This is a genomic window from Acetobacter lovaniensis, from assembly GCF_014207635.1.
Lineage (GTDB): Bacteria > Pseudomonadota > Alphaproteobacteria > Acetobacterales > Acetobacteraceae > Acetobacter > Acetobacter lovaniensis.
In genome coordinates, this window is the sequence record NZ_JACHIE010000003.1 from 57672 (window position 1) to 235945 (window position 178274).

The following is a 178274-nucleotide window of genomic DNA, read 5'->3' on the forward strand; positions in this document are numbered from 1 at the left end:
TGTAAAGCCTTCGCGCAGGCTGGAATTTTCCGGATCGATTCGGTCCAGTTCCTGTGCTGCGGCACTCAGCACCTTGGTGGCAATCGAGCCCCCAATGGCCCAGCCCAGAATACGCCCCCCCTGCTCCCGCACGCGGTCCTCGATCATGTCGCGCAGAGCGCCTTCCTTGGCCTTCAGCCCATCCTTGAGCTGGCTGAGGAAGTAGGAGAGCACCTCCTGATGCCGGTCATCATCGACCAGACTGCGCAACGCCTTGGCAATAACAGGGGACAGGTCACTCCCACCCAGCAGGCCGGGCATAATCCGGCCTATGGCGTTGCTGGCCCTGCCATCTTCCAGCCGGTCCAGCAGTTGCGGCATGGAACGCGCCATGGCCCCCACTACCGCATCCTGCGTTGCGGGGTCTTCCAGCAGATTGGCAATAAAGCCCGGCACATCCACCCTGGCCAGCACACGCTCGACCTCCCTGGCGGTAAACACCTGACTGGCCACAAATCGCCCAAGGGCGCGGGCAAGGCGGTCTTTTTGCGCGGGCAGAATGGCCGTGTGCGGAATAGGCAGCCCCAGCGGGTGGCGGAACAGAGCCACGACCGCAAACCAGTCCGCCACCCCCCCGACCACACCGGCCCGCGCACCGGCGCGGAACATTTCCAGAAAAAAACCATCCTTTACCCAGCCCGCAGCCGGGGCGGCATAGCCCAGAGCAGTCATCCCCCCCATGGCAACCAGCAACCCTGTGGCTGCATTCTGGTATCGCCGGAGTGTCTGCCGGGCGGCAATGTCTGCTTCCGTGTCGGTATGCGCTGTCATGGAACCTTGAATAGCACTCCCCCTCCGTCACCCCAAGTATGCGTGAGGCAGTTGCGCACGGAAAGCAGACATGAAAAGCTAACATACAAACTGTTGCCCTAACGTTTTGTTTCTTTTCCGATTTAATCCGCAAGGATATAGAGCGCGCCATGACCACGGATTTTTCTGCCCTTCCTCCTCGCATCGGGAGCGTGCTCGCCTCCATTGCCAGCATGTCCTCCACCGGCACCCCGGCGGAAGGCACCAACCCCGTCATGGGCACGGCCCTGCGACTCAGTGACGCTCTGGAAAATGGGGCAATCACGTTTGAAGATGTCACCCAGATGGTGCGTACCCTGCGCGACCAGGCTTTTTTAAGCCGCTCACGCCGCCTGCACCGCTATGTGGGGGGGGCCACGCTCGATACCGCACAGGACAAGCTGCGCCATGTTGCCGAGCAGCTTTGCGCCAGCCTGCCCACGCTCTCCTTTGCGGCGTATAGCCAGCTTGTTTCCTCCACCCGTTTTGCCGCCGTGTTTACGGCCCACCCGACCTTTGCCCTGAGCAATCCGGTGTACGAAGCACTGGCCCAGAGTGCTTCGCTCGATATTCCGCCCGAAACCGCACCGTTTTTTGCAACCCACCGCCGCAGCGTACACCCGACGCTGGAGGAAGAGTTCACGCTGGCCGTGCAGGCCATTACCCGTGCGCGGGACGCCATAGACCAGCTTAACGCCGCCCTGCTCACCACTGCCAAAAATATCTGGCCGCAGGAGTGGACTACACTTTCCCCCCGCCCCGTCATTGCCACAAGCTGGGTGGGCTACGACACGGATGGCCGCACGGACATAGGCTGGTGGGATACCCTGCGCCTGCGCCTGCGCATGAAGCTGTTCCAGCTTATGCGGCTCGAACGCCAGATTGCCCACGAAGGCGTTCTGGCCCCCGAACTGACAGAGACACTCCAAAAGGCCATAGACTGCGTAAAAGCCCAGATTAGCGCAGTCCCTAACGGTGCAACGGATGGGCAGGCGGTAGCCCGTTTTGCCGAACTGCTGGTGAATGGCCGCACAACAGCGCTGACCTGCGCATCCGACCTGAGCGCGCTTTTACAGACCGCCATTGAGAGTGCCCCCCCTTCCGCCCAACTCCCCCTTGCGGTGGCGCGTGCCGGGTTTATGGCCCATGGCCTTGGGCTGGCGCATACCCATGTCCGGCTGAACGCCAGCCAGATCCATAACTTCGTCCGCCAGAAGCTGAACCTGCTGGACGACCCGACCAATCCGGCCCAGCGCCGCGCCCTGCTCAACCGTGTGAATGAGGCTCTGGAAAGCGTAACCCCCGTTCCGGTGGACTTTGGCGCCCTGCTCAGCGATCCCTCATCGGCCGGGCGGCTGATGATGACAATCGCCCAGATTGTCAAATACGTGGATTCCGATACTCCCGTCCGCTTCCTGATTGCCGAGACCGAAACCGGCTACACCCTGCTGACCGCATTGTGGATAGCCACCTATTTCGGGGTCGCCGACCGTATCGAAATTTCGCCGCTGTTTGAAACAGAAGACGCACTGGTCAAAGGCGAACATATTGTGGAGGAAGCCCTCCGCTCCCCCCTATGGCGCGATTATGTCCGCCGCGTCGGGCGGATATGCTTCCAGTTCGGGTACTCGGATTCCGGGCGTTATATTGGCCAGCTTGCGGCCTCCTACCAGATCGAGCGGCTGCGGCTACACATCCATGACCTGCTGGTACGCTGGGACCTGAGCGATGTTGAGGTCGTATTCTTTGACACGCACGGCGAAAGCATAGGCCGCGGCGCGCACCCCTTCCGCATGTCAGACCGGCTGGACTATCTCTCCCCCGCCCATGTGCGGAAGCGCTTTGAAAGCTCGAACATCCACTGCCGCGAGGAAACCGCTTTTCAGGGTGGGGATGGCTACCTGCTGTTTGGCAGCCCGGAACTGGCCACTGCCACCATAGCCACCATTGCGGAAAACCTGTTCCTCAGCGACCAGCAGAAAAGCGACCCCATTTACGACCATCCGGATTTTTCGGCAGATTTTTTCTCCAGCGTGATCGACAACATGAAAGGTCTGGTCGCCGACCCCGGCTACGCGGCCCTGCTGGGGGCTTTTGGCCCATCCCTGATTGACCGCACCGGCTCCCGCCCACCCGCACGGCAAAGTGCGGAGGCCGCAACCCGTAGCCGGATCACGCACCCCAGCCAGTTGCGGGCCATCCCCAACAACGCCATTCTCCAGCAACTTGGCTGGTGCGCCAATACCTTGCAGGGTTTGGGGGCTGCTGCCCAGCGTCACCCGGAAACGTTTGAAACACTCAACACCTCCAGCCCCCGCTTTCACCGCGCGCTGGACTTTGCCCGCCATGCCCTTGCCTGCTCGGATGACAAGGTGCTCAAGAGCGTTGTGTGCCTGCTGGACCCCGGCTTCTGGCTGGACCGCGCAACGGAGGAAACATCTCCCAAACGCCAGAAAGCTTTTCTGGCCCTTATGGGGGGGCTGGAAGGCCTGAACCTCTCCGCGGAACTGCATACCATGTTCCGCCGCATTCAGGCCGACCATCTGGCCCTGCGCGAAGCATGGCAGCATGCCCCGCGCACGGAGCCGCGTATTCGCCTGCTCCATGCCATACGGATCATGCTGATCGAGCGCATCTGGCTGCTGGCGTGCCGTATTCCCTTCTTCATGCCGCGTGGTGGCTTCAACCACGAGATGATGATGCAGCACATCCTGTGTCTGGATATCCCTACGGTTCTGAAGGAAATGAAGTTCATCTTCCCCACAGGCACCGGACCGTCCGATCTGGACTTCCACGAGCCACGCGGCCCGCGTGAAGAAGGGATTTACGTGCGCGAACACCGCGACATCTTTGCCCCCATGGGCCAGATGTTCGAACTCATGCGCGAGATCAGCGTAGCGCTCATGCATGATATTGGGGAATTTGGCTAACAACTCCCATCAGGGCGGCAAACGCGCCACCGTTTGCCGCCACAGCACCTGACCAACACACAGACTACCTCCTCCCCTCCGGGAGGGGCATACGGCGCTCAGATGCCGCCATAACGGGAGCCGGAGCCAGTGCTCCCGTTCCCCCTTTTCTTCTCCCAAAATCTGGAACCTCTATGGCCGCATAGCTTTGTGCTGCCCAAATGCGCGCGCAACAAAAAAGCCGCCTCCCCGAAGGGAGACGGCCTTGTTGTTTTTCCAACCCGAAGGATGAAAAACTTAGCGGGACTGCGCCATGATTTCGTCTGCCACGTTACGCGGCACCGGATCATAGTGATGGAACTGCATGGTAAAGGACGCACGGCCCTTGGTCATGGAGCGCAGGTGGGAAATGTAACCGAACATTTCCTTCAGCGGCACATGTGCACGAACCATAACCGTGGAACCCGAAGTTTCCTGGCTCTGGATCATCCCACGACGGCGGTTAAGATCGCCCACCACGTCACCAACGTGATCGTTCGGGGTGGTCACTTCCACGTCCATGATCGGTTCCAGAATAACCGGACCAGCACTCTTCATACCTTCACGGAAGCAGGCCTTCGCAGCGATTTCAAACGCCAGCGCGGACGAGTCAACGTCATGGTATTTGCCGTCAAGCAGGGTGAACTTGAAGTCAACCGTGGGGAAGCCAGCCAGAACACCTGTGGAAGACTGCATGCGGATCCCTTTTTCCACCGCAGGAATGTATTCCTTCGGCACGGTACCGCCAACAACCTTGTTCTCGAACGAAATGCCAGCGTTCCGATCAACCGGTTCAAAGGAAATCTTCACTTCAGCGAACTGGCCCGAACCACCAGACTGCTTCTTGTGGGTATAGGTTTCCGTGTGCGGCTTGGAAATGGTTTCGCGGTATGCAACCTGCGGCGCACCCACGTTTGCATCCACACCATATTCACGACGCAGACGGTCGATGATGATGTCCAGATGCAGCTCGCCCATGCCGGACAGAATGATCTGGCCCGTTTCCTGGTCGGTCTTGAGGTGCAGGGAGGGATCTTCACCAGCCAGCTTCTGCAGGGCCAGTGTCATCTTTTCCACTGCGTCCTTGGTTTTCGGTTCGACGGAAATGTCGATAACCGGAACCGGGAAGGACATACGTTCCAGCACAACCGGATCGGCAGCATCGGCCAGCGTGTCACCCGTCTGGGAGTCTTTCAGACCCACGAACGCAGCGATATCACCAGCGTGCACTTCGCTCAGTTCCACGCGCTTGTCAGCGTGCATCTGATAGATGCGACCAATACGTTCCTTGTGGCCCTTGGTGGTGTTCAGAACGGTGTCACCGGTCTTGAGAACGCCACGATAGACGCGCACAAAGGTCAGCGTGCCATACTTGTCGTTGATGATCTTGAAGGCCAGACCGGCAAACTTGCCATCGGGATCAACCGGCAGAATGGGCTGGGATGCTTCGTCTTCGTCCTCACCTTCGGGGGGGGCGCAGCGAATGCCTTCAACGTCGTTAGGAGCAGGCAGGTAGTCAACAATCCCGTCGAGCAGAGGCTGCACGCCCTTGTTCTTGAAGGCCGTACCGCACAGAACCGGACGGAACTCGCCCGAAATGGTGCCTTTTTTGATGCAGCGCTTCAGGGTTTCGACAGAAACGTCACCCTTTTCGAAGTATTCTTCCATGGCGGTTTCATCAACAGCCAGGGCCGTGTCCAGCAGGTTCTGGCGTGCTTCGGCAGCCTTTTCCTTCAGGTCGGCAGGAATTTCTTCGTCGTGGAACTTCGCACCCAGTTCACCACCTTCCCAGATGATGGCCTTCATTTCCACCAGATCGACAACGCCGAGGAACTGGTCTTCCACACCGATGGGCAGCTGAAGGGGGATAGCAACGATGTCCAGCTTTTCCTTCAGCGTGTCGAATGCACGGTAGAAGTCTGCGCCGGTACGGTCGAGCTTGTTGATGAAGATGATGCGCGGAACGTTGTAACGGTCAGCCAGACGCCAGTTGGTTTCAGACTGCGGCTGAACACCGGCAACACCTTCAATGATGAACACGGCACCATCGAGCACGCGCAGCGAGCGGTTCACTTCGATGTTGAAGTCGATGTGTCCGGGGGTGTCGATGATGTTGATCCGGTGCTCTTTCCAGTCACAGGTCACGGCGGCGGAGGTGATGGTAATACCACGCTCACGTTCCTGGGCCATGTAGTCTGTGGTGGTGTTACCTTCGTGCACTTCACCAATCTTGTGGGACACGCCGGTGTAGTACAGAATGCGTTCGGTCGTGGTTGTCTTACCCGCGTCAATGTGCGCGGTGATACCGATATTACGGATCTTGGACAGATCAGTTGTGGCGGACACGAAAACCTCCAGAAAACAGGTAAGGCGCGACAGGAACAAACCTTCGCGCCTGTGGCCGCCGAACGCCTTGAACGCCTTCTGAAAATTATTGCTTTCAGAAAGCTGGCTGCCGGACACCGGCCGATAGACAAAAGCGCCTGACAAGGAGTGGCAGGCGCCTGAACCGCAGAAACCGGGTTCTGTCACCTAACGTGGCAGACCCCGGTTCCTACGGAATAGACAAAGCCCTGAATCAGACGCCTGCGGCGGCCTGCTTCTTGGCCTGCACGCGCAGAACGCGACGCTTGATGACCTGTGCTTCCGTGGGGAGCTTGCGGTTAGGCGTGCTCAGCAGGAAGGAATCCAGACCACCATTGTGTTCAATGGTGCGCAGGCCACGTGCGCTAACGCGCATATGGACGGCGGAGCCCAGAATTTCGGACGTCAGAGACGCTTCCTGCAGGTTGGGCAGAAAGCGACGACGGGACTTGTTGTTGGCATGACTGACGTTATTTCCGGTCAGCACGCCTTTGCCGGTGATCTGGCAACGACGGGACATTGTCTCATCCTTGTCTTAAACAAAAAAGGAACTAGAGGGCCGAGACAAACGCCCGGCGACCACATTCAGGATTGGCGCGGCTTATGACATCAGCCATCGCCTTCAGTCAAGGGTTGAAGCTCAGGCTTTCTCGCTTTCCTCACCACCATCGGCCATGACGGAGGCGTGAACATCACCCAGACGCACGCTTTGCGCGGCAGAGTCGAGAATGCGCAGGATGGTTTCCTTGTCCATGCTGCGGGCCATCACACCCAGCGATCCGCCAAGCAATGCCGAGGCCACAGCCAGTGGCGGGAACTTCTCATTCCGCAAATGGTCAATGGCGTGTTCGATCACCATTGCGCAGCGGGCAAGGTCTTCGGGCACTTCGGGGCGCTGCCCGGCATGTGCTGCATTTTCCGCCCCTGTCGTGGCGTGTGCGTGGGTATCCGCCATGTTTTTACTCCTTAACGTTCTTTGCAGCATCTGCCGGATTCGGCGGGATGGCAACAATCGGCAGGTCAGCTCTCCCCCGTGGCCTGCGCGGCCCACATGGCTGCGTACTGGCCCTGTGCCGCCAGCAACTGCGCATGTGTGCCACGCTCCACAACCAGCCCCTGCCCCATGACCAGAATTTCGTCCGCATCCACAATCGTGGAGAGCCGGTGAGCGATCACAAGGGTTGTCCGGTGGGCGGAAACGGTTTTAAGCGCTGCCTGAATTTCTTTTTCCGTATGTGTGTCCAACGCGCTGGTGGCCTCGTCAAGCACAAGAACGCGTGGGTCTTTCAAAATCGTGCGGGCTATGGCCACGCGCTGTTTTTCCCCACCTGAGAGCTTGAGCCCACGCTCGCCCACCTGTGTTTCGTACCCTTCGGGCAGGGTCATGATAAAATCATGGATCTGGGCCAGCCGGGCAGCCTCCTCCACCTGTTCGGGAGTAGCCCCCAGACGCCCGTAGGCGATGTTGTAGCCTATGCTGTCATTGAACAGCACGGTATCCTGCGGGACAACGCCTATGGCCGCACGCAGGTCCGCCTGACGGTATGAGCGCACGTCATGCCCATCCACCATGACCGCCCCGGACCATGTATCGTAAAAACGGAACAGCAGGCGGCTTATGGTGGATTTACCCGCCCCCGTACTCCCCACAATAGCCACCTTGTGCCCCGGCTGCACATCAAAACTGACGCCGTGCAGGATCTCCCGCTCGGGGCGGTAGCCAAAATGCACATCACGGAACGCCACCTGTGCCGGAGCAGAGCCCGCCAGCCGCGTGGCAATGGGGAGCGGGCTGGCCGGGTCTGCCACCTCCACCACCTCTTCCGTCAGGCTGAGCATATGCTCCAGATCGACCAGAGCGGTGCGGATACCCGAATACACGGAACCCAGAAAATTGAGCGGGCCATAAAGCTGGAGCAGGTAGGTGTTGACCATGACAAACTCACCCACCGTAATGCGCCCCACCTCCACATCATGCCCGCCCAGCAGCATGATTGCGGCAAGAGATATGGCAATAATGGCCGCCTGACCAAAGTTGAGCACCCCTAGGGAGTACTGGGTTTTCATGGCCGCTTTTTCGTACCGGGCCTGCGCGTTGTCGTACCGCCGGGCCTCATGCTCCTCGTTGCCAAAATATTTTACGGTTTCGTAATTGAGCAGACTATCCAGCGCCCGGCCGGACGCCTCGGTGTTGGTGTCGTTCATACGGCGGCGAATACCCAGCCGCCACGAGGTAAACCGAACCGTAAACACAATATAGGCCGTGATCATGAGCGCGATCATGAGCACATAGGTCCAGTTGAACAGCCGCCAGATCACCCCCATCACCAGCAGGGCCTGCAAAATTGTCGGCGAGAGGGACATGAGCATGCGCAAAAGCGTTTCCACCGCTTCCGTGCCGCGCTCTATGGCGCGCGTAACACCCCCTGTGCGTCTGTCCAGATGGAAGCGCAGGGAAAGCTTATGCATATGCGCAAAACTGCGATAGGCCGCCTGCCGCGCCACACGGAAGCGCACGGGCGCGAACAGGGAATCCCGCAGGTTGGTCAACGCACCGGACACAAGGCGCACCAGACCGTAGCACAGGATAAGTAACGCCGGTGCCATGGCCAGACTGCCGGGGTGTACAAACCTGTCCACCACCTTGCTATACACAATGGGCACTGACAGCGTTGCCAGTTCCCCGGCCACAAGAACAACCAGCACCAGCGCCATACGCCAGCGCAGGGCCTTGTTCTCCTGCGGCCACAGATAGGGCAACAAACGGGCAAAAGTATAGGAAACCGGCCTATTGAGTGGGCCAGACACTGCTCTACGGGGGGACATGCCCCCGGATGTGGCACGTCAGGCAGTTTTTGCAACCCCCCCGCCACCTTGCCATGCCCCTTTTATGCCCCGATAACAGCATTCGTGTCTGGCACAGCAAGAACAGGACCTTTGCCCTTATGCCTTCCCATGCCAACCCGTTCCTCCGCCATCTGACGGACTGCAACACGGCTACTCTTCCGGGTGGGCGCGCCCCCCTTGCCCTTGATGGCACGCCCTCTGGCTGGCTGGCGCCAGAATTGTTCACCCGCATGGAGCAGGCTGGCTTTGGCACGCCAGACAAAGGCTTTAACGTTCCCCACCCCAAGGGGCTTGAAGCACTGGGGGAAGACCTTGCCAGAGAGGGATTTTACAAATCCCACCACGAACTGTTTGACGTTTACCCCGACATGGACCAGCCCGTTGTGGGCCGTATAGACCGCGGAGCGCTCCCCCTGTTCGGGTTTGTAGCAACGGGTGTGCACATGAACGGCCTTGTCCGCAAGGCGGACGGGTTGCACCTGTGGACCGGGCGGAGGGCAGCCAACAAACGGCTGGACCCTTCCAAACTGGACCATCTGGTGGCAGGCGGCATGCCCACAGGCCACACCCCGCGTGAGGCACTGATCAAGGAAGCGGCAGAAGAAGCCAGCATACCCGACTCACTGGCGGAGCAGGCCGTGCAGGTCGGGCGACTTGTCTACGCTCTGAACCGCCCCGAAGGGCTGCGGCGCGATATTTTATACTGCTACGACCTGTACCTGCCCGAAAGCTTTGAGCCGACCGCCGCCGATGGCGAGGTGGAAAGCTTTGCCCTGCTCCCGCTCAGCGAAGCTTACCGCATTGTGCGGGACACGGATGAGTTCAAGTTCAACGTCAATCTGGTACTGATCGACCTGTTCCTGCGCACCGGGCTGATTGACCCCACCAGCCCGCAGGGCATGGAACTGCGTACCGGGCTGGACAAAGGACTATCGCCCGCCAGCCCGGGCCGGAGCGTGACTTCAGGCTGAGTAACGGGCGTTAGCACAGGCGGATGCCTCGGCCTCCGCCTCCTTCAACCCGGCCAGCAGGCGTTCACGGATTTCCTCCAGTCGCTTCTTGTCCGTAATCTTCAGGCCGAACAGGTCCTTGACGTAGAACACGTCCACCGCCCGCACACCGTAGGTGGTAATATGGGCAGAAGCGATCTGGAGGTTCTCCCGGCTCATGGCCGCGGTAACGTCATGCAGCAGGCCGGGGCGGTCACGCCCATTGACCTCGATAACCGTGTAGGTGTTGGACACGCCATTATCCACCACCACCCGTGGGGGCACATGGATGGCCCGCATGCGCAGCGGCATATGGCCAAAGCCTGCCCGCGCAATTTCGGCCCCAATATCAAGCTGCCCGCTCAACCCCTGCTCGATCAGGGATGTCAGGCGTGCCAGACGATGTGTTTCCTCATACGCCTGACCCGATGTGTCCTGAATCCAGAACGTATCGAGCGCCATGCCGTGGGTCATGGTATGGATGCGTGCGTCCACAATGGAGGCCCCGGCCAGCGCCAGCGCCCCCGCGATTTTGGAAAACAGGCCCGGCACGTCCACCGTATAGACGGTAACCTCGGTCACGCCCCGCGCGGGCAGAGGCAGAACCTCCACCGTAAGGGGGGCCCCGCGCGCATCCGCCTCACGGATCAGGCGGGCATGGCGGCTGTGGGTCTCGTAATCGAACGACAGCCAGTACCCCGCGTAACCCAGCCCCAGAAAATGCTCGATGTCACGCTGGGGTACACCCTCTTCACCCAGAATTTCGGCGGTTACATTCTTGGCATGGCGCACGCGCACGTCGCGCTCGGTGGTGGACAGGCCACCGGCCAGAACTTCCGCCACACGCAGGTACAGCTCCCGCAGCAGGGTTGCCTTCCACGCGTTCCACACGCGCGAGCTTACCGCGCGCATGTCCACAATGGTCAGCAGCAGCAGCAGACGCAGACGCTCGGGGGACTGCACGATATCCGCAACGTCCAGAATGGTTTTGGGGTCGTCAATATCGCGCTGGAAGGCGGTATGGCTGAGCAGGAGGTGGTGCAGAACCAGCCATGAGACTGTTTCCGTCTCTTCCCCCGACATGCCTAGACGGGGGCAGAGTTCGGCGGCAATTTCGGCCCCGATTTCCGAATGGTCCCCGCCACGCCCCTTGGCCACATCATGCAGGAGCACGGCCATATACAGCGCGCGGCGCGAATGCAGGCCCTTGATCAGTTCATACGCAATGGGAATTTCGTCCGCCATGCGCCCGGCGGCCACTTCGTCCAGAATGCGAATGGCTTCTACCGTATGCTCATCCACCGTGAACACATGGTAGGTGTCAAACTGCATCTGCCCGACAATACGCGCCCAGTCGGGAATAAGGCGGCCAAAAATCCCTGTCTCGTTCAGGATATGGAGCCAGTAGGAATGGCCCGATGGCGGATGGCTGCCATACGCGGCGGAATAGACCGGCGAGGTCTCCTCCGTAGGAACTGGCGGCGGCAGGGCCACACCACGCCTGCGCGGGCGCTGTTCCTCCTCTGCCGTGTCTCCACATAGCAGATCGAGGAAGATGCGCGCGGCCTCGGGGTTGTCGCGCAGGGTAATGGCCCGGCGCTCCCACCGGATAAGCTGGTGCCGTGCCAGCGGGTGCAGTGGACGGCGGCGCAGGCGCGCCCAGTCCAGAATCTGCATCATTTTAATGGGGTCCTGATCAAAGGACACGCCCCGGTCGGGCAGGATCTGCCCATCAAGCAGGGTAAAGCCTGCCTCACGCATGGCTTCATCCGGCTTGGCGGCATTGGCCACCGGGCCCTGCGCCTGCCGCAGCACGGCGGGTTCAAGCACATGGGTCAGACGCATGACTTCCCGCGCGGTCAGGAAGTAATGGCGCATGAACCGCTCCACCCCGTTCTGGCGGCCGTGGCGGGTGTAGCCCATACGCGCGCCAATAACGGGCTGCATGTCAAAGGTCAGGCGTTCTTCTGCCCGCCCGGCCACGTAATGCAGATGCAGGCGCACGGTCCACAGGAAGTCCCACGACCGACGGGCGCGGGCGGCTTCCTGCTCGGTCAGCAGGCCCATCCATATAAACTCCGGGGCCAGCAGGTCCCGCACATGGCGCGTGCCAAAAGTGTTGCGACACATCCAGTACAGGGTTTGCAGGTCCCGCAGGCCGCCCCGGCCTTCCTTTATGTTGGGTTCGACCAGATAGGGGCTATCCCCGAACTTGCGGTGCCGTTCCAGCCGCTCACGCCGTTTGTCATGAATAAAGCCCGCAGCCCCCGCCTCCACGCAGGAGAGGATGTAGCGGGCCTCGAACATGGCGAACAGCGCCATGTCCCCTTCCAGCAGGCGCGCGTCCAGCAGGGCGGTACGGACTGTTGTATCCTTGGATGCCTCGGCAATACATTCATCTATCGTGCGCGTGGCGTGGCCGACCTTGACCCCCAGGTCCCACAGAAAATACAGCACATACTCAACTACGGGATGAGCACGCTCACCCGCGTCCTGCGCAATCAGGAACAGCAGATCAATATCACTGAACGGGGCCAGCAGCCCGCGCCCGTAGCCACCCGTTGCGGCAACGGCAAACCCCGAACGCCCCCCCACGGCGGATGGCGCATCCACCGTAGTCGCCCGCACGGCCAGGTCCACAATGGCGCGCAGCATGACATCGGCAAAAGTGGCGAGCGTTTTGGCCGCAGCCGCCCCCTTGAGTTCATACTGCTCAAAACGCTTGCGGACATCCGCCTGATAACGCCCCAGATGCCGCCGGAAAATGGCCACGGCCTCATCCCGCGGGGGGATGGCGGCATCATCTGGTGTGGCGTCCCGCAACTCCCGCGTCAGGCACGCGGCAAGGGCTTCTGGCGTCAGGGTCGCCAGAACGGACATGTCGGTCTGCTGCCGGGCGGCAGCCTGTGCGGAAGAGGTGGGCATAGGGTTACGGGTTCAGCTCCTGAGAACAGTCGGGGATTGGACGGGATCAGCCAGTAGCAGGTGTGTCTGTCTCCTGCCCGGCCTGCCTGCGCAGGTCGTACAGAATGTCCAGCGCAGCTCTGGGGGTCAGGCTATCCGGGTCAATCTCCATCAATCGTTTCTTTAGCGTATTTTCGCATGGTGGAGGTAATGTCTTCTGTGTGTCAAAAAGCGGTAAGGGTTCAGGTATGGTATTTTCAGCACGTTCAAGTTCACGCAGCAGCCGACCAGCCCGCTCCACCACGCCTGCGGGCACGCCAGCCAGCCGCGCCACATGTACACCCCAGCTTTTTTTTGCTGATCCTGCAAGCACTTCGTGCAAAAAAACGATCTGCCCACGCCACTCACGCACCGCCATTGTATGCAGGCACAAACGGGGCAGAGTATCGACCAGCCGCGAAAGTTCGTGGAAGTGGGTTGCAAAAATTGCACGACAGCGCACCGTTGAATGCAGGGCCTCCAGCACCGACCAGGCAATAGCCAGCCCGTCCAGCGTTGCGGTCCCCCGCCCGATTTCATCCACCACCACAAGCGAGCGCGGACCAGCCTGATTGAGAATGGCGGCTGTTTCGGTCATTTCCACCATAAAGGTGGAACGCCCGCGCGCCAGATCATCCGATGCGCCAACACGGGAGAACAACTGGTCCACCACCCCGATGCGCGCGGAATCCGCCGCTACGGGAAAGCCTCCCTGCGCCAGAATGACCGCCAGCGCCGTCTGCCGCAAAAAGGTGGACTTACCGGCCATGTTCGGCCCGGTCAGCAGCATGACACGCCGCTCTGGGGCCAGTACGCAGCCATTGGGGGTAAAACGCGCCCCCCGTGGCAGGGCCGCCTCCACCACAGGGTGGCGGCAGCCTTGCAGGTCAAACGCCGTATCCTCACGCACGTCGGGCCTGCACCATGTTCCACCCGTGGCCAGTGCCGCGCAGGACTGCAACACATCCAGCATCGCCAGTGCCTGTGCCAGTTCGGGCAGTTCCCGCTCGGCCAGGACTTTGGCCGTCAGTTCCGCGAACACCTGCTTTTCGCGCAGGGCGGCTTTTTCCGCCGCCTCGGTAATGCGCATGTTCAGGCTGGCCAGTTCCTCCGTTGCGAACCGCGCCATGCTGGCCGTACCCTGCCGCAGAATAAGGTCCGGATTGTCCTTGAGCCGCGCACTGGCCCCCACAGGCACTTCCATCACGTAACCAAGTTGGGCGTGGTGACGGATCTTAAGGTTGGAAACCTCAAACCGGGTTGCGTACTCCGTCTGCAAGGCGGCAATCAGGCGGCGCGAGTTATCACGCAGGACACGGTGTTCATCCAGTTCCCGGTCATAGCCCGCGGCAATCACGCCGCCATCATCCAGCCGGGCGGGCAGTTCTTCCGCCAGTGCCGTGTGCAACTCGGCCTCCAGCGCACGGGCCGCACCCAGCCAGCCCATGCCATGGGCCAGAACCGCAGGAAGCCGGGCAGCATCCCCTCCGTCTGGCCCTGCCAGAATACGGGCAGCCTCACGCGCGGCATGCAGCCCATCACGTATGCCTGCCATATCACGCGGAAGCCCCCGACCGAGCGAGAGCCTGCCCAGCGCACGGGCAATATCGGGCGCTTTTTTCAGCGCATCGCGCAGGGCTGCACAACGGGCCGCGTGGTCCTTGAGCCACCACCAGCCCTCCTGCCGGGCGGCAATAGCCGCTACCTCCGTGAGCGGAGAGGCCAGCCATTCCGCCAGCATGCGCGCCCCTGCAGCGCTGACCGTGCGGTTGATGGCTGTAAACAGGGTATGTTCCACCCCGCCATCACGCGCGCGCAGAATGTCCAGACTGGCGCGGGTAGCCGGGTCTATGCCCAGTACGCCATTCTGGCTTTGTGCAATGGGGTGGGCCAGCCGGGGCAGCTTGCCCGCCTGCGAGCGGCGCACATAGTCCACCGCCATGGCAGCCGCCACGCTCTCCTCGTCCGAAAACGTGCCAAAGGCTTCAATACTCGCCACATCAAAGGCTGCGGCCAGACGCTGGCGGGCACTGCCGGGAGCGGGCAATGTGGCCTCGGGCGCGCGGCGGGCTTCGTAATCGCCCAGTTCCACGGCGGCACCAGCCAGAATTTCCGCCGGGTCCAAACGCCCCAGCAGGGCGGGCAAGGCTGTGGCGGGCAGGCTTGCGGTTTCAAACAGGCCGGTGGACACATCAATCCACGCAGCGCCAAACAGGGCTGCACCCTCCGCTGGCGCATCCTTGCGGCGTTTGCCTTTATCTGCCCCAGCGGGGCAGACCAGTGCGAGTAGCAGGTTGGAGCGGCCGGGCTCCAGCAGTTCATCCTCCGTGAGCGTTCCGGGCGTTACCACCCGCACAATGCCACGCGCCAGCGGCCCCTTGCTGGCGGGGCGCCCCTTGCTCGGCACCTCGGTCTGCTCGGCCACCGCAACCCGGAACCCCCGACGGATCAGGCGCGACAGATAGGCCGGAGCCGCAGCCACGGGCACACCGCACATGGCTATGGGCTCGCCCCCATGGTTGCCACGGGCGGTCAGGGCAATATCCAGCGCGGCGGCGGCTGCCGTGGCGTCATCAAAAAACAGTTCGTAAAAATCGCCCATGCGGAAGAACAGAAGGGCTTCGGGATTTTCCGCCTTGAGCGTAAACCACTGCGCCATGGCTGGCGTAGCGCCATCGGGAGAGATACGTGTCATGCCTGCATCATAAAGCTACAATTCGTGGGAGCAACCGCCCTGCTCTTTGCATAGCACTGCCTGCTCCAGCCAGCGTGCGGCCGTTGCAAGCGGGTGGTGCCAACTGGGAACATCCCCCTCCGGGGCAGGCTGCCGGACAATCCGGACCGAAGGGTACCACACACTGCGCTCCAGCGCACAGGGGGAAGCCCCAGCCCCTGCGGGAAAGACAGAGGCCGCTGCCCAGCGCCAGTCCCCTGCATACCGGTTCAAGAGCAGGGTGGGTTTACCCAGTAAGCCCGCCAGATGAACAACCATGGTGTCCACACTCACCACCACATCCAGCCCGGCTATGATCCGGGCCGTGGCCAGCAGGTCCCCCGCTGGCAGGGGGCTAAGGGGTAGCGGCACATCCTCCAGCCGCGAACAGGGCTGCAAAGCCTGAAAACTCACGCCTTTTACAGCAGCCAGCCCACCCAGCAGGGCCGGAGCGAGCGAGCGCCTGCGGTCAAACTGGTAGCCAGAATTGCCCGACCAGCACAGCCCCACCCGTAACCCCTCCCCCACACATGGCGGAACTGGCCCTGCAAAACACGCAGGATCAGGCTGCCAGGCAAAAGGGCTTGCCACCCCAAGCCTTTGGGGCAGGCTTAACAGGCTGCAACATGCCTCCGCATGGCCTGCCTGTTCCGGCAGGTAAAGCTGCACACGCCCACCCCATTGGGGGAGCAGGCAGCGCACAAGCGCGTGCATACTCTGGGGCACCAGCAGGCTAACCCGTGCCCTTTGGGCCGCCAGCCCCACATAGCGCAGGAACTGCAAGGCATCGCCCAGCCCCTGCTCGGCATAGAGCAGCACGGCACCTGTTGTGGTGCGCCCATCCCACTGCGCCATGCTGGCTACACAATGTGGGGGTACCAGCAGGTCCCGGCGTGCTTCAAACAGCGCCCACCCCTGCGCAAACTCCCCGACAGACAAGCAAAGACCGGCAAGGTCCAGCGTTGCACGCGCCCGGTCCTGTAGCGTGGTGGCGTGCTGCATGGCCTGTGTAAACAGGTCCCGCGCGGTTTGTGTATGGCCAAGGTCCATCAGCACCGTGCCGTAATTAAGTGCTAGCCGGGCATCATCCGGTTGCTGCCTGTAGGCGGCTTCCAGCGCTTGCCCGGCACTGTGCAACCGGCCCTGCGCCATAAGCACAAGCCCCAGATTTGTCAGGGTTTCCGCCACATCCGGGGCCAGTGCGGCTGACAGGCGCAGGGCCTGCTCCGCTCCCTCATAATCCCGTATGGCAAACAGGGCTGCCCCGTGATTTGCCAGAGCCTGCGGGTTATCCGGCATGGCCTGCGCCACATACCGGAAATACGGTTCCGCCTCCCCCATACGCCCGGCACGCTCAAGCAGCATGGCATGCAGGTTATGGGCGGCAACATCCTCCCCCGCCAGCCTTAGTGCGCGGGCGGACAGGCTGATTGCCTCCTCCACCCGCCCATACCGGGCCAGAAAGGCCGCCAGCGCCATGTGCCGCTCCGGCTCCAGCGGGCGCAGGGAGAGTGCTTTTTTCAAGGCCTGTTCAGCCTCGGGCAGGCGGCCCGCTTTTTCCAGTATCTGGCCCATGGCGTCATGCGCGCGGGGGTCCGCGGGCGTTGCAAGCACGGCCACACTGGCCGCCGCACGCGCCTGCTCCACATGCCCCACTTCCAGCAGGGCCAACCCCAGCGTGATATAAAAAAACGGCTCCCCCGCCAGCTCCACTGCCTTGCCCGCAAGGGCTACCGCGGCCGCTGCATTCCCCCCGGCACGGGCAATGCAGGCCATGGCGTGCCAGCCCTGTGCATCCGCAGGGTTGAGCCGCAAATGCGCGCGCAAAAGGGATTCGGCCTGCTCGGCATCCCCCCGTGCCAGACAGGCCAGCGCCATATCCGCCGGAGCCAGCGGAGGATCCTGATCCGTTTTTTTCCCGTTCACGCGGTCTGCCCCTTTAATTTTGCAGCCAAACCCGGCCTGAAAGGTGGATATGCCCGATCAGACACATTTTGTTTGCGGACATGATGCTGTAGCATCCCCTGCATGAACAAAGCCTATCTTTCCCTCGAGCGCCACTTTGCGCGTCTTTCCTCCCTCAATGATGCCCTTGGTATTTTGGGGTGGGACAAGGAAGTTATGATGCCATCGGGCGCTGCCGAGCGCCGGGCCGACAATCTGGCCATGCTGGAAGGGCTGCGCCACGAAATCCTGACCGCTCCGGTTATGGCGGACCTGCTGGCCGAGGCCGAAGCAGGGGATGATCCGTGGCGTGCTGCCAATCTGGAGCAGATGCGCAGGCAGCACACTCAGGCCACCGCCCTGCCGGGTGAGCTGGTGGAAGCCAGCGCACAGGCCACGGCACGGTGCGAAATGGCATGGCGCACCGCCCGTGAGGAAAGTGACTTTAAAAGCCTTGAGCCGCATCTGGCAGAAGTGCTGCGCCTGACGCGTGAGACCGCCGTCGCCACGGGCGAGGCCATGGGGCTGACTGACTACGACGCCCTGCTCGACAGTTTTGACCCCGGCACACGGCAGGCGGACATTGACCCTGTTTTTACGTCTCTGGCCGCAGAACTGCCTGAACTGATTGGCTCCGTGCTGGAACAGCAGGCCAGCCTGCCAGCCCTTCAGCCCCCCGCAGGTCCATTCCCCATTGCACGGCAGGAAGCTCTGGGCCGCCGCCTGATGCACCATATGGGGTTTGACGTAACACGCGGCAGGCTGGACGTAAGCGCGCACCCGTTCTGCGGTGGTGCGACCCACGACGTACGCCTGACCACCCGCTACGTGGAGGCCGATTTTATTCCCGCCATGATGGGTGTGCTGCACGAAACAGGCCACGCCCTGTATGAAATGGGGCTCCCAGCCGAATGGGCCAGCCAGCCTGTTGGCCAGTCCGGCGGCATGACCCTGCATGAAAGCCAGTCCCTGCTGATGGAAATGCAGTTCTGCCGCTCCCTCACCTTTGCAAACTGGCTGGCTCCGCAGGTTCGCAACAGTTTTGGCGTGGCGGACAACACCCCCGGATGGGACGCAGCCAGCCTGCACCGGCACCTGACGCATGTTGAACCCGGCTTTATTCGTGTGGATGCGGATGAGGTCACATACCCCGCCCATATTCTGGTCCGCTACGAGCTGGAAAAAGCCCTGATTTCGGGCGATCTGGCACTGGCCGACCTGCCCGGAGCCTTCAATGACCGCCTGCACGCCCTGCTGGGCCTGCGCGTGCCAGATGACCGGCGCGGCTGTTTGCAGGATATCCACTGGCCTGCGGGGCTGTTCGGCTACTTCCCCTGCTATGCCCTTGGTGCCATGACCGCAGCGCAGTTGCGCAACGCCGCCTGCAAAGCCAATCCGGCCATCCTGCCCGCCATTGGTCAGGGGGATTTTGCTCCCCTGCTGGCATGGCTGCGCCAGAATGTTCATGGCCGCGCGCGCAGTGCCAGCATGCCCCGGATCATACAGGATGCCACCGGCAAACCGCTGGACGCCACGGCCTATCTGACCCATATCCGCCGCCGTTACCTTGAACGCGCGCCCGATGCGTAAAAGGCAGCGTACCACACCCACAACAAACCGGCCCTGCACACAAGGCGTTTGCAAGGCCCGCCTGTGGGGCGGAAACTCCTGCCTACGTTTTTATGCCTAAACCTCCACCAACCGGGTGCCCGCGCGCATGACTGTCCTTTTCCCCCGCTCCTACGCCCCCAGTCGCCGCGCGGCTTTTGGCCTGCTGGCAGCGTTGTTTGTTCTTCCGCTGGCCAGCGCCCCGGCATGGGCGCTGCACATGCCCAAGATTGCGGAACTGCCTGCCAGTGCGCTCCAGCCCTTCATGCAGTCCAGCAGCCAGATATGGGATGCAGTACTCCCCCTGCCTGACGGGCGCATGCTGCTGGAAGCCCCGGCATGGGTTGGCAACACCGGCCCGCAGCTTTTTGTGCGGGACACAAACGGGCAACTGGCCGCATGGCCCAATGCTGCATGGAACGCGCCCGAAGGGGAGGCACAAACCCGGTTTGTAGCCCTTGGCGGGCTGACCAGAACCGCGGACGGCCACATATGGGTGCTCGACAGCGGCGTGACAAACCGCAAGAACCCGCCCGTAGCCGCCCCCAAACTGGTGGAAATTGACCCTGGCACCAACACCGTACTCCGCACGGTACCCGTACAGGCCAGCGCCTTGCGGCCGGGGAGCATTCTGTCGGGCATTGCCGTGCATGGCACTACGGCTTACGTGCCCGATTCAGGCGTTGCGGGCCTGCTGGTGATTGACATTGCCACCGCCACAGCCCGGCGCTTTCTGGACCACCACCCCGACCTTATTGCCAGCCGCCCGATTGTAACGCCCACCGGCCCGGTGCGGGACAACACAGGCCGTTACGCAGCCGTGGATGCCAGCATGGTTGCGGTCAGCCCCGATGGCACGTGGATTGTGCTTCAGGCTCCGGGGCAATACCTCTCCCGCGTGTCCACCGCCATTTTTACCGACCCCGACATAACCCCCGCCGCGTTTGAGGAAAGCGTGACACAATGGTTCAAAACCCCATCGCTTGGCGGCATGACCATTGATAATGACGGCACGCTTTACTGGGCCGACATCACAACATCGAGCATTCTCAGCTACACCACCGGACGGGTGCCACGCAGGCTGATCACCGACCCGCGCCTGCAATGGCCCACCACACCGGGGCTGGACGGGCACGGGCACCTGTATGTTTCCGCCAGTCAGCTCAACCACAGCACGGCTTTTGGCGCGCCCTCGGCCACCATTACATGGCCGATCACCATTTACGAGCTGACCCTGCCCACAACACCCCCGCCGGGCTAGGCGCTGCCGAAATTATCGTACAAGCCACTTCGCGGCATCCGTCATTCAGGATATAAACGCCCTCATGCGCTACATTTCCACACGCGGGAATGCTCCCGTTCTTTCTTTTTCCGATGTTCTGCTGAGTGGTCTTGCCGAAGATGGCGGGCTGTATCTGCCACAGACATGGCCCGAATTCTCGCTAGCCGAGTGGCAGGCCATGCGTGCCCTGCCCTACCCGGAGCTGGCCGCCCATATTCTGGCCCGCTTTACCGGCTCCGACATTGACGAAGACACGCTCAAAACCCTGTGCGCCAAAGCCTATGCCGGTTTTGACCACCCCGCCATTGTGCCGCTGACACAGGTGGAGGACGGACTGTTCGTGCAGGAACTGTTCCACGGCCCGACCCTTGCCTTCAAGGACATGGCCATGCAGGTGCTTGGCCAGCTTTTTGAACATGTTCTGACCCAGCGTAACGAGCACGTCACCATTGTCGGCGCCACCTCGGGGGATACGGGCTCCGCTGCCATTGAAGCCTGCCGGGGTCGCAAACGCCTGTCCGTGATCATTCTGCACCCCAAGGGCCGCACATCGGAAGTCCAGCGCAGGCAGATGACCACCGTGCGCGAACCCAACGTGACCAACCTTGCGGTTGAAGGCACGTTTGATGATTGTCAGGATCTGGTAAAAAGCCTGTTTGCGGATCTTCCCTTCCGCCGGGAAATGCACCTTTCCGCCGTCAACTCCATCAACTGGGCACGTATTGCCGCGCAAATCCCGTACTATGTGCATGCCGCACTTGCTCTGGGCGCGCCGGAGCGTGAAGTCTCCTTTGCCGTGCCCACGGGCAACTTCGGCAATATTCTGGCGGCATGGGCTGCGCGCAAGATGGGCCTGCCCATCCGCCAGCTTTGCGTTGGCTCCAACCGGAACGACATTCTCACCCGCTTCCTCAACGCCAATGACATGACCATCAAAGGAGTGGTGCCCAGCCTCTCCCCCTCCATGGACATTCAGGTTTCTTCCAACTTCGAGCGCCTGCTGTTTGAACTGCTCGGGCGGGATGCCCCGGCCTGCGCCCGCATCATGACCGGCTTCCGCAGCACGGGGCATATGGACGTACCAGCCGAAGTCTGGGAGAACGCCCGCACCCTGTTCTCCGGTCTGGCGCTGGATGATGCCCAGACCGAGGCCGAAATCCGCACCCTGCACCAGCGGTCCAGCTATATGGCCGACCCGCATTCCGCCATTGGCATTGCCGCTGGCCGCCGCTTCCGCCAGCCGGGTATTCCCATGGTGGCCGAAGCCACGGCGCACCCGGCCAAGTTCCCCGACGCCATGGTAGCCGCTACGGGTATTCATCCCGCGCTCCCCGTGCATCTGGCGGACCTGTTCGAGCGGGAGGAGCGTTACCGCACGGTCCCCGCGACCGAAGGCGCGATCAAGGATGCAGTCCGCGCGGCGGTCCTTTCCAACGCAGGCTAAGTAAAACACCCTCCCCCATTGCAGGGCTGCCCACGCGGCAGCCCTGCTGTTTTTCAGGACAAGAATGACAGACCCCATCCAGCTCACCCGCCTGCCCTCCGGCCTGACCGTTGTGACCGAACGTATGGACCGTGTGGAAACCGTTTCCTTTGGAGCCTATATTTCCGCTGGCACCCGGAACGAAACCGCGGCGGAAAATGGCGTATCCCATTTTCTGGAACACATGGCCTTCAAAGGCACGACCAGCCGCTCTGCCCTGCGCATTGCAGAAGAGATTGAAAACGTGGGTGGGCATATCAACGCCTACACCGCCCGTGAGCAGACGGTTTTTTACGTCAAGCTTCTCAAGGAAAATCTTGGGCTGGGGATCGACATTATTGGCGATATTCTCACCCACTCCACGTTTGATGCCGCCGAGCTTGAACGCGAGCGGGGCGTGATCTTGCAAGAAATCGGTCAGGCAAACGACACGCCGGATGACGTTGTTTTTGACCATTTTCAGGAAACTGCTTTTCCCAACCAGCCCATGGGGCGCCCCATTCTGGGCACCGAGGCGCTGATCAAGGGCATGCAGCGCGATACGCTCACCTCATATATGCGCACGCACTACAACCCTGCGAACATGATTGTGGCTGCTGCTGGCAATCTGGAGCATCAGGCTGTTGTTACGCAGGTTGAGCAGCATTTTGCGCACCTGCCCACCACCAAAGCGCCAGCCATGGAGACCGCACACTACGCCGGGGGCGAGTTCCGCCAGATCAAGGAACTGGATCAGGCGCATATTGTGCTTGGCTTCCCTTCCACCGGGTACCATGACCCCGACTATTACGCTGCCCTGCTGCTTTCCACCCTGCTGGGTGGGGGCATGTCCTCACGTCTTTTTCAGGAAATCCGGGAAAAACGCGGGCTGGTGTACTCGGTCTATTCCTTTAACGCCCCGTTTGAAGGCGGCGGCGTGTTTGGCATTTACGCAGGTACGGGGGAAAAGGAATGCGCAGAGCTTATTCCCGTAACACTGGAAGAACTCCGCAAGGTCCAGCTGGAAGTGAGCATGGACGAACTGGTGCGGGCCCGCGCGCAGCTTAAATCCTCCCTGCTCATGTCGCTCGAAAGCACGGGCAGCCGCTGCGAGCAGATTGCACGGCAACTCCAGATTTTTGGCCGCGTCATCCCCACGCATGAAACGGTCGCCAAGATCGAGGCCGTCACGCGTGAGGATATCTGCCGTGCGGCAGCCCGCATTTTTGCTGGAACGCCAACGCTTGCGGCCCTTGGCCCCATCGGCCACATTCCTTCCCTGCAAAGCATCAAGGAGACACTGGCAGCATGACGCAACAGCCCCTCGACCTTATTGCCGATCTGGTTAAACTTGCCCGCACCAGTGGGGCGGATGCCGCCGATGCCGTTTTTGTCAGCAGTACCGCTGTAGGCGCTGGTGTGCGCAATGGCGTGACAGAAGAACTGGAACGCTCGGAAACAACCGATCTGGGGTTGAGGGTTTTTGTTGGCAACAAAAATGCCATTGTCTCCACCACAACTCCGGACCGGGCCAAGTTCGGCGCGCTGGTCGAGCAGGCTCTGGCCATGGCCCGCGTGCTCCCCGACGACCAGTATGCGGGCCTTGCGCCCAACGCCATGCAAGGCACATTCCAGACCAATGCTCTGGAACTGGCGGACCCGGCCGAGCCCGATACAGCCGCCCTGCTTGCACGCGCTCAGGCGGGGGAAGAAGCCGCACTGGCCATAACAGGCGTGACCAACAGCGCGGGGAGCAGTGCGTCATGGGGGCGCACCGACATTACTCTGGCAACCTCCGCCGGGTTTGCGGGCACTTACAGCCGCACCAGCCATTCCAACTCTGTCTGTGTTCTGGCAGGTACGGGGGATGGCATGCAGCGTGATTACGACTACCACGGCACAGTCTGGCTGCATGACCTGAAGGACCCGGCAGAACTGGGCCGCAATGCCGGGCAAAAAGCAGTTGCACGCCTGAACCCGAGCCGCCCTAAAACGGGGCGCTACCCTGTTGTGTTTGATCCGCGGGTTGCTGGCAGCTTTCTGGGGCATTTTGTGGGGGCCATTACGGGCACCGCCATTGCCCGTGGCACATCCTTCCTTAAAGACAAAATGGGGCAGGCCATTTTTGCCAGCTCGGTTGGCATTACCGATGACCCGACCCGCATAAAGGGCCTGCGCTCCCGCCCGTTTGACGGAGAGGGCATGGCCGTCGCCCCGCTTTCGCTCGTACAGGGTGGCGTTTTACAAACCTGGGTGCTGGACAGCCGGAGCGCGCGCCAGCTTGGCCTGCAAAGCAATGCCCGCGCAGCCCGCGGCACGGCCAGCCCGCCCGGTCCCTCGGCAAGCAACCTATTCTTTGAGCCCGGTCATCTTTCCCCCTCAGCCCTGATGGCCGACATTCGGGAAGGGCTGTACATTACGGAAATGATGGGCTCCTCCATTAACGGCCTGACCGGGGATTACAGCCGTGGTGCCTCGGGCTTCATGATCCGTGATGGTCAGATAGCCGAGCCTGTAGCGGGCTTTACGCTTGCGGGGAATCTGCTGGAAATTTTTGCTTCCATCACATTAGCGGATGATCTGGTATTCCGTTTTGGCACCGACGCCCCCACATTACGCACAGATGTCCTGAATACTGCCGGGGCATAACTGTTAGCCGGAGACCCAAAACCAGTGAAATCACGTCTGCTGCGATCAACCCTTCATGCCTTGCTGGCTGCCAGCCTGCTGGCCGGACCATTGGCCATACAGGCCGATGCACGGCCCGGTCAGGGTGGGTCCATGGGGAGCCGTGGTAGCCGCACATGGAGTGCCCCCCCTGTTACGCGCACAACGCCGTACAGTACCGCCCCCATGGACCGCTCCATTACGCCGCGCACTGCGCCCACCCCTGGCTATGGCGCACCACAGATGGCAGCTCCCTTTGCCCGCCCCATGGGCTCTCCCAACCGCCACCCATTCCTGACCGGTCTGGCCGGTGGTTTTCTGGGGGCCGGGCTGTTTGGTATGTTGAGCGGCCATGGCTTTATGGGCGGGATGCACGGCTTCTTCAGCTTTCTGGGGCTTCTGGTCCAGATCGGGCTGGTGGTCATGTTTGTCCTGTGGCTGATCCGCCGTTTCGGGCGTTCCAGTCAGGGCATTAACGGGTTTGGCATGTCCTCTCCGCGCGGTATGCCCGGCGCGGCTCCTGTCGCCCCTACCCCATCCGCAGGGGGAGCGCCCGTGCAGATTACCACGGCGGATTACCAGTCCTTCCAGCAAACGCTGATGGATATTCAGAGTGCGTGGAACCAGCAGAACATTCCGGCCATGCAGCAGATGGCCACGCCGGAAATGGTCTCCTACTTCAATGAGCAACTGGCAACTCTGGCCAGTCAGGGTGCGCGCAACGTTGTCTCGGATGTGCGTTTCCTTCAGGGGGATCTGGCCGAAGCATGGCGCGAGAACAACATGGATTACGCAAGTGTTGCCATGCGTTACAGCCTAATCGACCTGACAACCAATGCCACCGGTCAGGTGATTGATGGCAGTTCCACCACCCCCGTAACCATTACCGAAGTCTGGACATTCGTCCGTCCTTCCCGCGGGGGACGCTGGCTGCTTTCAGCCATTCAGCAGGCCCGCTAAACCTCGGGTCAACTGTAGTGTAATAGAAAACCCCGCCTTCCTTATGGAAGGCGGGGTTTTTGTATGCGTTCACTACAGGAAGCACCGCTAGTGGCCCATACCGGGCATGGCATTACGGGTGGAACACTGTCAGCCCGAACATAATACCAGCCAGAACAAGCATGAACACAAGCATGCTCCGTACCCGCTGGCTCTGCCGCTTCTGCCGTTCAAGCTGCTCTGGGGGCTGCTCCATTGGAAGAGTGGTCATGCTGAGTGCATCCATATCTGAAAGAAGTGGTCACCAAGAAGGCCACAGAACAGAAAGAACAGATAAGCCAGAGAAAACCGGAACGAGATCCGCGCAGCCTTATCGCCCTTCTGGCTGACGCCGTTTTCGTCCTGCGGTTCCAGAAGCACGCGCACAGCACAGGCAACAAAACCAAGCCCCAGCACCACGGCAGTCACCGTGTAGATCAGCCCGCTCTCCCCCACAAAAGACGGGATAAGCGAAACAGCGAGCAGAACCAGTGTGTAAGAGAATATCTGCCACCGCGTATGGCGCATGCCACGCACAACCGGCAACATGGGAATACCCGCGCGCCCGTAATCCTTGCAGGCGTACAACGCCAGAGACCAGAAATGCGGCGGTGTCCAGAAGAACACAATACCGAACATGACCACCGGCATAAGCGCCATATGGCCCGTAGCAGCCGCCCAGCCGATCATGGGGGGGAAGGCGCCCGCCGCCCCACCGATAACAATGTTCTGCGGCGTGGAGCGCTTGAGCCACATGGTGTAAATAACGGAATAGAAGAAAATGGAAAACGCCAGAATAGCGGCAGCCAGTGTATTGGTTGCAATCCACATAAGGCAGACGGACAGACAGGAAAGACCAACCCCGTAGGCCAGAGCCTCGTTCTGGGGAATACGCCCCGAGGGCACCGGCCGTGTAATGGTCCGCTGCATGACCGCGTCAATATCCCGGTCGTACCACATGTTAATGGCCCCGGCAGCGCCCGAGGCCAGACAGATGCAGAAGATGGTAACCAGCCCCACAAACGGGTCAAGGTGCCCGGGTGCCATGAACATGCCCGCAGCACCCGTAAACACGACCAGTGAAATAACCCGGGGCTTGAGCAAGGCCAGCCAGTCACGCGCCTGCGTACCAACCTGCTCCGTTTTAAAACGTGGCCGTCTGGCCTGCGGCTCGGAAAGACTGGCTTCGCTCATAGGGCAGCCCCTCCGGCCACACCCGCTGCCGCATTTGCATGACCAGCAACCATGGGAATATCACGCTGGAAGCTGATCACTGCTGCCAGCACAAATACCAGTGCGGCCATGCCAAACAGGGCACAACCCAGCACCTGCATGCCAGAAACAAACAGGCAGAGCGTTGCCGCCGCCGTTAATACAAAGTGCAGGCGGGCCAGCTTTTGTGGGTACCAGAACCCGCAGGCCTCACCCCGCCAGAGGTAAAAGCCACCGCAAACGGCATAAAGCGCGCCAAGCTGCAAAGCCGGGTGCAGACCTGTGCCCTGCACAAGCTGGACAACCCAGCCACCGGCCACAACGGCCAGAAAACCCATGCCCCACAGCAGCGGCGTACGCAACGAAACCCGGGCTTTCCATGTGCCCGCAAGCCACAGACCAGCAAGGCATACGGCGGAAAGGGAGCACAACGCCAGCAGGCTGTTGCCAACCATTTGCGCCGTCTGGCTATCGGCTCCATGCGCCAGACTGCTCTTGGCCCATGCCACAACGCCCGAAGCTGCGGTAGCCGCCATAATGTAGGCAACAGGGCGTGTTTTAACCTGCCCGATGCGGGCGGCCATTTCAAACACGATCCCGAACCCGGCCAGCAGGACAATCAACCCGATGGGGGCTGCAAAATACTCAGCGCCGATCACAGGGTTGGTCGCAGGCCACAGCCATGTCCGCAGCGTGGCAGCCGCAAAAACCGGAACACTCAGCAACAGCACGGCAGCAGACAGCATTTCCCCCCACACGAAGGGGGAGAAAGACGTCTGTTCCAGACTATCGGCACAACTGTCAAAAATAGTGCTCAACAGCACCATGGCGGACATAAGCGTACCCAGTGACCACAGAATATGGGCAATACGCACATCGGGCAGAGTGCAGGTCAGCACCGCAGCCAGAGCAAACACGCCAACGGCTGCCAGATTAAGCCGCCCCAGCAGCATGCTCCCCCGCCCAAGGGCGCGGGGCAGCCAGAGCGTGCCAAAACCACTAACCAGTGCGGGAACAACAACATACAGGAGCATCAGGGCCGGATGGGCCTGTGCAAGCCTGCCCCACAGCCCGGTTGCAGGCAGCATGCCCATGCCTGCCAGAACGGAAACACCCCCACCGACAAGAGCGGCAGAAGCAGCAAGCAGCAGATAGGCTGTTCCAGCAGCGGCATCCTGCCGTTGGCTGGCGGTTTTATCCACCGGAGCCGAATACTGGTGAGACAGGCTGTGAGCCGAGATCATGCTCCATGTTCCATATTCTGTGCAGGTCCGTAATGGAGAACAGTAAACCCGCTAGACAAAAAACGACCATATTCTAGTGTTTTATGGCACAAAAGCATTCTGCCAAGCCACGCATGTCTAGCGCCCCAGCCAACACTGGAGCGCACATGTTTATTAATCCGGCAGATTTTCCAGAGTAACCAGCGTGAAAAGGCCAAAAGGCCGCACTGGCTGAATAGTCGCCCGCGCGATGTCTGCCTGCGGGAGAAGCGATTCCATGGCAAAATCGGGGTGCCAGCCCAGCGAGTGGGAGGCGCGCGCCATGGCGTGTTCCACTGCACCGCGGATACCGCCGGGGGCCAGAAAATGGTTGATGAACAGGATATGCCCGCCCGGACGGACAACACGCTTAAGCTCACACAGCAGCTTGCGCGGGTGCGGCACAACGGATGCAACAAACATGGCAACGGCGGCATCAAACGAGTTGTCTTCGAACGTGGTGTCCTCTGCATCCATTTCCAGCAGGGCCGTCACATTGCTCAGGTTATCGCGTTTGACGCGTTCGCGCGCCTTGGCCAGCATGTCGGTTGACAGGTCGATACCGGTAATGGCCTTGCTGCGGTTGTAATGCGGGAGCGCAAGCCCGGTCCCCACACCCACTTCGAGCACATCCCTGCCGGGCAGGGCATTGATCGTGTTGACCGCCTTGAGGCGGCCGAAACGCGAAATACCACCGAATCCCAGATCATAGACATTGGCCCAACGCCGATAGGCCTGTTTGACGGCCTCCGCATCAAGCGCGGAACGCGAGGGAGGGGGTACGGGGCTTTCCCCTCCGCTGGAGGGGTATTCTTGGAGAACGTCACTCATGTTCTCTCTCTGCCCGCTGACGGACATTTCTTCAAGAGCCACTATACTCTCATCCTTCCTGCTTGCGGCATGCACCACAAAAGTGCCCTTGTGTGGCAGCCCGGCATGATACCGCCCAACAGGGTCTGACTGCTTTTATTGGACAGACAACTTACGTTCAATACAATCCCATATGCTGGCGGCACCATTTATGCCATCAAACCGTTCCAGCTCCTGCAAACCGGTGGGAGATGTCACATTGATTTCCGTCAGATACTGCCCAATAACATCAATCCCCACAAAAATCAGGCCATGTTCTTTAAGAAACGGCCCGATCGCCTCACAAATCTCGCGGTCACGGGCACTCAGCTCCACTTTGCAGGCCACGCCCCCCACATGCATGTTGGAGCGGTGGTCATCCCCCGATGGCACGCGGTTGATCGCACCAATCGGCTGACCATCCACCAGAATAATGCGCTTGTCCCCCGCAGTTACGGCGGGTTCGTACCGCTGGATCATGAGGGGTTCGCGCGAGCGGGCAAAGTGCATTTCCAGCAGGGCGTTCAGGTTCTGGTCATCCGCTTTAATCCGGAAAACGCCACTCCCGCCGTTACCAAACAGGGGTTTGACAATAATGTCTTTCCATTTGGCGCGAAATGCCCGAATCTGCTCGATATCCCATGTCACCAGTGTTGGCGGCATAAGCTGGGGAAAATGCGTGACCAGCAGTTTTTCCGGGCTGTCACGCACCCAGCGCGGGTCATTGACCACGAGCGCGCGGCCGGGACCAACGCCGTGGATATGGTCCAGCATATGCGTGGCGGTAATATAAGCCATGTCAAACGGTGGGTCCTGGCGCATGAGCACCACATCCATCGTACGCAGCGAGCGGCGCCCGGCATCGCCGAATGTGGCGTGTCGCCCTTTTTCCCGCCGCACGGTAACCGGGCGCATCAGGGCCGTCACATCGGTACGGGTTGCGCCACGCGCTTCGTGCACACCTTCATCCAGAGCCATGGACCCTACTTCGTACACAAACAGGCTATGCCCGCGGGCCTGTGCTTCGAGCATCAGGGCGAAGGTTGAATCCCCATCAATATTAACATGCTCAAGTGGGTCCATCTGGACCGCCACAAGCCGTGGAGAAGCCATAAACTCGGGTTCCTGTTTCTGCTGGCGAAGCGATTGCCTGCCATCCTGCCTTTTTTCACATCAACACGCAAACACCGCCCGCTAGCGCGCATTGCCAGAAAGCAAAGCGGCATCACGCATAAGACCCGGCGCCGGACAGCGCAGCCTTACATGGAAGAGCGAATACGTGTCCGCCACCACACCCCGCCGCGCGCGCACCTGCTCTGGCAATACGTCCAGCACTTCAAAAAAACGGGTATCTGGCGGCCCCTGCCGCCGGTGGCTGAGAACGAGGTAGGCCTGCGCACCACAGGCTGGCCGGGGCAACGCAAACAGCGCCCAGCGCGGCTCAACCCCGGCAACCACGCGCTCCGGCGCATAGAATGCCAGTTCGGACGCCAGACCATACTCATCCGCAACCAGCGGAAAACCCTGCGGCACCTGCGCTGAGACAGCGCGCGCAAAAGCGGGCCACCCCCCGACCTGCCGCAAGGTGACATCCAGATGAGGGGACAGGCGGAGCGGCATAAACGCAGCCTGCACACACACGATCCCCGTAAGCCCCAGCCCCAGAAAACCTGCGATCTTCCACCATGGCCAAAGCACCCAAGCCGCCGCAAGCGCCACGGCGGGGTACAGCACGACTGGCCAGTTAGCCTGCACCCGCGCCCCCAGAGCATGCTGCACAAACACGGCCACGGGCAGCACGATCATACACAGCAGCAATACGGAAAAACTATCCCGCCGCCGCCAGAGCAACCAGACACCACCAGCAAAAAACAGAAAAATCAGCGGGCTTGCCAGCCCGGCCTGTCCACCCAGCAACTCGCCCATAAAGCCAAGGGCGCGTGCGGAATTCCAGTCTCCCAGCCGCCCGCCCTGCTTGAAGAAACTGACCCATCCATGCTGGGCGTTCCACCAGATTACCGGAATAACGCAGACAACCGCAACACAGGCCGCCCCAAAAGGCCACGGCGTCCGCAGCCATACCCGCCCCGCTCTGGTCGCAAACAGCCACACGGCAAGCCCGCCCAGAGGAAGCAGCATGGTATATTTACTCTCAAACCCCAGCCCGGCTGCCAGCCCTACAACCAGCCACATCCAGCGCTGCCGCCCCACACAGGCATGCACCAAACCCCAGAGCATCAGGGCCACAAACAGAAGCAGAGGTGCATCCGGGGTCATGACCAGAGCGCCAAGCCCGATGCTCAGAGTGCCATTCAGCAAAACGCCTGCACGAATGGCCCCAATACGGGCCTGCTCCGGCGTAAGCTGCGTGCGCAACCAGCAGGACGCGGCCTGAACAACCAGCACAGTGCCCAGACAGGCGGAAAGCGGGCCCATAAGGCGCACACCCAAAGGGGTATCCCCTGCCAGGAACATCCCCATACGTGCCCAAACGGCCACCATGGGAGGATGGTCCAGATACCCGCCCGCCGGAGCCAGAGCCCATATACGATAATAAGCCTCATCCGGCGCAAGCGGGATAAACGCCGCCAGCACAAGGCGGAGAGCGGTCACAAGACCCAGCCCCCACACCCAGTATCCGTACTGTGCCAGACCGCTGCGCAAGATTACCGGGTTCTCCAGACAATTGTAGAAGACATGGCATAATTCCAGACCACGGCCAGCACGGCCCCGGCCAGACTGGCCTCGTTCACCCTGTAACTTTGCGCATACATCAGATGCGCCACACCCACATCGGCCAGAGCCCCAACGGAACAGACCAGCATAAACAGGACCAGCCCCCACACACAGCGCCGACCGTGCAGACGCCGGTCCCGATAGGTGAAGTTATTATCCAGCGAAAAATTCACAACCATGGCGGCAATGGTGCCTATGGCCTGCGCGGTAGAAAAATGCACCCCGCACAGCCAGACCAGATGCATGACCCCCAGATTGGCAACTATACCCGCAAGCCCCACGGCGCAGAAAGCCACAAAGCGCAAAGGCACCAACCCGCGTGACACTTTTTCTACCAGAAGTGCGGCAAACTGGAGCATGACCACAGCATCCAGCTTACTCTCCCCCGCCACACGGGGTTTGAAGCCGCAGTCTATCTCACGCACAGTGAGTGGCTTTCTGGATGAGAGCAGCAGATCAAGCAGGATTTTAAACCCGGCTCCCGACAGGTGCGGCGCAATGGCCACAAAAGTATCCCGGCGCAAGGCAAAAAAGCCGCTCATGGGGTCTGTCAGCCTGACCGGTAAAAACCGCTGCGCCAGCCATATTCCACTATCCGACAAGGCATGCCGCCACGCATTGGCAAGCCCCGCATTGCTACCGCCCTCAACATGGCGGCTGCCGACGGCAATATCGCACGTACCGGCAGCTACGGCGTCTATCAGGGCGATCAGGCGGCTTTCATCATGCTGGAGGTCACCATCCATGACGGCCACGACCTGCGCGGAGGAGGACAGAACCCCTTCTATCACCGCGGAGGAAAGGCCCCTGCGGCCAATACGGCAGATGCCGCGCACATAGCTTTTGCGCCTTGCCTGAGCACATATTGTTTCTGTTGTGCCATCGGGTGAATTGTCATCGACAAAAATCACTTCCCAGCGGCGGCCCGCCATAACGGATTCCAGCATGGCAACAAGGGGCGCCACGTTGGCCGCCTCATTATAACACGGTACAATAATGCTGATTAGGGGACCACCTGCCATACCGCCCTCGGGCGCATCCGTGGCTGGCATTACTCCGCGGTTCCTTCCCGGGCGCCGGGCAACGGCACACCCTTGCGCTCCAGACTGGTGCGGATGGTCTGCAATGTCTGCACCCGAATAACGTGTGCGGCTTCGGTCAACTGCCGGGTCAGTGCGTTTTCATGCGCTGCGTCACGCGCGATCAGGCGGACCAGAAAATCCCCACCGCCGCGAATCATGTGGCATTCGCGCACTTCAGGCCATTCGGCAAGCTGGCGTTCAAAAGCGGAGAGCACGGTTTCTTTCTGGCTATCCAGACCGATCAGCGCAAAAAAGATGATTGGCCACCCAAGGGCCGTTGCATCCGGCTGGGCGTGATAACCACGGATAACACCTTCCTCCTCCAGCCGCCGGACACGGCGAAGGCAGGGAGGAGCGGAAATACCCACACGCCGCGCCAGTTCGACATTGGTCATGCGACCGTCATCCTGCAATTCGGCTACGATACGAAGATCAACAGCGTCCAGATCCGTCACCTTATCCGACCTATCCTGTGCAAGATGCCACTCCCATGAAGAGTGGGGAGTATATGCCATGCTCCCCGCCATGCCGCAAACTGATCTCTCAACACTTGCTCAACGCCAAGTCACCCGTCATATCCTTTTATCCAACACATTCTGGACCATGCTTGCGCGGCACAACTGCACCCGCACTTCTTGCTTTGGGGAATTCTTCTGGCATGACTGAGACCATCACAACCGATCTGCTTGTTATTGGCGCAGGCCCCGCAGGCTATACGGCGGCTATTTACGCTGCACGCGCCAACCTCTCCCCCGTTCTGGTGGCAGGACTGCAACCCGGCGGGCAATTAACCATTACAACGGATGTGGAAAACTACCCCGGCTTTGCCAAGGCCGTGCAGGGTCCGTGGCTGATGGAGCAGATGGCCGAACAGGCCCTTAATGTTGGCACCCGCATTGAATACGACATTATTACCGAGGTGGACTTCACCACGGGCTCTCCCTTCCGGCTGGTCGGGGATTCCGGCAGCGTCTACATAGCAAAGGCCATTATTGTTGCGACAGGTGCCCAGGCACGCTGGCTTGGCCTGCCGAACGAAAAACGCCTGCAGGGTGCTGGTGTTTCCGCCTGCGCCACATGTGATGGGTTTTTCTACCGGGGCAAAAAGGTGGCTGTGGTTGGCGGTGGCAATACCGCAGTGGAAGAAGCCCTGTACCTGACCCACCACGCAGCCCACGTGACCCTGATCCACCGCCGCGACTCCCTGCGGGCTGAAAAAATTCTTCAGGACCGGCTGTTCAGCCACCCCAAGATTTCGGTCATCTGGGATAGCGAAGTGGAAGATATTCTCTCCACCGGAACGCCAGAGGTGGTCAGCGCCGTACGCCTGCGCAACCTCAAGGACCAGAGCACAACCACGCTCGAAACCGACGGACTGTTCATTGCCATTGGCCATGCCCCCACGACCGGGATTTTCAAGGGCCAGCTCGCACTCGATACCGACGGATATATTCAGACCGTACCCGGAACGACCCGGACATCTGTTCCCGGCGTGTTTGCCGCAGGAGATGTACAGGACAAGATATACCGGCAGGCTGTCACAGCCGCGGGCACAGGCTGCATGGCAGCACTGGATGCGGAACGATATTTGGCAGAACTGCCCAAACCGTAACGCTGCCCATACCTTGACCACGTGCGGTAATTACTGCACGTAGTAGCTTCGAAAGCATGGCATTGTGCTTTTATAATTTCAGTCAATTTAGCAGGAGGCGTGCGTGGACTGGGACAAACTCCGGGTTTTCCATGCCGTAGCGGAAGCCGGTTCCTTTACCCACGCGGGGGATGTGCTTAACCTAAGCCAGTCTGCCGTATCCAGACAGATTTCTGCTCTGGAAGATGTTCTTCAGGTCCCCCTATTCCATCGCCATGCGCGTGGGTTGATCCTGACTGAGCAGGGGGAAACCTTGCATAAAACAGTGCGGGAGGTGTTCTCCAAACTGGAGATGACACAGACCCTGCTGACAGAGAGCAAGGAAAAAGCCGCAGGCCGCCTACGGGTTACAACCACAACAGGCTTTGGCAACTGCTGGCTTATGCCACGACTCCATAAGTTTATGGAAGCCAACCCCGAAATTGATATCTGCCTTATTCTGGAAGATAACGATCTGGACCTTGGCATGCGCGAAGCGGATGTGGCCGTGCGGATGCATGCCCCGCGCCAGCCGGACCTGATCCAGCGGCATCTGGCGGACTTCAGCCTGCCCATTTTTGCCGCATCGCAGTATATTGAACGCCACGGTGCGCCTTCTTCTCTGGAAGACATCAAGAATCACCAACTGGTTCTGTTTGGTGAACACCACCCCCCTGTTGCCCACATTAACTGGCTGGCAGAAGCCGGACAGACCAACAGCCACGCACGCCCTGCACGGCTGGAGGTCAACAGCATGGCTGCCATGGCCTCAGCCATTGCCGCAGGACTGGGCCTTGGCTCCATTCCGTCTTATGCCGCAAGCAAGTTTCCCGATCTGATACAGATTTTGCCTGAAATCACGACCCCGACGGTTGACGCCTATTTTGTCTATCCTGAGGAATTGCGCAGCTCCAAACGTGTTGCCGTATTCCGTGACTTTCTCATGAGCGAACTCGGCATTCGTTAAAACTGAAGGCACGACTTTTAAAATCCCGGCTTTTCCTTAATACGGAAGGCCGGGATTTTTTATTTCAAAATCAATAATGCCAACCAAAGCACTTCAGATATTCCAAAAATGCAGTCCTTTTTTGTGCTTGGAAAATACTAAATAGCTGAATTGTCGTTTTTTATCGCCTCTTCATTCTGGAAATACATCCGTTATCAAAAATATTATAATATCCTCAAGCAAGTTTCATAAAATACCAAGATAATCGTCAGAACAAGGACATACGGCAGCGCCTCCCTGTCCGCCTGTATAATTATTGAGTATTATTAAACAAAATATTACGGATAATTTATGCAAATTCCCTCAAATACTAAAAAAATCAACCGACCGTTCCAACGTTATATACCAATGCAGCCTTATTTTTGCTTTTTTGTATATTTGGTAGTTCACAAAGATTAAATAATTGGGTATGGTTCTTATTATTCACACTGAATTTTTAATTAGGCCTGTCATGAGTGAGATCCAGAACTATTCGCCTCTCCTAGATCTTGTAGCCGAGATCGTGTCTGCGCACGTCTCCAACAACCAGACGGACCCTGCCGTCATTCCGGTTTTGATCAAGGACGTTTTTCAGGCTCTCAAAACGGCTGACCAGCCGCAGAGCGAACCGGAAAAACTGCAGCCAGCCGTCCCCGTCAAACGGTCAGTCTTCCCTGACTACATCGTTTGCCTTGAAGATGGTAAAAAGCTGAAAATGCTCAAGCGCCATCTTCAGAGCGCGTATGGCATGTCCCCCGAACAGTACCGTGAACGCTGGAACCTTCCTGCGGATTACCCCATGGTTGCCCCCAACTATGCGGAACGCCGTTCCACTCTGGCGCGGGAAATCGGTCTTGGCCGTAAAATCCATGCTGCCGGGGATGAAGACGATACGTCTGGCCGTGCAAAGCGCGGCAAAAAGGCAACGACCGCCTAAGATAGGCACATATGCTACGGCGGTCCGGGCCTAAGCGTCCGACCGTCATGCATTTTTTATCTTGACGCTTGCCCATAGAGAACGGAATGCTTGTATGTGTCTGGCACAGATCTGGTCAGACCTTACTTCTCTACCCTAATCGGGAGGGGGCTCAATGACGCGGTCTGAACTTATTGCCATTCTCATAGAAAAAAACCCGCACTTGCAGCTCAGAGAGGCAACGCTGCTGGTCAATACGGTTTTTGGCGGCATTACAAGCAGTCTGGCAGCAGGTAACCGCGTTGAGTTGCGCGGGTTCGGTGCTTTTTCCGTCAAGGAAAGAGAGCCACGTCTGGGCCGCAACCCCAAGACCGGGGAACAGGTCAAGGTCAGCAAAAAGCTGGTACCTTTTTTCAAAACAGGTAAAGAGCTTCACCAACGCCTTAATAAGGCGGATGCAGGCTAACTCCTCCCCTCCCTATTCCTGTTCTGCGTTTTGATGCTGTGCCACGTAGTGGGCCGCTAGCCGCAAATCTTCTACAAAATGGGCATACTCGCGCTGTTTGCTGTCCTCATCGCGCAATCGTAGCAGATAGGACGGATGAACCGTCACCAGTCCCTGTGTCTGCTCTTCCAGCGGGAACAGGCGTGAACGGGTGCGAGAGATTGTAACGGGTTGTTGCAGCACACTCTGCGCGGCCGTTGCCCCCAGCATCACCAGTAACGCGGGGCGGACTAGCCGACGTTCCGCATCCAGCCACACATGGCAGGCAGCGACGTGCTCGGCTTCGGGCTTATGGTGCAGGCGGCGCGTTCCGTTCCAGGTGAAATGGAAATGCTTGACGGCGTTGGTCACATAAATCTGATCACGACGTAACCCGGCATCCTGCAAGGCGCGGTCCAGAAGCTGGCCCGCTGGCCCCACAAAAGGGCGCCCCTGAAGGTCTTCCTGATCCCCCGGCTGTTCCCCCACAAGCATAATGCGGGCATACTCCGGCCCTTCGCCAAAAACGGTACGGGATGCGGGCTGCCACAACGCGCAGGCCCGGCAGTCCATCGCACGGGCTGCCAGCGCGGCAAGGGTGGGGGCGGTGTCCACATCCTTACGCTGCGGGGGAAAAACGCTCAGGCCGTACCCCTGCCAGATGCCGGTGCCATCAGCCTGCCAGTGCACGGATTCGTCCTCAGCCACCGTATCCGTTCCCGCCGCAAAGCGTATGCCACCGGCCCATTCCATCCGCCGGTAAGGGGCTACAACCCGCCACGGCCGCACATTCCGTTCCATGCAGTAATGGGAATTGGCTTCCAGAATATAATGCTCTGGTACGCAATGCAGCACGTCCCCATCTCCGTGCGCCGTAAACGTGGAAAAAGCGTCGCGAAAGCGCAGCGTATCTGCCCTGACAGCAGCCGAGGCCTGCCGGAGCCACAGCAGGTCGGGGTCAGTCGTATCTGTTAATACCAGTCCGGCATACGCCAGACGGTAAACAATGCGATAAAGTGTCGCAAACCGTTCGGGATCATGCGCCTGTAATGCCTGGGCCAGCACACCCACAAACCGGCGGGAAAGGTTGAGGCCAGACGGAGCATCTGGCGGATTCTGCGCAGGCTCGGCAGACCAGACTGCGTCCTGCCCGGCTCCTGCCACCCGCCAGACTACGGATTCCGGTAATGCACCGGCGCGCACAAAATGGCTACTCGCCTTACGCCACGTTGCAAAATCGACCTGATGCGCAAGAACAACCTCTGGCATGCACCGCTCCCCTGCTTATCCCGCCTTGCGCCGTAGCCGCCCCCGTATGCGCACAACCACATCAGGCAGATTGATGACTCCCACCCCATGCAGGAGTGCTGCATAAAACATGACTCCACCCATAACCATACCAACCAGCCAGAGCGCTCTGGTTACAAAAACCGCTGGCAGAGAGACAAAACTTTCAAGCCCCAGCAGGCCCAGCCCCATAATCAGCGCCGCAACACCTACCCGCCCCATATGAGATAAGGTTGAACCGTACACGAGCAACGCATTTTTACGCAGCAGCAGCAGCACCAGAAAAGCAACATTCACGCAGGCAGTCACACTACTGGCCAGCGGCGGCCCCATATGTGCCAGAGGCTTCATAAACAGCAGGTTGAGAATAAAATTGAGCACAAGCACCCCAATCCCAACGTAAACGGGGGTGCGTGTATCGCCCCGTGCAAAAAATGCGGGGGATAGCACTTTAACCAGAATAAAAGCGGGTAACCCCACAGCATAAGCCCGCAGGGATTGGGCGGATAACAGCGCATCATGCTCGGTAAAAGACCCATGCCCGAACAGCACAATCATGATCGGGCCAGCCAGAACCAGCAGTCCGGCAACGGCAGGCAGGGTCAGCAGCACCACGTATTCAATCGAACGATTCTGGGCTGCATGCGCGCCCTGTACATCCCCAGCACTCAGATGCCTTGTGAGCACAGGCAGCAGCGTTGTTCCGGCTGCTGCCCCCAGCACACCAAGCGGCAACTGGTTGATCCGGTCTGCAAAATACATGAGCGACACACTACCTGCGGGCAGCAGGGTAGCAATAATGGTATCCACCGTTAAATTGATCTGGCCAACACCGCTCCCGATCAGCCCCGGCAGCATGCGGCGCAGCAAAAGGCGGATACGCGGCGTTAACATGGGCCATAGCGGCATAAGACCGAACTCGGCTTTTTCACACGCCCATGCCAGCAGGCCCAGTTGCACCACGCCAGAGGCCGTAACCCCCCATGCCGCAGCATAGGCAACACTGGGGAAAAAGGGAGACGCCCCAACAATGGCCAGAATACCCACCACGTTGAACGCCAGATAGGCAGCAGACGCCACACCAAAGCGGTGCAGGCCATTCAGCACCCCAGCCAGCAATGCCGCAGCACAGATCATGACCAGATAGGGAAACGTAATGCGGCTCAGGCTGAGCGCCAGAGCGTAGCGGTCTCCATTTTGCAGGAAACCCGGCGCTATCACGCGCAGCACCTGCGGCATGAACACTTCGCCCAGCACGCACAAAAACACCAGCCACGCCAGCATGACCCCGAGCGCACGGCGGGCAAACAGGCGTGCCTCATCCCGCCCATCCTGCACCATAACTTTCGAGAACATGGGCACGAAGGCTGCATTAAACGCGCCCTCCCCAAACAGACGGCGAAACATGTTGGGAAGGCGAAACGCAACCTGATAAGCATCCTGCAACGGCCCGGCCCCCATAAAGGCCGCCAGAAGCTGGTCGCGTATCAATCCAAGAATGCGGCTGAGCATGGTCCAGCCACCAACCGTCAGAAAACTTCTGAGCATGGGGTATCCGCTTCAATGTGCAGGCAGGCAGCGGAACACTAGAGATAAATTCAGAAAAAGATACTGCCAATCCACCCCATTCCGGACTGTGTGCATACTCCGTACTCCCTCGTGCGCTGTATTATTCACCCACAACACAGTATGCTGTGCGCAGCACGGAAAGAGCGCTCTGTATTCAGCGGAATTTTTGGAAAGACATCTCGCGCATGCCCAATACGCCTCCATCTTCGTTAGTGCCCGCTCACCAGCGTTGCGGCCTTATCAAGGCCAGCCAGCGCTCCAAGCGGGGACAGGAAATGGCACGCAGTCTGCTTGCGCTCTTTATTGTAGCCGTAGCCCTTTACACCATACAGGGTTTTCTGCCCGCTCTGGCCTGGGGTGGCGTGTTTGCCATTGCCACATGGCCCCTTTACAGCCGCGCATGCCGGATGTGGCCCAATGCAGCCCGCGGCACACTGTTACCGCTACTGTTTACGGTTGTTATGGCGCTGCTTTTTGTCATCCCGCTGACACTGATAACGCTTGAAGCTATTGGAGAGGCCCAGAGTGCGCTGGAATGGCTGGTTCATGCCCGTAAATTTGGTGTTCCCGTGCCAGATGTTATCCAGCGATTACCTGTGGGAGCCACAAGTATTGCGCATCTGTGGGAAACGCATCTGTCCAACCCGCGCGATCTTTCCGGCCTGCTGGGCGCTCTGGACAGCAAGGGGGTCATGGTCACGCGCGCTCTTGGCAGCCAGATAGCACACCGGGGCACCCTGTTCTGCTTTTCCATTCTCACCCTGTTTTTTCTGTACAAGGACGGAATTTCCGTCATTCGTCAGTGCCGTGTTGCATCCTGCCGGGCCTTTGGCCGCAGGGGGGAAAGCATAGCGCGCCAGATTGTTGCCTCCATCCATGGTTCCGTGCAGGGGCTTGTTCTGGTCGGGATTGGTGAAGGCATGCTGATGGGGCTTGTCTATCTCTTTGCCCAGGCACCACACCCTGCCCTGTTTGGGGTTATTACTGCCGTAGCAGCCATGATCCCTTTTTGCGCCATGATCGCGATTGGGCTGGTCTCGCTCCTGATCCTGATTTCAGGCGCATCCGTGGCTGCCATTGTCACATTCTGCATTGGAGCCACCGTTATTTTTGTGGCGGACCATTTTGTGCGCCCAACCCTGATTGGCGGCACAACAAAGCTCCCCTTCCTGTGGGTGCTGCTTGGTATTCTGGGTGGAGCAGAAATGTGGGGGTTGATCGGCCTGTTTATCGGACCTGCCGCAATGGCCGCACTCAATCTGATCTGGCGGCGTTGGGCATACGGAAACAATGCAGAAGTCTGAAAAGACTTTTGCATTTCCCCCCGAGGGTGGGGTTAATTAGCAATTTCATTTGAAAAAATATCGGGCAGGCGGGATTCGAACCCACGACCCCCAGTCCCCCAGACTGATGCGCTACCAGACTGCGCTACTGCCCGTTAAGTGTGAGTGGTGTTTAGCAATACCTTGCGGGGAGCACAACCCACTCTACCCGTTATTTTTATCTTTTTTTCAATCAGACCAAAATCTTGCGTCGGATGGCTTCCAACTCAACCAGCACATCGGCCAGATCCGAGCGCAGACGCACATTTTGTCCCATAAGCTGCACCAGCGCCTGTTCCAGCCCGGCTTCTACCGCTGCGGGCAGTTCGGCCACAACAGCCTCTACCTGCTGGTAGTCCGCAATCAATGCCACATCCTGTGTCTGCATCTCTTCCACCAGTTCGGCGTCAGCCATGCTGTTTCCGTCTGATGTCACAATGTCTACAGACTGCGGAACTGCGGCCATCTGTAGCACGGCCTTTTCCTGCAACAGACGTTGCACACCTTTTACGGTATAGCCCTGATTATAAAGCAGGTCCGCAATCCGGGTGAGCAGGACCACATCCTCCGGCCTGTAATACCGACGCCCGCCCCCTCTTTTCAAGGGACGGACCTGATGGAACTGTGTCTCCCACAGCCGCAGGGTGTGCTGGGGCACATGCAACTCGTCCGCCACTTCACTAATCGTGCGGAAAGCGTGAGGGCCTTTTTCACAGGAACCCGACTCCGAAACATCCATCTCGGCATCAGGCACGTCATGCGCGGATTCCCTATGGGGGACTGTGCCATCAATCGTCATGATCGACTCCCGGCTCTGCCTCCTCATGGTTGACTTCCGCCCTCAGCAACTGGCTGGAGCGGAACACCAGAACGGAGCGGGGAAGAATAGGCACTTCCTCCCCGGTTTTAGGGTTACGCCCGCAGCGCTGCCCCTTTTTTCGGACTGAGAACGTGCCAAAACCGCTGATTTTGACACTTTCGCCGCGTTCGAGCGCCTGCATGACTGTCTCCAGAACATCTTCTAGGAGCACAGACGACTCTTTACGAGACAACCCTACCTGCTGATAGATCTGCTCTATCAAAGATGCACGTGTGACAGTTTCCATGTGCAGAAAGGTAACACGCCTGTGCGGCGCGTCAATTCATTCACAATGATGTCACTTGTCTGTTATCGCCAGATCACAGACGCGCCAGCACCGAACCCCATGTCAGCCCACCCCCCAGTGCTTCCATCAGCACCAGTTCACCTTTTTGAATACGGCCATCCCGCACGGCTTCGTCCAGTGCCAGAGGAATGGAGGCGGCTGAGGTATTGGCGTGCCGGTCAACGGTCACAACTACGCGATCAGCTGGAAGGGCCAGCTTTTTGGCCACGCCTTCAATAATCCGGATATTGGCCTGATGGGGCACAAGCCAGTCCACATCCGCGTAGGTCAGCCCTTCGGCTTCCAGAGCTTCGTCCACGGAGGATGACAGTTTGGCCACGGCATGGCGGAACACATCACGCCCGTTCATTTTCAGATGCCCGGTTTTATCGGGTTGCCCCACCGCGCCGTCCACGTACAGCAGGTCGCCTGTTGTGCCATCGGAATGCAGATGGGTGGACAGAATACCGCGCGCATCGGATTCGCTCTCTGATGCAGACAGCACAACAGCCCCTGCGCCATCCCCGAACAGGACGCATGTGCCGCGGTCTTCCCAGTCCACAATACGGGAGTAAACCTCACTCCCGATCACCAGAGCCTTGCGCACCTGCCCGGAACGGATGAAGGAATCCGCGGTAGCCAGCGCAAAAACAAAGCCGGAGCAGGCTGCTGCAATATCAAAGCCAAACCCGCGGGTCATGCCCAGAGCGGCCTGAATCCGAACCGCCGTTGCGGGAAAAGCCTGATCCGGAGTGGATGTCGCGACCAGCACAACATCAATATCATCAGCGCTCAGGCCCGCATAATCCAGCGCCCTGCGAGCGGCTTCCGCCCCCATGCTGGTTGCGCTGTCATCGGGGCCAGCAATGTGGCGGCGGGTAATGCCGGTGCGGGTTCTGATCCAGTCATCCGAAGTGGCAAGCCGGGTCGCCAGCTCTTCGTTCGTGACAACTCTTTCTGGCAGAAATCCACCAAAACCTACCAGAAGCGAACGTTTCGCCATGACCGTTCTTTCATTATCCGCCAGCGCAGGCAGCTCGAAGGCTTGCACGCGCAATACATTCGTCCCGTTTGCTCAGGTCACCGGGAGGGCTGGTTCACATGCCTCCTCCGTCTGCGGGCGCATTAACAGCGCCCCCATATGAGAAAGACGCTCACGAATGCTTTCGTTAAAACCATGCGTGACCATATCCATGGCCACATCGACTGCGGCGGCAAAGCCCTCGGCATCTGTGCCGCCATGGGATTTTACCACCACACCATTCAGGCCCACAAAAACAGCGCCATTGTAACGGCGGGGGTCCAGCCACTCCTTCATCCGCTCCAGACCGGGGCGAACAAGCAGATAGCCAAGGCGGGAGATGATCCCACGCTGGAAAACACGGCGCAAAAGGGTGGTGGCCATTTTAAGCACACCCTCGCCGGTCTTAAGCGCAACATTTCCGGTAAACCCGTCAGTTACAACCACATCCGTGGTGCCTGCGGTAATATCATGCCCTTCCACAAAACCGTGGAACTGGGCAGCCAGAGGACTCTCACGCAGGGTTTCAGCCGCCACGCGCAGTTTTTCGTCCCCTTTGAGTTCTTCCGCGCCAATATTGAGCAGGCCAATGGTCGGTGCGGGCAGACCCAGAACAGATTTGGCAAAGGCTTCGCCCATAACGGCGAACTCGACCAGATTACGCCAGTCGCACGCAACATTGGCGCCAAGGTCAAGCATGACCACGTCGCCCTTGATGGTGGGACTGATGGCCGCCATGGCCGGGCGGGAAATACCCGGCAGGGTTTTGACCACAATCTTGGCCAGAGCCAGCATGGCACCACTGTTACCGGCGGACACAACCCCCTGGGCGCGTCCACTGGCCACGGCGTCCATGGCAAGCCGCATGGAGGACTGACGCATCCGCAGAGCGGATGTTGGCTTCATGTCCATAGAAACAGACACATCCGTATGCCACACCGTGCATATGGACGCAGCCTTGGGATACTTCGCCAGCAAAGGCAGCAGGCGCGCCTCATCCCCGATCAGCAGCACCTTGATATTGCGGTGCCGTTCGGCAGCAATGGCAAGCCCGGCAACAACCACTTCTGGAGCCCCATCGCCCCCCATTCCGTCCACGGCGAGGTTGAACACCTCGTTAGGGTCGGAAGGAAAACTTTCTGGAATCTCGGTCTTGCTCATGCCTGCTTCTCTGCCATGCCGCAGATGCCTTACCCCCATTACCCCGCGTGCTACGGATGCAGCACGCGTTTCCACGCCTGAAAAATCAGGCGCGAACGGCGACCTTGAGTGCCTTGCCTGCGGCAATCACTTCACGGCCATCGTAATGACCGCAATGACTGCAGACATTGTGAGGACGCTTCAGTTCGCCACAGTTGGAGCATTCAGCATGAGCTTCTGCACGCAGAGCTTCATGGCTGCGACGCATGCCACGACGTGAAGGCGAGGTTTTCTTTTTGGGTACAGCCATAAGCCCAGCCCCTTCTCATAAATAACGGTTAGAACAACACGCCCGGTCACGCGCTAACGCAGCCAGACGCCATAACAGGTTTATCACCAGCACTGAGCCGCGGCCTCTAGCAGACAGCAAGCGTTTTCGCAAGCAATCCTACAAGAAAACCCCACACCCACACTTGGGCAATTACGCGTTTCCACCCCGCCAGCGGGCCAGACCAGCAAACGGGCTGGCCTTTTTTTCCGGCTCTTCCTCAAGACCGCGCTGTTCCACCTCTTCCTCATCCATGATCAGGCCGGGAGGGAGAGCAACATCCGGCGCATGCGGATAAGGCTCGAGATCGAGCGCAAACTGCTCAACAACAGCCTCGCCCAGATCAACGTCCTGCCCCTCATACGGAATTTCATCAATCGCGTCCATATCCGGCGCGTCGCCTTCCACAAACTGGCTGGCCGGAACAAAGCGGACAACGAACGATCCCGCCATCATATCCTCAAACGCCTCCATGCTCACAACACAGGTCTGCGTGTAACGGACAGCCAGAGCCCCTTCGGCCGTCACAACACCACGCCCGTCATCCCTGAGCCGGTAGCGGCAGCGCAGCATGCTCACATCCTGCAGACCCAGACGTCTGGCTATCCGCTTACACTCGTCCGGCGTGGCCTCCACCGTCATGTCCGTTCCCAGCATTCCGATTCGGCGCACGGCCAGAGGGCGAGAGAATTCTGGCTTTTCGGTCATGGAAGTCTCCTGAAGTAACGCTGAAACAAGCAGGCGGGATGCGCTCGGGACAAAGCTTTCTGACCACCGCCTGAACAATCTACCACACAAGCGGAATTTTATGGAGTAATGTCCGGGCACGAGCGGCATAAAGCGTGCTCTTTTTGCCATTCAGCGATTGACGCCCCGCACGCGTTGGGGCATCGGACAGACATGGCCGTTGCCAGTTGGATGACGATCATGGATCACAATCTTACGCTTGGGACACCCTGACCAGATGACGCCGCCACGCAAAAACAGGATATCGCGCCTTAAAAGTGCCTGCGGGGCGCTCGCCACGGTTCTTGTCCTGTCAGGCTGTCAGACTTTTGGTCCTACCCTCACCTCCAGAGGTTCCCTGCTTGAGCCGGAAGAATACAGCCAGCTTGTCCCCGGTACCAGCACCCGCGCAGACGCCATTGACCTGATGGGGTCCCCCACCACCAAGGGCGCGTTTGACGATAATACCTGGATCTATATTTCCATGACCACCCATCTGGTGCCCATGGACTTCCCCGGCGTGTCGAAACAGGATCTTGTTGTGCTCAGGTTCAACAATACTGGCACGCTGGAAAGCATGCGTACGCTCAACATCAAGGACGCCAGACACGTGGCCATGATCAATGAGATCACGCCAACGCCGGGCACCAAGATTAACGCCCTCCAGCAGATTCTGGGCAATGTCGGCCGGTATAACCCCATGCAGAACATGATGGGGTCAGGTGCTGCGGGCGGACAGGGCGGAATGTTCAACAACAGCTCCGGCCCCGGCCACTTCGGCTCGGGTAACTCGCTGTAAAATCCCTTCGCCTGCTCTCATGGCAGGGTATTGCTAGTTTGGCAGATACAGCCTTACGCGCAGCCCGCCCTCTGGCGCACGTTCCAGTGTCATGTCGCCTCCATGCGCACGAATAATATCGCGCGCAATGGTCAGCCCCAGCCCGGTGCCACCGTCCTGCCCGCTCTCGAACGCGCGCAGCACATGAGCCCGGCGATCAGGCGGAATACCCGGCCCGTCATCATCCACCAGAATGCTGACCCCACCCCCTACGCGGCGCGCACTCAGCGCAACGCTTGCATCGTGCCTACGGGCGTTATCAAACAGATTGCCTAAAACGCGACGCATGGCGTCGGGGCGCATATGTGCCCGCAGGTCCGGCTCCACCTCAAGCGCGCGAATATGCACACCCGCACGCCGGGCTGCTGCCACCACATCCTCCAGAAACGGCAGCACCTCAACCTGCTGGACACTCTCCGAACCTTCCCCCCGCGCGAAGGAAAGATAGCTGTCGATCATATGTTCCATTTCGGCAATGTCACCGACCATTTCATCTATGTCTTCGGTCATGACGCTGGCGCATATGCTGCCTTCACGCGGCATCATGGCCAGAGAAAGCCGCAGGCGGGTCAGGGGGGTGCGCAGATCGTGCGAAACACCGGCCAGAACGCCGGTACGCTGTGCTACAAAGCGGGTTATCCTGTCCTGCATGCGGTTGAAGGCGACAGCCGCCTTACGCACCTCCTGCGCGCCTACGGGGCGGATGGGGCCAATATCACGCCCCATGCCAAACTGCTCCGCAGCCTGAGCCAACTGGCGGATGGCCCGCACCTGATTGCGCATGAACAGGCTCGCAATAGTGAACAGCAGCAAAGTACTGCCCACGGTCCATGCAACAAACAGCCAGATCTGCCCCATATCCAGCCGCTTGCGAGGGGTGTCGATTTCCAGCACACCATCGGGAAGCTGGATGTAAATACGCACCACGTGATGAAAATGCCGCCATTTGACAAAAAACGGGTAGCTAATGGCTTCATGCAGGGCATGCACAAGGTCATCATCCATAGGCCCCAGCACATGGGTGGACCCTACGCGGGTCAGTTTTTCCCCCGGCCGCCAGATTTCTATGAGCTGGAGCTGTTCACGGGCCTGCGCAATAAACCATTCCTTGTCCGCCGGGTTTTTAAGACGCTCCAGCGCATTGAGGGACAGAACAATTTCCGCCGTAACAGACCCGGTCAGGCGCCGCGACACCACCTTGAGAAAATTACCGTAATAAAGCTCAAGTGCGATTCCCTGCGTGATCAGCAGCGGGAACAGGACAATCAGCAGGGAACGCCCCAGCAGGGAACGCGGCAGTACACGTCTGACCGATTTTTCCACCTTGAGCGCGGACCATCCCCCACGCGGAAAAAGACGGAAGCCCCTGCGGCCTGTCATGTGCTCTAAAGCCCCGGCTTGAGCACATATCCCCGCCCGCGCACCGTATGCAGAAAGCGCGGCTCACGCGGGTCCGGCTCTATGCAACGGCGCAGGCGCGTCACCTGCACATCAACTGCGCGCTCGCCAATTTCGGTCATGTCCATGGCTTTGGCAATATCCTCCCGCGTGAAGGTTTCATTCGGCCTGCGGGCCAGAACGCACAGCAGGGCAGCTTCCCCCCCGGTCAGGTGGATATTGCCGTCCGGCCCGCTGAGCAGAAGCCGGACCGGATCGAACTCCTTGTCTCCCAGCCGGACAATCCGCAGGTTATCTGTTGGCGGTGGGGGCTGATGCCGCCGGAGATGGGCCTTGAGCCGCAACAAAAGCTCGCGCGGCTCAAAGGGTTTGCCCAGATAGTCGTCCGCCCCGGCTTCCAGCCCGGTAATGCGGTCCTCCGGTGCGCCACGCGCGGTCAGGAGCAGAATGGGCAGGTCCTGCCCGGCATCCCGCAGGGAGCGGGTTAATTCCAGCCCGTTCTCCCCCGGCATGGTCACGTCCAGCACCAGAGCATCGGGCTGGATACCTTCCAGCGTGTGCCGGGCCTCGGTCGCATTGGCGGCAACACTCACACGGAACCCATGCTCAAACAGGTAACGCTGCAACAGGCGGCGCAGGCGCGGGTCGTCATCCACCACCATTACGTGGGCGGCCACGTCTCCTTCAGCGGTTGTTATCTGCTCAGACATGTTCACGCCCTTCCCTTCGCCCTGCGCTCTCTTCGCTCAGCAGGGCACGACTATGCTCGGACAGCATACCATTGATAACACGGCGGAAACCCTCCACCGCAGCCCCCCCGGCCTCGCGGTAGGCAGCGACCAGCCTTTGCCGGATGACAGCAAACAGACGGGCCTCCGCGGCTTTACCGGTCGGGCTTAAAAACAGCAGCTTCTGCCGCCTGTCCTGCCGCCCTGCCCGGCTTTGCAGGTATGCCCGCGCATCCAGCTCGTGCAGTGTGCGGCCAAGGCTTTGCTTGGTCACACCCAGAATGTCCTGCAACCGGCTAACAGGGATACCCGGACTAAACGCCAGCACCTGCAACACACGGTAATGCGCGCGGCCCAGCCCATCCTCCTCCAGCACGGGGGCCACAGCCTCGGCCATGTCCCGCGCGGCCAAAAACATAAGGGTCTGAGCCAGTCTTAAACTTTCTTCACGCAAAAAGAGCAGGTCTGAGCCTGCGCGCTCATGGGGAGTGGGCATGACCATGCGTGTATTTACCCTGCGGCTGGTGCCGGGGTGCCTGCCTGTACGCCAAAGCGGGCCTTAAGGCGGCCTATGCGCAGCACATCGGCCAGACGCCTGTCTACAAACGCTTCGAATGCTGCTTCATCCTGCCCACGGCTCAGCCAGAACAGAAAGACCGAGGCATACAGCCCGCCCAGAGTCAGCCGTTTGCTTACATAGGTCAGGCCTGTCGCATCGTCCTGCGCAGCCTGCCATATGGCATTAACCGTGCGCAGCCATGCGCGGCGGAAAGCCTTTTGTCCCCCGCAGGATAAAAAGACACGCATCCCCCGCAGGGCAGCCGTGCGGCGCTGCTCATCGGGCGGCAGACGTAGCAGAATAGCCTGACGCACCCGCTGGCTCAGCCGGGGTTCCTGCGTGTCCTGCATGGCGTCCACCATGGCGCGGTCACACAGGTCGGACCAAGCTTCCACCATTTCCACCACCCCTGCGGGAAAAAGCAGGTCTGCATCGGCCCCTGCCACGGATCTGAGTGTGGCCATGCTCCACCCGCGCTCCCCGGCAACAGATGCCAGCTTGCGCAATGCGGCATCCCGGTCCGCATCCCGCTCCATGGGGGCGGGCATAATACCCGCAGCCAGCCCTGCCACGGCCAAAGACAGGGCCTGTTCCATTTTTCCCGGCAGCATGCTCATGCCTGTACCCCATACCGTGTGATTTCCGCCTCAAAACCAAAGCGGGCCATATCCGTCATACGCATGGGATAGAGGATTCCGTCCAGATGATCCATTTCATGCTGCATGACATTGGCGCAAAATCCCGAGGCTATGCCTTCCACCCGCGCACCGTGCTCGTCCCAGCCACTATAGCGCACACGGCGGTAACGCGGCACTTCCCCCCTGAAGCCGGGAATGGACAGGCATCCTTCAAGTCGCGGCATCATATCCGCCCCATCAGGTTCGATGACCGGGTTAATCAGGGCCTGTACCGGGCGTGGTGGGTCGTCCTCCCCTTCGCTGCGCGTTGGGGGTACCGAATACAGGAACAGCCGGAGCGGCACATGCACCTGTGGTGCCGCCAGACCCACGCCCCCACTATCGGTCAGGGTTTCCCGCATGTTCTGCAGCAGTTCCCTGATCCGGGGAGCACTGATATCCTCCACCTCAACCGCGCGTTGCAGCAGAACCGGGTGGCCCATACGGGCAATAGCAAGAACCGACATGCTTTTTGTTGTCCTGTTTTTTTGCACATCCACAATAAAACACACGGAAGTGCGGGTCTGATACGCAAGAACGAATTGTATCTTGTCTTAAGGCCGTGTTATAGAGACCGCCAACAGTGGAATCGGCAGCCCGGAAGGGTAACGCGGATCTCCTTCCATAATGGCTTCCCAAAAACCGGTTTGCCGGATTTTTTTGAACAGGGGTTAGTGACCAAGTGCACGTTCTAGTCCGTGACAACAATGTCGATCAGGCTCTTAAAGCGCTCAAGAAAAAAATGCAGCGCGAAGGCATCTTCCGTGAAATGAAACTGCGTCGGCACTTTGAAAAGCCGTCCGAACGCAAAGCGCGTGAAGCGGCAGAAGCCGTACGTCGCGCACGCAAAATGGAACGGAAGCGTCTGGAACGCGAAGGCTTCTAAGCCAGCCTCCTCCTGTTTTGCAGGCATTAAAGGTCGGTTGCCCCTACGGGCTCCGGCCTTTTTGTTTGCCCGGATGCACGCCAGAACCCGCTTGAACCTGCCCACAAAAAAGCCGCCTCACAATGCTGTGGGCGGCTTTTTTGTGGGCGTATACTCCAGCTTTAGCTGTTCTGGAGCTTGTCCAGTTCGCGCACAATGGCTTCGCCCATAACGGACGTACCAACGCGGGCCATGCCTTCGGCCATAATGTCCGCCGTACGCAAGCCGCTGGCCAGAACGTTGGAAACTGCCTGTTCGATCATATCCGCTTCGGTCTGGAGGTTGAGCGAATACCGCAGCAGCATGGCAAACGAGAGAATCTGGGCAATCGGGTTGGCAATACCCTGCCCTGCAATGTCGGGCGCGCTGCCATGGATGGGCTCATACAGAGCCGGGCGGCGACCATCGGCCTGTTCTGCCCCCAGCGTGGCAGATGGCAGCATGCCAAGGCTACCTGTCAGCATGGAGGCAAGGTCGGACAGAATATCGCCAAACAGGTTGCCGGTTACCAGCACATCAAACTGGCGCGGGTTGCGCACAAGCTGCATGGCGCAGTTGTCGGCCAGCATGTGCGACAGCGTCACATCGGGGAACTCGCGGGCGTGCACATCGGTCACGACCTCTTTCCACAGCAGGCCGCTTTCCATCACGTTGCATTTTTCCACCGAGCATACGCGGTTATCGCGCTTGCGGGCCAGATCGAACGCAACGCGGGCCACGCGCTGGATTTCCGACGTGGTGTAAACCTCGGTGTTAATGCCGCGCTTGGACCCATCGGGCAGGGTTTCGATCCCGCGCGGATCACCAAAGTAAATGCCGCCCACGGTTTCACGCACGATCATGATATCCAGACCACGCACAACTTCGGGCTTGAGCGTGCTGCTCTCTACCAGCGCATCAAACACCTTGGCGGGGCGCAGGTTGGCAAACAGCCCCAGTTCCTGCCGCAGCTTGAGAATGGCGACTTCCGGCCGCTTGTCAAAGCTGACATGCCCCCATTTGGGGTCCCCCACCGAGCCGAACAGAACAGCATCGGCGGCCCAGGCCTTCTCGATCACCTCATCACGGATCGGTACGCCGTATTCCGCCAGAGAGGCACCACCCACAAGGTCTTCGGTCAGTTCAAATGTCAGGCCGCGCTTTTTTTCCAGCCATGCCATAATCCGGCCGACTTCGCGCATAACTTCGGGGCCGATCCCATCTCCGGGCAGGACAAGAAGTTTAACGGGCTGCTTGGGGTCTGTCATCGCGGTGCTCCGTAGGGATCTGTTCAGTCAAAATGAATGGTGGGCAGCCAGGATTTATCCCGGTCCTGCCGTTTTTCGTATGTGGTAATCGTTGCTTCGTGCTTGAGAGTCTGGCCGATGTCATCCAGCCCTTCGAGCAGGAGATGCTTGCGGAAGGCATCAATCTCGAACGGGACTTCTTCGCCATTGGGGCGAATAACAACCTGACGCGGCAGGTCCACCGTCAGGCGGGCATTGCTGCCCATCTGTGCGTCCCCCATCAGCTCATCACACACTTCACGCGGGAGGCGGATGGGCAGAATGCCGTTCTTGAAGCAGTTGTTGAAGAAAATATCGGCAAAGGACGGCGCAATAACGCAGCGGATACCAAAATCCAGCAGCGCCCACGGCGCATGCTCGCGCGAGGAACCGCACCCCAGATTGTCATACGTAATCAGGATTTCGGCTTTACGCCAGGGCTGCTGATTGAGCACAAAATCCGGGTTTTCAGCACCATCGGGCAGGTAGCGCATGGCATCAAACGCGTGCTTGCCAAGGCCGGTACGCTGGGTGGTTTTCAAAAACCGCGCCGGTATAATCTTGTCCGTGTCAATATTAGCCTGCGGCAGAGCCGCTGCAATGGCGGACAGCGTAACGAACTTTTCCATTATGCCAGTTCCCTCACATCGGTCAGGCAGCCAGTGACCGCAGCAGCCGCAGCCATGGCCGGAGAAAGCAGATGCGTGCGCCCACCCGGCCCCTGCCGCCCTTCAAAATTACGATTGGAGGTGGATGCGCAACGCTGGCCGGGGGTCAGACGGTCGGGGTTCATGCCAAGGCACATGGAGCACCCGGCCTCACGCCATTCAAAACCGGCATCCAGAAAAATACGGTCCAGACCTTCTTCCTCAGCCTGCCGTTTGACGTTGCCCGAACCGGGAACAATCATGGCGCGCACGCCCGGAGCAACCTTGCGCCCGGCGGCAACCTGAGCGGCCATACGCAGGTCCTCGATCCGGCTGTTGGTGCATGAGCCAATAAAGACCACATCCACCGGCGTTCCGGCAATTTTCTGCCCGGCTTCAAGGCCCATATAATCCAGCATGCGCTGCAACTGGGCTTTTACGGCCTCGTCCTTTTCCTGTGCCGGGTCGGGCACGGTATCGGTAATGGCCAGAACTGTTTCGGGGCTTGTGCCCCATGTCAGGGTCGGGCCAATGTCCTCAGCGCGCAGGGTGACTTCGCGGTCAAAATGCGCGCCTTCGTCCGATGCAAGGGTTTTCCAGTAGGCAACGGCCTGCTCAAACCCCTCACCCTTGGGGGCAAACGGGCGGTTGCGCACGTACTCGAACGTGGTCTCATCCGGGGCAACAAGCCCTGCGCGGGCACCCGCCTCGATCGCCATGTTGCAGATGGTCATGCGGCCTGCCATGTCCAGCCCACGAATGGCGGACCCGGCAAATTCGATCACATGCCCCGTGCCACCGGCCGTGCCGATATGCCCGATAATGGCCAGCATGATGTCCTTGGCGGAAACACCCGCTCCGGGGGTTCCTTCCACGTTGACACGCATGTTTTTGGCAGGGCGTTGCAGAATGGTCTGCGTGGCCATGACATGCTCAACTTCGGACGTACCAATACCAAACGCCAGCGAGCCAAGTGCTCCATGCGTGGAGGTGTGCGAATCACCGCACACAATGGTCATGCCCGGCAGGGAAATCCCCTGTTCCGGCCCAACCACATGCACAATTCCCTGATTGGCGGACAGAAGCGGAAAATAGGGAACGCCAAATTCCTTGACGTTGCGTTCGAGCGTTTCAATCTGGTTGCGGCTGTCCGCTTCCTCGATCGGCAGGCTCCGGTCGGATGTGGGCACGTTGTGGTCCACAACAGCCACGGTTCTTTCCGGGTGGCGGAGCTTGCGCCCGGCCAGACGCAGGCCTTCGAACGCCTGCGGACTGGTCACCTCATGGACGAGGTGGCGGTCGATATAAAGAATGGAGGTGCCGTCCGGAAGGGTTTCCACGACATGATCGTCCCAGATCTTGTCGAACAACGTACGCGCAGCCATGCGCATCCTCCTTACCTTTATATCCGTGTGAACAGCCTTGAATGAACGCTGCACACACCCTGTTTTATCACAAAGACCCGACTGGCCACAGACCAGTCGGGTTCACACAAGCCATGTCTGGCGTCGTGCCCAAAAGCCTTGTGGCTTTTAGCCTGCTGCTGCCGGGGCAACAACGTCACGCGGGCGTTCTGCAATACGTGCAGACTTGCCGCTACGGCCGCGCAGGTAATACAGCTTTGCGCGACGCACCTTACCACGACGCACGACCTTGATTTCGGCCACAGTCGGAGCATACAGCGGGAACACACGTTCCACGCCTTCACCGTTGGAGATCTTGCGCACGGTGAAGTTGCTGTTCAGGCCCTTGTTGGAGCGGGCGATCACAACGCCTTCAAACGCCTGAAGACGAACGCGCTCGCCTTCCTTGACCTGCACGGAAACACGCACGGTGTCACCGGCATCAAATACGGGCACTGCGCGTGCAGCGGTCAGACGTTCAATTTCGGCAGCTTCGTACTGCTGGATAATGTTCATGTCGGTATCCTTCTCAAACCCCTAAGGTCTGCCTGTGCGGCCCCGCCCACAGCTGCAGTCCTGTTTTCATTCTTGCGAGCCAGCCAGGCAGACCACAGATCCGGCCTTCTTTCCCGCGTTGTCTCTTCAGCCTTAGCCTGCCGCCACTGCGCTATGGCAGCATGGTTACCCGAAAGCAGAACCTCGGGTACCTCATGCCCATCCCATACAGCCGGGCGGGTGTAATGTGGGTATTCGAGCAGCCCGTCGGAAAAACTTTCCTCCACACCGCTCTGCTCACTCCCCATGACACCGGGGAGCAGACGAACACACGCATCCAGCAGAACCAGAGCCGCAGTTTCCCCACCCGAGAGAACATAATCCCCGATGGAAACCTGCTCGACACCCCTCGCCTGCAAAAAGCGCTCGTCCACCCCTTCAAACCGGCCACACAGCAGCATAACGCCTGGACCCGCCGCGTAACGCCGCACATCCGCCTGTGTAAGCGGACGCCCCCGTGGCGTAAGATACACACACGGGATTGTGGCGTCAGCCTGCGTTGCGGCAAGTGCCGCATCGGCCACGTCCGGGCGGATAACCATGCCTGCGCCACCACCAAACGGCGTATCATCAACAGCACGATGGCGACCAAGACCATGCTCGCGCAGGTCTTCGGTACGGCAGGACCACACCCCGTTCTCCAGCGCACGCCCCGCAAGGGACTGCCCCAAAGGCCCCGGAAACATCTCCGGGAAGAGTGTTACAACGGTGGCCTGCCAGCTCATGCTGGCGCCCCCGCCTGCCGCTTGCCAACGCCGCGCCCTTCTTCCCCCGAAACTTCATCGGGACGAACAATGGTTATGGTACGCTCATCCAGCCTGACCTCTGGCACACAGGCCTTGGTAAAGGGAACAAGCGAGCCATCACCCAGTTCAAGGCTGGCACCAGCACCGTAATCGTGAACCATGAGGACGCGCCCCAGAGAAAGACCTTTTTCAAACGCTTCCATGCCGATCAGATCAGCATGATAGAATTCTTCTTCCTCTGGCTCCGGCAGGCAGGAGCGCGGCACATACAGGCGGGTATTCACCAGCGCCTGTGCCGCAGTCCGATCCGCCAGTGGCTTGCCATCTGCGTCTTTAAGCTCGGCAACGCTATCCGCACCGCACCAGCGCAAGGACCATTGACGCCCCTGCGCATCCTGCAGAACCGCATAATCTTCCAGCGTTGCGGCATCCGCCGCATAGGAATGCACGCGCACAAGGCCGCGCACTCCATGCGGTTTACCCACAACACCCACGAGGATCAGGTCAGACTGCATGGCTGGCTTGGCTTAGCTCAGGCTGCGGCTTCTGCTGCTTTGGCGGCAGCGGCTGCACGTTCCTGTGCCTTCTTCTTCGGAGCAGACTGCTTGGGCTGCTCGTTAAAGTTCGGCTTGGCGATCAGGCCAGCATTGCCAAGGAAGCGGGCAACACGATCGGTCGGCTGCGCACCCTGGGAAAGCCAGTGCGTGATGCGTTCGTTTACCAGACGCACGCGTTCAGCGTGGTCGGAAGGCAGCATCGGGTTGTAGGCACCCACTTTTTCAATAAAGCGGCCATCACGCGGGCTGCGGCTGTCTGCCACAACGATGTGGTAGTAAGGACGCTTCTTGGCACCTGCGCGGGCAAGACGAATTTTAACACTCATTCGGAATACTCCAGACCGAAAAACAAAACCCGGAAAACTTAAGCAGAAACAGGCCGCATCAGCGGAAGGGAGAACCGCCAGGACCACCCGGCGGGCCTCCACCCATTCCCTTAGGCATGAGCGCAGACATTCCCTGGCGCATGAGACCTTTCACGCCCAGTTTGTTAAAACGCTTCATCATGGTGGACATCATGTCGAACTGCTTGAGCAGCTTGTTGACGTCCTGAACTGTTGTTCCAGACCCTGCGGCAATACGTTTCTTGCGCGAGGCCTTGATAATCCCCGGCGCACGACGTTCGCCCCGGGTCATGGAACCGATAATGGCAAGGTGCTTTTTAAGGACGGACGTATCAAGGTCCTTGTCCCCCAGCGCTTCCTTGACCTTACCCATACCCGGCAACATCCCCAGAATACCGGAAATGGAACCAAGCTTATTGATCTGGCGGATCTGGGATGCGTAGTCATCCAGATCAAACTTGCCAGCCATCATGCGCTGGGCCAGACGCTCACCTTCCTCGTGGTCCAGCGTATCCGCTGCTTTTTCCACAAGACCGGCAATATCACCCAGACCCAGAATACGGCCCGCCACACGCTCGGGATGGAACTCATCCAGCGCGTCCAGCTTTTCGCCCGAGCCTGTCAGCTTGATGGGCGCGCCGGTAATGGCCTTCATGGACAGGGCCGCACCACCGCGCGCATCACCATCCATACGGGTCATGACAACACCGGTCACACCCACGGCCTCGTTAAACGCCTTGGCGGTATTGACCGCGTCCTGCCCGGTCATGGCGTCCACAACCAGCAGCGTTTCCGCCGGGTGTGTTACGTCCCTGATCTGGCGGACTTCCTCCATCAGCGCTTCGTCAATGGACAGACGACCCGCCGTATCGAGGATAACGACGTCATACCCTTCCTTGCGCCCGACATCGAGTGCGCGCTGGGCAATCTCAACTGGCGTCTGCCCCGCAATAATGGGCAGGGAGGTTACACCCGCCTGCTGGGCAAGCTGAGCCAACTGCAACTGGGCGGCTGGGCGTTGCGTATCGAGCGAGGCCAGCAGCACTTTTTTACGCTCACGCGTAGCAAGGCGCAGGGCCAGCTTGCCCGATGTGGTGGTTTTACCCGAACCCTGAAGCCCGACCATAAGCACCGGCACGGGTGGGGTGGCATTCAGGTTAAGGGGAGCAACACCTGCACCGCCGAGCGCGTCGATCAGCGCATCGTTAACAATTTTTGCAACGGCCTGACCGGGAGAAATGCTTTCCAGCACCTCCTGCCCAACCGCGCGTTCCTTAACCCTGTTAACAAAGTCTTTAACAACGGGCAGCGCAACGTCCGCATCCAGCATGGCCAGACGGACTTCGCGCATGGCCTCCATCACATCGGCTTCAGATAGCGCGCCACGTTTGGCGAGACCATCAAAAACCCCGGAAAGCTTGCCTGAAAGAGCTTCGAACAAGTGCAACACACCCCATAACGAGACGCGCCACTGCGCGAACACTCGCGGAGTGGCGGTCCTGATTTGTTGCAGGGCTTACGGTACGACCGGGCCCTGAGTCAAGGAACTTCTGGTTTTTACTTCTTCTGGCTGTCGGAAGAAATCTGCTGGGTGGGATGCTGCAGGGCATTCAGCTGGTTCAGCAGATCATGGATCCTGTGCTGCCGCTCACGCATCTGGGTCAGTTGCTCTGGTGTCAGCACGTCATGAATCCGGCTGGCGGTCTGGAGGTGCCGCGCCTCGCGCTCTGCGCGCAGGGCAGCCATTTTCTGCTGCAACTGAGCGATCTGGTTCTGATCCAGCGGGCCGGGCACGCTTAGCAGGTCCTCTATCTGCTCATGCAGTTTTTCAAACTCTTCCTGCGTGTCCTGCGCCTGATCCTGATCATGCGCTTCCTTGAGGATGGCTGTGATCTGGTTGCGCTGCTTGTGGGTCAGGTCCAGCCCGTCCAGCAGATTACCGCCCGGACCGCCAAAGGTGGAGCCAACGCCCATGCCGCCACCCCAGCCACCCGGCCCCGCCGCATGCGCCGATAGACCGGAGAGAGAAAGCCCCGCGGCCATTGCCGCAGCCAAGACACCGTTGCTGATCTTCATGACCTGAAATACTCCCCTGCAAAAACGGGCGCCACTGTTTGACAGTAACCACAAAAACACCAAAACACCCTGCACGCAAACACACCACACCCTGCCTTTGCGGCAGCATGGGCGAGCAGTGCTCAGGTCTGGTGCATTAACGCTTCAAACCGGGCGGCTGTTTCCAGTTCCATCTGCATCCGGGCAATGCGGTCCGTCACCTCCGTATCCTGCCCCCAGACCGCCATCTGCTGGCGCTCATCCACCGTAGCGCAGGCAACCAGTTCCTCCACCGACGCGCCACCAAGCAAGGCCAGCCCCAGCACCAGACTCCCCAGTGCCGGAACAGCCACCCCCAGCACGGCAAGCTGCCCGTCTGTCATGCCTTCCATAACCGTGCCGAGAACCTGCAAGGCCTGATCGGACTGGCAGATAGGCATAACCCCGAGCGTGGTCCGGAAGGTTGCGCCGTAGGTTTTATCCAGCCATGTCAGCCACGGGTCCCACAGGGCTGCCTGCTGTTGCGCCAGCTTGCCGCCAGCGCCGTCGCGGTAACAGATCAGGTCGCTGTTGGCATAAGCCAGAAGGCTTTGCACCACTCCCTCCCGCGCCTGCGGAATGCGCTCGAGCATGGAGCCTGCAATGCCGGTTAATGGCAGGTCATCGGGGGTAAAATAGCCCTCTGCGGTTTGCCCGGCAGCCTGCCATTCGGCCACCAGTGCCTCGGCCAGCGCGCGGGATGGCACACACAGGACCGTTTTGCCCGGCAAACGTACGCTGCGCCCGTCCAGATTGACAGCAAACCCCCCATCATGTGGGACAAGCTGGACCTGCTTCCAGAACCGCTTGCGCCCCGCCGGGGTACGCCCGGGCATACCCGCTCCGGTCGCGCTCACCGGAACAGCCCCAGACCATGCAGCATGTTCATGATCTTTTCCTCCTTACTGGCTTTTTTTGTCACCACGGTCGGGCTTGGGCCATCGGCTCCCTCACGCGCAGTCGCCAGAAGGGGCGCGCAGGAGGTTGCCTCGCCCCCCTCCCCGCCAATGGTAATGCCAACGCGCCCATCCTGCGCGGCAGCCATGCTCACCTGCGGGTTATTCCACGGCCCCGTGACCCGCAGGGAGGACGAAGCCGAAGCCCCACCCAGCAGCACCTGCGGTGCCAGTTCCATGTTGAGCTCATGCGTATCCAGAGTAACCGTTCCCTGCCCGCGCAGGTGCAAAAAGGCGCTTTCCAGCCCGACCTGATCAATATGGGCCACGCCGTTGGCAAACTGTGTATGCACGCCAAAACAGCGCACAGGCATCTGCCCCTTGACCGGCACCTGCGGCCCCAGCAAACGGCGTATCAGCCCTCCGCCCACGCTCCCGTCCACCACGGATGCGCCCAGATGCCCCGCAAGAGAACTGCTCCGCGCTGCCGCCGTATCGCCCTGAGCAGAGAGCGCACCCACAAGCTGGACCGTGCCCTGCATATCCGGTGCAACCTGCATCCACGCCTGTACAACCGCCAGAGGCAGGAACACCGAGCGGGCAGACGCCTCCACCTGTGGCTGCGGGCCAGACAGGTCATACACAAACCGGGCAACCTGCTGCTGGCCATTCCCCACAGCATGGATGGGGTCCAGCACCAGACGGGCGTTGGCAAGTACTCCATGTGTCTGCACCTGCGACCAGGCAACACCCTGCCAGCTTACGGCCTGCACCTGCATGTCCCCCGCCAGCGCAAGGTTGTGCATGACATCCGCAACCGTATGGTTTTTATACAGAAATTCCGTTTTATCGGTTTCAACATGCCCGATAACCGTCAGCCCGGTGGCATCCGGCCATTGCCCGCCAAACGCCAGATGGTCCAGCGTGCCCTGCACATCCAGCGCGGAGTGGGCGGCACTGAGCGCGCCCTTGACCTGCACGGACGACTGCCCCTGCGTAAGCGCCAGATCCACGGATGCGGGGGTTTGCTCCTGCATCTGCACAAGTTGCGCCAGAGTGCCCGCGGACCCGTTAAGACCCACAGACTGGCTGCCCAGTTGCCCTTCCACATGCAGGCTGAGCGGGTCCGTTGGGGTGGGAGCATCCACCACAGCACGGACAAGTGCTGCCTGTGGCAGCCAGCGCCCCAGATCCACACGCCCCGTGCGGATATGCAGGCTCTGGATCTGCGGGGCATCACCACTCCCTGCCACGCTCAGATCCACCGAGAGGTTTTGCCCGTCAGGCAGATTGGCATGAGGGAAAAAGGTATTCAGGTCCTGTAACTGCCCGACCGAGCCGCCCATATGCAGGTTATACACACGCTCGGCCTGTGGTGCGTTGATCACGCCATCCACATGCGCAAGGCCTATGGAATGCCCGCCATTGTTCAAACTCAGGCGGAGTTGCAGGGGCAGTTGCGCACCAAGGGGCCAGAAGGGGCCAGTCTGCCCGGTCAGGCTGAAGCTGGCGAGGTCCTTCTGACCCTGTATGTCCAGATCGGGGGCTGTGCCATCCAACCCACGCAACGTGGCCTTGCGCAGGCCAAACGTGCCCGAATAATGGGTAAGCGCGTCATCCCACACCACATCCGCCTGCACGATGTTCAGGTCCGATGCGCTGACATTCCAGTGCATCCGCACGGCAGGTGCAGGGCTTGCCGCCTGCTCCGTGGCGGCCGGTGGGGTCAGCAGCCAGTCCGCCCGGCCATCGCTCAGGCGGCGCAGGGTGATTTTGGGGGCAATAACACTCACGTCCCGGAACGCAATGCGGTGGGAAAACAGCGGTATGATAGAGAGCCGCGCCCGCACCTGCCTGACGGCCAGCACGTCCGGGCCCCCCTCCTCCACGCCGGAAAGGCGCACATTCTGCGCCTCCACCCAAGGGAAAGGCAGCACCCACACATGCAGCGTGCCAATGCTCAGGTGTCGCCCCGTGCCCTGCTCCACCGCATCACTCAGCCGGGTTTTCAGCCACGTGGCATCCTGCGTTGCGGAAAAAATTGTCCCGCCACCCGCGACCACAGCCACAACACCCGCAAGCAGGCCAATTTTCCACTTAAACCGCATTGTCACGTTTTCTCCCGCGCGAGGTCGGTTGCCGCTCAGCCGCCCTTGCGCGCAGGGGGCGGCGTTGTTCCGGGTGTAAAGCCAAGAGCGCGGAAGGTCTCGCGCATATGCGCGGGGAGTTCAGCACTTACAACAAGGCGGCCACCTGCGGGGTGGGGCATGTCCAGCTCCCGCGCATGGAGGTGCAACTGGTCCGTAAAGCCGGAGGGATGCGCTGTGGCCCCACCATATTTGGGGTCACCCAGAATGGGGGTGCCAAGGGATTCGCAATGCACGCGCAACTGGTGCGTGCGCCCCGTAAGGGGGGAAAGCCCAAGCCATGAGAACTTGCGGGCTGCCGAATCCAGCACTTCGTACACAGTACGGGCGGACTGGGCATCCTCATCCTTGCGGTCGGCGGCAACGGTAATGGCACCCGGCCCGACACCCAGACGGGCAAGCGGCTGGTCGATCTCGCCCGAAAGCGGGTCTGGCCTGCCCACAACAACAGCCCAGTATGTCTTTTTAACGTCCCGCCCACGGAAGGAGGCCGCAAGTTTGGCGGCCACGCCGGGGGTTCTGGCCAGCAGCAGCAGGCCCGATGTATCGCGGTCAATCCGGTGGACCAGCCTTGGGCGCGGGTCATCGGGGTTTTCACGCAGGCCATCGAGCATCATGTCCACATGGCGGGTAATGCCCGGACCACCCTGCACGGCCAGGCCGGAGGGTTTGTTCAGCACGATCAGGTGCTTGTCCTGATAAACGACCATACGCTGGATTTCGCGCACCAGCTTGTCGTCCAGCGGGCGCGGCACATCACGCGCGGGCTTGGCAGCCATGGGAATGGGCGGCACGCGCACGCTCTGCCCCGGCTCGAGCCGGGTGGAGGCCTCCACCCTTTTGCCCTCAACGCGAATCTGGCCGGTGCGGCACAGTTTTTGCAGCGCGCCCTGGGTCAGATGCGGGTAATGGCGACGGAAATAACGGTCGAGGCGGATACCGGCCTCGTCCTCGCTCACGGTAAGATTGACAACACTCATGCGCTGATATTCACGACTGGCGCCGTTCCCGCAAGCGGGACCATGTTTCCAGCCTGTGTTTGACCTCCCGTTCGTAGCCTCTACCCGTTGGATTATAAAAGGTCTGGCGGCGCATACCATCGGGGAAATAATTCTGCCCCGAAAAACCTTCCTCCGCGTCGTGGTCGTATTCATACCCCTTGCCGTAGCCAATATCCTGCATCAGCCGCGTGGGCGCGTTCAGGATATGCGCGGGCGGGATAAGGCTGCCCGTGGCCTTGGCGGCGCGGCGTGCAGCCCCATACGCCTTGTAGGCCGCGTTGGATTTGGGGGCTGTCGCCAGATGCACCACAAGCTGGGCCAGAGCCAGCTCACCCTCGGGCGAGCCAAGCCGCTCATATGTCTCCCACGCAGCCACGGCCAGAGGCAGGGCATTGGGGTCGGCCATGCCTACATCCTCGGTGGCAAAGCGGGTCAGGCGGCGGGCCAGATAACGCGGGTCCTCGCCCCCTTCGAGCATACGCGCAAACCAGTACAGCGCGGCATCGGGGTCCGAGCCACGGAGCGATTTGTGCAGGGCGGAAATAAGGTTGTAATGCTCCTCCCGGTCCCGGTCATACAGAATGGCTCTTTTGGCCAGCAACCGGGCCAGACCCTGCGCATCCAGCGGTTTTGTATTTTTCAGGCTCAGAACCTGCTCAACCATGTTCAGCAGGTAGCGCCCATCCCCATCGGCCATGGCGCGCAGGGTGGCGCGCCCGTCCTCCGTAAGCGGCAGGGGGTGGCCTGTCTCCTCCTCCGCGCGGGCCAGCAGGGCTTCCAGTGCCGGGTCATCCAGCCGGTTAAGCACCATAACCTGACAGCGCGAGAGCAGGGCCGAGTTCAGGGCGAAGGAAGGGTTCTCGGTCGTGGCCCCTACCAGCACCACGGTTCCGTCCTCCACCACGGGCAGAAAGCCATCCTGCTGCGCGCGGTTGAAGCGGTGGATCTCGTCCACAAACAAAAGTGTGCCCACGCCCCCTGCCGCCAGCTTGCGCGCGGCGTCGAACGCTTTTTTCAGGTCCGCCACCCCGGAAAACACGGCCGAAATCTGCATGAACCGCAACCCCGCAGCCTGTGCCAGCAGGCGGGCTATGGTGGTTTTGCCCACCCCCGGCCCACCCCACAGGATCAGGCTGGGCAGGGTGCCACGTTCAAGCATGAGCGTAAGCGTACCCTCCGGCCCCAGCAGGTGCCCCTGCCCTACCACATCGGCCAGACAGGCCGGGCGCAGGCGGTCCGCCAGCGGTTGGGTTGGAGCGGGCCTGCCCCCCGTGCGCGCCGGAGCGGCATCGGCACCCGGCGCGGGGGAGGCCCCGCCAAACAGGTCTTCCCCCGTCATGGTGCTGCGTGCCGTGTGGTCATGGCGTTCATACCTTCAGTCTCAAAATCTGTCCTGTTCGCCGTATATATCGCCATGCGCGGCCTGTTTTTCCAGTAGCTGCGCAAACCGGGCCGTGCTGGGCCGACCCCGTCGGGGACGATGTTATTCTTCCGGCTGGGCGGGCAGGTCGAACGTGCTGGCCGGAATATCCGCCCCCGGATGCACGTCAAACAGGGTCACGCGGGTCTCATGCCCCTGTGCATCCAGCACACTCCATGAGCGCAGGGCCAGCGGGGTTTCGTAAAACACCAGTGTCAGGCTGCCATCTCCGGGCGATGCCGTGCGCACCAGCTTGACCGCAAGCAGCCCGGCCTCGTGGCGGAAGGCGGTCAATGTAACCCCGTCAGACAGGCTGACATGCTGGGCCAGCAGAAGCCCAAGCGGGGTCCGGTCCATGGGTATGACCGTTGTCTGGTCCAGCTGGCTGTCGCGGAACACGACCTTGCCCTGATTGGCAACCAGCAGCAAAGGAGATGGCGGGTCGTAGGCCAGACGCATCTGGCCGGGGCGCTTCATCCATACCGTGCCGGTTGTGCGTTTGCCCTCCGCATCTATCTGCTGGATGCGGGCCTTGAAGGTGAGAGCATGGTTAAGCTCCTGCTCAATCCGGGCAACCCATACCTTGTCCGCAGCACTCAGGCGTGCGGGCTGCACGGTGCTGGCAGCTGCGGTATCAGCACCACCTTCGGCATCCTGCGCATGAGCAGCCCCCGCCAGCAGGAGCAGACCGGCACATAATGGCGCAACAGCACGAAAAACTCTTATCATGAACAGGGCATCTCACTTTGACTGCCAGCTATTACAGCCAGCCATTAGCGCCAGCAAAAAACGCAGATACTCTCAGACCACCAGCAACCCGAGCGCCAGAGCCAGCGCAATGGTCAGTCCAATTTTGCGGTTGGCATAAAACTGCGCAAGGCACAAAGCCGGTCTGGCCGGGTTAACCGCCACAGCCTGCCGCCAGAACAGCACACCGGGCAGCAGCAGCGCGGGCCAGAACAGCCAGCCAGAACCGGCCAACAGGCCAGCCCCCGCCAGCAGCACAAGGGTCAGCCCATAGCACACACCAATAAACGCCCGTGCCCGCCCGGCCATAAGGCGCGAGGTGGATTTAACGCCAATCCGCGCATCATCCTCCATGTCCTGAAAGCCATAGATCGTATCAAACCCAAGCTGCCAGACAATCGTGGCAGCATAAAGGGCGGCCTGTGCCCATGTCAGCTGTCCCGCAGCCGCCGCATACCCCATGGGTGCGCCAAAGCCGAACGTAAACCCCATGACAAGCTGCGGCCACCACGTGAACCGCTTGGCCAGAGGGTAAAGCCCCACCAGCACAAGGGAGGATACCCCCAGTATCCATGACAGGGGGTTAAGCTGCACCAGCACCCCAAGCCCCATAACCAGCAACAGCGCCAGAAAGGCCGTGGCCTGCCGCATACCCAGCGCGCCGGACGCCAGTGGCCGACCTGCCGTGCGCGTAACCTGCCGGTCAATATCGCGGTCCCACATGTCGTTTACAACACAGCCCGCCGCCCGCATGACCAGACTGCCAATGCCAAACAGCACAATCAGCCTGACCCGCTCCATAGGAGCCACGCCCTGAGGGAGCAGAATGCCCCATACGCCGGGCAGCCACAAAAGCCATGTTCCCACCGGCCGGTCCAGCCGGGCCAGCAGAGCATAAGCCTGTAGGGAGGGAGGGAGGCGGGCAATCCATCCCGTAACCCGGATGTCGGTATGGCTGGTGGAAGCAGACACGATTCTGATAAGGCCTCTGGTCAGGAACAACGGGCACCGTTTTGCGCCCTTCCCTATGCCACAAACTGGTGCGGACCATAACCTCCCCCCGCCATCTCCTTTGCAAAACAGGGTATTTCGTGCGTAAACCGGGCCTGTTCCACCCTCACCCGAGCAGATGCAGGATAAATGACCGGCATGAATGGCCTCTCCCGCCTCCCCCGCCTGTATATGGACCCCGCCCTTGTGCCCATGCCGCAGGAGGGTGCCCCCTGCCCGATCGCCCCCGAGCAGGCGCGCTACCTTGGCACTGTCCTGCGCAAAGCGCCCGGGGAGCAGGTGCGTGTGTTCCATGCAGGCATGGGGGAATGGCTGGCCAGCATAGCCGAAATCCGCAAGGACCGGGGTGGGCTAACCCTTGAGCGCCAGCTACGCGCCCCGCAGCCCTGCCCGCCCCTGCGCCTGGCCTTTGCCCTACTCAAGCGTGACGCCACCGATCTGGTCCTGCGCATGGGCACCGAACTGGGCGTGACGGAATTTCTGCCACTTGTCACCGAACGCACCAACACCCACCGCATTAACCCCGAGCGCCTGCACGCCATAGCCGTGGAAGCTGCCGAACAATGCGAAAGGCTGGACATACCGGCCATAGCGCAGGTGCAGACCCTGCCCGCCTTGCTGGGGAACTGGCCGCAGCAGGCAAGCCTGTTTGCCGCGATAGAACGGCTGGACGCGCGCGAGAATTCACCCCACTCCACCACGCGACTGGTGCAGGAGGGAGATGGACTCCTGATCGGGCCGGAAGGCGGCTTGAGCGATAGTGAGTGCCAGACCCTGCTCAAGCGCCCTTTTGTTGCCCCAATTTCCCTTGGTTCACTGGTGCTGCGGGCCGATACTGCGGTGGTGGCGGGGCTTGCGCTACTGGGCAATGGCTTGCGCTCTGCCCCTGTTTCATCACAATAAGGCAATTGCTCCTGTCTTGCCGTGCGACCGCAAGGCTGTTTTTGGGATACAGAAAACCTCATGTCCAACCCCGGTGCTTCCGACACAACGCCCATCCATTCCATTACGCAGTTGGCCGAACTGCTTGCGCAGGGCTGCAAACCGCGTGATGCGTGGCGCATAGGTACCGAGCATGAAAAATTCGGCTTTGTGCGCCCCGAAGCTACCGTGGGCGCAGACGCACCTCAGGCAGGCAAAGCAGCCTACGCAACACCCCCCTATGCCCCACAGGGCATAGAAACCCTGCTGCGGAACCTCCACAAATCCGAACCCGATGACTGGACCTCCGTGCTGGATGATGGGCGCATTATCGGGCTCAAAGGTCAGGGAGAAGCTGCGGGGGCTGCCATATCGCTCGAACCGGCCGGGCAGTTCGAACTTTCCGGCGCGCCCTTGCGCACCCTGCATGACACGGCGGAAGAACTGAGCAACCATTTTGATGCCGTGCGCCCGCTGGCACGCAAGCTGGGGCTGGGCTTTGCGCCGCTGGGCTTCCACCCCACCGCAACCCGTGCTGACCAGCCATGGATGCCCAAAACACGCTACGGCATCATGCGCGACTACATGCCCAAGGTCGGCACCATGGGGCTGGACATGATGCAGCGCACCTGCACCGTGCAGGTTAATCTGGACTTCGGCTCCGAGCAGGACATGGTGCGCAAGATGCAGGTTTCCATGGCGCTGCAACCCGTGGCCACGGCCCTGTTCGCCAACTCTCCCTTTGTGGAGGGCAAGCCCAACAACTTCCTTTCCAACCGCGCACGGGTCTGGACCGATACGGACAATGCCCGCTCGGGCATGCCTGCCTGCGTGTTTGAAAAAGACTTTAGCTTTGAACGCTATGTGGACTGGGCGCTGGACGTGCCCATGTACTTCATCATGCGTGAGGGCCGGATGCACAACGTGGCTGGCCGCTCCTTCCGTGCATGGCTGAATGGGGAGCGGCAGGATGGGCTGGAAGGCTTTACCCCCACGCTGGGTGATTTTGAAGACCACCTGACAACCGCCTTCCCCGATGTGCGGCTCAAACAGTTTCTGGAAATGCGCGGGGCCGATGCGGGCTCGCCCGAAATGATGATGGCCCTGCCCGCCCTGTGGACCGGCCTGCTGTATGATGACTCCGCACTCGAAGCCGCATGGGAACTGGTGCGCGCCCGCCCGTGGGAAGACTACGTGAAACTGCGTGAACTGGTACCCATGATGGGACTGGACACCCCATGGGGTGAAGGCACAGTGCGTGACCTTGCCGCCCATATGCTCTCCATTTCCATGGATGGCCTGCAAAACCGGGATATGGTGGACGAACAGAGCCAAACGAGCGAATGGGTGTATCTGGCCCCGCTCACGGCCCTTGCCGCGGGTGCCCCCACACAGGCCGAACACTGGCTGGAACGCTATTACGGCCCGTGGATGGGTGATGCCTCGCGCATTTTCCTTGAAAGCGAAATCTGATTACAAAACAGACAAGAGGCGTTGTTCCAGCCGGGCCGACTGGACCGACGCCCTAAGCTGCTCCCGCGCCACCATACGCGCCGCCTGCCCCATGCCTGTGCGCACACCCGCCTGAAGAACATGGGCCAGTGCCTGCGCCAGTGCCTGCGCATCCCCCGCTGGCACCACCAGCCCCCCTCCATCAAGCAGGGTTGCCTCCAGCCCGGCCTCGCTGGAGGCCACAACCGGCACGCCATACATCATGGCTTCAGCCGCCACACTGGGCAGGCCCTCCCGGTCCCCCCCAGTGGCCCGCACACTGGGCACAACCAGTGCTACCGCGTGTTCAAGCTGCTGGCGGAGCTGCCCGGCACTTAACCAGCCAGCAAAACAGACATGCTCAAGCCCTGCGGCATACTGCTCCATGGCCGCGCGCATTGGCCCATCGCCCGCCAGCACCACAGGGGGTGTTAATCCCTGCCCGGCCAGAATACGCAGGGCATCAAGCAGAACAGGCAGTCCTTTTTTTTCCACAAACCGTCCGGCAAAGACCAAGCGGTCAAACGGCCCTCGGACTGGCGGCACATCCTCTGTACCAATATGCAGCACCTCAAGCTTGCGGGCGGGCACACCGCGCTCCAGCAGCCTGTCCCGCACCCCGTCGGACACGCACACGAACATGGCGCTGTAATCCAGCAGACTTTGCCACCGGCGCTGAAAAATAGGGGGCGGAAAGCGGCTTGCGTAATGCCTGTCCTTAAAGGCATCGCCTCCGTGGAATGTCACAACCAGTGGCAGGCCCAGTTGCCGGGCAATGGGCAGGGCCAACGCGCCCCCTCGTCCAAACTGGGCATGGACTACCACGGGGGCCAGATCAGCCACGGCACGGCCAGCCCCCCACCCCAGTTGCCTAAACGCCAGCCGCCGCAGCCCCCCTGACACATGGCCTTCGCCAATAATGCGTAGGGTCGTGGCCATATCCGCCGGAGGGTTATCCCGGTGGCAGCCGACCCAATAAGGCTGCAACTGGCTGAAGGCCATGTACTGCCTGCGCATGAAGGCATGCTCGGAAGCGGGCAGAAGCCGGTCCCTGTAGACAAGGCATGTTTTCATGCAGCCTCCCCCTTAGCTGTCGCCACGCAATGGGGCATTATGCAGAGCGCCCGCCCAGCAGGCGGCTGGCACTGAGAAGTGCCGCAAACAAAGCCACACACCCAGCGGCCAGCAGGCATTCACGGTTGGCGGCATCTGCCCAGAGGGTAAAAAAGGCAGCAACCCCCATGGCCCCAACCGTCTGCCCGGCCTGACGGGCCACCTGCACCATGCCGCTGGCACCCCCGGCCCTGTGCAGGGGGGCGGCAACCATCATCGCCCGGTTGTTGGGGGGCTGAAAACACCCAAACCCCCACCCGGCAAGGGCCGTGCGCCAGGCAATATCCCACAATGCAGGGTGGGCAGGCAGTTGCCAGAGCAGGAAAAACCCCGAAGCCGTAAGCCCCAGCCCTATTGAAGACAGAACCCCGGCCGAAATACGGTCCGCCACCCGGCGGATAACCGGGGCCGAGAGCATAATACCAATAGGCCACGGAGTTATGAGCAGCCCGGTCTGGGCGGAACTAAGGCCCAGCGAGTCATGCAGGGTAAAGGGCATGGAAACGATATAAAAATTGGACGCGATAAAACCGCAGAACCCGGTGGTAAACGCCACGGCAAAATCGGGACGACGCAAAAGGTCAACCGGCAGGATCGGCTGGGCCAGCCCGACCTCGCGCCGCACCAGCCATACACCTGCCATAAGCCCGCTTAACAGCAGCAGCAAAGAACCAACCCAGCCCTGCGCATGGGCCAGACCATCGCCCCCCATAATGCAGGCTCCAAAAGCCACAACGCACAGCAGGCTACCGGTCATATCGGGCATACGGGCTGCACGTGGCGTATTAGGCAGGGCGTAAAACGCCATACCAAGGGCCGCAGCGCCCAAAGGCAGGTTGATCCAGAACAGCCACGGCCACGATGCAAAGGTAAGGATACCCGCAGCAGCCGTAGGCCCCAGCGCCACCCCAAGAGCCACCACCAGCCCGTTAAGGGCCATGCCGCGCCCGATTTCCGCCGAAGGGTAAATAAAGCGCACCAGAGCGATGTTCACGCTCATGATGCAGGCCCCTCCTATGCCCTGCAACACCCGCGCACCCGCCAGTACCGGCAGGCTGGTTGCCATGGCGCACAGGAGAGAGGCCACCATAAAGAGCAGAATACCCGCCCGGCACAACCGCGCAAACCCCACCCGGCTGCCAAGGGCTGCCAGCGGTAGCAGGGAAACCAGACTGGCCATCTGGTAGGCATTGACGATCCAGATGGAGGAGGAAGAAGATGCCCTGAGGTCTCGCGCAATATCTGGCAGGGCCACATTGGCAATGGCGTAGTCGAGCAGCGCCAGAAAAACCGAAAGAGAAACCGCCAGCATGGCCCAGTTTCTGGCCGAGCCATGCAAACCATCGGAGGGAGGTGGCTGGCGGGGCGTGGTCTGCTGGGGGGGCGTCATGCTGGTTCTGGCTCCTTACTGGGGGCAGCACACTGCCTGTGGCAGAGCTGTCAGCCCATGACAAAGCCGCAGCGGATACCCTTTCTGCGCGTAACCTGACCCGTTGGGGTCAGGTATTCGCGTATGGGTTTTTGGTACCACGCGTTTGCAGCCGAATGGGTACACCCGGCAGATCAAACGCTTCACGCAGGCCATTGACCAGATACCGCTTGTAATCATCAGGCATCTGCTCGGCTCGGGTGCCAAAAATAACAAAGGTTGGCGGGCGGGATTTAACCTGCGTCATGTAACGCAGCTTAAGCCGCCTGCCATCCACCAGCGGGGGCTGGTGGCGTTCAAGCATTTCCTCAAACCAGCGGTTGAGCGCACCTGTGGGAACACGGGCGTTCCATACGGTCCAGGCTTCACGCACGGCGGGGAGCAGCTTGTGCACCGCCGAGCCGGTCAGGGCGGAAAAGGTTACAACCGGCACGCCACGCATCTGGGCCAGAGAAATGCTCAGCCGATCCAGAATGGCCTTACGCGTGGCCGTACGGTCTTCCACCGCATCCCACTTGTTCAGTGCGAGCACACAGGCCCGTCCTTCCCGTTCGATCAGGCGGGCAATCTGAAGGTCCTGCTCATGCACGCCAAGGGTGGCATCCAGAACCAGCACCGCCACTTCCGCCATTTTCAGGGCTTCAATGGAGGCCGAGACAGACATTTTTTCCAAGGCCTCATCAATACGGGCCTTTTTACGCAGGCCTGCCGTATCGACAATCTCGAACGTATCATCCCCATCACGCAGAGTTACGGCAATGGAATCGCGCGTAAGGCCCGGTTCGGGACCGGTAATCATCCGCTCTTCACCCAGCAGGGTGTTCAGCAGCGTGGACTTGCCCGCATTAGGCCGCCCGACAATGGCAACCTTAAGCGGACCCTTGGGGCGAATGTCCTCTTCATCCTCTTCCGACAGGTCGGGTTCGGGGGCCCATTCGTCCTCTTCATCCCCCACCTTGTCAGCGGGCAGGCGTTCGGCAATTTCCCACATCAGATCGGTTACGCCTTCGCCATGCTCGGCGGACAGACCCAGCGGGTCACCCAGACCCAGCGCATAGGCTTCCAGCGCGGCCGCCGTCCCCTGCCGCCCTTCCGCCTTGTTGGCGATCAGCAGCACGGGCCGGTTCTGGCGGCGTATCCACTGGGCAAAATGCTCGTCGGTGGGGGTAATACCCGCGCGTGCATCTATGCAGAACAGAATAAGGTCCGCTTCCTGCACCGCACTCTCGGACGAGGCGCGCATGCGGCCAAACAGTGTGTCTGGTGCGGCTTCTTCCAGCCCGGCGGTATCAATCAGGCGGATGTGGCGGCCACGGACAAGGGCAACCCCCTCCTTGCGGTCACGGGTTACACCGGGAGTATCGGCCACCAGTGCCTGCCTGCGCCCCACAAGGCGGTTGAACAGGGTGGATTTGCCCACATTGGGGCGTCCGGCAATAACAACAACCGGCAGGTCCCCCGTCGGTATCGGCGGGAGGGGGCGCATGGACTTGCGACGTTCAACCATAGGAGATCAGGTTTCCGTCATTAGTTACGACAAGCATTTGATTGTCCACAACAATAGGAGGCACGAAGGAGATGGCCTCCATGGCATCGATAGAGATAATTGCGCCGGTGACCGGGTTAATACGGATCATGCCGTTTTCTGGCAGGGTGCTCAGGCACACAAGCTGACCGCCCGCCATGATGGGGCCAAACCATGTGACAATGTCCTTGCTTTCCTTGATCTTGCGGAAGCGGCGGAGCTGGGTAATCCAGCGCACATGCCCCGAAAGCCGGTCAATACAGGCGATCTGCTGGTCGAGGGAGACAACATACAGCCATTCCCCCACACACAGAATGCTGTTCTGGCTGGCAACGGAACGCTCCCACACACGGCGGCCGGTGCGGATGTCCACCGCAGCCAGTACCTGCGCCATGCTGATCGCATACACAACGCTGCCCACAATAACCGGCAGGCCACGCACGCAGTTCAGGTTGAGTGTGCTGGCCTGCGAGCCAACATTGCCGAGCATTTCGCTCCACACGACCTCACCACTTTCGGCACGGAAGGCAATCAGGTCGCCCCCGCCAAAGCCTGCCACCACAACGCCGTTGGCGTAGGCGGGAGCGGCCTGGCCAAACACCGTGGTTTCGGCCGCCGTGGCAGCATATGTCCAGATCTGGTGGCCGGTTGCGGCATCGAGCGCAAAAAACCGCTCATCAATTGTACCAAAATAGACCCGACCTTCGGCAATGGTCGGAGCGGAACGACCGGGTGTTCCTACATCGGTCCGCCATTTGACCTTGCCTGTTGCGGCATAAATGGCAACAGCCTGCGAAATGCCATCCACAATATAGAGTACGTCCCCGGCAACGCCGATGCCACCACCGGTATTGCTGGAACGCGACTGCTTGGGCCGTGGGTTAAAGGTCCACACATGCCGCATGGCAGGCCATGTAAAGGCACGGATAACGCCCTGTGCATCCATAACGAACAGCCGACCGTCATGGACAACCGGCGGGCAGGACAGCATACCCCGCCCCAGCGAGCCAAGAGCGGCCCACGCCATAAAGTCCGGCTCGGAAATACCCGCCCCCACGCTATGCTTCCAGCGGCGTTTAAGCCCGCCCCACGCGTAGTTGCTGCCCGTATGCTCGGGCACGCGGCCACTGATCGGCCATTCGGAAACCGTAACAGGTGCGGGCAGCGTAATGGCGGTGCGATCTTCCTTATCCACCATCAGCCCAGCACCCGATGACAGGATATCCGTACGGTGTCCGGCCAGCAGGGGTTTGTTATCGTCGTCATCACCACAGGCGGCCAGTGTGGGGGCAAGGGCGGCTCCGGCCAGCAGGCTCCTGCGGGTCAGGCCGGAGCGGGCTGCGCCGCCCATATATGTTTTGCTGCTCATGGTTTTATCCTGCTGACGGATCAAGGGCCTGCATCATGTCCTGTGCGCGGTTACGTACACCTGCTGGTGTTTCGGCCGAGTCCATAAGGGCAGACAGTTTTTTACGGGCATCATCCTTATGCCCTTCGCGCACGTCCAGAACTGCCAGCGCCTCCACGGCAAGGCCGTTCCATGCCTTGCCCGGCCCGGTCAGCAGGGAAAGGCGCGAGCGCAGGGTTGGAATATCCCCCGTATCAAGCTGATGCTGGCACCATAACAGGGTTGCAATGCTGCGCAGGGCCGGGTCGGCTGCGGGGTTGTCCTGCACCGCGTCCCATGCGGCCAGTGCTGCGGGGGCATCACCCCGGGCAGCCTGCACAGCGGCTTCCTGCATCCGGGCCAGTGTCGCCACACCCTGATCACCCGATGTTGCCAGCTTCTGCAGGGCTTCCAGACCGCTCTGCGCCTTGCCGACAAGGGCTATGGGGCCGCTGCCTACCTGATCGGGCAGGTGATCGGTCTGGCGCAAGGCAGCCAGATACGTGCCTGTCGCCGCCTGATCCAGTGCCTTGTACTGTGCAAGCTTCCACGACCACAGACCCGCACCAGCCACAACAACCACCGCTGCGGCTACAGCCACACCGGCATAACGCCGGGCAACCGCACGCATGCGTTCTGCCTTCAGCTCTTCGTCAACTTCCCGGTAAATATCCTCTGCCACGATCCGGCCCGTTCCTGTTCCTGCCAATACATGCCTGTCCGTATTATGGCATATCTGCCCCAGCCGGACGCATCACACAAGGCCAGCGTGTCTGTTGTGCGCCTGTTATACTGCCTTACGGCCCAACAGGCAGCACGGCAAAAGCCCAAAAGCGCTTAGTGCGCCGCTTTCTGCAGCTTAGCACCCCCCGCCTTGAGCGCGGTTGTCAGCTGGGTAAAATTGGCCCCGATGCGCTGCTGCACGGCGGTACTGCCATCATGAATATAGGCAATTTTATCCCGTGCTTCGTTGCTGATGGCGGTTTCTTCCTTCACCGCAACCCTGGAGACACAGGCGTTATAGGCGCGGGCGGTTTTTTCGTAAGCGCTGACCTTGTCCACGCTGACATTATATTTTTCCACACTGGACACATCAACCACGGGCGCCTGCGGTTCCGCACCACAGGTGGAGGGCACCCATGCCCGCTCTGCCGCATGGGCTGGAACACATGCAACCATAGCCACCAGCCCCCCGATGGAAGCCAGCAAAAAACCTTTCTGCAACATTGCCAAAATACCCTTATTGCCCGGACAGTGGACCTACACTGGCGGCCTGCTCCAATGGAGCAGGCCAGCCTGCGCTGTAAAGCTCCATCTTCTGGCATATGCCGCGCAAATGTCCATATCTGCTCTGCTTGGAAAAGAGACAAAGAGACAGTATAGCCTGATTGCATGCGCATTCTTTTCATTACGGCCACACGTCTGGGGGATGCGGTGCTTTCCACCGGCATTCTCAACACACTTATACAGCAGTGGCCCGATGCGCGCATAACCGTTGCCTGCGGGCCTGTTGCCGCCGGGCTGTTCAGCCACATGCCCGGACTCGAGCGGGTTCTGGTCATGCACAAACGCCGCTACGACCTGCACTGGCTGGATTTGTGGAAAACCTGCGCCCCCACCCGCTGGGACATGACCGTGGACCTGCGCGGCTCAATCATCAGTTTTGCCCTGCGCTCGGGGCGACGGTTTGTCATGCGTGGGGGGCGCAGGCCCGGCAGGCGGGTGGGGCATCTGGGGGCCCTGCTCGGCCTTTCCCCCGCTCCGCACCCTACTGTGTGGCTCAACAATGCGGACCAGCAGGCTGCCGCACAGGTTATACCGCCACACACGCCTGATGCGCCGGTTATTGCCCTTGGCCCCACGGCCAACTGGCACGGCAAAATCTGGCCAACAGAGCACTACCTGCCCCTATGGCAGCAGCTTGCTGCCACTTACCCCCAAGCCCGCCCTGCCATTTTTTATGGCCCCGGCCCGCAGGAGGCGGAACTGGCCCGCCCCGTGCTGCACGCCCTGCCCCACGCCATAGATGCCGGAGGACGGTTTGCCCTGACCGAAACCGCCGCCATGCTGGCCCGTTGTGCTTTGTATATTGGTAACGATTCCGGGTTAATGCATCTGGCCGCTGCGGCAGGCACGCCCACACTGGGGCTGTTCGGCCCGTCCCGCGCATCGGAATATGCCCCCACCGGCGCCATGACGCACTGGGTAGAGGCACCGGGGCCGGAAGGGCTGGCTCCCATTGCCGGGTTAAGTGTGGAGCGCGTCGCCCATGCGGCTCTGGCACTTTTGCGGCAAAGCCGGACGTGAACAGCCTGCCTATGGCCCCATTGCCCCGCCCGGTCTAGAGTTTGCACCTACGGCCTGCATCCTTGCACAAAAGGACACCACACCATGCCATTACCCGCCCCATCCCACATCACCCGGCTTGAGGGCCGTACTGTTCTCAAGCTTTCCGGCGCGGACCGTGTGCGGTTTTTGCAAGGGCTGGTCACGGCAGATATTGAAGCCCTGCAACCGGCCCAGGCCGCATGGGCCGCATGCCTGACCCCACAGGGCCGCTGGCAGGCAGATTTTTTTGCCATACCCGACCCGGATGATACCTGCCTGCTGCTGGACTGCGCCACCGAGCAGGCCGAAGCCCTACGCGCGCAGCTCATGCGCTTCCGGCTTCGTTCGGATGTGCAGATGGAACTGACGGCCCTCCCCGTTTACGCCGCATGGGGCAACAGGCCCGAGGCCACCTTGCTGGAAAACGCAATAAGCGTTGCAGACCCCAGACTGCCCGCCGCAGGCTGGCGGCTGATAGACCCACCCGCCACTACGGAGCAGACCGCCACCCAACTGGACTATGACCTGCACCGCCTGGCCCTTGGCCTGCCGGATGGCGTACAGGACTGCGAGCCGGGCCGCACACTGGCGGCCGAGGCCAACATGGACCTGCTTGGCGGCATTGCCTGGAAAAAGGGGTGCTACATGGGGCAGGAGGTCACAGCCCGCATGCATTACCGCACGCTGCTCAAACGCCGCCTTGTCCCCATTGCCGCCACTGTTCCCCTGCCCGCGCCGGGCACCCCCATCCTGCATAACGGGCAGGAGGTTGGCACCCTGCGCTCCTCGCGCGATCATATCGGGCTGGCGCTACTCAAGGTGGACATGGCCGACAAACCCCTGACCTGCCTTGACCATAACGTGGTTGCCCGCCCCCCCGCGTGGCTGCTACCAGCCCTTGGCACACCACCAGAACCCTCCGCCACCACACCGGACAAACCATGACCTACACCGCACCCGATGCCGCAGTGCTTGATGCCATGCTGGGCACAGTCAAATACGATGCCTCCGGCCTGATTGCCGCCATTGCCCAGCAGCATGACACGGGCGAAGTGCTGATGATTGCCTGGATGAATGCCGAAGCCCTGCGTGAAACACTGCTGAGCGGGCGCGTCTGCTACTACTCGCGCAGCCGCAAAAAACTGTGGCGTAAAGGCGAAACATCCGGCCAGGTCCAACACCTGCACGAAGCACGGCTGGACTGTGATGCGGACGCCGTTCTGCTGCTAGTCAACCAGATTGGCGTTGCCTGCCACACCGGGCGCAGAAGCTGCTTTTACCGCGCGTTCTCCCCCACCGGGCTGCTTGAACTGACCAAGCCTGAAATTGACCCCGCCGAGCTTTATAAAGCCCACGGCCACACCCACGCCTGAAGGGTAGCCCCTTACGGCTGCCCCCGCGCGGCCAGCAGGTCCAGCACGGCAGATGCCGCCGCATCTGCTGGCAGGCTCCCCCCCGGCCCCTCCAGCCCGTGCAGGACCGAGGCAAAGGCTGCCTTCTGGGCCTGAGCCACGGGGGGGGTTTCAAACAGTGTCTGCACCTCGCGCGCCAGCACGTCTGGCGCGCAGTTTTCCTGCAACAGTTCGGGGACAACGGCCCGACCTGCAAGCAGGTTGACCATAGCCACATAGGGCACCCGGATAAGCCTGCGCGCCATAAACGCCGTAAGGGGGTTAACCCGGTACGTTACCGCCATGGGCACACCAGCCAGTGCCAGTTCCAGCGTGGAGGTGCCTGATTTGGTCAAAGCCGCCCCGGCTGCGGCAAATGCGTCATGCTTGTCGTCCACATCCGTCACCACAATCGGGCGAACGGGCCAGTTATGCACGGCCTGCTCAACAGTAGCCGCCACTACGGGGGAAACCGGCACAACCGGCACCACATCGGGCATGCTCGTGCGGAGTAGCGCCAGCATCTGCCCGAATACGGGCAGCAGCCTTGGCACTTCCGAGCGGCGGCTACCGGGCATAAGCACCAGCACCCGTGCGTTATCCGCCAGTCCGTGCCTTGCCCTGAACCGGGAGGCATCGCCCTCCTGCGCACCGGACTGCAGAACGGGGTGCCCTACAAAGCGGGTTTTCAGGCCGTGCCTGCCAAAAAATTCTTCCTCAAACGGGAGCAGGCATAGCAGTTCGTCCCAAAGACCGGGGAACTTGTGTACCCTTTTCTGCCGCCATGCCCATACCTGCGGGGCCACATAATGCACACGCAGCATACCCATGCCCGCAATCCTCCGGAGCAGGCGCAGGGCAAAGCCGGGGCTGTCTATGGTAATCACCAGATCAGGTTTTTGGGCCGCAATATCCGCCACAGCCTGATTAAGCCTGCGCGAAAGCTGGCGCACGCGGGGCAGGATTTCCACCAGCCCCATAACCGCCAGATCCCGCATGGGAAAAAGGCTGGCAAGCCCTTCCTGCGCCATGCGCGTACCCCCTACCCCGGCAAAGCGGATATGCGGGTTACGCGCACGGAGTGCGTGCATCAGCCGGGCACCCAGCACATCCCCGCTCGCCTCTCCGGCAAGGATCCATACAAGGGGGGATGGAGGGGGTAATTCGAGCATCTTCACGCACCAAAAACACAACGTAGGCACACCACCATTCCGGCCAAACAGGGAATGTGCAAGCCATGATCCGCAAAGAAAAACCTTTCCGCACATAAAAAGTCCGGTTTATGGCTGGGAGCACCAAACCACCCACCCTAGTTTACAGGATATTTTCTGCCTCGTGCGTGTTCAGCAGTATGTGCGTGAATGGACGGAACAACCCGTCCGTAACGTTCTGGCCGGTATGGTCGGCACCTTTGCCCTTATCCCCGAAGTCATTGCTTTTTCCTACGTGGCGGGGGTTGCGCCGGAAGTGGGGCTTTTTGCCTCGTTCGTTATCAGCATTGCCATTGCCATAACGGGCGGCAGGCCGGGCATGATCTCGGGGGCGGCGGGATCGGTCGCGCTGGTTGCGGCGGATCTGGTGCACGAGCATGGGTTGCAGTACCTGCTGCTGGCAACCCTGCTGGCCGGGGGTATGCAGGTGCTGTTCGGGCTGTTGCGGCTGCAAAGCATGATGCGCTTTGTCTCGCGCGAGGTGGCGACGGGTTTTGTCAACGCGCTGGCCATTCTTATTTTTTCTGCCCAGATCCCGCAGATGCTGCATGTGACGTGGCACACCTACGCCCTGATCGCCCTTGGGCTGGCCATTGTTTACCTGCTGCCACGGCTGAGCACGGCTGTTCCCTCCCCCCTTATCTGCATTCTGGTACTGACCGGGATCAGCCTTGCCGTTCCCATGCCCATTCATGTTGTGGCCGACCTTGGGGCGCTACCTACTGGGCTGCCGCACCTGACATGGCCGCAGGTACCCCTGAGCTGGGGCACATTCCAGATTGTGCTGCCCTATGCCTTTGCCATGGCCATGGTCGGGCTTTTGGAATCGCTCATGACCGCGACGGTGGTGGATGAGTTGACCGACACCCATTCCAGCAAGCGCATGGAGTGCACGGGGCTGGGTATTTCCAATATTTTTGTGGGCCTGTCTGGCGGCATGGCCGGTTGCGGCATGATCGGCCAGACCGTGGGCAACCTGCGCTACGGTGGCCGGAGCCGCCTGTCCACCTTTACGGCGGGGGCTTTTCTGCTGCTGTTGCTTGTGGCCATGCACCGCTTTGTTGCTCAGGTGCCAGTAGCAGCACTTGTGGCTATCATGATCATGGTCTCCATCAGCACATTTTCGTGGTCATCCCTGCGCGAGATGGTGGCCCACCCCAGGCTGTCCTCCACCGTTATGCTGGCAACCGTTGTGGTGGTTGTGCTGACACATGACCTGGCCGCTGGTGTTGGCTGCGGCGTGTTGCTGAACGGTCTGTTCTTCTCGTTTCAGGTCATGAAGCTGGTGCAGGTCAGAACGGAGGATACGCCCGATGGCACAACCCGCACCTACCATGTGCGCGGCCAGCTCTTTTTTGCCTCAACCAGTGTGCTGACCGATGCCGTGGATTTTCAGGGAACCGCAAAAAACGTGGTGATTGATCTGGCCGACGCCCAGCTATGGGACATCAGTGCGGCAGACACGCTGGAAAAAACCGCCACCCGGCTGGAAGGGTGCGGCAAAACCGTCACCATTCTCCATGCCGATGCACGCGCGGCAAAACTGCTGGCAACACTGGGCCACCCCAACCTGCTGGCCTGAGTACACAAAAGCCAGCGCCACACAGCCCGGCACGGCCCAGAGCCGCCCCGCCCCCTAAACCGGGGTCGGGCGGCTTTTTTGTGACTTGGGAAGCAGGCGCGTCGCCAGCACGGCTGCCGCTATGGCCGCGTAGATAAATGGCTCAACCTGCCAGACCTTAAAGGCAATGCTATAGTGTACGCAGGCCAGCACCATGGCCACGTAAACCGTTCTGTGCAGCGGAGCCCACCGCTTGCCCAGCCGCATAATCGACTTGCGCGTGGAAGTAGCCGCCAGCACGCACAGGATAACAAAAGCCAGCAGGCCAAAGCTCAGGAACGGGCGGGTGGTAAAATCCGTCCAGATCAGGGCCGGGTTCAGCCCGCGCGCCCATGTCAAGTAGAGTGTTACGTGCATGGCCGCATAGGTAAAGGCCAGCAACCCCAGCGGCCTGCGGTAGAGGATGAGGTTAATTCTGGTAAAGCGCCGCAAGGGTGTCACCATAAGCGAAACCAGCAGGAAGCGGAACGCATAACGCCCAAAGTCATGCAGGCATTCGCGGTAAGGCCTTGGCCCCAGCCAGCCCAGCCACCCTTCCACCAGATCAAACACGGCGGGGAGCAGGAACAGGCCGTAAAGCAGAACCTGCCGTGCCAGTGGCGACAGGTTTTTGCGCCGCGCGCGACCGGCAACAGGTGGAGCCATGATCAGCCTTTATTCTTCCGGGGTGCCTGACAGCGCATTCAGGCCATGCGCCTTAACCTTGAAAGGAGTTTGTGCGTTATGTCCATAATACGCAAGAACATGCAGGAGTCTCTGATACCATGAGCACAGCAAAGACAATCGGCTTTATCGGGTTTGGCGCAATGGCCAGCCGCATGGCCACAAACCTGAAAAAAGCAGGATTTGCAGCCGTGGCCTACACGCCCTCCGGCAAGGGAGGGGACGAAAACACCGCCTTCCTGCCCAGCCCGGCAGATGTTGCCAGAACGGCTGATATTGTTCTTGTGTGCGTCCCGGATGATGAGGCCCTGAGCGCCAGCATGTACGGCCCACAGGGCGCGCTGGCGGGCATGCCAGAAGGCGGACTGTTACTGAACACAAGCTCCGTCTCCCCCGAAGCCGCACAGGCCTTGCTGGATGCGGGCCAGAAGCTGAAAGTCAGCGTTGTGGACTGTCCGGTTTCTGGCAGCACGCCTGAGGCGGACAGCGCCAGTCTGGTGGTGCTGGCTGGTGGGAGTGAGGATGACATGGCCCGCGCCAAACCGGTGTTTGACGCCATTGGCCGCCTGACCATTCATGCAGGCCCGGCAGGCAGTGGCGCACGGCTCAAGCTGGTTATTAACGGAATTATGGGGGCCGGGCTGGCCGCCGTGGCCGAAGGCATTGCCTATGGTCTGGCCGCGGGCCTCGACCGCACCATGCTGTTTGATGCGCTGGATAACATGGCCGTGATCTCCCCCCACCACAAACGCAAGATCAAAATGGCCAAGGAAGGGGATTTTTCGCCCCAGTTCCCTACCCGGCTCATGCAAAAAGACATGCGCCTGCTGCTTGATGCCTGTGCCCGTCTGGCCGTGCCCGTGCCCACCATGGCCGCAGTCACGCAGGAATTCTCCCTGACCCGCCGCGCCGCAGCAGATGCGGACTATTCCGCCCTGATCGGGGTACTGGAAAACATTGTGGCCAACGACCCGTAAGGGTTTAGCCCCTCCAAGCCGTTCAGCCGCGCTCAAACGCACGCAGGGCCTTAACACCCTGCCACATGAGTGCGGCGCGATCCCCCAGCCCACGGGGCTGCCCGGCCTGCCGGGCAGCCCCTGCAAGGTCGCGCTCAGCCAGTACGGCAGGCAGAGCCGCAAGGCGCAAAGGCGCGGGCAGATGGGGCCAGTCCAGCGCCGCCAGCCATGCCTGCCCCTGTAGCCTGAGCGCCTCCTGCCGGGCAGGCCATATAAACCGCCCTGATTGCTGGAGTACCGGCCAGTGCCGCAGCATGGCCCCTGCCCCATAAGCCATGCCACAGGCCTCCAGCCTGAGCAGGATGGCGGGGTCTTCCACCCCCAGCAATTCGCCCATAGCGCGTTGCAGCGCGCCGGGGCCATCACGCATCATGCCCTCCCATGCCGGTTGATCGCGCGCGCCGGTCAGTTCCATCTCGCAAGAGTGAACAAGGCGGAGCAGTGTGGCCAGCCGGGCCTGCCCGCATGCCATCATCCCCAGCAGAAAGGGGGCCAGAATGTGCTCGGGAGGACGGGCCTTTTCCAGCACTTCGCGCCACCATTGCAGGCGGATCAGCCCGGCCATGGGCCCGGCCACCGCAGCCGAGCGGGCCGGGGCCAGCACGCGAATCAGCTCATTATGGAACGCCAGCAGCACAAGCCCGCCCGACTGTGCGGATGCGGGCAGAAAACGCACACAGAGCAGCCTGTCCGCATCCCCCGCCGCAAGCCCCGCCAATGCCTGCATATCAGTATGTGATGGAGGGGTGTTCATGGCTGCATCCTACTTCTCTTACCCGGTAGCATGTTGCAAATTCATGCTGTTTCATGCGTAATGCACATATAGCTTTCCTTACGGACTGCCGCGCCACCCCACCCCCACCAGCAGGGCAAGTTTCCGTGAGCAAGGGACAAAGAGACGTCGGACCTTCATCCGCTGACTCTGTGCCACATGGCGCACCCATAGCTCTGGACAGGCGCGTTTTGGATACGCCCTGCTTGATACGACGGAGTTATGTCATGGCTTTTGAACTGCCAACCCTCCCCTACGCCCCCAACGCCCTTGCCGCACGTGGCATGTGCCAGGAAACGCTTGAGTTCCACCACGGCAAGCACCATCTGGCCTACGTAACCACCCTGAACACGCTGCTCGAAGGCAAGCCCGACCTTGCTGGCAAGTCTTTGGAAGACATCATTCTGGCCGCACACGGCAAGGCTGACCTGACCGGCCTGTTCAACAATGCTGGCCAGCATTGGAACCACTCGTTCTTCTGGAACAGCCTGTCCACCTCCGGCGGTGCCATGCCCGAAAAGCTGGGGGCCAAAATTACCGCAGACTTTGGCAGCGTCGACACCTTCAAGGAAGAATTCCGCAAGGCCGCCATTTCCCAGTTCGGGTCTGGCTGGGCATGGCTGGTGCTGGGCAAGGATGGCAAGCTGGCCATTACAAAAACCCCCAATGGCACCAACCCGCTGGCCGAAGGTCAGGGCACGGCGCTGCTGACGGCGGATGTGTGGGAACACTCCTACTATCTGGACTTCCGCAACCGTCGCCCGGACTACATCACCAACTTCCTGGACAAGCTGGCAAACTATGAATTTGCCGAAGCCCAGCTGAACGCGGCCTGAGTGCAAAACCACCGGCCTCAAGCCGGTCTGGTGTAAAAAAGGCGGAGCTCCCACGGGGCTCCGCCTTTTTTCATATCGGCCATTCCATAGGGTGTGCGACATATGCACACATCCCCCTTGATTGTGCTGTTGGGCCTTCCAATCTTAAAGGTGTCAACACGACAGACCCTGCCTTCCATTGCCGCAAAGCGGGATGGGGCAAGGCCTTCAGTCGCCTACGATAAAGGGACAAGAGGGATATTATGGATATTGCAAAATTTACCGAACGCTCACGCGGTTTTCTGCAGGCAGCACAGACCATTGCCCTGCGCGATTTTAACCAGCAGCTTACGCCCGAGCACCTGCTCAAAGCCATGCTTGATGATGAGGAAGGCGCTGCGTCGGCCCTGATCCGTGCAGCCGGTGGCAACCCCGATGCGGTCCGTGCTGCCAACGAGCAGGCACTGGCCAAGCTGCCCAAGGTACAGGGTGGGGGCGCTGGCCAGCCAGCGGCTACCCCGGATCTGGTGCGCGCACTGGATTCCGCCGAACAGATCGCCCAGAAGGCAGGCGACAGCTTTGTAGCGCAGGACCGCCTGCTGGTAGCCCTTGCCGCAACCAGCAGCGCGGCGGGTGAGGCACTCAAAACCAACGGCGCCACCCCCGATGCGCTGGAAAAAGCCATAGCCACCATCCGCAAGGGACGCACAGTGACCAGCGAAAACGCTGAAGCCAATTTTGACGCGCTGAAGAAATATGCGCGGGACGTGACCGAAGTTGCCCAGCAGGGCAAGCTGGACCCGGTTATTGGCCGGGATGAGGAAATCCGCCGCGCCATTCAGGTTCTGGCCCGCCGCAGCAAGAACAACCCTGTGCTGATTGGCGAACCCGGCGTGGGTAAGACCGCCATTGTGGAAGGTCTGGCCCAACGCATTGTTAATGGCGATGTGCCCGAAGCGCTTAAAAACAAAAAACTCCTCTCGCTCGACATGGGCGCGCTGGTGGCCGGTGCCAAATATCGCGGTGAGTTTGAAGAACGCCTGAAAGCCGTGCTCAAGGAAATTGAGTCCGCTGAAGGGCAGGTCATCCTGTTCATTGATGAAATGCACACGCTGGTCGGCGCAGGCCGGACCGACGGCGCCATGGATGCGTCCAACCTGATCAAGCCTGAACTGGCACGTGGCACACTGCACTGCATTGGCGCCACCACGCTGGATGAATACCGTAAGTATATTGAAAAAGACGCAGCACTCGCCCGCCGCTTCCAGCCCGTTTACGTGGGCGAGCCTTCCGTGGCCGATACCATTTCCATCCTGCGCGGGATCAAGGAAAAATACGAGCTGCACCATGGTGTGCGCATTACCGATGGCGCACTGGTCGCCGCGGCAACCCTGTCCAACCGCTACATCACGGACCGCTTTCTGCCCGACAAGGCCATCGACCTGATAGACGAGGCCGCAAGCCGGTTGCGTATGCAGATCGACAGCAAACCCGAAGAACTGGATGAACTGGACCGCCGCATTATCCAGCTCAAGATCGAGCGGGAAGCGCTGCGCAAGGAAGACGACACCGCAAGCAAGGACCGTCTGGTATCCGTTGAGACCGAACTGGCTGATCTGGAAGAAAAATCCAACACGCTCAGCGCCACATGGCATGCGGAAAAAGACCGCGTGCATGCGGTGCAGAAATTGCAGGAACAGCTTGATCAGGCCCGCTCCGATGTGGAAGTGGCCCAGCGCAAGGGCGACCTGCAACGTGCTTCCGAACTGATGTATGGCGTTATTCCCAACCTGCAAAGCCAGATTGCCAGCGCCCAGCAGACGGAGGAACAGGAAGCAAAAAGTGCGAACCTTGTCTCCGAAGCGGTGACGGATCAGGGCATTGCCTCGGTTGTCTCGCGCTGGACGGGTGTGCCCGTGGACCGGATGCTGGAAGGCGAACGGGCCAAACTGCTGCGGATGGAAGACGAACTGCGCAAATCCGTTGTGGGGCAGGAACCCGCCCTGCGTGCGGTCGCCAACGCCGTGCGCCGTGCCCGCGCCGGTTTGCAGGACCCCAACCGCCCGATCGGTTCGTTCCTGTTCCTCGGCCCGACGGGTGTTGGCAAAACGGAGCTGACCAAGGCGCTCGCCCGCTTCCTGTTTGATGATGACAAGGCCCTGCTGCGGATTGACATGAGCGAGTTCATGGAAAAGCACGCCGTAGCCCGCCTGATTGGCGCCCCTCCGGGTTATGTGGGGTATGAGGAAGGTGGCGTACTGACCGAAGCCGTGCGCCGCCGCCCTTATCAGGTCATCCTGTTTGACGAGGTGGAAAAGGCGCATGAGGATGTGTTCAACATTCTGCTGCAAGTGCTCGATGATGGCCGCCTGACCGATGGTCAGGGCCGCACGGTGGACTTCCGCAATACGCTGATCATCCTGACCAGCAACCTCGGCTCCGAATATCTGGCCAACCAGCCGGATGGGGATACCCCAGCCATGGTGCAGGCGCAGGTCATGAAGGTGGTGCGTGAGCACTTCCGCCCCGAGTTCCTGAACCGTCTGGATGAGGTTATCCTCTTCTCGCGCCTCCAGCGGGTGGATATGACCAAGATTGTGGATATTCAGATCAGCCGCCTGCAAAAGCTGCTCGAAGACCGCAAGATCAGCCTGCATCTGGATAATCTGGCCGAAACCTGGCTGGCGAATGAAGGATACGACCCGGTTTATGGTGCGCGCCCCCTTAAAAGGGTTATCCAGCGCAGCCTGCAAAACCCGCTGGCCGGGCAACTGCTTGAAGGTGCGATCCATGATGGCGAGACCGTAAATATTTCTGCCAACGGGGATGGCCTGCTGATAAACGGTCAGGCCGCTACAGAGCCTGAACCTGCCTACTGACCCGGATACCCCGGCCTGTTAGCAGCACATAAAAAAACGGGAGGGCGCGTGCCTTCCCGTTTTTTGTTGAACAAGAGAGGAACATAACCATGTCCGAGCCTGAATGGCTCATCTGGGCCAGAGAGGTTCAGGCCATTGCCCAAACCGGACTGACCTTTGCCAAAGACCCGTTTGACCGCGAACGCTATGAAATGCTGCGTACGCTGGCCGCCAAGGTTATGGCCCGCGGCAGTGGTGCCCCCATCCGGCAGATAGAAAACCTGTTTACCCAGCAGACCGGCTACGCCACCCCCAAGCTGGAAGTACGCACCGGGGTATTTGACGCCCAGAACCGCCTGCTCATGGTGCGTGAAGTGCTGGACCAGAACCGCTGGACCGTGCCGGGCGGCTGGGCGGATGTAAACCTGAGTGCCTCGGAATCCGCCGCCAAGGAAGTGTGGGAAGAAACCGGATACACGGTGCGCATGACCCGCCTTGCCATGGTGCTGGACCGGGCAAAGCAGGGGCATGAACCACCTGAGGCTTTTTCCATCACCAAACTGTTTTTTCTGGGAGAACTCACCGGCGGGGCTCCCACCACCAGCATTGAAACCAGCGAGGTCCGGTTTTTTGCGCGCAACGAAATCCCGCACGACCTCTCAACCGGGCGTATCTCACGCCAGCAGATCGACCGGCTGTTTGCACACCACGCCGATCTGAGCCTGCCAACCGAATTTGACTGATTAGAGGTGCCTGCCCGGCCGCATCAGACTGACTGATCCACCGGGTAGGGCAATCCCCAGCGACACACTATGCAATCTGGGGCGTAATATGCTGGAACTGCCGCTCAAAACGCGCACGGTCTTCTGCCAGCAGGCGCACGGTAATATCCGCCTCTTCCTCCCGGTCGTCACGACCTATGACCTCGCCATGCTGGTACAGCCATGCCAGCGCAGCACCGTCGGCCAGTGGCAGGGCGTAGCGCACCATTTCCATCCCCGATGTAATGCGCTGGTCAATACGGGCCAGAAGCCGGTCCAGCCCATCACCCGTAATGGCGGAAATGGCAACGCTTTCATCCCCCTGCGGGGCTGCTGCGTGTTCGCCCAGCAGGTCTACCTTGTTCAGCACTTCAATCACACGGCTTGGCCAGTCCTGCTCAAGCATGTTGTCCTTGGCCATGCTTTGCAAAACACCCAGCACGTCTTTTTTCTGGGTCGCGCTATCGGGGTGCGCAATGTCACGCACATGCAGGATAATGTCGGCTTCGGCCACTTCTTCCAGCGTGGCGCGGAAGGCGGCAATCAGCTCCGTTGGCAGGTCGCTGATAAAACCGACCGTATCCGATAGAATAACCTGCCGCCCCGATGGCAGCTCTATGGCGCGCATGGTCGGATCCAGCGTTGCAAACAACTGGTCCTGCGCATAAACGGTGGCCCCGGTCAGGGCGTTGAACAGGGTGGATTTACCCGCATTGGTGTAGCCCACAAGAGCCACAACGGGGAACGGCACACGTTTGCGGGCCTGCCTGTGCAGCCCGCGTGTGCGGCGCACCTGCTCCAGATCCTTTTTAAGGCGCACAATGCGCTCGCCAATCATGCGGCGATCAGCTTCGATCTGGGTTTCACCCGGACCACCCAGAAAGCCAAAGCCACCGCGCTGGCGCTCAAGGTGGGTCCACAACCGCACAAGGCGGGAGCGCTGATATTCCAGATGCGCCAGTTCGACCTGTAATGTCCCTTCCCGCGTGGCGGCACGGGCACCAAAAATATCCAGAATAAGGCCGGTCCGGTCGATGACCTTGCAGCCGAACTCGGTTTCCAGATTACGCTGCTGAGCGGGGGTCAGTTTGGTATCCACCACCAGCACGTCAATATTGTCGGCCTTGACGGCTATTCTGAGGGAATCGATCTGCCCCTTGCCCAGCAATGTGGCCGAGCGGCGCATACGCAGCAGAAGAACAGCTTTACGGACAATAACCAGACCAATGGAGGCCGTCAGGCCAACGGCTTCTTCCAGCCGGGCCTCCGCGGCCCTGACGTCCTGCCCGTGGGCTGAGCGCTCCCACGGCAGAATAACGGCAGCACGCGTTGCAACCGTTTGTTTTTTCTCAGTAAAACTCGTCGCCAAGAGATGGTTCCTTGTCCGCCTTTGCGCCCGCTCCGGTGGAGTCTGCAATATCTACGGGAATGCTGGGCATAACAGTGCTGATGGCATGTTTGTAAATAAGCTGGGTTTGCTCATCCCGCCGGAGAAGCACCACCTGATCATCAAACCACGTAATAAAACCCTGAAGTTTGACACCATTGACCAGAAATACGGTCACAGCCGCCCGGGAACGGCGAATCTGGCCTAAAAATGCATCCTGCACATGATGTGCACTCTCTTTTTCCACTGTGTGCGACCCTATTCCATTTTCTTTTTCTTGGGAGCCAGATCCAACGCCTGCCCTGACTCGCAACAACTCACTGATCAGCCAGTGTTCCGTTCGTCCGATGTTACACCAAGCTGCTTGAGTTTACGATGCAAAGCGCTCCGCTCCATGCCCACAAACAGCGCTGTGCGGCTTATGTTCCCTCCAAATCGTAATAATTGTGCCTGAAGGTACTGGGTTTCAAACAGGTCCCGCGCCTCGCGCAGTGGCAGGCTCATGACATCGGTCGCGGCATCAAACTTTAACAGCCCCGGTGCGTTCTCCCCTATTGTGGAAGGCAGCATGTCCGCACGGATCAGGTCCTGGCTGCTGCCGGGCTGCATGATCAGTACCCGTTCCATCAGGTTGCGCAGTTCACGCACATTGCCCGGCCAGTCATACGCCTGCAGCACGGCCACCGCATCAGGCGACAGATCGCGCGAGGGCAGGCCCGCCATTTCCGCCGCACGGTGCAGGAACAGTGTTGCCAGACCGGGAATATCGTCCCGCCGCTCCTTGAGGGCTGGCATCCGCAAGGGCACAACCGCCAGACGGTAATACAGGTCCTCGCGGAAGCGCCCGCCTATGATTTCGGCCTGAAGGTCGCGGTTGGTGGTCGCCAATACACGCACATCCACCTTAACGCGGGAGCCCCCACCCAGCCGTTCAAAGGTCTGGTCCTGCAGGGCGCGGACAATCTTGCCCTGCGTTTCCAGCGGCATGTCCGCCACCTCATCCAGCAGCAGGGTGCCACCATGGGCGCGCTCAAGCACGCCTGTGCGGCGGCCAACACCATCCACCCCACCTTCCAGCCCGAACAGTTCCTCCTCAAACCGGCCCGGAGCCAGCGTGGCGCAGTTGAGTGCTACAAAAGGCCCATCCGTCCGACGGGAGCGGGCATGGATCATGCGGGCAGCCACCTCCTTGCCCGAGCCCGGGCCGCCGCTGATCAGCACGCGTGAGCCGGTGGGAGCCACCTTTTCTATCTGGTTGCGGATAGCCACAATCTGGGCACTATTACCGTACAGGTCTGCATCCTGCCCGGCGCGCAGGCGCAGTTCCTCATTCTCACGCGCAAGGCGCGATGCCTCAAGCGCGCGGCGGACAATGACCAGAAGCCGGTCGGCCTGAAACGGTTTTTCTATAAAATCGTAGGCACCGTGCTGCAAAGCCGCCACGGCGGTTTCGATCGTGCCATGGCCCGAAATCATGACCACGGGCACGGAGGCTTCCTCCGCCTTCATGGTTTGCAGGATTTCCAGCCCGTCCATATCCGAGCCCTGCAACCACACGTCCAGAATGACCAGAGACGGCCTGCGAACCCGAAAAGCCGCCAGCGCTGCCTCGGAACTGGAGGCAACGCGGGCCTCATACCCTTCATCACACAGAATGCCTTCAATCAGCATCCGGATGTCGGGTTCGTCATCAACGATCAGGATTTCATGCGCCATGGTCGTCTTTCACCGGCAAAACCAGAGTAGCCACAGTTCCCTTCTCTCCTGCCCTGTCTTCCAGACGGACCGTTCCACCATGATCTTCCATGATTTTTTTCACAATAGCCAATCCCAGCCCCGTTCCCTTGGCTTTGTGGGTGACGTAAGGCTCGGCCAGACGGTTCCTGTCATCCTCGGGAAGTCCCACCCCATTGTCGGCCACGACAATAGCAATGGTTTCCTCTTCCTGCGCAATACGCACCCATACCTCTCCCTTGGGAGCCACCTCCTGCCCGGATGCGTCAGCCTGCCGGGGAAGCATGGCAATGGCGTCCGCCGAATTTTGCAGCAGATTGATCAAAGCCTGACTGATAAGCCGCCGGTCACACCGAACCCATGGTCCGTGCTGTGGCAGATCAAGGTGGTACGAAATCTCATGGTGGGCGTTACGTTGCAGGATGAGCACCTCCTGCGCAATACGGGAAAGGTTCTCATCCTTCATAACGGGCTGCGGCATACGGGCAAAAGCCGAAAATTCGTCCACCATGCGTCCGATATCCCCCACCTGACGCACAATTGTATCCGCGCATTGGGCGAACGTATCGGGGTCGGAGGTGATTTCCTTCAAAAAACGGCGTTTGAGCCGTTCGGCCGCAAGCTGGATGGGGGTAAGCGGATTCTTGATCTCATGCGCGATGCGGCGGGCCACATCCGCCCAGGCCGCCTTGCGCTGGGCCTGTTGCAGGGCCGTAATGTCATCAAATGTCATGACATACCCTTCGGTAACAGTGCCGCGCAGTTCCGCCCCCACGCGCACAAGCAGGGTGCGCTGGCTGGTAGCGTGGCCAATCTGGATTTCACGCGTGAACACGGTCTCGGGCGAGAGGGTGATCTCCTCAAGCAATCCGGCAAATTCCGGCACACGGGTTGCCAGACGCTCGCCCGTGGCATCCGCCAGATTGGTCTGGAGCAGCACGCTGGCGGCACGGTTGGGCAGTTCGATCCGCTGTTCCACATCCAGCCCGATCACCCCTGCGGACACGCCCGACAGAACGGCCTCGGTAAAACGCCTGCGTTCATTGATCTGCCCATACGCCAGCATCAGCTCCGAACGCTGGCTGTCCAGTTCCTCCGTCATGCGGTTAAAGGCGCGGGACAGGCTTGCCACTTCATCATCCCGGTCGGTTTCGGGCACATGGACACGCAGGTCACCTTCACTCACCCTGCGGGCAGCCATGCTCAGCAGGCCAAGCGGACGGGCAATCTGGTTGGCCAGCGCAAAACCGATCAGGGCGGCAACAGCCAGCACCAGCAGCGCCACCAGAACAAAGATCATGACAAAGGTAAGCTGGATCTTGGCCTTGTTGCGGTTAAGGTGTTTGTAGTCCGCCACCACCTTTTCCGTCCGGTGCATATGATCCAGAATGGACGGGTCAACCAGCCGGGTAATCACCAGCATGAGTGTAGGTGTTTGTGACAGTTCCACAACCGCACGCACCGTGCGCTCATCCGGGGAATCCAGAATGGCCACATCGTTGGAACGCGCCATAAGCGTGGCCGCGGGCGGGGGCAGGTCCTGCAGGTAGCCTGTCCGGCTCATCAACCCGCCAGCCGCCACAACACGGTTGGTAATGGGGTCATACACCAGAGCTTCGGTCAGCCCGCGTATGGTCGCCTGACTGTCGAGCATCTGGGACAGGGCATCATGGTCCTGCAACAGTTCCATGCCGCTGGCGGCCAGTTCGTTCTGCGCGCTCATGATGTAATTGGACATCGAAAACGCATCTGTGCGGATATTGGCGTTATGCTCCTGCAAATATCCGCGCGATGCCTGCAAGGCTTCGTTCAGTGCCGTGTTGACCCTATCGGAAAACCAGATCTGTATGCCGTAATGGAAAAACAGGGTGGCAAACACACCCACCACCACCGTAGGGGCAACGGCCACAATGCCAAACAGGGTGACAAGGCGCACATGCAGGCGTGTGCCCGCCAGCCCCTTGCGATATTCCACCAGAATAGGCCAGCCACGCACGCCCATGGCCAGCAGCAGAAGCAGCAGTACCAGCCCGTTCACTACCAGCACCAGCGGCTCGACCACGGCGTAATGCCCAAAGGACATACCACCCGAAAGCACAACAAAGGTTGCAAACACAAGGCACAGCGCCAGAGCCACAAGTGTTACGGCAACGCTCCTGCGCTCAAGCGCACGCAGCAGCCATTGCAGGCCCGCGCGCGAAAACAGGTGGGAAAAGGAGAGGCGTGGTGTGTTTGTCATCCCTGTGGCTAGACTACGCCACGCACAACGGGAATCTCAAGGTCACGTATTTTCTTACGCAAGGTATTCCTGTTCAACCCCAACATGGCGGCGGCCTTGATCTGGTTGCCCCGTGTTTCCGTCAACGTCATCTGGATCAGTGGACGTTCCACCTCTGCAATAATACGGGCATGCAGATCATGCAACGGCATACCTTCCCGCCCCGCCTCCAGATAACGGGCGATATGGCGCGAGACTGAATCGACCAGAGGTTCAGCCACCTGCCGACAATCTGGCACAAAATCACTCCCCTGAGGATCGGCCAGTTCTGCATCCACCAGATCGGCTGTAATGGTCTCCTGCGAATACAGGGCCATAATGCGGCGGATCAGGTTTTCCAGTTCCCGCACATTGCCCGGCCAGCGCCATGCCTGCAGGCGGGTCATGGCTTCCTCATCCAGCGTCCGGTAGCCTCCTCCTGCTTCGCGGCACTGGGCCAGAAAATGGCGGGCAAGGAGGGGGATGTCCTCCCGTCGTTCCCGCAGGGGGGGCAGGCGCAGGGGCACCACGTTCAGGCGGTAGTACAGATCCTCACGGAAAGTGCCAGCCTGTATGGCCTGCCGTAAATCCCTGTGGGTTGCGGCCACAATCCGCACATCGGCATGCAGGGGAGTGGAGCCGCCTACGGTAGTAAACTCCCCTTCCTGTAACACGCGCAGAAGGCGGGTCTGGGCTTCCTGTGGCATATCCCCGATCTCATCAAGAAACAGCGTGCCACCCGATGCCTGCTCAAACCGGCCGGGCATGCGCCCCAGATTGCCGCCACGCTCGTAGCCGAACAGTTCGCTCTCGATCTGCTCACGCGGGATGGCGGCCATATTGACAGCAATAAACGGACCACTACGGCGGCGGCCATATTCATGCAGGGCACGGGCCACCAGTTCCTTGCCGGTGCCGCTCTCCCCCGAGATCATCACGGTCAGGTCCGAGGTCGTCAGTCTGGCAATGCTGCGGTAGATGCCCTGCATGACCACGGATTGCCCGATCAGTGGCAGCCGTTCCTCCGGTGTCTGGGGGGATGCGGGTTTTTCCGCCTCCTGTACCGGAGTGGTCAGCGCACGCGCCACAACCGCAAGCAGTTCCTTCAGGTCAAACGGCTTGGCCAGATATTCAAACGCGCCGCGCTGCGTGGCCTTTACGGCGGTTGTCAGCGTGGATTGGGCGCTCATGACAATAACCCGCAGGTCCGGCCGGATCTGGCGGATGCGCGTTACCAGTTCCAGCCCGTTGCCATCGGGCATGGCCACATCGGTAATGACCAGATCGCCCTCCCCTTCCTGCACCCACTGCCACAGGGTGGAGGCATAGGGCGTGACCTGAACCTGATAACCCGCGCGACCAAGTGCCTGCCCCAGCACGGTACGGATGGACCGATCATCATCAGCAACTAGAATGGTGGGCAGTGGCGTCATGCGTTTGGAACCAGAGGAATAACAACAGGGACAGGCTTATCAGGCGCAGGCAACCCCAAGGTCAAGACAGTCCGCCCCTTTCTTCCGCCAGCGGAAGGAAAAGACTGATTTCCGTTTTGCCCGGTCGGCTTTCAACTTCCATCACTCCACCGTGGTCATCCATCACCTTGCCCACCAGCGCCAGCCCCAGCCCGCTGCCGTTGACCTTGGTGGAAACAAAGGGTTCAAACAGATGCGGCCTGACTGTTTCCGAAATACCGGGCCCTGTGTCCCTTATGGTCACCACCAGCGGCAGGTGCCGCCATTGGGTGGTACCCGGAGCGGTCACGCGAATACCCGGTCGATAACTGGTCATCAGGGTAATATCCCCCTTTTTGCCGGTCTCATGCAGCGCTTCCGCCGCGTTCTTGACCAGATTGAGCAGCACCTGCACCAGCCTGTCCCTGTCCCCCCAGACATGGGGGAGCGAGGGGTCATACTGCTCTATAATCCGCAGGTCCTTGGCAAAACCGTTGCTGGCCAGCAGCTTTACGTGTTCGAGCAGGCGGTGGATGTTCAGGGCGCGGTAGTCCATCTGCGCCTCGCCAAACATGCCCATGCGCTCAACCAGTGCATCTATGCGGTCCACCTCATCACAGATCAGGGTAGCCAGATCACGGTCTGCATCTTCCACGGCCTGCTCCAGCAACTGGGCCGCCCCCTTGATGCCTGAAAGCGGGTTGCGCACCTCATGCGCCAGCATGGCCGCCATGCCCGACACACTCCGCGCCGCCGAACGATAGACCTGCTGCTGGTCCAGCACCCGTGCGGTGGATGGCAGGTGGAATGTGAGCAGCAGATGCCCCGGATGGTCCAGCACCTCGGCCCCCTGCACGCTCACCCCCTCGTGGTGAAACCGTGGAGAACTGAACAGGAGATCATGCTCGGTCACACTTCCCCCACGCTGGCGCAGATGGGCAAGCAGCAGATAAATCGGGTGGTCGGGTGGGGCAATTTCGGCCATGCCGCCAGCCCTGATCTGCTGGCGGGACATACCAAAAAACTCCTCTGCCGCCATATTGAGCGCCAGAACAGCATTCCCTGCCCCGACCTCAAGCAACGGAACAGGCAGGCTGTCCAGTAGAAGCGCCGCGTCAGGCTCTGCCCTGTCTGGCGCTTGTGTGCTCACGCCGCGTAAGCCTGTTCGTGCTGACGTGCGGCTTCCTGACGGGAGGCACGCGGCTCCCGCTGCGCACCGGCGGCAATCTGCTGGTCATAAAACTCGGCAATCCGGGCTATGGCCTCATCGGGCGTTTCCACCTTGTTGAAGACGGCACGGAATGCAGCCGAAGCAGGCAGCCCGGCAGAATACCAGGACACATGCTTGCGGGCCAGCCGCAGGCCGGGGCGTGGACCAAAATGCTCCAGCATCATGTTATAATGCTCCAGCACAATGGCTTTTTCCTGTTCCAGTGCGGGGTCTGGCATCTCCTCCCCCGTACGCAGGGCATGGGCAACCTGCGCCAGAAACCACGGCCGCCCATAGCAGCCGCGCCCGATCATCACCCCATCAGCGCCGGACTGGGCCAGTGCGTTGCGGGCATCGGCTGTGGTCAGGATGTCGCCGTTCACAATAACGGGCAGGTCCACCGCGTTTTTAACATTGCGCACAAACGCCCAGTCCGCCGTGCCGTTATAAAACTGCTGGCGGGTGCGCCCGTGCACCGTAATCATGCGAATACCCGCGTCCTGCGCAATACGGGCCAGCACGGGGGCGTTAAGATGCTCATGGTCCCAGCCCATGCGCATTTTGAGCGTGACAGGCACAGACACGGCCTTGACCACCGTTTGCAGCATGCGCTGTGCCGCGGCCTCGTCCCGCATCAGGGCGGAGCCTGCCATCTGCCCCACGGCGACCTTTTTAACCGGGCAGCCAAAATTAATGTCGATCAGGTCCGCCCCACGGTCCACGGCAATACGGGCCGCTTCGGCCATGGCCTGCGGGTCACACCCGGCCAGCTGCACGGCATTGGGGCCACCGGCATCGGCCACTTCGGCCATGCGCAGGGTGGTATCGTTCTCACGCACCATTGCCCATGAGGCAATCATTTCGGAAACAACAAGGCCAGCCCCAAGCCTGCGGACCAGCCGCCGGAATGGCAGGTCGGTCACGCCGGACATGGGCGCCAGAATTACCGGCGTATCAAGAACAACACCGCCCAGATCAATCGGACGCAGCAGAGGTTGCGTTTGCACAGTCATTTCCATTTGCCTACGAATTAGGCAGAAATACCGGTCCACGCGCCCCTGTGCAATGTTTTTTCGCCGTCAGCGACGCGGCGCGGTTTTACGGCACCAGAACGCTGACGGTAGCCGCACAGGCAATGCCTTCTTCCCGCCCGGTAAAGCCCAGCCGTTCAGACGTTGTGGCCTTGACCGAAATACGCTCCACATCCACTTCCAGCAGCGCGGCAAGGCGCTCCCGCATGGCCTGCGCATGGGGGCCAATTTTTGGGCGTTCGCAAATCAGGGTCAGGTCGGCATTGACCAGCATGCCCCCCCGCGCGCGAATACGCTGACCGGCATGGATAAGAAAGCGCGCGCTATCCGCATCCTTCCACTCGTTCTGGCTGGGGGGAAAATGCCTGCCGATGTCACCTTCGGCCAGTGCGCCATAAATGGCGTCACACAGCGCATGGATACCCACATCGGCATCGGAATGACCGGCCAGACCATGCGTGTGGGGAATGGTAATCCCGCACATGATCAGCGGACGCCCTTCCTCAAAGGCATGCACATCATACCCAAGGCCCACACGCGGCAGCAATGTGGGGCCAATCAGCCTTTCAAGACGCACCAGATCAGCCTCGTATGTCAGTTTGATATTATCTTCATCGCCCGGCACAAGCGCCACGCTAAAGCCGGACTCCTCAAGCAGCTTGGCATCATCCGTGGCATTGAGCGAGGCCGCTGCGCGGTGCAGGTCCAAAAACAGGCCAAAGCGGAAACCCTGAGGCGTTTGCGCACGGAACAGATGCTCGCGCGAGACGGTACCATCAATCACGCCGTCTTTTTCACGCTTGAGGGTATCGGCCACGGGCACAGCGGGAATAGCACCGGGATGCTCCGCCAGAGCCGCCACAACATTGGCCACCAGTTGCCCGGTAACATAAGGGCGGGCACCATCATGCACCAGAACCAGATCGGGCTTTTGCTCCGGTGGCAGGGCGTCCAGCGCCTCCAGCCCGGCGCGCACACTGGCCTGCCGGGTTTGACCACCCTGCACGGGCGGCAGAACAGCCAGCCCCTGCAATGCGTCATTCAGGGAGGAAGGGTCCCCCACTGGCTGAATAGAGGAGACATGCGGCAGAAGAGCCTCTGCGGCGTGTCGGATAACGGGCTGGCCAGCAAGCAGCACGTACTGCTTGGGCGTGGCGCACCCCGTGGTGGCGGCATAGCGGCTGCCTGTACCGGCAGCCAGTAGAATGGCAGCTACTCGCATGTCCGAAGCAATGAGGCCACACCCCTGCCCCGTCAAGCCTGAAAATGGGAAAGAGAGGCATCCCCCTCAACACGGTTCCTACCGTGCAGCGGGCAGCACTCTGCACACTGGCTCACACCGCCAGCGCCCCTGCATGAAGCGCAGGTTACGGCAGCCCCCCACACGCGGGGTTGCCGCCCTGATGGCCGCAAGGGCAGGCGCTCAGACCCGAGGCTGCGCAAACCCACCCTACCACCAGACCGGTCTACCCCTTAAAGGGCGGCATCCCCAGTCTCACGCGTGCGGATGCGGATGACACGGGTGAGATCGCTGACAAAAATCTTGCCATCCCCGATCTTGCCCGTATGCGCTGCATCCAGAATCGCTTCCAGAACCTGATCAAGCAGGGCATCGCTTACAGCGACTTCCACCTTGATCTTGGGCAGGAAGCTGATCCGGTATTCAGCTCCACGGTAAATTTCCGTCTGCCCTTTCTGGCGACCAAACCCCTTGACTTCCGAGACAGTAATCCCCTGAACACCCAGCGGCGCAAGCGCTTCGCGGACATCATCGAGTTTAAAGGGCTTTATAATGGCGGTAATCAGCTTCATACTGCCTGCAACTCCCTGCTGCAAAACATTTCCATGACGTTACGATGTTGGCACAGTTAAACACCAATTGCCAAGAGCTTTGATGCACCTCAAGGCAAGACGGCTGGTTTTGTCGCAAAGGAGGGCGCATAAAGAGGGCATGATCCGCAACAGCCTGCGCGGCTTTTGGGGCGTGCCGCCTGCCAGATGTGTGAATGTTAAGGAAAAAACCGCATGAGCCCAATCTCCCCCGACGCCACGGCAGAACACGCCAGCACCCACCACCCGCATGTGGCGGACGTGGATGTGTGCATTATCGGCGCGGGGCCAGTTGGTGCCGCTCTGGCGTGCCGTCTGGCGCGTGGCGGCATGCGGGTGGCTGTGGTGGACAAGGCGGCCCTGCCTCCCATGGAACACCCGGATCTGGACGGGCGCGCCTACGCCATTGCCGCAGGTCCCAAGGAGTTTCTGGAAAGTGCCGGGGTGTGGGACCTGCTCCCCGCCGCCTCCTGCCCGATTGAGGAAATTCTGGTCACAGATGGCAGGCCCGGTGAACCCGCGTCCTCCCTTTTTCTCGAATTCACGCGAGAAGATGCCTCCCAGCCCTTTGGCTGGATGGTGGAAGCCCGCGCCCTGCGCGTGGCACTGAACAAGTGCCTGAGCACCACACCGGGCGTGACCGTTCTGGCCCCCGCGGAAGCAAAAATTACCCGCACGGCACAAAATGCGCATGTGCAGCTTCACGATGGCCGCAGCTTTAACGCCCGCCTGATTGTGGCCGCCGATGGCCGCCGAAGCCGCCTGCGCTCAGAAGCCGGTATTCCCCTGACCCGCCTGCCCTATGGGCAGACCGCCATTGTGTGCGCCATTGCCCATGAGTTCCCGCACGACAACAGCGCGCTGGAACACTTCCTGCCCGCTGGCCCGTTTGCGCAACTCCCCATGACGGGCACGGACGAACACCCCTACATGTCCGCCATTGTGTGGAGCGACAAGGACGGCATAGCCGAACGCTTTGCCGCTCTGCCCGACGAGGCCTTTGCCCGGCAGGTGGAACGCCGCATGGGCAATACCCGCCTTGGCCGTGTAACACCCGTGGGCCGCCGCTGGACTTACCCGCTCTCCGCCCAGTATGCCGCACGTTATACAGATACACGGCTCATGCTGGTGGGGGATGCCGCACACGGGATTCACCCCATCGCAGGTCAGGGGCTTAACCTTGGTTACCGGGATGTCATTCACCTGAGCCCGCTGCTGCTGGACATCCATGCACAGGGCAAGGACCCCGGCGCCCCCGCGGTGCTTGCACGTTATCAGGCCTTGTGCCGCCCGGCCAATATGCTCATGCTGGCGGCAACAGATGCGCTGGACAGGCTGTTCAGTAACAACAACCCGGTCCTCCGTCTGGCGCGTGATCTGGGTATTGCGGGCGTGCATCGCTTTCCTGCCCTGCGGAAAGCTTTTGTAAAGCACGCCATGGGTTTGTAGTTACGGAGTAGCCGGGATGCAGGACGGTAGCGTTACCTCAGTCAGTTCCAGTCATTTTGAAGAAAGCAGCATGATGTGCGCGCCACAGCTGACCGTGCTGTGGCGGCAGATGACGCAGGAAGCATGCAGTTGCTATGACCCACTGGTACGCGGCCTGCTGGCAACCGGCGTACGGAGCCATTCCAGCTTTGCCTCGGCTCTGGCGGCCCTGATTGGCCGCAAACTGGGGGACCGGTCCGTTGCCGCCGATGCACTTTCCGAACTGGTGAAGGAAGGCTTTGACGAGGAGCCTGATCTTGTATGCGCGGCGGCCGCCGACCTGCTGGCCATTCGGGAGCGGGACCCGGCCTGCCCGGATTTTGTAACCCCGTTCCTGTTCTTCAAAGGCTATCACGCGGTGCAGACCTACCGGGTGGCGCGCTGGCTCTGGCTGTCGGAACGGCGGCATCTGGCCCTGCACCTGCAAAGCCGGGCATCGGAACTGTTCGGGGTGGACATTCACCCAGCCGCACAGCTTGGACGCCGCATTCTGTTTGACCACGGCACCGGCATTGTGGTGGGGGAGACATCCATTATTGAAGACGATGTTTCCATTCTGCAAAATGTGACCCTTGGTGGCACGGGCAAACATTGCGGAGACCGCCACCCCAAGGTGCGCCGGGGTGTGCTGATTGGCGCAGGCGCCAAAGTCCTTGGCAATATTGAAATTGGCGAAGGCGCCAAGATTGGGGCAGGCTCCATTGTGCTTGAGCCCGTACCCCCCTTTACCACCGTGGTAGGTAACCCCGCCCGCAAGGTGGGTGTGCGCCACAAGGGCATGCCTGCCCTGGACATGGACCAGACACTCCCCCCCATTGATTACATTATCTGACACCCAGAGCATGGGGGCACGTGCTGCGCGGCTCCTGCCCCCATATACCTTAACCAGCCTACTGCTGGCACGATGCTTTACCCAGCCCCGTGGCACAGTGCGACACCGGACAATTCGGCGCAGAGCGGGCACAAAAAAGGGCGGAGCCTGATCTCCCACCCTGACAGGATTTTACAGATAAAACTGGCGCGCCCTATTGGATTCGAACCAATGACCCACAGCTTAGAAGGCTGTTGCTCTATCCGACTGAGCTAAGGGCGCGAAAAGCCTCCCATCCCGCATACAGGGGATGGAGGCTGAAATTCAGTGCGTCCAGTTCTGTATCCGGTTATAGCCGAAATTATCGGCATAAACCTTGGGACGACGGTGCCGCTGCGCTGGCTGCTCAACCTCATAAGCAATCTGCTCATGCTGGGCGTATGCCTCGGCGGCCTCGCGGCTGTCAAACAGAAGACGGAGCTGGGACCGGGTATCCGCGCTGCCGGTCCACCCCATAAGGGCATCCTGCCTGCGTGGAGCGCTCTGACCGTATTCAAACACCCATTTGCGGGTGCCTGCCAGACCGGACTGACCTGCTGGCTTGGACTGCTGATAAATACGCGCTGGCATTACGTGCCTCCCGCTTTATTTATGGTCGGGGCGCCCGGACTCGAACCGGGGGCCTCGTGTACCCAAAACACGCGCGCTACCAGGCTGCGCCACGCCCCGAACAAGCGGGAAACTAGGCGTCTAATTATAAACTGGCAACCCTGTGGCGCTAAAAAAATTACTCCGCACACTCTTTTTTGTTACTGACCAGTGGCGGCACGAACAGCGGAGCCGTATCCCACGGAAAAAGAACCCACGTATCCTGCGGAACTTCCGTAATAAACAGATCGGTCAAGGGCTTACCGGCAGGTTTGGCATACAGGCAGGCAAAATAGGCTTTGGGCAGACATTCGCGCACAAAGCGTGCGGTCACGCCGGAATCGACCAGATCATCAATGATCAGGAACCCTTCCCCATCCCCCGCGGCCTCTGGTGCCTTGATAATCTGGGGCTGACCCATTTCTTCTTCGTCATAGGTCACGACGGAGATGGTCTCGATCAACCGGCACCCCAGTTCCCGGGCGGCAATGGCTGCGGGAATTAACCCGCCACGGGTAACCGCCACAATACCTTTAAAGGGCATTCTGGGCATAAGAGCCGCCGCCAGCGCCCGTGCATCCCTATGCAGTTGCTCCCATGTTACCGTGGCATATTGCACAGCCATAAACACCATCCTTTAACAATCACGCCGCAGGCCGGGTTACCCCCTGCCTTTATGCGCCCTCTTTAGCAGGAAGAAGCACCAGTTCCTACAGAGTGTTGCGCACCCGCAATCACCCCTTTGTCAGGCCCGGTCAAAACCAGATGAGGCATAGCGACAGGGCGCGGCTATAGACTGCAGGGCGGATCAGTCCTCATCCTCTCCACCGGGGGTATCACCGATCCGTTCCAGATATTCGGGCTCTCCGTAATCGCCTATGTCTTCATCCACATCCATGCGCACGACCACGGCCCCGGCAACATGCAGGATACCGGCCCGGATTTTGTCCACGCGCCTGCGTGCATCTTCCACGTTCGGGCACACAATGGGCACTCCCGCCCGCAATACCCCGCCCTGCCATACAAATGGCTGAAACACGATCCGCTCCGCTACCGCCATGTTAGCCTTCCACACGCAATATGTTCTTTGTTTGTTCTATCACATATGCAGCCGCTGGCAAAGGCGATAATACACACAGCCAATAAGCATACCGTTACCGTTGTACGGTGCCTCCTGCCGCCATATGGGGGAGCGGCATGCCATATTGCTCCCCATACCGTGCGGCAAACACATCGCGCTCCAGCCGTTCGCAATAATCCAGAGAGCGGATCAGTGCTTTCTCGGCCTGTGCCGTGCGGCCATAACTCCGTTTGTCATGCCGCCAGAGCATAAGCACATTCACGGATCATGCATCGTCACTATGCCAGGTTACGCGCTGGCGTATGCTGGGGGCAAGGCATCAAATGCCTGCCAGTCATTGCCGTCATACCTGCGCCAGACCTCGTGGCGCAGGGTGCGTTCGTACTGGGGGCTGGCGCGCAGGTCATGGCTCCACGGGCTCCGTCTGCCACGCGGGGAACGGGTCTGGCAGGTTTGCAAACATGCTTCCGTCAAAAAGAGTTTGCCCGGCATCTGGCACAAGGCAGGCGTTCAATGCGGCGCGAATGGCGGCCTCGTCCATATCGGCCGTGCCGATAAACACCATTTCCTGCCTGCGGTCGCCATAAACCCGGTCCCACCGGGAAACCAGCATATCCTGCCATTCCGTATCTTCCGGCCAATGTTCGGGAGGAATGGCAACCCACCAGTGCCCGGCGGCCTGTGTTTGCACCAGAGCACCAGCCAGCCCCAGTTCGCCCACCCACATGGGTCTGGTCGCCAGCCAGAAATACCCCTTGCCGCGCACAACACCCGGCCAGGCATGATCTATAAAAGCCTTGAACTTTTCGGGAATAAACGGGCGACGTGCCCTAAAAACAAAACTACGGATACCGTATTCATCCGTTTCGGGAACATGGTCTGTAAACCCGTAAAGCTCTTTATACCATAATGGGTTTTTGTGAGCCTTCTCGTAATCAAATCGGTACGTATTCAAAATCCTGTCCAACGGCACCACGGAATTGTCTGTCTCCACAATATCGGCATCCGGGTTCAGGCTCATAATAATCTGGCGGGCGGCTACGCGCTGTTCGGGCGTGGCGCTGGAAACCTTGTTGAGCACAACAACATCTGCAAATTCAATCTGCTCCACCAGCAGGGAAACCAGAGCGCGTTCATCATCCTCCCCCGCGATTTCTCCCCGATCCTTGAGAAAATCGGTTGAGCCGTAATCGTTCAGAAGGTTAACCGCATCCACAACGGTTACCATGGTATCCAGCCGGGCTATGTCCGCCAGACTGGCACCGGCTGCGTCGCGGAACTCAAACGTGGCGGCAATAGGCAGAGGTTCCGCAATTCCGGTTGATTCCACCAGAAGATAATCAAACCGCCCATCTTCGGCCAGCCTGCGTACTTCCTGCAACAGGTCATCACGCAAGGTGCAGCAGATGCAACCGTTACTCATTTCCACCAGTTTTTCATCCGTGCGGGAGAGGTTGCTCCCACCGCGCACCAGATCGGCGTCTATGTTCACATCGCTCATGTCATTCACAATGACCGCAACCTTGCGGCCTGTGCGGTTATTCAGAATGTAATTGAGCAAGGTTGTTTTTCCGGCACCAAGAAAACCGGACAAAACAGTAACGGGCAGTCTGGCGGGCATGGGAGAACCTTATTGTTGCGGCATACTCCCTCCGGTGTATACGTTATAATATAACATAACAATTACGACTTGAAATTAAAACGCCAGCCCGCAGGCAAAGCAGCCTCGGGGCAGGCCTGCACCCGCCCTGCCCCGCCCATACCCGTCTTATGGCGCGCTGAGATGCGTATAAAGAATGGAACAGCCTATGCCGATCAGCGCACACCCGCCCAGAATTTCTGCGTAACGACCAATCCACACGCTGGCATGTCGGCCAATAATCACCCCCATTGTGGCCACAACGGTTGTAATGCCGCCTATAATCAGGCAGGCGGACAGAATATTCACCTGCATGACACCAAGGCTAACCCCCACAGCCGTTGCATCGATGCTGGTAGCCAGTGCGGTTGTGACCAGACCAAGCACCCCACGCCGCGGCGATGCCTGATCCACAACCTGTTCTGACTGGGTCTGCTCTTCGCCCCGCACGGCAAGGCGGATCATGTTGCCACCAATGACCAGCAGCAGGCCAAAGGCAATCCAGTGGTCAACCGCTGCAATCCATGTGCTGAGTGCTAACCCCAGAACCCAGCCGATGACTGGTGTTATGGCTTCAAAAAAACCAAAGACCGCGCCTATGCGCACGGCGTCATTCAAACGGGCAGTCTGCTGGCTTGCCCCTTTGCCAACAGCCGCGGCAAAGGCATCCACCGACAGGCTGAGCCCCAGAACACCCAGCGTGAAAAAACCAGTCATGAGAAGTCCACGGGCCGCAGGAAACACAAACAGCAGACAGAAATCCCCCGGCCACAACTGGGACTTCCTCCGCCGTTGGTCTTGCCTGGCGTTTTTTGCAAAACGCTGCCTCCACCATGGCCCTAAAGCCAAGTATGTTGATGAAGGCCCCTCAAAACTGAGGGTAACTACTCCCCAAGGACTGCGCGATGCCTACCAAGTGCCGGGCAGGATTGCAACCCTGTGTTTATCCGCTTTTCATCCACAGGCTTACCCACGCAAGCATCCTCAGAATCTGTGGATAATATATTAAAGCCCGTGCCGGTCGAGGAGGAGGGACCGCGCCTCCGGATTGCCCCCCCCTTTACTCTGTAAACAGTCCGCCACTACGCCACACAACGCGACCAACAACCTGGACCGGAGAGCTGCCATCCCGGATTATTTGCTGTGCTTCCTGAGCGTTGATCTCATCGGTGGGATAACGCGGGTTATCACTCATGACCAACAGGTTGCCATTTGCACGCAAAGAAAGCCTTTTTACCAGAAGCTGGTCCCCAACTCTCAAGGCATAGACACCACCTGTAAAAATGTCTTTATCCATTAAATCAAACACAACGCTGTCACCAGAAAATATCACTGGCTCCATACTGTCACCACGCACGGTAAAACTTACCAGCCTGCGTGATCTGGTTTTAAGATGTTCTGGCAAAAGAGAGGTGCTTATCTGGAAGGATACGCTTTCTTCGGCATAGACTGACGAAATACCATGTCCGACTGATAACTCTATGTCATAACCGGGAATATGCATGAGTTCTGAGAGAGGTTTTTGCCTGCATGCCACTTCGTTACGGCATGCATTGGGCTGATCGCCGAACAGCAGCCATTGCAGGTCCACATCGCATGCCTGTGCGATCTGCTCTGCGATCCCGATTTTCCACTCTCTTCCGTTCATGTAACCGCTAAGAGTGGTCGTACCAACATTTGCCGCCACGGCGACATGCGCCAGCCCCCCGGCATTCTTTACAGCCTGCTTCAGGCGCAAAAAACGTGAAAGATCTTCCCGCTTATGCTCCGCCTCTGGAAAATAACCGATTTCGGTGTTTTTCATGCTCATTTTTGTGAGGTTTCTAACGCTTTCCAGCGTTTATCCACAAGATATCCACTGAAACTGCGTGGGCACAAACCGAAAACGATTGACGTAATTCGGTGTGTCGCTATCTTCACGTTAGTTCCTCCGTTCATAACAGGCGCGGTTGGACGAAAAAAAGAGGCCGGGGGGCAACCGGCCTCAAAACTCAGGGAGTCCACTTATGGCACAAAAGCCATCAGGGATGCACGTAGAGGAATTAACGCCAAACTTCGTAAGTGATTTAAATCTCTCGCTACACTCCCCCGTTACACAGGGAAGAAGCCCAGTTCCGTGAGCACCAGAATTCAGTCGCTCCGGGCATTCTGATCTCATAAAAAAGGAATTGCCTCCATTCAGGGTAAAGCCCTTTGCGAGGTTTGGAATCGGGACCAGTTCCATACGGACGGAGCATCTGCTGTGTCCGCGTGTTGATAGCCCGGATGCATAGCATGGCATGCAGTTGCCGCTCCCGTGGGCATAGCCCCTTACCCGGCGTTAGAGTATTTTCACCCCTTTTTCCCACACGCCTGAACATCTGCGCAGACTCCATCCATACGCATAATCTTTATCTGTTCTGCAATAATGAATGAAATTATGGTGTATAATCGCCCGACATCCCTACAGAGTTCTCAAACCGTAATTGAAAAACTCCAGCATCTTCTCTATTTTGCATAGAGTCTTAGAATAAAAGAGATTATTTTGCTCCATTCCCTTGCATCTCGGATCATCTTTGTCGGTTTCATCGTCAGCGTTAATCTGATCTGTCTTTCCGTGCTGCTGCTCTCCGCCTCCAACAGCATGATCTCAAGCTTCGAATGGAATGCCCACAGACAGAAAATTACCGAAGTTGTCACCGAAACCCTGTCTGATCTACGAGAGGCCCAGGCTGAAGAACGTGGCTACCTGCTCACCACGGACCCTTCCTTCGCCAAGGATTTTGACGACCGTGTGGCCTCCGCCCTCGCCAAGGTCAACACGCTTGAACAACTGGTGCAGGATAATCCCATCCAGCATGAACGGGCACAAAGCCTGCAAGTTGCCACCAATGAGCGGCTGGATACCCTGATCAAACAGATCGCTCTTGCCCGTCAGGGCCGGTTTGATGAAGCCCGGTCACGGGTTATCGTCGGGCAGGGGCGTGTCAACATGGCCATTATTGCTCAAAAAGCCGATGAAATCCGGCAGACAGAACAGGAACTGCTGATTGCGCGGGAAGCCACGGCAAGAGCGCACGCAACATGGAACAGAAATCTGGTCGTTGGTGGATGCCTGATTATTGTCCTGCTGGTAAACGGTCTTCTGTATTTTGTGCTCAATGGCATGCGCCGTTCCGTCAGCCAGATTACGCGCGCCATGTCCGACTTCGGGAATGGCAACCGCACCGTACGTGTGGACGCCCGGATGGGTTGCACGGAGTTTGATATTCTGGCCCATGGCTACAACACCATGGCCGAACGGCTGGATGCCGCCATGCAGGCGCAGGAAGCCAGCGACTATAAACTGCTTCAGGCCAATGCCGAACTCAAACGCAACAACGAAGCCATGGAACTGCTGGGGGAAATGGCCCATCGCCTTCAGGCCGCCCGCACCAGCAGCGAACTTTCTGCCATTATCTGCGCTTTTGTGCCCCGCGTACTGCCCGGCATCCCCGGCGCGCTCTACACATATAACCACACCACCAACCAGCTTGAACGCATTGCGCACTGGGGCAGCCATACGCCTGTGGGGCGTGATGGCCTGCACCCTTCGTCGTGCTGGGCGTTGCGACTGGGGCAGAGTCACTCCGTCAACTCTCCCGGTGGGGACGTAATCTGCCAGCATGTTGATAGCGATATCTGCATCTACCATTGCGAACCCCTGTTCGCGAGTGGTGAAGTTGTAGGGCTTTTGTATCTGCAAAGCCATGTGGCGGAAGAAAACCGCTTCCGCCTTGTTGCACTGGTGGAAAACATTGCCTCTGCTCTGGTTAACCAGAACCTGCAGAAAGACCTGCTTGAACAGACAATCCATGATCCGCTGACCGGGCTGTACAACCGCCGCTACATGGAAGAAGCCCTGAATGCAGAAATTGCCACAGCCAGCCGGAACAATACTGCGCTAAGCCTGATTATGGCCGATATTGATCATTTCAAACGTATCAACGATGAGTTCGGGCACGATGCGGGGGACATGGTCCTGCGCACCTTTGCTAATGAAATCCAGAACTCCTTCAGAAGCAACGACATTGTATGCCGGTTTGGTGGAGAGGAGTTCCTGATCATCACAACCTATCACCCGCTGAACTCGCTCATCCAGCGGGTGGAAGAGCTGCGGTTGAGCCTGTCGCGGCTGGAGTTGTATTATAATGGTCAGGCTCTGGGCAAAATCACCATGTCGTTCGGTGTGACCACGTGGGACAAATCCTTACCAACGGAAACGACCGCCATTATCCGCAAGGCTGACGCGGCTCTTTATCAGGCCAAAAAAGACGGGCGGGATCGTATTGTTGTCGGCTGACATCTGCCACATGCGCGACAATACCGGAGCGCAGACCCTGCCACCCTCTTGATCTCCCGCTCGATCCAACCCATTTCTAGGCCGGAGCAGAATACCGTCTGACACGTCCGGCTACCGCAATGGAGCATCGGCCACCATGTCAGGCGGCATACAATGCGCAGGACAATAACGGGCAACACAGGAAAAAGTTCATGGACCTTCTGCATATTCTCAAGCACCGTCATACAACCAAGGCATATGACAAAGACCGCAAAATACCCGCTCCCGTTGTAGCGCAACTGCTGGAAGCCCTGCGTTACAGCCCCTCCTCCGTCAACTCCCAGCCGTGGCACTTTTTTGTGGCCGACACGGACGAAGGCAAAGCCCGTATTGCCAAATCCACCAGCGGTACCTTTGCCTTTAACGCCTCTCGTGTCACGGATGCCTCACACGTCATTGTACTGAGCGCACGCAACACGCTACCGCCAGAGTACCTGCAAACCCTTGCGGATCAGGAGCAGGCCGATGGCCGCTATGTCGATGCGGATGCCCGTGCACTGACACATAAGGGCCGCTCAGGGTTTGTCGGGCTGCATGAACAGGCAGGAGACCTGCCCGCATGGACACAAAAACAGACCTATATTGCACAGGGTTTCCTGCTTTTGTCTGCCGCCCTCCTTGGCGTGGATGCCACTCCCATGGAAGGTTTTGATGCCGCTATTCTGAGCAAGGAACTGGAACTGGAAGAAAAAGGCCTGTCACCAGCCGTTCTTGTAGCCCTGGGCTACCATTCGGATGCTGACTTCAATGCCAAGCTCCCCAAATCCCGCCTGCCTGAAAAAACCATCTTCTCCCATATCTGACAGCACTCCCCTCCTGCGCCTGAACCATCTTGATCAGGAGGGGTATTTTCCTACAAATGAGGCAAATCATGACCCGCCGCTGGTGCTGATCGGGTCATCATTGATTTTCATTTTTCTAATGATCTGCGCCAGTTCATGCGCATAGGCTGCTTTGACATTGGTAACAGCCTTGCCCACCCGCTCCTTGGGGTGCTTCTGACATTCGTCCCTTATGGCTTTGGATAAGCCTTTTGTCACCTCATCTGGCGGACGGGACTCACTCATTTTATCGCCTGAATAGTCTTCATGCTCGGAATTGAGGTAATCGATACAAATCCCGTTGGCGTTATTGGTCGTCTTCTGCATCAACGCCCTATAGTCTCCGTCCTCCTCATTATCCTGCGCGATGGCAGGAACCGAGCACAGGGCGAACACACCGCCAAGAACAAGACTGATAAGCTGTTTACGCATGGTCCGTGCCTTCCATATTCCTGCCCCATAGGCGCATGGTCGCCAAGAATACCATACCCCACCGTGACCTGCCTAACCGGAGGGGCCTGCTGGGGCACAGAGCATGTATGCACCAGACAAAACCAGCGCAGGACCACACAATGCATACCATGAGAGCCCTCCCGCTCAGGCTGGCATAAGCATTCCCGTTTGTGGCAGCGCATCAAACATACGCGCAAGGATTACCGTGACGGGCATACCCTTCCCTCGCTGACACGTCGTACACAACATCCTGCCATGTCAGAAAACCCATGCACCCACACTGCTTCCATGTCATCACGGATGTGTCTGACCGGGTTTGTATCCATCAGCACTCTGGGCTGCCCGCGCATGCGCTTAAACTCCCCAGCCACCGCCACCCAGCACTTTTAACCTTTTAATAATCCCTTCCGGCCATCCTGTACGGTGTTGACGTATAGCAGGATCCTCCCATGACAACTCTCAACACGGCCCAAGCAGCCAATATGGGCTTCTCCCACACAACTGGGTCCTACAATGCGGCACTCAACACGCACACGACCGCCCCCTCACCTAGCGCAGACAGCACCAGTGCCACCACTGCGGATCAGTCGAGCATAGAAAAGTCTGTGCAAATCACACTATCTCAGGCCGGGATTGAGTTTTTAGCACATTCATCTTCTGCGACCAGCGCGTATCTGGCCTCTGCGCAGGAAGCGCTGAGCAGGCTGGATCAACTTGCCAAATCAAGCCATGCTTCCGCTAAAGAGCAGGCAGAAGAACAGGTCAATAGTCTCAAAGCGCAGATACACCTGCTTATGCAGTTCAAGGCATTCATGTCGCCCAGAGCACTGGCACAGGCTCTGGCACAGCTTGCGCGGCAACTGGCGGCTGCTGTTGCTCAATATACGCAAAATGGCGGCAGCAATGCCGCCATAGGCAACGCCTTGCTGGCAGCACCACAGGGCACAGCGCAAGAGCCGTCCAATACACAGGACACCTCCGAGCAAAATGACCCCACCACACAGACACAACAGAGCGATGCGGATGCGCCCCAGAGCAGCACCACACCGGACAGCACACAGGCTGCAACCTCATCTACTCACGTAACAGCCACAAGAAGCAGCGAAGATCAGGATTTTGCACAAACAGTACGAGGGGTGGCCGCAGAGATTAAAGCACTTCTTCCAGCCAGCAGACACCACCAGAAGAAAACGGATGCCCCAGCCGATACCGACCTTCAGGCCACACGGAATGCTCTTGAAGCTGTGGATCAGATGATCCCACTCCTGAGCGGGCAGTAACCACAGCACAGACTGACACACAAAACAGAGGGGGGGGGGGGAATGGAAAAACAGCCTCTCTGGACTTTTCCCGAAAAAAGCAGTTAAGAAAAACTCATGAGATGGTTTGCAACAAGCATGATCTGCCGCATCCTCGGGCATAAATGGGGAGCATGGCAGCGCCAGCGGTCATGGGACGGTAGCGGAGAGTTCCAGCACCGCAAATGCATGCGGCGCGGCTGTCTGGCTACAGAGCAACAGCGAACAGACTGAGCGCTCCTTTCGGGCGGTTAGTAACCTATCTTCCAGAACTTATCCGGTTTAGAGTAAATGCTGACGTCAAACACGCAGTAGAATTATGCATGATATACTTCCCGATCTTAAAAACCATTATATGCAAATATTGAATGGATTTATTTTCTCAGTATATAATTAAATTTATATCAATAAATAATTTTTATTACATGTTATCCATTATTTATTCAATGGAACTTTATGATTTTAACAATAAATGTCACATCTAAAAATTTCAGATTGTCGTAACAATACAGTCTGATCGTCCCATCAAACAACCAGACTGCATTATCAAAAATTTAAGCTATACCTAATGCCATTTTCGCAAATATTACTTTTTCGGGAGAATCTGCGAATACATATCCTTTTTCAAGGAGTTTTCTCGTGTAATATTTATTATAAATAAACGCCCAAACAAAAGATGCAATAAACACACCAAATCCTACTGTGCATGCACCTATAATACATTGAACAACAAAAAATCCAATAAATGTTATAAAATCCATCCTAAACAAACATGGAAATGCGCCAAAAAAGAAAGTCGTCCACGAGAATCCGTAAAACCCATCTTTCTCTATACCGGTATCTTTGTGCCGAAGTTTAATCCGTGTGGCCATTGCAAGTTCTCGAACTACATTAATGATATTTAATGCCATACATACAGGACGCAGGCAGGACAATCTCCAATCAAATTAATAATGCATCCGCAAAATAAAACAACTTGTGAAACCCAACCTGCGCAGACCCGCAAGATCATGGCTATTACGGATTTACGGTTTCAGTCTGCACTGGCCGGGCGAAGCGTCCGGCGTAACGCGCGGACGTGGTTAGAACATGCGCGACCGTTCCCGGACGGAGATCGAGCAGAAATTGCTGGCCATAAAAATTACCCCCTATCTGGCGGTCAGGACGGCGGCGGGTGCCAGTCTGCGTGGCGAAGCTGCTTGGAGGTTCGCCCGGGATAATCAAAATCTCATCAGTCTGACGGACGTTCAGCAGAGGCATCTTCTACAGCCCAATCTCCCGAGCTATGAGGCGATCGTTCGTTGAGACATCCATGCCTCCCTGACACAAACGAGTTCGACGCCCCCGTCGCGTTCGCCTACAATCCAGAAAGAGGTTGGCCGGGCGTCCGTGCTGCTATCAACAGCGGCGACAAACGCAAGGCCGTCGGGATCATTGAGGAGCCGGTGCGCTCGAAAGGAAAGGTCATGAACGGTCTGGTCAAGAGACGGCACGACGAGGCCATGCTTCTGCTGGAAGGACGATATTGATGATCCGCGCTATCCTGAGCCTGATTTGCGCCATCTGCATCGGCGGCACCGCACACGCGGATGCCAGGCCGGAGTCTTTGGAGGAACTGACCTACAATCTCAATACGAGGTTCAACGACGAGCTTGATGGAAAGGCGTTTCTCAATGGGCGGTTGATCGTGCGCGTCGAACGTGTTTCGACCTGTGTGTCGGCAGTCTGGACCCGAAGCGGCGACGTCGGATCGCCGCTGCGGCGTGACCTGCTGGAATGGGACAAAATGTTTAATGGCGACCCTCGGATTGAGGCTCAGTCTTACTATTTGACGTTCGTCTATACTGACCATCGGAGCGATGATGTTGTATCGATGCCTCTTACAGCACGTCCAGATCGTTTTGAAGATACGGCGGGTGTCTACCTCCCATCGTGCCAATCGAAACAGCACCATCGCAGGTGACGATCTTTGCGTCGGGCGATCCCGCCGACAACATCACGCTCGGCGGGTCTGCCAGAACACAACCCATTCAGTTGGGATCATCTGAATGGGTGGAGATGCTTGCAAAAAACAATGAAACAGAGCCTTTCTGCTGAACCAGAGTTCAGTGGAAATTCTCTAGACGTGACATCGCGACGCAGGATGCCCCGCTCCAGAAACAGATTCAGATTGCGCTGGATCGAACCCTGTGAGGGGACGTGCCCATGCTCCATGATCCTGCCCAGTGTTTTCCATATCTCCGCTACCGTCGCGCGTGGTCCGGCATTCCAGAATACCATGAAACAGGATGCGTCGCAGATCGGTCATCTTGATGCCGACCTCATCGCTCCGTTCCTCCAGGCTGCGCACCACGCTCCGGCTGGTACCCATGCCGCCGGGACGGATTGGACGGTCACGGTTTAGTTCTGGACCATGGGTTATCTATTAGGCGGCGTTGCGCTCATGATCCAGAGGGCTTTTCCATTGAAGTGCAGAATACATCCTCTGCGGATTATAGAAATCATTGATGTAGGATATGATAGCCTACTCGACGTCCTGACGCGTCATCCATGCCTGCCGCCACAGGTGTTCCGCTTTTAAGGTCTTGAAGAAACTCTCCGTCACCGCATTATCCGAGCAGTTTCCCTTTCTGCTCATGGATACGAGAAAGCCATGAGCAGAAAGGAGCTTAAGCGCTGGTGCTGAAAAATCCTGCCCAGAAGGTTGGGTTTAATACTGTGCTTGTGCGAACTGTTCGTGCTGTCTTCTGCGGGTAAAGACCGGGCGTCGTCGCCAAGCCCTGAAACCCCGGTCGCTGACGCCAAACAGGCGGCAGACCCGTTCGCCTGAGAGTGGCCCATGATACCGAGCGATAAAGGCAAACATCACGACCTTTGGCTAGCGAAGAACTGCGTCGCCTTTTTTAGGAGCTCCCTCTCCTCCCGCAGCAGAAGATTCTCACGGCGTAATCTCTCATTCTCACGCAATAGCGCCGTATGATCTGTTGTGTCAGCAACTACAGTATCAAGCTTCAACGCATCGCGGATCCATTTCTTCAATGTCGAAGACCCAATACCCAGACCTTGGGCAATACGCTCACGCGACAGACCGCTGCTCAGAGCCAGACGCACCGCCTCGCGTCGGAATTCTGTTTTGTAAACATGTCCCATTCCAATTCTCCTTCAGACCATCTTCGGTCTTAAAGGTCGGGAACTAAACCGTGACACGTTCAACCTGCGATTGTCGAGATAGCATGCCAGCAGGTCACTGTTGCCCGCCACAAAAATACCTTTCCCCATTTATGCGCCGACTCATCCTGACGCACACCTCTTAAAATAAGAATGATTCTTAATTATAGAAACCCGAAACCTTGGCAAAAGACCCTTGTGCATAGGCGCCAGAAGCCGCGTTGCTTTGGGTTTCCGCTTTGGATGTGCGGCATCATTTTTCGTTACGGCTTATAATTTTTCCTGAAAACGTAATATCCGATGAGGACTTACTCTTCATACGAACGCATGTGCGCACGGTGGCAGACAGACTCATCACGGTTTGCACAAAATCCGTGCCATTTAATCCTGAGCCTGAATATCACCAACTTATCGGTTATGCAGGTAAATATCGGCAACCGCCCCTGTATGTCATTGGCACTGGGCAGCAGCACTCCCGGTCCGAACATATGCGCATGAAATCATGAAACTTCCGCAGGCTCACGCTCCATCAGCGTCTGCGCAATCTCGCTAAGAGTTGCCCGCCTCGCTGCCTGCGAGAAGAGGGGCGCGCCAATCATGAGTTCGTCGGGACGATGCTGTTTTATGAAAGAGGAAATGCGTTCCGCCACGAGATCAGCCGTTCCCGTGAACGTATAGCGCAATGTGCGGTCAATGAGAGCTTGCTCCTGTTCGTTCCATGAAACGGATTGGGGTGCTGGAAATTGCGTTGGACGTCCTCGGCGCAATGCAACAAAATGTTGCTCCAGTGAGGTCCGGGCATGCTGCGCCTCATCGGGTGTTTCCCCGATAACCGCATTGACGGCCAGCATGGCGTAAGGCTTCTGAAGACGTTCTGAAGGTTCAAAACGCTGGCGGTAAAGTGCCAGAGCCTCTTCCATCAGGTCCGGTGCGAAGTGACTGGCGAAGGCAAATGGTAAGCCCATGATCGCAGCCAGATGGGCAGAAAACAGGGATGACCCCAGCAACCAGACAGGCACATCCAGCCCGGCTCCCGGCACTGCAAAGACCGCCTGCCCCGGTTGAGGCTTCTCGAAATAATGCAGAAGTTCGGCAACATCTTGCGGGAAGCGATCGGTGGAGCCGGGATCACGCCTCAACGCCCGCATGGTCGCCTGATCTGAGCCCGGTGCCCGCCCCAGTCCGAGGTCGATCCGTCCGGGGTAAAGAGACTCCAGTGTCCCGAACGCTTCGGCGACAGCGAGCGGTGCATGATTGGGCAACATGATCCCCCCCGCGCCGACCCGGATTGTTTTTGTCGCCCCGGCAACATAGCCAATAGCCACAGCAGTCGCGGCCGAAGCAATACCCGGCATCGCATGATGCTCAGCCAGCCAGAAACGACGAAACCCTAAACTTTCTGCATGCACAGCAAGGTCAGCGCTACGATGTAGCGCCTCTGCGGCCGAACTGCCTTCGTTGATGAACGCAAGATCGAGAATTGAAAGCGGAATCATGGGAACTACCCTATATATTACCTCTCCCTTCACATGGGACTGCGGACATCATATGCCAAGCCACTGGCCGAATGTCCTGTTCTTACAGGCCCCTTGAGGAAGAAGCTCTCTGAACGCCTCACCATCGCTGGTCTAGAGCGGACAGAGGTCCGCCAATAAGACAGGAAACGCCCTGCCCACACCCATGTAAATCCCGTAGAGCGGACAGTATTGGCACCGGTATTATCCAAAGCCAGAAAAAAGCCCTGAAGATCAAGGCTTTTGAGAACTTATGAGACTGTCTGAGAATGAGGGTTGGCGGAAGGGGTGGGATTCGAACCCACGGTACGCTCTCACGCACGCCGGTTTTCAAGACCGGTGCCTTAAACCGCTCGGCCACCCTTCCTTACCTGTTCAGGTGCAGCCTTATAAACAGGATGCAACGGTTCTGTCCAGCGGGACAAAGCGGGGGAGTTCTCTGCGCAGCGCTTGCCCTTCCTGCCCTGGAACTGTACAAGCCCCAAACAGAATAGCCATTCCTCTCAGGAACCAAGTATGAAACAGCAGGCAAACCTGATCCGCGCCGGTCAGGTGATTGAGCATGATGGCCGTCGCTGGACGGTCTTAAAACAGCAGATTATTACCCCGGGTAAGGGGGGGGCGTTCATTCAGGTTGAAATGCGCGACCTCAAGACCGGCAACAAAACCAACGAACGCTGGCGTACGGCTGATACGGTCGAACGGCTGATGACCGAAGACCGTGAATATCTGTATTCCTATACAGATGGCGAACTGCTGGTTCTGATGGACCCCGAAACCTTTGAACAGCTTTCTGTCCCCACCGATCTGCTGGGCGATCAGGCTCCCTTCATTCAGGACAACATGACCATCAACCTGCATCTGGTTGAAGGGGACCCGGTTGGCATTGACCTGCCCCCGCATGTTACGCTGGAAGTGGTTGAAGCTGATCCGGTTGTAAAAGGCCAGACCGCCAGTTCCTCCTACAAGCCCGCCATGCTGTCCAATGGTGTAAAAACCATGGTCCCGCCGTTTATCGAAGCAGGCGAACGCATTGTGGTCCGCACGGAAGACGGGTCTTACGTCGAACGCGCCAAGGACTGATTTTTTCAGCTTTTTTCTCTCCAGAGCAGGACTTAATTACAGTGGCCATGCGTCTCTCCCCCGTCATGATGGTGATGCAAACCGCAGCCCAGAAGGCGGCCAAGCGTCTCCTGCGCGATTTTAACGAAGTCGAGCAGCTTCAGGTAAGCATCAAGGGGCCGGGTGACTTTGTTTCCCAGGCGGACCTCCGTGCAGAACAGACCCTGCGCGAAGAACTGGAACGGGCCCGTCCGGGCTACGCCTTTCTTATGGAAGAATCCGGGGAATCGGGTAGCGATAACTGGACATGGCGCTGGATTGTTGACCCGCTCGACGGTACCTCCAACTTCCTGCACGGCATTCCGCACTGGGCCATTTCCATTGGTCTCCAGCGCCGCCTGCCCGATGGCAAGGTGGAACTGGCCGCGGCCCTGATCTACAACCCCGCAGCGGGTGAAATGTTCTGGGCCGAAAAGGGGAGTGGCGCATTCCTGAACGAGCGGCGCATTCGTGTGTCCGCCCGGCGGGAAATGCCCGAATCCCTGTTTGCCACAGGTATTCCCTTTGCCAAGGTACCTGCCCGCCAGCGCCTGCCTTTTGCGCGCGTACTGGGCAACCTTATGCCCCGCGTGGCTGGCGTGCGCCGCTTTGGCGCGGCTTCGCTGGACCTCGCATGGGTCGCGGCAGGCCGTTACGAAGGGTATTGGGAATTCGGCATCAAGCCATGGGATTGTGCCGCAGGTATTCTGATCGTACGTGAAGCGGGTGGTCAGGTTACAGCCCCCGATGGCACGGAACTCGATGACCTGCCCGATGATATCATGATTGTCGCAGGCAATGGCAACATGCACGGCAAACTGCTCGACATTGTTGCCGACAGCCTGAAAAACCCGGAATAACACTCCGCCGACCAGCCTCCGGACCACGCCTGAGCTGGGGAGAGTAGCACTGCATGACTACGCATTTACCTCCCCACACACCCTCGGCGGGTCCAGAGTCCGGTTTGGCATCCCCCCACACCCCAACAGAATGCCCACTCTGCCGCGCACAGGGAGCTGCTTTTGCATTCAGCAAGAATGGCTACGACCTGTTCCGCTGCCCCGACTGTGATTTTCTGTTCGTTCACCCCTATCCCGATGTCGCCACACTCCGTGCGTTTTACGAAACGACGTATCGCGGTGCATCGGCCGATTTTTACCCCAAAGCCTTCAGCCGCCGCTGGCGCGCAGGGTGGCGGAGCCTCCAGTTCCTGCCCTATGTCTGGCGCAAGGATGTTCTGGATTTTGGGTGTGGCGGCGGCTTTATGGCCGAAGCATTCAGCCGGCTGGGTGCGCGCGCTGCGGGGCTGGACATCAGCCAGAACAGCATTGCCTACGCCAAGCGCCACTTCCCTCAGACCTCATTCTACTGCGAAGAGTCAACCACCTTCCGCCAGCGTGGCCTGACGTTTGACTTTATATTCAGCTCCGAGGTGCTGGAACATGTGGCCGGGCCAAACGAGTTTATGCAGACACTGGCCGCAATTACCCGCCCCAATGGCTTTGTCTATATTTCGGCCCCAGATATAGGGCACCCTGCCGTGCCACAGGACCTTCCCTCCTGGACGGATATTTGCCCGCCCGAACATTTGCAGTTTTTCAACCACCGCAATCTCTGCCTGATTTTTGAACGCTATGGCTTTACCCTGCACAAAACCATGAAAAACCTCACGCCAGCCCACTCGGTCATTTTCCGGCGCAAGAGCGCCTGACCCACACCCTGACGGCTCGGCTCTGGCATTTGCCGCAAGAATACTCATGTAAAGTAAACCATGCAGCCATCCTTCCCCTCAGCCCACGAAGCCCCGGCCCTTGTTCCCCATCAGGGGCGGTTTTCGCTCCTGACAGAAGATGGCGAACTGCTCAGCCTGAGTGCCGCCGAGGTACGCGAGCGACTGCACGCCATGCCGTGCCCACTGGTGGTGCATGCCCCGGCACTGGCCCGCAAGCTGGACCTCCCGCCCACAGGCCAGCCCTCCCCCTGGCTGGACCTGCTGGAACTTTTTACATTCGTGTATCCCGCCCGCCCTGTGGCCCCCACTCCCCGTGGCCTTGCTCTGGCCCTTGGGCTGGACGAGCAGAATATTGACCGGGCAGAGGCAGACCTGCTGCCCAACCTTTTGTCCATCCTGCTGGGTGAGCTGGCACGGCAGGCCAGAAGCGGGCAGATTGAACTTCTGGCGGCCTTTACGGTCCGGCTGGGGCAGGCTGGCTGGATATGGACCGGCACTGTGGCGGAAACCATAGACCTGCACAGCCGGCTTACCAACAACGGCAGGCTGGCGGAAGAAGCCACCCAGCCCGCAGATGCCCTGCGCGTATGGCGGCACCTGCCAAAATGGGAGGAAAGCGCGCAACGCCCTCCCCCCGCCTCCCACCCCATCAGCCCGGCGGAAGCGCGGGAGCGGCTGGTCAACATTCTGGGGAGCGATGCTGAGGTCCGGTCCGGGCAGGCGGATTTTGCCAGTGTCTCAACCGAGGCATTTGCCCCACGCACCATGCGCGGCGACCCCGCCATTGTGCTGGCCGAAGCCGGAACAGGCACCGGCAAAACACTGGGCTACATAGCCCCGGCCAGCCTGTGGGCGGAGCGGAACGACGGTGCCGTGTGGCTCAGCACCTATACGCGCCACCTGCAACGCCAGATCGAGCAGGAAACAAAACGCCTCTACCCCGACCCCACAACACACCGCCAGAAGGTGGTGCTGCGCAAAGGGCGTGAAAACTACCTGTGCCTGCTGAACATGGAGGAAGCCGTCAACTCCGCTGCCTCCCGCCCCGCGGGCATTACCATTGCCCTGTGCATGCTCGCACGCTGGGCCCTGGCCACAGCAGACGGAGACCTGTTTGGCGGGGACCTGCCCGGCTGGTTTGGAGACCTGTTCGGCCACGGCAACCTTGCCGGTGTCGCCGACCGTAGGGGGGAATGCATCCACGGAGCCTGCGCGCATTATCAGCGCTGCTTTGTTGAACACTCCATACGCCGTGCGCACGATGCCGCACTGGTCATTGCCAACCATGCACTGGTCATGACACAGGCCGCCTACGCTCAGGCAGGCATGAGTGATGATGACGAGGCAGGCGAGCAGAGCAACATTCCCACACGCTATGTGTTTGATGAAGGCCACCATCTGGCCGATGCGGCAGACAGTGCTTTTTCCGCCGAGCTTTCGGGGCTGGAAACAGCCGAACTGCGGCGCTGGCTTCTGGGGGCGGAAGGCCGACGCTCACGCGCAAGGGGGCTCAAGCGCAGGCTGGATGATCTGGTTGTCGGCCACCCCAAGCTTGAAAACCCGCTGGATGCCGCCCTGCTGGCGGCCACGGCCCTGCCAGCACCGGGCTGGTCCACACGTCTGGCACCAGAGGTGGCAAACACGCCCCCGCCTCCGGAGCCCATGGAACTGAATACCCTGTTCCCGCCCGAACCTCCGGCAGACCAGCCGATTATGGAAAACCCGACAGAAGCTTTTTTACGCCTGTTGCGCCAGCAGGCCATGGCCCGTGCGGCCGAGGGGGGCAAACAGTCCATCCACACAGCCATGGAATGCGACCTGCACCCGCTTGTGCCCGACATGGCCGAGGCAGGCCAGCAACTGGCCCGCGCGCTCAGCCGGATTGTAGAGCCCCTGCGCACCCTGAGCGAACGCCTGCAAGCCCGGCTGGAAGAAGATGCAGACACGCTGGACACCACAACCCGTGGCCGCATAGAGGCCATGACCCGCGCCCTGCGCCGCCGCGCCATATCCCGGCTGGATGCATGGATTACCATGCTGACCGCACTGGACCAGCCACCAGAGCCGGGCAGCACGCCTGCGCATATCCACTTCATTCGCCTTGAACGGCGCGACAGGCAGCGCATGAACGAACAGGACGTGGGACTTTACCGCCACTGGCTGGACCCGACCATTCCCTTTGCGGGCATTATGGCCATGCCCGCGCAAGGCATGCTCATGACCTCCGCCACCCTACGTGACCAGCAAGGCGGTGGAACAGAGAGTGACGAGGCTGAAACCGCGTGGGAAGCTGCCGAAGCCCGCACCGGGGCCAATCATTTCCCCTCCCCTGCCCTGCGGGCCAGTCTGGCCAGTCCGTTTGATTATGCCCGCCAGACCCGTGCCTTTATTGTAACGGACGTGGACAATAGCAGCCTTGTGGACCTGTCTGCGGCGTTTCGTACCCTTTTCCAGTCCTCTGGCGGTGGCGGGCTTGGCCTGTTTACCGCTATCTCCCGCCTGCGCGGTGTGTATGACCGCATAGCCCCCACGCTGGAGGAAGAAGGCCTGCCCATTTACGCCCAGCATGTGGATGCCATGGACAACAACACGCTGGTTGATATTTTCCGGACCGAGGAACATGCCTGCCTGCTCGGCACGGATGCCATGCGGGATGGGGTGGACGTTCCGGGCAATGCCCTGCGTCTGGTTGTGTTTGAGCGCGTGCCTTGGCCCCGGCCAGATATTCTGCACCGTGAGCGGCGGATTCATCTGTCTGGTGGAGACCCAAAAGGGTTTGATGACCGCATAGCCCGGCTCAGGCTGCGGCAGGCCTTCGGGCGGCTGATTCGCCGACAGTCAGACCGCGGGGTGTTTGTCCTGCTGGACCGGCGCACACCCACAAGGCTTTTAAGCGCCTTCCCCAACGGGGTTGCCGTCGAGCGGTGTGGCCTTGCGCAGACGGCACGCCAGATCACCGCTTTTCTGGCGGAGCAGACCGGACAAAACTGACCAGCCCGCCCCAGACCGCCCTATTAGAGCGGTTTAAGGTTGGTGGCCGCCTGCTTGCCGCGTTCCTCCACCATGTCGTAGGACAGTTTCTGTCCATCATTCAACGCGCGCAGACCGGCTGCCTGTACAGCGGTAATATGCACAAACACGTCTTTTCCTCCATCATCGGGGGCAATAAAACCAAACCCTTTGGTGGCGTTGAACCATTTAACGGTACCTGTCGACATGAGCGAAGTCATCCTTATTTCGGCCAGTTACTCCTCCTGCACACGACGCGCCGCGAGGAGAGATGACATTCTCCCCCACGACCGGGGGCGCTTGTCAATCACAATTCAGTCCGCGCCCCAATTCCTTCCACCCGGACACCTTACGGATTGAGCGTACTTTTGAGGAAGGCAAGGCTACGTTCCTGTGCCTGTACAAAGGCCTGCGCATTGTAAGATGCGCGTTCCTCACAGCCAAAACCGTGTTCCGCATCGTCATAAACATAAAGTTCAACGTCGGGCTGAGCGGCCCGGATGGCGGCTATATCGGTATGAGGGATGCTCGTATCCCGCTCACCAAAATGTAATTGCACGGGGCAGCGTGGAGTCTCCACCCTGTGGGCGGCAATGCCCCCACCGTACCAGCTTACGGCTGCGGCAAAATCCTCCGTGCCTGTTGCGGCATCCCACGCCAGAGTACCACCCCAGCAATACCCGATCACCCCGACCTTGCGGGCCTTTAGCGCACGGGCTGCGGCCTGTACGTCCAGCAGGGTTTTGGCGGTGGGAATCCGCGCACGCAGGGCAAGGCCCTTCTGCACGCCATCTGTTGTGTATTCCAGCTCCACGCCACGTTCTGCGCGGTCAAACAAAGCGGGGGCAATCACGTGAAAACCCGCCTGGGCAAACCGCTCGCATACCGTGCGGATATGGTGGTTTACGCCAAAAATTTCCTGCAACACCACCAGAGCATAGGGGTGCGTGCCGCGTTCGGTCTCCCACGCGCTAAACTGGTGGCCATCGGCGGCTTCCAATGTGCGTATCTGTCCCATGTTCAATCTCCCTGTCTGGATTGACGTTAAAACAAAAAGAAACTTTCCCCCATTCCTTGACACCCCCATGAGGCGTACCTACTTTCTGCCTTGGCACTCCTGATAGGGGAGTGCTAACGCGACGCGGCGTTCTGTTACGCGCGGTTCAAACGGGTGGCGCTGCTTTCTGACAAAGGGCGTCATCACAGCAAATGAATGTGGAGTGATCCATAATGACGAAGTTTCGTCCCTTACACGACCGGGTAGTTGTACGGCGCCTTGAAGGCGAACAGAAGACCGCCGGTGGCATCATCATCCCCGACACGGCCAAAGAAAAGCCTATGGAAGGCGAAGTGGTTGCTGTTGGCGCGGGTGCGCGCAACGAGCAGGGTCAGATTGTGGCGCTTGATGTCAAGGCCGGTGACCGCGTTCTGTTCGGCAAGTGGTCCGGCACGGAAGTGAAGATCGACGGCGAAGAGCTGCTGATCATGAAGGAAAGCGACATTCTGGGCATTGTTGCAGCCTGATCCGCACTGATCCGACCGTAAACTTACAAAAGATCTTCACAGGAGAAATTCAATGGCTGCCAAAGACGTAAAGTTTGGTGCAGACGCACGCCAGCGCATGCTGCGCGGTGTGGACATTCTGGCTGATGCCGTAAAGGTAACGCTGGGCCCCAAAGGCCGTAACGTTGTTCTGGACAAGAGCTTCGGCGCACCCCGCATCACCAAGGACGGCGTTTCCGTCGCCAAGGAAATCGAACTGGCTGACAAGTTCGAAAACATGGGCGCACAGATGCTGCGCGAAGTGGCATCCAAGACCAACGACGTTGCGGGTGACGGCACGACCACTGCAACCGTTCTGGCTCAGGCCATTGTGCGCGAAGGCCTGAAGGCCGTTGCCGCTGGCATGAACCCGATGGACCTCAAGCGCGGTGTGGACAAAGCCGTTGCCGTGGTTGTTGAAGAGCTGAAGAAGAACGCCAAAAAGGTTACCACCCCGGCGGAAACTGCTCAGGTCGGCACCATCTCTGCCAACGGTGAATCCGAAATCGGCAAGATGATCTCCGAAGCCATGCAGAAAGTTGGCTCCGAAGGCGTTATCACCGTTGAAGAAGCCAAGCACTTCCAGACCGAACTGGACGTGGTTGAAGGCATGCAGTTCGACCGTGGCTACATCTCTCCGTACTTCGTGACGAACCCGGAAAAGATGACGGCCGATCTGGAAAACCCCTACATCCTGATCCATGAAAAGAAGCTCTCTTCTCTTCAGCCGATCCTGCCGCTGCTGGAATCCGTTGTTCAGTCCGGCCGTCCGCTGCTGATCATTGCGGAAGATGTTGATGGCGAAGCGCTGGCAACCCTGGTTGTCAACAAGCTGCGCGGTGGCCTCAAGATTGCTGCTGTCAAGGCTCCTGGCTTCGGTGACCGCCGCAAGGCTATGCTGGAAGACATCGCCATCCTGACCGGTGGTCAGGTTATCAGCGAAGACCTCGGCATCAAGCTCGAAACGGTTACGCTGAACATGCTTGGCACCGCCAAGAAGGTTCACATCGACAAAGAAAACACGACCATTGTTGACGGTGCTGGCAACGGCGACGACATCAAGGGCCGCGTCAAGCAGATCCGTGCGCAGATCGAGGAAACCTCCTCTGACTACGACCGTGAAAAGCTGCAGGAACGTCTGGCCAAACTGGCTGGCGGTGTTGCCGTGATCCGCGTTGGCGGCTCCACGGAAATCGAAGTGAAGGAACGCAAGGACCGCGTGGACGACGCCCTGCACGCAACCCGCGCAGCAGTTGAAGAAGGCATTGTTCCCGGTGGTGGTACGGCTCTGGCCCGTGCAACCAAGGCTCTGGCCCACCTGCACTACCACAATGACGACCAGCGCGTTGGTGGCAACATCATCCTCAGCGCCCTGCAGGCTCCCCTGCGCCAGATCGCCCTGAACGCGGGTGAAGACGGTGCCGTGGTTGCCAACAAGGTACTCGAAAGCGAAGACTACAACTTCGGGTTCGACGCACAGGCTGGCGAATACAAGAACCTGGTTGAAGCCGGTATTATTGACCCGGCCAAGGTTGTCCGTACCGCTCTGCAGGATGCAGCATCCGTTGCTGGCCTGCTGATCACCACGGAAGCCATGGTTGCAGAACGCCCCGAAAAGAAGGCAGCCCCTGCTGGCGGTCCTGACATGGGCGGCATGGGTGGCATGGACTTCTAAGTTACCCAAACCGGTTTTTAAGGGTTTTGGAGGTACTGGCCCGTCCAGTGCCTCCGTTATCCCCCGGAACAGGTATAAGGGCGTGCAGGCCATTATGGTTTGCACGCCCTTTTTTATTTGAGCTGGACACCGTAGCGGCCTCTTTTTTTGTGGCTTTTTCCAGCCATAAATCAGATTGTGAAACAATTCGGTATCAAACTGGATTGCCACCCCGGTCATTCCGGAATAGATACAATAAGATTAGGCCCATCGCTCCTTACACGAATCTGGCGAGCGTCAATGGCTGCGTATTTTAAGGAGAACGCATCATCATGTCAGCGCGACCCTTCCAAGCTGTCAATCCGGCGAGAGGTCCAGTTATTCGCAAGACCATGGCTGTTCTGTCGGCCTGTCTTGTAGCAGCCCTCGGCTGCTCCCAGGCTTATGCCGCAGATGCGGCCCCCCCCCCCATAGACACGGGGGATACGGCATGGATGCTCACCAGCACCGCACTGGTGCTTATGATGACCATCCCCGGTCTTGCCCTGTTTTATGCCGGCATGGTGCGTAAGAAAAACGTGCTGGCAACGCTCATGCAGTCCTTTGCCCTGTGTTGCATCATGTCCATCGTATGGATGGTCGCGGGGTATTCCCTCGCCTTTACAACCGGGTCGCCGTGGATTGGTGGCTTCTCCCGCGTGCTGCTCAACGGTATTGGCGCGCATATCCATAATGGTGCGGATGTTGGCTTTACACTGGGTGCGGATAGCCCCAACGCCACCACCATGACCATTCCTGAGAGCATCTTCATGATGTTCCAGATGACCTTTGCCATCATCACCCCCGCGCTGATCTGCGGCGCTTACGCGGAACGCATGAAGTTCAGCGCCATGTGCGTGTTCTCCATCCTGTGGTCTCTGGTCGTGTATGCCCCCATTGCACACTGGGTCTGGAGCCCGATCGGCTGGCTGGCTGGCCTTGGTACGGCTGACTTTGCAGGTGGTACGGTTGTCCATATCAACGCCGGTGTTGCCGGTCTGGTCTGCGCTCTGGTGCTCGGCCGCCGCAAAGGTTACGGGCAGGACGATCTTTCTCCCTTCAACCTGACCTATGCCGTCATTGGTGCTGCCCTGCTGTGGGTTGGCTGGTTCGGCTTTAACGCAGGCTCCGCTGTTGGTGCCAACGGCCGTGCAGGCATGGCCATGGCTGCAACGCAGATTGCCGCCGCTGGTGCTGGCGTATCGTGGATGCTGGCGGAATGGCTGCGTTCGGGCAAACCGACTGTTCTGGGCGTAATCTCCGGCGCTGTTGGCGGTCTGGTCGCCATTACCCCCGCAGCAGGCTTTGTGCTGCCGGGTAGCGCTCTGGTTATTGGTCTGATCACCGGCGTTGTCTGCTACTGGGGCGCCACATCCCTCAAACACATGATGGGGTATGACGACAGCCTGGATGCCTTTGGCGTGCATGGTGTGGGCGGCATTGTTGGCGCGCTGCTGACCGGTGTGCTGGCCTATGGTCCGCTTTCCGCGAACGATGCCAACCCTACGGGTGTTACTGGCTCCCTGCACCAGCTTATTGTGCAGGGCGAAGCAGTGCTGGTGACCATTGTCTGGTGCGCCTTTGCCTCCTTCATCATCCTCAAGGCGATTGATCTGGTCATGGGTCTGCGCGTAACCGCGGATCAGGAACTGGAAGGGCTGGATATGTCCCTGCATGGTGAGCGGATTAACAACTGATCCGTTAACCCCTCCGCCTTTTGGGCAAAAAGCCTCCATGCTCTGGCATGGGGGCTTTTTTTATGGGTGGGGGCACACACCGGCAGGCAAACCATGCTATGCCCCGCCTATGGCCATTCCGATCCTTCCCGCACTTTCCCTGCCTGAATCCGAGCTGGAGGTCAGTTATATTCTGGCATCCGGCCCCGGCGGGCAGAACGTGAACAAGGTCGCAACGGCTGCGCAATTACGCTTTGATGCCGCACGCTCCCCTTCCCTCCCCGAGCGGGTCCGTGTGCGGCTATTGGAACTGGCTGGGACCCGCGCGACACGGGAAGGCGTTATTGTCATAACCGCCCGGCGCTTCAGAACACAGATACGCAACCGTGAGGATGCCATAGAACGGCTGGTAGCCCTGATCCGCGAGGCCGCCCACCGCCCTGCCTTCAGGGTTGCCACGCGCCCGGGCCGGGCCGCACGCCAGCGCAGGCTGGACGGTAAAGCCCACCGCGCCAGCATAAAGCGCACCCGCTCAGCCCGGTGTGAGGACTAGACGCACACTCTGGGTGGGCAAGCCCGCCGAACACGAACTACCTGCATCAGCATCAGCATCAGCATCAGCATCAGCATCAGCATCAGCATCAGCATCAGCATCAGCATCAGCATATTCTGATATTAATTTTCTGCTGCGTGTAAAAAGCCTCAGGCTTGTATTTCTTGCGCATGATTTTTCATGATATTGGTAGAATGCTGGCAGCATGGGGCTGCCGCTCTATTATCCTCCTTGCATGAGGTCTATTATGACTGTTGTAGCCCGCACCGGACTGGCCGCTTTGCTGCTTGGCTGTGCCACAGCCCTTTCCCTCCCCAGCGCCCACGCCATGACGGTGAAGGAGTGCCACGAGAAGTTCAAGGAGGCCAAAACCGCCAACACGCTCAAGGGCCAGTCCTTCACGGAATTCAAGGCCAGTTCGTGCGATATTGCCACCACTCCGGCAAATGCCGCCCCCAAAGCCCCGGCACCGGCTACCACACCGGCAACACCTGCCAGTGCTGAAGCGCCCAAACCTGCCAAAAGCGTAGCCGCCACGGAAGCCGCCCCCACCAACGCAACCCTGCCTACCGCAGTTGCGCCACAATACGCCAAACTCAGCGCTGGCAAGGCCCGTATGCAGACCTGCCTTGACCAGTACAACGCCAATAAGGCCAGCAACGCCAATGGCGGGCTGAAGTGGATTGAAAAAGGCGGCGGCTATTACAGCGTCTGCAACAAACGCCTCAAGGGCGAATAACGCCCCCAAACTCCGTTCAGTGTTGGGGAGGGAAGCCTCTCCAACACTGACGGTGGCCTATAACAGGCTGCCCTATCAACACCTCTGATGATCGACGCCCGACCGGGCTCTAGCGGGTACGCCCTGTTGCGGGCATAACGTAGAGCATATGCGTGCGGTATGAAATCCATACCCTATGGGCGGCAAACCAGTCCGCACCCAGTAGCATATCTACCGTGTCCTGCACGGGAGCGACTGTGAGCACGGGGGATTTTTCCTGCTCCTGTCCAATCTGCATCATGCCAAATTTATGCCAGTGGTAGGTTTGCTGGTGGCCATCCACGCCGGTTGTCAGCCCGCCGGGGTCGGTGGCCAGCATGGGCTGGCTCACGCCCATACGCTCCGCCGCCTGAGTTGAGACAATGCACGAGCGCGCCCCACTATCCACCAGCGCCTGCAGGGCATGGCCATCCAGTTCCACACGCGCAATAACCCGCTCTCCTGCATTCTGCAACGGAACCGCACGGTAGATGTAGCGCCACCCCTCCGGCCCGGAACAGCCGGGCACGCTTGCGGACCAGAAGGAGAGCGTGCCCTGTGCGACATCAAACTCCACATCATAGCGTGAGAGCAGGTCCCCCCCCACCAGCCCTTCCACCGCTGGTTCCGTGCGTGGCACAGCAGGCAGCGCATCCACGGGAATGGAGACAGGGCCAAACTCCAGCCCTCCCATTTTAAAGGACCGCACCACCGCATTGGGCACAATACGCCCCACACCACCCGTGCCATGCACCATCGTGTGCATGGAGCGGTCCAGTTGCGTATCAAACAGGGCTGCAGCTTCGGGCGAGAGCAGGCTCCCTTCCGAGCCTGTATCCACAATCATGCGTACGGCGTGGCCGTTCAGGCTGACCGGACTATTCAAAAAACCCAGATCATTGCGCAAGGCCACACGCGCCATCAGCTTATGGCAGGACTGGGCACTGGCGGCATGGGCCCCCGCCCCCATGCCCACAACAACAGCCGCAGCGGTGGCACAGTGCCGCCACCCCCGCAGGTTCTTCTGCCTGCCGTGCCGATGTGTCATGCCAGTTCCTGTGCAAAACGGTCCGTGGCGTTGAGCAGCGCGGTAAGAATACCGGGTTCAAACAGGGCGTGGCCTGCGGCATCGACAAGCTGAAAATCCGCCTCGGGCCATGCCCTGTGCAGGTCCCATGCCGTGCGCACCGGGGTTGCCATATCGTAGCGCCCCTGCACGATCACGGTGGGAATATGGCGGATACGCGCCACATTGGCGATAAGCTGACCTTCCTCAAGCCAGCCGCCGTGAACAAAGTAATGGTTTTCTATGCGTGAGAAGGCCAGTGCGTAATCGGCCTCATCATGCTGGTGTTCCATTTCCGGGCAGGGGAGCAGGGTCAGGGTTCGCCCTTCCCACAGGCTCCACGCCCGCGCGGCGGCCAGCCGCTCTTCCACATTATCCGAAATCAGGCGCTTGCGATAGGCACCCATCATGTCTCCCCGCTCTTCGGGGGGGATGGGGGCTACAAAATCCTCCCATTTATCGGGGAACAGCCAGGATGCCCCTTCCTGATAATACCAGAGCAGTTCGGCCTTACGCAGGGTAAAAATGCCGCGCAGCATAAGAGCGGTCACGCGCTCGGGGTGGGTCTGGGCGTAGGCCAGAGCCAGCGTAGACCCCCATGATCCGCCAAAAACAGCCCATTTTTCCAGCCCGAACAGGGTCCGCAGGCGTTCAATATCGGCCACCAGATGCCATGTTGTATTGGCCTCAAGCGAGGCATGCGGGCGCGAGCGCCCACACCCGCGCTGGTCAAACAGCACAATGCGGTAGCGGGCTGGGTCAAACATCTGGCGTTGCGCAGCCGAACACCCACCACCGGGCCCACCATGCAGGAACACAACCGGAATACCATCGGGGTTACCACACTGCTCCCAGTAAACCTGATGCCCCTCCCCCGTATCCAGATACCCCTGCGCGTAGGGTTCTATTTCCGGCCACGGGGTGCGGTGTGCTGTGGTGATCATAACCCTCAACCTTCTTTTTTATGGGCGTTATGCTCCATTTGCGCACGTGGATGCGCACGCGTCCAGACATCCAGCAGCCGTGCCTCATCCGCCAGTGTGTAACGTTGTGTTGTGGACAGGCTGGCATGGCCCAGCAGTTCCTGAATAACGCGCAGGTCCGCCCCCCCCTCCATTAAATGGGTGGCAAAGGAATGGCGCAGGGCATGGGGGGTTACGTGCTCGGGCAGCCCGTTGCTGACCCGCCATTCCCGCATGGCCTTCTGGGCAATCGCGGGTTGCAGGCGCCCCCCACGAACCCCGACAAATAACGGGCTGTCCGGCGCGGGGGCTGGGTGGCGCTTGCGCCATGCTTCCAGCGCCCTGCACACGGCAGGGAGCACGGGCACCAGCCGCTCCTTGCCCCCTTTGCCGTGAATACGCAGGACGCCACTGCCTTCCATGGTGTGCAGGTCAGCAATATTCAGGTTCAGTGCTTCAGAAATCCGTAGCCCACAGCCATATAGCAGCAGGAACAGGGCGGCGTTCCGCTGCTCCTCCATGGGGGTGAGGGCCATACTGGCAATATCATCCGGGGCGGCCAGTGCATCTTCGCGCGCCAGAGGGCGGGGCAGTGTTTTTTTGGTACGGGGCAGGCGTAACAGCGAGACCGCCGGATTCTCCACCCCTTCCCTACGTGCCAGATATTTAAAAAATGACCGCAGGGCAGAAACCCGGCGCGCTCGGGTGCGGGCAGCCTGGTCTGGCGTGCTCCGACGCGCATGGGGGCGGCTGGCCTGCTCCTGCGCCTGTGCCATCTCATGCGCAAGCCATGCCCGGAGGTCGCGCAGGGTTATGCTGGCCAGCCCGCTCATGGCCGGTGGCCTACCCAGATGTGTGGTCATAAAAGCCAGAAAACGGGCCAGATCCCCCCGATAGGCATCTATGGTCAAAAGGGAGGCCCGTTTTTCCACCGCCATCCATGCCAGAAATTTTTGCACTGCGTCTTCGGCCGTCATGCCCATGTGCCTCCTGCCTTCTGCTCCCTTCTATCCTACGTTCGGGCAAAAATCCCAACAGACAACCCCTGTTCTTTGCGCTGCTGCGCGCTTAAACATAAGGGCATGGCAGTGGCTCCTCCCCCTTCTTCTACGCATGCCTCCGGCGCGGACCAGCCCGCAACGGGTGGGCTGCGCGTGCCCGTCCTGCTGCCCATGCCGTTTACTGGCCCATTTGACTACAAAGCCCCTGCCAGCATGGCGCTCAAGCCGGGCGATATTGTGAGCGTACCCTTGGGCAACCGCCGCCAGACCGGCGTGGTCTGGGACACACACACCACCCTGCCACCAGACCTTGCCCACCCCACGCCCACCAAAACAGTGGCTGATAACCGCCTACGCGCCGTGGCCGAACGGCTGGAGCTTCCCCCACTTAATGCCGAACTCCGCCGGTTTGTGGACTGGGTGGCCGCCTATACGCTCTCCCCCCCCGGCATGGTGCTGGCCATGACCCTGCGCCTGCACATGAAAGGAGCCACGCCTGCCCCCGCCATGGGCTGGATCGCTCCCCCCACCCCGCCGGAAGCACTGCGCATAACTCCCGCACGGCAGAAGGTGCTGGCCCTTATGGCGGATGGCAGCTCCCGCACCACAACCGATATTGCCAGTGCGGCAGAGGTCAGTGCTGGCGTGGTCAAAGGGCTGGCAGATGCAGGAGCACTCCGCCCGGTCCTGCTTGAACCTGCCAGCCCCTTTGCCCAGCCCGACCCGCTGCACCACCCGCCTGTGCTGGAAGGAGCGCAAAAAGAAGCCGCTACAGCCCTGCGCCACAGCGTGCAGGACAAAAAATTTTCCGTAACCCTGCTCGAAGGGGTAACAGGCTCGGGCAAGACCGAAATCTACCTCGAAGCCATAGCCGCCTGTCTGGAACAGGGGCAGCAGGCCCTTGTGCTCCTGCCTGAAATTGCTCTGTCCGCCCAGTGGATGGACCGGTTTACCCGCCGCTTTGGCGTACGCCCCGCTGTCTGGCACTCCGAAATCGGGCAGAAGGCCCGCCGCCAGACCTGGCTGGGAGCGGCCGATGGGTCCGCCACGGTGGTTGTGGGCGCGCGCTCGGCGCTGTTCCTGCCTTTTTGCAACCTCGGCCTGATTATTGTGGATGAAGAGCACGAATCTCTGTTCAAGCAGGAAGAAGGCGTGATCTACAACGCGCGGGACATGGCGGTGGTGCGTGCAAGGCTGGCGGGGTTTGCGGCTGTGGTGGTGTCCGCCACCCCCAGCCTGGAAACTCTGGCCAATGCACAGGCCGGGCGCTACCAGCGCCTTGTGCTGCCCACCCGCCACGGCGGCGCATCCCTGCCGCAAACCCACCTGCTGGACATGCGGGAGGCCCCGCCTGAACGCGGGCTGTTCCTCTCCCCCAGACTGGTGGAAGACATCGCCGCCACATTAGGGCGGGAGGAGCAGGCCATGCTGTTCCTTAACCGCCGGGGGTACGCCCCCCTTACGCTGTGCCGCACCTGTGGCCACCGCATGGAATGCCCGCACTGCACCGCATGGCTGGTGGAACACCGAAACCGGCAGGTGCTGAGCTGCCACTACTGCGACCATACGGAGCCCATGCCCCCCGTATGCCCGAACTGCAAAACCGAACACAGCCTGACCGCCATTGGCCCGGGGATTGAGCGCATAACCGAGGAGGCCCGCCAGAGCTTCCCCGATGCGCGTATTCTTGTCATGTCGAGCGATACGCTTGGGGGGCCTGCCGCCACCGCAGAAGCGGTTGCCAGAATTGCCCGCCGTGAAGTGGACCTGATTATTGGCACCCAGATTGTGGCCAAGGGCTGGCACTTCCCCCATCTGACACTGGTTGGCATTGTGGATGCCGATCTGGGGCTTGGGGGGGCGGACCTGCGGGCCGGGGAGCGCACGATCCAGCTTCTGCATCAGGTTGCAGGCCGCGCGGGCCGCGCCAGCGCACCGGGGCGCGTGGTGCTGCAAAGCTACACGCCCGAACACCCGGTTATGCAGGCCCTGCTTTCGGGCGATTTTGACCAGTTCATGGAGCAGGAGGCCGAACAGCGCCGCCCCGGCTTCTGGCCGCCTTATGGGCGGCTGGCGGCGTTGATCATCAGCGCAGATACGCCTCAGGCGGCGGATGATGCCGCAGCCCGCTTTGGCCGCACCGCCCCCTATGGGGAGGGGATTCAGGTCCTGGGGCCATCTCCGGCCCCGCTGGCCATCCTGCGCGGACGGCACCGCCGCCGGCTGCTGCTCCGCACATGGCGCAGCATTGCGGTGCAACCTATTCTGCACCGCTGGCTGGGGCTGGTTCCACTGGACAGGCACGTACGCGTTGAGGTGGATATAGACCCCGTCTCGTTCCTGTAACGGTAACCAGCCCCGGCTGGGGTTTAGTCGTTGGCGGGTTTGGCTGTGCTGGTCAGCACGGTGGAAATGGTTTCCCGCATGACCATAACGCGCACGTTGGGTGCGATTTCCACTTCCACTTCGTTCGACTCTTCTCTGGTGCGCTGCACAACACCGATCACACCACCGGCTGTTACAATCCGGTCGCCACGGCGCAGGGCCTTAAGCTCGGATTTAAGCTGCTTCTGGCGCTGCTGCTGGGGGCGGATGAGCAGAAAGTACATGATGGCAAAAACAGCCACGAACGGCAAAAAGGACAGAATGCCCGAAGCACCGCCAGAGCCTCCGGCTGTCTGGGCGTAAGCAGCGGGGATAAGAAAATTGGACATAAGGTACAGACCTTCAACAATGGCTGGTTGCGAAAACAGAAGAAGTGACCATAATTTTCAATCCTCCCGCGTCAAGCTCCCATGCTGACGAAAGACCGCCAGAAAGACCATTAATAAGGAATAAAAGCCGATGAACCAGACCCTGCTGCCAGCATTGGACCGTATTGCCGCGGCTCTGGAGCGCCTTTCCCCTCCCCCCGCGACGCTGGAAGGGGTGGATACGGCGGATGCTTTTGTCTGGCTGCCAGAACGCGGGCGGCTGCTGCCCATCCCCCATGTGGCCCATGTCAGCGTGGACCTGTTGCAGGGCATAGACCTGCAACGGCGCATTCTGCTGGAAAACACGCGCCATTTTGCCCACGGCCTGCCCGCCAACAACGCCATGCTGTGGGGGGCACGCGGTATGGGCAAGTCCTCGCTGGTCAAGGGGGCGCATGCGCTGGTCAACCAGGTGGACGGCAAACCCTGCACGCCGGGCAAGGGGCTGGTAGCACTCATAGAAATCCAGCGTGAGGACCTGACAAGCCTGCCCCTGCTGCTCAGCCTGCTGCGTGAGAACCACCGCCGCTTCATTCTGTTCTGCGATGACCTGTCGTTTGAAAAAGAAGACCGGGATTACAAGGCCCTCAAATCCGTGCTGGATGGCGGTATTGCCGGGCGGCCGGAGAATGTTCTGTTCTACGCCACATCCAACCGCCGCCACCTGATGCCGCGTGACATGATAGAAAACGAGCGCTCAACCGCCATCAACCCCTCCGAAGCCACGGAAGAAAAAGTCTCCCTCTCCGACCGGTTTGGCCTGTGGCTTGGCTTCCATGCCTGCGAACAGGATACCTATACCGATATGGTCCAGACCTATGCTCAGGCGCGCAACCTGCCCATTTCCACCGATGTGCTGCTGGCCCGCGCCAATGAATGGGCCATTACCCGTGGCAGCCGCTCGGGCCGTGTGGCATACCAGTTCATAGAGGCCCTGACAGCCGAGCTGGCGGCGCATTAATTTGCGCAACCGGACCCAATGGTCTTGCATCCCACATGGGTATGAGTTGAGATAGCGTTCGCAAATGGCGGCATCGGCCCGATGCCGTGGGGGTTCCCCTGATTCGAGGCGACATGAACCAGACAGTACCGCCCAATTCTGATGATACGTCCTTTGGGGCCGAAACACGCCCGAACACAACGGACATACGCAGGGTACGCTCCAACCCGGACTACTGGTACCCGGTTGCATGGTCGCGCGAACTCAAACCCGGAAAAACCATAGGCACACGTTATGCTGGCCAGCCCATAGCATTAGTGCGCCCGGTGGACGGCCCCATTTTTGCGCTGGAAGACCGCTGCGCCCACCGGCAGGTGCCGCTCAGCAAAGGGGTTGTTGCGGGCAGTTCGGTCAAATGCTGCTACCACGGCTGGGCCTATGGCCGCTCCGGCCGGTGCATTGACGTACCTTATCTGGGCAAGGGCAAGCTGCCCAACGGGGTACGTACCTACCCCTGCCGCGAACAGAACGGCATGATCTTTGTTTTTCCCGGCGACCCGGAAAAAGCCGATAGCGTGCCCTTGGCCCCGCAGTTGGCAAGGGCGGATAGCCCCGCCTACAAAACCCGCTATTTTGGCCGCACCGTTGGCTGCCACTACAGCTTCATGCATGAAAACCTGATGGATATGAACCACCAGTTCATGCACTCCAAACAGATGGGCCAGATGAAGCCCCGCTTTTTGGGCCAGAAGCGCGAGCCCGGTCTGGTGGAAGCCCGCTACAGCTTTGCGCGCACAGGGGGCAAACAGCCCTTTGGCGAAGCCCTGATTTTTGGCGAGCGGCGTGACGTGTCGGAAAAATTCCAGCACCGCGATGTCATGACCATCCGCACGGAATACCCCTACCAGACCCTGCGCATCCAGACCGGGGATGAAGACCCGGTAATGGACCTGTGGATTGTGTACACCCCCCAGAGTGCTGATGAACTGACCAACCGGACCTTTGGCCTGCTCTCGGTCAAACGCCCCAAAATCCCCGGTATTCTGGATATGGCATGGCCGTTGCTTGTTGCGTTTACCGAGCGGATTTTTGCCGAAGACCGCGAGATTGTAGAACTGGAGCAGAACGCATGGCGCGAACTGGGCGGGGACCACAATGTGGAAGTCTTCCCCGTAATTAACGCGCTCCGGGCTTTGCTGGTTGAATGTGGCATTCCCCCTGCCAGCGAGTCTCATGCCTGATACCGGACCACTGTTACTGGATGCGGGTCCATGCCGCCTGCGCCCACTCCACCCTGATGATGCAACAACCCTGCACCACCTGGTCAATGACTGGGAGGTGGTGCGCATGCTCAGCCGCCTGCCCTTCCCCTACCCCCGGGATCTGGCGGATAGCTGGATCGCCTCCACCTGCCAGATGCAGGCCAGTGGCGAAGGCCATCATTTTGCCATAACCGCACCCGATGGGGCTTTTATGGGCTGCATTGGGGTGCGCATTCACACCATGCCGCAGGTGGGGCGTGTGGGTATTCTGGGCTACTGGGTTGGCCGCCCCTACTGGGGGCAGGGCATTGCCACCCATGCCGCCACCCGCATGACGCGTTGGGCACTGGCCCATCTGGATATTACCGCCCTGCGCGCAACGGCAGCACAGGATAACCCTGCCTCCATCCGCGTTCTTGAACACGCAGGCTTCCGCCATTGTGGCACTGACCGGCAGATGTTTACCGCCCGTGGCACGGAACTGCCTGTTGCCATGATGGAAGCCAACCGGACTGATCTGGACATGAGCACAGCCCCCACCACCACACAGCGCAAGCTGGTGCTGGTTTCCGCCGCCGCGTTAATAGATGCACAGGGCCGTATTCTGCTCGCCCGCAGGCCGGAGGGCAAAAGCATGGCCGGTCTATGGGAGTTCCCCGGCGGCAAGGTGGAAGCGGGAGAAACACCAGAGGCCGCCCTTGTGCGCGAACTGCATGAGGAACTGGGGCTGGATATGTCGCGCGCATGCCTGGCACCCTTTACATTTGCTTCCCACGCCTACCCCGGCTTTGACCTGCTGATGCCGCTGTATCTCTGCCGCCGCTGGCATGGCACCCCCACCGCGCGTGAGGGGCAGAAACTGGCGTGGGTTGCCCCGGCTGATCTGCGCAGCTACGCCATGCCTGAGGCCGATCTGCCGTTTATTCCCCTGCTGCAAGCCCTGCTCTAGCCAAAACCACAGCTCTGATTTGTGGAATGCAGCGGGAAAACGCTAAAATACATTCTTGACGAATGATAAGGAGCGGGACTAACCAGAAGGTAGAATGTTTCTGCAAGAAACCTTCCCTCGTGATTTGTTAGGCCGGCTTGCGGCGAGGTAAAAGAAACGCGCTAAAGAGGCTTTGACGGCGCGCATAACCCGACGTCATGGTTTCCACGGTCAATTTGAGAGATGCACCCCCGCGGATGGACGCACGCCCTGCGCCTGCCCCACGGTATGGATCAGACACGAAAGAACCGGATACAAGTCCCATGAGTGATAACCAGACATCCCCTTCCAAGGCGTGGCGTCCTGCCACACGCCAGCTCCATGCCGGTCTGGAACGCACCGAATATGGTGAAACCAGCGAAGCCCTCTTCCTGACATCAGGCTTTGTGTACGATAGCGCCGAACAGGCTGCCAAAACCTTTACAGGTGAGGTAGAGCACTACCAGTACAGCCGTTTTGGCAACCCCACCACCGCAGCCCTTGAGCGCCGTCTGGCGGATCTGGAAGGAGCCGAGGCATGCATAACCACGGCAACGGGCATGGGGGCTGTGTCCTCCGCCCTGCTCTCCCACGTTACGGCGGGTGGGCGTGTTGTGGCCTCCCGCGCGCTGTTTGGCTCCTGCCACTGGATTGTAAACCACCTGCTGCCCCGCTACGGCGTGGAAACCGTGTTTGTGGATGGTGGCAATCTGGCGGAATGGGACGAAGCCCTGTCTGTCCCCACGGATGCGGTGCTGCTGGAAAGCCCTTCCAACCCCATGCTCGATATTCTCGACATTGCGGCCATTTCCGAGCGTGCCCACAAAGCGGGTGCAATTGTGGTTGTGGACAATGTGTTTGCCTCCCCCATCTTCCAGAAACCGCTCGAACTGGGCGCGGATGTGGTGGTTTACTCCTGTACCAAGCACATTGATGGTCAGGGCCGTGTGCTGGGTGGTGCCGTGCTGGGCCGCAAGGACTGGATAACCGAAACCCTCCAGCCCTTTACGCGCAACACCGGCAATGCGCTCTCCCCCTTTAACGCATGGGTCATGCTCAAGGGGCTGGAAACCCTGTCCCTGCGTGTGGAAGCCATGGCCCGCAATGCAGCCGCGGTGGCGGATTATCTGGCATCGGCACCGGGGATCAAACTGGTGCGCTACCCCGGCCGCAAGGACCACCCGCAGTACGAACTGACCCAGCGCCAGATGAGCGGCAACGGCACACTTGTCGCCTTTGCAGTGGAAGGCGGACAAAAGGAAGCCTTTGCGTTCATGAACGCTCTGCAACTGATCGCCATTTCCAACAATCTGGGGGATTCCCGCTCGCTGGTGACCCACCCGGCCACCACCACGCACTCCAAGATCAGCCCCGAAGAACGCGCAGCCCTTGGCATTACGGATGGCGCCATCCGCTTTTCCGTCGGCCTTGAAGACAGCGCGGACCTGATAGACGATCTGGCGCGCGGCGTTGCCGCACTCAAGGCGCTGTAAGCACCTCACACGCCTGCCCGGCCATGGCCTGCCCCCCTCCACCTTAGGGCAAGAGCCATGGCCAAAGGGGTGCCAGAAGGGCATGGCCTGCACTCCCTTACTGGATGCAGCTTTGCACAACCCCCATGTTCATGATACTGGCACGCTCTCGCACCCAATGCGGACCTAGCACACGGAACGGCTGATCTGGGCCGGACCCTTTTCCATTTTGCAGGAGCTGGAGACCCATGGCCGACTGGGCCGTCGCCCCCCTTCCACAATCCCCGGAAGAAGCTCTGAACGAACTGTTCTCCCCCCTCCCAGTGTACGAAGCCGTTACCGATGGCATTCGTGTGCTGGTGCAGGTCTTCTGGCTGTCTGACCAGTCCGAGCCGGAAGAGCACAGTTACTGCTGGGTGTACCGTATCCGCATTGGCAACGACAGCAACAGGCCGGTGCAACTGCTTGAACGGACTTGGCATATTACCGACACATCCGGCCGCACGGAACATGTGCATGGGCAGGGTGTTGTAGGGGAGCAGCCCGTTATCCAGCCCGGCACGCTTTACGAATATACATCTGGCGCGTCTCTTTCCACGCCCGGGGGGTTCATGCGCGGGTCCTACCTGCTGCAAGCCACCACGGACCGCACCCGGTTTGACGTGACCATTCCCGCCTTCAGCCTGGATAGCCCTTTCCAGAACCACCAGCTCCAATAACCAAAGCAGGAGACCGGCATGAGCGTGCCTGAGCACAACACAGACCGCCCCACCCAACAGGAAGCCGAACAGGCCGTACGCACCCTGCTGCGCTGGGCAGGTGATGACCCAACGCGTGAAGGTCTGCTGGACACACCCGCCCGTGTCGCCCGTGCCTATACCGACTTTTTCTCAGGCTATGCCATTGACCCGGCCAACCTGCTCCGTCGGACTTTTTCCGAAGTCGATGGGTATGACGAGATTGTCCTGCTCCGCGACATCCGCTTTGAAAGCCACTGCGAGCACCATCTGGCCCCCATTATTGGCCGGGCCCATGTTGCCTACCTGCCGCGCCAGCGGGTTGTCGGCATTTCCAAACTGGCCCGCGTGGTGGACGCCTATGCCCGTCGCCTCCAGATTCAGGAACGCATGACCGCCCAGATCGCCAACACCATCAATGACGTGCTTGAGCCCCATGGTGTAGCCGTGATTATTGAATCCGCGCATGAGTGCATGACCACACGCGGCGTGCACAAACCCGGCGTGTCCATGGTCACCAGCACCATGCTGGGCGTGTTCCGGAATAATTCCGATACCCGGCGTGAACTGATGGCCATCCTCAACCGCCCCGCCGTCAACGGCTACTAAACTGCCAGCACCCCCGGCAATCCATACGGAACCGGGGGTCTGCGCGGGCCAGACCAGCGCACTCCCACAACAAGGTCAGGTCATGCGCTACGTGGCTTAAATGCTGATGTTTGCGCCAAGCACCTTCAGAAACTGGGCCAGCCATGCCGGGTGGGCAGGCCATGCGGGAGCACTGACCAGCTCGCCATCCGTTACGGCGTCTGTTACGGCAATATCGGCATAAATACCGCCAGCCAGTTCCACTTCCGGCCTGCATGCCGGGTAGGCTGAAACCTTGCGCCCCTTGATAACCCCGGCCGCTGCCAGCAACTGTGCGCCGTGGCAGATCACCGCCAGAGGCCGGTCCGCAAAGGCGCGCACAATCTCAAGCACCCTTGGGTTAAGCCGCAGATACTCAGGCGCTCTGCCACCGGGAACGATAAGGCCCAGATAATCATCCGTGTCGATCGCATCAAAATCCGCGGTCAGCGTAAAGGCATGACCGGGTTTTTCGCTGTAGGTCTGTGCCCCTTCAAAGTCATGGATGGCGGTCAGAACCTTGTCCCCCGCCTTTTTGCCCGGGCAGACCACATCCACCGTATAACCCAGCATGGAAAGAGCCTGATACGGGACCATGATCTCATAGTCCTCCACGTAGTCACCTGCCAGCATCAGCAGTTTTACATCATCAGTCATGGTGCGAGGTTTCCTTCAGCCCTTCGCGCAGGCGGGGCATCAGTTCCACAAAGTTACACGGACGGTGGCGGCTATCGAGCTGGAACACCAGAATATCGTCCCATCCATCCTTGACCGCCCCCGTGGAGCCGGGGAGCGCAAACAGATAGGTGCCGCCTGCAACACCTGCCACAGCGCGTGACTGAATGGTGGATGTGCCGATTTTCTGGTAGGACAGCATGCGGAACAGTTCGCCAAACCCTTCAATCCGCTTTTCCAAAACGCGCTCGAACGCCTCTGGCGTTACGTCCCGTCCGGTAACACCGGTGCCGCCATTGGTGATGACCACATCCACCAGCGGGTCGGCAATCCATGCGCCCAACTGCGCTGCAATCAGGTCCGTATCATCCGAAACAATGGTGCGTGCTGCTACGATGTGCCCTGCGGCCTCGATCCGCGCCACAAGGGCTGCGCCGGAGGTATCCGTCTCCAGTGTGCGCGAATCCGAAACAGTCATAACAGCAATACGCACAGGCAAGAACGGTCGGTTCGTATCTATCTTGGACATGGCTGACTGTTATATCTCCGCAACTATGATGCAAAAACGCATCAGGGGAATGAATAATAGCCGTCTGAGGCAGAAAATAAGCCCTCAAGGGCAACCTTTTGCCTGCATCGGCCCTAAAAAACATTTAGGAACTGGAGTTGTTACACCCCGATAAACCATGATTGATCTTTTCGCTCACGCGCAAGGCCAATCCAAAGACAAAAAAATTGGGATCATGACCAAACGTATTTTTTTTCCTTTTCGCACCTTCTGGCTGTTTGCCTTCCTTTTGCTCTCTGTGGCTTCGGCCCTTCCCGCGCGGGCGCAACTCCTGCCCGGTGGCAACAGTTCTATTGGTCTTTTACCCAGTCTGGAAGTTGATAACGAAGCCAATCTGGTTGAAGACCCCGGCCCCCTGTTTTCTGCTCCTTATGGCAAGGACCATTTTTTTGGCAACTGGGGTGGTGCGCAACCCTGGCTGCTCAGCCACGGCATCCATATTCTGGCCGATGTGCATGAGGAACTGGCAGGCAACTTCCGGGGGGGGCGCAGGCAGGGCGTGACCAATGCGGGTCAGGTCGGCGTTGAACTGGATGTGGACTGGGGCAAGCTGACCAATACGGACCTGTTCAGGAACCTGTGGACCCATATGATGGTCGTTAACGGCCATGGGCGGAGCCTGAGCAACGATTATATCGGGGACTCCATCGGTGGTGTGCAGCAGATTTATGGCGCACGTGGTAACGTGGTGGCCCACCTTGTTTACCTGTATGCGGAGCATTCGTTTTTCCAAAACCGTGTGGATATCAGCGCTGGCTGGATCCCGCCGGGCAGCTTTTTTGCCGCTTCCCCCCTGTTCTGCATGTATATGAACGTGGCCATGTGCGGTAACCCCGCCCCCACCAAATACACAGAAGGCTCGCGTGACTGGCCATCGGGCAATCTTGGTTTTGTGGTGCGCGTGATGCCCACAAGCAATACCTACATCATGGGTGCGCTGTTTGCTGTTTCCCCCCATGCGTTTAACGGCGGCATTTCCGGCTGGGCATGGGCGCAGGATGGTCTGGGCAAGTTCTCATCCCCCGTGGAAGTGGGCTGGCTGCCCAAATTTGGCAAAGACCACCTGAACGGGCACTATAAGGCCGGTTTTGGCTATGACAATTCCAGCTACCCCGACCTGGTGGATGACATCCATGGCAATGCGTGGATTGAAACCGGAATGCCCAAACGCTACCGCGCAGGCCGTGCCAGCGCATGGGTCATGGCCGACCAGATGCTGGTCCGCAATGGAGAGGGTCCGACCAACGGCCTGATTGCTCTGGCAGGCTGGATGTGGTCCGACGGGCACACCACCGCCATGTCCCACCATATCTGGGCTGGCATGGTGGAAACCGGGGCCAGATGGGGCCGCCCGATGGATAGTGTGGGGATCATGTACCAGTGGGAGCTGATGAGCCGCGCCTCCACCTTGCAGCAGGAAGCCGCCAGCATGGCCGGTGTCCCCTTCCCTTCCAACCAGTGGGGCAGGGTATGGGGCATTCAGTCGCACGAAAATATTTACGAAGTGTTCTATAACGCCCATGTAGCGCCCGGCATTTCGTTACAGCCGGACTTCCAGTACATCAACCGCCCCGGTGGCAGCACCGTGTTCCACGATGCGGCCGTTATGGGGCTTCAGTTCAACGCGGTTCTGTAATCAGTTCGGAACGACAAACCGCTCCATCGGGCGCAGGCTCAGCATCCTGCCCTGCAAGGGGGTAAACTGCTCCGCGTGGCAGGTCAGCAATATGACCTGCACACGTGTTGCGGCATCGGACAACACATCAAACAGGGTTTCCAGCCGCTGGGAGTCTGAAAAACTCAGCGCGTCATCCAGCACCAGAATGGCTGGGGCCCCGCGTTTATGCAGCAGTTCCGCAAACCCGAGCCTGACCAGCACGGCTATCTGTTCCCTTGTGCCGTCCGACAGGTCCTTTACCTCCTCCGCGCGCTGGCGGGTCAGACCGGTCAGGGCGAACTGCGTATCCACCTCCAGTGTTGCCCCACGGAACAGGGCAGAAAAAGCGGGCTGCATGGCCTGCACCAGCGGGGCCAGATACCGCTCGGTCTGTGTGGTTTCGGCCTGAAGCAGCGTAGCCTCCAGCAATGCAAGGGCTGCGCGCTCGCGCTCCCACGCCTCCAGTTCCCCCTGCGCCTGTGCGGCGTGGCGTTCCGCACTGGCAAGCTGCTCATCCAGCCCATCCCCTTCTGCCTGACGGATCCGTGTCTCGCGCTCCATCTGGTCCATGGACAGACGTGTAATCTGTTCGTGCAGGTGCTCCATAGCCTGTTCACGGCGGAGAATACCCTGCTCCACTACGCTCAGCGGTTCCTCCTGCTGGCGTATATGGGCAATCCGGGCCAGTTCGGCCTGTGCGCGCTGCCTGTCCTGCTCGCTGCTTGTGGCGCGGGTCAGCAGAGCCGGGTCGGGTTCGCGCTCAACCCATACGTCCAGTTCAAGCCGGTCGCGCTGGAGCGCCTGCTGCTGCTGTGCAAACTGGGCAAGAGCCTGCTCCAGCCGGGTATGGGCCGTGCGGTGCAGGGTAAGCACTTCCTGCTCCTGCTGGCGGGCGGCTTCCACCGCCATAAGTGCATCCTGCTCCTGCGCGCGGGCCTGCTCTACATCCGGCGGTGTGCCTTCATCTTCGGGCCAATCCGCCTGAGCGGCCTGCTCCTTGGCAAAAAGCGCCTCCCGCTCGTTCAGCTTCTGCCGCAATGCGTCCAGAGCAGCGGCAATATCGCTGGGCTGGGGCACACATAAAAGCGCCATACACTCGGCACTGGCCTGCTCCACGTCCCGCTCGGCCTGCCTGCGGGCCTCGTGCTGGCTTTCAGCCTGCTCCACATTGTGGCATCCGACCTCTTGCAACAGACCATCCAGCGCACTTTGGGCCGTGGCAAGGGCTGCATGCAGCGCGTCACTCTGCTGTGTTGAGGGGGTTATGATAAAGCGGCCCACGCCGTCCACCACCAGTTCGCTCACATCGGTCAGGGACTGGGGGCCAACCGGGCAGGGATTACCATTCAGCCATACCGTGCCTGCTGCATCCGGGAGCAGGGTTGCCTCAAACCGTGTGGCCTGCGCCTGCATGCTGGCCTGTGCCTGATGCACCGCCTGCATGGCCTTGGCCAGACGGCGCATAAAGGCCGCATCCACAGGCATGATGCGCAAGGCCGCCTGTGCTTTTTCCAACCTTGCACAGGCGGCGTTCGCCCGCTCGAACGCAGCACGCTCCTGCGCTATGGCCTGCTGGTTATGCGCCAGCGCAGCCTTGTGCATGACGCGCGACACCATGGTGTGCGCCTGCTGGTGCCGACTTAAGGCGGCTTTATGGCTGGCCTGTGCATGAGCCAGTTTCTGGTCTGCCTCCCCCGCAGCAAGGCTGAGCTGGGTGTGCCCACTTTGGGCATCGGCCAGAACCTGCTCCAGCCGGGCAATATCTGTCCGGCGGGTCTGGCGGCGTTCCTGCTCGGCCTGAATATACTGCACACTCTGCTCGGCCGCACTCAGTTGCGCCTGTGCTGCCTGCTCCTGCGCCACAAGCCCGCGCAACTGGTCGCGTGTCTGCCGCAGGGCCACGAGTTTTGCCTCATCCTGCCTGCGCCGTTCGGGGTTGTTGCACTGGGCCAGCGTGCGCCGGATCTGCTCCAGCGCGCTGATATCCTCCTGCAAAGCCTCCTTGCGGGCCAGAAGGGTGGCGACCTGAGCACGGGCCTGCTCGCCCTCCTCCTGTATCTGCCGCATACGCTGGCTGGTTTTGCCTGTTGCGGTCTGGTACTGGGCCAGCCGTTTACTGACCAGAGCCAGCATGGCGCTGGCCTCGGCCGTGCCGGTTACGCCCTGGATGTTCTGTTGCAGACAGGCCTGAAGGCTGGCCCGCCCGGCCCCTTGCAGCGCAGGCTGGGCAAAGCTTTCACCCTGCTCCACCAGCAGGGCGTTCCACAGCCCTGCCGCTTCGGACTTGCTGACCTTTTCCAGTTCGAACAGGGCTTGCAGGCGTTCCTCCGCCTCCTCCCCATCAAACCGTTCAGCGCCCAGATCCAGCCGGGCGAGACTGCTGCTGCCAAACTTTTTTTCCAGCCAGCAGGACTGACCTTTCCATGTAAAGGCCACGCCAATATGGGGTGAACCCCCACCATAAGGCAGCAGGTCCTTGAACGGCTGGGCCTTGGAGGTGTGCCGCAGGGTCAGCGCGGTCCGCAGTGCCTTGAGCACGGTGGATTTACCGGCCTCATTGGGGGCGGCCAGAATATTCAGCCCAGCGCCCAGCCCTTCGACCCGAACGGGGGAGGCAAAACGGCGCACGGCTTCAATCTGGATGTCTGTCAGGATCATGGCGTTGCCCTCCGCACTTCCCCCCAGAGCAGGAAGAGCCTTTGCAGCGCCTCCTGCGCAACACTGGCCTCAGCCCCACCGGCATTCACCTGTTCCAGCAGGGCAGCGGCAGTCGCACGCACCGGCCCGGATGTGCCAAGCATATCCAGATCATCCGCCCCGGCGGCAAGGCTGGGGGCACCACTCAGCCGCAGGCAGGCCAGCGCACTCCGCAGGCGGTGGTCGATCAGACTTTCATAAAGTGCCAGATCGTCCACCCCCAGCATGCCGCCAACCTCCAGCCATGCCAGAATGGTATGGGGCTGCTCGGGAGCTATGGCGCGCACGCGGCTTTCCAGCGCATGGATGTCCGCGCTGCTGGTCAGCACCACGTTTTCAAACTTGCACCACGTAAAGCGGCCTGTTCTGTGCGTGCTCAGCCGTGGCGGAGCTGTGGGGCCATCAAACGCCACCACAACGCATTCTCCCCCGCCATTACCCCCGGTGCCAAACCGGTCCACCTCCGGCGTGCCAGCGTACACCGTGCGGTCATTGATCCTGTTAAAACCGTGCCAGTCCCCCAGTGCCAGATAGGCGAGCCCCGCCCGGGCGGCCCGGTCAATGGCTATGGGGTTGTTCTGGGCTTCTTCCTCATTCCCGAACCCCACGACCGAGCCGTGGGCAACGCCTATGCGCAAAGCCCCTTCGGGGGTGGGGGCATCATCCATGTAAGCCGTCAGGTCCGACAGGGTGTGCCGCCGCTGCAAAACGGCAGGCAGCAGCCAGGCATTATGCGCGCCATCAAGCTCAACCGGTGCGGAGGCAAGGTGGAGCTTAACATTGGCAGGCACTGCGTTTTCACGTTGCAGGCGGGTCCATACGCCCTGAGGGGTATGGGCATCGTGGTTACCGGGAATAAGGTGCCAGCTTATATCCGCAAACTGGCGCATGCGCTCCATGGGCTGGCGCAATGTATGCCCCGAGGGGGTTTCGTGTTCATACACATCGCCCGCGACCAGCACATGGGCTGCCCCCTGCGCCCGTGCGAGCATGCCTATACGCTCGATCACATTCAGCCGCTCGGCCTGCAGCGCGCCCAAGGCATCATCATCCACAAAGCTGAAGGTCCGGCCTATCTGCCAGTCGGAGGTATGAACAATTTTCATACACACTGTTGTGCCCGCACCACCAGTAACTCGGCAAGATGGAATATGGCATGACGGCCAGCACAGACCCGCGGCCGGAAACCGCGCTATGCGCCTGCCCCAGAATTGATTAGGCCCATTATAGTTTGTAGGCTTATGCTTCAGGTCTGCTGCGCGTTGAGCGCAATGCCAGACTATGGGCAGAACTTCCCTTAAACATTATATTTTATTTTAATATGCACCCGACAAGATGGATTCGGGAGCAGTTCTTCCTCAGTGGCCACAACAAAAGCAGACCCAGATGACCGCTGAGAAAACAGCTTTCCTACACAGACCGGGATGGAAGGGCTGGTTCCTCCAGCTCCCGCCCTCCGTGTTTTCTCCGGGCTGGTTCCTGTTCTGCCTGCGTACGTGGCTGTCTGCCGTACTGGCACTGAGCACGGCGTTCTGGCTCCAGCTCTCCTCCCCCGGTACGGCGGCGGTTACGGTCATGATCCTGGCCCAGCCCCTGCGTGGGCAGGTTCTCTCCAAGGCCCTGTACCGTCTGGCGGGCACTATTATTGGTGCGTTTGTCGCCCTTTTCCTGACCGCCTGCTTTAATCAGGAACGCGGGGTTTTTCTGGGAGGCGTGGCGCTGTGGCTGACACTCTGCACCATTGTGGGCACGCTGGAGCGCGACTTCCGGGCTTATGCGGCCATGCTCTCGGGCTATACGGTTGCCATTGTGGGGATCAGCTGCATTGACAACCCGGCAGCTATTTTTGACGTCACGCTCAACCGCGTGTCCTGCATTGTGGTGGGCATTGCCTCCACCGCCGCGATCAATGACATTTTTGGCTCCCCCACCGCGTTTGAAAAACTGGCCGCCAACCTGCGCCGCACGTCGGACATGGTGCGCCGTATTGCCAAGGATGCACTGGCTGGCCACAGCATTCCCGACAGCATGACCTGTGCGGGTCTTGCAGGGGAAATTATTGCCCTGACATCGCAGATCTCCTTCGCCAAGACCGAACTGCCCGATGCGCGACTGCGGCTTGCGGGCGCACGCTCGGCCATGGTGGCCCTGCTGGAAATGCTCTCGTGCAGTCAGGCCATCGCCCTTGTGCTGCGCACGGGCGAGGTTTCGGCCACAGTGCTCGGGCATATCCGCGATTCCTTTGGTGATGGCACGCCAGTCGACTCCCCCGCACAGGCTGTGCGTGATCTGGAAGACCTTGCGCGTGAGGCGCATAAAAATGAACTCAGCCTTGGCCCGACGCTGGATGAAGCCTGGCTGATCGAACGCTCCATGGCCCTGCTGTCCGACACGCGCTGGGCGGTGGATGGCATAGATGCGTTTGAACATGGCCAGCGGGCGCGCACACAGGCCCCCGAACTCAAGATTGAACAGCATGATGACGTAATTGCCGCACTGCTCAACGGCCTGCGCACGCTTATCGGCTTTTCCGTAGCGGCCGGGCTGTGCATCATTTCCGATATTCCGGCCACGTATTCAGCACTGTCGCAGGTGGCCATTATCCTGACCCTTGCCGCCACAACCTACAATGTGCGCGGCTTTGGCATGGGGGCACTGCTGGGCACGCCACTGGCCATTATTGTGGCCGCGGTGCTGAACTTTGGCGTACTCCCCCACGGGGCGGACATGCCTTTTCTGGCCATGGCCATTATTCCCGTTATTTTTGGCGGCTGCCTGCTACTCATGCACCCCAGAACAGCCACGGTCGGCTTTAACGCCGGGGTGTTCTTTTTTGTTATTCTGGGGGTCGCTGACCAGCAGAATTACGAGCCATCAGCCTTTATTGACCGCAATGTGCTGTACCTGTTCGCCGCGATCCTGATCTTTATTTCACTCGTGCTGCTGCTGCCGCCCTCCGCATCCCGCAGGCGGTTCAGGGTAGGCATTACCATCGGGCACGATCTGCTGCTCCAGTTTGAAGGGCATGGTGAGCAGGCAGGTTCCGCACTGATCAGCCGCCACTACGACCGGCTGTGCCGTATTCTGGAATGGAACCGCTACCTGCCTGCCAACAAGGCACGCCAGCGTGTTTTTGCCCGCCTTGCCAGCCTGGATACCCTGAACCTTGAACTGGCCCGCGCACGCCGCCACCTGCAACGCGCCGCCACCATTCCCGCTATCCGGCTGGATGCGGAATCCGCCTACCGCGCCACCATTATCTACAATGTGGATGCGGCTCTGGTGCGTATGCGGCACAAAGCCCGCATTCTGCTCGACCACGCCATAGCGCTGCCCCACGGGCAGATGGCCACGGCCCTTGCCGCCGTATCCGCCATGGTGGGTGCAATCCGGCTGCTTGAGCACAACCGCTCCGCCCTGCACCTGTATGACCTGCTGCCCGTGCCGGACCAGCAGTGGAAGGCCCGCTAACATGCAGCTTCAACCTGTTCTGGATATTGGCGGCCTGCTGGTGTCGTCCTTTGTGGTGCATGCGGGGCTGGCCATTGCCACCCTGCTGGCGCTCAACCCGCTTTTGGCCAAGGTGCGCGCCCGCCGTGTGGTGTGGAACCTGCCCCTGGCCGAATTTGGCATTCTGATCTGCCTTCTCGGCCTTTACACCATCCTTCTGTGAAAGGGCTTTTCCACCGTGTTTGAACGCGCGCGCCGCCTCCTGCAATTTGTGACGACCGGCATTATTCTGGCCATTGCTGCCGTGGTCTGCTTTGTCCTGTGGGATTACTACACCGCCGCCCCGTGGACCCGTAACGGACAGGTACGCGTACAGGTGGCCGATATTGCGCCGCGTGTTTCGGGGCAGATCATAGACATAAAGGTGCGCGACAACCAGTTTGTCCATGCAGGCGATGTTCTGTACGATATTGACCCTTTCGACTTCAAGGTGGCTGTGGCCTCCGCCACCGCTCTGGTTAATGAGCGGCAGGCGGATATGGTGCTCAAAAACGCGCAGGAAAACCGGCGCAACAACCTGACCGACGCCGCTGCCTCCCGCGAGGAAAAACAGGTGTTCCAGGCCACGGCGGAAGTTGCCAGAGCGCAGTATGCCTCTGCCATGGCGGCTCTTTCGCAGGCCAATATCAACCTTGACCGAACCCATGTGCGCAGCACCGTAACCGGCTACGTCAACAACCTGATCATGCGAGTGGGGGACTATGCCACCGCGGCCAAGGCGAACGTTCAGGTCATTGATGCCTCCTCCTACTGGGTGGACGGATATTTTGAGGAAACCAAAATCCGCTCCATCCATATCGGTGACCGCGCCCGACTGGACCTTATGGGCTACCGCCAGCCCATGTGGGGGCATATCACCAGCATTACGCGCGGGATTGCCACCCCCAATGCAACGCCTTCCACACAGGGCCTGCCATCGGTTGACCCGGTCTATACATGGGTGCGGCTGGCGCAGCGTATTCCCGTTCGGGTACAGATCGACAGCATTCCCCCCGGCACCCAGCTTGCCGCGGGCATGACCACCACAGTCACCATTGTTGGCAGCAAGGGCAAACGCGCCCATGATTCGCTGGCCGAAGCACTGGACAGGCTGCATGACGCCCTTATGGGCGGCACAGGCGGGAACGGCGCCCGGCATTAGGATAGAGTATGGACGCCCGCCCCCCATGCTGGCACAAATGCAGGCATGCACCATTCCCTTGCCCTGCCCCGCCGTACTGCCGTGTTCTGCGCCCTTGCCCTGTGCCTGAGCGCGGGTGCACAGGCGCGGACCATACCCGGCCAGCGCGTACAGGTCAGTGCTCCCTGCCTGAGCAGCCTGCATGTTGTGACCGACAACACCCTGTCTGACAGAGTGGACATTCCGGGGGCATGGCCCACAGGCCTGCAGAGTTCCACCGCAGCGGATGGCACCATAACACTGACACAGGCGGGCTGTGCGAGCGGGCAGAACCTTGAACTGCACACACCATCAGCCATGCCGCTGGCCATAGACAGCCCGCAGGCAACCCGTATTGTTATTGATGACCGCAAAGGCTCCATGTCCATCCAGTCCGGCTCGGGAGGGATTGAGCTGGGCCGGACCGGGTCGATTGATCTGGCATCGGACGCCTCGGGGCCTATCCGTATTGACTCACTGGCAGGCTCGGCGCGCCTGCGCTCCACCACCTCCGCCCCCATTACCATCCGCCAGATCAATGCTCCGGCTCTGGCCGTCTATCTTGCCGGTACAGCCAGCCTGAGTGCGCCTGCGGGAACACTCAAGGCGCTGGACATCAACAACGCTGGCAAGGGCAATGCCAGTTTTGGCGGCACAACAGGTGTTGCAGCCCTGCATGTGCAGGGGAGTGGCAACATCAGTGTCCACAAAGCCACCGGCACCGTGGCAACGGAGCGCGATGGCAAAGGGCGGATTGACATCAACTTACCCGATGCCTCCCCCGCGCAGCAGAACTAGTACAGCCGGGTAGTAGACACACACCTGACTACCCCGCACAGCCAGAGGAGCCCTGCCGGTGTCTTTCAGTCGGCTGTTCATCATGCGCCCCGTTGGCACAACCCTTATGGCGGTTGCCTTTATGGTGGCGGGTCTTTTTGCCTACCGCGCCATGCCGGTGGCGGACCTGCCCAATATTTCCGTGCCGGTCATTTACGTTATCGCCACGCAGCCCGGCAGTTCACCCCAGCAACTCGCCAGTGCGGTCACCACCCCGCTGGAACGCAGGCTTGGCCAGATTGCAGGCGTCAGCAGCATGCGCTCGGACACAACGGATTCCAGCGCGTTCATCCTGCTGTTCTTTGACAATAACCGAGACATCAATGGTGCCGCGCGGGACGTGGAGGCCGCCCTGCGCGCGGCAAGGGCGGACATGCCTCATACGCTGCTCGACCAGCCCCAGTATTACAAGGCCAATCCATCGGACAGCCCGATCATGATTGCGGCCCTTACATCGACCACACGCAATGCCACCGCCCTGCGGGATCTGGGGGAAACACATCTCAAACCCATGCTGGCCGGGGTCAAGGGGGTTGGCTGGGTGGATGTTGTAGGCTCGGACAAGCCCGCCATCCGTGTGGAGGTCAACCCCCAACTCCTCTACCAGTACGGGATCGGGTTTGAGGATGTGCGCTCGGCCCTTGCCTCGGCCAACGCCAATACGCCCAAAGGGTTCATAGAAACCGGGGGCCAGCGGCTGACACTCCAGACCAATGATCAGGCCCACAGCCCCGAGCAGTACCGTGATCTCGTGATCGGTTACCGCAATAACCGGCCCGTGCGGCTGAGCAGCGTGGCGACCGTGCGCTCCGGCCCGCAGAATGAGCGCACGGCCGGGTGGTACAACAGGCAGCCCGCCGTGCTGGCCATTATCCGCGCACAGCCGGGCACCAATGTTATTGAAGTCACCGATGCCATTCGCGCGCGCGCGGCCCTCCTGCGCAATGCCCTGCCTGCGGATGTTGCCTTTACGCTGGTCTCGGACCGTTCCATTTCCATCCGTGGAGCCCTTGAGGACACGCAGGAAACCCTGCTCGGTTCCGTCCTGCTCGTGGTGCTGGTGGTGCTGGCGTTTTTGCGGAGCTGGCGCTCCACCTTTATTCCCGCCGTTACGGTGCCGGTCTCGCTCGCGGGGTCTCTGGCCTTCATGCACCTGCTGGGCTTCTCGCTTGATACGCTCTCCCTCATGGCGCTGACCATCGCCACCGGTTTTGTGGTGGATGACGCCATTGTGGTGGTGGAAAATATTGCCCGCCACATGGAAGAAGGCATGGAGCGCATGCAGGCCACCATGCTCGGTGCGCAGGAAATTGGTTTTACCATTCTGTCCATCACCATTTCCCTGATCGCGGTGTTTCTGCCCCTGCTGCTGATGGGAGGCATTGCGGGCAAGATTTTTTTTGAATTCGCCATGACCCTGACCATCGCCGTCTCGGTCTCGTTCTTTCTGGCGGTCTCGCTCACGCCCATGATGTGCGCACGGTTTCTGGACGTGCATCCGGGCCCGCAGGCTCCCGTGCGGGCATCCTCCAACCCGTTCGTGCGGGTGGCCCATATGCTGGCCGATGCCACGGACCTCGCCATGGCAGGGATGATACGGCTCTACCGTTCCACGCTGGATGTGGCCCTGCGCCATCCGTGGCTGACGCTGCTCTCGCTCCCGCTCAGCTTTGTGGCAACCATCGGGCTGGTCTTCATCATCCCCAAAACCGTTCTGCCCGCAGAAGATATAGCCTTTTTACAAGGGTATCTGAGCGTGGACCAGACGTCCTCCTTTTCTGCCATGTCCGCCAAGACCCGCAAGGTGCTTGATGCCATGCAGGCCGCTCCGGGGGTGGAAGGTGTACTCGGCTTTACGGGCGAAGATGCCGCGAACGAAGCGGAGGTCTATGCCCAGCTCAGGCCCAAAAACCAGCGTACGCAAACGCCGGAAGCCATTGCCAGCACCATACAGCAGAGCGTGCGCGCCATACCGGGGCTTACGGCCAGTATCTCCAACGCGGGCGATATTAACGGCGGTGGCCAGCGTGTGCATGAAGGCGCTTACAGTTTTGTCTTCCGCAGTGAAAACGAAGCCGATATTGACCAGTGGGTGCCCCGCATAACCGAAGCCCTGCGCAACAGTGCGGTCTTAAGCGGAGTCAGCAGCCATACGGTTGGGCATGGCATGGCGCTGCATGTACGGATCAACCGGGACAATGCCGCCCGCTACCAGATTACTCCCCAGCTTATTGGCAATGCCCTTTACGATGCATATGGCCAGCGCACGGCATCCAGCATTTCCACCCCGCTCACCACTTATTACGTGATCATGGAGGTGCAAAAGCAGTTCCGTGACAACCCGGAAATGCTGAAAACCCTGTGGGTATCCGCCGCAGGTGGCACGGCCTCGGGGGCTGTGGCCTCCAACACCATACGGGTCCGCAAACCAGCCGACACCCCTGCCGCACGCAGCGACAGCCTTTCCGAGCAGTCCTTCCGCAACGCCATCGCCAACCGGCTGGCGGGGGGCGGGGCCGGAGCTTCCAGCGGTTCCGCCGTTTCCGCGACATCCGAGACCATGGTACCCCTGCCCACGGTTGCCCGCATAGCCAGCGCCCCCACTCCACTACAGGTCAGCCACGAAAACGGTTTTGTCTCTGGCGCGCTCTCCTTCGACCTTGCAGCCGGTCACTCGCTGAGCGAGGCCGAGGCCGAAATCCGCCAGACCATGCGTAACCTGCATGCCCCCGAAAGCCTGAAAGGTGATTTTTCGGGCGAGGCAGGAGATCTGCACAAGGACCTGGTGAACGAAGCTCTGGTGTTTGTCGCAGCCATCGCCACCATGTACATCACACTGGGTATTCTGTACGAAAGCTACATCCAGCCGCTGACCATTCTTTCCACCCTGCCCTCGGCCGCCTTTGGGGCCGTACTCATGCTCTGGCTCTGCGGGCAGCCGTTCTCGCTGATCAGCATGATTGCGGTCATCATGCTGGTCGGCATTGTGAAAAAGAACGCCATCTTGATGATCGACTTTGCCCTGCATGCCGAGCGGACCCAGAACCTCCCCCCGCATGAGGCCATAAGAACAGCCTGCCTGACCCGCTTCCGCCCCATTCTCATGACCACCATGGCCGCAGCCTTTGCCGCTATCCCCATGATTGCAGGACACGGCTACGGGGCGGAATTGCGCCTGCCCCTCGGGGTTGCCATTCTGGGGGGGCTGGCCACCAGCCAGTTGCTCACCCTGTATTCCACTCCTGTTGTGTATCTGCTCATGCACCGGCTGGCGGCTTTTGCACACAAAGCTGCTGCGTGGCTCCGGTTCAGACTGGCAGGGTGGGCAGGCACACGCCCCAAGACTGCGCCATAACACGGCGGACTTGCATGGCATTTCTGCTCAAAAGCTTTTAAAACACCGTTCGCACAATCGTTTTACCAAGGAAATTCCCGTTATGTCCGATGCAATGCCTGACCGCCTTTCCGTCAACCCCAACAGCGCGTTCTATAACGAAGCCCTGCTTGAACGCGGCGTTGGCGTGCGGTTCAAAGGCGTGGAAAAAACCAATGTTGAAGAATACTGCGTCAGCGAAGGCTGGGTGCGGATCGCTGTTGGCAAAACAGTAGACCGTCATGGAAACCCCCTGACCATGAAGCTGAATGGCCCGGTTGAGGTCTGGCTTAAGGACTGACCTGCCTTCAGCACATGACACACCGACAATTAAATACTTTATTTAATTGTCGGTGTTTGGAATAGTGTCACACACTATTCCAGAGCAGACCAGAAGGAACACCATGTCATGACCCAGACAGCCCCGCACACGGGAGCCGATATCAGGCACACTATTGTTATTGTTGGCGGTGGGTCCGCTGGCATTGCGGTTGCAGCCCGCCTGCTACGCGCACGTCCTACACTGGATGTCGCCATTATTGACCCTGCCACAACCCACGCCTACCAGCCCGGCTGGACACTGGTTGGCGCCGGAGTCATGAAGCTGCGTGACACACTGGAACAGGAAGGTGGTCTTATTCCCAAAGGCTGCACCTGGCTGCGGGCAGCCGTGAGCACCTTTGAGCCCGAGAGCAACACCCTGACCCTGACGGACGGACGCACTGTCGCCTATGACCGCATGATTGTCTGCCCGGGCTTACAGCTTGACTGGGACAAGATTGAAGGCCTGAGCGAAACACTGGGCCGTAATGGCGTATGCTCCAACTATTCCAAAGATACGGTGGAATATACATGGACCTGCATCCAGTCCATGGCCGGGGGTACAGCCCTGTTTACCCAGCCACCCATGCCGATCAAATGCGCGGGGGCTCCGCAAAAAATTGCCTATCTTGCCGCCGATCACTGGCGCAAGCAGGGAACACTGAACCGTACCAATGTAGATTTCTGCCTTGCGGGCGATGTCCTGTTCGGCGTGCCCTATTTCCGCCCTGCCCTGCAGCAGGCCGTGGATTATTACGGCATCAACCTCCATTACAAACAGAATCTGATTGCCGTAAACGGCCCCGAACGCAAGGCGACCTTTGCAGTCACCGGCCCTGATGGCACAGTCACTAAAATTGTGCGGGAGTTTGACATGCTCCACGTAACCCCGCCCCAGAGTGCTCCTGACTTCGTTAAAAAAAGTCCGCTGGCCGATGCCGCTGGCTGGCTGGATGTCAACGCGACAACGCTCCAGCACGCCCAATATCCTTTCATCTTTGGTATTGGCGATGTCACGAACACCTCCAACGCCAAAACCATGGCCGCCGCACGCGCGCAAGCCCCTGTGGTCGTCAGCAATGTTCTGGCGTCTCTGGATAGTCGCCCACTGAGCGAGCAATATGACGGGTACGGCGCATGCCCGCTGACCGTGGCTTACGGCAAGATCGTGCTGGCTGAATTCCTGTACGGTGGCAAGCCTGCTCCGAGCTTCCCCTACGACCAGCGTAAGCCCAGCCGGTTTGCATGGTTCCTCAAAACCACCGTATTCCCCCATGTTTACTGGGACATGATGCTCAAGGGCCGCGACATTGAAATGCCGCACCACCCGGAATGGTCCAGGGACTGATCCTCATCTCTCCCCCTGCCCCACCGGGTTCAGCCCGTGCGGCAGGGAGTGTGAATAAGCCCATAAAAAAACCTCCCCAGTTACGGGGAGGTTTTTTTATGCTCAGGGACAACTGCCGTATGTGGCCGAAGTGTCTCTGGCTCAATCCTCATCAATAGCGCGTTTGGGGAGCAGGGCTGGCACAAACACCAAAGTCCCCAGAAGCGTACAGGCCAGAGAGAGCAGCAGCAGGCGGCCCATGCTGGCCGTGCCGGGGTGGTGCGAAAGGGCAAGCGAGCCAAAGGCCGTGCCCGTGGTCAGGGCGGAAAACAGCACGGCCCGTGCGGTGGGGGATGCCAGCGGGAACTGAACCCCATCGCGCCAGTTCATGACAAAATAGATGTTGAAGGATACGCCCACACCAAGCAGCAGCGGCAGCGCAATAATATTGGCGAAGTTGAGTGTTTCTGGCAGCAGCACGACCAGAATAACCGTCATCAGCGCAGACAGCAGCAGCGGGGCCAGCACAAGCGCCATATCCTTGATCCGGCGCAGGGCGATCATGAGGATAATGGCAATCATGACCACGGCAGCCCCGGCAGCCTGTTCAAACGCACGCACAATGGAGCGCGCACTTTCCACAATATCCACCGCCGTACCGGCCATGTCAGGCTCAACCTTCTGCAAGGACCCGACAAACTTGCGCAATGCGCCTGAACTGCTCATCACCCCTTTGGGGTGGACTTCCACAAGGGCGCGGCCATCGGGGAGCAGATAGTCGTTGGCAATGCTTGGAGGCACGTCATGCAAGGTAACAGGCCCGGCCTGCAACATGCTCCGCAACTGGTCCAGCTCTGGCGGCAGAAACCGTACCAGAGCGGTGTTGGCGGCCTCAAGTGTCGCATCGGGAGCCGTGGCCAGACGGGCCAGAGCAGCCTGAATCCTACGCAGCGGGTCGTTGGCGGGCAGCTTGTCCTGCACTTCGGCCAGAGCTTTGGCGGTGCTGGCCGCTGCTGCACGCAGGGCGGCTGCATCTGGCGCAGGTTTGGGGTTTGGCACAATCAGCGTTGGCAGCAGCAGGGAGGCGGCATCCTGAATAAGGGCAAGTTTTTCAGGCTGCTGCGTCGGCACGTACGAACCAAGCCACATGACATCATGCACATCGGGCAGTTCGCCCAGACGATCGGCCTGTTTTTCGGCATCGGCCAGAGACGTCACCAGCAGTTCCGCGCTGTAGGGGGATGTCTGCGGGTTGTCGATCAGCAGGCTGAGGGCGCGCATCCCTTCAGAATTGGGGTTTTTGGTATGCAGCGGGTCGCCATCAAACTGCAGGGCCGGTACCAGCGCCAGCCCGATAACGGCCACCATGCCAAAAAAAGCCAGCAGCCATTTGCGATGCTGACGGATTCTGACATCCACCGGCTTCATCCACACATACCCCATGCTGGGGCAGTTGAGCGGCGGATGGCAGATGCACAGTAGCGCAGGCAGCAAGGTGGTAGTGCAGACAAAGGCCACCAGCATGCCAATACCCGCAATAAGCCCAAGCTGGGCCACACCCAGAAAAGCCGTAGGCGTAAACGCCAGAAAGCCTGCGGACGTGGCCAGGGAGGCAACCAGAATCTGGTGCCCCGTTTCCTCCCCCGTCATGCGCAGGGCTTCGTACATGCCCTCCTTGCCCGTGGCCGTTGGCATCTGTGCACGGAAACGGACAGAAAACTGGATGGCAAAATCCACCGCAATCCCCACGAACAGAATGGCGAATGCGACCGAGATCAGGTTAAGCGTACCAACCGCCACGGCGGCAAAGCCCGTGGTCAGCAGCAGCCCGACCACCAGCGTGACCACAATAGGCAGCACCACACGCCATGAGCGCACGGCAAGCGTAAGCCACAGCGTCACCAGTAGCAAAGACCCCACAAGCCCGGCCACCATGCCTTCGGCCACGGTTGCGAACTCTTCATCATCCAACTGGACCTGCCCGGTCAGGTGGACCTTGGCGTGACCGCTGCGTACGAATTCAAGGTCCTTGATCGCGGCGCGCATGGCGTCCGTGGCCTCGCCCCCGGGCTGGAAGGAGCCATAATCCAGGATGGGCTGGGTCATGACAAACTGGTAGCGCCCGGCAAGGTCAGACAACTGCCCCCCAAGCAGACGCTGCCATGAAAGAGGGGACGCCTGACCATCCGCCGCTTTTTCCAGCGTATTGGCAAAGCCGGTCAGCGGTGCCTGAAAACCTGCCAGATTGGCCTGCCCGGTCTTGACCCCTTCTGCAATCAGGGAGAGCGCGCCAAAAAGCCCACGAGCGGAAGGGTCCTGCGCAAGAGCGGACAGGAAGGGCTGCGCGGCAATCGTGTCGTTCAGGATACCCGCCAGAGGTTTGGGCTCCAGAAACATCAGCCCGTTACGCTCAAGGTACGGGTTGGCATCCGGCCGGTTGGCAAAGGCGAAGTGTTTGTGGTCCGCTGCCAGCTTTTCGGCCAGTTCACGTGCGGTTTCCTGCCCTTCTTCTGGCAGGTCGGCTTCCACCACCGCGACCAGCAGGTTTTCCTTTTGCGGGAACAGGCGGGCCATTTCATCCGAGCGCTGCTTCCACTGCAAACGGGGGGAGAGCATTTTGCTCGTATCCGTGGTCACGCCAAGCTGGGTCATGCCCGCATAAACGCCAGCGCCTGACAGCACACAGAAGAGTGCCACGACCAGCCACGCATGGCGCGCACAAAGGGTGATAAAACGACCTATGGGTGCAAAGAGCATGATAAACGACAGGATCCTAGAAAAGTCATGGCGTCAGGCACAAAACCGCCTTGGTTTGCCCAACCGTTTCGCACGATGCAAGTGACTATCTGCGCAAGCCACTCTTCTTTTACCGCCCGGAATGCGGAAAATGGGATTTTTCCGGACCATTCCGGTGGTCCGACCATGTGTGCTCCAGCCATTGCCACAGCACCAGTGCAGGCACGCCCCAGGCAATTTCGCGCAGGCGTTTGATCAGCGAGAGCGCAATGGCAACGGGCGGGGCAATACCAAACAGCCCGCCGACCACCATATAGCCCCCTTCCGACACACCCAGTGCTCCGGGCACGGCAAACCCTGCGGATTTGGCGGCCTCCCCCACACCTTCGATAACAAAACCGGTCGCCAAAGAGCAGTCATGGCCCATAAAATGCAGGATCAGGCAGACTTCCACCGCCCCCAGTGCCCATGCGGCAAACTGGAGGATCAGGCTGCTCACCGCATTGTTGCGGGTCTTGTACAGCCCCAGCACTTCCTGATGAATCCCGCGAATACCCTCAACCCCGCCCCAGCCCAGATGAGCGGCAATCCGCTCAAGCAGTTTTTCCACCAGAGCAACGGCGCCAAGCCACTGGCTGGCAAATACGGCTATGCCAATAACGGCGAGGACAAGGGCACTTTCAAGCAGCCTGTCGGTCACAGCCGAACGCTGGACCAGAACAAGCAGCAAAAGCAGCCCCGTCACCGTAAACAGAACCTGACTGAGCAGTTCAATCGTAAGGTCACAGATTGTCGCCGCTGCCGCGCGGCGCAAACCCAGCCCCCGCCGGGATAGCAGACGGCTGGCCACCACCTCCCCGCCCACCTGAGCCACGGGGAGCAGGTTGTTCACCCCCTCACGCACACAGCGGAGCATGAAAAAATCACGCAGGGGCAGATGGGGCGGCAGGTCACGGCGCGCAATCATACGCCATGCCTGAGCAGAGAGCGACACCTGAACGGCATGAAAAACAATGGCGGCAAGGATTCCCCAGCCGCCAGTCATGACAAGCGCAAAAATGGCCTGCGCGCCAAAGCGCGAGAGCATCCATAACGTCAGCCCCAGCCCCAGAATACCGGCCACAAGAGTGATGCGCTTCATGCAGTCTCCTCATTTTCATGCCCGATCTGGCGCGTCCTCGGGCATGCCGCTCCTTTTATCCCTCCCTGATCTGGCGCAGGAGGGCAAGAGATTCCACACAGGCGGCGGCGGCTTCACGCCCTTTATTATGCACATCATCCCCAGAGCGCACAGTTGCCTGTTCTTCCGTGTAGGTTGTGAGAATACCAAACGCCACCGGCACTTCGGTTGCAAGGCTGGCCTGCACGATGCCCAGAGTGGCCCCAAGGCTGATAAATTCAAAATGCGCGGTATCACCCTTGACCACGCAGCCAAGGCAGACCACCCCTTCATACCGCCCGGTCTTGGCCAGAGCCTGCGCCAGCAGCGGCATTTCAAACGCGCCGGGGGCTGCAAACACATCGCCTTCAGCCACGGCAATGCCGTGCTCGCCCAGCCATGCAATGGCGCCATCGCGCAGGCCACCTGTCACCGTCTCATTAAACCGGCTGACAACCAGCGCCAGACGGGGTGCGGGGGAAAGGGCCTTGAGGTCAGGCAGAGTAACGGGGGAACGTGTACCCATAAGTCGTATTATCCTTTTGAATCACTGCGTCTTGAATCTTGAATACAGACTGCTCAGGCAGGAACCTTGTGCATTGCGGAGGACGGTGCATCGCAGCTCAGGTGGTGGCCCATGCGCTTGCGTTTGGCATGCAGGTAGGCACGGTTGAACATGTTGGCCGGAATTTCCAGCCCCAGTCTTTTACGCACCACAAAGCCCCGGCTTTCCAGTGCCCGAACTTTCTCGGGGTTGTTGGTCAGCAGGTCGAGCTGGCCCACACCAAGGCTGCGCAGTATGCCCGCCGCCGCCTGCCAGTCGCGCGCATCGGTTGCAAAGCCGAGCCTGTGGTTGGCTTCGACCGTATCCAACCCGGCATCTTGCAATTCGTAGGCACGTATCTTGTTCACAAGACCAATGCCGCGCCCTTCATGCCCACGCACGTAAACAAGCACGCCGCATTCAGCCTGCCCGATGGCCTGCAATGCCGCCTGAAGCTGGGACCCGCAATCGCACCGCAGGGAGCCGAGCGCATCGCCCGTAACACATTCGGAATGCAGGCGCACCAGCGGTACCGGGCCGTTGGGGCGGACATCCCCCTTGACCAGCGCGACATGCTCCACGCCTTTTTCATCCCGGAAGGCGTGAATAACCAGCTCATTCCCACCATACACGCTAGGCAGGGCGGCCTTGGCCAGATCGGGAATGCTCTCTTCCACCACGGGGTCGGCGGCCTGCGCGGGTTGTGGCTCCAGCGGCGCCAGACCATGCGCGCCAATCCATGCCACCAGTTCGGCAATGGAAATAATGGGCATGTCATGCTGCCGGGCAAACACATCCAGCTGAGGACGGCGGGCCATTGTGCCGTCCTCGTTCAGGATTTCGCAGATCACGGCGGCGGGTTTGAGCCCGGCAAGACGCAGCAGGTCAATCGAGCCTTCGGTATGGCCAATACGCGCCAGCACACCACCGGGTTCGGCCCGCAGGGGGAAGATATGCCCCGGGGAGGCAATATCCGCCGGTGTGGCCTCATCTGCCGTGGCGACCAGCACGGTCTGGGCACGATCGGCGGCGGAAATGCCGGTGCTGACCCCCTCACGCGCCTCGATCGACACGGTAAACGCCGTGCCATACTGCGCGGTGTTGTCGCTCTGCCGCACCATCATGGGCAGTTCAAGCTGCTCTACGCGCTCGGCGGTCAGGGGCAGGCAGACCAGCCCACGGGCATGGGTGATCATGAAGTTCATGGCCTGCGGGGTCATGAATTGTGCCGCCATAACAAGGTCGCCCTCGTTTTCGCGGTCCTCATCATCCACCATCACAACCATGCGGCCCGCCCGCACGGCATCCAGCGCACGCAGCAGACACTCGGAGGGCTGGAGCGGTGCGGTCTGCCCCTGTGTCATTTTGCCTGACATTGTGCCTCCACATATTTTGCAATGATATCCACTTCCACATTCACGGCATCCCCCACCCTGAGCGTACCCAGTGTGGTGTGGTCCCATGTGTGCGGAATGATCATGAGGGCGATGCGGAACTTACCGTCCTGCACCGGCCCCACTTCGTTCAGGGTCAGGCTGATCCCGTCCAGCGCGACCGAGCCTTTTTCCACCATGTAGCGGCGCAGCTCGGCGGGAATATCAAATTCCACGCGCCGGGCATCGCCCGAAGGTGTTGCCCCCACAAACCTACCCAGCCCATCCACATGCCCCTGCACAATATGGCCGGACAGGCGGGTGGACGGCGTTACCGCACGCTCCAGATTAACCCGCGACCCGGCTGCAAGGGAGCCCAGCATGGTGCGGTCCAGTGTTTCACTGCTGACAAAAAAGCGTACGGGCATATTCTGCGCCGGAGCCACGGCTGTCAGGCAGACACCATTGACGGCAATGCTCTCGCCCTCGGCCACGTCGGTCAGGCCGGTCTGCACTTCCAGCATAAGGGAGCGCGCACCCTGCTCGACGGCAAGGACCTGACCAAGAGATTCTATAATACCGGAAAACATGCCTGCTCCTGCGTGCATCGCGCCCATTGCGGAAAAAGGGAAAGGGGGGAAATGTCGTGTCGGGTTGAAACAGAAAAGTGGTCGCACCCCTGCGCGTCCTGCCGGATATGCAGCCAGTCATCCCACAATCCCTGCGCGCTGATGGCCCGCAACAGGGTGGGACCAGCCTCGACCATCACCCACAGGGCGGACGTGCTGGCCAGCACTGCGGGCAGATCGGCGCAGTCGGGGCAGAACAGAACATCAAAGCGCGCCTGTGCCTGCTCCTGCCAGTGTGCGGGCACTTTATTGGGCGCACCACACACCACCAGCACCCGCCGCCTGTTGGCGTGGTCTGGCACATGCCGCACGGTAAAGGCGGGCAGGTCGGCCTGTATTGTGCCTGTGCCTGTGACAATACCATCGGTTACGCGCCGCAGGATGTGGGCAAACTCGAGCGATTGCCGGGTTGTAAACGTTGTGCTGCCAACCGGGGGCACCATGTTGCCCTGTGCATTAACCGCCTGTTTGACCGTAATCCATGGCCGCCCATGCGCCATGCGCCATGCAAACGGGGCCAGCAGAGCCTTGCAGCGCGCCAGACAGGCACCACCGTTGGCAGCATGGGCCAGCCACCGCACATCCAGCCCTCTGGCCTGCAAATACGCAGCGCCACCACCGGGCACATGGGGGTTGGGGTCCGCGCAGCCAATCCACACCGTCTGCACGGGCGTGGATAAAAGCGCCTCTGTGCATGGCGGGGTGCGACCAGTGTGATTGCACGGCTCCAGTGTAACCACAGCGGTATGTATCCGCTCCACCACACCCAGTGCGTGCGCCTGCTCCACAGCAAGACGCTCGGCATGCAATGCGCCTGCCTTGTGGTGGGCGGCAATAACCAGCACTTCCCCCCGCGCATCCAGCAGCACACACCCCACAGCGGGGTTTGGCGCGGTCTGCCCGGCAAAACGCCATGCTTCGGACACAGCCATATCAAAGGCCGCACCAACATGCTCTGGCATTGTGTGGGGAAAAGGTTGAGAAATGCTGTTCACCCTGATGTCTCTTTTAGTCCATACCTGTTCATGACAGACGGACTCAGGGCGTCAAAAAGGGTTTCACGCTTTATGCACGCAAGCCGGACTCCGGCTTAACGGACAAAAAACGAGTCTCTCTTTCCCGTTCTCTTTCATCCGGACTGTGACCGTCGGCTCCGGAGTTACACCGGATCTGCTGACCCTGCCGAAGCAGGCGCTCGCGGGCTTGGGGTAGCGCACCACCCCTTTACCGCCGGTAGGGAATTACACCCTGCCCTGAGAACGTCACACCCGCACAAAACGGGTGCTCTGTTAATATGATGGCCCCAACCCCCGTGTGTTGCAAGGATAAAACTTTTCACATCTACTTATGCTCGCTCCGAAGCCACCCAGAAAGCCATTCCCCCTTGCCTAACATTCCGACACTGTTATGAGAGAGGAGAGGCGGCCTTGACCTGAGGCACGGATCAGTCGGGCAGCTTTTTGCACCCCGAGGAGCAGACAGGGTATTCCCGCGCGCCCCTGTCGTTCCTGCTTTGCGGGTGCATATGCATCATATGTTGGAGTTCTCCCAAACCCCATGGACCAGCCATGACCCAGCCAGACCCGGCCCCCCGGACCACGCTCCCGCCCGCAGCCATGACCGGTCTTGCCGGGTGGGTTGAAGCGCGCCTGCCCGTTATTTCTGCCTTCCGGGCCGAATATATTGACTTCCGCCTGCCCCGTAACCTGAACGGGTTGTGGAATTTTGGGGCCATCCTGACCGTTGTTCTGCTGCTTATGCTGGCGACCGGCATTTTTCTGGCCATGAACTACACCCCAACCAGTGCAGGGGCGTTTTTGTCGGTTGAGGCGATAGACCGCCAGCTTGCTGGCGGGTGGCTGCTCCGGGCCATGCATATGACCGGGGCCAACCTGTTTCTGGCCGCGCTCTATGTGCATCTTTTCCGTGGGTTGTATTATGGCTCCTACAAGGCTCCGCGGGAGTTGCTGTGGCTGAGCGGGCTTGTGCTGCTGGTTATGGTCATGGCCACCGCCTTTGCCGGTTACATGCTGCCATGGGGCCAGATGTCCTACTGGGGTGCGGACGTGATTACCAAGGCCGTGGGTGCCGTACCGGGCATTGGTCCCAGCCTTGAACATATTATGACCGGGGGCGACCATCTGGGCGATGTTTTCGTGCACCGCTTTTTTGTGCTGCATTTCCTGCTTGCTTTTCTGGTCGTTGGGGTTGTGGGGCTGCATGTGACCATTGTGCACGTCAATGGTTCCAACAACCCGCTGGGCATTGAACCGCGTACCCCGCGCGACACCGTACCGTTTTACCCCTACTATATCAGCAAGGATCTGGTAGGGCTGATCATATTCGCCATGGTGTTTGCAGCCCTTATGTTCTTCTGGCCCAACCTGCTGATCGAGGCGGACAATTACACCCCCGCCGACCCCATGCAGACACCGGCCGATATTGAGCCGGAATGGTATTTTCTGCCGTTTTATGGCCTGCTCCAGTCCGTGCCTTCCAAATTTGGTGGCCTGCTGGCTTCCGCCGCATCGCTGCTGATCCTGTTTGCCCTGCCCTGGCTGGACCACTCCCCCGTGCGCTCCATGCGCTTCCGCCCGCTCTGCCGTATTGGCCTGTTCGGGCTGGTCGCCGCATTTATTCTGCTGGCCGTTGCTGGCAAGCACCATGCACAGGGCGGATGGCTGATTGTGGCGCGTCTGGCGGGCCTTTATTACTTCAGCTACTTTGTGGTGCTGCTCCCCCTTGCCTCACGCAAGGAAAAAACGCGCCCCCTCCCCACCTCCATAGCCGCTGCGGAAGGAGATCAGTGATGCAGGGTTCTTTTTCCCGACCTGCCGCTGGCCTGCTGCTGGCACTTGGCCTGTCTGGTGTCGCACTGGCTCACGAACCGGACAAAACACCGCCGCATCAGGCATGGAGCTTTGAAGGGCCACTGGGCCAGTATGACCAGCCCAGCCTGCAACGCGGCTTTCTGGTGTTCCAGCGCGTCTGCTCCACATGCCACGGCATGCGCAATCTGACCTATAACGATCTGGCAGGCATTGGCCTGACCCGCCAGCAGATTGAAGAAACCGCAAAAGCCAAACCGCAGCCCGGCACACCGGACGCGATGGGCCAGCCCACCACGCGCCCCGGCTTGCCCGATGACCACCTGAACTCCCCCTTCCCCAGCGATGCGGCGGCCGCGGCCATGATGGGCGGCGTAGCCCCGCCCGATCAGTCCCGCCTTGCCATGACCCATCCGGGCGGGCCGGACTGGCTGTACGCGTTCCTGACCGGCTACCGCATGCCCCCGCCAGCCGATGCCCCCATGGTACCCGGCAAGTTTTATAATGATTGGGTCGCAGGCCACATGATTGGCATGCCGCCTCCGCTCATGAACGGCATGATCCAGTACCCCGACGGCACCCCTGCCACGGTGGAACAGCAGGCCCGCGACATGACCACTTTTCTGGTCTGGGCGTCCGATCCGCATCGCAATGACCGCCACAGCATTGGCAAGGCCGTTATGATCTATCTGGCCGCGCTGCTTGCACTGGCCATTGCATGGAAGCGCAAAATCTGGAAACGCCTGAAAACGCAGTGAAGAGCAGAAAGCACGCAAGCACCATGACACGCGAGACTGACACGACCCCAGCTCCCGAACAGGCCCCCGGCCGCCGTGACTTTCTGGGCATGGTCACCACGGCTGGCACGGTTACAGGCCTTGCGGCCTGCGCCATTCCGTTTGTGGAAAGCCTGCAACCGCAGGACAGCGCCGCCGCACACCTGCCTGTTGATGTGGATATTGCCCATCTGGCCCCCGGCCAGCAGATGGTCGCCGTATGGCAGGGCAAGCCCATCTTTATTATCCGCCGCACACCGGAAGAACTGGCAAGCCTGCAGAATGCGGAATTGAGCGCCCTGCTCAAGGATGCCAGTTCCACCGCCAACCAGCAGCCCGGCTATGCCCGTAACTGGCACCGTTCCATTGTGCCAGAATATGGGGTTTATGTGGGCATCTGCACACATCTGGGCTGTGTACCTACCTACACTCCTCCGCAGGGTTCGGGGCCGGAGGCATCTGGCGGGTATGGTTGTCCCTGCCATGGCTCCAAGTTTGATCTGGCGGGGCGGGTGCAAAAAGGCGCACCTGCTCCTTACAACCTGCCCGTGCCACCTTATGTCATGCCCTCGGCCACCGTCATCCGGCTGGGGGAAAACCCCAAGGGGGAAAGTTTCGACTTTTCCACCATAGAACAGATCTGACCCCCTCCCCCGCCAGCCTTTGTCTGGCGGGGTTTTTACCGGGTTATACACCCGGCAAACCTCACACCCATGGTGTGAGATGCTTTTGCCCAAAAGCAACTTATCAGCCATAGCAGCCTGCGCCATGCTCGGCCCGTTCAAAGCCGGTCTGCTCCAGCCCGGCCCAACCCACAGGGAGTTGCTGATATGTCGGGGATTGTTGTTGTTTATCACTCAGGTTATGGCCACACCCGCAGAGTGGCAGAATACCTTGCGCGCGGCGCCAAAGCCGAACTGATTGCCATTGATGACAATGGGGACCTGCCCGAAAGCGCATGGGACAAGCTGGCCGAAGCCAAAACCATTGTCTTTGGCGCACCGACCTATATGGGCAATGCAAGCTGGCAGTTTAAGAAATTCGCCGATGCCACATCCAAAATCTGGTTCATGCGCGGCTGGCAGAACAAGCTGTTCGCAGGCTTTACCAACAGCGCAAGCCCGGCGGGCGACAAGGGACTGACACTGGCATGGCTGCAAACCCTTGCAGGCCAGCATGGCGGCATATGGATCAGCCTCGGCATGCTGCCTTCCAATACAAAAGCAGCCCAAAACACGGACCTGAACGCTCTGGGCGGTTCCACCGGCCTGCTGGTACAAAGCCCGTCTGACGCCAGTGTGGACGAAATTCCGCAAGGCGGGTTGGACACGGCAACAGCATTTGGCACGCGTATTGCCGAAATTACAGAACAATTTGCATGAAAAACCTTATTATACGACATGAAATTGCGTATGTCTCGCTTATTATTGAAAAATATTGATAAAAATCACATGGTCAGCGGTTATCACGAAAGTGTGATAACCGCTGGTCGTTTTTGCCGTTTCATTGTGAAATCGGAATGTTAATTATCAGGACAGTCAACCACCTTTGCAGCACATATAAATACAATATAAAGTGCGGGAAAATGAGTAATGAATCTGTCCGGAAAAAAATCAGGCCTTGCCGTTGCCCTGAGCGTTGCTTCGGTTCTGGTAGCGGTTCCCCTTAAATCAGCAAAGGCGCAGGTTCACCCTTTTTCAGCTTTTTCAAGCGGCGGTTCCGACCTGTCACACTGGCTGTCGGACGTGACCCTCATTGGTCAGATTGAAGGCGGCATCATGGCCAACCCGGCCCGCCCCAACCCCGGCTACAACTTTGGCGACTTTCTGGCCGACCATGCCAATCAGGTCCAGCTGAATCAGGCGGAGTTCACGCTCTCCAAAGCCATTGACGCCAGCAAAAACACCTATCAGGTCGGTTTTACGCTTGAAGGTCTCTATGGCTCGGACGCCCGCTACTACCATCTGGTTGGCGTATCCGATCAGGAATGGAAGGCCCGCTACCAGCTTATTCCCGCACAGGCCCATATGGACGTACATCTGCCGTGGCTGACCTCTGGCGGGCTGGATATGCAGGCCGGTATTCTACAGGCCCCCATGGGTGTGGAAGGGCTGGACCCCGCCTCCCGCGCATTCTACACGCTGGCCTATACGTCTGAATATTCCGTTCCGTTCCAGCATGTGGGCGCCATGTTCAACTGGCATGTTACGCCCATTCTGGACGTCACTTTCGGGATTGATACGGGGAACCAGACAAGCTTTGGCGCATCGGACAACAACAGCCGCCCCGCCGGATATTTTGGCTTCAACCTGAACAATCTGCTCGGCGGCAAGCTCCGCATTGTGGAACTCAGCCGCGTAGGGCCTGAAAACTCCTGGATGAGCGTTGGTCATTACGAGGCAGACCACGCACAGCGCTTCTGGAACGATATTAACGCGACCTATCAGGTTAACGACAAGCTGAGCCTGACTGCGGAATTCAACTACCTGCATGACGAAGGCATACGCGGCGCTCGCCCCGACGGTCAGTTCCGCGGTGCGGATGCCGAGAGCTTTGTCAGCTTCCTCAGCTACAAGATCAACAAGGACTTCACCTTCAACTATCGCGGTGAAATCTACCGTGACAACAATAACTCGATGGTTGCGACCTTTACCACCAACAATTCTTACATGAATGCCATCGCAGGACGCCCCTACAGCACAATGACCGGCCCGGGCGGGCATGGTACTACCTATGGCGATCTCTCGCTCAACGTTGCTTACCGCCCCGATCTGGGCAACCACATCCGTATCTTCCAGCTTCGTCCTGAAATCCGGTTTGACCGTGCGCTCAACACCACCTCACCCTTTAATGGTGGCCGCAACGACGGCATGTTCACCTTTGGTGGCGACGCGGTTATCGGCTTTTAAGCAATCCATCGCAGGCATGCCCGCTCTCCATGGGAGAAGCGGGCATGCCTGCCTGATTTTACCCTGCCGCTCCACCTGAAGCAGTCGTGATGACCATAAGCCCGGCCCATAGGCTGCGCATCTGGCATCTGCCTTGATAACTTACCCAATATTAAAGAATTAAAAAATAATCGCTCCTTTACACCCAAAAACTTTATAGTATTTGAGGTAAAGGCTCTTTAGTCTTAGCCCTGTCACACCTATGAGAGATGGAAGCCTGCGTTATTCTAATCTGTACCGGATTAACGTAACGTCGATCAAGGAAGACAAGGCTGAGAAGGTATGTTAGACGAAAAACGTAATCGCTGACGGCATCACCATGGCCTGTCCGCATGTGTGCTAAATTGGGAATTGTTGAGATAGGCAATTGGTTTGTTTGAAAAAAGCAGGGAAACTCGTCAGAAAGTAGCTGTCGTCAGCGGTGCGTCCGGTGGCATCGGGCGCGCTTTGTGCCATCAGTTGCGCCAGCGTGGATACCGGGTCATTGGCCTGTCACGCCAGCAGGCTCCAGCAGCAGAGACATCTTATGTTGACTGCATGCTGGCATGCAACCTGTCCGATTCACAGTCCATTCATGAAACTGCCCGTACAATCGGGCAGGCCTGCACCAGCATTGACCTCTTTATATTCTGTGCAGGGGTTATTTCTCCGCAGCCGGTCGCAACACTGGAACATGCCCCGGTTATTGAGCAAATCCAGACCAATCTGCTCGGTGTCATGCTGCTGACCAACGCCATTCTGCCGACAATGGCAAAAGACTCCCATATTATTTACGCCAACTCCATGGCAGGCATTTTCCCTCTGGCGGGAAGCAGCGTCTATACTGCCTCCAAGTTCGGCCTGCGCGGCTTTGCCCTGGCGCTGGAGCAGGAACTCAAACCACGCCATATTCGGGTATCTTCCGTATTCCCGGGCAGCGTGAATACGCCCATGCTGGCAACAGAAATGGAGCATGGCGGATCGGTCCTGAACTTCATGTCCGCTCCGCAGGAGCCGGAAGCGATAGCCACATGGATTCTGTCCTCCCATGTACGGAACCATGTTGAAAACTTCCCATCCAGCTTTGACCGCCTGTTTTGCAGTCTTTTCCTGTGGTCACCTGCTTTCCTGCGTCTCTGCCTGCCACTGATGACGGCATGGGCCAAATCCCGCCGCGCACATTACAGGAAAAGTGACCGGAACACTTAATAAGCACAGCCTGTCTCCGCCTTTGGCATGATACTTCTCCCTCGGATACAGGTCAGACAGGCCACAGGAATTATGGTATCCGTGTGCCCCCTCATGACCCGATGCGGCAGAGTCAGCAAGATATACGCGCTCTCTCCCCTGATCCCCCCGCTACAGCCATATAACTTCTGACATTGCTGCCGTAGTAACGGCAACAACATGATAGGGCGTAACATTACCGACCGTAAGCCGCTTCGTGCGTCTGCCTGAGGAAAGACCGGGCGAGACACTCCTGAGCAGAGGAACATGACGAGTTGCTCCGTCTTCTTCCAAAACGCTCAATCCAGAAATGCCTGCATCATGGTAAAGGCAGGTTCATCAGGCCATAATCCAGCCGAATGTCTGTATCGCACGAAAATACCTGCTGGGGAGCGTTTGACGAACCGGCTATGTGAGACATTCCCGCTCAATGTCATGAGACGTCATCGTCCGATGGTCTGCCTCGCATAGACCATGATCGCCCAGAACCTGAATAACCCGGCATGTCTGTACAGTGCCACAGGTGCATTGCGCTATCATGCGCTCAAGTTCCTTGTGCAGGGCGTTCAGCCGGACAAGGCGGTGTTCCACCTCCGCAAGCTGGCGCTTTGCCAGGGCGTCAATGGCCTCACAACTCTGGTCAGGGTCATCCGACAGGGCCAGCAGTTCCCGGATATCGTCCAGCGGAAACCCCAGTTCGCGCGCATGGCGGATAAAATTCAGGCGTTCACGGCTGGTGTTATCGTATATCCTCTGCCCGCCTTCATTCCGTTCCGGCTTGGGGAGCAGTCCAATCTGCTCGTAATATCGGATGGTTGGCACTTTCACACCAGTCAGCCCAGACAGCTTTCCGATACTCAACATGCAGAATCCTCTTGAACCTCTAGTTACTAGAGGATGTAATTATCTTATTCTCTCTCATTGGGACAGGAGAATAGAATGCCGGATACACATGAATGGCTCGTAACAGGGATGGACTGCCCGTCCTGCGCTGCAAAAATAAAAGGAGCCGTAGGCCAGTTACCCGGCATTGAAACCGTTGAAATATCTGTCATGTCCCGAAAACTCCGGGTCACGGCAACAGCGCACGCCACGCTCCCGGCGGATATTGAAAGCCGGGTAAAAAGCCTTGGCTACGGCATTGAAGCCATTGCACAGGCAGGCGGCGTACCTAACCCGCACACAGAGGCTGACGAGCACGCGACACAAGCCGATGCCCCTTGGTACCGGACAGGAAAAGGGCATCTGGTTCTGCTCACCGCAGCCCTGCTCTCTGTTGCATGGGGGCTGGCCCTTCTGCTGCCAGCTTCCGGGAACTGGCCATTTATTGTGGCGTGCCTTGCGGGCCTTATCCCCATCGCCTTACGGGCTTTTGCCGCCATCCGTGCAGGGCAGCCTTTTTCCATTGAAGCGCTGATGACCATTGCCGCAACAGGCGCGCTGTTTATTGGTGCAGCACAGGAAGCGGCTCTGGTTGTCTTCCTGTTTGCGGTGGGCGAACTGCTTGAAGGTGTTGCCGTAAGCCATGCGCGCGATGGCATTCGGGCATTAAGCACTCTGGTGCCCAAAACGGCGCTGCGCGAAAAAAACGATATGATGGAAGAAGTCGCAGCAGCAGAACTTGTGCCCGGCGATGTTGTTATTGTGCGGCCGGGGGACCGTATTCCTGCGGATGGTAAAATCATTTCCGGCACGGGCGGTGTTGATGAAAGCCCCGTAACAGGTGAGAGCATGCCCGTCACACGCGGACCGGGGGACCCGGTATTTGCGGGGGCGATTAATAACGAAACAGCCCTGCGGGTACAGGTAACACGCGCCGCGGCAGATAATACCATTGCCCGGATTATCCGGCTGGTTGAGCAGGCTGAAGACTCACGCGCGCCCACACAGCGGTTTATTGACCGCTTCAGCCGTTGGTACATGCCCGCTATTGTAGTTCTGTCCGCACTGGTTGTGGCTATTCCGCCCCTGCTTTTTGGGCAGGCGTGGTCGGTCTGGGTCTATCGTGGCCTGTCCCTGCTGCTTATCGGGTGCCCGTGCGCTCTGGTTATCTCGGTCCCTGCCGCCATTGCATCGGCTCTATACGCTGGGGCGCGGCATGGCCTGCTTATGAAGGGTGGTGCCGTTATTGAAGCCACGGCGGCAATCAAAACGGTCGCATTGGATAAAACAGGCACCCTGACCATGGGGCAGCCCGAGGTAACGGATATTCTCTGCCTCGATGGATCCCCTGCTGCCGAAGCCCTTGTTCTTGCCGCGGCAGTAGAAAAAGCCTCGAACCATCCACTGGCTCAGGCCATTGTACGCAAGGCGGAGGGCATGGTTCTGCCACCTGTGCAAGATAGCCGCGCCATTCCGGGCAAGGGTGTGTCTGCTGTGTTTGACGGGCAGATCGTAACTGTCGCCAGCCCCCGGCATGCAATGCAGGACGGCGCGTTGTCCAGCACAGCCGCGGCACAGGCTACTGTTCTGGAAAGTGAAGGCAAAACGGTTGTTGTCCTGTACACCAGCACGGCTCTGGCACTGATCGGATTGCGGGACGAACCAAGGCAGGATGCACAGGAAACAATACGGCAACTCCGCAGCCTTGGGGTCACACCCATTATCCTGACGGGGGATAACCAGCGCACGGCCGAAGCCATTGCGGGCCTGCTGCGCACGGAATACAAGGCCGAGCTTTTACCAGAGCAGAAACAGCAGACCATCCGTGAACTGACAGCGCGTGGCCCGGTCATGATGGTAGGGGACGGCATTAACGATGCACCCGCCCTTAAACAGGCAACCGTTGGTGTTGCCATAGGATCAGGAACAGATGTTGCGCTGGAAACTGCGGACGCCGCCATACTGCGCAACCGTATTACAGACATTCCTGCCCTTATTCGCCTTGCTCGTTCCACCATGGGCAACATCCGGCAGAATGTGTCCATCGCACTCGGCCTGAAAGGGATTTTTCTGGTAACAACCATTATTGGCATGACCGGCCTGTGGCTGGCCATTATGGCCGATACCGGTGCCACTGTTCTTGTCACCCTGAACGCCCTGCGGCTTTTGCGCACAAACCCCGCAGGGCTTGCACAAAAGGCTTAAGGCAGCCCAGCCCCTACCCTTTGGTGCTCTGGCAGCAAAAGACAGGGGCTGACAGGGGCAGGGAACAAAGTCAGCCAGACCTTGTTCTCTGCCTGCACATGCAGCCAAGCTCCCCACCATGCGACCTTACGACCAGACAGCACATCAACGGGTGTATCTCAGGCAACGGCCACATGGTTATGGTTTAAAAAACTTCTGAAAATTCCTTATGAATTCCAGAAACAAAAGGTCCTAGTTTTTATTAAGCTGCTGAAGCGTATCCGCTGGTGTTTGCAGGCCTGAATACTGCATCACACCAAATGTCATCGTGTCATCGGGTGTGGGGAGATCTTTCTGCCGCCAGCCTCCACCCAGAGCACGGATCAGCCCGACTGTGCTTTGCAAGGCGCGGGTCTGAACCTGCACCCGGTCAATCCGTGCATCCAGCGTATTGACCTGAGCAATCAACGCATCAAGATAATTATCAGCACCACCTTTATACAAAGTCATGGTCAGGGTCTGGGTTTTTTCCGCCGTTCCTACTGCCTGTCCCAGACGCTCTGTTTCTGCCCGCAGACGGTTGGTCATGGAAAACCCGTTCTCTACATCCGCAAAGGCGGAGAGCACGGTCATGCGGTAATGATCCAGCGTTTCACGGTAGATGGACCAGGAATGCTGCAACTGGGCACGGCGCAACCCGCCCTCAAACAGAGGCATGGAAACAGACGCCCCGTAAGACCACATACTGTTCGCCAGATTGGCCAGATTGAAGCCATTGGAATCAAACCCGCCATTGGCGCTAAAAAACACATGCGGATAAAACGCCGCACGGGCAATACCAATCGCCCGGTTTGCCTGCGCCATACGCCTTTCCGACGCGGCAATATCGGGCCTGCGTTCCAGCAGGTCAGACGGCAGACCCGCAGGAATACTGGGTTCTGCATTACTCAGATCATCCACCGGCTGGATATGAAAGGTGGATGGCTGCTCATTCACCAGCACGGCAATACCGTGTTCCAGCACGTCCCGCTGGGCCTGCACATCCAGCAGGCGGGCCTGTGTCATGTAAAGCTGGTTCTGCGCGCGGGCGACATCAATGCCGGTGGCATTCTGGTTATCCAGCCGGGTCTGGGTAACGTGTAGCGCCTGCTGATAATAGGCAATGGACTGGGTATAAATGGCGCGCTGGGCATCCAGTCCCCGCAGGGCAAAATAATCCGTTGCCAGTTCCGCCTGCAAACTGAGCCGTGCGGCGGCATAGTCTGCCGCCTGTTCCTGAGCATAGTATTTCTGCACCCTTACCCGGTTACGAATACCAGACCAGATATCCGGCTCCCAGCTTGCAAGACCGGAATAGAATTCATCCGTCGCAGTAATCGGGCCTTTGTAGCGGAACAGCCTGTCTGCCGAGCTTTTGTTGTCACTTGAGCCAAACGCCAGGCCAAAATGCGGCAAAAGGTCGGAGCGCGCTTCCATGACAATAGCGCGGGATTGCGAAAAACGCTCCGCAGCAGCCTGAAGGTCAGCATTGTTGGCCAGTGCCTCCTGCTCAAGCCCGTTGAGTACGGTATCATCAAACAGGGTCCACCAGTCCGGTTTCAGCGCCACGGTGCTGGGGGCCGCATCCTTAAAAGGCCCCTGCCCGTGCCAGGAGGCGGGCACAACATAATGTGGCGGCGCATAACGGGGGGCCAGATCGCACGCACTCAGCGCACTCAGGGAGAGCAGAAGGCCCGCCCGCGCCATCAGAGCACGCACAGGCAGGAGACGAAAATATGCAGAGATCTGTTTCATTCGTCATCATCCCCCTTTGTTTCCGCCGTTGCGTTGGGTGTGCTGAGGTAGCCCTGCGCCGGTTCAACGGGTCTGACCTTGCCCCCCTCCATCAGATCGGCGGGCGGGTTGTTGATAATCCGGTCATCGGGGGCAAGACCTGCGCTGACTTCCGTATAGGCATCCGACATGCGACCTACGGTTATGTTCTGGTAATGCGTAATCTGCTGCGCATTGACCGTGGCAACCTGCATACCGTGTTCCTGAAACACCAGTGCGCCGGTAGGAATGGTATAAACCCCCTTGCGTGCCGGAGCGGTCAGGGTGACGGAAGCAAAACTGCCCGGCCACAGTTTCTGCCCTGCATTGTCGATTGAAAACTCCGTAATGACCGTACGGGTATTGGGGTCAAAACCTTTAGCAATCGTCAGGAACTTTGCTTCGAACACGGTATTGGGGAACTGTGGAACGGAAACCTTCGCCACCAGTCCGGGCTGGAGGATGGAGGAAAATGTTTCCGGCACGGATACAAACAGGCGCATGGCATGGGTGTCCGCCACAGTAAACAGCTCGCTGGCTGTGCCGTTTGCGTTCATGCTGCCGCTCCCGGCCCCCACATAATCCCCCACATTGATGTTACGCGCGATGACCACGCCATCAAACGGTGCTTCAATGCTCTTGAAGTGGATCATGGCCTGATACTGGGCCACCTTGTGTTCGGCGGCTTCCAGCTCTGCCTTGGCAGACTGCTCATTGGCGTTCTGCACGGAAACAGACTGGCCAGATACCGCCTGTGACTGGCCCATGGCCCGCCAGCGTGTGGCGGTTATGGCGGCAAGGCCGTATTTGGTCTGCGCCACCTTCAGGTCCGCCTGCGCCTGTGCGTATTCCGCATCCAGCCGGGGCGTATTGATTTCGGCCAGCAGATCACCCTTTTTGACGACTGCGCCGTAATCCCGGTACCACATTTTCACATAGCCAGAGACCTGCGCATATATGGGCGCTTCGTACCATGCGCTGATTGTACCCGGTAAAGACAGGGTCACAGTTGGTGGTGCGGGCGTGGGCTTGACCAGCGCAACATCAGGCACCCGGTCGTAGGCTGCATCCTGCTGGATGCGCACGGTATTATGGGCGCGCTGGACCAGCAGATACGCAATATCCGCCATCATGACTGCCGCGAAGAAAATAATGACAATTCTGCCTTTGCTAGCAACAAACATCAGACAGTCTCCTGCTGGTTAGCGGCATCCGTGCTGGATGGCCGGGCCGGACGATGGTGGAAAATTGCATAAACACAGGGGACAAAAAGCAGGGTGGAAACCGTAGCCACAACCAGCCCGCCAATAACCGCCTTGCCCAATGGCGCATTCTGGGAATTACTGATGGCCATTGGCACCATGCCGATAATCATGGCCGAAGCTGTCATAATAACCGGGCGGATACGGCCAATACCGGCTTCAATCGCTGCGGTCGCGGCGCTGCTGTGCATGGCAAAGCGTTCCTTGGCGAAGGACACGACCAGAATGGAATTGGCCGTGGCTGTTCCCATGCACATGATCGCACCTGTGAGCGCAGGCACGGAAAGGCGCGTATGGGTCAGGAACAGGCTCCACGCAATGCCCGCCAGAGCCCCCGGCAATGCCGAGATGATAATGAAAGGATCAATCCAGGACTGGAAGTTGATCACAATCAGCATGTAAATCAGCAGGACCGAGACAACGAGACCGGCAATAAGCTCCACATAAGCGCCATGCATGGTGGTGGCCTGCCCGCGGATATCCACCGCCACACCACGTGGCAGATCGCTTTGTGTTGCGGCGATTTCCTGCTTGACCTGGCTCAGGACAGACCCGAGGTCCGTAAACTCGGTGGAAACGTAAATATCAATATCAGGCATGGAGTTATAATGAGACACCTGCCCCGGCGTGCCGATGGCCGTGATGGTGCTGATGCTACCCAGCAACTGCATATCCTTGCCTTCCGGGTCGTCATCCCCCTTGTCAACCGGAATGGTCAGCAGGTTGTTGTAATGTGTAAGCTGGTCCTGAGAGACATAGACATTAAGCGGGAAGGTAATGCCGGTTTTGGGGTCAAGCCAGTATTGTGGGTCGACTGTCTGACTGCCCGAGAGAGTCATGAGTTCGTTACTGGCAATATCCCCTTCGGTCATGCCTGTGGCCTGACCAAATGTGCGATTCCCCTGCACAAACAGCGTTGGCGTGGCCATGGTCTGCTGGATTGTCGTATCCACCGCGCCGGGTATGTGCCGCAGGCGGTTCACCAGCAGGCGGGCATAGCGGTAGTTATCCCGGATATTCGGGCCTGATACCTGAATATCAACCGGGGCGGGGGAGCCAAAGTTAAGGATTTTTTCCGTCAGGTCCGCAGGCTGGAATGTAAAGACCGTGCCGGGAAAACTGGCCGAAAGCTCACGCCGCAGCAGAGCGCGCTCATCCCATACGGGGGAAAGCTCGTTCTTGAGCGTGATGCTCAGATCGCAATCCTGCGTGCCAATTGTGGGTGTTGGAATAAACGCCTGATTATGCGGACCTTCCGGCAGACCGCAGTTGTTGATCACCCCTTCCACCTGACCGGGCAGAAGCTGCTCGATACGGTCATCCACCAGACTGGCTATGCGCCCTGTGGTTTCAATCCGGGTACCAAGGGGCACGCGCATGTGCATCTGCAATGCACCGGATTTAACCTCGGGGAAGAAGTCCTGCCCCACCACCGCAAACAGGGCGAGGGAGAGAACAGACACCCCCAAAAACACAGCCACAAACCTGTGACGCCGGGTTACCACACGTTCCAGCACCCGCCCGTAACGGAGTTTGAAGGCATGGAAAGCATGCTCAAACCTGTTCTGGAACCGGCCAAAAACACCTTTGGGCAGGGCTTCATGCTCATCCCCGTGCAAACCGGGATGCACCTGCCCTGCCAGCAGATATTTGGCCATTGTCGGCACCAGTGTGCGCGACAGGATGAACGATGCCAGCATGGCAAAAACAATGGCTTCGGCCATGGGCATGAACAGCCACCCAGCAACACCACTCAGGCGGAACAGCGGGGTCCACACAATGCAGATGCACAAGGTGGCAACCAGCGTGGGAATAACGATCTGGTTGGCAGCATCGATAATCGCTGTTTCCAGATCCTTGCCCATTTCCAGATGGGTATCGATATTCTCGATCATGACGGTCGCATCGTCCACCAGAATACCCACAGCCAGAGCAAGGCCACCCAGTGTCATCACGTTAATGGTCTGGCCAGCCCATAGCAGGCAGATAATGGCGGCCAGAATGCACAGGGGAATGGACGTGGCGATAATAATGGTGGAGCGCCACGAGCCAAGGAACAGCAGCACAACCAGGCCAGTCAGCACTGCGGCTGTCAGCATTTCGCGCACGACGTCACGGATGGCGTCCTTCACAAAAACCGATGCATCACTCAGGACCGAAATATGCACATCCGGCGGCACAAGCTGCTGGATACGCGGCAACAGCTCCTTGGTTCTGGAAACGACATCCAGCGTTGAAGCATCACCACTTTTCATGACAATGACCTCAACACCCTGTTTGCCTTTTACAAGCACAAGGTTGGTCTGCGGATGGCCACCACGGTACACGTTGGCAACGTCATGCACATAAATGACCGAATTGCCCACGCGCTTGACGGGAATATCCCCCAGTTCCTGCATGGAGCGCGGGGTGGCGTTGGTCTGAACCATCCAGTCCGTGCGGTCTATTTTCTGATCCCCGGCGGGTAGAACAATGTTCTGCTTACGCAGGGCGTTCTGTACGTCCATGGCGGAAAGATGGTGCGCCTGAAGCTGTGTCTGGTTGAGCGCAACCATAATAAAGCTGTCCATCCCCCCGTACGCCTGCGGCAGAACCGAGCCCGGCACGGTAACAAGAATGGGACGGATGCGCGTCATTGCGATCTTGAACAGGTCTGAGGGGGTCTGCTTGTCTGATGTGACCTGCAAGGCCAGAACCGGCACTGAGGACGCATCCAGCCGCATGACCATGGGGGCGGGAATATTGTCTGGCAGCTGTTTGATAACAGTCTGGGAAATAGCCGTAACTTCGGCTTCCGCCTCACCAATATCCGTTCCGGGCTGGAAGTAGATATTGACGATACTGCGACCGTAATACGAACTGCTCTCCATGTGTTCTATGCCCTCCACGGTGGAGGTCACGGCCAGTTCGTAATTATAGGTTATGCGTCCGGCAAACTCCTCTGGCAGCATGCCGCCATATGTCCACACAACAGACACGACAGGCAGCTTGATGTTGGGAAACACGTCGGTTGGCGCACGCAGTACGGACATGACGCCAAATGCGAGAATGAGCAGAGAAAGGACCACAAAAGTATAAGGCCGTTTCAATGCGGTTATGACGAGAGCATTCATGCGTTCCCAGTTCTCGATGGATTGTGGTTGGGATTGGCCTGAAGCTAGGTGTTTAGTCCCGTGTTTTGATGGGTTGGATTGATGATGAATTTTTCTGGCTCTGAAGTCCATATTTTGCAGACATATTCGTAAGGTGTGAG

158 protein-coding genes, 4 tRNA genes, 1 pseudogene and 3 riboswitches (1 of these 166 only partly in view) are annotated in these 178274 nt (G+C 59.6%); of the genes and pseudogenes, 65 read left to right on the forward strand and 98 right to left on the reverse strand.

All coding sequences use genetic code 11. The features are described 5' to 3' along the window. Nucleotides 1–810: the 5' portion of a DUF445 domain-containing protein gene (locus HNR55_RS05105; protein ID WP_166112295.1), read on the reverse strand. It extends 489 nt beyond the left edge of the window; only the first 810 of its 1299 coding nucleotides appear in the window; the start codon lies at nucleotides 808–810; the stop codon falls past the left edge of the window. 149 nt (nucleotides 811–959) lie between these two features. Here HNR55_RS05105 and HNR55_RS05110 point away from each other — a divergent pair, with 149 nt between their 5' ends. Beyond that, nucleotides 960–3758, forward strand: a complete 2799-nt coding sequence (locus HNR55_RS05110; protein WP_166112298.1) for a phosphoenolpyruvate carboxylase — start codon at nucleotides 960–962, stop codon at nucleotides 3756–3758. A gap of 276 nt (nucleotides 3759–4034) precedes the next feature. Here the strand turns inward: HNR55_RS05110 and fusA are convergent, their stop codons facing one another. From fusA to HNR55_RS05130, 4 genes are all read right to left on the reverse strand, one after another. After that, entirely contained in the window at nucleotides 4035–6122 is a 2088-nt protein-coding gene (gene fusA / locus HNR55_RS05115) for an elongation factor G (protein WP_166112683.1), read from the reverse strand. Between the two features lie 232 nt (nucleotides 6123–6354). Further along, nucleotides 6355–6660 (reverse strand): 50S ribosomal protein L28, encoded by a 306-nt coding sequence (gene rpmB, locus HNR55_RS05120; protein ID WP_166112302.1) that lies wholly within the window; start codon nucleotides 6658–6660, stop codon nucleotides 6355–6357. Nucleotides 6661–6780: 120 nt separating this feature from the next. Next, nucleotides 6781–7095 (reverse strand): hypothetical protein, encoded by a 315-nt coding sequence (locus tag HNR55_RS05125; RefSeq protein WP_166112305.1) that lies wholly within the window; start codon nucleotides 7093–7095, stop codon nucleotides 6781–6783. A 65-nt stretch (nucleotides 7096–7160) separates the two neighbouring features. After that, a complete protein-coding gene (locus HNR55_RS05130) occupies nucleotides 7161–8903 on the reverse strand; it encodes an ABCB family ABC transporter ATP-binding protein/permease (protein WP_184382591.1) in 1743 nt (580 codons plus the stop codon). Nucleotides 8904–9085: 182 nt separating this feature from the next. Here HNR55_RS05130 and HNR55_RS05135 point away from each other — a divergent pair, with 182 nt between their 5' ends. Further along, the gene (locus HNR55_RS05135; RefSeq protein WP_166112686.1) at nucleotides 9086–9958 is read left to right on the forward strand and encodes an NUDIX hydrolase; all 873 of its coding nucleotides are present in this window, start codon (nucleotides 9086–9088) and stop codon (nucleotides 9956–9958) included. Here the strand turns inward: HNR55_RS05135 and HNR55_RS05140 are convergent. Genes HNR55_RS05140 through HNR55_RS05150 form a run of 3 tightly spaced genes read right to left on the reverse strand, consistent with a single transcriptional unit; the run spans nucleotide 9950 to nucleotide 17558 of the window. After that, a complete protein-coding gene (locus HNR55_RS05140; RefSeq protein ID WP_166112311.1) occupies nucleotides 9950–12901 on the reverse strand; it encodes a [protein-PII] uridylyltransferase in 2952 nt (983 codons plus the stop codon). The genes HNR55_RS05135 and HNR55_RS05140 overlap by 9 nt on opposite strands. A 46-nt stretch (nucleotides 12902–12947) precedes the next feature. Continuing rightward, complete coding sequence (mutS, locus tag HNR55_RS05145) at nucleotides 12948–15614, reverse strand: DNA mismatch repair protein MutS (RefSeq protein ID WP_166112314.1); 2667 nt, start codon at nucleotides 15612–15614, stop codon at nucleotides 12948–12950. Between the two features lie 15 nt (nucleotides 15615–15629). Continuing rightward, nucleotides 15630–17558, reverse strand: coding sequence for a tetratricopeptide repeat protein (locus tag HNR55_RS05150; RefSeq protein ID WP_264813645.1), 1929 nt, complete (start codon nucleotides 17556–17558; stop codon nucleotides 15630–15632). A gap of 102 nt (nucleotides 17559–17660) precedes the next feature. Between HNR55_RS05150 and HNR55_RS05155 the strand changes: the two genes are divergently transcribed. The 6 genes from HNR55_RS05155 to HNR55_RS05180 all read left to right on the forward strand — a co-directional run bounded on the left by HNR55_RS05155 (nucleotide 17661) and on the right by HNR55_RS05180 (nucleotide 25555). Further along, the gene (locus HNR55_RS05155) at nucleotides 17661–19166 is read left to right on the forward strand and encodes a carboxypeptidase M32 (protein WP_166112317.1); all 1506 of its coding nucleotides are present in this window, start codon (nucleotides 17661–17663) and stop codon (nucleotides 19164–19166) included. Nucleotides 19167–19293: 127 nt separating this feature from the next. Beyond that, complete coding sequence (locus HNR55_RS05160; protein ID WP_166112320.1) at nucleotides 19294–20445, forward strand: L-dopachrome tautomerase-related protein; 1152 nt, start codon at nucleotides 19294–19296, stop codon at nucleotides 20443–20445. A gap of 64 nt (nucleotides 20446–20509) precedes the next feature. Then, the gene (gene thrC / locus HNR55_RS05165) at nucleotides 20510–21910 is read left to right on the forward strand and encodes a threonine synthase (protein WP_166112323.1); all 1401 of its coding nucleotides are present in this window, start codon (nucleotides 20510–20512) and stop codon (nucleotides 21908–21910) included. A 64-nt stretch (nucleotides 21911–21974) separates the two neighbouring features. After that, on the forward strand, nucleotides 21975–23240 hold the full coding sequence (locus tag HNR55_RS05170; RefSeq protein WP_166112326.1) for a M16 family metallopeptidase: 1266 nt from the start codon (nucleotides 21975–21977) through the stop codon (nucleotides 23238–23240). After that, entirely contained in the window at nucleotides 23237–24577 is a 1341-nt protein-coding gene (locus HNR55_RS05175; RefSeq protein WP_166112329.1) for a TldD/PmbA family protein, read from the forward strand. The genes HNR55_RS05170 and HNR55_RS05175 overlap by 4 nt, the downstream gene beginning before the upstream one ends. Before the next feature lie 24 nt (nucleotides 24578–24601). After that, the gene (locus tag HNR55_RS05180) at nucleotides 24602–25555 is read left to right on the forward strand and encodes a Tim44 domain-containing protein (protein ID WP_166112332.1); all 954 of its coding nucleotides are present in this window, start codon (nucleotides 24602–24604) and stop codon (nucleotides 25553–25555) included. Nucleotides 25556–25667: 112 nt separating this feature from the next. Here HNR55_RS05180 and HNR55_RS05185 read toward each other — a convergent pair whose 3' ends face one another. The 8 genes from HNR55_RS05185 to HNR55_RS05220 all read right to left on the reverse strand — a co-directional run bounded on the left by HNR55_RS05185 (nucleotide 25668) and on the right by HNR55_RS05220 (nucleotide 33229). Then, the gene (locus HNR55_RS05185) at nucleotides 25668–25805 is read right to left on the reverse strand and encodes a hypothetical protein (RefSeq protein ID WP_166112335.1); all 138 of its coding nucleotides are present in this window, start codon (nucleotides 25803–25805) and stop codon (nucleotides 25668–25670) included. Beyond that, nucleotides 25802–26767, reverse strand: a complete 966-nt coding sequence (locus HNR55_RS05190; protein WP_166112338.1) for a heme o synthase — start codon at nucleotides 26765–26767, stop codon at nucleotides 25802–25804. The genes HNR55_RS05185 and HNR55_RS05190 overlap by 4 nt, the downstream gene beginning before the upstream one ends. After that, nucleotides 26764–28029 (reverse strand): heme-copper oxidase family protein, encoded by a 1266-nt coding sequence (locus HNR55_RS05195; protein WP_166112341.1) that lies wholly within the window; start codon nucleotides 28027–28029, stop codon nucleotides 26764–26766. The genes HNR55_RS05190 and HNR55_RS05195 overlap by 4 nt, the downstream gene beginning before the upstream one ends. Nucleotides 28030–28182: 153 nt before the next feature. Then, on the reverse strand, nucleotides 28183–28878 hold the full coding sequence (locus tag HNR55_RS05200) for a class I SAM-dependent methyltransferase (RefSeq protein WP_166112344.1): 696 nt from the start codon (nucleotides 28876–28878) through the stop codon (nucleotides 28183–28185). 135 nt (nucleotides 28879–29013) lie between these two features. After that, nucleotides 29014–30009 (reverse strand): glutathione synthase, encoded by a 996-nt coding sequence (gene gshB, locus HNR55_RS05205; protein WP_166112347.1) that lies wholly within the window; start codon nucleotides 30007–30009, stop codon nucleotides 29014–29016. Between the two features lie 81 nt (nucleotides 30010–30090). Beyond that, on the reverse strand, nucleotides 30091–31560 hold the full coding sequence (locus HNR55_RS05210; RefSeq protein WP_194300209.1) for an ArnT family glycosyltransferase: 1470 nt from the start codon (nucleotides 31558–31560) through the stop codon (nucleotides 30091–30093). A 2-nt stretch (nucleotides 31561–31562) separates the two neighbouring features. Then, complete coding sequence (locus HNR55_RS05215) at nucleotides 31563–32684, reverse strand: glycosyltransferase (protein WP_166112349.1); 1122 nt, start codon at nucleotides 32682–32684, stop codon at nucleotides 31563–31565. After that, nucleotides 32684–33229, reverse strand: coding sequence for an Lrp/AsnC family transcriptional regulator (locus HNR55_RS05220; protein WP_166112352.1), 546 nt, complete (start codon nucleotides 33227–33229; stop codon nucleotides 32684–32686). Before HNR55_RS05220 ends, HNR55_RS05215 begins: the two co-directional genes overlap by 1 nt. A 143-nt stretch (nucleotides 33230–33372) precedes the next feature. Here HNR55_RS05220 and trxB point away from each other — a divergent pair, with 143 nt between their 5' ends. The 4 genes from trxB to HNR55_RS05240 all read left to right on the forward strand — a co-directional run bounded on the left by trxB (nucleotide 33373) and on the right by HNR55_RS05240 (nucleotide 36711). Next, nucleotides 33373–34326 carry a thioredoxin-disulfide reductase gene (gene trxB / locus HNR55_RS05225; RefSeq protein WP_166112355.1) on the forward strand — a complete coding sequence of 318 codons (954 nt, stop codon included), beginning with the start codon at nucleotides 33373–33375 and terminating at the stop codon, nucleotides 34324–34326. 103 nt (nucleotides 34327–34429) lie between these two features. Continuing rightward, on the forward strand, nucleotides 34430–35311 hold the full coding sequence (locus HNR55_RS05230) for a LysR family transcriptional regulator (RefSeq protein WP_166112358.1): 882 nt from the start codon (nucleotides 34430–34432) through the stop codon (nucleotides 35309–35311). 490 nt (nucleotides 35312–35801) lie between these two features. Continuing rightward, complete coding sequence (locus HNR55_RS05235; RefSeq protein ID WP_166112361.1) at nucleotides 35802–36266, forward strand: MucR family transcriptional regulator; 465 nt, start codon at nucleotides 35802–35804, stop codon at nucleotides 36264–36266. 154 nt (nucleotides 36267–36420) lie between these two features. Further along, nucleotides 36421–36711 (forward strand): integration host factor subunit beta, encoded by a 291-nt coding sequence (locus HNR55_RS05240; RefSeq protein WP_086645467.1) that lies wholly within the window; start codon nucleotides 36421–36423, stop codon nucleotides 36709–36711. Between the two features lie 12 nt (nucleotides 36712–36723). On the opposite strand, the gene HNR55_RS05245 is transcribed toward HNR55_RS05240, so the two are convergent. After that, nucleotides 36724–37998 carry a UdgX family uracil-DNA binding protein gene (locus HNR55_RS05245; RefSeq protein ID WP_166112364.1) on the reverse strand — a complete coding sequence of 425 codons (1275 nt, stop codon included), beginning with the start codon at nucleotides 37996–37998 and terminating at the stop codon, nucleotides 36724–36726. 15 nt (nucleotides 37999–38013) lie between these two features. Then, a complete protein-coding gene (gene murJ / locus HNR55_RS05250; RefSeq protein ID WP_166112367.1) occupies nucleotides 38014–39564 on the reverse strand; it encodes a murein biosynthesis integral membrane protein MurJ in 1551 nt (516 codons plus the stop codon). A gap of 206 nt (nucleotides 39565–39770) precedes the next feature. Here murJ and HNR55_RS05255 point away from each other — a divergent pair, with 206 nt between their 5' ends. After that, nucleotides 39771–40889 carry an AI-2E family transporter gene (locus tag HNR55_RS05255; RefSeq protein ID WP_166112370.1) on the forward strand — a complete coding sequence of 373 codons (1119 nt, stop codon included), beginning with the start codon at nucleotides 39771–39773 and terminating at the stop codon, nucleotides 40887–40889. Nucleotides 40890–40949: 60 nt separating this feature from the next. On the opposite strand, the gene HNR55_RS05260 is transcribed toward HNR55_RS05255, so the two are convergent. The 7 genes from HNR55_RS05260 to HNR55_RS05290 all read right to left on the reverse strand — a co-directional run bounded on the left by HNR55_RS05260 (nucleotide 40950) and on the right by HNR55_RS05290 (nucleotide 45249). Beyond that, nucleotides 40950–41023, reverse strand: a tRNA-Pro gene (locus tag HNR55_RS05260). Nucleotides 41024–41100: 77 nt separating this feature from the next. After that, on the reverse strand, nucleotides 41101–41646 hold the full coding sequence (locus HNR55_RS17245; RefSeq protein WP_166112695.1) for a MerR family transcriptional regulator: 546 nt from the start codon (nucleotides 41644–41646) through the stop codon (nucleotides 41101–41103). Between the two features lie 49 nt (nucleotides 41647–41695). Further along, entirely contained in the window at nucleotides 41696–42049 is a 354-nt protein-coding gene (locus tag HNR55_RS05270) for an integration host factor subunit alpha (protein ID WP_264813647.1), read from the reverse strand. Between the two features lie 37 nt (nucleotides 42050–42086). Beyond that, nucleotides 42087–43055 carry a beta-ketoacyl-ACP synthase III gene (locus HNR55_RS05275; protein ID WP_166112376.1) on the reverse strand — a complete coding sequence of 323 codons (969 nt, stop codon included), beginning with the start codon at nucleotides 43053–43055 and terminating at the stop codon, nucleotides 42087–42089. A 72-nt stretch (nucleotides 43056–43127) separates the two neighbouring features. Then, nucleotides 43128–44234 (reverse strand): phosphate acyltransferase PlsX, encoded by a 1107-nt coding sequence (gene plsX, locus HNR55_RS05280; RefSeq protein WP_166112378.1) that lies wholly within the window; start codon nucleotides 44232–44234, stop codon nucleotides 43128–43130. A gap of 85 nt (nucleotides 44235–44319) precedes the next feature. Further along, nucleotides 44320–44523, reverse strand: coding sequence for a 50S ribosomal protein L32 (gene rpmF, locus HNR55_RS05285; RefSeq protein WP_048852785.1), 204 nt, complete (start codon nucleotides 44521–44523; stop codon nucleotides 44320–44322). 171 nt (nucleotides 44524–44694) lie between these two features. Further along, nucleotides 44695–45249 (reverse strand): DUF177 domain-containing protein, encoded by a 555-nt coding sequence (locus tag HNR55_RS05290; protein ID WP_166112382.1) that lies wholly within the window; start codon nucleotides 45247–45249, stop codon nucleotides 44695–44697. 256 nt (nucleotides 45250–45505) lie between these two features. On the opposite strand from HNR55_RS05290, the gene HNR55_RS05295 reads away from it, so the two are divergent. Then, nucleotides 45506–46066 carry an outer membrane protein assembly factor BamE gene (locus HNR55_RS05295; protein WP_166112385.1) on the forward strand — a complete coding sequence of 187 codons (561 nt, stop codon included), beginning with the start codon at nucleotides 45506–45508 and terminating at the stop codon, nucleotides 46064–46066. A 33-nt stretch (nucleotides 46067–46099) separates the two neighbouring features. Here the strand turns inward: HNR55_RS05295 and HNR55_RS05300 are convergent, their stop codons facing one another. Genes HNR55_RS05300 through def form a run of 5 tightly spaced genes read right to left on the reverse strand, consistent with a single transcriptional unit; the run spans nucleotide 46100 to nucleotide 49934 of the window. After that, on the reverse strand, nucleotides 46100–47485 hold the full coding sequence (locus tag HNR55_RS05300) for an ATP-binding protein (RefSeq protein ID WP_166112388.1): 1386 nt from the start codon (nucleotides 47483–47485) through the stop codon (nucleotides 46100–46102). 5 nt (nucleotides 47486–47490) lie between these two features. After that, nucleotides 47491–48213, reverse strand: a complete 723-nt coding sequence (locus HNR55_RS05305) for a response regulator (protein WP_166112391.1) — start codon at nucleotides 48211–48213, stop codon at nucleotides 47491–47493. Beyond that, a complete protein-coding gene (locus HNR55_RS05310; RefSeq protein ID WP_166112698.1) occupies nucleotides 48206–48727 on the reverse strand; it encodes a MarR family winged helix-turn-helix transcriptional regulator in 522 nt (173 codons plus the stop codon). The genes HNR55_RS05305 and HNR55_RS05310 overlap by 8 nt, the downstream gene beginning before the upstream one ends. Nucleotides 48728–48741: 14 nt before the next feature. Further along, nucleotides 48742–49407, reverse strand: coding sequence for a ubiquinone biosynthesis protein COQ9 (locus tag HNR55_RS05315; RefSeq protein ID WP_166112394.1), 666 nt, complete (start codon nucleotides 49405–49407; stop codon nucleotides 48742–48744). Further along, nucleotides 49404–49934: a peptide deformylase gene (gene def, locus HNR55_RS05320; RefSeq protein ID WP_166112397.1), complete on the reverse strand. Its 531-nt coding sequence runs from the start codon at nucleotides 49932–49934 to the stop codon at nucleotides 49404–49406. Before def ends, HNR55_RS05315 begins: the two co-directional genes overlap by 4 nt. Before the next feature lie 215 nt (nucleotides 49935–50149). Between def and rpsU the strand changes: the two genes are divergently transcribed. Beyond that, entirely contained in the window at nucleotides 50150–50353 is a 204-nt protein-coding gene (rpsU, locus tag HNR55_RS05325) for a 30S ribosomal protein S21 (RefSeq protein WP_003623949.1), read from the forward strand. A gap of 161 nt (nucleotides 50354–50514) precedes the next feature. Here rpsU and leuB read toward each other — a convergent pair whose 3' ends face one another. From leuB to ubiA, 15 genes are all read right to left on the reverse strand, one after another. After that, nucleotides 50515–51639: a 3-isopropylmalate dehydrogenase gene (leuB, locus tag HNR55_RS05330; protein WP_166112400.1), complete on the reverse strand. Its 1125-nt coding sequence runs from the start codon at nucleotides 51637–51639 to the stop codon at nucleotides 50515–50517. 23 nt (nucleotides 51640–51662) lie between these two features. Continuing rightward, on the reverse strand, nucleotides 51663–52286 hold the full coding sequence (gene leuD / locus HNR55_RS05335; protein ID WP_165925416.1) for a 3-isopropylmalate dehydratase small subunit: 624 nt from the start codon (nucleotides 52284–52286) through the stop codon (nucleotides 51663–51665). Then, nucleotides 52286–53689, reverse strand: a complete 1404-nt coding sequence (gene leuC, locus HNR55_RS05340) for a 3-isopropylmalate dehydratase large subunit (RefSeq protein WP_166112403.1) — start codon at nucleotides 53687–53689, stop codon at nucleotides 52286–52288. The genes leuD and leuC overlap by 1 nt, the downstream gene beginning before the upstream one ends. Nucleotides 53690–53836: 147 nt before the next feature. Further along, a complete protein-coding gene (rplS, locus tag HNR55_RS05345; RefSeq protein WP_025826065.1) occupies nucleotides 53837–54223 on the reverse strand; it encodes a 50S ribosomal protein L19 in 387 nt (128 codons plus the stop codon). Then, nucleotides 54220–54987 carry a tRNA (guanosine(37)-N1)-methyltransferase TrmD gene (trmD, locus tag HNR55_RS05350; RefSeq protein WP_166112406.1) on the reverse strand — a complete coding sequence of 256 codons (768 nt, stop codon included), beginning with the start codon at nucleotides 54985–54987 and terminating at the stop codon, nucleotides 54220–54222. Before trmD ends, rplS begins: the two co-directional genes overlap by 4 nt. Next, nucleotides 54984–55523, reverse strand: coding sequence for a ribosome maturation factor RimM (rimM, locus tag HNR55_RS05355; protein ID WP_166112409.1), 540 nt, complete (start codon nucleotides 55521–55523; stop codon nucleotides 54984–54986). The genes trmD and rimM overlap by 4 nt, the downstream gene beginning before the upstream one ends. 17 nt (nucleotides 55524–55540) lie before the next feature. Then, nucleotides 55541–55891 carry a 30S ribosomal protein S16 gene (gene rpsP / locus HNR55_RS05360; protein WP_166112412.1) on the reverse strand — a complete coding sequence of 117 codons (351 nt, stop codon included), beginning with the start codon at nucleotides 55889–55891 and terminating at the stop codon, nucleotides 55541–55543. 58 nt (nucleotides 55892–55949) lie between these two features. Next, entirely contained in the window at nucleotides 55950–57350 is a 1401-nt protein-coding gene (ffh, locus tag HNR55_RS05365) for a signal recognition particle protein (protein WP_166112415.1), read from the reverse strand. 116 nt (nucleotides 57351–57466) lie between these two features. Further along, nucleotides 57467–57985 carry a Spy/CpxP family protein refolding chaperone gene (locus HNR55_RS05370; protein ID WP_166112418.1) on the reverse strand — a complete coding sequence of 173 codons (519 nt, stop codon included), beginning with the start codon at nucleotides 57983–57985 and terminating at the stop codon, nucleotides 57467–57469. A 122-nt stretch (nucleotides 57986–58107) separates the two neighbouring features. Continuing rightward, nucleotides 58108–58839, reverse strand: a complete 732-nt coding sequence (locus HNR55_RS05375; protein ID WP_166112421.1) for an ATP12 family protein — start codon at nucleotides 58837–58839, stop codon at nucleotides 58108–58110. A 17-nt stretch (nucleotides 58840–58856) separates the two neighbouring features. Continuing rightward, nucleotides 58857–61007 (reverse strand): AsmA family protein, encoded by a 2151-nt coding sequence (locus HNR55_RS05380; RefSeq protein ID WP_166112701.1) that lies wholly within the window; start codon nucleotides 61005–61007, stop codon nucleotides 58857–58859. Nucleotides 61008–61042: 35 nt separating this feature from the next. Beyond that, nucleotides 61043–62026, reverse strand: coding sequence for an RluA family pseudouridine synthase (locus HNR55_RS05385; protein ID WP_166112424.1), 984 nt, complete (start codon nucleotides 62024–62026; stop codon nucleotides 61043–61045). 10 nt (nucleotides 62027–62036) lie between these two features. Then, the gene (locus tag HNR55_RS05390) at nucleotides 62037–63386 is read right to left on the reverse strand and encodes a replication-associated recombination protein A (protein ID WP_166112427.1); all 1350 of its coding nucleotides are present in this window, start codon (nucleotides 63384–63386) and stop codon (nucleotides 62037–62039) included. A gap of 144 nt (nucleotides 63387–63530) precedes the next feature. Further along, entirely contained in the window at nucleotides 63531–64196 is a 666-nt protein-coding gene (locus HNR55_RS05395) for a LolA family protein (RefSeq protein WP_166112430.1), read from the reverse strand. A gap of 72 nt (nucleotides 64197–64268) precedes the next feature. Further along, the gene (gene ubiA / locus HNR55_RS05400) at nucleotides 64269–65186 is read right to left on the reverse strand and encodes a 4-hydroxybenzoate octaprenyltransferase (protein WP_166112432.1); all 918 of its coding nucleotides are present in this window, start codon (nucleotides 65184–65186) and stop codon (nucleotides 64269–64271) included. Between the two features lie 177 nt (nucleotides 65187–65363). Here ubiA and HNR55_RS05405 point away from each other — a divergent pair, with 177 nt between their 5' ends. Beyond that, nucleotides 65364–66128, forward strand: a complete 765-nt coding sequence (locus HNR55_RS05405) for a 16S rRNA (uracil(1498)-N(3))-methyltransferase (RefSeq protein ID WP_166112435.1) — start codon at nucleotides 65364–65366, stop codon at nucleotides 66126–66128. Between the two features lie 60 nt (nucleotides 66129–66188). After that, a complete protein-coding gene (locus tag HNR55_RS05410; RefSeq protein WP_166112438.1) occupies nucleotides 66189–67619 on the forward strand; it encodes a glutamate--cysteine ligase in 1431 nt (476 codons plus the stop codon). Here the strand turns inward: HNR55_RS05410 and HNR55_RS05415 are convergent, their stop codons facing one another. The 6 genes from HNR55_RS05415 to HNR55_RS05440 form a co-directional block, all read right to left on the reverse strand. Next, nucleotides 67620–68711 (reverse strand): glycosyltransferase, encoded by a 1092-nt coding sequence (locus tag HNR55_RS05415; protein ID WP_166112441.1) that lies wholly within the window; start codon nucleotides 68709–68711, stop codon nucleotides 67620–67622. Nucleotides 68712–68748: 37 nt separating this feature from the next. Then, nucleotides 68749–70140: an MFS transporter gene (locus HNR55_RS05420; protein WP_166112444.1), complete on the reverse strand. Its 1392-nt coding sequence runs from the start codon at nucleotides 70138–70140 to the stop codon at nucleotides 68749–68751. 109 nt (nucleotides 70141–70249) lie between these two features. Continuing rightward, nucleotides 70250–71665 (reverse strand): ribosome biogenesis GTPase Der, encoded by a 1416-nt coding sequence (der, locus tag HNR55_RS05425; RefSeq protein WP_166112704.1) that lies wholly within the window; start codon nucleotides 71663–71665, stop codon nucleotides 70250–70252. A 13-nt stretch (nucleotides 71666–71678) separates the two neighbouring features. Beyond that, complete coding sequence (locus HNR55_RS05430) at nucleotides 71679–73073, reverse strand: PQQ-like beta-propeller repeat protein (protein ID WP_184382577.1); 1395 nt, start codon at nucleotides 73071–73073, stop codon at nucleotides 71679–71681. A gap of 4 nt (nucleotides 73074–73077) precedes the next feature. Next, entirely contained in the window at nucleotides 73078–73773 is a 696-nt protein-coding gene (locus HNR55_RS05435; RefSeq protein ID WP_166112447.1) for a tetratricopeptide repeat protein, read from the reverse strand. Between the two features lie 155 nt (nucleotides 73774–73928). Next, complete coding sequence (locus HNR55_RS05440; protein WP_166112450.1) at nucleotides 73929–74318, reverse strand: hypothetical protein; 390 nt, start codon at nucleotides 74316–74318, stop codon at nucleotides 73929–73931. A gap of 165 nt (nucleotides 74319–74483) precedes the next feature. Here HNR55_RS05440 and HNR55_RS05445 point away from each other — a divergent pair, with 165 nt between their 5' ends. The 3 genes from HNR55_RS05445 (at nucleotide 74484) to hisI (ending at nucleotide 76792) form a co-directional block, all read left to right on the forward strand. Then, on the forward strand, nucleotides 74484–75398 hold the full coding sequence (locus tag HNR55_RS05445; RefSeq protein ID WP_166112453.1) for a glycosyltransferase family 9 protein: 915 nt from the start codon (nucleotides 74484–74486) through the stop codon (nucleotides 75396–75398). An 84-nt stretch (nucleotides 75399–75482) separates the two neighbouring features. Continuing rightward, nucleotides 75483–76364 carry a CAF17-like 4Fe-4S cluster assembly/insertion protein YgfZ gene (gene ygfZ, locus HNR55_RS05450; RefSeq protein WP_166112456.1) on the forward strand — a complete coding sequence of 294 codons (882 nt, stop codon included), beginning with the start codon at nucleotides 75483–75485 and terminating at the stop codon, nucleotides 76362–76364. After that, a complete protein-coding gene (hisI, locus tag HNR55_RS05455; protein WP_166112459.1) occupies nucleotides 76361–76792 on the forward strand; it encodes a phosphoribosyl-AMP cyclohydrolase in 432 nt (143 codons plus the stop codon). The genes ygfZ and hisI overlap by 4 nt, the downstream gene beginning before the upstream one ends. Before the next feature lie 11 nt (nucleotides 76793–76803). On the opposite strand, the gene lpxB is transcribed toward hisI, so the two are convergent. Beyond that, complete coding sequence (gene lpxB, locus HNR55_RS05460; RefSeq protein ID WP_166112462.1) at nucleotides 76804–77982, reverse strand: lipid-A-disaccharide synthase; 1179 nt, start codon at nucleotides 77980–77982, stop codon at nucleotides 76804–76806. A gap of 163 nt (nucleotides 77983–78145) precedes the next feature. Here lpxB and HNR55_RS05465 point away from each other — a divergent pair, with 163 nt between their 5' ends. Next, the gene (locus tag HNR55_RS05465; protein ID WP_166112465.1) at nucleotides 78146–79603 is read left to right on the forward strand and encodes a SulP family inorganic anion transporter; all 1458 of its coding nucleotides are present in this window, start codon (nucleotides 78146–78148) and stop codon (nucleotides 79601–79603) included. Nucleotides 79604–79657: 54 nt separating this feature from the next. On the opposite strand, the gene HNR55_RS05470 is transcribed toward HNR55_RS05465, so the two are convergent. Next, entirely contained in the window at nucleotides 79658–80287 is a 630-nt protein-coding gene (locus HNR55_RS05470; RefSeq protein ID WP_166112468.1) for a protein-methionine-sulfoxide reductase heme-binding subunit MsrQ, read from the reverse strand. A gap of 119 nt (nucleotides 80288–80406) precedes the next feature. Here HNR55_RS05470 and HNR55_RS05475 point away from each other — a divergent pair, with 119 nt between their 5' ends. Then, on the forward strand, nucleotides 80407–81282 hold the full coding sequence (locus tag HNR55_RS05475; protein ID WP_166112471.1) for an NAD(P)-dependent oxidoreductase: 876 nt from the start codon (nucleotides 80407–80409) through the stop codon (nucleotides 81280–81282). Between the two features lie 22 nt (nucleotides 81283–81304). Here the strand turns inward: HNR55_RS05475 and HNR55_RS05480 are convergent, their stop codons facing one another. Beyond that, nucleotides 81305–82075, reverse strand: coding sequence for a squalene/phytoene synthase family protein (locus HNR55_RS05480; protein WP_166112474.1), 771 nt, complete (start codon nucleotides 82073–82075; stop codon nucleotides 81305–81307). Between the two features lie 245 nt (nucleotides 82076–82320). Between HNR55_RS05480 and HNR55_RS05485 the strand changes: the two genes are divergently transcribed. The 3 genes from HNR55_RS05485 (at nucleotide 82321) to HNR55_RS05495 (ending at nucleotide 86509) form a co-directional block, all read left to right on the forward strand. Beyond that, nucleotides 82321–82929, forward strand: a complete 609-nt coding sequence (locus tag HNR55_RS05485) for a superoxide dismutase (protein ID WP_166112477.1) — start codon at nucleotides 82321–82323, stop codon at nucleotides 82927–82929. Nucleotides 82930–83171: 242 nt separating this feature from the next. Next, nucleotides 83172–85787, forward strand: a complete 2616-nt coding sequence (gene clpB, locus HNR55_RS05490) for an ATP-dependent chaperone ClpB (RefSeq protein ID WP_166112480.1) — start codon at nucleotides 83172–83174, stop codon at nucleotides 85785–85787. Between the two features lie 89 nt (nucleotides 85788–85876). Further along, complete coding sequence (locus HNR55_RS05495) at nucleotides 85877–86509, forward strand: NUDIX hydrolase (protein ID WP_166112483.1); 633 nt, start codon at nucleotides 85877–85879, stop codon at nucleotides 86507–86509. A 67-nt stretch (nucleotides 86510–86576) separates the two neighbouring features. Here the strand turns inward: HNR55_RS05495 and hflX are convergent, their stop codons facing one another. From hflX to HNR55_RS05540, 9 genes are all read right to left on the reverse strand, one after another. Beyond that, nucleotides 86577–87896, reverse strand: coding sequence for a GTPase HflX (hflX, locus tag HNR55_RS05500; RefSeq protein WP_166112486.1), 1320 nt, complete (start codon nucleotides 87894–87896; stop codon nucleotides 86577–86579). Continuing rightward, a complete protein-coding gene (gene hfq / locus HNR55_RS05505) occupies nucleotides 87877–88161 on the reverse strand; it encodes an RNA chaperone Hfq (RefSeq protein ID WP_166112489.1) in 285 nt (94 codons plus the stop codon). The genes hflX and hfq overlap by 20 nt, the downstream gene beginning before the upstream one ends. 77 nt (nucleotides 88162–88238) lie before the next feature. Continuing rightward, nucleotides 88239–89630 carry a nitrogen assimilation response regulator NtrX gene (gene ntrX, locus HNR55_RS05510; RefSeq protein ID WP_166112492.1) on the reverse strand — a complete coding sequence of 464 codons (1392 nt, stop codon included), beginning with the start codon at nucleotides 89628–89630 and terminating at the stop codon, nucleotides 88239–88241. Continuing rightward, nucleotides 89620–91887 (reverse strand): sensor histidine kinase NtrY-like, encoded by a 2268-nt coding sequence (locus HNR55_RS05515; RefSeq protein ID WP_166112495.1) that lies wholly within the window; start codon nucleotides 91885–91887, stop codon nucleotides 89620–89622. The genes ntrX and HNR55_RS05515 overlap by 11 nt, the downstream gene beginning before the upstream one ends. Nucleotides 91888–91895: 8 nt before the next feature. Further along, nucleotides 91896–93338, reverse strand: coding sequence for a nitrogen regulation protein NR(I) (gene ntrC / locus HNR55_RS05520; protein WP_166112498.1), 1443 nt, complete (start codon nucleotides 93336–93338; stop codon nucleotides 91896–91898). 61 nt (nucleotides 93339–93399) lie between these two features. Next, complete coding sequence (locus tag HNR55_RS05525; RefSeq protein ID WP_166112501.1) at nucleotides 93400–94506, reverse strand: two-component system sensor histidine kinase NtrB; 1107 nt, start codon at nucleotides 94504–94506, stop codon at nucleotides 93400–93402. After that, complete coding sequence (dusB, locus tag HNR55_RS05530) at nucleotides 94503–95573, reverse strand: tRNA dihydrouridine synthase DusB (protein WP_184382580.1); 1071 nt, start codon at nucleotides 95571–95573, stop codon at nucleotides 94503–94505. The genes HNR55_RS05525 and dusB overlap by 4 nt, the downstream gene beginning before the upstream one ends. A 91-nt stretch (nucleotides 95574–95664) precedes the next feature. After that, nucleotides 95665–96819, reverse strand: a complete 1155-nt coding sequence (ispF, locus tag HNR55_RS05535) for a 2-C-methyl-D-erythritol 2,4-cyclodiphosphate synthase (RefSeq protein ID WP_166112506.1) — start codon at nucleotides 96817–96819, stop codon at nucleotides 95665–95667. A gap of 251 nt (nucleotides 96820–97070) precedes the next feature. Further along, a complete protein-coding gene (locus HNR55_RS05540) occupies nucleotides 97071–97409 on the reverse strand; it encodes a P-II family nitrogen regulator (RefSeq protein ID WP_025828032.1) in 339 nt (112 codons plus the stop codon). A gap of 213 nt (nucleotides 97410–97622) precedes the next feature. On the opposite strand from HNR55_RS05540, the gene HNR55_RS05545 reads away from it, so the two are divergent. Further along, nucleotides 97623–98876: a UbiH/UbiF/VisC/COQ6 family ubiquinone biosynthesis hydroxylase gene (locus tag HNR55_RS05545; protein ID WP_166112509.1), complete on the forward strand. Its 1254-nt coding sequence runs from the start codon at nucleotides 97623–97625 to the stop codon at nucleotides 98874–98876. Between the two features lie 70 nt (nucleotides 98877–98946). Next, the gene (gene cysE / locus HNR55_RS05550) at nucleotides 98947–99747 is read left to right on the forward strand and encodes a serine O-acetyltransferase (RefSeq protein ID WP_242005462.1); all 801 of its coding nucleotides are present in this window, start codon (nucleotides 98947–98949) and stop codon (nucleotides 99745–99747) included. A 184-nt stretch (nucleotides 99748–99931) separates the two neighbouring features. Here the strand turns inward: cysE and HNR55_RS05555 are convergent. The 9 genes from HNR55_RS05555 to HNR55_RS05595 form a co-directional block, all read right to left on the reverse strand. Next, nucleotides 99932–100008 (reverse strand) — tRNA-Arg (locus HNR55_RS05555). Nucleotides 100009–100050: 42 nt separating this feature from the next. Beyond that, entirely contained in the window at nucleotides 100051–100356 is a 306-nt protein-coding gene (locus HNR55_RS05560) for an ETC complex I subunit (RefSeq protein ID WP_166112515.1), read from the reverse strand. 22 nt (nucleotides 100357–100378) lie between these two features. Next, a tRNA-Pro gene (locus tag HNR55_RS05565) sits at nucleotides 100379–100455 on the reverse strand. A gap of 58 nt (nucleotides 100456–100513) precedes the next feature. Continuing rightward, the gene (gene gpt, locus HNR55_RS05570; protein WP_166112518.1) at nucleotides 100514–100999 is read right to left on the reverse strand and encodes a xanthine phosphoribosyltransferase; all 486 of its coding nucleotides are present in this window, start codon (nucleotides 100997–100999) and stop codon (nucleotides 100514–100516) included. Nucleotides 101000–101182: 183 nt separating this feature from the next. Beyond that, nucleotides 101183–101434: a hypothetical protein gene (locus HNR55_RS05575; protein ID WP_166112521.1), complete on the reverse strand. Its 252-nt coding sequence runs from the start codon at nucleotides 101432–101434 to the stop codon at nucleotides 101183–101185. Nucleotides 101435–101528: 94 nt separating this feature from the next. Further along, nucleotides 101529–101717, reverse strand: a complete 189-nt coding sequence (locus HNR55_RS16880) for a hypothetical protein (protein ID WP_242005453.1) — start codon at nucleotides 101715–101717, stop codon at nucleotides 101529–101531. Nucleotides 101718–101858: 141 nt separating this feature from the next. Further along, the gene (locus tag HNR55_RS05585; RefSeq protein ID WP_166112524.1) at nucleotides 101859–103076 is read right to left on the reverse strand and encodes a GTP-binding protein; all 1218 of its coding nucleotides are present in this window, start codon (nucleotides 103074–103076) and stop codon (nucleotides 101859–101861) included. Between the two features lie 147 nt (nucleotides 103077–103223). Continuing rightward, nucleotides 103224–103811, reverse strand: a complete 588-nt coding sequence (locus HNR55_RS05590; RefSeq protein WP_166112527.1) for a manganese efflux pump MntP — start codon at nucleotides 103809–103811, stop codon at nucleotides 103224–103226. Nucleotides 103812–103898: 87 nt separating this feature from the next. Next, nucleotides 103899–103999: riboswitch (yybP-ykoY riboswitch) on the reverse strand. Nucleotides 104000–104154: 155 nt separating this feature from the next. Beyond that, nucleotides 104155–104781 (reverse strand): S24 family peptidase, encoded by a 627-nt coding sequence (locus tag HNR55_RS05595; protein WP_166112530.1) that lies wholly within the window; start codon nucleotides 104779–104781, stop codon nucleotides 104155–104157. Between the two features lie 837 nt (nucleotides 104782–105618). On the opposite strand from HNR55_RS05595, the gene HNR55_RS05600 reads away from it, so the two are divergent. Together HNR55_RS05600 and nfsB are read left to right on the forward strand one after the other, a co-directional pair. After that, nucleotides 105619–107415 carry a sensor domain-containing diguanylate cyclase gene (locus tag HNR55_RS05600; RefSeq protein WP_166112533.1) on the forward strand — a complete coding sequence of 599 codons (1797 nt, stop codon included), beginning with the start codon at nucleotides 105619–105621 and terminating at the stop codon, nucleotides 107413–107415. Nucleotides 107416–107606: 191 nt separating this feature from the next. Beyond that, nucleotides 107607–108257 carry an oxygen-insensitive NAD(P)H nitroreductase gene (gene nfsB / locus HNR55_RS05605; RefSeq protein WP_166112536.1) on the forward strand — a complete coding sequence of 217 codons (651 nt, stop codon included), beginning with the start codon at nucleotides 107607–107609 and terminating at the stop codon, nucleotides 108255–108257. A 66-nt stretch (nucleotides 108258–108323) separates the two neighbouring features. Here the strand turns inward: nfsB and HNR55_RS05610 are convergent, their stop codons facing one another. Further along, a complete protein-coding gene (locus HNR55_RS05610; RefSeq protein ID WP_242005454.1) occupies nucleotides 108324–108707 on the reverse strand; it encodes a hypothetical protein in 384 nt (127 codons plus the stop codon). Between the two features lie 470 nt (nucleotides 108708–109177). On the opposite strand from HNR55_RS05610, the gene HNR55_RS05615 reads away from it, so the two are divergent. Further along, complete coding sequence (locus tag HNR55_RS05615; RefSeq protein ID WP_166112539.1) at nucleotides 109178–110008, forward strand: hypothetical protein; 831 nt, start codon at nucleotides 109178–109180, stop codon at nucleotides 110006–110008. A 572-nt stretch (nucleotides 110009–110580) separates the two neighbouring features. Here the strand turns inward: HNR55_RS05615 and HNR55_RS05620 are convergent. Beyond that, nucleotides 110581–110898: a hypothetical protein gene (locus tag HNR55_RS05620; RefSeq protein ID WP_166112542.1), complete on the reverse strand. Its 318-nt coding sequence runs from the start codon at nucleotides 110896–110898 to the stop codon at nucleotides 110581–110583. A gap of 217 nt (nucleotides 110899–111115) precedes the next feature. Here HNR55_RS05620 and HNR55_RS05625 point away from each other — a divergent pair, with 217 nt between their 5' ends. From HNR55_RS05625 to HNR55_RS05635, 4 genes are all read left to right on the forward strand, one after another. Beyond that, entirely contained in the window at nucleotides 111116–111331 is a 216-nt protein-coding gene (locus tag HNR55_RS05625; protein ID WP_166112545.1) for a lysozyme family protein, read from the forward strand. Next, a complete protein-coding gene (locus HNR55_RS17250; RefSeq protein WP_373318096.1) occupies nucleotides 111328–111555 on the forward strand; it encodes a glycoside hydrolase family protein in 228 nt (75 codons plus the stop codon). The genes HNR55_RS05625 and HNR55_RS17250 overlap by 4 nt, the downstream gene beginning before the upstream one ends. Further along, the gene (locus HNR55_RS05630) at nucleotides 111555–111989 is read left to right on the forward strand and encodes a hypothetical protein (protein WP_166112548.1); all 435 of its coding nucleotides are present in this window, start codon (nucleotides 111555–111557) and stop codon (nucleotides 111987–111989) included. The genes HNR55_RS17250 and HNR55_RS05630 overlap by 1 nt, the downstream gene beginning before the upstream one ends. A gap of 249 nt (nucleotides 111990–112238) precedes the next feature. After that, nucleotides 112239–112430, forward strand: a complete 192-nt coding sequence (locus HNR55_RS05635) for a hypothetical protein (RefSeq protein WP_166112551.1) — start codon at nucleotides 112239–112241, stop codon at nucleotides 112428–112430. Nucleotides 112431–112451: 21 nt separating this feature from the next. Here the strand turns inward: HNR55_RS05635 and HNR55_RS05640 are convergent. From HNR55_RS05640 to HNR55_RS05650, 3 genes and pseudogenes are all read right to left on the reverse strand, one after another. Then, nucleotides 112452–113176: pseudogene (locus HNR55_RS05640) on the reverse strand (transposase). 518 nt (nucleotides 113177–113694) lie between these two features. Next, the gene (locus tag HNR55_RS05645) at nucleotides 113695–114690 is read right to left on the reverse strand and encodes an LLM class flavin-dependent oxidoreductase (RefSeq protein WP_166112554.1); all 996 of its coding nucleotides are present in this window, start codon (nucleotides 114688–114690) and stop codon (nucleotides 113695–113697) included. Between the two features lie 295 nt (nucleotides 114691–114985). Then, nucleotides 114986–115075, reverse strand: a tRNA-Ser gene (locus HNR55_RS05650). A 149-nt stretch (nucleotides 115076–115224) separates the two neighbouring features. Between HNR55_RS05650 and efp the strand changes: the two genes are divergently transcribed. From efp to HNR55_RS05670, 4 genes are read left to right on the forward strand one after another with little or no spacing between them, the layout of a single operon-like run. Then, on the forward strand, nucleotides 115225–115791 hold the full coding sequence (efp, locus tag HNR55_RS05655) for an elongation factor P (RefSeq protein WP_048853086.1): 567 nt from the start codon (nucleotides 115225–115227) through the stop codon (nucleotides 115789–115791). Between the two features lie 47 nt (nucleotides 115792–115838). Next, nucleotides 115839–116669, forward strand: a complete 831-nt coding sequence (locus tag HNR55_RS05660) for an inositol monophosphatase family protein (protein WP_166112713.1) — start codon at nucleotides 115839–115841, stop codon at nucleotides 116667–116669. 53 nt (nucleotides 116670–116722) lie between these two features. Then, on the forward strand, nucleotides 116723–117520 hold the full coding sequence (locus HNR55_RS05665) for a class I SAM-dependent methyltransferase (RefSeq protein ID WP_166112557.1): 798 nt from the start codon (nucleotides 116723–116725) through the stop codon (nucleotides 117518–117520). Between the two features lie 60 nt (nucleotides 117521–117580). After that, entirely contained in the window at nucleotides 117581–120532 is a 2952-nt protein-coding gene (locus HNR55_RS05670) for an ATP-dependent DNA helicase (RefSeq protein WP_166112560.1), read from the forward strand. 23 nt (nucleotides 120533–120555) lie between these two features. Here the strand turns inward: HNR55_RS05670 and HNR55_RS05675 are convergent, their stop codons facing one another. Together HNR55_RS05675 and HNR55_RS05680 are read right to left on the reverse strand one after the other, a co-directional pair. Then, nucleotides 120556–120759 (reverse strand): cold-shock protein, encoded by a 204-nt coding sequence (locus HNR55_RS05675; protein WP_025827469.1) that lies wholly within the window; start codon nucleotides 120757–120759, stop codon nucleotides 120556–120558. Between the two features lie 140 nt (nucleotides 120760–120899). After that, the gene (locus tag HNR55_RS05680) at nucleotides 120900–121568 is read right to left on the reverse strand and encodes a dienelactone hydrolase family protein (protein WP_166112563.1); all 669 of its coding nucleotides are present in this window, start codon (nucleotides 121566–121568) and stop codon (nucleotides 120900–120902) included. 212 nt (nucleotides 121569–121780) lie between these two features. On the opposite strand from HNR55_RS05680, the gene groES reads away from it, so the two are divergent. The 4 genes from groES (at nucleotide 121781) to arfB (ending at nucleotide 126014) form a co-directional block, all read left to right on the forward strand. Then, nucleotides 121781–122074 (forward strand): co-chaperone GroES, encoded by a 294-nt coding sequence (gene groES, locus HNR55_RS05685; RefSeq protein ID WP_086645528.1) that lies wholly within the window; start codon nucleotides 121781–121783, stop codon nucleotides 122072–122074. A 52-nt stretch (nucleotides 122075–122126) separates the two neighbouring features. Further along, on the forward strand, nucleotides 122127–123767 hold the full coding sequence (gene groL / locus HNR55_RS05690; protein ID WP_166112566.1) for a chaperonin GroEL: 1641 nt from the start codon (nucleotides 122127–122129) through the stop codon (nucleotides 123765–123767). 371 nt (nucleotides 123768–124138) lie between these two features. After that, nucleotides 124139–125482, forward strand: a complete 1344-nt coding sequence (locus HNR55_RS05695; RefSeq protein ID WP_276509721.1) for an ammonium transporter — start codon at nucleotides 124139–124141, stop codon at nucleotides 125480–125482. A 109-nt stretch (nucleotides 125483–125591) separates the two neighbouring features. Continuing rightward, nucleotides 125592–126014 carry an alternative ribosome rescue aminoacyl-tRNA hydrolase ArfB gene (arfB, locus tag HNR55_RS05700; protein WP_166112716.1) on the forward strand — a complete coding sequence of 141 codons (423 nt, stop codon included), beginning with the start codon at nucleotides 125592–125594 and terminating at the stop codon, nucleotides 126012–126014. Here arfB and HNR55_RS05705 read toward each other — a convergent pair. After that, on the reverse strand, nucleotides 125994–126221 hold the full coding sequence (locus HNR55_RS05705; protein WP_166112572.1) for a hypothetical protein: 228 nt from the start codon (nucleotides 126219–126221) through the stop codon (nucleotides 125994–125996). The two genes, arfB and HNR55_RS05705, sit on opposite strands and share 21 nt — an antisense overlap. A gap of 40 nt (nucleotides 126222–126261) precedes the next feature. Here HNR55_RS05705 and HNR55_RS05710 point away from each other — a divergent pair, with 40 nt between their 5' ends. Next, nucleotides 126262–126753: a hypothetical protein gene (locus HNR55_RS05710; protein ID WP_166112575.1), complete on the forward strand. Its 492-nt coding sequence runs from the start codon at nucleotides 126262–126264 to the stop codon at nucleotides 126751–126753. Nucleotides 126754–126862: 109 nt separating this feature from the next. Here the strand turns inward: HNR55_RS05710 and HNR55_RS05715 are convergent, their stop codons facing one another. From HNR55_RS05715 to HNR55_RS05725, 3 genes are read right to left on the reverse strand one after another with little or no spacing between them, the layout of a single operon-like run. Beyond that, nucleotides 126863–127819 carry a retroviral-like aspartic protease family protein gene (locus tag HNR55_RS05715; protein ID WP_242005455.1) on the reverse strand — a complete coding sequence of 319 codons (957 nt, stop codon included), beginning with the start codon at nucleotides 127817–127819 and terminating at the stop codon, nucleotides 126863–126865. Continuing rightward, complete coding sequence (gene pip / locus HNR55_RS05720; protein ID WP_166112578.1) at nucleotides 127816–128781, reverse strand: prolyl aminopeptidase; 966 nt, start codon at nucleotides 128779–128781, stop codon at nucleotides 127816–127818. The genes HNR55_RS05715 and pip overlap by 4 nt, the downstream gene beginning before the upstream one ends. 5 nt (nucleotides 128782–128786) lie before the next feature. Then, on the reverse strand, nucleotides 128787–129776 hold the full coding sequence (locus HNR55_RS05725; RefSeq protein ID WP_166112580.1) for a tyrosine recombinase XerC: 990 nt from the start codon (nucleotides 129774–129776) through the stop codon (nucleotides 128787–128789). Nucleotides 129777–129881: 105 nt separating this feature from the next. On the opposite strand from HNR55_RS05725, the gene HNR55_RS05730 reads away from it, so the two are divergent. Beyond that, entirely contained in the window at nucleotides 129882–132146 is a 2265-nt protein-coding gene (locus tag HNR55_RS05730) for a primosomal protein N' (protein WP_166112583.1), read from the forward strand. Between the two features lie 23 nt (nucleotides 132147–132169). Here the strand turns inward: HNR55_RS05730 and yajC are convergent, their stop codons facing one another. Further along, nucleotides 132170–132514, reverse strand: a complete 345-nt coding sequence (yajC, locus tag HNR55_RS05735; RefSeq protein WP_166112586.1) for a preprotein translocase subunit YajC — start codon at nucleotides 132512–132514, stop codon at nucleotides 132170–132172. Nucleotides 132515–132644: 130 nt separating this feature from the next. Between yajC and HNR55_RS05740 the strand changes: the two genes are divergently transcribed. From HNR55_RS05740 to folE, 6 genes are all read left to right on the forward strand, one after another. Further along, nucleotides 132645–133514, forward strand: coding sequence for an ATP-binding protein (locus HNR55_RS05740; protein ID WP_166112588.1), 870 nt, complete (start codon nucleotides 132645–132647; stop codon nucleotides 133512–133514). 113 nt (nucleotides 133515–133627) lie between these two features. Then, on the forward strand, nucleotides 133628–134734 hold the full coding sequence (locus tag HNR55_RS05745; RefSeq protein WP_179290153.1) for an aromatic ring-hydroxylating oxygenase subunit alpha: 1107 nt from the start codon (nucleotides 133628–133630) through the stop codon (nucleotides 134732–134734). Beyond that, nucleotides 134727–135704 carry an 8-oxo-dGTP diphosphatase MutT gene (gene mutT, locus HNR55_RS17175; RefSeq protein WP_166112591.1) on the forward strand — a complete coding sequence of 326 codons (978 nt, stop codon included), beginning with the start codon at nucleotides 134727–134729 and terminating at the stop codon, nucleotides 135702–135704. Before HNR55_RS05745 ends, mutT begins: the two co-directional genes overlap by 8 nt. Nucleotides 135705–135810: 106 nt before the next feature. Continuing rightward, a riboswitch (SAM riboswitch) is annotated at nucleotides 135811–135890 on the forward strand. A 116-nt stretch (nucleotides 135891–136006) separates the two neighbouring features. Continuing rightward, on the forward strand, nucleotides 136007–137215 hold the full coding sequence (metZ, locus tag HNR55_RS05755; protein WP_166112595.1) for an O-succinylhomoserine sulfhydrylase: 1209 nt from the start codon (nucleotides 136007–136009) through the stop codon (nucleotides 137213–137215). A 227-nt stretch (nucleotides 137216–137442) separates the two neighbouring features. After that, nucleotides 137443–137913: a Co2+/Mg2+ efflux protein ApaG gene (gene apaG, locus HNR55_RS05760; protein ID WP_166112598.1), complete on the forward strand. Its 471-nt coding sequence runs from the start codon at nucleotides 137443–137445 to the stop codon at nucleotides 137911–137913. An 18-nt stretch (nucleotides 137914–137931) separates the two neighbouring features. Further along, nucleotides 137932–138540 carry a GTP cyclohydrolase I FolE gene (gene folE, locus HNR55_RS05765; protein WP_166112601.1) on the forward strand — a complete coding sequence of 203 codons (609 nt, stop codon included), beginning with the start codon at nucleotides 137932–137934 and terminating at the stop codon, nucleotides 138538–138540. Between the two features lie 96 nt (nucleotides 138541–138636). Here folE and HNR55_RS05770 read toward each other — a convergent pair whose 3' ends face one another. Both HNR55_RS05770 and moaB read right to left on the reverse strand, forming a co-directional pair. Then, nucleotides 138637–139215 carry a DJ-1/PfpI family protein gene (locus HNR55_RS05770; RefSeq protein WP_166112604.1) on the reverse strand — a complete coding sequence of 193 codons (579 nt, stop codon included), beginning with the start codon at nucleotides 139213–139215 and terminating at the stop codon, nucleotides 138637–138639. Then, on the reverse strand, nucleotides 139208–139762 hold the full coding sequence (gene moaB, locus HNR55_RS05775; protein WP_166112607.1) for a molybdenum cofactor biosynthesis protein B: 555 nt from the start codon (nucleotides 139760–139762) through the stop codon (nucleotides 139208–139210). Before moaB ends, HNR55_RS05770 begins: the two co-directional genes overlap by 8 nt. A gap of 214 nt (nucleotides 139763–139976) precedes the next feature. Between moaB and HNR55_RS05780 the strand changes: the two genes are divergently transcribed. Continuing rightward, entirely contained in the window at nucleotides 139977–141437 is a 1461-nt protein-coding gene (locus HNR55_RS05780) for a carbohydrate porin (protein WP_166112610.1), read from the forward strand. Here the strand turns inward: HNR55_RS05780 and HNR55_RS05785 are convergent, their stop codons facing one another. Next, nucleotides 141438–144116, reverse strand: a complete 2679-nt coding sequence (locus tag HNR55_RS05785) for an AAA family ATPase (RefSeq protein WP_166112613.1) — start codon at nucleotides 144114–144116, stop codon at nucleotides 141438–141440. After that, nucleotides 144113–145261, reverse strand: a complete 1149-nt coding sequence (locus HNR55_RS05790) for a metallophosphoesterase family protein (RefSeq protein ID WP_166112616.1) — start codon at nucleotides 145259–145261, stop codon at nucleotides 144113–144115. Before HNR55_RS05790 ends, HNR55_RS05785 begins: the two co-directional genes overlap by 4 nt. 280 nt (nucleotides 145262–145541) lie before the next feature. Between HNR55_RS05790 and HNR55_RS05795 the strand changes: the two genes are divergently transcribed. The 7 genes from HNR55_RS05795 to HNR55_RS05825 all read left to right on the forward strand — a co-directional run bounded on the left by HNR55_RS05795 (nucleotide 145542) and on the right by HNR55_RS05825 (nucleotide 154703). After that, nucleotides 145542–147626: an FUSC family protein gene (locus HNR55_RS05795; RefSeq protein WP_166112619.1), complete on the forward strand. Its 2085-nt coding sequence runs from the start codon at nucleotides 145542–145544 to the stop codon at nucleotides 147624–147626. A 1-nt stretch (nucleotide 147627) separates the two neighbouring features. Continuing rightward, nucleotides 147628–147828: a DUF1656 domain-containing protein gene (locus tag HNR55_RS05800; RefSeq protein ID WP_166112622.1), complete on the forward strand. Its 201-nt coding sequence runs from the start codon at nucleotides 147628–147630 to the stop codon at nucleotides 147826–147828. A 15-nt stretch (nucleotides 147829–147843) separates the two neighbouring features. Continuing rightward, the gene (locus HNR55_RS05805; RefSeq protein WP_166112625.1) at nucleotides 147844–148806 is read left to right on the forward strand and encodes an efflux RND transporter periplasmic adaptor subunit; all 963 of its coding nucleotides are present in this window, start codon (nucleotides 147844–147846) and stop codon (nucleotides 148804–148806) included. A gap of 45 nt (nucleotides 148807–148851) precedes the next feature. Beyond that, the gene (locus tag HNR55_RS05810; RefSeq protein ID WP_166112628.1) at nucleotides 148852–149622 is read left to right on the forward strand and encodes a GIN domain-containing protein; all 771 of its coding nucleotides are present in this window, start codon (nucleotides 148852–148854) and stop codon (nucleotides 149620–149622) included. Nucleotides 149623–149680: 58 nt separating this feature from the next. After that, nucleotides 149681–153016, forward strand: a complete 3336-nt coding sequence (locus HNR55_RS05815; RefSeq protein WP_166112631.1) for an efflux RND transporter permease subunit — start codon at nucleotides 149681–149683, stop codon at nucleotides 153014–153016. Between the two features lie 82 nt (nucleotides 153017–153098). Further along, nucleotides 153099–153335 (forward strand): DUF3297 family protein, encoded by a 237-nt coding sequence (locus HNR55_RS05820; protein WP_166112634.1) that lies wholly within the window; start codon nucleotides 153099–153101, stop codon nucleotides 153333–153335. 108 nt (nucleotides 153336–153443) lie between these two features. Beyond that, nucleotides 153444–154703, forward strand: a complete 1260-nt coding sequence (locus tag HNR55_RS05825; RefSeq protein WP_166112637.1) for an NAD(P)/FAD-dependent oxidoreductase — start codon at nucleotides 153444–153446, stop codon at nucleotides 154701–154703. Between the two features lie 141 nt (nucleotides 154704–154844). Here the strand turns inward: HNR55_RS05825 and HNR55_RS05830 are convergent, their stop codons facing one another. From HNR55_RS05830 to ribD, 6 genes are all read right to left on the reverse strand, one after another. Then, complete coding sequence (locus tag HNR55_RS05830) at nucleotides 154845–157439, reverse strand: MMPL family transporter (protein ID WP_166112640.1); 2595 nt, start codon at nucleotides 157437–157439, stop codon at nucleotides 154845–154847. 109 nt (nucleotides 157440–157548) lie between these two features. Then, on the reverse strand, nucleotides 157549–158559 hold the full coding sequence (locus tag HNR55_RS05835; protein ID WP_166112643.1) for a lysylphosphatidylglycerol synthase domain-containing protein: 1011 nt from the start codon (nucleotides 158557–158559) through the stop codon (nucleotides 157549–157551). 55 nt (nucleotides 158560–158614) lie between these two features. Beyond that, a complete protein-coding gene (gene ribH, locus HNR55_RS05840) occupies nucleotides 158615–159103 on the reverse strand; it encodes a 6,7-dimethyl-8-ribityllumazine synthase (RefSeq protein ID WP_166112645.1) in 489 nt (162 codons plus the stop codon). A 53-nt stretch (nucleotides 159104–159156) separates the two neighbouring features. Beyond that, the gene (ribB, locus tag HNR55_RS05845) at nucleotides 159157–160497 is read right to left on the reverse strand and encodes a 3,4-dihydroxy-2-butanone-4-phosphate synthase (RefSeq protein ID WP_276509718.1); all 1341 of its coding nucleotides are present in this window, start codon (nucleotides 160495–160497) and stop codon (nucleotides 159157–159159) included. Then, nucleotides 160482–161084 carry a riboflavin synthase gene (locus tag HNR55_RS05850; RefSeq protein WP_165925373.1) on the reverse strand — a complete coding sequence of 201 codons (603 nt, stop codon included), beginning with the start codon at nucleotides 161082–161084 and terminating at the stop codon, nucleotides 160482–160484. The genes ribB and HNR55_RS05850 overlap by 16 nt, the downstream gene beginning before the upstream one ends. Beyond that, nucleotides 161066–162118: a bifunctional diaminohydroxyphosphoribosylaminopyrimidine deaminase/5-amino-6-(5-phosphoribosylamino)uracil reductase RibD gene (gene ribD / locus HNR55_RS05855; RefSeq protein ID WP_373318097.1), complete on the reverse strand. Its 1053-nt coding sequence runs from the start codon at nucleotides 162116–162118 to the stop codon at nucleotides 161066–161068. Before ribD ends, HNR55_RS05850 begins: the two co-directional genes overlap by 19 nt. Nucleotides 162119–162240: 122 nt before the next feature. Then, a riboswitch (FMN riboswitch) is annotated at nucleotides 162241–162388 on the reverse strand. A gap of 351 nt (nucleotides 162389–162739) precedes the next feature. Here ribD and HNR55_RS05860 point away from each other — a divergent pair. The 6 genes from HNR55_RS05860 (at nucleotide 162740) to HNR55_RS05885 (ending at nucleotide 168863) form a co-directional block, all read left to right on the forward strand. Then, nucleotides 162740–163933 carry a cytochrome b gene (locus tag HNR55_RS05860; protein WP_373318098.1) on the forward strand — a complete coding sequence of 398 codons (1194 nt, stop codon included), beginning with the start codon at nucleotides 162740–162742 and terminating at the stop codon, nucleotides 163931–163933. Further along, nucleotides 163933–164709, forward strand: coding sequence for a cytochrome c1 (locus HNR55_RS05865; RefSeq protein WP_166112651.1), 777 nt, complete (start codon nucleotides 163933–163935; stop codon nucleotides 164707–164709). The genes HNR55_RS05860 and HNR55_RS05865 overlap by 1 nt, the downstream gene beginning before the upstream one ends. A 23-nt stretch (nucleotides 164710–164732) precedes the next feature. Further along, complete coding sequence (petA, locus tag HNR55_RS05870) at nucleotides 164733–165371, forward strand: ubiquinol-cytochrome c reductase iron-sulfur subunit (RefSeq protein WP_166112654.1); 639 nt, start codon at nucleotides 164733–164735, stop codon at nucleotides 165369–165371. A 186-nt stretch (nucleotides 165372–165557) separates the two neighbouring features. Further along, entirely contained in the window at nucleotides 165558–166109 is a 552-nt protein-coding gene (locus HNR55_RS05875; protein ID WP_166112657.1) for a flavodoxin family protein, read from the forward strand. Nucleotides 166110–166319: 210 nt separating this feature from the next. Beyond that, nucleotides 166320–167636 carry an outer membrane beta-barrel protein gene (locus HNR55_RS05880; RefSeq protein ID WP_166112660.1) on the forward strand — a complete coding sequence of 439 codons (1317 nt, stop codon included), beginning with the start codon at nucleotides 166320–166322 and terminating at the stop codon, nucleotides 167634–167636. Nucleotides 167637–168047: 411 nt separating this feature from the next. Next, nucleotides 168048–168863, forward strand: coding sequence for an SDR family NAD(P)-dependent oxidoreductase (locus HNR55_RS05885; protein WP_166112662.1), 816 nt, complete (start codon nucleotides 168048–168050; stop codon nucleotides 168861–168863). Nucleotides 168864–169289: 426 nt separating this feature from the next. On the opposite strand, the gene HNR55_RS05890 is transcribed toward HNR55_RS05885, so the two are convergent. Beyond that, nucleotides 169290–169745 carry a MerR family transcriptional regulator gene (locus HNR55_RS05890; RefSeq protein WP_166112665.1) on the reverse strand — a complete coding sequence of 152 codons (456 nt, stop codon included), beginning with the start codon at nucleotides 169743–169745 and terminating at the stop codon, nucleotides 169290–169292. Nucleotides 169746–169820: 75 nt separating this feature from the next. Between HNR55_RS05890 and HNR55_RS05895 the strand changes: the two genes are divergently transcribed. Then, on the forward strand, nucleotides 169821–171968 hold the full coding sequence (locus tag HNR55_RS05895) for a heavy metal translocating P-type ATPase (RefSeq protein WP_166112668.1): 2148 nt from the start codon (nucleotides 169821–169823) through the stop codon (nucleotides 171966–171968). 231 nt (nucleotides 171969–172199) lie between these two features. Here the strand turns inward: HNR55_RS05895 and HNR55_RS05900 are convergent, their stop codons facing one another. The 3 genes from HNR55_RS05900 to HNR55_RS05910 are packed head-to-tail and all read right to left on the reverse strand — an operon-like array spanning nucleotide 172200 to nucleotide 178134. Then, on the reverse strand, nucleotides 172200–173693 hold the full coding sequence (locus HNR55_RS05900) for an efflux transporter outer membrane subunit (RefSeq protein WP_166112727.1): 1494 nt from the start codon (nucleotides 173691–173693) through the stop codon (nucleotides 172200–172202). A gap of 44 nt (nucleotides 173694–173737) precedes the next feature. Beyond that, the gene (locus HNR55_RS05905; RefSeq protein ID WP_166112671.1) at nucleotides 173738–174943 is read right to left on the reverse strand and encodes an efflux RND transporter periplasmic adaptor subunit; all 1206 of its coding nucleotides are present in this window, start codon (nucleotides 174941–174943) and stop codon (nucleotides 173738–173740) included. Beyond that, nucleotides 174943–178134, reverse strand: coding sequence for an efflux RND transporter permease subunit (locus tag HNR55_RS05910; protein ID WP_166112674.1), 3192 nt, complete (start codon nucleotides 178132–178134; stop codon nucleotides 174943–174945). The genes HNR55_RS05905 and HNR55_RS05910 overlap by 1 nt, the downstream gene beginning before the upstream one ends. Nucleotides 178135–178274 lie beyond the last annotated feature (140 nt).

Coding starts and splice junctions, on each gene's coding strand:
- HNR55_RS05110 (WP_166112298.1), top strand. CDS start 960: ATGACCACGGATTTTTCTGCCCTTCCTCCTCGCATCGGGAGCGTGCTC.
- rpmB (WP_166112302.1), bottom strand. CDS start 6,660: ATGTCCCGTCGTTGCCAGATCACCGGCAAAGGCGTGCTGACCGGAAAT.
- HNR55_RS05125 (WP_166112305.1), bottom strand. CDS start 7,095: ATGGCGGATACCCACGCACACGCCACGACAGGGGCGGAAAATGCAGCA.
- HNR55_RS05135 (WP_166112686.1), top strand. CDS start 9,086: ATGCCTTCCCATGCCAACCCGTTCCTCCGCCATCTGACGGACTGCAAC.
- HNR55_RS05140 (WP_166112311.1), bottom strand. CDS start 12,901: ATGCCCACCTCTTCCGCACAGGCTGCCGCCCGGCAGCAGACCGACATG.
- mutS (WP_166112314.1), bottom strand. CDS start 15,614: ATGACACGTATCTCTCCCGATGGCGCTACGCCAGCCATGGCGCAGTGG.
- HNR55_RS05155 (WP_166112317.1), top strand. CDS start 17,661: ATGAACAAAGCCTATCTTTCCCTCGAGCGCCACTTTGCGCGTCTTTCC.
- HNR55_RS05160 (WP_166112320.1), top strand. CDS start 19,294: ATGACTGTCCTTTTCCCCCGCTCCTACGCCCCCAGTCGCCGCGCGGCT.
- thrC (WP_166112323.1), top strand. CDS start 20,510: ATGCGCTACATTTCCACACGCGGGAATGCTCCCGTTCTTTCTTTTTCC.
- HNR55_RS05170 (WP_166112326.1), top strand. CDS start 21,975: ATGACAGACCCCATCCAGCTCACCCGCCTGCCCTCCGGCCTGACCGTT.
- HNR55_RS05175 (WP_166112329.1), top strand. CDS start 23,237: ATGACGCAACAGCCCCTCGACCTTATTGCCGATCTGGTTAAACTTGCC.
- HNR55_RS05185 (WP_166112335.1), bottom strand. CDS start 25,805: ATGACCACTCTTCCAATGGAGCAGCCCCCAGAGCAGCTTGAACGGCAG.
- HNR55_RS05190 (WP_166112338.1), bottom strand. CDS start 26,767: ATGAGCGAAGCCAGTCTTTCCGAGCCGCAGGCCAGACGGCCACGTTTT.
- HNR55_RS05195 (WP_166112341.1), bottom strand. CDS start 28,029: ATGATCTCGGCTCACAGCCTGTCTCACCAGTATTCGGCTCCGGTGGAT.
- HNR55_RS05200 (WP_166112344.1), bottom strand. CDS start 28,878: ATGAGTGACGTTCTCCAAGAATACCCCTCCAGCGGAGGGGAAAGCCCC.
- gshB (WP_166112347.1), bottom strand. CDS start 30,009: ATGGCTTCTCCACGGCTTGTGGCGGTCCAGATGGACCCACTTGAGCAT.
- HNR55_RS05215 (WP_166112349.1), bottom strand. CDS start 32,684: ATGCCAGCCACGGATGCGCCCGAGGGCGGTATGGCAGGTGGTCCCCTA.
- HNR55_RS05220 (WP_166112352.1), bottom strand. CDS start 33,229: ATGGCATATACTCCCCACTCTTCATGGGAGTGGCATCTTGCACAGGAT.
- trxB (WP_166112355.1), top strand. CDS start 33,373: ATGACTGAGACCATCACAACCGATCTGCTTGTTATTGGCGCAGGCCCC.
- HNR55_RS05235 (WP_166112361.1), top strand. CDS start 35,802: ATGAGTGAGATCCAGAACTATTCGCCTCTCCTAGATCTTGTAGCCGAG.
- HNR55_RS05240 (WP_086645467.1), top strand. CDS start 36,421: ATGACGCGGTCTGAACTTATTGCCATTCTCATAGAAAAAAACCCGCAC.
- HNR55_RS05245 (WP_166112364.1), bottom strand. CDS start 37,998: ATGCCAGAGGTTGTTCTTGCGCATCAGGTCGATTTTGCAACGTGGCGT.
- murJ (WP_166112367.1), bottom strand. CDS start 39,564: ATGCTCAGAAGTTTTCTGACGGTTGGTGGCTGGACCATGCTCAGCCGC.
- HNR55_RS05255 (WP_166112370.1), top strand. CDS start 39,771: ATGCCCAATACGCCTCCATCTTCGTTAGTGCCCGCTCACCAGCGTTGC.
- HNR55_RS17245 (WP_166112695.1), bottom strand. CDS start 41,646: ATGGATGTTTCGGAGTCGGGTTCCTGTGAAAAAGGCCCTCACGCTTTC.
- HNR55_RS05275 (WP_166112376.1), bottom strand. CDS start 43,055: ATGGCGAAACGTTCGCTTCTGGTAGGTTTTGGTGGATTTCTGCCAGAA.
- plsX (WP_166112378.1), bottom strand. CDS start 44,234: ATGAGCAAGACCGAGATTCCAGAAAGTTTTCCTTCCGACCCTAACGAG.
- rpmF (WP_048852785.1), bottom strand. CDS start 44,523: ATGGCTGTACCCAAAAAGAAAACCTCGCCTTCACGTCGTGGCATGCGT.
- HNR55_RS05290 (WP_166112382.1), bottom strand. CDS start 45,249: ATGACCGAAAAGCCAGAATTCTCTCGCCCTCTGGCCGTGCGCCGAATC.
- HNR55_RS05295 (WP_166112385.1), top strand. CDS start 45,506: ATGACGCCGCCACGCAAAAACAGGATATCGCGCCTTAAAAGTGCCTGC.
- HNR55_RS05300 (WP_166112388.1), bottom strand. CDS start 47,485: ATGACAGGCCGCAGGGGCTTCCGTCTTTTTCCGCGTGGGGGATGGTCC.
- HNR55_RS05305 (WP_166112391.1), bottom strand. CDS start 48,213: ATGTCTGAGCAGATAACAACCGCTGAAGGAGACGTGGCCGCCCACGTA.
- HNR55_RS05310 (WP_166112698.1), bottom strand. CDS start 48,727: ATGCCCACTCCCCATGAGCGCGCAGGCTCAGACCTGCTCTTTTTGCGT.
- HNR55_RS05315 (WP_166112394.1), bottom strand. CDS start 49,407: ATGAGCATGCTGCCGGGAAAAATGGAACAGGCCCTGTCTTTGGCCGTG.
- def (WP_166112397.1), bottom strand. CDS start 49,934: ATGTCGGTTCTTGCTATTGCCCGTATGGGCCACCCGGTTCTGCTGCAA.
- leuB (WP_166112400.1), bottom strand. CDS start 51,639: ATGACAGACCCCAAGCAGCCCGTTAAACTTCTTGTCCTGCCCGGAGAT.
- leuD (WP_165925416.1), bottom strand. CDS start 52,286: ATGGAAAAGTTCGTTACGCTGTCCGCCATTGCAGCGGCTCTGCCGCAG.
- leuC (WP_166112403.1), bottom strand. CDS start 53,689: ATGGCTGCGCGTACGTTGTTCGACAAGATCTGGGACGATCATGTCGTG.
- rplS (WP_025826065.1), bottom strand. CDS start 54,223: ATGAACATTATCCAGCAGTACGAAGCTGCCGAAATTGAACGTCTGACC.
- trmD (WP_166112406.1), bottom strand. CDS start 54,987: ATGAGCTGGCAGGCCACCGTTGTAACACTCTTCCCGGAGATGTTTCCG.
- rimM (WP_166112409.1), bottom strand. CDS start 55,523: ATGCAGTCTGACCTGATCCTCGTGGGTGTTGTGGGTAAACCGCATGGA.
- rpsP (WP_166112412.1), bottom strand. CDS start 55,891: ATGAGTGTTAAAATTCGTCTTGCCCGCGCAGGTGCCAAGAAGCGTCCT.
- HNR55_RS05370 (WP_166112418.1), bottom strand. CDS start 57,985: ATGAAGATCAGCAACGGTGTCTTGGCTGCGGCAATGGCCGCGGGGCTT.
- HNR55_RS05375 (WP_166112421.1), bottom strand. CDS start 58,839: ATGCCCGGGCGTACCCCGGCGGGGCGCAAGCGGTTCTGGAAGCAGGTC.
- HNR55_RS05380 (WP_166112701.1), bottom strand. CDS start 61,007: ATGCGGTTTAAGTGGAAAATTGGCCTGCTTGCGGGTGTTGTGGCTGTG.
- HNR55_RS05385 (WP_166112424.1), bottom strand. CDS start 62,026: ATGAGTGTTGTCAATCTTACCGTGAGCGAGGACGAGGCCGGTATCCGC.
- HNR55_RS05390 (WP_166112427.1), bottom strand. CDS start 63,386: ATGACGGGGGAAGACCTGTTTGGCGGGGCCTCCCCCGCGCCGGGTGCC.
- HNR55_RS05395 (WP_166112430.1), bottom strand. CDS start 64,196: ATGATAAGAGTTTTTCGTGCTGTTGCGCCATTATGTGCCGGTCTGCTC.
- HNR55_RS05405 (WP_166112435.1), top strand. CDS start 65,364: ATGAATGGCCTCTCCCGCCTCCCCCGCCTGTATATGGACCCCGCCCTT.
- HNR55_RS05410 (WP_166112438.1), top strand. CDS start 66,189: ATGTCCAACCCCGGTGCTTCCGACACAACGCCCATCCATTCCATTACG.
- HNR55_RS05415 (WP_166112441.1), bottom strand. CDS start 68,711: ATGAAAACATGCCTTGTCTACAGGGACCGGCTTCTGCCCGCTTCCGAG.
- HNR55_RS05420 (WP_166112444.1), bottom strand. CDS start 70,140: ATGACGCCCCCCCAGCAGACCACGCCCCGCCAGCCACCTCCCTCCGAT.
- der (WP_166112704.1), bottom strand. CDS start 71,665: ATGCGCCCCCTCCCGCCGATACCGACGGGGGACCTGCCGGTTGTTGTT.
- HNR55_RS05430 (WP_184382577.1), bottom strand. CDS start 73,073: ATGAGCAGCAAAACATATATGGGCGGCGCAGCCCGCTCCGGCCTGACC.
- HNR55_RS05440 (WP_166112450.1), bottom strand. CDS start 74,318: ATGTTGCAGAAAGGTTTTTTGCTGGCTTCCATCGGGGGGCTGGTGGCT.
- HNR55_RS05445 (WP_166112453.1), top strand. CDS start 74,484: ATGCGCATTCTTTTCATTACGGCCACACGTCTGGGGGATGCGGTGCTT.
- ygfZ (WP_166112456.1), top strand. CDS start 75,483: ATGCCATTACCCGCCCCATCCCACATCACCCGGCTTGAGGGCCGTACT.
- hisI (WP_166112459.1), top strand. CDS start 76,361: ATGACCTACACCGCACCCGATGCCGCAGTGCTTGATGCCATGCTGGGC.
- lpxB (WP_166112462.1), bottom strand. CDS start 77,982: ATGCTCGAATTACCCCCTCCATCCCCCCTTGTATGGATCCTTGCCGGA.
- HNR55_RS05470 (WP_166112468.1), bottom strand. CDS start 80,287: ATGGCTCCACCTGTTGCCGGTCGCGCGCGGCGCAAAAACCTGTCGCCA.
- HNR55_RS05475 (WP_166112471.1), top strand. CDS start 80,407: ATGAGCACAGCAAAGACAATCGGCTTTATCGGGTTTGGCGCAATGGCC.
- HNR55_RS05480 (WP_166112474.1), bottom strand. CDS start 82,075: ATGAACACCCCTCCATCACATACTGATATGCAGGCATTGGCGGGGCTT.
- HNR55_RS05485 (WP_166112477.1), top strand. CDS start 82,321: ATGGCTTTTGAACTGCCAACCCTCCCCTACGCCCCCAACGCCCTTGCC.
- clpB (WP_166112480.1), top strand. CDS start 83,172: ATGGATATTGCAAAATTTACCGAACGCTCACGCGGTTTTCTGCAGGCA.
- HNR55_RS05495 (WP_166112483.1), top strand. CDS start 85,877: ATGTCCGAGCCTGAATGGCTCATCTGGGCCAGAGAGGTTCAGGCCATT.
- ntrX (WP_166112492.1), bottom strand. CDS start 89,630: ATGGCGCATGAAATCCTGATCGTTGATGACGAACCCGACATCCGGATG.
- HNR55_RS05515 (WP_166112495.1), bottom strand. CDS start 91,887: ATGACAAACACACCACGCCTCTCCTTTTCCCACCTGTTTTCGCGCGCG.
- ntrC (WP_166112498.1), bottom strand. CDS start 93,338: ATGACGCCACTGCCCACCATTCTAGTTGCTGATGATGATCGGTCCATC.
- ispF (WP_166112506.1), bottom strand. CDS start 96,819: ATGCGAGTAGCTGCCATTCTACTGGCTGCCGGTACAGGCAGCCGCTAT.
- HNR55_RS05540 (WP_025828032.1), bottom strand. CDS start 97,409: ATGAAGCTGATTACCGCCATTATAAAGCCCTTTAAACTCGATGATGTC.
- HNR55_RS05545 (WP_166112509.1), top strand. CDS start 97,623: ATGAGCCCAATCTCCCCCGACGCCACGGCAGAACACGCCAGCACCCAC.
- cysE (WP_242005462.1), top strand. CDS start 98,947: ATGATGTGCGCGCCACAGCTGACCGTGCTGTGGCGGCAGATGACGCAG.
- HNR55_RS05560 (WP_166112515.1), bottom strand. CDS start 100,356: ATGCCAGCGCGTATTTATCAGCAGTCCAAGCCAGCAGGTCAGTCCGGT.
- gpt (WP_166112518.1), bottom strand. CDS start 100,999: ATGGCTGTGCAATATGCCACGGTAACATGGGAGCAACTGCATAGGGAT.
- HNR55_RS05575 (WP_166112521.1), bottom strand. CDS start 101,434: ATGGCGGTAGCGGAGCGGATCGTGTTTCAGCCATTTGTATGGCAGGGC.
- HNR55_RS05585 (WP_166112524.1), bottom strand. CDS start 103,076: ATGCCCGCCAGACTGCCCGTTACTGTTTTGTCCGGTTTTCTTGGTGCC.
- HNR55_RS05590 (WP_166112527.1), bottom strand. CDS start 103,811: ATGACTGGTTTTTTCACGCTGGGTGTTCTGGGGCTCAGCCTGTCGGTG.
- nfsB (WP_166112536.1), top strand. CDS start 107,607: ATGGACCTTCTGCATATTCTCAAGCACCGTCATACAACCAAGGCATAT.
- HNR55_RS05610 (WP_242005454.1), bottom strand. CDS start 108,707: ATGCGTAAACAGCTTATCAGTCTTGTTCTTGGCGGTGTGTTCGCCCTG.
- HNR55_RS05615 (WP_166112539.1), top strand. CDS start 109,178: ATGACAACTCTCAACACGGCCCAAGCAGCCAATATGGGCTTCTCCCAC.
- HNR55_RS05620 (WP_166112542.1), bottom strand. CDS start 110,898: ATGGCCACACGGATTAAACTTCGGCACAAAGATACCGGTATAGAGAAA.
- HNR55_RS05625 (WP_166112545.1), top strand. CDS start 111,116: ATGCGCGACCGTTCCCGGACGGAGATCGAGCAGAAATTGCTGGCCATA.
- HNR55_RS05630 (WP_166112548.1), top strand. CDS start 111,555: ATGATCCGCGCTATCCTGAGCCTGATTTGCGCCATCTGCATCGGCGGC.
- HNR55_RS05635 (WP_166112551.1), top strand. CDS start 112,239: ATGATCCTGCCCAGTGTTTTCCATATCTCCGCTACCGTCGCGCGTGGT.
- HNR55_RS05645 (WP_166112554.1), bottom strand. CDS start 114,690: ATGATTCCGCTTTCAATTCTCGATCTTGCGTTCATCAACGAAGGCAGT.
- efp (WP_048853086.1), top strand. CDS start 115,225: ATGAAACAGCAGGCAAACCTGATCCGCGCCGGTCAGGTGATTGAGCAT.
- HNR55_RS05660 (WP_166112713.1), top strand. CDS start 115,839: ATGCGTCTCTCCCCCGTCATGATGGTGATGCAAACCGCAGCCCAGAAG.
- HNR55_RS05665 (WP_166112557.1), top strand. CDS start 116,723: ATGACTACGCATTTACCTCCCCACACACCCTCGGCGGGTCCAGAGTCC.
- HNR55_RS05670 (WP_166112560.1), top strand. CDS start 117,581: ATGCAGCCATCCTTCCCCTCAGCCCACGAAGCCCCGGCCCTTGTTCCC.
- HNR55_RS05675 (WP_025827469.1), bottom strand. CDS start 120,759: ATGTCGACAGGTACCGTTAAATGGTTCAACGCCACCAAAGGGTTTGGT.
- HNR55_RS05680 (WP_166112563.1), bottom strand. CDS start 121,568: ATGGGACAGATACGCACATTGGAAGCCGCCGATGGCCACCAGTTTAGC.
- groES (WP_086645528.1), top strand. CDS start 121,781: ATGACGAAGTTTCGTCCCTTACACGACCGGGTAGTTGTACGGCGCCTT.
- groL (WP_166112566.1), top strand. CDS start 122,127: ATGGCTGCCAAAGACGTAAAGTTTGGTGCAGACGCACGCCAGCGCATG.
- HNR55_RS05695 (WP_276509721.1), top strand. CDS start 124,139: ATGGCTGTTCTGTCGGCCTGTCTTGTAGCAGCCCTCGGCTGCTCCCAG.
- arfB (WP_166112716.1), top strand. CDS start 125,592: ATGGCCATTCCGATCCTTCCCGCACTTTCCCTGCCTGAATCCGAGCTG.
- HNR55_RS05705 (WP_166112572.1), bottom strand. CDS start 126,221: ATGCTGCCAGCATTCTACCAATATCATGAAAAATCATGCGCAAGAAAT.
- HNR55_RS05710 (WP_166112575.1), top strand. CDS start 126,262: ATGACTGTTGTAGCCCGCACCGGACTGGCCGCTTTGCTGCTTGGCTGT.
- HNR55_RS05715 (WP_242005455.1), bottom strand. CDS start 127,819: ATGACACATCGGCACGGCAGGCAGAAGAACCTGCGGGGGTGGCGGCAC.
- pip (WP_166112578.1), bottom strand. CDS start 128,781: ATGATCACCACAGCACACCGCACCCCGTGGCCGGAAATAGAACCCTAC.
- HNR55_RS05725 (WP_166112580.1), bottom strand. CDS start 129,776: ATGACGGCCGAAGACGCAGTGCAAAAATTTCTGGCATGGATGGCGGTG.
- HNR55_RS05730 (WP_166112583.1), top strand. CDS start 129,882: ATGGCAGTGGCTCCTCCCCCTTCTTCTACGCATGCCTCCGGCGCGGAC.
- yajC (WP_166112586.1), bottom strand. CDS start 132,514: ATGTCCAATTTTCTTATCCCCGCTGCTTACGCCCAGACAGCCGGAGGC.
- HNR55_RS05740 (WP_166112588.1), top strand. CDS start 132,645: ATGAACCAGACCCTGCTGCCAGCATTGGACCGTATTGCCGCGGCTCTG.
- HNR55_RS05745 (WP_179290153.1), top strand. CDS start 133,628: ATGAACCAGACAGTACCGCCCAATTCTGATGATACGTCCTTTGGGGCC.
- mutT (WP_166112591.1), top strand. CDS start 134,727: ATGCCTGATACCGGACCACTGTTACTGGATGCGGGTCCATGCCGCCTG.
- metZ (WP_166112595.1), top strand. CDS start 136,007: ATGAGTGATAACCAGACATCCCCTTCCAAGGCGTGGCGTCCTGCCACA.
- apaG (WP_166112598.1), top strand. CDS start 137,443: ATGGCCGACTGGGCCGTCGCCCCCCTTCCACAATCCCCGGAAGAAGCT.
- folE (WP_166112601.1), top strand. CDS start 137,932: ATGAGCGTGCCTGAGCACAACACAGACCGCCCCACCCAACAGGAAGCC.
- HNR55_RS05770 (WP_166112604.1), bottom strand. CDS start 139,215: ATGACTGATGATGTAAAACTGCTGATGCTGGCAGGTGACTACGTGGAG.
- moaB (WP_166112607.1), bottom strand. CDS start 139,762: ATGTCCAAGATAGATACGAACCGACCGTTCTTGCCTGTGCGTATTGCT.
- HNR55_RS05780 (WP_166112610.1), top strand. CDS start 139,977: ATGACCAAACGTATTTTTTTTCCTTTTCGCACCTTCTGGCTGTTTGCC.
- HNR55_RS05785 (WP_166112613.1), bottom strand. CDS start 144,116: ATGATCCTGACAGACATCCAGATTGAAGCCGTGCGCCGTTTTGCCTCC.
- HNR55_RS05790 (WP_166112616.1), bottom strand. CDS start 145,261: ATGAAAATTGTTCATACCTCCGACTGGCAGATAGGCCGGACCTTCAGC.
- HNR55_RS05795 (WP_166112619.1), top strand. CDS start 145,542: ATGACCGCTGAGAAAACAGCTTTCCTACACAGACCGGGATGGAAGGGC.
- HNR55_RS05800 (WP_166112622.1), top strand. CDS start 147,628: ATGCAGCTTCAACCTGTTCTGGATATTGGCGGCCTGCTGGTGTCGTCC.
- HNR55_RS05810 (WP_166112628.1), top strand. CDS start 148,852: ATGCACCATTCCCTTGCCCTGCCCCGCCGTACTGCCGTGTTCTGCGCC.
- HNR55_RS05820 (WP_166112634.1), top strand. CDS start 153,099: ATGTCCGATGCAATGCCTGACCGCCTTTCCGTCAACCCCAACAGCGCG.
- HNR55_RS05825 (WP_166112637.1), top strand. CDS start 153,444: ATGACCCAGACAGCCCCGCACACGGGAGCCGATATCAGGCACACTATT.
- HNR55_RS05830 (WP_166112640.1), bottom strand. CDS start 157,439: ATGCTCTTTGCACCCATAGGTCGTTTTATCACCCTTTGTGCGCGCCAT.
- HNR55_RS05835 (WP_166112643.1), bottom strand. CDS start 158,559: ATGAAGCGCATCACTCTTGTGGCCGGTATTCTGGGGCTGGGGCTGACG.
- ribH (WP_166112645.1), bottom strand. CDS start 159,103: ATGGGTACACGTTCCCCCGTTACTCTGCCTGACCTCAAGGCCCTTTCC.
- ribB (WP_276509718.1), bottom strand. CDS start 160,497: ATGTCAGGCAAAATGACACAGGGGCAGACCGCACCGCTCCAGCCCTCC.
- HNR55_RS05850 (WP_165925373.1), bottom strand. CDS start 161,084: ATGTTTTCCGGTATTATAGAATCTCTTGGTCAGGTCCTTGCCGTCGAG.
- HNR55_RS05860 (WP_373318098.1), top strand. CDS start 162,740: ATGACCGGTCTTGCCGGGTGGGTTGAAGCGCGCCTGCCCGTTATTTCT.
- HNR55_RS05865 (WP_166112651.1), top strand. CDS start 163,933: ATGCAGGGTTCTTTTTCCCGACCTGCCGCTGGCCTGCTGCTGGCACTT.
- petA (WP_166112654.1), top strand. CDS start 164,733: ATGACACGCGAGACTGACACGACCCCAGCTCCCGAACAGGCCCCCGGC.
- HNR55_RS05875 (WP_166112657.1), top strand. CDS start 165,558: ATGTCGGGGATTGTTGTTGTTTATCACTCAGGTTATGGCCACACCCGC.
- HNR55_RS05880 (WP_166112660.1), top strand. CDS start 166,320: ATGAATCTGTCCGGAAAAAAATCAGGCCTTGCCGTTGCCCTGAGCGTT.
- HNR55_RS05890 (WP_166112665.1), bottom strand. CDS start 169,745: ATGTTGAGTATCGGAAAGCTGTCTGGGCTGACTGGTGTGAAAGTGCCA.
- HNR55_RS05895 (WP_166112668.1), top strand. CDS start 169,821: ATGCCGGATACACATGAATGGCTCGTAACAGGGATGGACTGCCCGTCC.
- HNR55_RS05900 (WP_166112727.1), bottom strand. CDS start 173,693: ATGGCGCGGGCGGGCCTTCTGCTCTCCCTGAGTGCGCTGAGTGCGTGC.
- HNR55_RS05905 (WP_166112671.1), bottom strand. CDS start 174,943: ATGTTTGTTGCTAGCAAAGGCAGAATTGTCATTATTTTCTTCGCGGCA.
- HNR55_RS05910 (WP_166112674.1), bottom strand. CDS start 178,134: ATGAATGCTCTCGTCATAACCGCATTGAAACGGCCTTATACTTTTGTG.